The sequence below is a fragment of the Algibacter ulvanivorans genome (genome assembly GCF_048381495.1).
In the GTDB taxonomy this organism is placed as follows: Bacteria; Bacteroidota; Bacteroidia; order Flavobacteriales; family Flavobacteriaceae; genus Algibacter_B; species Algibacter_B ulvanivorans.
Genome location: NZ_JBLWGD010000003.1, coordinates 346,028 through 510,628, shown reverse-complemented (window position 1 = coordinate 510,628; position 164,601 = coordinate 346,028). Strand labels below are relative to the sequence as shown.

131 protein-coding genes and 1 rRNA gene (1 of these 132 running past the window's edge) are annotated in these 164,601 nt (G+C 31.8%); 79 read left to right on the top strand and 53 right to left on the bottom strand.

The genetic code is table 11. The features are described from left to right. The 3 genes from rrf to ACNG5D_RS10475 all read left to right on the top strand — a co-directional run. Window positions 1-90, top strand: a 5S ribosomal RNA gene (rrf, locus tag ACNG5D_RS10485); the annotation flags it as partial. 258 nt (window positions 91-348) lie between these two features. Continuing rightward, window positions 349-2,787, top strand: coding sequence for a helix-turn-helix domain-containing protein (locus tag ACNG5D_RS10480; RefSeq protein WP_418183468.1), 2,439 nt, complete (start codon window positions 349-351; stop codon window positions 2,785-2,787). Window positions 2,788-2,929: 142 nt separating this feature from the next. Beyond that, window positions 2,930-3,421 carry a hypothetical protein gene (locus ACNG5D_RS10475; RefSeq protein WP_418183467.1) on the top strand — a complete coding sequence of 164 codons (492 nt, stop codon included), beginning with the start codon at window positions 2,930-2,932 and terminating at the stop codon, window positions 3,419-3,421. 8 nt (window positions 3,422-3,429) lie between these two features. Here the strand turns inward: ACNG5D_RS10475 and ACNG5D_RS10470 are convergent, their stop codons facing one another. From ACNG5D_RS10470 to pepT, 7 genes are all read right to left on the bottom strand, one after another. Continuing rightward, on the bottom strand, window positions 3,430-3,663 hold the full coding sequence (locus tag ACNG5D_RS10470) for a DUF6095 family protein (RefSeq protein ID WP_418183466.1): 234 nt from the start codon (window positions 3,661-3,663) through the stop codon (window positions 3,430-3,432). Next, a complete protein-coding gene (gene murQ / locus ACNG5D_RS10465) occupies window positions 3,653-4,471 on the bottom strand; it encodes an N-acetylmuramic acid 6-phosphate etherase (RefSeq protein WP_418183465.1) in 819 nt (272 codons plus the stop codon). Before murQ ends, ACNG5D_RS10470 begins: the two co-directional genes overlap by 11 nt. Window positions 4,472-4,629: 158 nt before the next feature. Next, entirely contained in the window at window positions 4,630-6,840 is a 2,211-nt protein-coding gene (locus ACNG5D_RS10460; protein WP_418183464.1) for an NADP-dependent isocitrate dehydrogenase, read from the bottom strand. Window positions 6,841-7,675: 835 nt separating this feature from the next. Beyond that, window positions 7,676-8,026, bottom strand: a complete 351-nt coding sequence (gene rplS / locus ACNG5D_RS10455; RefSeq protein ID WP_298498001.1) for a 50S ribosomal protein L19 — start codon at window positions 8,024-8,026, stop codon at window positions 7,676-7,678. Between the two features lie 256 nt (window positions 8,027-8,282). Beyond that, a complete protein-coding gene (locus ACNG5D_RS10450; protein ID WP_418183463.1) occupies window positions 8,283-8,771 on the bottom strand; it encodes a GyrI-like domain-containing protein in 489 nt (162 codons plus the stop codon). Between the two features lies 1 nt (window position 8,772). Beyond that, window positions 8,773-9,453, bottom strand: coding sequence for a tRNA (guanosine(37)-N1)-methyltransferase TrmD (gene trmD / locus ACNG5D_RS10445; protein ID WP_418183462.1), 681 nt, complete (start codon window positions 9,451-9,453; stop codon window positions 8,773-8,775). Between the two features lie 95 nt (window positions 9,454-9,548). Beyond that, window positions 9,549-10,793: a peptidase T gene (pepT, locus tag ACNG5D_RS10440; RefSeq protein WP_418183461.1), complete on the bottom strand. Its 1,245-nt coding sequence runs from the start codon at window positions 10,791-10,793 to the stop codon at window positions 9,549-9,551. Window positions 10,794-10,930: 137 nt separating this feature from the next. Between pepT and ACNG5D_RS10435 the strand changes: the two genes are divergently transcribed. Then, complete coding sequence (locus tag ACNG5D_RS10435; protein WP_418183460.1) at window positions 10,931-11,962, top strand: quinone-dependent dihydroorotate dehydrogenase; 1,032 nt, start codon at window positions 10,931-10,933, stop codon at window positions 11,960-11,962. A gap of 5 nt (window positions 11,963-11,967) precedes the next feature. Here ACNG5D_RS10435 and ACNG5D_RS10430 read toward each other — a convergent pair whose 3' ends face one another. Together ACNG5D_RS10430 and ACNG5D_RS10425 are read right to left on the bottom strand one after the other, a co-directional pair. Then, window positions 11,968-13,839 (bottom strand): T9SS type A sorting domain-containing protein, encoded by a 1,872-nt coding sequence (locus ACNG5D_RS10430; RefSeq protein WP_418183459.1) that lies wholly within the window; start codon window positions 13,837-13,839, stop codon window positions 11,968-11,970. Between the two features lie 208 nt (window positions 13,840-14,047). Beyond that, on the bottom strand, window positions 14,048-14,968 hold the full coding sequence (locus ACNG5D_RS10425) for a T9SS type A sorting domain-containing protein (protein WP_418183458.1): 921 nt from the start codon (window positions 14,966-14,968) through the stop codon (window positions 14,048-14,050). A 152-nt stretch (window positions 14,969-15,120) separates the two neighbouring features. On the opposite strand from ACNG5D_RS10425, the gene ACNG5D_RS10420 reads away from it, so the two are divergent. The 6 genes from ACNG5D_RS10420 to ACNG5D_RS10395 all read left to right on the top strand — a co-directional run bounded on the left by ACNG5D_RS10420 (window position 15,121) and on the right by ACNG5D_RS10395 (window position 22,849). Next, a complete protein-coding gene (locus tag ACNG5D_RS10420; RefSeq protein ID WP_418183475.1) occupies window positions 15,121-15,942 on the top strand; it encodes a beta/alpha barrel domain-containing protein in 822 nt (273 codons plus the stop codon). A gap of 169 nt (window positions 15,943-16,111) precedes the next feature. Beyond that, window positions 16,112-17,317: a DUF4856 domain-containing protein gene (locus ACNG5D_RS10415; protein WP_418183457.1), complete on the top strand. Its 1,206-nt coding sequence runs from the start codon at window positions 16,112-16,114 to the stop codon at window positions 17,315-17,317. 112 nt (window positions 17,318-17,429) lie between these two features. After that, window positions 17,430-18,557, top strand: coding sequence for an imelysin family protein (locus tag ACNG5D_RS10410; RefSeq protein WP_418183456.1), 1,128 nt, complete (start codon window positions 17,430-17,432; stop codon window positions 18,555-18,557). Between the two features lie 56 nt (window positions 18,558-18,613). After that, window positions 18,614-19,978 carry an HTTM domain-containing protein gene (locus ACNG5D_RS10405; protein ID WP_418183455.1) on the top strand — a complete coding sequence of 455 codons (1,365 nt, stop codon included), beginning with the start codon at window positions 18,614-18,616 and terminating at the stop codon, window positions 19,976-19,978. Further along, window positions 19,959-22,382 (top strand): TonB-dependent receptor domain-containing protein, encoded by a 2,424-nt coding sequence (locus ACNG5D_RS10400; RefSeq protein ID WP_418183454.1) that lies wholly within the window; start codon window positions 19,959-19,961, stop codon window positions 22,380-22,382. The genes ACNG5D_RS10405 and ACNG5D_RS10400 overlap by 20 nt, the downstream gene beginning before the upstream one ends. A gap of 14 nt (window positions 22,383-22,396) precedes the next feature. Further along, a complete protein-coding gene (locus tag ACNG5D_RS10395) occupies window positions 22,397-22,849 on the top strand; it encodes a heme-binding domain-containing protein (protein ID WP_418183453.1) in 453 nt (150 codons plus the stop codon). Between the two features lie 12 nt (window positions 22,850-22,861). On the opposite strand, the gene ACNG5D_RS10390 is transcribed toward ACNG5D_RS10395, so the two are convergent. Next, window positions 22,862-23,209, bottom strand: coding sequence for a hypothetical protein (locus tag ACNG5D_RS10390; protein WP_418183452.1), 348 nt, complete (start codon window positions 23,207-23,209; stop codon window positions 22,862-22,864). A 6-nt stretch (window positions 23,210-23,215) separates the two neighbouring features. Next, the gene (locus ACNG5D_RS10385; protein WP_418183451.1) at window positions 23,216-23,569 is read right to left on the bottom strand and encodes a DUF6686 family protein; all 354 of its coding nucleotides are present in this window, start codon (window positions 23,567-23,569) and stop codon (window positions 23,216-23,218) included. A 158-nt stretch (window positions 23,570-23,727) separates the two neighbouring features. Here ACNG5D_RS10385 and guaB point away from each other — a divergent pair, with 158 nt between their 5' ends. Beyond that, entirely contained in the window at window positions 23,728-25,200 is a 1,473-nt protein-coding gene (gene guaB / locus ACNG5D_RS10380; RefSeq protein WP_418183450.1) for an IMP dehydrogenase, read from the top strand. Between the two features lie 75 nt (window positions 25,201-25,275). On the opposite strand, the gene ACNG5D_RS10375 is transcribed toward guaB, so the two are convergent. The 10 genes from ACNG5D_RS10375 to ACNG5D_RS10330 form a co-directional block, all read right to left on the bottom strand. Further along, on the bottom strand, window positions 25,276-26,328 hold the full coding sequence (locus ACNG5D_RS10375) for an acyltransferase family protein (RefSeq protein WP_418183449.1): 1,053 nt from the start codon (window positions 26,326-26,328) through the stop codon (window positions 25,276-25,278). A gap of 148 nt (window positions 26,329-26,476) precedes the next feature. Further along, window positions 26,477-27,031 carry a type 1 periplasmic binding fold superfamily protein gene (locus ACNG5D_RS10370; protein ID WP_418183448.1) on the bottom strand — a complete coding sequence of 185 codons (555 nt, stop codon included), beginning with the start codon at window positions 27,029-27,031 and terminating at the stop codon, window positions 26,477-26,479. A 35-nt stretch (window positions 27,032-27,066) separates the two neighbouring features. Continuing rightward, window positions 27,067-29,466: a TonB-dependent receptor gene (locus ACNG5D_RS10365; protein ID WP_418183447.1), complete on the bottom strand. Its 2,400-nt coding sequence runs from the start codon at window positions 29,464-29,466 to the stop codon at window positions 27,067-27,069. 34 nt (window positions 29,467-29,500) lie between these two features. Continuing rightward, window positions 29,501-29,833: a hypothetical protein gene (locus tag ACNG5D_RS10360; protein ID WP_418183446.1), complete on the bottom strand. Its 333-nt coding sequence runs from the start codon at window positions 29,831-29,833 to the stop codon at window positions 29,501-29,503. Then, window positions 29,833-30,135 carry a DUF6787 family protein gene (locus tag ACNG5D_RS10355; protein WP_418183445.1) on the bottom strand — a complete coding sequence of 101 codons (303 nt, stop codon included), beginning with the start codon at window positions 30,133-30,135 and terminating at the stop codon, window positions 29,833-29,835. Before ACNG5D_RS10355 ends, ACNG5D_RS10360 begins: the two co-directional genes overlap by 1 nt. Before the next feature lie 34 nt (window positions 30,136-30,169). Beyond that, on the bottom strand, window positions 30,170-30,607 hold the full coding sequence (locus tag ACNG5D_RS10350; protein WP_418183444.1) for a DUF6146 family protein: 438 nt from the start codon (window positions 30,605-30,607) through the stop codon (window positions 30,170-30,172). A gap of 204 nt (window positions 30,608-30,811) precedes the next feature. After that, window positions 30,812-31,447 carry a DUF937 domain-containing protein gene (locus ACNG5D_RS10345; protein ID WP_418183443.1) on the bottom strand — a complete coding sequence of 212 codons (636 nt, stop codon included), beginning with the start codon at window positions 31,445-31,447 and terminating at the stop codon, window positions 30,812-30,814. Window positions 31,448-31,593: 146 nt separating this feature from the next. Further along, window positions 31,594-32,544 carry a D-2-hydroxyacid dehydrogenase gene (locus ACNG5D_RS10340; protein WP_418183442.1) on the bottom strand — a complete coding sequence of 317 codons (951 nt, stop codon included), beginning with the start codon at window positions 32,542-32,544 and terminating at the stop codon, window positions 31,594-31,596. Window positions 32,545-32,628: 84 nt separating this feature from the next. Then, window positions 32,629-33,693, bottom strand: a complete 1,065-nt coding sequence (gene serC, locus ACNG5D_RS10335; RefSeq protein ID WP_418183441.1) for a 3-phosphoserine/phosphohydroxythreonine transaminase — start codon at window positions 33,691-33,693, stop codon at window positions 32,629-32,631. A gap of 175 nt (window positions 33,694-33,868) precedes the next feature. Continuing rightward, window positions 33,869-34,927 carry an acyl-CoA reductase gene (locus tag ACNG5D_RS10330; protein ID WP_418183440.1) on the bottom strand — a complete coding sequence of 353 codons (1,059 nt, stop codon included), beginning with the start codon at window positions 34,925-34,927 and terminating at the stop codon, window positions 33,869-33,871. 98 nt (window positions 34,928-35,025) lie between these two features. Between ACNG5D_RS10330 and ACNG5D_RS10325 the strand changes: the two genes are divergently transcribed. Continuing rightward, the gene (locus tag ACNG5D_RS10325) at window positions 35,026-35,379 is read left to right on the top strand and encodes a 4Fe-4S dicluster domain-containing protein (RefSeq protein WP_418183439.1); all 354 of its coding nucleotides are present in this window, start codon (window positions 35,026-35,028) and stop codon (window positions 35,377-35,379) included. A 55-nt stretch (window positions 35,380-35,434) separates the two neighbouring features. On the opposite strand, the gene ACNG5D_RS10320 is transcribed toward ACNG5D_RS10325, so the two are convergent. Then, window positions 35,435-36,973 (bottom strand): hypothetical protein, encoded by a 1,539-nt coding sequence (locus ACNG5D_RS10320; RefSeq protein WP_418183438.1) that lies wholly within the window; start codon window positions 36,971-36,973, stop codon window positions 35,435-35,437. Between the two features lie 126 nt (window positions 36,974-37,099). Here ACNG5D_RS10320 and ACNG5D_RS10315 point away from each other — a divergent pair, with 126 nt between their 5' ends. Beyond that, the gene (locus ACNG5D_RS10315) at window positions 37,100-37,711 is read left to right on the top strand and encodes a thiamine diphosphokinase (RefSeq protein ID WP_418183437.1); all 612 of its coding nucleotides are present in this window, start codon (window positions 37,100-37,102) and stop codon (window positions 37,709-37,711) included. Window positions 37,712-37,717: 6 nt separating this feature from the next. Here ACNG5D_RS10315 and ACNG5D_RS10310 read toward each other — a convergent pair whose 3' ends face one another. Further along, complete coding sequence (locus ACNG5D_RS10310; RefSeq protein ID WP_418183436.1) at window positions 37,718-39,190, bottom strand: carboxypeptidase-like regulatory domain-containing protein; 1,473 nt, start codon at window positions 39,188-39,190, stop codon at window positions 37,718-37,720. A gap of 102 nt (window positions 39,191-39,292) precedes the next feature. Between ACNG5D_RS10310 and ACNG5D_RS10305 the strand changes: the two genes are divergently transcribed. Further along, complete coding sequence (locus ACNG5D_RS10305) at window positions 39,293-39,694, top strand: ACT domain-containing protein (protein ID WP_418183435.1); 402 nt, start codon at window positions 39,293-39,295, stop codon at window positions 39,692-39,694. Window positions 39,695-39,742: 48 nt separating this feature from the next. Here ACNG5D_RS10305 and ACNG5D_RS10300 read toward each other — a convergent pair whose 3' ends face one another. Next, the gene (locus ACNG5D_RS10300) at window positions 39,743-42,430 is read right to left on the bottom strand and encodes a TonB-dependent receptor (protein WP_418183434.1); all 2,688 of its coding nucleotides are present in this window, start codon (window positions 42,428-42,430) and stop codon (window positions 39,743-39,745) included. A 193-nt stretch (window positions 42,431-42,623) separates the two neighbouring features. Here ACNG5D_RS10300 and ychF point away from each other — a divergent pair, with 193 nt between their 5' ends. The 5 genes from ychF to ACNG5D_RS10275 all read left to right on the top strand — a co-directional run bounded on the left by ychF (window position 42,624) and on the right by ACNG5D_RS10275 (window position 49,269). Next, on the top strand, window positions 42,624-43,718 hold the full coding sequence (gene ychF, locus ACNG5D_RS10295) for a redox-regulated ATPase YchF (RefSeq protein WP_418183433.1): 1,095 nt from the start codon (window positions 42,624-42,626) through the stop codon (window positions 43,716-43,718). Between the two features lie 84 nt (window positions 43,719-43,802). Then, complete coding sequence (locus ACNG5D_RS10290) at window positions 43,803-44,276, top strand: SRPBCC family protein (RefSeq protein WP_418183432.1); 474 nt, start codon at window positions 43,803-43,805, stop codon at window positions 44,274-44,276. Window positions 44,277-44,480: 204 nt separating this feature from the next. After that, entirely contained in the window at window positions 44,481-46,334 is a 1,854-nt protein-coding gene (locus tag ACNG5D_RS10285) for a DNA topoisomerase IV subunit B (protein ID WP_418183431.1), read from the top strand. 146 nt (window positions 46,335-46,480) lie between these two features. Further along, complete coding sequence (locus ACNG5D_RS10280) at window positions 46,481-46,609, top strand: hypothetical protein (protein ID WP_418183430.1); 129 nt, start codon at window positions 46,481-46,483, stop codon at window positions 46,607-46,609. 11 nt (window positions 46,610-46,620) lie between these two features. Further along, a complete protein-coding gene (locus ACNG5D_RS10275; protein ID WP_418183429.1) occupies window positions 46,621-49,269 on the top strand; it encodes a DNA gyrase/topoisomerase IV subunit A in 2,649 nt (882 codons plus the stop codon). Here the strand turns inward: ACNG5D_RS10275 and ACNG5D_RS10270 are convergent. Further along, on the bottom strand, window positions 49,261-49,449 hold the full coding sequence (locus ACNG5D_RS10270; RefSeq protein ID WP_418183428.1) for a hypothetical protein: 189 nt from the start codon (window positions 49,447-49,449) through the stop codon (window positions 49,261-49,263). The genes ACNG5D_RS10275 and ACNG5D_RS10270 overlap by 9 nt on opposite strands. Here ACNG5D_RS10270 and ACNG5D_RS10265 point away from each other — a divergent pair. Further along, window positions 49,448-50,332, top strand: a complete 885-nt coding sequence (locus ACNG5D_RS10265; protein ID WP_418183427.1) for an endonuclease/exonuclease/phosphatase family protein — start codon at window positions 49,448-49,450, stop codon at window positions 50,330-50,332. The genes ACNG5D_RS10270 and ACNG5D_RS10265 overlap by 2 nt on opposite strands. Here the strand turns inward: ACNG5D_RS10265 and ACNG5D_RS10260 are convergent. From ACNG5D_RS10260 to ACNG5D_RS10245, 4 genes are all read right to left on the bottom strand, one after another. Then, window positions 50,329-51,594: a carboxypeptidase-like regulatory domain-containing protein gene (locus ACNG5D_RS10260; protein ID WP_418183426.1), complete on the bottom strand. Its 1,266-nt coding sequence runs from the start codon at window positions 51,592-51,594 to the stop codon at window positions 50,329-50,331. The two genes, ACNG5D_RS10265 and ACNG5D_RS10260, sit on opposite strands and share 4 nt — an antisense overlap. A gap of 88 nt (window positions 51,595-51,682) precedes the next feature. After that, window positions 51,683-52,480 carry a TerC family protein gene (locus ACNG5D_RS10255; RefSeq protein ID WP_418183425.1) on the bottom strand — a complete coding sequence of 266 codons (798 nt, stop codon included), beginning with the start codon at window positions 52,478-52,480 and terminating at the stop codon, window positions 51,683-51,685. A gap of 147 nt (window positions 52,481-52,627) precedes the next feature. Continuing rightward, window positions 52,628-54,421 carry a cytochrome-c peroxidase gene (locus tag ACNG5D_RS10250; RefSeq protein ID WP_418183424.1) on the bottom strand — a complete coding sequence of 598 codons (1,794 nt, stop codon included), beginning with the start codon at window positions 54,419-54,421 and terminating at the stop codon, window positions 52,628-52,630. A gap of 15 nt (window positions 54,422-54,436) precedes the next feature. After that, window positions 54,437-55,978 carry an alkaline phosphatase PhoX gene (locus tag ACNG5D_RS10245; protein ID WP_418183423.1) on the bottom strand — a complete coding sequence of 514 codons (1,542 nt, stop codon included), beginning with the start codon at window positions 55,976-55,978 and terminating at the stop codon, window positions 54,437-54,439. A 262-nt stretch (window positions 55,979-56,240) separates the two neighbouring features. On the opposite strand from ACNG5D_RS10245, the gene bshC reads away from it, so the two are divergent. The 6 genes from bshC (at window position 56,241) to ACNG5D_RS10215 (ending at window position 63,842) form a co-directional block, all read left to right on the top strand. Then, window positions 56,241-57,842 carry a bacillithiol biosynthesis cysteine-adding enzyme BshC gene (gene bshC, locus ACNG5D_RS10240; RefSeq protein WP_418183422.1) on the top strand — a complete coding sequence of 534 codons (1,602 nt, stop codon included), beginning with the start codon at window positions 56,241-56,243 and terminating at the stop codon, window positions 57,840-57,842. Between the two features lies 1 nt (window position 57,843). Further along, window positions 57,844-59,217, top strand: coding sequence for a pyridoxal phosphate-dependent decarboxylase family protein (locus ACNG5D_RS10235; protein WP_418183421.1), 1,374 nt, complete (start codon window positions 57,844-57,846; stop codon window positions 59,215-59,217). Between the two features lie 62 nt (window positions 59,218-59,279). After that, on the top strand, window positions 59,280-60,815 hold the full coding sequence (guaA, locus tag ACNG5D_RS10230) for a glutamine-hydrolyzing GMP synthase (protein ID WP_418183420.1): 1,536 nt from the start codon (window positions 59,280-59,282) through the stop codon (window positions 60,813-60,815). A gap of 227 nt (window positions 60,816-61,042) precedes the next feature. Next, window positions 61,043-62,980, top strand: a complete 1,938-nt coding sequence (locus ACNG5D_RS10225; protein ID WP_418183419.1) for a LysM peptidoglycan-binding domain-containing protein — start codon at window positions 61,043-61,045, stop codon at window positions 62,978-62,980. A gap of 39 nt (window positions 62,981-63,019) precedes the next feature. Next, window positions 63,020-63,571, top strand: coding sequence for a DUF922 domain-containing protein (locus ACNG5D_RS10220; RefSeq protein ID WP_418183418.1), 552 nt, complete (start codon window positions 63,020-63,022; stop codon window positions 63,569-63,571). A gap of 34 nt (window positions 63,572-63,605) precedes the next feature. Then, window positions 63,606-63,842 (top strand): DUF3820 family protein, encoded by a 237-nt coding sequence (locus ACNG5D_RS10215; protein ID WP_418183417.1) that lies wholly within the window; start codon window positions 63,606-63,608, stop codon window positions 63,840-63,842. 45 nt (window positions 63,843-63,887) lie between these two features. Here ACNG5D_RS10215 and ACNG5D_RS10210 read toward each other — a convergent pair whose 3' ends face one another. Further along, window positions 63,888-64,658, bottom strand: a complete 771-nt coding sequence (locus ACNG5D_RS10210) for a hypothetical protein (protein ID WP_418183416.1) — start codon at window positions 64,656-64,658, stop codon at window positions 63,888-63,890. A 153-nt stretch (window positions 64,659-64,811) separates the two neighbouring features. On the opposite strand from ACNG5D_RS10210, the gene ACNG5D_RS10205 reads away from it, so the two are divergent. Then, window positions 64,812-65,654 (top strand): winged helix-turn-helix domain-containing protein, encoded by an 843-nt coding sequence (locus tag ACNG5D_RS10205; protein ID WP_418183415.1) that lies wholly within the window; start codon window positions 64,812-64,814, stop codon window positions 65,652-65,654. 4 nt (window positions 65,655-65,658) lie between these two features. Here ACNG5D_RS10205 and ACNG5D_RS10200 read toward each other — a convergent pair whose 3' ends face one another. Continuing rightward, entirely contained in the window at window positions 65,659-65,898 is a 240-nt protein-coding gene (locus tag ACNG5D_RS10200) for a hypothetical protein (RefSeq protein ID WP_418183414.1), read from the bottom strand. 193 nt (window positions 65,899-66,091) lie between these two features. Here ACNG5D_RS10200 and ACNG5D_RS10195 point away from each other — a divergent pair, with 193 nt between their 5' ends. The 6 genes from ACNG5D_RS10195 (at window position 66,092) to ACNG5D_RS10170 (ending at window position 77,072) form a co-directional block, all read left to right on the top strand. After that, window positions 66,092-68,044 carry a peptidylprolyl isomerase gene (locus ACNG5D_RS10195; protein WP_418183413.1) on the top strand — a complete coding sequence of 651 codons (1,953 nt, stop codon included), beginning with the start codon at window positions 66,092-66,094 and terminating at the stop codon, window positions 68,042-68,044. Between the two features lie 2 nt (window positions 68,045-68,046). Continuing rightward, window positions 68,047-68,898, top strand: a complete 852-nt coding sequence (locus ACNG5D_RS10190) for a peptidyl-prolyl cis-trans isomerase (protein ID WP_418183412.1) — start codon at window positions 68,047-68,049, stop codon at window positions 68,896-68,898. Continuing rightward, a complete protein-coding gene (locus tag ACNG5D_RS10185) occupies window positions 68,861-70,312 on the top strand; it encodes a peptidylprolyl isomerase (protein ID WP_418183411.1) in 1,452 nt (483 codons plus the stop codon). The genes ACNG5D_RS10190 and ACNG5D_RS10185 overlap by 38 nt, the downstream gene beginning before the upstream one ends. A 7-nt stretch (window positions 70,313-70,319) precedes the next feature. Continuing rightward, on the top strand, window positions 70,320-71,273 hold the full coding sequence (locus tag ACNG5D_RS10180) for an AAA family ATPase (protein ID WP_418183410.1): 954 nt from the start codon (window positions 70,320-70,322) through the stop codon (window positions 71,271-71,273). 436 nt (window positions 71,274-71,709) lie between these two features. Beyond that, window positions 71,710-74,484, top strand: coding sequence for a bifunctional aconitate hydratase 2/2-methylisocitrate dehydratase (locus tag ACNG5D_RS10175; protein ID WP_418183409.1), 2,775 nt, complete (start codon window positions 71,710-71,712; stop codon window positions 74,482-74,484). A 317-nt stretch (window positions 74,485-74,801) separates the two neighbouring features. Beyond that, complete coding sequence (locus ACNG5D_RS10170) at window positions 74,802-77,072, top strand: aconitate hydratase (protein ID WP_418183408.1); 2,271 nt, start codon at window positions 74,802-74,804, stop codon at window positions 77,070-77,072. Between the two features lie 62 nt (window positions 77,073-77,134). Here ACNG5D_RS10170 and ACNG5D_RS10165 read toward each other — a convergent pair whose 3' ends face one another. Then, window positions 77,135-77,824 (bottom strand): hypothetical protein, encoded by a 690-nt coding sequence (locus ACNG5D_RS10165; protein ID WP_418183407.1) that lies wholly within the window; start codon window positions 77,822-77,824, stop codon window positions 77,135-77,137. A gap of 386 nt (window positions 77,825-78,210) precedes the next feature. Here ACNG5D_RS10165 and mazG point away from each other — a divergent pair, with 386 nt between their 5' ends. From mazG to ACNG5D_RS10135, 6 genes are all read left to right on the top strand, one after another. Then, entirely contained in the window at window positions 78,211-78,984 is a 774-nt protein-coding gene (gene mazG, locus ACNG5D_RS10160) for a nucleoside triphosphate pyrophosphohydrolase (protein ID WP_418183406.1), read from the top strand. A gap of 435 nt (window positions 78,985-79,419) precedes the next feature. Beyond that, on the top strand, window positions 79,420-79,857 hold the full coding sequence (locus tag ACNG5D_RS10155; protein WP_418183405.1) for a GNAT family N-acetyltransferase: 438 nt from the start codon (window positions 79,420-79,422) through the stop codon (window positions 79,855-79,857). Between the two features lie 36 nt (window positions 79,858-79,893). Beyond that, entirely contained in the window at window positions 79,894-80,085 is a 192-nt protein-coding gene (locus ACNG5D_RS10150) for a hypothetical protein (RefSeq protein ID WP_418183404.1), read from the top strand. A gap of 31 nt (window positions 80,086-80,116) precedes the next feature. Further along, window positions 80,117-80,923 carry a pyrroline-5-carboxylate reductase gene (proC, locus tag ACNG5D_RS10145; RefSeq protein ID WP_418183403.1) on the top strand — a complete coding sequence of 269 codons (807 nt, stop codon included), beginning with the start codon at window positions 80,117-80,119 and terminating at the stop codon, window positions 80,921-80,923. A 2-nt stretch (window positions 80,924-80,925) separates the two neighbouring features. After that, window positions 80,926-81,696, top strand: a complete 771-nt coding sequence (proB, locus tag ACNG5D_RS10140; protein ID WP_418183402.1) for a glutamate 5-kinase — start codon at window positions 80,926-80,928, stop codon at window positions 81,694-81,696. Window positions 81,697-81,707: 11 nt separating this feature from the next. Continuing rightward, complete coding sequence (locus ACNG5D_RS10135) at window positions 81,708-82,907, top strand: glutamate-5-semialdehyde dehydrogenase (RefSeq protein ID WP_418183401.1); 1,200 nt, start codon at window positions 81,708-81,710, stop codon at window positions 82,905-82,907. Between the two features lie 72 nt (window positions 82,908-82,979). On the opposite strand, the gene ACNG5D_RS10130 is transcribed toward ACNG5D_RS10135, so the two are convergent. From ACNG5D_RS10130 to ACNG5D_RS10065, 14 genes are all read right to left on the bottom strand, one after another. Then, window positions 82,980-84,935, bottom strand: a complete 1,956-nt coding sequence (locus ACNG5D_RS10130) for a DUF349 domain-containing protein (protein ID WP_418183400.1) — start codon at window positions 84,933-84,935, stop codon at window positions 82,980-82,982. A gap of 86 nt (window positions 84,936-85,021) precedes the next feature. Further along, window positions 85,022-85,762 carry a shikimate dehydrogenase family protein gene (locus ACNG5D_RS10125; protein WP_418183399.1) on the bottom strand — a complete coding sequence of 247 codons (741 nt, stop codon included), beginning with the start codon at window positions 85,760-85,762 and terminating at the stop codon, window positions 85,022-85,024. Continuing rightward, the gene (locus ACNG5D_RS10120) at window positions 85,759-86,775 is read right to left on the bottom strand and encodes a DUF368 domain-containing protein (protein ID WP_418183398.1); all 1,017 of its coding nucleotides are present in this window, start codon (window positions 86,773-86,775) and stop codon (window positions 85,759-85,761) included. Before ACNG5D_RS10120 ends, ACNG5D_RS10125 begins: the two co-directional genes overlap by 4 nt. Further along, the gene (locus ACNG5D_RS10115) at window positions 86,775-87,692 is read right to left on the bottom strand and encodes a polyprenyl-phosphate transporter (RefSeq protein ID WP_418183397.1); all 918 of its coding nucleotides are present in this window, start codon (window positions 87,690-87,692) and stop codon (window positions 86,775-86,777) included. The genes ACNG5D_RS10120 and ACNG5D_RS10115 overlap by 1 nt, the downstream gene beginning before the upstream one ends. Window positions 87,693-87,765: 73 nt before the next feature. Next, window positions 87,766-89,157: a tetratricopeptide repeat protein gene (locus ACNG5D_RS10110; protein ID WP_418183396.1), complete on the bottom strand. Its 1,392-nt coding sequence runs from the start codon at window positions 89,155-89,157 to the stop codon at window positions 87,766-87,768. 145 nt (window positions 89,158-89,302) lie between these two features. After that, a complete protein-coding gene (locus ACNG5D_RS10105; protein WP_418183395.1) occupies window positions 89,303-90,499 on the bottom strand; it encodes an aspartate aminotransferase family protein in 1,197 nt (398 codons plus the stop codon). A gap of 6 nt (window positions 90,500-90,505) precedes the next feature. Further along, a complete protein-coding gene (locus tag ACNG5D_RS10100; RefSeq protein WP_418183394.1) occupies window positions 90,506-92,347 on the bottom strand; it encodes an OstA-like protein in 1,842 nt (613 codons plus the stop codon). A 339-nt stretch (window positions 92,348-92,686) separates the two neighbouring features. Further along, window positions 92,687-93,415 carry a hypothetical protein gene (locus ACNG5D_RS10095; protein WP_418183393.1) on the bottom strand — a complete coding sequence of 243 codons (729 nt, stop codon included), beginning with the start codon at window positions 93,413-93,415 and terminating at the stop codon, window positions 92,687-92,689. Between the two features lie 66 nt (window positions 93,416-93,481). Then, window positions 93,482-95,005 (bottom strand): hypothetical protein, encoded by a 1,524-nt coding sequence (locus ACNG5D_RS10090; protein ID WP_418183392.1) that lies wholly within the window; start codon window positions 95,003-95,005, stop codon window positions 93,482-93,484. A 297-nt stretch (window positions 95,006-95,302) separates the two neighbouring features. Further along, on the bottom strand, window positions 95,303-96,445 hold the full coding sequence (locus ACNG5D_RS10085; protein WP_418183391.1) for a helix-turn-helix domain-containing protein: 1,143 nt from the start codon (window positions 96,443-96,445) through the stop codon (window positions 95,303-95,305). A 70-nt stretch (window positions 96,446-96,515) separates the two neighbouring features. After that, window positions 96,516-97,790 carry an adenylosuccinate synthase gene (locus tag ACNG5D_RS10080; RefSeq protein ID WP_418183390.1) on the bottom strand — a complete coding sequence of 425 codons (1,275 nt, stop codon included), beginning with the start codon at window positions 97,788-97,790 and terminating at the stop codon, window positions 96,516-96,518. 9 nt (window positions 97,791-97,799) lie between these two features. Beyond that, complete coding sequence (locus tag ACNG5D_RS10075; RefSeq protein ID WP_418183389.1) at window positions 97,800-98,258, bottom strand: Fur family transcriptional regulator; 459 nt, start codon at window positions 98,256-98,258, stop codon at window positions 97,800-97,802. 25 nt (window positions 98,259-98,283) lie between these two features. Further along, window positions 98,284-100,509 carry a RelA/SpoT family protein gene (locus tag ACNG5D_RS10070; RefSeq protein WP_418183388.1) on the bottom strand — a complete coding sequence of 742 codons (2,226 nt, stop codon included), beginning with the start codon at window positions 100,507-100,509 and terminating at the stop codon, window positions 98,284-98,286. A gap of 55 nt (window positions 100,510-100,564) precedes the next feature. Further along, on the bottom strand, window positions 100,565-101,152 hold the full coding sequence (locus tag ACNG5D_RS10065) for a non-canonical purine NTP diphosphatase (protein WP_418183387.1): 588 nt from the start codon (window positions 101,150-101,152) through the stop codon (window positions 100,565-100,567). A gap of 172 nt (window positions 101,153-101,324) precedes the next feature. Here ACNG5D_RS10065 and hpf point away from each other — a divergent pair, with 172 nt between their 5' ends. Further along, a complete protein-coding gene (gene hpf, locus ACNG5D_RS10060) occupies window positions 101,325-101,624 on the top strand; it encodes a ribosome hibernation-promoting factor, HPF/YfiA family (RefSeq protein ID WP_418183386.1) in 300 nt (99 codons plus the stop codon). A 56-nt stretch (window positions 101,625-101,680) separates the two neighbouring features. Here hpf and rlmH read toward each other — a convergent pair whose 3' ends face one another. Beyond that, on the bottom strand, window positions 101,681-102,154 hold the full coding sequence (gene rlmH, locus ACNG5D_RS10055) for a 23S rRNA (pseudouridine(1915)-N(3))-methyltransferase RlmH (protein WP_418183385.1): 474 nt from the start codon (window positions 102,152-102,154) through the stop codon (window positions 101,681-101,683). 131 nt (window positions 102,155-102,285) lie between these two features. Here rlmH and nadC point away from each other — a divergent pair, with 131 nt between their 5' ends. From nadC to priA, 3 genes are all read left to right on the top strand, one after another. Further along, window positions 102,286-103,146 carry a carboxylating nicotinate-nucleotide diphosphorylase gene (nadC, locus tag ACNG5D_RS10050; protein ID WP_418183384.1) on the top strand — a complete coding sequence of 287 codons (861 nt, stop codon included), beginning with the start codon at window positions 102,286-102,288 and terminating at the stop codon, window positions 103,144-103,146. 70 nt (window positions 103,147-103,216) lie between these two features. Then, window positions 103,217-104,158, top strand: coding sequence for a YihY/virulence factor BrkB family protein (locus ACNG5D_RS10045; RefSeq protein WP_418183383.1), 942 nt, complete (start codon window positions 103,217-103,219; stop codon window positions 104,156-104,158). Window positions 104,159-104,161: 3 nt separating this feature from the next. Next, complete coding sequence (gene priA, locus ACNG5D_RS10040; protein ID WP_418183382.1) at window positions 104,162-106,615, top strand: replication restart helicase PriA; 2,454 nt, start codon at window positions 104,162-104,164, stop codon at window positions 106,613-106,615. Between the two features lie 21 nt (window positions 106,616-106,636). On the opposite strand, the gene ACNG5D_RS10035 is transcribed toward priA, so the two are convergent. Beyond that, the gene (locus tag ACNG5D_RS10035; protein WP_019388305.1) at window positions 106,637-107,332 is read right to left on the bottom strand and encodes a LytR/AlgR family response regulator transcription factor; all 696 of its coding nucleotides are present in this window, start codon (window positions 107,330-107,332) and stop codon (window positions 106,637-106,639) included. 199 nt (window positions 107,333-107,531) lie between these two features. Here ACNG5D_RS10035 and rpsF point away from each other — a divergent pair, with 199 nt between their 5' ends. The 6 genes from rpsF (at window position 107,532) to hisS (ending at window position 113,973) form a co-directional block, all read left to right on the top strand. Beyond that, complete coding sequence (rpsF, locus tag ACNG5D_RS10030; protein ID WP_418183381.1) at window positions 107,532-107,870, top strand: 30S ribosomal protein S6; 339 nt, start codon at window positions 107,532-107,534, stop codon at window positions 107,868-107,870. Further along, window positions 107,870-108,169 (top strand): 30S ribosomal protein S18, encoded by a 300-nt coding sequence (gene rpsR / locus ACNG5D_RS10025; RefSeq protein ID WP_181364065.1) that lies wholly within the window; start codon window positions 107,870-107,872, stop codon window positions 108,167-108,169. The genes rpsF and rpsR overlap by 1 nt, the downstream gene beginning before the upstream one ends. A gap of 13 nt (window positions 108,170-108,182) precedes the next feature. Then, entirely contained in the window at window positions 108,183-108,626 is a 444-nt protein-coding gene (gene rplI / locus ACNG5D_RS10020; RefSeq protein ID WP_418183380.1) for a 50S ribosomal protein L9, read from the top strand. Window positions 108,627-108,762: 136 nt separating this feature from the next. Beyond that, the gene (locus tag ACNG5D_RS10015; RefSeq protein WP_418183379.1) at window positions 108,763-111,867 is read left to right on the top strand and encodes a TonB-dependent receptor; all 3,105 of its coding nucleotides are present in this window, start codon (window positions 108,763-108,765) and stop codon (window positions 111,865-111,867) included. Window positions 111,868-112,011: 144 nt separating this feature from the next. Beyond that, a complete protein-coding gene (locus ACNG5D_RS10010) occupies window positions 112,012-112,479 on the top strand; it encodes a DUF6495 family protein (protein ID WP_418183378.1) in 468 nt (155 codons plus the stop codon). A gap of 117 nt (window positions 112,480-112,596) precedes the next feature. After that, the gene (gene hisS, locus ACNG5D_RS10005) at window positions 112,597-113,973 is read left to right on the top strand and encodes a histidine--tRNA ligase (RefSeq protein WP_418183377.1); all 1,377 of its coding nucleotides are present in this window, start codon (window positions 112,597-112,599) and stop codon (window positions 113,971-113,973) included. 87 nt (window positions 113,974-114,060) lie between these two features. Here hisS and ACNG5D_RS10000 read toward each other — a convergent pair whose 3' ends face one another. The 3 genes from ACNG5D_RS10000 to ACNG5D_RS09990 all read right to left on the bottom strand — a co-directional run bounded on the left by ACNG5D_RS10000 (window position 114,061) and on the right by ACNG5D_RS09990 (window position 131,494). Beyond that, entirely contained in the window at window positions 114,061-117,270 is a 3,210-nt protein-coding gene (locus tag ACNG5D_RS10000) for a T9SS type A sorting domain-containing protein (protein WP_418183376.1), read from the bottom strand. 211 nt (window positions 117,271-117,481) lie between these two features. Beyond that, window positions 117,482-124,894, bottom strand: a complete 7,413-nt coding sequence (locus ACNG5D_RS09995) for a choice-of-anchor D domain-containing protein (RefSeq protein WP_418183375.1) — start codon at window positions 124,892-124,894, stop codon at window positions 117,482-117,484. A gap of 228 nt (window positions 124,895-125,122) precedes the next feature. Then, window positions 125,123-131,494 carry a M14 family zinc carboxypeptidase gene (locus ACNG5D_RS09990; protein ID WP_418183374.1) on the bottom strand — a complete coding sequence of 2,124 codons (6,372 nt, stop codon included), beginning with the start codon at window positions 131,492-131,494 and terminating at the stop codon, window positions 125,123-125,125. 280 nt (window positions 131,495-131,774) lie between these two features. Here ACNG5D_RS09990 and ACNG5D_RS09985 point away from each other — a divergent pair, with 280 nt between their 5' ends. The 13 genes from ACNG5D_RS09985 (at window position 131,775) to pbfA (ending at window position 149,635) form a co-directional block, all read left to right on the top strand. Continuing rightward, the gene (locus tag ACNG5D_RS09985; protein WP_418183373.1) at window positions 131,775-132,203 is read left to right on the top strand and encodes a GNAT family N-acetyltransferase; all 429 of its coding nucleotides are present in this window, start codon (window positions 131,775-131,777) and stop codon (window positions 132,201-132,203) included. 114 nt (window positions 132,204-132,317) lie between these two features. Beyond that, complete coding sequence (locus tag ACNG5D_RS09980) at window positions 132,318-133,376, top strand: aldose epimerase family protein (RefSeq protein WP_418183372.1); 1,059 nt, start codon at window positions 132,318-132,320, stop codon at window positions 133,374-133,376. 145 nt (window positions 133,377-133,521) lie between these two features. Continuing rightward, window positions 133,522-134,577 (top strand): hypothetical protein, encoded by a 1,056-nt coding sequence (locus ACNG5D_RS09975; RefSeq protein ID WP_418183371.1) that lies wholly within the window; start codon window positions 133,522-133,524, stop codon window positions 134,575-134,577. A 155-nt stretch (window positions 134,578-134,732) separates the two neighbouring features. Continuing rightward, window positions 134,733-135,260, top strand: a complete 528-nt coding sequence (locus tag ACNG5D_RS09970) for a DUF4468 domain-containing protein (RefSeq protein ID WP_418183370.1) — start codon at window positions 134,733-134,735, stop codon at window positions 135,258-135,260. A 455-nt stretch (window positions 135,261-135,715) separates the two neighbouring features. Further along, complete coding sequence (locus ACNG5D_RS09965) at window positions 135,716-139,024, top strand: SusC/RagA family TonB-linked outer membrane protein (protein ID WP_418183369.1); 3,309 nt, start codon at window positions 135,716-135,718, stop codon at window positions 139,022-139,024. Window positions 139,025-139,048: 24 nt separating this feature from the next. Further along, window positions 139,049-140,503: a SusD/RagB family nutrient-binding outer membrane lipoprotein gene (locus ACNG5D_RS09960; RefSeq protein WP_418183368.1), complete on the top strand. Its 1,455-nt coding sequence runs from the start codon at window positions 139,049-139,051 to the stop codon at window positions 140,501-140,503. Then, a complete protein-coding gene (locus ACNG5D_RS09955; protein ID WP_418183367.1) occupies window positions 140,469-142,187 on the top strand; it encodes an alkaline phosphatase family protein in 1,719 nt (572 codons plus the stop codon). Before ACNG5D_RS09960 ends, ACNG5D_RS09955 begins: the two co-directional genes overlap by 35 nt. 5 nt (window positions 142,188-142,192) lie before the next feature. Beyond that, window positions 142,193-143,452, top strand: coding sequence for a ComEC/Rec2 family competence protein (locus ACNG5D_RS09950; RefSeq protein ID WP_418183366.1), 1,260 nt, complete (start codon window positions 142,193-142,195; stop codon window positions 143,450-143,452). A gap of 10 nt (window positions 143,453-143,462) precedes the next feature. After that, entirely contained in the window at window positions 143,463-145,073 is a 1,611-nt protein-coding gene (locus ACNG5D_RS09945; RefSeq protein ID WP_418183365.1) for a purple acid phosphatase family protein, read from the top strand. A gap of 109 nt (window positions 145,074-145,182) precedes the next feature. Beyond that, window positions 145,183-146,457, top strand: coding sequence for a DUF5690 family protein (locus tag ACNG5D_RS09940; protein ID WP_418183364.1), 1,275 nt, complete (start codon window positions 145,183-145,185; stop codon window positions 146,455-146,457). After that, complete coding sequence (locus ACNG5D_RS09935; protein WP_418183363.1) at window positions 146,450-147,607, top strand: TIGR03364 family FAD-dependent oxidoreductase; 1,158 nt, start codon at window positions 146,450-146,452, stop codon at window positions 147,605-147,607. Before ACNG5D_RS09940 ends, ACNG5D_RS09935 begins: the two co-directional genes overlap by 8 nt. Window positions 147,608-147,618: 11 nt before the next feature. After that, window positions 147,619-148,299 carry a phosphonatase-like hydrolase gene (locus ACNG5D_RS09930; RefSeq protein ID WP_418183362.1) on the top strand — a complete coding sequence of 227 codons (681 nt, stop codon included), beginning with the start codon at window positions 147,619-147,621 and terminating at the stop codon, window positions 148,297-148,299. A 4-nt stretch (window positions 148,300-148,303) separates the two neighbouring features. After that, complete coding sequence (pbfA, locus tag ACNG5D_RS09925) at window positions 148,304-149,635, top strand: (R)-1-hydroxy-2-aminoethylphosphonate ammonia-lyase (protein ID WP_418183361.1); 1,332 nt, start codon at window positions 148,304-148,306, stop codon at window positions 149,633-149,635. A gap of 4 nt (window positions 149,636-149,639) precedes the next feature. Here pbfA and ACNG5D_RS09920 read toward each other — a convergent pair whose 3' ends face one another. Together ACNG5D_RS09920 and ACNG5D_RS09915 are read right to left on the bottom strand one after the other, a co-directional pair. Next, window positions 149,640-150,215 (bottom strand): helix-turn-helix domain-containing protein, encoded by a 576-nt coding sequence (locus ACNG5D_RS09920; RefSeq protein ID WP_418183360.1) that lies wholly within the window; start codon window positions 150,213-150,215, stop codon window positions 149,640-149,642. A 94-nt stretch (window positions 150,216-150,309) separates the two neighbouring features. Next, the gene (locus ACNG5D_RS09915; protein ID WP_418183359.1) at window positions 150,310-151,011 is read right to left on the bottom strand and encodes a hypothetical protein; all 702 of its coding nucleotides are present in this window, start codon (window positions 151,009-151,011) and stop codon (window positions 150,310-150,312) included. A gap of 356 nt (window positions 151,012-151,367) precedes the next feature. Here ACNG5D_RS09915 and ACNG5D_RS09910 point away from each other — a divergent pair, with 356 nt between their 5' ends. The 17 genes from ACNG5D_RS09910 to ACNG5D_RS09830 all read left to right on the top strand — a co-directional run. Next, on the top strand, window positions 151,368-151,532 hold the full coding sequence (locus tag ACNG5D_RS09910; RefSeq protein WP_418183358.1) for a hypothetical protein: 165 nt from the start codon (window positions 151,368-151,370) through the stop codon (window positions 151,530-151,532). Window positions 151,533-151,572: 40 nt separating this feature from the next. Continuing rightward, window positions 151,573-153,261: a tetratricopeptide repeat-containing sensor histidine kinase gene (locus ACNG5D_RS09905; RefSeq protein ID WP_418183357.1), complete on the top strand. Its 1,689-nt coding sequence runs from the start codon at window positions 151,573-151,575 to the stop codon at window positions 153,259-153,261. Beyond that, the gene (locus ACNG5D_RS09900) at window positions 153,261-153,926 is read left to right on the top strand and encodes a response regulator (protein ID WP_418183356.1); all 666 of its coding nucleotides are present in this window, start codon (window positions 153,261-153,263) and stop codon (window positions 153,924-153,926) included. The genes ACNG5D_RS09905 and ACNG5D_RS09900 overlap by 1 nt, the downstream gene beginning before the upstream one ends. Window positions 153,927-154,161: 235 nt before the next feature. Further along, a complete protein-coding gene (locus ACNG5D_RS09895; protein WP_418183355.1) occupies window positions 154,162-154,887 on the top strand; it encodes a hypothetical protein in 726 nt (241 codons plus the stop codon). 94 nt (window positions 154,888-154,981) lie between these two features. After that, the gene (locus ACNG5D_RS09890) at window positions 154,982-155,377 is read left to right on the top strand and encodes a hypothetical protein (protein ID WP_418183354.1); all 396 of its coding nucleotides are present in this window, start codon (window positions 154,982-154,984) and stop codon (window positions 155,375-155,377) included. Window positions 155,378-155,382: 5 nt separating this feature from the next. Beyond that, a complete protein-coding gene (locus tag ACNG5D_RS09885) occupies window positions 155,383-155,832 on the top strand; it encodes a J domain-containing protein (protein ID WP_418183353.1) in 450 nt (149 codons plus the stop codon). A 4-nt stretch (window positions 155,833-155,836) separates the two neighbouring features. Next, window positions 155,837-156,025 carry a hypothetical protein gene (locus ACNG5D_RS09880; protein ID WP_418183352.1) on the top strand — a complete coding sequence of 63 codons (189 nt, stop codon included), beginning with the start codon at window positions 155,837-155,839 and terminating at the stop codon, window positions 156,023-156,025. Between the two features lie 58 nt (window positions 156,026-156,083). After that, a complete protein-coding gene (locus ACNG5D_RS09875) occupies window positions 156,084-156,614 on the top strand; it encodes a thermonuclease family protein (protein WP_418183351.1) in 531 nt (176 codons plus the stop codon). A gap of 6 nt (window positions 156,615-156,620) precedes the next feature. Beyond that, a complete protein-coding gene (locus tag ACNG5D_RS09870) occupies window positions 156,621-156,989 on the top strand; it encodes a hypothetical protein (protein ID WP_418183350.1) in 369 nt (122 codons plus the stop codon). Between the two features lie 41 nt (window positions 156,990-157,030). Beyond that, window positions 157,031-157,495, top strand: a complete 465-nt coding sequence (locus ACNG5D_RS09865; protein WP_418183349.1) for a hypothetical protein — start codon at window positions 157,031-157,033, stop codon at window positions 157,493-157,495. Window positions 157,496-157,784: 289 nt separating this feature from the next. Next, a complete protein-coding gene (locus ACNG5D_RS09860) occupies window positions 157,785-158,612 on the top strand; it encodes an SDR family oxidoreductase (protein WP_418183348.1) in 828 nt (275 codons plus the stop codon). A 16-nt stretch (window positions 158,613-158,628) separates the two neighbouring features. Further along, the gene (gene uxuA / locus ACNG5D_RS09855) at window positions 158,629-159,804 is read left to right on the top strand and encodes a mannonate dehydratase (RefSeq protein ID WP_418183347.1); all 1,176 of its coding nucleotides are present in this window, start codon (window positions 158,629-158,631) and stop codon (window positions 159,802-159,804) included. A 16-nt stretch (window positions 159,805-159,820) separates the two neighbouring features. Further along, complete coding sequence (kduI, locus tag ACNG5D_RS09850) at window positions 159,821-160,660, top strand: 5-dehydro-4-deoxy-D-glucuronate isomerase (RefSeq protein WP_418182721.1); 840 nt, start codon at window positions 159,821-159,823, stop codon at window positions 160,658-160,660. A 3-nt stretch (window positions 160,661-160,663) separates the two neighbouring features. After that, the gene (locus ACNG5D_RS09845; RefSeq protein ID WP_418183346.1) at window positions 160,664-161,458 is read left to right on the top strand and encodes a gluconate 5-dehydrogenase; all 795 of its coding nucleotides are present in this window, start codon (window positions 160,664-160,666) and stop codon (window positions 161,456-161,458) included. Window position 161,459: 1 nt separating this feature from the next. After that, the gene (locus ACNG5D_RS09840) at window positions 161,460-162,641 is read left to right on the top strand and encodes a DUF4861 family protein (RefSeq protein ID WP_418183345.1); all 1,182 of its coding nucleotides are present in this window, start codon (window positions 161,460-161,462) and stop codon (window positions 162,639-162,641) included. 9 nt (window positions 162,642-162,650) lie between these two features. Beyond that, a complete protein-coding gene (gene uxaC / locus ACNG5D_RS09835) occupies window positions 162,651-164,060 on the top strand; it encodes a glucuronate isomerase (RefSeq protein WP_418183344.1) in 1,410 nt (469 codons plus the stop codon). 13 nt (window positions 164,061-164,073) lie between these two features. Then, window positions 164,074-164,601: the 5' portion of a TRAP transporter substrate-binding protein gene (locus ACNG5D_RS09830; protein ID WP_418183343.1), read on the top strand. 447 nt of this gene lie beyond the right edge of the window; only the first 528 of its 975 coding nucleotides appear in the window; the start codon lies at window positions 164,074-164,076; its stop codon lies off the right edge, out of view.

The following is a 164,601-nucleotide window of genomic DNA, read 5'->3' as shown; positions in this document are numbered from 1 at the left end:
GGGGCTCACCTCTTACCATTCCGAACAGAGAAGTTAAGCCCATTTGCGCCGATGGTACTACATTTGTGGGAGAGTAGGTCGTTGCCTTTTTCAATCCCGATTCTAATTTAGAGTCGGGATTTTTTTTTTGCCCTTTTTTAAATCCTTTTATATGATTTTAGAACCTATGGCTAAATAGTATCTTCTGGATACCGTATTATAGCCTTATTATTTATTTAGATTTCATTGTGTCTTACTAGGACGTGTCGTAAATTATTTAGCCTTCTATTTGATTTAAATAATTCATTTTCTCAATTTGCATATTAATATACTATTATTACTATATTGATTCCTTTAATTTATACGTTTATGACTTCTAATTATCAATTGGAACTGGCTTGGAATTTTATTAATAATACTAACCGATCTATCTTTTTAACAGGTAAAGCTGGTACTGGAAAAACAACTTTTTTGCATCGTTTAAAAAAAAGTTGTTTAAAGCGTTTAGTTGTAGTTGCCCCAACAGGCGTTGCTGCTATTAATGCTAAGGGCGTTACTATCCATTCATTTTTTCAAATGCCTTTTGGTCCTATTTTACCAGAATCAGATATTAATTCAACAAAAGGATTTAATAGAAAATTTAACAAAACCAAAATTAATATTATCAAGTCAATGGATTTATTAGTAATTGACGAGATTAGTATGGTTAGAGCCGATTTATTAGATGGTATTGATACTACTTTACGTCGTTTTAGAGATCGTAATAAGGTTTTTGGAGGAGTACAAGTTTTAATGATTGGTGATTTACAACAATTATCGCCAGTAATTAAAGAACAAGAATGGAGTTTATTAAAAAAATATTATGCAAATGGTTTCTTTTTTAGTAGCCATGCCTTTCAACAATGTAATGCTATTTCTATTGAGCTTAAACATATTTATAGGCAAGACAATCCAAAATTTATTGAAATTCTTAATGAGATAAGAAATAATAAACTAAGTCTGTCTGGCGCTTTAGAATTAAACAAACGATTTATACCTGATTTTACCCCTAAGCCCGATTCTGGTTATATATCGTTAACAACTCATAATAATAAAGCAGAGACAACTAATAAACAGGAGTTAGATAAATTAAGCTCAAAAAAAGTAATTTACCAGGCGGTTATTGATGGTAAATTTCCAGATTATGCATACCCTAACTTAGAAAAGTTGCAATTAAAGGTTGGTGCTCAGGTTATGTTTGTAAAAAATGACAGTAGTCCAGAAAAGCAATTTTTTAATGGAAAAATAGGTAAAGTTATTTTATTAGATAAAGATGAAGTCGTTGTTCATTGCCCAGATGATGATTTTAATATTATTGTTAAACCAGAAGTATGGGAGAATATCAATTATTCTATTGATAATGAAACAAAGGTTATAACCGAAGAGAAAATAGGGAGTTATACTCAAATACCTTTACGACTGGCATGGAGTATTACTATTCATAAAAGTCAAGGTTTAACGTTCGAAAAGGCTATTATTGATGCTCAAGGAGCCTTTGCGCATGGCCAAACGTATGTAGCACTTAGTCGTTGTAAATCTTTAGAAGGGTTGGTGCTTAAAAATAAAATACATTCTAAACATATTATTAGCGATAGCCATGTTACTGCTTTTAATGAATATGCAGAAAATAATGCTCCAGACGAAAAGGTGTTATTAAATTCACAAAGGCAATTTCAATTAGATTTAATTTTAGAAGTATTTTCTTTTTACCAATTTTTATATCCGATAAATCGTATTCTAGATATATTTTATAAAAATAGAACGATTATTAAAGGGGATATTGATAAAATATTTATACCAATAAAGAGTACAATTACTAATTTTTTAAAAATAGCCAATGGTTTTAATGTGCAATTGAAGCAACTTCTTGAAAGTGACCAATTACCTCAAGACAGTTTAATAATTCAAGATCGTTTTAAAAAAGGTATTGAATATTTTAAAACAGAGACTGATTCAAATATTGTTGCCCCGCTAAAAACGTTGGCTTTTACTACAGATAACCAATCTATAGGTAACGAAATAACTAAGCATTTAGATAGCTTTGAAGATTTATTATTAGTTAAGCTAAATTATTTTAAGGGATTAGCTACAGGTTTTACTACCAAAATGGTTTTAGAACTTCGAGCAAAATCGGTTTTTATAGGTAAAGAAAAACCTAAAAAGAAAAGAAAACAAGTTGTTGAGGGCACAAGTAATGTTGAGCTTTTTGAAAAGTTACGTATTCTAAGAAACAATATTGCTCAGGAGAATGATTTAATTCATTATCAGATTTTTACTCAAAAAGCATTGTATGAAATGTGCGAAAATTTGCCAACCAATAAAACAGAGTTACTTAAAATTAATGGTATGGGCAAAACACGTGTCGATAAATATGGCGTTTCAATTTTAAAAGTAATAAGACATTACTGTGATGAAAACAATATTGAAATATCAAATGAAGTTGATATTTTTAATATTGAAAAACCAAAACGTAAAAAAGGAGATACCAAAAAGGAATCCTACACTCTTTTTAAATCTGGAAAAACAGTTACCGAAATAGCCAATATTCGCGAGTTAAATATAAATACTATAATAGGGCATTTGGCTAGTTATATTCCTACTGGTGAAATTAAAATTACCGATTTAATGCCCGTTGATTTTTACGAAGAATTAAAGGTTTTAATTCCAAAAACTAAATTTGAAAACTTATCCGATTTAAAACATCAATTAGATGATAAGTATAGTTATGGTGATATACGATTGGTTTTAAATGAATTAAATTCTAAATAAACTAATACTGTTATAGAAATTCTGTATAAGTAAATTTTTTTTTAGTAGTATTAAGTAATGTATTTATTTTGTAAGGAATATTAAGTGTTTAGACTAAAAGTAATATTTATAAAATTTGAATTATTTAGTTAAATTAGTGTCTATGAACATTATTATACAATCTACTTTAAGAACACTTAAAAAATCTCAAATTTTGTTAGAACATTTATCAAATGATCAATTAAGTGATGCTTCGGTATCGCCTTATTATTCAAGTATAGGAACACACATAAGGCATATTTTAGACTTTTATGATTGTATTTTGACAGACTCTCAAGACAAAATTGATTTAACGGCAAGAAGTAGGAATAAAGCTGTAGAAGTAGATTGTTGTTGTGCTAAAGGTTACCTTAATTTAATAATTAAAAAATTAAGCAATACACCTTTTAGTATTACTGATAATGTTTTAGTTATTGATGATTTAGGCTTAGGAAAAACGGAAATTCCATATACATACGGCGCATTATTATCGCAAGCCAATAGCCATACTATCCATCATTATGCAATTATAAATTATATTTTTGACAGATTGGGTATTCATATAAATGATTCTAATTTTGGCTATAATCCTACAACACCCAAACAAGCTACCTAGATATAGTATTAATTTTTTTTGAACATACTGTTCATAATTAACCGTATGCCTTTAAAAATTAAAAAAATGGCAAAGACACAGACTAAGCAACCAACTATTAAAAGCGGAATATATAGTTTATCATTAGGTTTACTAAAAGCAAAGCTTAGCAAAACAGGCCCCATAAGTAAACTTAAAGCTGCGAATATTAATGTTTTTATTCCTTGAAAAAGAACAACTTTATTTGTTTTATTATTTTCCATTGTTATAATTTTTTATAGCGTTTCTAACACTTTTATATGTATTTAAAAGATCTAAAGCTTTCTCTTTAGATACTTCAATTTCTTTCATTATCATTTTAACCCCTCGGTCTACCAATTTATTATTACTTAGTTGCATATCTATCATTTTATTTCCTTTAACATGGCCTAGTTGTATCATGGTAGATGTTGTAATCATATTTAGTATTAGTTTTTGTGCAGTACCAGCTTTCATTCTTGAACTTCCGGTAACAAATTCTGGGCCAACTACCACATCTATAGGAAATTTTGCTGCGTTTGAAAGCGGGCTATTTTTATTACAAGAAATGCTACCTGTAGTTATATTGTTTTTATTACAAGCCTCTAGTGCAGATATAACATAAGGCGTTGTACCTGAGGCTGCTATGCCAATAACAATATCTTTTGTATTAATGTTATGTTCTAACAAATCTTTCCAACCTTGAGTTTTAGAATCTTCAGCAAATTCTACGGCTTTTCTTATAGCCGAATCACCACCTGCAATTAAGCCAACAACAAGCCCATGAGGTACTCCAAAAGTTGGAGGACATTCTGATGCATCAACAATACCTAACCTCCCGCTTGTTCCTGCACCAAGGTAAAATAGACGTCCGCCATTTTTTAAGTTTTCAACGATTTTAATTATTAGTTTTTCAATTTGAGGTATGGCTTTTTCAATAGCATTTGGTACTGTTTTATCCTCTTTGTTTATGTTGTTTAGCAATTCTAAAACACTCATTTTTTCTAAGTGATTGTGGTTAGAATCTTGTTCGGTGGTTTTAATGAAAGTCATAACTTAAATATAAGCAAATTAGATGTAAATTAAGAACAAAGCAAGCATATTACATGATAAGTTAAAAATAAAATCTTGTATGTAAAAGCTCTTTTTAAGTATAAAAAAAGCTCTAAGAAAGAGCTTTTTTATATTATTTATGAATATGTTAATTATAACTATTTTAAAATGTTATTAAAAGTTTCACTTGGCCTCATAACTTCATTTAAAAGAGTTTCATTAGGTTCGTAATAACCACCTATATTTGTTTTTTGCCCTTGAATATCGTTTAATTCTTTTACAATTTTAGCTTCGTTATCGGCTAATTGTTTTGCAATAGGTGTGAATTCGGCTTTTAAATCTTGGTCATTATCTTGATTGGCTAATTCTTGTGCCCAATACATGGCCAAGTAAAAGTGGCTACCTCTGTTATCTAACTCGCCAGATTTTCTAGAAGGTCCTTTACTGTTTTCAAGTAATTTATCAGTAGCATCATCTAGAGTTTCTCCTAATATTTTTGCTTTTGCATTATTATTTACTTGGCTAAAATGTTCTAAAGAAACAGCTAGAGCTAAAAATTCGCCTAAAGAATCCCAACGTAAGTGGTTTTCTTCAAGTAATTGTTGAACATGTTTAGGGGCAGAACCTCCAGCTCCAGTTTCAAATAATCCTCCGCCATTCATTAAAGGTACAATTGATAGCATTTTGGCACTTGTACCAACTTCTAAAATAGGAAACAAATCTGTTAAATAATCACGTAATACGTTTCCAGAAACAGAAATTGTGTCTTTTCCTTCTATAAGTCTTTCACAAGTAAATTTAGTAGCTTCAACGGGAGATAAGATTCTTAAATCTAAACCTGTTGTATCATGGTTTTTTAAATATGTATTTACTTTTTTAATAAGTTCTGCATCATGAGCTCTATTTTCGTCTAGCCAAAATACTGCTGGCGTATTAGATGCTTTTGCTCTTGTAACAGCTAGTTTAACCCAGTCTTGAATTGGAGCGTCTTTTGTTTGACACATTCTCCAAATATCACCTTCTTCAACATTATGTTCTAATAATGTGTTTCCAGAATCGTCAATAACTTTTACAGTTCCGTTTGTAGCTATTTCAAATGTTTTATCGTGAGAACCATATTCTTCAGCTTTTTGAGCCATAAGACCAACATTAGGAACCGTTCCCATAGTTGTAGGATTAAAAGCTCCATGCTCTTTACAGAAATTAATAGTAGCTGCATAAACACCAGCATAACTACTATCTGGAATTACGGCTTTTGTATCTTGAAGTTTACCTTCTGCATTCCACATTCTGCCTGATGTACGAATCATTGCTGGCATTGAAGCATCAATAATAACATCACTTGGTACGTGTAAGTTAGTAATGCCTTTATCTGAGTTTACCATAGCCATGCCAGGACCATTTTTATAAGCATCGTTTATATCTGCTTCTATAATTTTACGCTCTGCGTCTGGTAATTCTTGAATGCGTTCTAATAAATTACTTAGTCCAGAATTTACATTAACGCCTAGTTTTTTTATAGTTTCGCTATGTTTAGCAAAAACATCTTTAAAATATATTTTAACGGCATGACCAAAAATAATAGGGTCGCTTACTTTCATCATGGTGCCTTTCATGTGTAAAGAAAATAAAACACCTTGTTCTTTAGCATCGTTAACTTGTGTGTCTAAAAAGCTAACTAAAGCTTTTTTGTTCATTACAGAGGCATCAATAATTTCGTTTTTTAAGATTTTAAAAGGGGCTTTTAAAACCGTAACATTTCCATTAGTATCTGTATGTTGTATGCTTATATTGGTTTCTTCATTTAAAGTAATAGATTTTTCGTTGTGAGCAAAATCTCCATGACTCATTGTTGCTACGTGTGTTTTAGAATCGCTAGTCCACACACCCATTGAATGCGGGTTTTTCTTGGCATAATTTTTAACGGCTTTAGGTGCACGTCTGTCACTATTACCTTCTCTTAAAACAGGGTTAACGGCACTTCCTTTTATTTTGTCGTAGCGCGATTTAATATCTTTTTCTGTTGCATTTGAGGCTTCATTTGGATAATCAGGAATGTTAAAACCTTTTGCTTGTAATTCTTTAATAGCATCTTTTAATTGCGGAATTGATGCACTAATATTAGGGAGTTTTACAATGTTTGCTTCAGGTTTTTTTGCTAATTCGCCTAGTATTGCTAAATCGTCAGATACACGTTGGTCTTCATTTAAAAAATCTGGAAATACAGCTAAAATTCTTGCTGCTAAAGAAATATCTTTAGTTTCTATATTAATCCCCGAAGATTTTACAAACGCTTGTACTATTGGAAGTAAAGAGCGTGTTGCTAGAGCTGGGGCTTCATCAGTTTTTGTATAAATGATTTTAGACATTTGCGTCGTTTTTTTTGAATTAGTATTTAGTTTAGAGATGAAAACGAAAGGCTATAACGTTTTCGAGGTGCGAATATACAAAAATTGACATTTATAAATGTTGTATTGCTTATTGAAAACAAACAAAGTATTTAACTTTTAATAGAAATTCAAAATAGAAGAGTAGAAGTGATAAATTAATAAAAAACAAAAGCCATATCACTACAGAATTTAATCTATGTTGACATGGCTTTTTTGAAATAACATGACGTGACCTAATGAATATTACTATTCATATTTGTTTAAAATTTTCATCTAAACCTTTTCAGTTCAAGTTTTGCTATTTCAACGAAACATTGTTGTAATTTTCAAAATGTATTGACCTATTACTTGAATGTTTCTGTAATTGTTTTCTTGATGCTTATCGCTCCCTCATCACTTTCGTGTTAAATTTGCTATTAGCATTGCTTGCATTACAACAGTTACTTTCGTTTGTGTTGCTTTTTAAGCTTTTCATTATACTAGTTTTTATCTGTTTTCACATATAATACTTTTTATAATGTCATGGTTTTTGTTTAAAAACGCATACACGTTATTAATAAATAAAACCTCAAAAACAATTATATAAAGAACGTTACCTTATTTAGAAAGTTATGTAAATTCGTTGTTGAAGCGAAACCAATCTAGATAGATTGTCATTTTTCTTTTGTAAATATAACATCACATTTTTGTAAAAGCAATTTTTTAAACGTTTAAATATCAACTGTTTATTAACTATAGTTATTAACAAAAGTTAATAAAAAAAGCCTTGAGTTTTCTCAAGGCTTTGAATACTGCTATTGCAGAAATGCTGTTATTAACGTCTACGCTCTGTAATTCTTGCTTTTTTACCAGTAAGACCTCTAAAGTAATAGATACGAGCTCTACGCACTTTACCACGTTTGTTAACTTCTATTTTTTGTAATGCTGGTAAGTTAATTGGGAAGATACGCTCTACACCAATAGATCCAGACATTTTTCTAATTGTAAAAGTTTCTGAAGTTCCAGATCCTCTTCTTTGAATTACTGTTCCTCTAAAAAACTGAGTACGTGTTTTGTTACCCTCTTTAATTTCGTAGAATACTGTAATAGTATCACCAGCTGCAAATTCTGGTAAATCTTTTCTTGTTACAAATTCGTCTTGTACAAATTTTACTAAAGATTCCATATCTTTAAAATTTAATGTTTATTAATTCAGAACAACATTCACGATTTTCGCCAGAGGTTAACCCGAAATTGGGTGCAAAAATAAGTATTAATTACAAATCTACAATGTTTTATTTATATTTTTTTGGTGTTTCTTTTTGTTTGATTTTTTAAGTTTAAAATTATACTTAGTAATAACAAAAAGTCAGGCTATCCGCTGTATCTTTTGCTTAAAAATAAGCAAAAGGATGCCGCTTCTATCCTTAACACGGTTACTATTAAGCTTTCTTTTTAATAGGAATATAAACGTCTTCCTCAGAATCTGGATTATTATTTATGTATTTGTTCCCTAATACATTAAAGTGAGGTCTATTATCTAAAGCATATCCAGATTGAGGCATCCATTCCATAAAAATGTATCTCATAAGATCTCCAAAATTTTTAGATAAACCTCGGTATTTAAAAATAGCATATAAACCAGTTTCAATGGTTAAACCTTCCATGTGTTCTGGAATGTTATTGAAGTTTGAAACTTCTAGAGTAGCCCATTTGGTAAAAATGTTGTTTGGATTAAAATTTTTAAAATGTAATTCATCATAAATCATTACCTCATATTTATCTTGGCAAATAGCATTTTTAATTTGTTTTCGTTTAGGCATAAAATCAGAAAACAAATCAAAAGTTTTATTATTCATTAAAGACATAGAAACCGATTTGCCTACTAATTTTTTTGTTTCAATATTTTTAAATACGGGTTTAATATCCATATTAATTTTCATCCAACAAATCTGGACGTCTGTCTTTAGTTCTTAAATATGCTTGCTCTTCTCGCCACTTTTCAATTTTTGGTAAGTTACCACCAAAGAGTAACTCTGGTACTTTCCAGCCTTTGTAATCTCTAGGTTTTGTGTAAATTGGAGGCGCTAGTAAACCATCTTGAAACGAATCGGTTAGGGCAGAGGTTTCATTACCTAAAACTCCGGGTATTAATCTAATTATAGCATCGCAAAGTACAGCAGCTCCTAATTCGCCACCAGATAAAACATAGTCTCCAATAGAAATTTCGCGGGTTATAAAATGGTCTCTAACACGTTGGTCTACGCCTTTATAGTGTCCGCATAAAATCATGATATTTTCTTTTAATGAAATTTGATTGGCAATGCCTTGTTTTAAGGTTTCTCCATCAGGAGTCATATATATAACCTCGTCGTAATTACGTTCTTTTTTTAAAGCCGAAATGCATTTATCAATAGGTTCTATCATCATAACCATTCCTGCTCCACCACCAAATTGAGTATCGTCTATAGATTTGTAGTTGTCTGTTGTATAATCTCTTAAATTATGAAAGTGAACTTCTACCAAACCAGCTTCTATGGCGCGTTTTAATATGGAAGCTTCAAACGGGCTTTTAAGTAATTCTGGTAAAACGGTTATAATATCTATTCGCATGCTTAATTTTAAGTATATATAGTGATTTGTCGATTCGTTTTTATTTATAAAATAAACGAAATTAGTTTAAATTTTAATAAACTTAAGTTTAATAATTAGTTCTTAAATTTTAAGGCTGTTAGCTCTGCTATTTTGCATATTACTTCTGTAGCTTTTATCATGCTTTCAACTGGAACATATTCGTATCTCCCATGAAAATTATGTCCGCCAGCAAAAATATTAGGGCATGGTAACCCCATATAACTAAGTTGAGAGCCATCTGTTCCGCCTCGAATAGCTTTAATAAGAGGTTTTATATTAAGTTGTTTCATGGCTTCTTCTGCAATGTTAACTATATGTATTACAGGTTCAACTTTTTCGCGCATATTAAAGTATTGGTCTTTAATCGTGGTAGTAATGACTTCGCGTCCATATTGTCTATTAAGCTCGTTAGTAAGTTTTATCATAACTTCTTTTCTGGCTTCAAAATGTTCCATGTCATGATCGCGAATTATATATTGTAATGTCGTTTCTTCTACATCACCTTCCATATCATGTAAATGGAAAAAGCCTTGATAACCTTCGGTATGTTCTGGGGTTTCAAGCCTTGGTAAAGAGTTAATAAATTCTGTAGCAATGTACATAGAGTTTATCATTTTATCTTTGGCATATCCTGGATGTACTATTTTGCCTTTAATTTTAACAATAGCACCTGCGGCATTAAAGTTTTCATATTCTAATTCGCCAATTTGGCTACCGTCCATTGTGTAAGCCCAGTCTGCTCCAAATTTTTTAACATCAAATTTATGGGCGCCTCTCCCTATTTCTTCATCTGGGGTAAAACCAACTTTAATAGTTCCATGCTTTATTTCTGGGTGCTGAATTAAGTATTCCATGGCCGATACAATTTCGCAAATACCAGCTTTATCATCTGCACCAAGTAGCGTTGTGCCATCGGTTGTAATTAATGTTTGTCCTTTATAAAGTAATAAGTCCTCGAAATAATCGGGCGATAGTATTATGTTTTCTGCTTTGTTTAAAATAATATCTTCTCCGTTATAGTTTTCAATAATTTGAGGTTTAACGTTTGCACCTGTAAAATCTGGAGAGGTATCAAAATGAGATATAAAACCAATGGTTGGAACCTCGTGTTCTACATTACTAGGTAGCGTAGCCATAATGTATGCGTTTTCATCTATGGTTACATCATGTAAACCAATGGTTTTAAGCTCGTCTGCTAATTTATTGGCTAAATCCCATTGTTTTGCGGTGCTTGGTGTGGTTTCAGATGTAGCGTCAGACTCTGTATCTATGGTTACGTAGCTTGTAAAACGTTTTATTATATGTGTTTTTGAAATCATATTAAATGATATTTTCTTTGTAAGATAGTAGATAGTTTTTATTGGCTCTAAAGTACAATTATTAAGTGTTTTCAAGTTACTATAGGTTGATTTTTTATTTACAAGATTTCAACTTATTTTTGCACCAAATTATACTAATGTACAAATTACTGCTTCGCCCTATTTTTTTTTCGTTTGATCCTGAAAAAATTCATCATTTTACATTTTCATTAATTAAATTTACTTCTAAAATTCCTGGGTTTAAATCTGTATTTAGGAGTTTGTATGTTGTTGAAGATGCTAAATTAGAGCGCCAATTATTTGGCCTTACATTTAAGAATCCTGTAGGATTAGCTGCAGGGTTTGATAAAAATGCGATTTTATATAACGAGCTTGCTAATTTTGGTTTTGGTTTTATTGAAATAGGAACAGTAACCCCTAAAGGGCAATCTGGAAATCCTAAAAAAAGGCTGTTTAGATTAAAAGCAGACCAAGGTATAATAAACCGAATGGGGTTTAATAACGAAGGTTTAGAGGCTGCTATTGCCCAATTAAAAAATAATAAAGGTAAGTTAATTATTGGTGGCAATATTGGTAAAAATACCAATACAAAGCCTGAAGATTATACCAAAGATTATTTAGCATGTTTTAACGCCTTGCATCCTTATGTAGACTATTTTGTGTTAAATGTAAGTTGTCCTAATGTGGGGAGCCATGCTAAATTAAATGATAAAGATTACTTAGAAGAATTAATAGAAGCTGTACAAAAGGCTAATGAAACTTTTATAAAGCAGAAACCTATACTTTTAAAAATAGCTCCAGATTTAAACCAAAATCAATTAGATGAAATTATAGAGTTAGTAAACAATACTAAACTTGATGGTGTTATTGCCAGTAATACATCTGTAGATAGAACTGGATTAAAAACACCAAAAAAGTATCTGGAAGCTATAGGAAATGGTGGTTTAAGTGGGCAACCCGTAAAAGATAAGAGTACAAAGGTTATTAAGTACTTAGCTGAAAAAAGTAACAAAGCGTTTCCAATAATAGGTGTTGGAGGAATTCATTCTGCCAATGATGCACTTGAAAAACTAGATGCTGGTGCAGATTTGGTTCAGGTTTATACAGGTTTTATTTATGAAGGACCAAGACTTATTAAATCTATAAACAAAGCTATATTAAATAAGTAATTTGCTTATTTAATAATTTTTTTCATAACTCTTGATTTTCCTTGGTTTAGTATAAGTAAATATGTACCAGAAGATAAGTGGCTTAAGTCTATAGGATTGCTTGTTACTGTACCCGATAAAAATGGCTGACCAACTAAATTGGTAATCATGTAGCTTGATGTTGTATCTTCATCATTATCCATTATATAAAGCAGGTTGTTTTTAATTGGATTTGGATAGATGGTGTAACGTACATTAGTAATAGGCGTATGTATGGTGTTTAAAAACACATTATCTATTGCAATATCTCCTTTCCAGCTAGAACCTCTAACAGCTCTAAAACGTATTTGTATGGTTTGATTGGTGTAGGACGATAAGTTAACCGTTGTAGTTATAAAATTGTCGTTTTGGTTGTTTTGTTGGTTACCATAAAGAGGTTCAATAACATCGTTAATAAAACCAGAATCAGTTTTAATATCAACATGCAATTCGCCTATGTTTTTACCAAACATATGGTAAGAAAACTCTAGCTCACTATTTTGATAATTAACATTAATACACGGCGAAGTAAATGTAGCCACATCGCCTTGTTGCGCACCAGAAGCTTCAGCATACATGTATGTGTTTAAATGGTTTTGTGCGTTTTTATAGTTTGATGGTCCGGTTTCTTTTGATTGCGTATCGCCAAAGTTTGAATACCAATTATATCCGTTACCAGACAAATCTTTACTAGTCCACCCATGGTTATCAAGAAGGTTGAAGTTTTCAAAATCTTCATCTAGTTTATTAGTATGTGTACCTACTTTTATAAAGTTTTTATAGGTTTTTTTTATGGTTTTGTTTTTTTTAGAAACCGTTAATGTAATATCGTAAATACCAGATTTAAACGTGTGTGTAGGGTTTTTTGTTGTATAATCTATTATGCCATCATTATTTACATCCCATTGCCAAGTTGATATATTATCGCTTATACTTTCAAAATTAACGGTTAATGATTCTTCGCAGGTTTCATTTTCATTTACAGCAATATTTGCATTAAAAGAGGGGCAGGCTAAATAACTTTTACTTGTCATGTAAAAAGCATACATTCTTGCTAGTTGTTCTTCAGAAAAAAATGTTCTACATTCTTTTCTAGAATACGACATTATATTGCTAGTATCTGGTGTGTAAGTATCTCCATGTGCATCTGTTTTTGTACCAGTATAATTGCAAGCTTTATCTACTGTTGTATAGCTTAATCCAGGATCAGCAGGAGTATCACAAATGCCATCTCCATCAGTATCACAATTACTACCATCTACTAATTCTGTAGAGTTGTTATCTGGACCATGAGTATGAAGTAAAGAGAAAAAATGCCCTATTTCATGAGGAAGAGATGAACCATTTAAAGCACAATCATTATTCATAAAAACCATATCGTTTCTACCAACATTATCACTATAACCACAAATGCTTTCGTTCGATTCGTTTTTAATATTATTAATAAAGTACATGTTTATTAAACCAGGTACATAATTATTTTCAATAAAGTTACTTTCGTTACCTTTTTTAAAACTGCATAATGCATCATCATTTATATATTCTACACCATCACATATAAAAAATTCAAGAAAAGCTTCTTTGTAAATTGAGTTAAGGTTATTAAAAGTATCGTTTAATTCATTAGCATTTAATCCTCCAGAGCCATCAGAGTTTCTAACAATATAAACTTTAACAGGGATAGAGTTTATTACTGAAGTTGGTATGGTACCTTTTGATGCTAGTTTTGCGGCATAAAAATTATTTTTAAATGCTTCTAGTTGAGGCTTTAAACTATTGTAAAATTCAATTGATTTTGGAGAGGTAGTATTACCACATATAGCTTCTTTACTATTTTGAGAAAATAGTAAAGTAGACATCGATAAAAATATCGAAAATACAAGAACATTTATTTTATAGGTCAATAGATTCATTTGGGGTGAAAACATTTACAAATCAAATGTATACCGAAATGAATCTCAATTATAAAATAAACGTTATAATGTTAATATTTTCGATTATTAACGATTTAGTAACATTGGTGTTAATAAGTTTAGCAGCTCTAACTTGTTTTTAATTTTTTAATAGTTAGTTAATTAGAAGTTTTTTTGAGGCTACGCCACCATTTTTACTTTCAAATTTTAGAGCATATAATCCACTTGTTAAGTTACTTATATCTATATCTAACTGTTTAATACTTAAAATGTTTTTTATCTGTTTTACTTGCTTACCAAATACATTATAAAATGTAATTGTATGTATTTTACTATTTTGTATGTTAGAAATGCTAATGCTATTTTTAGCAGGGTTAGGGTATAGTGCTAGGTTACTAAATGCGTTAGCTTTATTGGTACTTAAAACCGATTGTAATGTAATGGTTAATTGCGCTACTTTTTCTGTGTTAAAAGGCGAAACACCTCTAATGTCAGAAATTGTTTCTTGCGGATTGGTAGCGGCATTTGTAAGCGAGTAAGTTGTGCCCTCTTCGGTTCCGGCATCATAAGGAAATAGATCTATGTTTATTTCTGGTTTCCAAGTGTTTCCTTCTCTAAGGTTTATACTATTTATAGCAACCATCCAATCTGGACTTGGGGCAATCATGGTTAACATGGTTAATAGCGAGTAATTTTCGTTAACTTCTAAGCCATTATAAACTATTGTACTAGACCCACTAGAAAGAAATAAATCGCCAGCATTAAAAAATTGCTGAGCATGATTTGCGTTAATAGCATTTTGTACATCGACACTTTGAAATGTAGAAGAATTTCCTATTTCAGCAATATTTTCTACACCAGTAGTTGCCGTACCTCCAATTTCTAGAAACGTAACATTATTATTGTGGTTAACACCAACTAAATCGGACCAGTGCGCATTGCTAGGTAGTGCATTTCCGTTGTTATGATCATTGGCATTCCAATAATTTGTAAAAGTAATGTTGTAAGTAGCCACACTTTGACTAAAAGTAATTGAATACATTAAAATAAATATAATTGTAGTAATTTTAGTCATAGTTATAATTTTTATGGATTAATAGTAATTACATATGTCGATAAAATTTTAATAAACTTACATTCTTAAAAATAGTAGTATTTTTATAAACTGAAATTTTAAAGATTAAATTGTTGAACCCAATAAAAATAATAGAATGCCCTCGAGATGCTATGCAAGGTATAAAGCAATTTATACCCACAGAGCAAAAGGTGCAATATATCCAATCTTTATTAAGAGTTGGGTTTGATACTATAGATTTTGGTAGCTTTGTATCTCCAAAAGCCATTCCGCAAATGGTTGATACAGCTCAGGTTTTATCTCAATTAGATTTAAGCAAAACAAGTAGTAAATTATTAGCAATAATAGCTAATACTCGTGGAGCTATTGATGCTTCTAAACATAAAGAAATAAATTATTTAGGGTATCCGTTTTCAATTTCAGAAAATTTTCAAATGCGTAATACACATAAAACCATTGCGCAATCTGTTGTAACTTTATCAGAAATATTAGATATAGCCTATAAAAGCAATAAAGAAGTTGTAGTATATATATCAATGGGTTTTGGTAATCCGTACGGAGACCCTTGGAATGTTGATATCGTTGGAGAATGGACCGAAAAATTAGCTAATATGGGTGTTAAAATTTTATCGTTAAGCGATACAGTAGGAACATCTAACCCAGAAAGTATAGATTACTTATTTTCAAATTTAATACCCAAATATCCCAATATAGAATTTGGTGCACATTTGCATACCACACCAACCACATGGTTTGAAAAAGTTGATGCAGCCTATAAAGCAGGTTGCTATCGTTTTGATGGCGCTATTCAAGGTTTTGGTGGCTGCCCTATGGCAAAAGATGAGCTTACAGGAAATATGCCAACCGAAAAATTATTATCCTATTTTACCTCAGTAAAAAGTAATAACCTTAATGCATTAAGTTTTGAAAGTGCTTATAACGAGGCTTCTAAGATTTTTAAAAAATTCCATTAATTAACTCTTTATTTGATAATTAAAAGCATGCTTTAAAGTTATTTTCTGTTTTTATTTAAATTTAATCTAAATAAACTTTGCCTAATTCTTTTTGAGTTTTATATTTGCAACTTCAAATTAACATTTATTTATAACAAGTCTAAATAAAAATTAAAAATTCCTAGTAAAAATGAAGAAATTAGTTTTAAGTCTTTTTGTTGTATCAGCATTATTTCAATCATGTACAAGTGATGATGATGGAGGAAACGGAGGTAACCAAGTTGTAGCTCCTGCAACGTATAGTTTTGAAAGAGATGGAGCGTCTACAGTAAGTTTTAGTGGGCAAACAACTAGAATTGAAATGGGGCATGAGTTTCTATCTGCATTAAAAGACACTTCTAAGTCTGAAGCAGATTTAGACGGTATGTTTGCGCACCAAGAAGGGAATGCAGATTTTAGTGATGCTAGTTTAAATGCATCAAATAAGAGTATAAGAAGTAAAACAGCAGCATCTTCAGATTATTTTTCGGCAAACACTACTGATGCTAATGCAATTAAAGCAGATTTCGATGCTTGGATTAAAGCTCAAGTTGAAGAAGTTTTTCCTAATTGGGATGTAGATGCAGTTGCAGGTACAGCCGGGAAAATACAAGAAGCTGGTGGTGGTTCTACACGATATGTAAACGCTAAAGGTTTAGAATTAAATCAAGCTATTAATAAAGGATTAATAGGAGCTTTAATGGTAGATCAAGCTCTTAATAATTACTTAAGCCCAGCCGTTTTAGATGCAGGAACTAATGTAGAAAATAATGATGCTGGAATTGTTGAAGAAGGTAAAACCTATACAACAATGGAGCATAAATGGGACGAGGCTTACGGGTATGTTTATGGTGTAAACGCAAATCCAGCAAACCCAAATGCAGATTTAGGAGCCGATAGTTTTTTAAATAAATACATTGGTAGAGTAGAAGGTGATGCCGATTTTGCAGGAATAGCAGACGATATTTACCAAGCTTTTAAATTAGGAAGAGCTGCAATTGTATCAGGAGATTACGATTTAAGAGATGCCCAAGCAAACATAATTAAAGAAAAATTATCTGAAGTTATTGGAATTAGAGCTGTTTATTACTTACAACAAGGAAAAGCTAATTTAGGATCGGATATGGCATCTGTATTTCATGATTTATCTGAAGGATTTGGGTTTGTTTATGGTTTGCAATTTACTAGACAACCAGGAACAACATCGCCATATTTTACTAAAACTGAAGTTGATGCTTTTGTAGAAACTTTAATGACAGGTAATGGTTTTTGGGAAGTAACATCAGAAACTTTAGATGCAATGTCTGAAGATATTTCAGCCAAATTTAACTTTACAACAGCTCAAGCTGGGAATTAAAAAGAGTTAGTTTAGTTGATTATATTTTATAAAGTAACTACTGTATTGTAAAATACAGTAGTTACTTTTTAGTAGTTTTGCAAATAATTATTTTTTATAAATTAAGATAATAATGAAAAAGTATTTTTTAGGAATAATTTTAGTTAGTATTATAGTAGCCTGTAGCTCGTCCTCCTCGGATGATGAACCAAAAGTAGCAGATAATTTTGATAGAGGTGCAATGTTAACAAACTTAGCAGATAATATAATTATTCCTGCATTTGAAGATTTGCAAACTAAACTTTCAGCTTTAGATATTGCTAGAGGTAATTTCGTGAATGATATGAACCAAACTAACTTAGATTTATTAAGTGATGCTTGGTTAGACGCATACAAAACATGGCAATATGTTGAAATGTTTAATATAGGAAAAGCTGAAGGTATTGATAATACAAACTTTATAGGTTTTGTTTCATTCTTTAATATTTACCCAGTTGAGGTTCTAGATATTGAAAATGGAGCTGATACAGGAACTTATGATTTAACAACATCTAATTACCACGACGGACAAGGGTTTCCTGCTCTAGATTTTTTAATACATGGTTTAGCAGATTCTGATGCGACTGCACTTGAAAAGTTTACTACAAACTCAAAAAACGAAGGTTATGTAACTTATATGGCCGATGTTGTTTCAAGAATGAATACTTTAAATACATCTATACTTGATGATTGGAAAAATACTTATAGAAATACTTTTGTAACTAATATAGAAAGTTCTTCAACAGGTTCTATTAGCAAAATAGTAAATGATTTTGTTTTTTATTATGAAAAAGGTTTACGAGCTAATAAATTCGGAATTCCAGCAGGTAATTTTTCAAGTACGCCTTTACCAGAAAAAGTAGAAGCATTTTATAAACAAGATGTTTCAAAAGAATTAGCGTTAGAAGCTATGACAGCTGTTCAAGATTTTTTCCAAGGAAAAGCCTATAATGGAACTACTAGCGGGGAGAGTTTTAAAACTTATTTGGTGGCTTTAGATAGAAGTGATTTAGTAACAATTATTGACTCAAAATTTGATGATGCAAGACAGAAAATTCAAGTTTTAGACGATAATTTTTTCAATCAAGTTAATGCAGATAATACAAAAATGACGGAAGCATATGATGCCTTACAGTTGGCAGTTGTTTCTTTAAAAGTTGATATGATGGGAGCTTTGGATATTAGTTTAGATGAAGGTTTTGTTGATTCAGACGGGGATTAAAATATTAAATTATAATACAAAAGGTTGTCTTTAAAGACAACCTTTTTTTATTAAAAATGAGTTCTATTTTTAAAACATACCTAAACCAAAATACAAATGCTGCGCCTTTAGCAGTATTTAGGATGGCTTTTGGTATCATGATGCTTTTAAGCATAGTTAGATTTTGGTATCATGGCTGGATTGAAACCTTATACATTCTACCAAAATTTCATTTTTCTTATTATGGTTTCGAGTGGATAAAACCTCTTGGGAATTACACCTATTTACTTTTTATTATTGCTGGATTATCGGCACTTTTTGTTGCACTTGGTTTAAAATATAGATTGGCTATAATTACATTCTTTTTAAGTTTTACTTACATTGAATTGATGGATAAAACCACCTATTTAAACCATTATTATTTTATAAGTCTGCTTAGTTTTTTAATGATTTTTTTACCAGCAAACGCATACTTTTCAATAGATAATGTATTTAGAAAAAAAACATATAATAACATTCCAAAATGGACTATAGATAGTGTAAAACTTCTTTTAGGAATCGTTTATTTTTATGCAGGTTTAGCCAAATTAAATTCCGACTGGTTATTTAAAGCGCAGCCATTAAAAATATGGTTGCCTTCAAAATACGATTTGCCGTTAATAGGAGATACCTTAATGCACCAAACTTGGTTTCATTACGCCATGAGTTGGAGTGGCATGTTATACGATTTAACCATTCCATTTTTATTATTGTATAGAAAAACTCGAGTTTTCGCTTTTGTTTTAGTGGTTGTTTTTCATGTATTTACAAGAGTGTTATTTCCAATAGGCATGTTTCCTTTTATAATGATAGTATCTACTTTAATTTTCTTTGATGCAGGCTTTCATCAAAAAATAATCAATTTTATTAAACATTTTATAAAGTCTAACAACTCAAGTCAATTAGTAATACAAAAAACAGTTTATAAGTTTTCAAATAGAAAGCCAATAGTAGTAATTTTAGGGTTGTTTTTTAGCATTCAGCTATTACTGCCTTTTAGATATGCTTTATACCCTAACGAATTGTTTTGGACCGAAGAAGGGTATCGTTTTTCATGGCGCGTAATGCTTATGGAAAAAGTAGGCATATCAACATTTAAAATTGTTGATAAAGAAACAGGAAATTTCTTTTACGTAGATAATAAAGATTTTTTAACACCTTTCCAAGAAAAACAAATGAGTTTTCAGCCAGATTTTATTTTAGAATATGCACATTACTTAGGCGACCATTTTAAATCACAAGGGCATAAAAATGTTCAAGTATTTGTAGAAAGTTATGTGGCATTAAATGGCAGATTAAGTGTGCCATTTATAGATAAAACAGTAGATTTGTACGCTCAAAAAGAATCGTTTAAAACTAAAACCTGGATTTTACCATTTAAAGATGATATTAAAGGCCTCTAAACTAATTATTGTATTTATTTTTAGTATCTCAATGTACGCGCAACAAACTGTAAAAGGTGCTGTGGTTTTTTCTAAAACAGAGCAACCTATTGCAAATGTAAAAGTTTACGATAAAGTTTCTGGACTATTAACAACAACAAACTCTAAAGGTGTTTTCGAATTTCAGACCTCAAAAAAAGAAATGACTTTGGTTTTTTTCTCTTTTGAATATGAAGTTGAAGAAGTAACCATCCAAACAGAAGCAGGCGCGAACCTTAAAATTATTTTAAAAGATTTAACCCAAAACTTATCTCAAGTAGAAATAACTGCTAGAAAACGTAGAATTTTCGAACTTAAACGTTTAAAAGATGTAGAAGAAACAGCAATTTATGCAGGTAAGAAAACAGAGGTTGTACTTGTTGGACAATCTATGGCAAATTTAGCATCAAATAATGCAAGGCAATTATATAGCCAAGTAGCAGGGTTAAATATTTTTCAGAATGACGATGCTGGCTTGCAGTTAAACATTGGTGGTCGAGGTTTAGACCCTAACCGAACAGCAAACTTTAATACCAGACAAAACGGTTACGATATTAGTGCCGATGTGTTAGGGTATCCAGAAAGTTACTACACGCCAGCTTCAGAAGGTTTACAAGAAATACAAGTGGTTAGAGGCGCAGCTTCATTACAATACGGAACACAGTTTGGAGGGTTAATTAATTTTAAAATGAAAACCCCAAACTTAAATAAACCATTAGAAGTTATAACTAGAAATACATTGGGTAGTTTTGGGCTATACACTAATTTTACAAGTTTAAGTGGCACTAAAAATAAGTTTAGTTATTACACGTTTTTTAATTACAAGAAAGGAGATGGATTTAGACCAAATTCAGAATTCGAATCTAAAAACATATTTACACATTTAGGTTATCAGTTTAACAAAAAAACGAAACTAGAAGGCGAGCTAACTTATCTAAATTATTTGGCAAAACAAGCGGGTGGTTTAACCGACAATATGTTTAATGAAGACCCTTACCAAAGCAATCGAGCAAGAAACTGGTTTAAAATAGATTGGTTACTTTATAACTTAAAATTATCGCATCAATTATCAAAACAAACTAATTTTACTTTTAATTTTTTTGGTTTAAATGCGTCTAGAAAAGCATTAGGGTTTAGAACAAATAGAGTAAGTCAAGTCGACTCTAATGCCGAGCGCGATTTAATTGTGGGCGATTTTAATAATTTTGGTTTCGAGTCTAGATTGTTAAGCAAATACAAACTGTTTAAAAAAGACGCTACATTTTTAATTGGAGCAAAGTTTTATAAGGCAGATAATTACCAACAACAAGGCCCTGGCAGTAATGGTACTAATGCAAATTTTAGTTTTAAAACAACCGAATACCCAAACTATCCTAACCAATCTCAATTCGATTTACCAAACCAAAACATTGCTGTTTTTGGAGAAAATATTTTTTATGTAAACCAAAAGTTATCAATAACACCAGGCTTTAGGTTCGAGTACATAAAAACAGGAACCGATGGTAGTTTTAAAGAAATAAGAACCGATGCGGCAGGTAATGTTATTTTTGAAGAAACCCAAGAGCAATTTGAAAATTTAGAGCGTTCGTTTGTATTATTGGGCATAGGTTTAAGCTATAAGCCAAATGCTAAAACAGAGTTGTACGGAAACATTTCGCAAAATTATCGTTCGGTTACATTTTCAGATATAGCTATAAATAACCCCGCTTTTGAAATTAACCCAGATATTACAGACGAAGATGGTTTTACAGCCGATATTGGTTTACGTGGTAATTTTAAAAACTATGTTTCTTATGATGCAGGTATTTTTGGTTTGTTTTACAATAATAGAATTGGTTTTGAGCAAAAAGCATTGCCAGATGGCAGAGTAATAAGTGAACGAGGTAATATTGGGAATGCAGTTATGTATGGATTAGAATCGCTATTCGATTTTAATTTGAAGAAAATTTTTAATCTAAACAACAACTATCAACTTAATTATTTTATTAATACGTCTATTATAAACTCAGAATACACTTCGTCTCAAGCCAATGGTGTTGAAGGTAATAAAGTAGAGTTTGTACCCGATTTAAACTTAAAAACAGGCCTAAACGGTGGTTATAAAAATTTAATGGCAAGTATTCAATATACATATTTAGGTAAGCAATTTACAGATGCCACAAACGCTACATCTGGGAGTTTAAGCGGTGTAATTGGAGAAATTCCGGAATACGATATTTTAGATGTTTCTTTATCTTACACCTATAAAAATTTTAAGTTAGAAACAGGATTAAATAATGTTTTAGATAATGCCTACTTTACAAGGCGAGCAACAGGATATCCAGGGCCAGGAATTATACCCTCTGCGCCAAGAAATTGGTATACAACACTTCAAATTAAATTTTAAATTAATATTGCATCATGAAAATAGTAAAGAAAATTTTAATTGTACTTTTAATAGCATTAGTAATAATACAGTTTTATAGGCCAGAAAAAAATAATCCTGAATATAGAGAGGTAACAGCATTTATTACAGATACTAAGCCAAGTGCCGAAGTTACCAAAATATTAGAAAATAAATGTTACGATTGCCACAGTAATAAAACCGAATATCCTTGGTATGCAGAAATTGCACCTGTATCTTATTGGTTAGATGACCATATTCAGGATGGTATAAAACATTTTAATGTTTCTGCTTGGGATACGTATAGCGTAAAGAAAAAAGACCATAAACTAGATGAGTTAATAGAAGAGGTTGAAGAAGGAAAAATGCCTCTAGATTCGTATACCTGGTTACACGGAACAATTACCAACCAAGAAAAAGAAGCATTAATTAAATGGGCAACCAAAGCAAGAGAAAATTATAAATTATAATTATAATTATAATTATAATATTTTTTTTAATAAAGCGCTTAAGCCTAATTCAAATAAAGTACCATTAATTAGCTCTTTAATAATTAAAAGCTCTTTATAACTTTTTATTAAAGTAATATTTTCTACAGGTGTTTCTAACAAAATAGTTTTGTTACAGTATTTATTATTACAGGTAGTATCTATTGGTCTGTTTAATGCTATATTTATATAATTTGAAAAGTTCACTAAATCTTCTTTATTTAAAATAAAAGCAACGTCACTTATAACTAAGTTTATGCTGCTTATATGTTTGGCATCGCACCTTTTCCAATTAAAAGAGAAACCTAAATCTGTTTTATATATAATATTAGCATCATTCATAATTAATCAATTTAAATAGAATAAATAATCAATATCGTAAACACGTAGTGTCTCAGTATTACTTTTATTAAACCGAGTTATAAGATTTTTTATGGCACGTAATTCTTGTTTATTGAATATTAATGATAAGTTTTGCTGCATTGTTTTAATCGGAAATTTTCTATTCATTATAAATGCATCATTTGGTATTTGCCAATAATCTGCTTCTAATTCTAGAATATATTCTTTAAACCTTACCATTTCATTTTCATTAAATTCTAGATATATATTATTAAATGTAAGATGATATATTTTACAGTTTATACAGTATGTTAATTGCCCATAACAATTTTTGGCTAATGTTTTATATTTATGATTCATTTGTTTTTATTTAGACTAAATATAAATAACAATTCAAATCTATGCATTATTTTAATGTCATGAAAGTATATTTTATTTTTTTTCTTCTTAATCTACAATTAACAAATAGTACTAAATAAATGCGTATATTTGCACGCAATTATAACTGTAATTGCCACATGACTGCACACGAAAACAAAATAGTCGGAGAAGGTTTAACTTATGACGACGTTCTATTAGTACCAGCTTTTTCTGAAGTACTTCCTAGAGAGGTAAATATTCAAACAAAATTTACCCGTAACATTACTATTAATGTACCTATAATATCTGCCGCTATGGATACGGTAACCGAAAGTAAAATGGCTATAGCCATGGCGCAAGAAGGAGGTATTGGTGTGTTACATAAAAATATGTCTATAGAAGCTCAAGCACAAAAAGTTAAAAAAGTAAAGCGTGCAGAAAGCGGGATGATTATTGATCCTGTAACGTTGCCTCTTACTGCTAAAGTAAAGCAAGCAAAAAAGTACATGGCAGAGTATAGCATAGGCGGTATTCCTATTGTGGATGAAGATGGTATACTAAAAGGTATTGTTACAAATAGAGATTTACGTTTCGAGCACGATAATAAGCGTCCAATAATTGAAGTTATGACAAGTGATAACTTAGTAACTGCAGCCGTTGGAACCTCTTTACAAGATGCTGAGGAAACACTTCAAAAACATAAAATTGAAAAGCTATTAATTGTTGACGATAATTTTAAATTATCTGGATTAATAACTTTTAGAGATATAACAAAACTAAGCCAAAAACCTAATGCAAATAAAGACAAATACGGTCGTTTACGTGTTGCTGCAGCCATTGGAGTAACAGGCGATGCTGTAGATAGAGCAGAAGCATTAGTTGGTGCAGGTGTTGATGCTGTGGTTATAGATACAGCTCACGGACACACAAAGGGTGTAGTTGGAGTATTAAAAGAAATAAAATCTAAATTCCCAGAATTAGATGTTATTGTTGGAAATATTGCTACTGGAGCTGCAGCAAAATATTTAGTAGAAGCAGGAGCAGATGCTGTAAAAGTGGGTATTGGACCAGGGTCTATTTGTACAACTCGAGTGGTTGCTGGTGTTGGTTTTCCGCAGTTTTCGGCTGTGTTAGAAGTAGCTGCAGCCATTAAAGGAAGTGGAGTACCAGTAATAGCCGATGGAGGTATTCGATATACTGGCGATATTCCTAAAGCTATAGCAGCAGGAGCAGATACTGTAATGTTAGGGTCTTTATTAGCAGGTACAAAAGAATCGCCTGGTGAAACTATTATTTATGAAGGAAGAAAGTTTAAATCTTACCGTGGTATGGGCTCTGTTGAAGCTATGAAAAAAGGAAGTAAAGACCGTTATTTCCAAGATGTTGAAGACGATATTAAAAAGTTAGTGCCCGAAGGTATTGTTGGGCGTGTACCATATAAAGGAGAATTAAACGAAAGTATACATCAATTTGTTGGTGGTTTACGAGCAGGAATGGGATATTGCGGTGCGAAAGATATTGAAACGTTAAAAGAAACCGGGCAGTTTGTTAAAATTACTGCTAGTGGAATTAATGAAAGCCATCCGCACGATGTAACAATTACTAAAGAGTCTCCTAATTATTCAAGATAGGTTTTATTTAAATAATTAAAAACAAAAAGCTATACTTTAAAAGTGTAGCTTTTTGTTTTTTTAATTTGTCTTACATTAATTAATAAACCTCAAATTCTTTATTTTGGCACGTAGTGGTTTTTCAAATAACACATAACTAAAGCCAGCAATTATTATTAATATAAATAGTCTGATAGTAAACGTTAATAAATAATCTTCTTCAGGGTTAACTTTAAAATAAGTCCTCATTCTATAGTTATTTAAAAGTGCCCAAATTGGGAATTGAAGAATATAAATTCCGTAGCTTATTTCACCTAAAAAAACGAATAACCTATGGGAAAGTATTTGTGTAATTTTATCATTATTTAGTGACATTAAAATAATTAATGGCGCAAAAATTAATGATAACAATCCGTTATGGTAGTTTAATCCAAAAGAAAACTTTAATAGTAAAACCAATATAAAAAGTAATAATATTATGACTAAGCGATAATTGCTTTTAAGTTTATCTCGATTTTTTATGAAGAATAAGCCAGCTAAATTTCCAACTAAAAAGGCATTGAGATGCATTACAGGATGGTAAGAGATGTCTTTCTTAACAAAAAATGGAATTTCAATACTTTTAAATACTAATAAATGATAAACTATTTGACTAATAATCCAAAACGATATAATCCAAAACGCAAGTGTTTTTAAATGTATTTTAGTATAGTATCTATTCATTAAAAAAGGAAAAAGTAAATAGAAGAAAAATTCTACAGATAAAGACCAACCAGGAGTATTTATACTTAAAGCTTTATCATGAAACCAAGCTTGAATCATGAATAAATTTAAAGGCAAGTCTACAATGCTAAATGCATTATATACTTTAAAAATAAGAACCAGAATAATAGCCATTAAGTAAACAGGATAAATTCTAGCAAGCCTATTTTTTAAAAATTTTAAAAACGGAATTGCCTTTTTGTTTTTATAGGCTATTATCATAACAAAACCAGAAAGCACAAAAAAATAGCTTACGCCAACATTTGCTTGCTTAAAAATAAATGAAATATGAGAATTGGTAAAGAAAAAAGTCTCTCTACCATAATGAAAAATTACAATTAATATTGCTGCAATAAATCTTGTAAATGTTAATTGCTCAATTCTCAAAAGAATGGTTTTGTGTTAATAAACAGAAATAAAGTAGCACTAAAAAATAAAATGATTTTTTAAATATATTAAAGATTTATAAAATGTAAACAAAAAAAGAGGCTTATAATTATAAGCCTCTTTTTTTCTGTATTACAAAAAACAAATTTTACTCTACTTCTATAGCAAATGTTACTTCAACATCTGTACTTCCTCCAGCACCAGCAGATGTCCCGTCATTAGGTTTTGTTGGTTCATGTTTTAAAATTATAGATAAAGTACCTGTGCCAGCATCACCAGTAGTTAAAGTAGTTTCTATTCCTATTGGGTTATTGTCATCATCTGTATCATCTTTTGTAATAGTAATTCCAGAAATAGATGATGAGTAGAAAAATTCGTGCTCGTCGCCCTCGTGTTCAACTTCTTCGGTAATATCTTCAGCTGGGTTTTCTGTTTCATTTAATAATTCTATACTACCAGTATAAGTTGTGTTAGCTGCTAATTTACCAGACACATCGTATGTGCCATCTGCACCACCTTCTCCATCTAAATCTTGGAACGTTAAAGTAACAACGTTATTTCCATTTGTAAGTTTGTATTTTACAGTTGTAATAAGTTCTTCATCATGGTCGTGGTCATGGTCATTGTGATCATCATCACTAGAACAGCTTAAAATTGTTAAGCTAGAAATTAATGTTAGGGCTAATAATTTAATAGTTTTCATTTTCTTTATATTTAAAGTTATCATGGTATTTTGTTTTAATAATTTAATTTAAGTTTTATGTTAAAATTTCTACCTACTTCGTCTGTAAAGTATCTTAACCTATTTAAGTGTTCTCTATAAGATACATTAAACAAGTTTTCTATATTAAACTCTACTTTTAAAGTTCCAGTATTAAACGCTTTAAAACTAGCAGAGCTGTTAAAATTAAAAAGCGTATAAGCGGCTGGTGTTGAGCTAATGTCTACAAAAACATCTTCTTGTAGTGTAGCATCAAAAGTGTAAAAATTATAATCGGGGAAATTGTTTTGTTGTAATACAGTTTTTTGTTTTAAACCAATAGATAATTGATTTAGTTTTTCGTTAACGTAAGTTAACTTATTAGAAAAATTGGTAGCTGGCATATTAATTAACGAGATATCTTCAGATAGATTATCACCTTTTAATAAGCTTAAACTTCCAGTATAATTAATTGTATTTGTGATTTTTTTACGTAAATCTAAATCGATACCAAATATTTGAGCACGAGTTTGGTTGTACTCCCACACAGGAAAAGCACCTCTAACAGTTGTTGTTGTTCCTATTGGTATTAATTGAGTGAAATTAGAAATATGTTTATAATATGGACTAATTGTAAAACCAAAATTTTGATGATTTCGTTCTAAAGAAACTATAAGTTTATTTGCTGTTTCTTTTTTCATGGTTAATTGCCCAATTTCAATCCTTGCAGCGCTATGGTGTAAACCATCGCTAAATAATTCTGAAGGGTTTGGTACTCTTGAGGCTAAACCATAATTTATTAAGAACTCAAAATCATTACTTAAGTGTTTCAAAAAACCTAAGCTTGCTGAAATATTATGGTATGAAAATTCGGGATGTGTAATGTATCTAGAAGATTCAATGACACCAGTATTAAACTCAGGAAACAATTCGTCGTAATTATAAGTTTCATCCCAATCTGTAACTCTGTAACGCTTTGTAGCTTCTATTCGAGAGTAATCATACCTAAAACCAGCACTAATTTCAGAAAACAGATCTAAGCTATAAGTTCCTGTTGCATAAACTCCAACGTCATATTTGTCAAAATCTGGAATTAAAGGGTTTGTTCCTGTTCCAGAAATGGCATCATTTTGTTGGTAACGTAATAATAGTCCGGTATTAAGTTTTAAATTTTCGTATGCGTCTATTCTTAAATTTGGTTGTAACGATGTTGTAAATAATCTAAGATCGACTACGGGTATGTTTTTTCTATCTCCACGTCTTAAATCGAATTCTTTTCTTCTATTTATTTGAAAATCGTATTGTAATGTTAATTTTCCAAATTCTTTAAAACGTTTATAGGCTTCTACTTTCCCTAAATGATGCGAAATATCTTGCTTAGGATTATTAATAGTGTGAGAGAAATCTGAAATATATTGAGGCTCTCCGCTATTTATTGCCCGAACTAAATCGTTTGTATTACCTATATGAGATGCTCTTAGAATACCAATAGTATTATTTACAAAACTATAATAAACATCGAAACCTTTTTCAAGAGATTTGTATCCAATTCTAGCTGAAGCATTTATACTTTTTATACCTGTGTTACTTAATTGGTAATTAGGCGCTTTAAAATCGCCAAAAGTTTTATAACTACTTTGAAGTTTAGTATATAAACCGCTTTTAAAAGTTTTTACAAGTTCAGAGTTAATATTACCTCCCCATCCATTGGTGTTAAAAGATACGGATGTGCTTCCAAATAGGCTGTCCTTTATAGCATAATTCTCTGGGCGAATTAATATTAATCCGCCAATAGCATCGCTTCCATAAATAAGTGTATTGGCACCTTTTATAACATCAATACGTCCGCTTGAGTTTACATCAATATTTGGAGCATGTTCGTCTCCCCATTCTTGATCAAAAAGGCGTACATTATTGTTAACAATTAAAAGTCTGCTACTGTGTAAACCATGTATCATGGGTTTTACAATGGTATTGCCAGTATTTAAGGATGAAACACCACTTATTGTGTTTAAGGCATCTCCTAAAGATTTGTCTGTAAAAGTTTCTATTTGTGCCTTTTTAAGTGATTTTTGAATGGATGTTTTTTCAACCTTTGTATTGGCTGCTACAGTAACTTGATTTAGTTCTTCTAAATGATGCTCCATAACTATTTCTTGGTACGTATCTGTGCTAAGTTGTAACTCGATGCGTTTGGTTTCGCAACCTACGTGAGATATAACTAAAATTAATTTTCCGGCACACAAATTTTTAATAGAAAATTTTCCATTAATATCTGCAATAGTATATGTGTTTAGTGTTTCATTATAAACAGTTGCTCCAGACATTGAAGTACCGTCATGAAAATCTTTTACTTTACCTAAAAAAGTATAAGTACAATTTTGAGTATGGACAATGTTTGTAAAACAGAGTACCATAATCAATAAAAAATATTTCATTGATAATTTTGTTTTAGTTTAAAAATAATAGGTTTTAAACTAAAATAGGAGGGCCTCTTAACGAAAAAGATAAAGGGGTATGATTGTTAAGAAGTTTATAAGTTAAGTTATATTCTCTATTTTGCGTAGAGGTTTGAAATAACGTACTAAAATATAAAGTTACATATAATTGATGTGCGGTATTAAATTTTTGAAACTCACAATCTAAATCTACTTTATGTATGTGTGTACTATCTTCACCAATACATACTTCGTGTTTATGATGTTCAAAAACATGTGCTAATTTAACTCCAGCAGGAACCCAAAGCGTTAAACCTAGCAAAATAGCTAGAGCTTTAAAAATAATATGTTCCTTTATAAAATGCATTAGTCAACAAAACGTTTTAATCCAATTCTACGAAGCATTTTCTTTTCAAAATTCCAGAAAAATTTATGTTGGCCAAAAGCCCAGCCAAAAAAAACTAGCAAAAATTGATACATTACAAATAAAAGAAGAATACGAATTACCCAATATCCAAGGTTGCCAAAATTGTCGGTAGTAATTTCCAAAAAACTTAAAATAGGCTTGCCAATATAAGAAGCTGTAGACCCTGTAATAGCAAAGACAATTAAAATGACAATAATTTGCCAATTATGCTCTATGTTCCAACGTGCTTTTAATTTCTCCACTTATGCAATTTTATGCAAAAATATTAAAACAGATTTAAATTCTAGGGACAAATGTACTTAATCTTTGATTGTAGGTTAATTGAAAGTATACAAAATAATTATAAAGCATATAATTAACTTCGTAACCATAATCTATGCCTTGTTGGTAATCAATTTGTAATTCATATAAATTAGGGTCAAACCGTTGAGGTTGTATTACGCGTTGGTTCCAAGCTATAACATTTTGTATGTTGCGCGCTTCTAAAAACTGTTGAGAATAATAGCCTCGTTGTCTAGCTCTACTTGCTAACCAGAAATTAAAGCCAGGTTCTATTATTATAATTTCGTATTCTAAATCGTCATTTGCAATTTTAACAGTATCGTTTTGTTTTAAGTTTTCTAAACGTTCTTCCTTTTTAGATGTTGTTTTTTTTGATGTATTACAATTGAAAAGAAATACTAAAACAAGTAATATATATATTGTTTTTTTCATAATGATTGTTTTTCTTTTTTAACAGAACTCGTTACGGGCAATAAAAGAAAGAACGAGTTAGTAACTGTATATATTAATTAGGCCTAATTTTTATATTAAATTTACAAAAATGATGTTTAAATAGTTGGTTTTTAGCAGTTTTTAACAAAAAAAAAGGCTAAACTCAAGCTTAGCCCTTTTCTATAAATTTAATTTATATAAATTTTATTTTCCAAAAAGTCCTCCTAATAGGCCTCCAATACCACCTTTTTTGCTAGCATTTCCTAGAACCATTCCTGCTACATCATCTACAATACTACCATCTCCATCGGCATCTAAAATAGATTCTAAAAAGCTTTGTTCTTTATCGGCAGAGCTTCCACCAAGCATGCCTCCTAACAGATCTCCAATACCATTAGATGAGTTTACGTTTTGTTGTCTGCTTTGTTTTCCTAAAACCCCCATTAAAATTGGAGCTGCAACTTTTAATATGTTTCCAACAGAACCGGCATCTAAACCAGATTTTTCTCCTAATATTTTTTCAACACCTAATTGTTTTGCTCCTAAAACGTGCCCCAGTATTTTAGACCCGTCTTCTTTTACATTATCATCTACGCCACCGTTAAATAAACCTCCTAAATTATCTAAAATGCTACCATCGTGCTTTCCTTGTAAAGCACCCATAAGTCCTTCTGCTCCTTGAGGTGTTGCTGCATTGCGTTGCATTGCTTTCATTAAAACAGGTAAAGCCATTGTTAGTACGCTACTTGTTTTATTTGTGTCGTTTCCTGTAGAACCTGCTACACCACTTATAATGGTTTTTCCAATGTCACTATTTAATAAATCTAAAATTCCAGCCATAATTGTTTTTGTATATTAATTAATAATGTTTTTATATAATTTGGAAGCATAAAGTACAAAAAAAAGTCCCAACTTATATAGTTAGGACTCAATTATAACCTTTTGGTCACATTTTAGTTTAGCATATGGTTTTAAAACTAGTATTATTACCCTAAAATGCTAATAATTTGTGATGCTAATTCGGTACCAATTCTATCTTGAGCTTCGTTTGTTGCTGCTCCTGTATGTGGTGTTAAAGATAATGCAGAGTTCATTAACAATTGCATTTCTGGTTTAGGTTCTTTTTCAAAAACATCTAGAGCGGCTCTTGCTACTTTTCCACTTTCAATAGCTTTTACTAAAGCAACTTCGTTAAGTACACCACCACGAGCTGCATTAGCTATTATTACACCATCTTTCATCATGTTAAATTCTGCTTCGTCAATTACATATTCTTTTTGGGCAGGAACGTGTAGTGTTATAAAATCTGATTGTTTTAAAACGTCTTCTTTTGAAATGGTTTTAATATCGAAGTTTACTTTTTGTCCGTCAAAAAATTCTAGTTCTAAGTTAGCATTTTCTAGAAAAGGATCGAAAGCAACAACTTTCATTCCGGCACCTAGAGCTACTTTTGCTGTAGCTTGACCAATACGACCAAAGCCTAAAACACCTAAAGTTTTGCCTTTTAATTCGGTTCCTTTTGCATAAGCCTTTTTTAAGCCTTTAAAGTTGCTATCTCCTTCAAGTGGCATATCTCTATTAGCATTATGTAAAAAACGGGCTAAACCATATAGGTGCCCAAATACTAATTCGGCAACAGAGTGAGATGATGCAGCCGGTGTGTTTATTACGCTTATACCTTTTTCGCGGGCATACTCAACATCTATATTGTCCATTCCAACGCCACCACGACCAATAATTTTTAACCCAGGGCACGCATCAATTAAGTCTTTGCGTACTGTAGTTGCACTACGTACTAAAAGTACTGCGATGTCTTTTTCGTTTATGTAGTTAATTAATTGTTCTTGTGCTACGGTTGTTGTTATAACTTCGTAACCACCTTTTGTTAAGGCATCAATACCGCTTTGAGAAACTCCGTCGTTTGCTAATACTTTCATTATTGTAAGTTAATAGTTGAAAAGTTGAAACCATAAAAAGTTTTAAAAACTAATATGTATTCAGCTTAAATTATTTTATTGTTTTTATGCTTTGCTTTCTAATTCGCTCATTACTTCAACAAGAACCTTTACGCTATCTAAAGGCATTGCGTTGTATATTGAAGCTCTGTATCCGCCAACACTTCTATGACCATTTACACCGCTTACACCTGCTTCTTTTAGCATGGTTTCGAATGTTTCTTTTAAGTTGTCGTTTTCTAAAGTAAAAGTTGCGTTCATACTAGATCGATCTTCTTTAGAAGCAAAACCTTTAAATAACGGGTTTAAATCTATTTCAGAATACATTAAACGCGATTTTTTTTCATTTTCTTTTTCTATGGCTGCAATTCCGCCTTGAGCTTTTAACCATTCTAGTGTTAACATAGAGGTGTAAACAGGAAAAACAGGAGGTGTGTTAAACATACTGCTTTTATCAATATGTACTTTATAGTCCATCATTGAAGGTATTTTACGAGAAACTTTGCCTAAAATATCTTCTTTTATTACTACAAGAGTGGTGCCGGCAGGTCCCATATTTTTTTGAGCACCAGCATATATTAAGTCAAATTGAGTAAAATCTAGTGTTCTAGAAAATATATCGCTACTCATATCGCAAACTAAAGGAATGTTAGTTTGAGGAAATGATTTCATTTGGGTACCGTAAATGGTATTGTTTGAAGTGCAATGAAAATAATCATAATCTTCAGGGATTTCGTAACCTTTTGGTATGTAATTGTAGTTAGCATCTTTTGATGATGCTACTTCGTAAATGTCATCATAAATTTTAGCTTCTTTAATGGCTTTTGCTGCCCAAGCGCCAGAGTTTAAATAGCCTGCTCTTTTTTCTAATAGGTTTAAAGCTACCATTAAAAATTGTGTGCTAGCTCCGCCTTGTAAAAATAATGCTTTATATCCTTTGCCTTCAAGACCAAGTAACTCTAAAGCTAAAGCTCTAGCGTTTTCCATAATATCAACAAACGCTTTACTTCTGTGAGATATTTCTATTAAGGATAAGCCACTATTGTCTAGATCGACAACTGCTTGAGAAGCTTTTAATAATACTTCTGGTGGTAAAATTGATGGTCCTGCACTAAAGTTATGTTTTTTCATTGTTTAAATCTATTTACGCTTTTGTTTTATAAAAGCGAATTTGCGGGGTAAATTTAATTAATATTTATTTTCTACTATTTCCTTAAATTTTTAAGTGTAAAATGGTACAAAATTTTAAGTAACAAAGGTGCTAATTAATTGGGTAAATAGTATTAAATTATCAATAATTTTTTCGTCAAATTGCTGATAAAAATTCAATAGAATCGACATCATCCGCATAATCCCAAAGTTGAGGTTTTTGGGTGTTACCAAATGCTATTTCATTTTTAGTAAACCCTTTGGAAACGATACATTGAATTTGATTTTTTTTAGCCTTTATAGTTTCTTTTAATTCTGAAGCATCATTGTAATACTCGTAAAATAGAGTGGCAATTGGCGATGCAAAGCTTTTATCTTCTTTAATCATGAAGAAACCGTTTTCAAGCATATCAAACTCACTCATTAGGTACACTGCTTTATTATAGTCGTAATTATTAGCGTATTTTGCTTTTTCTATAATAGTGTGCCAATGGTATATAGATTCAAAAAAAGCTTTAAAATCATAGCCTTTAGGCACAAAAAGTTTAGATACGTTTCTGCAACCTAATCCATAATATCTAAAAATATCTTCGGATAGGTTTTTTAAATCTTCAGCAGATTCTTGTCCTGTTAATATGGCTACCGAGTTTCTATTGTTTCTAATAATAGAAGGTTTGTTTTTAAAATAATATTCAAAATAACGAGCCGTATTATTGCTACCTGTTGCGATTACAGCATCAAAATTTTCTACTTTGGCTTCGGTAAAGCTTATTTTGTTTTTAAATTGAGGTTCTATATACTCTAAATATTTGCTTAAATAGGGGAGTAAATGTTTGTCGTTTGAAGATTGCTTAACTAATACATTATGGCCAGATATAAGTACCGATAAAAAATCGTGAAACCCTACTAGAGGAATATTACCAGCCATGATAATAGCTACTTTTTTGGGGTTTATTTTTTCAAGGGCGTAAGGTTTTAGCCAAGTGTTTAAATTGTTTGCTGTTAGCGCATTTACCCAAGATTTTAATGCAAATTTTATGTTGTTTTCTGTAAACCAACCATTATGTTCTTGGGCTAATTTTATTTGGTGTTTAAAGCCATCGAAAAATAACTCATTGTGTTCAATATTATCTGTCTTTTGGATAACTTCGTTAGAAAATTGCCTTAAAAAATCTCCTAATTTTACAAAAGCATTAATTCTTTCTTGTAATTGCATCCTTTATTTGGTTATGAATGGTTTTGGCTTTATTTTTGCAATTGCAAATTTAGTGAAACTCAAATAGAGTTCTTAAATTTTAAAAGATAAAAATTACTATGGCTATTATAATAACAGATGAGTGTATAAATTGTGGGGCTTGCGAACCTGAGTGCCCAAATACTGCAATATATGAAGGTGCCGATGATTGGCGCTATAAAGATGGTACAAGTTTAGATGGTACTGTGGTTTTAACTAATGGTACAGAGGTTGATGCTAATGAAGCCCAAGAGCCTATAAGTGACGAGCTTTATTACATTGTGCCAGACAAATGTACTGAGTGTAAAGGGTTTCATGACGAGCCACAATGTGCTGCCGTTTGCCCTGTAGATTGTTGTGTGCCAGATGAAGATGTTGTTGAAACAGAAGAAGAATTACTTGCTAAGCAAAAATTTATGCACCCAGAAGATTAATTTTATTATTAAAAATAAAAAAAAATCCCAAGTTTAACTTGGGATTTTTTTTTGTTTAAAATTGTAGCTTTACAAATCGTTGATTTTTTAAATTATCAATATCTTGACCAAACATTAGTAATGTATTATCATCAATCCAATTGTATAACGATGGTCTAATGGTTATACCTTCTAAATGATCATTTTTAATTAAAATTTGCCTTTTATAATTGCCTGTATTTAAGTCTAGATTGGCGGTAATAAAAGCTTTATCAAAATCTGTAAAGTAGTTTACAAGGCCACCTGTTGAATGATTTATGTTTTTTGCACTACAATTGTATAGTAAATGTAAATTGTTATTTTTATACACAGGGTGATAAGAACTGTAAATTGCAACATTAGCTTTGTTGTTTCTTTTACCAATTTTGTTTGCCCAAATTAAGTTACTCTCGCTATCTAGTTTTATGGCAGCTATGTCGTGATGATAATATGTTATTGCGTAATTATAAGAATACGACCAAATTTGCTCGGCAAGTACAAGCAACTCGTTGTTGTTAAGTTTAATGGTTTCTTTTAATACATAATTTTGGTCTGCACGTTTACCTTCGTTATATTTTTTTATGGCTTTTTGTTTCTTTTTACCTTCTTGTAAAAGTTTAACAAAGAAATCTGAAGAAAATTTATTGTATTTAGATGATAAAATTTCACCATTAGTTAAGTTAACTCTTGAGGCATATACACCATTCATGGCATACATGTTTTTTTCAGAAAATAAACCTGTAAATGCTAATTCGTTATCATTAATTAAAGTGGTGTTTAAAGTTCTTAAGTGCACATTATCTGGCCTTATAGTTGTAAGCAAACCTAATTGATTATTTTTAATTTGATAGAGTTGAAACTCGTACCTATAATTGTTTGCATCGTTTAACACTTTATACGAATCGTATTTTTTACAAACAATAAACAGTTCGTTTTTACTATTCATAAAAATGGTTCTGTATGATAAAACATTGTTATTATAGGGAAAACTAAAATAGTTGCTAGACTTTTCTTTAAAATCTGAATCGAATGTTTGTATTCTAATTTTAGCAGTTTCTTTATTTTTATTAGGTATGGTATAAAAAAGAGTAATGGTGTTTTCATCATCACTTATAAGGAATTTGCTTAATGAGTTTTTAGCATTTTTTGAATCGTTAAAAATGGTTGTAATTTGTTTTTTGGGGCTTAAAGAAAAAGTAGCTAAATCTATATTTTGGTAATAATAGGTTTTTCCGTTATCAGTTAATAAATAAAAAACATGAACAATTTTGGTTTTTAATTTGGTTAATCCAAGCGAATTAAATTTGCCTTCATAGTTTTCGTCTTTTAAATTTATTTCTTTGTTTGTTGGTGTTAGGTCTAAATTAAATTTTCTTAAAAACATGTCGTCTCCTTGTCCGTACTTACCTTCGGAGTAAAGTAGGTAATATCCGTTTTCATCTTTACCAATAATATCAACAGGAATTTCTCGTTTATCGTTTTTAAAAATATCGCCATATTCAATTTCAACTTTATTTTGCGAAATGGAGTTAATGCTAAGCAATAAAACAAAATATAAAAGCAGCGTTTTTCTCATAAGGATAATAATGGTTTATTTATAAAATTGGATAAATATAATGATTATATAATCCTGTTTTTAAGACAAAAACTTTAAGATATGTAATAATATAAATAAGTGCATTTATTTTGTAGTTTTGCTGTAATGAATTTTAAAAAAGTATTTCTTCTTTTAAATGGCGAACCACCAAAATCGATTCCAGATTTAACAAATTATAGTATTGTTTGTACAACAGATGGTGCTTTTAATATGTTAAATGAACAAAATATAATGCCAGATTTTGTAAGTGGTGATTTCGATTCGTTAAAAAAGCTTCCTAAGCATGTTGAGGTTATACATACGCCAAATCAAGATTACACCGATTTTGATAAAATTTTGCAGGTTTTGTTTGATAAGCAGTATGTTGAAATTCATGTTTTTGGAGCAAGCGGAAGAGAGCAAGACCATTTTTTAGGTAATTTGCATACAGCGCTTAAATGGAAGAATAGGTTAGCTATAACTTTTTTTGATAATTATGGTTTTTACTTTTTAGCTAATAAAAACGAAAAATTATCGAATTGTAAAGGTAAAATAGTGTCTTTATTTCCTTTTCCAAAGGCAGCAGGTATTGTTACTACGGGTTTGCAATATGCCTTAAATAATGAAGACTTGTGTATTGGTAACCGTATAGGAACCAGAAATAAAGCTATAGCTAATACTATAAAGATTAGTTTTAACGAAGGTAATTTGTTTCTTTTTGTTAACGATTTGGTTTAGCGTTTGTTATTTGGTTTTAAATGCTTTCATTTCTAAACTTGGCTCTATAATTTGCTCGTTTTCCCAAATTGTTTTTTCAAATTTGTTTAATTGCTTGTAAGGCACAACTTTGTCTTGTTTTATAGCTTCAAAATCTTTTAAACTTATTTTTGTATTTCCAGTAAAGAGCAACTCTTCTTTATTACTATTATTACCTTCAATTTTAAAGCTAAAATTCACTTTGTTTTTAGCGCTACTATTTTCTATAAATTTAACATCTCTGTTTACGTAAAAATAGCTGCCAGAAGTATGTTTTAAATATTTTGGATGGTATATGTTGGTGCTGTCTTTTTCAAATAATAAGGTGCCTGTACTAACGTTTTCAATATATTTTATGCCCAAAATTAGTTTTAAGTTTACCTTTTCGCCATGTCTGTTTTTGTAGTATTTATAATCTATTCGTGTTACAGCGTATGTGTTATTACTAATAAATAGTTGTCCTGTATATTTAGCTTTTCCTTTTTTTGGAGAAAAATTTATAATATGCGTTAATTCGTTATTGTTGTTTACTATGTCTGCATGCGAGTATTCGTATAAATTAGAATTTAAAATTTTGTTTAAAAACGAATTTTTATAAAATTGCGAGCGTTTTAAAAACGATCTTGATTCGTTATTTAAATGAGAAACCTCGTACTCTTTTTTATTGCTATTATCTTTTTGGTTTTCTTCTTTAAGCGATAAAGAATCATCAATTTTAAAAATGCCTGTTTTTAATTTATATGTTTTTGTCGTGTCTAGGTATTTTAAAATAATATGTTGCGCTTTTTCCTGTATTTGTTCTATTGTAAAATCGTTTTCGTAATCTAATAATTGAGTTGCTTTATTTACAATTAATTTGCTTGTATCTTTGTTAAAGGTGTATAGTTCGCCTTTAAAATCTTCGAAATGAACCATGTTACTTTCTTTAATTTTTTTAGAAAGTGTTTTTAGTTCGTTGTTAGCAAACTCTAAGTTTTTCTTTTTTACATGAGAAGCTTTTTCAATTTCGAATTTTAAATCTTTAAAATTAACATAGTTGGTTACTCGTCTAAAAATAGAATGTTTGTTTAGGTTATTGTTGTAGTTGGTTTTTATGTTGCGTTTAGCTTTTGCAATTATAGAGTCTGCATTGGGCGCTTTGTTACTTATGTAAACCTCGTTTAATTGGTTAATGGCTTCTTCTAGCTCAATGCTGTTTTTTAAAAGTTTTAAATCTTGAATGTTTAATACTTTATTTTGGTAACCCATGCAAGAAATAGTAATACTTAAATTATTATTGCTAGTATTTACGGTAAAATACCCTTCTTCGTTTGTAATAGTACCGCTATGTTTTCCTGTTTTAATGGTGGCGTATGGAATTGGGGTTTTACTATGTTTATCTATTAGTTTTAAAGTTAAGTTTTGCGAAAAAGTAAATAAGCAGCTAAAACAAATAAAGGTAGATAGTAGTATTTTTTTCATTGATAAGTGTTTGTATTAGGTAAACGATTTAAAATAAACATTGTTACAGTAAAATTGTTTTTAGTACTTTAATGATTAGGTTTGTTTAAATGAAATTTAATTATGAGCGGAGAGAAAAATTTAGAAAAGTTATTAAAAGAGATGAAACCCTTGCTTAATCCTGGCGATTTTGTTTTTACTACAATTAAAAACCTTGATGCTATAAATAGGGCAGATACTATTTGTGAATTTAAAGAGGCTGAAGGTGTTACCGTTGTTATTGAAAAAAATAAAGCAGATATGTTAAATTTAAGATATGTTTGTGTGGTATCTTGGATTACTTTGCGGGTTCATTCTTCTTTAGAAGCCGTAGGGTTAACAGCAAAGTTTTCGGCAGCGTTAACATTACATGACATAAGCTGTAATGTTATTGCTGGCTATTACCACGATCATATCTTTGTAGATAAAAAAGATGCTAAAAAAGCGGTTAGAGTTTTAACTAATTTATCTAAAAAATACCAATAAAAAAACCGAACTATTTGTCCGGTTTTTTTTATTGGTTGTATACCGTTTTTATAAGCTAAAATTTAATCTACCAAATACATACGTGCCATCCGATCCCATTTGTACAGAATCAGCAAGACCACCTTGGTCTGTCCAACCATCAAATTGAGGTGTTGGGTATTGGTTAAATAAGTTATTTGCGCCTAAGCTAAATTTAACTTTATCGGATATTTGGTATCCTAGACTTAAATCGACAACTAGTGCAGCTTCGTATATATCTGTTGCTACAGGGAACAAAGCATCGGCTTCTGCTTGAGTTGTTGCAGGCGAATCTACCCATTGAAAATCTTGTAATGTAACTTCGCTAAATTGTGTTAAAGCAACTGTTGCATCAAATTTATTACAAGAGTAACCAAGATTTAAACCAAATTTATAGTCTGGAGCAGCAGCTTTAAGATAGGCTTGAGAAAAAGGTCCAAAAAATGTAAACTCGTTTAAGTTTCCGTTATTGATACTTTTAATTTTTAAATCGTTAAAGTTTCCTATTAGTGCTGTATTTATTTTTCCGTTTTCACCTACATTAAAATCATAACCTAAAACAATATCAAGTCCATTAGTTCTAGTGTCAACACCATTTGCAAAAAATTGAGCAGCATCAACATTTAATGGCCCTAAAATAGTTTGGTCTGTAAAGTTGTCTGTTAAAATAATACGGTCGTTAACAGTAATAGAATAAGCATCAACAGTAGCAGAAAAACCACCATTTTTGTAAGTAAATCCAATACTAGTATTTACAGCTTTTTCTTCGTTAAGTTGTCCAATTCCAAAGGCTTTTGTTACGGTACTATTATTAGCAGATAATAATGAAGGAACCGATGTGCCAGCAACAATATTGTTAAATATTAAGTTGTAATATAGTTGCGCTAAAGAAGGTGCTCTAAACCCTGTTGATATCGAGCCTCTTAATGAGAAGTTATCGCTAATTTTTAATCTAGTTGCTAGTTTTCCGTTAAATGTGGTTCCAAAATCAGAGTAGTTTTCAAATCTAACAGCACCAGCAAGCATAAAATCTTCACTTACATTAAGTTCTGTGTCAAAATAAATACCATAGTTGGTTCTACTTCTGTCTACTTCATTGGCTGGGCTATATCCAGGGAAACCTTGCGATCCTCCTGGTAAATCATCGCCATTAGAATCTGTAGCAACGGTTTGTGTACCAGGATTGGTTAGTAAAACACCGTTTTCATCGTAAAGCCCGTAAGAAGGTGCTTCGCCAGCAAAAATGCCAAAGTTTTCGGTTCTGTATTCAAAACCAAATGCTAAGCTTAAGCCAGAAGCCACATCGTCTAGATATTTATTAAAATCTAAACCTGTTGTGTTTTGAGATAAATAATGCCCACCAGCATCAAAATCTGTTGGCGAAGCATCTTTCATAGAAGCATTATTGCTATTTTTTATAAAATAATGAAAGTTGTTTTTTCCGTAAGTGTTATTAAAATCAACATTCCATCCATTTTCCATTTTATGTTTAACTCCTACAGAAACCGAAACATCTGTAATGTTAGATGTTATTCGAGGTGTAAATCCGTTAGGGTATAAACTTGGTACGGCTCTGTTATCTCCATCGTCAAAACTATCACGAGAAAAAGCATAAGCATCCGTATCTCTATAGTTTCTTCCTCCAAAGGCATAAACTTCGGTATTATCGTTAATAGGTAAAGCGGCGTTAATCATAAAATTAAAACCATCAACACCAGCGCTACCATAACCTTTTCTCCAAGCAAAACCAGGTCTTAAAGTATTTTGTCTAGATAAAAACTCGGTAGTAAAATTAACAAAACCACCATTGTCATTTAACGCCACGCCATAATTAGCGTCAATTTTTACTGTGGCGCCATCCCAACTTCTATCTTTACCATCTAGTCTGTTTTTACCTTCTACATTGCTTAGGGTTTCTCCTGTTGCATCTTCCCAGCCATCGCCAATTGCAGTACTATAAGCGCCATAGGTTATACCTCCAGAAAAGCCATCGGTATTATCTTTTAAAACAATGTTTATTACTCCGGCAATGGCATCAGACCCATATTGAGCAGATGCGCCATCTCTTAAAACTTCTATGCGCTTAATAGCATTGGCAGGAATGGCATTTAAATCGGTTCCAGAATTACCACGACCTCTGGTTCCAAATACATTGACTAAAGATGATTGATGCCTGCGTTTACCATTAATTAAAACTAAGGTTTGGTCTGGGCCTAAACCACGTAAAGAAGCAGGTACAATATGGTCTGCTCCATCAGATCCAGACTGTTTGCTAGCATTAAATGAAGGTGCTGCGTATTGTAAAATTTCATTAACTTCAACTTTTCCTGTTGATGAAGCAATTTCTGAAACATTTATAACATCTACAGGAACAGCTGTATCTGTTGCCGTTCTGCGTGGGCTACGAGACCCTACTAAAACAACAGCATCAAGACTTACGCCTTCTTCTAAAACAACATTTAAGGAAGATTGGTTGTTTACTTCTACAATGGTAGAGTTGTAGCCAACATAACTAAATGTTAAAGAAGCTCCATTATTAACATTGATGCTAAATTTTCCGTCAAAATCTGAAGTTGTGCCGTTAGTTGTTCCCGTTTCGGTAATATTAACACCGGGAATAGGTACGCCAGAAGCATCTTTAACAACGCCACTAACGCTTTGTTGAGCAAAGGTTAAAGTGGTTGTTAGAAATAATAGATAAAAGTAAATTGTTTTCATGTAATTAATTTTGAGTTAGTTTATGCTAATATAAGTTAAGTTTGTTAAATAGTTATAAAATTGGTTAATGTTTTGATTATTTTTTAATAATAAAGCAATAAATGTGAATAATGTTTAGTTTTATTCAGGGTAACAAAAATTATAAAATACTAGTATTAAACTATATATTTGCACTCGCAAAAATTAGTTAATTATGAAAGCAGGAATCGTAGGATTACCAAACGTAGGGAAATCAACTTTGTTTAATTGTTTATCAAATGCAAAAGCGCAAAGTGCAAACTTTCCGTTTTGTACAATAGAACCCAATATTGGTGTTGTAAATGTACCAGACCCACGTTTAGAAAAATTAGAGTCTTTGGTTAATCCAGAACGTGTTATACCGGCAACTGTAGAGATTGTAGATATCGCTGGGTTGGTAAAAGGAGCTAGTAAAGGCGAGGGGTTGGGTAATCAGTTTTTAGCTAATATTCGCGAAACCGATGCTATCCTTCATGTTTTGCGTTGTTTTAATAATGATAATATTGTGCATGTAGATGGCAATGTAAACCCAATACGAGATAAGGAAACTATCGACATGGAATTGCAACTTAAAGATTTAGAAACTGCAGAAAAGAAGTTAGACAAAGTAAAGCGGGCCGCAAAAACAGGAAATAAAGAGGCGCAAAAAGAAGAAGCTATTTTATTAAAAATAAAGGAAAATTTAGAAGCTGGTATTTCTGTAAGAGCCATAGATTTTTCTGAAGAAGATTACAACGAGTTTGTAAAACCATCGCAATTTATTACAGATAAGCCTGTAATGTATGTTTGTAATGTAGATGAAGGTGCAGCAGTATCTGGAAACGATTATGTAGAACAAGTTAAGGACGCCGTAAAAAACGAAAATGCCGAAGTTTTGGTTTTAGCCGTAGGCACAGAAGCAGATATTAATGAATTAGACGATTATGAAGAGCGCCAAATGTTTTTACAAGATATAGGTCTAGACGAACCTGGCTCGGCAAAATTAATACGATCTGCTTATAAATTACTTAATCAGCAAACCTATTTTACAGCAGGTGTTAAAGAAGTAAGAGCATGGACAGTTAATATTGGTGCAACAGGGCCACAAGCTGCTGGTGTAATTCATACCGATTTTGAAAAAGGATTTATTCGAGCAGAAGTTATAGCTTATGAAGATTACGTAACCTACGGAAGCGAAACCAAAGTTAAAGAAGCTGGAAAAATGCGTGTAGAAGGAAAAAATTATATTGTAAAAGATGGCGATGTAATGCATTTCTTGTTTAACGTTTAGTTAGTAATTTTTGTTTGTTATTGTATCTTTTTATTAATATAATTGACATAAATTACAAGTTTAGAATTAATTAGAAAATTACTTATGCCTTTAATAGAAGTCGAAACTCATATTAATGCAGATATACAAATTTGTTTTGATTTGGCACGCGATGTTGGCTTCTATCAAAAATCTCTAGAACACTCCGAAGAGATTGCAATTGGCGGTAAAACTTCAGGACTAGTTAATTTAAACGATCATGTAGTTTGGGAAACCAATCATTTAGGTTTTGTACAGCATTTAAATTTAAAAATAACCGAATTTAAAGCACCAAACCTATTTGTAGACGAATTAGTTAGTGGAGGGTTTAAGGCTTATAAACACGAACATATATTCCATATGAGTAATAATAAAACAGTTATGACAGATAGGTTTTATTATAAACTGCCATTTGGCCTTTTAGGTAGATTTTTAAATTGTTTATACGTAAAAAAGTATATGACAAAGCTTTTAAAAAACAGAAATAAAATACTGAAAGATAAGGCTGAAAAAATGCAAAGAGTAGCTTTTAAAAAATAAGTTTGTTTTTAAATTCAAAATACTTTTTTAGTAGAAAATAAAAAGAGTAAATTAAATAATTTAAGTTGTATAATGAGTTTTAAATTATAAAAACCATTGTGCCAACTTATTAATATATATTGTTAATTACTTTGTAACCTAGCTATTTTATTTTTTCAAAGGTTACACTATATTAGCAACCCTCACTAAATTTTCTATAAATAAATGGCAGAACAAACCAAATATACCGAAGATAATATACGTTCATTAGATTGGAAAGAGCATATTCGAATGCGTCCAGGAATGTATATTGGTAAACTTGGTGATGGCTCTTCGCCAGATGATGGTATTTACATACTATTAAAAGAAGTCTTAGATAACTCTATTGATGAGTTTGTTATGGGAGCCGGTAAAACCATAGAAATTTCTATACAAGGCAGTAAGGTTATTGTTCGCGATTATGGGCGAGGTATTCCATTAGGAAAGGTTGTCGATGTTGTTTCTAAAATGAATACCGGTGGTAAATACGATTCTAAAGCATTTAAAAAATCTGTTGGGTTAAATGGCGTTGGTACAAAAGCCGTAAATGCACTTTCTAATTATTTTAGAGTAGAATCAAATAGAGACGGAAAGTCAGCAGCGGCAGAATTTGAAAAAGGAAATTTAATAAACCAAGAAAATTTAGACGATACTACCCGCAGAAAAGGAACAAAAGTATCCTTTGTGCCAGACGAAACCATTTTTAAAAACTATAAATTTAGAAGTGAGTATGTGGTGAAAATGCTTAAAAACTATGTGTATTTAAACCCAGGTTTAACCATAGTTTTTAATGGCGAAAAGTATTATAGTGAAAATGGATTAAAAGACCTATTAGCCGAAAAAATAGCAGAAACAGACCTGTTATACCCAATTATACATTTAAGAGGCGATGATATTGAGGTTGCCATAACCCATAGTAAAACCCAATATAGCGAAGAGTATAATAGTTTTGTAAATGGCCAAAACACAACACAAGGAGGCACACATTTAAATGCTTTTAGAGAATCTTTAGTAAGAACCATTCGTGAGTTTTACGGTAAAAATTACGATGCTTCAGATATAAGAAAATCTATAGTTAGCGCCATTGCAATTAAAGTTATGGAACCTGTTTTTGAGAGTCAAACTAAAACCAAGTTAGGCTCTACAGATATGGGAGGAGATTTGCCAACAGTAAGAACTTATATAAACGATTTTTTAAAAACTAAGCTAGATAACTACTTACATAAAAACCCAGAATCTGCCGAGAAAATACAACGTAAAATTTTACAAGCAGAACGCGAACGTAAAGAATTATCTGGTATTAGAAAACTAGCTAAAGATAGAGCTAAAAAAGCAAGCCTTCATAATAAAAAACTACGCGATTGTCGTGTCCATTTTGGAGATACAAAAAACGAGCGCAACCTAGAAACAACATTATTTATAACAGAGGGCGACTCGGCATCTGGAAGTATCACAAAATCAAGAGATGTTAATACACAAGCCGTTTTTAGCTTAAAAGGTAAACCATTAAACTGTTACGGGCTTACTAAAAAAATTGTTTACGAAAACGAAGAGTTTAACCTTTTGCAAGCCGCTTTAAATATAGAAGAATCTTTAGAGGATTTGCGCTATAACAACGTCGTAATAGCAACAGATGCCGATGTAGATGGAATGCATATTCGTTTGCTATTAATAACCTTTTTTCTTCAATTTTTTCCAGAAGTTATAAAAGAAGGACATTTATACATTTTACAAACCCCACTATTTAGGGTAAGAAATAAAAAAGAAACTATTTATTGTTATACCGAAGAAGAAAGGCGTAACGCTATTGAAAAACTTAAACCAAAACCAGAAATAACAAGGTTTAAAGGATTAGGCGAAATATCACCAGACGAATTTAAACACTTTATAGGAGAAGATATTCGTTTAGATCCCATTATGTTAGATGATAATATGTCTATAGAAGAATTGTTATCATTTTATATGGGTAAAAATACCCCAACAAGACAAGAGTTTATTATAGATAACCTAAAAGTAGAGTTAGACTTAATTGAAGAGTAATAATTTTAATATTATCATATATAGAATTTTATGTATTAAAAATTAAATATTTATTAATTTAGTGGTGGAAATTTAATAGAAATTATAAACACCTTATTTTCAGGAGTTTTTATTTAACCCTGTTGTTAAGAATTAAAAAATATATTATGTTATATTCAAAAGAAAAAAAAATAAAACAACGTTCTTATGCGCATTTGCATAAACATGATGTAACAGCAAAAGCAAAAAAACGTAGAAAAATAGGACGCGTAACCTTAAGTGGAAAGCCTAAATAGTACAAAAATTAATGACAGACGACCAAAACGACGATTTAATAAATAGCCAAGACGAACCCCAAGAAACCATTACCCGAGTTACGGGAATGTATAAAGACTGGTTTTTAGACTACGCATCTTATGTAATTTTAGAACGCGCAGTTCCTGCTATTGAAGATGGGTTTAAGCCCGTACAACGTCGTATCATGCATTCTATGAAAGATTTGGATGATGGTCGTTATAATAAAGTAGCAAATATAGTAGGACATACAATGCAGTATCATCCGCATGGAGATGCAAGTATTGCCGATGCTATGGTACAAATAGGTCAAAAAGACTTATTAATTGATACGCAAGGAAACTGGGGAAATATTTTAACTGGCGATAGAGCTGCGGCTTCAAGATATATTGAAGCTAGAATTTCTAAATTTGGGTTAGATGTTGTATACAACCCTAAAATAACAGAATGGCAAGCCAGTTACGATGGCCGTCGTAAAGAACCAGTAAACTTGCCTGTTATGTTTCCTCTACTTTTAGCTCAAGGTGGCGAGGGTATTGCAGTAGGGCTTTCAACAAAAATATTGCCACATAATTTTATAGAGCTTATTGATGCTTCAATAAAGCATTTACAAGGTAAAAGGTTTACTATTTTGCCAGATTTTCCAACAGCAGGAATTGCAGACTTTTCTAACTATAATGATGGAAATAGAGGCGGTAAAGTACGTGTAAGAGCCAAAATATCTCAACTAGATAAAAATACTTTAGTAATTACAGAATTACCTTTTGGCACAACAACATCGTCACTTATAGACTCTATCTTAAAAGCGAATGATAAAGGTAAAATAAAAGTAAAAAAAATAGAAGATAATACGGCTGCCGAGGTAGAAATTTTAGTGCATTTACCATCTGGGCTCTCACCAGATAAAACTATTGATGCGCTTTACGCTTTTACAAGTTGCGAATCTTCTATTTCGCCATTAGGCTGTGTTATTGAAGATAATAAACCATTATTTATTGGGGTTTCAGAAATGCTTCGTCGCTCTACCGATAATACGGTACAACTTTTAAAACAAGAATTAGAAATAAAACTTGGCGAGTTAGAAGAACAATGGCATTTTGCATCTCTAGAACGTATTTTTATAGAAAACAGAATTTATCGTGATATTGAAGAGGAAGAAACTTGGGACGGTGTAATAAATGCTATTGATAAAGGATTAAAACCACATATAAAACATTTAAAACGCGTTGTAACAACCGAAGATATTACTCGATTAACCGAAATTAGAATTAAACGTATATCTAAATTCGATATAGACAAAGCACAACAAAAAATAGATGCATTAGAAGAGCAAATAGCCGAAGTAAAACATCATCTAGAACATCTTGTAGATTATGCTATAGCCTATTTTACTAGATTGAAAAAAGACTACGGAGAAGGGCGCGAACGTAAAACTGAAATTAGAACGTTTGATGATGTAGATGCAACAAAAGTGATTATTAGAAACACAAAACTTTATGTAAATAGAGAAGAAGGTTTTATAGGAACATCATTAAGGCGTGATGAATACGTAGGAGATTGTAGCGATATTGATGATATTATTGTATTTACCAAAGCTGGTAAAATGATGGTTACAAAAGTAGATACTAAAACCTTTATTGGTAAAGACATTATTCATGTAGCTGTATTTAAAAAGAAAGACAAACGCACCATTTACAACATGATTTATAAAGATGGTACAAAAGGACCATCTTACATAAAACGATTTGCTGTTACTAGTATTACACGTGATAGAGATTACGATTTAACTAACGGAAATAAAGGCTCTGTATGCTTGTATTTTTCTGCAAACCCAAATGGAGAAGCCGAGGTTGTAACAATAAATTTACGCCAAGCAGGAAGCATTAAAAAATTAAAATGGGATATAGATTTTGCCGATATTTTAATTAAAGGTCGCGCTTCAAAAGGAAATTTAGTTACCAAATACCCAGTTAAACGTGTAGAGTTAAAAGAGAAAGGCGTATCGACCTTAAAACCACGTAAAATTTGGTTTGATGAAACGGTTCAACGAATTAACGTTGATGGTAGAGGAGAACTTATTGGAGAGTTTAGAGGCGAAGATAAACTACTTATTATAAATCAATCTGGTATTATTAAAACAGTTACTCCAGAGGTAACTATGCATTTTGATGATGATATGATTGTGCTAGAAAAATGGGTGCCCAAAAAACCTATTTCAGCAATATACTTTAATGGCGAAAAAGAGCTGTATTACGTAAAACGCTTTTTAATAGAACAAGAAGGCCGAGAGGATTCTTTTATATCAGATCATCCAAACTCGCAATTAGAAATAGTTTCTACAGACTGGAAACCCATGGCAGAAGTTGTTTTTGCAAAAGAAAGAGGTAAAGACCGCAAGGATAATTTAGAAATTAACCTTGAAGAATTTATAGATATAAAAGGACTATCTGCTCAAGGTAATCAGTTAACAAAAGATAAAGTAAATCAAATTAACCTTATCGATCCTTTGCCTTATGATGCTCCTGAAGAAGTACATGCTGATGATTTAGAGGTTGTTGATGAAAAAGAAGTATCTTCTACTCCAAAAAAAGATTTAAACAACAACTCCGAATCTCAAAAAAATAGTGATAACGACGACGAGGGACAAACCACTTTATTTTAAATAATTAATAAAATTGTTAAGTTTAATAAAGCTAAAAACGTGTTTTAATAAAGTAGGCTTTATTTTAATTTTGTGTCCTATACTTGCACTTATATTTGGGTGTGTTGTTGTTTTTTTTACTGATAATTTTTTGTCTTTTACGTTTTCAATAATACTTCCAGCTTTAGTTGTTTTAAGCATGTTTTCGGGTGTTTATTTATTTTATAAAAAGAGTAAATTTTACCTTCTTTCAGTAATAAGCCTTATTGTATATTGTATATGTTTTAATTCTTTTTTTCAAATTAATACAGCTTTAATTTCTAATAACAAAGACCCTAAAACTGATGCATTAACTGTTTTAACGTTTAACACACAAGGATTTAAGCATTATAAAAAAGAAGGTAAAATAGATATAGATCAAGAAATTATAAGATTTATACAAAATAAAAGTCCAGACATATTTTGCATTCAAGAGTTTGCAGCTATGAAATATAAATTTTTTAAAGAAGCATATCCTAATTTTTTTAAAACCAATTTATTTGCAGCACCTAATAAGTCGGTTATGGCTATTTTTTCTAAGTATCCTATAATTAATAAAGGGTTTGTAGATTTCCCAGATTCTGATAACGGAGCCATGTTTGTAGATGTAAAAATTAATAATAGAATTATTAGAGTTTACAATTTACATTTAGAATCATATAAGATAAATTTAGGCTCTAACTTTAATAGTCCAAAACTTTTAAATAATGTTATTAATACAATATCTCACGTAGAGAAAAAACGAAAAGGGCAAGCCGAAATAATGAATACACATATTGAAAAATATAAAGGTAAAGTTATTATATGCGGAGATTTTAATAGTACACCATTTTCGTCTGTTTATAGGTTGATTAAAAATAACTACAAAGATTCTTTTATAGAGTCTGGCTATGGTTTAGGAAAAACATTCGAGTTTTATAAATACCCTTTTAGGTTAGATTATGTCTTGGTAGATAATACTTTTGATGTTGTTAGTCATGAAAATTTTAATTTAAAACTATCAGACCATGAACCTGTTTTTGTAAAGTTAGCTTTAAATAATTAAGTTCGTTTTAATTGTTTTTGTATTTTTTTTATGGCAGATTCAATAGATTTTTCGGGTTCTATAATATTGTAAGCACCCCAAAATTTTGGATCAGAAAATCCATTTGCTTTGTCGCTTAAAATAGTAGAAGGTCTAATTAATTTATGCCTAACTTTGGCAAGTTTGGTATTATAGTTTTCCCAATCTGTAATTGCCATTTCGCTATTTAAGGTGTATGTATTATTAAATATTTTACCTTTCCAATTTACTTTAAAAGTTAACGAAATATTACTGTAAGCATAGTGCCATTTACCATTTGTTGTTCTGTAGTTTACTCGATATGTAGCTTCTGTAGGGTAAACATCTACTTTTCTAGGTTTTTTTCTAACATACATTTTACTAGATAACTCTCTGTTTGTAACATTTAAGCTATATACCGCACTGGTTAACGCTAAAGTTTCAGCATCAATATATAGTTTTCCGTAGTAAAGAGGAATTGTAATGTTTTCTTTCTGTTTAAATTTTATGACATAAACTTCTCTATTGTTTATTTTGGTAGAGTTTTCAAAGCCGAATGTGTATTTAGGTAAATCTATACTAGTAAATATAAATTCTGGGTACTTTATAATATCGGTATATAAATTGCTAAAAGGGCCGCCTTGTAATTTTAATGCTATAGTATCAAGCTTTGAATAGTCTGTGTTTTTTCTAGCTTTTATTAATTCAATGTTATCGTATCTTACATTGTTATAAGGTTGCTTATGAATTTTAACAACAGCCTCAGAGAGTGATGCGTTCTTTCTTCTTTTTTTTATTGTTTCTCTATAAAAAGCGGTCATTATAGTAGTATTGTTATTGTAAATACTACCTTTCTTTTTAAGTGTTTTTTCTACAATCTCTCTCGCATTTTTTGTTCTGGTAGATATGTTAATTTCATTTAATTGCGTTATGGCTGGAGATAGTTCTATTTTTTCATGCTTTTTTATTAATGAAATTGGCATTGTTTTTTTTTCGAAACCTAAATGCGAAAAAGTTATTTTACCAGTAAATAAATTATTTGGAATTTTTAAAAGAAACTCGCCTTCATTATTGGTAACTGTGCTAATATTAGAATCTTCTAATATAATATCTGTAAATATTAAAGGTGTTTTGGTTTTACTATCTATTACTTTGGCTTCAATTTCTATAAAATCTAATTTTTCTTGTTGTGCAAAAAGGTAGTTAGCGCTAAAAACAAAAAATATAAGAATATAGATAAGTTTATAAAGGGGTGGCTTTTTCATAACTTATTTTTTTTTGCTATTAATGCTTATAAATTACAAAAAAAATATGTAATTATCTAAAAAATAATAACTTGTAAATGAAAAACGTTTAGCTGTTTTTAATTTTATGTTTCTGAATTTTAAAATTTAAAAACTCGACAAACAATGAAAATGCAATAGCAAAATATAAATAACCTTTAGGAATGGCACCAACCTCATTGCCAAAAAGCTTAGTATGAGATAAATGCGCAGCCTCTGTTATAAGCATAAAACCAATTAAAATTAAAAATGCTAATCCTAATAACTGAATACTTGGGTGTGTTTCTATAAATTTTCTAATGGTATTGGCAAATGTAATCATGATTATAATGGAAATGATTACAGCAACAATCATTAAAACTAAATTGTAGTTGTGGTTAGGGTGTAAACCATTAGTCATTCCTACTGCTGTTAGAATGGAATCGATAGAGAATATAAAATCGATGATTAATATTTGAAATATTACTTGATTTATACCTTTTACTTTTTTATTATTTAGATTGCTTTTACCGTGTTTTGGCATTTCTGTTTTTTCATGAATTTCAGAAGTGCTTTTATATATTAAAAACAACCCTCCAATAAATAAAATTATTGCCTGCCAGCTAACTCCAATGTGTAACCATGATGTGTTAATGGTGTAGAATGGCTCTTTTAATCCAATTAAAAAACTAACAAAAAACAGCAGTATAATACGTTGTGCCATGGCTAATAATAAACCAACATTTGTTGCTTTTGTACGTTGCTTTTCGGGTAATTTATTTGCGGCTATGGATATAAATATAATATTGTCTATACCTAATATAATTTCTAAAAAGGTTAGAGTTAATAAAGCCATTATGGCATCGCTGGTTAAAAGAAAGTCTATCACAGATATAAAAGTTTAATTATAAAATTAATTAAAAGAAGTTAGATTAATTCTATATATTTTTAAAATAATATGCAGATAAATAAAAGTATACCTGCATATTATTTTAAATTTTGCTTTTATATTAGAACTCTAAGGAGAGAAGGGTATTTAAATAGAATGGTCGGTTAAGGTATTCATAAAAGCAATAATGGCTTGTTGCTCCTCTTCAGATAAATCTAAACTATCAAAAGGTAGTGTTTGGTGTGGTACTTTAAAGCCTAAACCTTCGCCGCCACCTTGGTTATAAAAATCCATTACTTCTTCTAAAGTTTGATAAACGCCATTGTGCATGTATGGCGAGGTTACAGCAATGTTTCTAATGGTTGGTGTTTTAAAAGCACCTTTTCTTTCTTTAGTTTTAAAGTAATAATATCTGCCTAAATCATCATCTATAGTTTTATTTGCTTTAGTTTCAGGAACCCCAATTATTTCTAATTCTGTATCAACAAAATTAGGAGGTACTGTACCATTAAATACCGGAGCAAAATGGCAGGTTGCACAAGCAGCTTTACCCATAAATAAGTTAAACCCTTTTTTTTCTTGATCTGTAAGTGAGTTTTCTGTGTTGTTAATGTTGTTGTCGAATTTAGAGTTAAACGTATTAAGCGTTCTTATATACGAGGCAATAGCATGCCTTATATTAAATTCGTCTCTAGTGTTGTTGTATAAAGTTTTTAGTTTAGTATTGTATTTTGGTGTGTTTTTAACTCTATTTACTATAGAGTCCATTGGTAAATTAAACTCGTCGTGATTATTAGCTACACCAATAATTTGACCTTCTAAGCTTCCTGTACGCGAATCCATAAAATAGGCTTGTTGGTAAGTAGCATAGGTTAAGGTTGGCGAGTTTCTTTTTTGTTTACTATTAAAAGTTACTTTCCCATCTGTAAAAGCTTTTTCTTTAATATGGCAAGTAACACAGGCCATATTATTTGTTTTAGATAGAAGTTTGTCGTTAAACAATTGTTTGCCAAAAGCTATTTTTTGTTTTAAATGTGTAGTATCACTTTTGTAATCTGTAAAGTAAGATGTGTTTATGGCATTTTTACTAAAAAGTGCATCCATATTGTTTGATAGTGCCATTTCGAAAGGAAACTCTACATTCCAGTCTTTTTGAACCTCTAATAAAAGTTTTAATTGCGTATCGGTATTATTTTTAATGAAGGCATATCGGTCAAAACTTTCAAAATTGTCGTTTAAAACGTTAATAGCCGATTTAAAGGAGTTTAAAATATTACTATAAACTAGTTGAGAAGAAAACTTGCTTTTAGAAGCTTCAAGTAATTTTATTAATGTGCTGTATGTGTATTGACTTTCTTGTAATGATTGACTTAAAACAGGCGAATCAAAACCTGTTATACCTGTAGTTGCAATTCTAACTATTTGATTGCGTATTAACCAGATTAAATGATGATTTTTAAAGTTTATATGTGTGTTTTTTCTAATTAACTTTAATCTGTTAGTGGTTGAAGAAACCGCATGAGTTATTAATAAACTATCTGTTTTAGGCTCGTGTAAAAGTTCTTCAATAACTTGAAATCCAAAAGGTTTTTTAATTCTAACATTTGTTAAATCTTCTTCGTCAATTTGTAAAATATTAGGTGCGTTTAAAGATTTATAATTGTTTTGATCTATATAGGCTAAAATAGGTTCGGCAATTTTAAAATGTTGTCGTGCTTTTTTATAAAACTCAATTTTGGTTTTAGTGCGATTTGAAGCAGATAAAGAATCAAGAAAGTTAATCGAGTTGGTTATTGCGTTTATATAGTAATCTTTAATGTTTTTGTTAATAGATACAGGTGTAGCAATGGTTGTTTCCTTTTTGCAGGCAATTGTGGTTAAAAGCAAAAGACATATACAAAAAGTATATGCCTTCGCTTTCATAAATAATATGTTATTCATGATGTTTCTATAAAATTATCTGTCTAAACCTTTAATTAAGTAAAGCATAGAACCTTCTTTGTTTGCGCTTCCTATGTTTGTAACAGCTTTAGGATCTGTAAACGAAGTGCCGTCTGCAGGAACCCATCCATGGTTTTGTGTAATTACTAGAAAAGTATTGTCGCCATTGTTAACAACATCGGTAACATCAATCATACCTGTAATTTCCCAAGTGCCATTTGTGGTTCCGTAGCCTAAACCTTCAGCTCTTACTTGGTCTGCTTCTAAAACAGTTTTAAGCTCGCCAGTAGTTAGGTTGTATTGGTATAATTTAGCATATCCGTTAACAGAAGTATCTAAATAACCGTTAGGGTCTTCTTGAATATAGGCATAGTTTTCTGTAACTAAAATATTGTCGGGAGAGTGAAATCCATCAGCTTTCCCACCAGCAATATCGCCATCTAATACACAAGTAATTTTAGCAGCTCCAGTTGGGTCTGTGTCGTTTAAAACTACTTTGTAAACACGACCTAAAACACTTCCTTTACCAATTAAATCTGGTTTTTTGCGTCCGGTTACACAAAAGTAAATTTCTCTTTGGTTGGCTGCAGAACCTCTTCGCCAGTCAATATCCTCTAATCTTGAGAATCCCATAACGCCTTTAGATTTAGCTTCGGCATCTAATAAACCAATTTCGGTTTCATTTAACTCTACAAACTCAGCATCATATTCTGTGCCTTCAGCCATATCCATTTCAAAATCAATACCAGCGGTAGTTACTTTTAAGCCGTATAGTTTACCTCCACTTAAATCGCCTCTATTACCTACATACATACCTAATTGTCCAGAAGGAACACTATTATCAGAATGATCATCACCAATAAAAACAACAGTTTTATCAGCATAAGCATCTTTTCCAATAGGCACAGCGTTTTCTGTAGACCATTGCCCTAAAGCAGGTAACATTTCGCCAGTACTAGCATCGTCAGCACTTTTTGCAGGATCGACAACAAAAACACCTTTAGATGCGCCACCCCATTCGCCGCCAGATAAATATAATGGTCCAAAACCATGTTCTTCTGGAGAAATTAAAGATCCCGAGCACATTGCTGTAGAGGCAGTTGCTGTAGCATTTAAAATATATTCACCATGAAAAGGTCTTAAGTTTTTATTTAATAGTATACGTGCTATAGAGTAATCGCCTTCAATATTATTTATTAAAGTAAACGTTTCGTCACCATTATTAATTAATCCGGCACCATCTGCTAAAGAGCCATAAACAAAATTTGGCGAGTTAGGTATAACATCTTCAGAAGATAAAATTGTTGAGATTTTTAAGTTTACAAAATCGTTAGTTACTTTTAATAAAGTTGGCGATTTTGATGCGGCTAAATAAACAGAAGCATCCATTCCGTCTTCACCGTCTTCACCGTCTTCGCCATCTTCACCATCAGTGCCATCTTCGCCGTCAAGGCCATTAATGCCGTCTTTCCCATCTTCTGCATCACAACTTATTAATGTTGTACTTGTAGAAACAACTACCAAAAGGGCTAAAAGTAGTTTAAAATAATTCTTCATAATTTTTGATTGTTTTAGTTAATTATATTTCTCCAAAATTATTGTTAGAATTAGCCAATGCTGTTAAGCTACTCTTGTTGTTTTATTAATTTAGGGTTAGATAAAAGTTACTAAGGTTAAGGAACCATTAATTTAAAGAGCTAGATTTATGTATTATGTTATCTAAATATTAACGGCTTTAAAAAGGATTAAAACTCTTAACTTATTTTTTAGATTTCTAAAAATAGAATAGCTGTATATTTACATGATTTTTAAAATAAATATGAAGCAAGAGTATTTAGCATTTAGTAAAACAGGGTATTTCTCATCGTTAATTTGCGATTATTTAGATGAAAAAGTAGAATTAAAGCCTTTTTACAATCGTTTTCCAGAGATTAAAAATTTTAAACCACAAATAGAAGAAAAGGCAGGCTCTTTCTCTGTTGAAAACAGAAAAACACTAGTATCGGTTTTAAAAGAACAATATAAAAATACAGAAGCATCGCAACAAACAATTAAAAATATTAATAGTTTAAGTTTAGAAAATACTTTTACGGTTACAACGGGGCATCAATTAAATTTGTTTACAGGGCCGCTTTATTTTCTTTATAAAATAGTATCTACAATAAACTTAGCTAAAACACTAAAACATCAATACCCAGAGCAAAATTTTGTGCCTGTGTATTGGATGGCAACCGAAGATCATGATTTTGATGAAATTAATTACTTCAATTATAAAGGGAAGAAATTTCAATGGAATAAAAAAGCAAGTGGTGCAGTTGGAACGCTTTTAACCAACGGATTAAATGAAGTATTCAAGCTATTTGCAAAAGATTTAGGAAATACGCTTCAAGCAGAAAAAATAAAACAGCTTTTTGAAAATGCTTATGTAAAGCATGATAATTTAACCAATGCAACTCGTTTTCTGGCAAACAGTTTGTTTAAAGATTATGGTTTGGTAATTATTGATGCTAATGATGCTGGTTTAAAGCAAAAGTTTATTCCATTTTTAGAAAACGAGTTATTTAATCAAACATCATTTCATACCGTATCTAAAACAAACGAAAAATTATCTAAAGCATCCGAAAACTATAAAATTCAGGTAAACCCAAGAGAAATAAATATATTTTACCTAAATAAAAATATAAGAGAACGTATCGTTTTTGAAAGCGATGTTTTTAAAGTTTTAAATACTAATATAACATGGAGTAAACAGGAGTTAGAAACCGAGTTGTTGAAACACTCAGAACGCTTTTCGCCAAATGTAATTATGCGTCCATTATACCAAGAAGTTATTTTGCCAAACTTATGTTACATTGGTGGTGGCGGAGAACTTGCTTATTGGTTACAGTTAAAAGATTATTTTGAAGCTGTAAATATACCGTTTCCAATACTATTGTTAAGAAATTCTGTTTTGATAGAAACCGAAAAACAAGCAGAAAAACTTTTAAAGTTAAATATCTCGAATGAAGATTTGTTTTTAAAAAGAAACGTTTTAATAAATAAAAAAGTGAGAGAAATATCTAATATAGATATTGATTTTTCTTCGCAAAAAACACACCTTAAAAATCAATTTAAAGATTTATATAGCCTTGCAAAACAAACCGATAAATCATTTTTAGGCGCAGTAAAAGCACAAGAAGTAAAGCAAATAAAAGGTTTGGAAAACCTTGAGAAACGACTGTTAAAAGCGCAAAAGAAAAAACTATCTAGCGAAGTTGAAAGAATGATTGATATTCAAAACGAATTATTTCCTAGCGGAAGTTTACAAGAAAGAAACACTAATTTTTCTGAATTTTATTTGGAGTATGGCGAAACGTTAATACCAAATCTTATAAAAAGTTTAGAGCCTCTTAAAAGCGAATTTTTAATTTTAAAAGTTTAATATGCACAAAATAGATTTTGATTTGGTTGAAATGACTATGGATGTTATGAAATATGCCATAGATAGACTATCTTCTACAAAACATAAAATAGGAAAGCCCAAAAAGGAAGAAGAACTTAAGGCTCTAGTAGGCGAAACCATAACTAAAAAAGGTATAGGTGGCGAGCAGGCTTTTAAGTTATGGAAAAAGCATTTAACCAAAGCTAATGTACCAATAGATCATCCAAGGCATTTGGCTTTTGTACCAGCCTCGCCAACTCGAGCAGCCGTAATGTTCGATTTGGTAACATCGGCATCAAGTATTCATGGAGCATACTGGATGGAGGGCGCTGGCGGAATTTTTTGCGAAAACGAAGCCATGAGATGGATAGTCTCGTTAACAGGTTTGCCTAAAAGTGCCTTTGGCGTTTTTACAAGCGGAGGCACAGCAGCAAATTTATCGGCAATAGTTACAGCAAGAGAATATTGGAGACGTTTAAACGATAAAAATAAAGGCGAAAAAGGGTTAATTGTAACTTCGAATGGTGCACATTCTTCCATTAAGGCTATGGCTAAAGTAGCCGATATAGATGTTGTTTTGGTGGATACCGATGATAAACTTGAAAAAAATGAATTAGCAATTGCAATAAATAATTTATCTGCTCAGCAACGCAAACGATTATTTGCTGTTGTAGCAACAGGAGGAACAACAAACGCAGGGATTATTGACGATTTGGAAGGCATTGCTTCTGTATGCGAACAAGAAAAACTTTGGTTTCATGTTGATGCTGCTTATGGCGGAGGCGCCTTAGTAGCCAATTCTGTAAGGCATTTATTTAATGGTATAGAAAAAGCAAATAGCATTACTATAGATCCGCATAAATGGATGTTTTCGCCGTACGATTGTGGCGCAGTTATTTACAGAAACCCAGAATTAGCAAAACAAGCCCATTCTCAGCAAGGCTCGTATTTAGACATTTTTAAAGATGAAGCCGCTCATGGTTTTAATCCTACCGATTATCAAATACAACTTACACGTCGAGTTAGAGGGTTGCCTTTATGGTTCTCATTAGCAACACATGGTACCGATAGGTATAAGCAAGCTGTAGAACGCGGTATTGAGTTGGCTAAAATAGCTGGGCAATTAATAGAAAAGCATCCAAATGTAGAATTGGTTCGAGCGCCAAGTTTATCTTGTGTGTTGTACCGAAGAAAAGGATGGAAACCTGAGGATTATACACGATGGACTTATGAAAACCATAGAAAAGGCTTTGCATTGGTAACCCCAACCAAATGGAAAAATGGAGCTATTTTTGAAACCGTTTCGCGTTTTTGTTTTATTAATCCAGATACAACAGAAAATGATATTAAAGAAATTTTAAACTCTATGGTTTAAAACTTAATAAAAAAAAATGTTATCCTAATTTCTCATTATAAAATCAATTCCTATTTTTGCGCATGCAACATGATAAGGTATTAATTTTAGACTTCGGATCGCAATACACACAACTTATTGCCCGTAGAGTTAGAGAACTCAACATATATTCCGAAATACATCCGTTCAATAAAATTCCAACAAACATAGAGGATTACAAGGCTGTAATTCTTTCTGGTAGCCCAAACTCTGTTAGAGGAGAAGATGCTTTGCATCCAGACCTAACCAAGATTAGAGGAAAAAAACCAATGCTAGCTGTATGTTATGGCGCGCAGTATTTGGCTCATTTTTCAGGAGGCGAAGTAGCACCGTCTAACACTAGAGAGTATGGCCGAGCAAATTTGTCGTTTATACAAAAAGGCGAACCGTTTTTCTCTAAAATATCTGAAGGCAGTCAAGTATGGATGAGCCATAGCGATACCATAAAAGCATTGCCAACAGGAGGTGTTTTACTTGCAAGTACAAACGATGTTGAGAATGCAGCATATAAAATACAAGGTGAAACAACGTTTGCAATTCAATTTCATCCAGAAGTTTATCACTCTACAGATGGTAAACAATTACTAGAAAACTTTTTAGTAACCATTGCTGGTGTAAACCAAGATTGGACACCCGATTCGTTTGTTGAAGAAACTGTAGAAGCCATTCAGGCTAAAGTAGGAAACGATAAGGTGGTTTTAGGTCTTTCTGGAGGTGTAGACTCTACAGTAGCTGCTGTTTTACTTAATAAAGCTATTGGTAAAAATTTATATTGCATTTTTGTTAACAATGGTTTGTTACGAAAAAATGAGTTTGAAAGCGTATTAAAGCAATACGAAGGCATGGGACTTAACGTTAAAGGCGTTGATGCTTCTAAACGATTTTTAGATGCACTTGCTGGTATTGAAGACCCAGAGAAAAAACGTAAAGCTATTGGTAACGCTTTTATTGAAGTTTTTGATGATGAAGCACATAAATTAGAAGATGTTAAGTGGTTAGCACAAGGTACTATTTATCCTGATGTTATAGAGAGTGTGTCTGCAACAGGAGGTCCATCGGCAACCATAAAAAGCCACCATAATGTTGGCGGATTGCCAGATTTTATGAAACTTAAAATTGTAGAGCCACTTCGTGCTATTTTTAAAGATGAGGTTAGGCGCGTTGGGGCAACTTTAGGTATAGACCCAGAATTACTTGGTAGACATCCATTTCCTGGACCTGGTTTAGGCATTAGAATTCTAGGTGATATTACTGCCGAGAAAGTGCGTATGCTACAAGAGGTTGATGCTATTTTTATAAACGGATTAAAAACTTGGGGCTTATACGATAAAGTTTGGCAAGCAGGAGCTATGTTGTTGCCTGTAAATAGCGTTGGCGTAATGGGCGACGAGCGTACTTACGAAAAATGTGTGGCGCTAAGAGCTGTTGAAAGTACCGATGGTATGACGGCCGATTGGGTTAATTTGCCTTACGAGTTTTTACAAAAAACATCGAACGATATAATAAATAAGGTGAAAGGCGTTAATAGAGTAGTTTACGATATTAGTTCTAAACCACCAGCAACTATTGAGTGGGAATAGGTTTTAGGTACGCCTGCGTTAGGGATTGTAGTGAAAAGCCCACAGCGAGGTACGAGCGAGGACTTGTAACGTAAAGCCCGACCCTTGGGTAACGCCCAAATAATAATTTTGGCATGCTATGTGCTAATGTAAATAAAAAGAAAATATGTTTTAGTCTTAAAAACAGATTAGAACGTATATTATAAAGTAATAGGGTTTTATTATATTTATTTAGCAGAAATAACAACATGAAAAGATTTTTATTAGTACTTATTTTAGTTTTAACATTTGGTTTTACAGCTGTCGAGGCTCAAAACTTTAGTACGCATCAAGTTAAAAGTGGCGAAACTGTAGCGGGTATAGCAAAACGATACTTTATTACACCAGCAGATATTTATAAATTAAACCCCGATGCAAAAAAGGCGTTAAAGCCTAATACGGTTTTAATTATTCCTTTATCTAAAGCCAGTAAACCTAAAGTAACTATTAATAAAGAGTTGCAGGGGTTTGTATCTCATAAAACAAGACGAAAAGAAACACTTTATAGCTTATCTAAAAAGTATAATGTTGAAGAAGAGGATATAAAAAAGTATAACAAATTTTTATATGCAAACCCGTTACGAAAAGGAGATAAGCTACAAATTCCTAAATATAAAATAACCGAAATTGTAGAAGAGGTTGCTACAACAAAACCTTATACCGTTTTACCCAAAGAAGGTAAATGGCGTATTGCTTACAAATTTGGTATTACTATTGAAGAGTTAGAAGCCTTAAACCCAGATATGCCCGAGGTTTTAAGTGAAGGCGCTATTATTAATGTGCCTAATTTAAATAAGGAAGAACAAAATAAATTTGACGACCAGTATAGTTATTATAAAGTATTGCCAAAAGAAGGTTTTTACCGTTTAAAATTAAAACTAGGGCTAGAGCAAGAAGAATTAGAGGCTTTAAACCCAGAGTTGAAGGAAACGGGGCTAAAATCTGGAATGATTTTAAAAATACCACATAATAATGAGATTGAAGGCGGTGTAATTTCTGAAGAAGAGGCTGTAAACTTATCAAATAAAATTTTAAATAACGAAACGAAACACATTGCTATAATGCTGCCTTTTAGAATGCATCGTGTTGATTTTGATTCTATAAGCGATGCTAAAAAAAGTTTAGAAAAAGACCCTTATTTGAATGCTTCGCTCGATTTTCATTCAGGAGTTTTAATGGCTTTAGATTCGTTAAAGTCCTTAGGTGTTTCTTTAAAAGTTGATGTTTACGATACAAGGTACGAAGTAAGCGAAGTGTCTAGAATTTTAAGAGAAAACAATTTTGAAACTGTTAATGCTGTTATAGGCCCTTTAACACCTGCTAGTTTTAATAAGGTAGCTACAGAATTAAAAAAATATAATACACCTGTTGTGTCTCCAATTGGTACAAATTTAAAATTATATGATAATGTATTTCAATCTAGACCGGCAGACAATTTATTAAAAACAAAGGTTGTAAATTTTGTGAAGTCTGATACGTTAGTTGAAAACATTATTATTATAGCCGATACAAAACATGTGAATCGAGCTAACGAGCTTAAACACGAATTTAATAAAGCTAAAGTTGTATACTCTAGAAAAAATAAAGAAGGAAAAGATGAGTTTTTTGTTACTAAAGAAGATATTGAAACAGTCTTAAAACCAGGAAAAAACATTGTGTTTTTAGAAACTAAAAACGAGGGTTATGCATCTAATGTTACAAGTGTTTTAGCATCATTAAACAATAAAATTAACCCAGAAAAGCCAGAGGTGCCAGCTCCAGAAATTATTTTGGTAACTACTAATATAAACTCGGCTTTCGAGGGCGATCAAATAAACAATACGCACTTGTCTAATTTGCAATTTCATTTTGCAACAGCATCAAAAGAATATAGTGAAAACGATAATAATGCTTTTGTTAAAAAGTATAATAAAATTTATAACATAACACCTAATAAAAGAGCCGCTAAAGGTTTTGATTTAACTATGGATGTTGTATTGCGTATAGTAACTTCTAATGATTTGTATGCATCGGTAATAAATGCACCATTAACCGAGTATGTTGAAAATAAGTTTGCCTATAAAAAGAAGCTTTTTGGTGGGTATTATAATGATTCGGTTTACTTGGTAAAATACGACGATTTAACTATTGTTGAAGTAAAACAATAACAAGGTAAAACTATTCGTTTAATGAAACAATAGTTTGTTATGGTTGTAATTAAAGTATTCCTTTTTCTTTGTTGTTTGGTTTGTATTCAAGATAACGAACCGGTTTTATCATGGCAAGAAGCCTATAAACTAACATGGGCAGATTTTAAGGCTAAGCCTAATTTAAATGATGCTGCCGTTGCTATTACAGCATCTGGAATTACATTTGGTTTTTCTGTTACGCAAACTAATAAAGGAGATGTGCTTAGTTTTAATACAGAGGTGTATTCGCATTTTTATCCAGAACAGTCGTGGTATAAAATAGAAAAAGCCAATACTCATATTTTAGAACACGAACAATTACACTTTGATATTACAGAGTTATATGCTCGAAAATTTAGATACCGAATTAGTAAATTAAAGGTTTCTAATAGTATTAGAAAACAACTAAAGAAAACCCATAATGCCATTAATACCGAATTGGCACAAATGCAAAATAGGTATGATAATGAAACCGATTATTCCAGAAATTTTGAATCTCAAGCTAAATGGAAAAATTTTGTAAATACAGAACTTAATAAGCTTTCTAAATATAAATCTTATTCTGAGTAGTAAAAACTAGAATAAAACCAATACAAAAAACAAAATGCTTCCAGACAAACAATTTTTAATAGATTTAGCACATACCAAAATGCCCTATGGTAAATATAAAGATCGTTATTTAATTGATTTGCCCGAGTATTATGTTGTTTGGTATCATAATAAAGGGTTTCCAAAAGGAAAACTTGGTACAATGTTAGAGCAAGTTTACGAATTAAAGCTAAACGGCTTAGAAGATTTAGTGAGAAATATAAAACAGCAATACACTAAAAGAAAAATGTAAAAAGGCTTTATAATTAATTTTATAAAGCCTTTTTTACAGAGCCATTTAACAACCTAATAACCCAAAAGAAACAACTAACTCTTGGTTTACTGTTTCTTGTTTAGTGTTTGTGGCAGGAATCCATCCTCCAGGTGTAGTGTTAATTAGGTTAACCATTAAGTTGTCTATTTCAGGGTAACCACATGATCTGTCTAATTTTACATGTTTAATTGTACCATACTTTGTTACTGTAAAATATAATTTGGCGGGTTTTAATTTATCTTCAGGGATATCCTTAGTTATTGTTCTGGTATTATCTTTAAAATATTTAACAAGTGCTTTTTTTCCATAAATGTATTCGGCTTGGGTTTCAGGTACAATTGTAAAATAAGGAGAGAATGTGTTTTTAATTAAATTATCTTTTGAAAAACCATTAATTTTTACTGAAAAATGAGATGAATAGTCAAAAGATTTTAAAAGGGCTAACTGTTTATTAGTTAATTCTAAACTATTGCCTATTTCTTTTTTGTTAGACACCAAATCATTTTCAATAACAATTAATTCTACAGATTTGATGTTTGGTATTGTATTAATATCATCTTTTTTTATAAAAGAATGTATTGAGGTAATGTTGTGAAGGTCTTCTTTTTTTATCGAATTAAAACGAGGCCCTATATCGTAAATAAAATCGGGTTCTGTATTGTTTTTAACTGTTTTAGTTTCGGGTATTTCTTTAACCTTTTCATTTTTTTTACTACTATACTTATTGTTAAACGCGAAAGCTGTAAAGCATAAAGCGGCTAAAATTGTACTTAAAATTAAAATCCTTTTTTTCATAATTGTTGATTTAATGATTCATGTATTTCAAATGTAAGTTGCAAGTAATTTCTAATACGTAATCAAATGTAAAAAAGTGTAAATTTTGTGTAAAACATTATAAATTGTAACATATTAGAATAGTTTTGTAAAATGAGTTTAAAACATTTTAAAATGTTAAAGTTAATAACTGCAGTTTTTTTTCTTTTTGTAATAGTAGGAAATGCACAAGAAAAAATAAATGATAAGCATATTGAAGTAGCTTTACGAATGATAGGGCATCGTATATTGCTTAATTCGGCAGATAGTACATCTAGAGTATTGCCTTTAAAAAAGGAAAAAAATCAATATAAAATTCAGTTCGAGAGCAAATTGGTATTTAATCCAGATAGCTTAGTATCAATAGTTAAAAATGTGGTTGATGAAGCTAAAATAGCAAGTAATTATATTGTTGAAGTAGAGGAATGTGGAACAGCAAACGTCGTGTATAGTTTTGAAATGGATATTTTTAAAAAATTAGATATTATCCCATGCCAAGGTAGGGTATTGCCTAAATCTTGCTATTCCATTTTGTTTACTATCATTGATGCTAAAGCAAACCAGAATAATGCACTTTTTAGCAAAACAAACGCTATATATTACATTGTAATAGCAATCTTGTTAATTATGTTATTATGGACGTTTTTTAAAAAACGTATGGCTATAAAAGGTAATAATGCTAATTTAATACCATTAGGCAACTATGTTTTCGATAAAAAAAATACAGAACTAATAATTAACCATAAAAAAATAGAACTAACAAGTAAAGAGGCAGATTTGCTTTTGTTGTTATATAATGCAGCCAATACAACTGTAGAACGCGATGTTATTTTAAGCATGGTTTGGGGAGACGAGGGCGATTATATTGGCAGAACAGTAGATGTTTTTATATCAAAATTAAGAAAGAAATTAGAACTCGATTCGCAATTAAAAATTGTTAATGTTAGAGGTGTAGGTTATAAATTAGTTACCAATTAGATTTTTAATTTTCAAGATATACTTGACCTCTATGAGGTTTTAAAGCATCTCTAATAGGCTTCATTTGGGCTTCATTAACTACTAAAAAAGCAATACTGTGTATATTGTTTAACATTTCAACACCAGTTATTGTTACGTTTAGTTTTTCTAATTGAATATATTCTTTTAAATGAATTTCGTGATGTTGGGCAATTTTATAGGCGTCTGGCCCTTTAAAATCCCAAATTAATTTTAGCTTACGCATAAGTTGTTTGTATAAATTAAAAGGTAAAAATAGTTATAAATTAATATAAAATTATAAAATTAAAAGTAAGTAATAGAAGTGCTCTTTTTAAGTTAATTAAGTATAATAATTACTTTTTTTAATCGTTAGCAAAACAACTTGCTTAATAGGTTTATATTAGTATTTTTGTAATCGTTTAACAAAAAATTCCTCAATGAAATTAAGATATTTATTTGCTTTATTTTTAGTGCTATTTTTAATAAATGTAAATGGACAGTCTATAGATAAAGAAGTACTTTTTACAGTAGATGATAATCCTGTTTATGCTTCAGAATTTTTAAGAGTTTATAATAAGAATTTAGACTTGGTTCAAGATGAGTCTCAAAAAGATGTCGATGCCTATTTAAAGCTATTTACAAGCTATAAACTAAAATTGCAAGAAGCCAGAGCTTTAGGCTTGCATGAAAAACCATCTTATAAGAGAGAATTAACTAATTACAAAAAGCAATTAGCTAAAAGTTATATTACAGACGCTAAAGTTACAGATGCTTTGGTTGAAGAAGCCTACCAGCGAATGTTAAATGAAGTAAATGCAAACCATATTTTAGTTAAAATTGATGAACATGCAAACCCGCAAGATACCTTAGCAGCTTACAATAAAATAACAAAGCTACGAGAACGTGCTATAAATGAAGGTTTCGAAAAAGTAAGAGCAGAGGTACATAATGGGCAAACCATTTACGGCGAAAAGTTAGGGTATTTTGGAGGCTTTAAAATGGTTTATAAATTTGAAAACGCAGCCTTTAATACGAATGTAGGAGAAATTTCTAAACCTTTTAGAACTCGATTTGGTTACCATATTGTAAATGTTATAGACAAGCGTAAATCTAGAGGAGAGCGCACAGTAGCTCATATTATGGTTGTAGAAAATAAAAACGACGCGTTAGCAGAAAAGCCAGAGGTTAGAATTCAAGATATTTATAAAAAAATAAATCAAGGCGAAAGTTTCGAGGCTTTAGCTAAACAATTTTCAGACGATAAAAATTCGGCACCACAAGGCGGAATGCTAAAAGCTTTTTCCGGAGGGCAATTAAGAGCAAAAGCGTTTGAAGATGTTGCTTTTAATTTAAAAAACGTAGGCGATATTTCTCAGCCTTTTAAAACCGATTTTGGATGGCATATAGTAAAAATGCATAAAATTTCGCCTGTACCAAGTTTTGATGTCTTAAAACCAGAATTGGTAGAAAAGGTAAAACGCGATACACGATCTAAATTAATAGATAAAGCCCTTTTTAATAAGCTTAAAGAAAAATATAATATTAGCAAAACAATACCTAATTTAGATTATTTTGTTTCCATTTTAAACCATGATTATTTTAATAAAACATGGAAACTTCCTCTAGATTTTAAGGGTAAACAGCCTTTATTCAAAATAGGAAATAAACAATTTTATTATAACGATTTTGGAGTGTATTTAACCAATTCGCAAAGAAATACTTCAAATAAAAAAGCATTAAAAGCGTTAGTAGTAGATAAGTATAATGCTTTTTTAAACGAAAGTTTGGTGCAATACCAAGAAGAGCATTTAGAAGAAGAAAACTTAGATTATGCCCATATAGTTTCAGAATATAGAGATGGTTTATTACTATTCGATTTAATGGAAAACACCATCTGGAATGCAGCAAAAACCGATTCTGTAGAAATACAAAAATTTTATAAAGCTCATAAAGAAAACTATAAGTTGCCAAAACGTATAGATGCTATTGTGGCAGCTTCAACTAAGCAAAAAACACTAAAAAAAGTATCTAAGCTTTTAAGTGAAAATATGCCTGTAGATCGTATAAAAGCATTGGTTAACAGTAACGATAAAGTCGATGTTATTTTTACTTCAGGTATTATGGATGCTAAGCATCAAGCGCTTCCTCAAGATTTCGAGTTTAAAAAAGGGATGTCAAAAATAAATAAGCATAACCATGGTTTTGTAGTTGTAAAAGTAAACGATGTATTGCCAGCTACACAAAAATCTTTCGAAGATGCTAAAGGAGCCGTAATAAGCGACTACCAAAATTATAAAGAAGAAAACTGGATTGAAAGTTTAAAACAAAAGTATAAGATAACACTTAACCAAGATGTTTTAAAAGCCGTTAAATCTAAACTTAAAAGCTAAAAGTGAGAATTAAAATTTATATACTATTATTATTTGTTTCGCTATATTCTTGCGATTTACTTAAAAAAACTGACGAGCAAGAAGCCATTGCAAGAGTTAACGATAACTATCTATATCAAGACGATATAGAAGGTTTAGTCTCAGAAGGCGCATCAAAAGAAGATAGTACGCTTTTAATTCAAAACTTTATAAAGCGTTGGGCTACACAACAATTACTTGTAGATGGGGCAAAGTTGAATTTAAGCGAGCAAAAACAACAGGCATTTAATAGATTAGTAGACCAATATAAAAACGATTTATATAGTAAAGCATATACCGAAGCTTTAGTAAAGCGAAGCATCGATACTGTCGTGTCTATTGATGAAGCTCAATTATATTACAACAATAACAAAGAAGTTTTTAAACTAAATGAAGAACTTATTAAGTTTCGTTACATACACGTTAACGAAAATATTATCGATTTTGATAACATAAAAAAGCGATTTATTAGATATAATACAGAAGATAAAATAACTCTAGATTCTATTTCAATTCAATTTAAATCATATTCACTTAACGATTCAATTTGGATTAAATTAAGCCAAGTTGTTAAAAAAATACCAGCAGTAAATTCAGAAAACCGAGATCAACTGTTAAAAAAATCTAATTTTGTACAACTCAAAGATTCATTAGGAGTATATTTGATGCAAATTAACGATGTGCTAGTAAGAAATGATACAGCACCGTTAGAATATGTTAAGCCTACCATTAATCAAATCGTGATTAATAAACGTAAGCTAGAGTTTATTAGAGAATTAGAAAAAGATATTACTAAAGATGCCATTAAAAACAAACAATTTGAAATATACGATTAACCATAAACAGTTATTAGCTTTATGTGTAACATTATTACTAGCTAGCTTTGCAAATGCTCAAGAAATTATTGAAGATGAGGTAAAAGCAGTTACAAAAAAAGTAGATTCTGTAGATGCATCAAAAGCAACTAAAGTAGATGGTGTTGCCGCAGTAGTAGGAGATTTTATAGTATTAGAATCAGATATACAAAAAGAAAAAGACCAAATAAAAGCCAGCGGAGGCTCGATTGAAGGCGTAGAAGATTGCCAACTATTTGGTTTAATGTTAGAAAGAAAGTTATACGCACACCATGCCATACAAGATAGTGTGCCGGTTTCTGATGCCGAAGTTAGAAAAAATGTAGATTACCAAATACAACAATTTCTTCAGCAAACAAATGGCTCTATGGAGCGTCTTTTAGAATTTTATCGTAAAGACGACGAGCAAAGTTTTAGAGAAGAAATGTTTCAAATTAACAAATCCAACCTATTGGCACAACGTATGCAAGCCAAAATTGTTGAAGAAATAGAAATAACACCAGAAGAAGTTAGAACCTTTTTTAACAAAATACCCAAAGACCAAAGACCAACATTTGGTACAGAACTTAAAGTAGCACAAATAGTAGCAGAACCTAAAGTATCAGAAGAAGAAAACCAAAGAGTTATAAACCGATTAAAGCAATTTAAAGCCGATATTATTGAAAGAGGCGCTAGTTTCCGTTCTAAAGCAGTTTTATACTCGCAAGATCCAGGATCAGCAAGTAAAGGTGGTAAATACACACTAAATAAAAAACAACCAAGAATGGTTAAAGAGTTTAGGCAAGTAGCCTTCGCGCTTCAAGAAGGAGAGGTGTCAGACCCATTTAAAACAGATTTTGGATACCATATTATTACTCTAGAAAAAATTAGAGGTCAAGAGTATGATGTTGCGCATATTTTATTAACTCCAAAAGTTTCTAACGAAGCTATAGAAGAAGCTAAAGAACGTCTTGAAAATGTTAGAAAACGTATTGTAGCTGGCGAAATATCTTTTGCCGATGCCGCAAGAGAAGTAAGCGACGAAAAAGAAACTAGAAACGATGGCGGGCAATTAATAAACCCAACAACTCAAGATTATAATTTTGAATTAACAAGAATGGACCCCGAGCTATATTCGCAAATTCAAGACCTAAAAGACAATGAAGTAAGTTTAGTTTTAAGAGAAGAAGATAGAACAGGAGGGCAAAAATTTAAACTATTAACCGTAACAGATAGAATTGATGAACACGAGGCCGATTATGCCCGCGATTATCTAAAAATAAAAGATTTAGCTCTAGAAGAAAAGAAAATAAGAGCTATTGAAAAATGGCAAGAAGAAAAAATACTTGATACTTATATTAAAATAAGTAACGAACATAAAAATTGTGATTTTTCTGGTAATTGGTTAAAAAAATAATTTAAATATGTCTGATGTTGCTGCCCTTGAAGGTTTTGTAAAGAAATATAAAACGTTAAAATCTGAAATTGCCAAAGTTATAATTGGGCAAGACGAGGTTGTTTCTCAAATTCTTATTTCTATATTTTCTGGAGGACACTCGTTATTAATAGGAGTTCCTGGGTTGGCAAAAACTTTAATGGTAAATACTATAGCCCAAGCATTAGGGTTAAATTTTAAACGTATTCAGTTTACACCAGATTTAATGCCTAGCGATATTTTAGGTAGCGAAATCTTAGACGAAGATCGCCACTTTAAATTTATTAAAGGTCCTATTTTCTCAAATATTATTCTTGCAGACGAGATTAATAGAACCCCTCCAAAAACCCAAGCAGCACTTTTAGAGGCCATGCAAGAGCGCGCAGTTACAGTTGCTGGTCATCACTATAAATTAGATTTGCCATATTTTGTTTTAGCAACCCAAAACCCTATAGAGCAAGAAGGCACGTACCCATTGCCAGAAGCTCAATTGGATCGTTTTATGTTTGCTATTAATTTAGATTACCCAACCTATAAAGAAGAGGTGCAAGTTGTAAAAGCCACAACAACAGATAATAAAGCTACAGTAAACGCACTATTTTCGGCTCAAGAAATTGTAAATTTTCAAAGTTTAATACGCCGTATTCCAGTAGCCGATAATGTTATTGAATATGCCGTTTCTATGGTAGGAAAAACAAGACCTAACTCTGATGCTGCTCCAGATTTAGTAAAATCTTTTATAGATTGGGGAGCAGGCCCAAGAGCATCGCAAAATTTAATACTAGCAGCCAAAACACATGCAGCAATACACGGAAAATTCTCTCCAGATATAGAAAACGTGCAAGCTGTAGCTCAAAGTATTTTGCGCCATAGAATTATTAAAAATTATAAGGCCGAAGCCGAAGGCATATCAGAAGAAGCTATTATAAAAAGCTTATTCTAATCATTATAATTTAATTCAATTAATAAATAATTACAGTAATTATTTCTTAAAAAAAAAGAGGCATATAGATTAATGTATTCTAGAGTTTTAAGTATAAATGTAACAAATAGAATTATTAATTTTATTCAAGTTAATGTGTGTTGTAAAAATAATAAGCGCTATTTAACAAAATTACGAGCAAATAATTATTTTTTTGAATTTAATATGAATAATCGTCAAATTTATTTGTATAAATGTATAAAAATGATAATCTATTAAATAAATAATGCCACTATAATAAATAACTATCAATACTTGTTGTATTGCACGGTTTCTTTTTAAAACTTTGCTTTAAATTTTTTAAGTTTGCAAATACTAAAATAACAACACTAAATTATAAATTAATTGATATAGAGTTTACTAATTCTTATCAGTTAAAATTGAAAACACTTCTTTTATGAACATTTATAAAAACTACCTCCAAGAGATAGAAGACAGAAAAGGTCTGGGGCTTCATCCAAAGCCAATAGATGGTGCCGATTTGTTAAGCGCTATTATAGCACAAATTAAAGATTTGGATAATGAGTATAGAGACGATTCTCTAAACTTTTTTATCTACAATGTTTTGCCCGGAACCACAAGTGCTGCAGGAGTAAAAGCTGAGTTTTTAAAAGAAATTGTTTTAGGAACAGAAGTCGTAAAAGAAATTACACCAGAATTTGCTTTAGAACAATTATCGCATATGAAAGGTGGCCCATCAGTTAAAGTATTATTAGATTTAGCTTTAGGTGATAATGAAACCATTGCTAAAGAAGCAGCAAAGGTGTTAAAAACACAAGTTTTTCTTTACGAGGCAGATACCTCTCGTTTAGAAAATGCTTTTAATAACGGAAGCGCCATAGCTAAAGATATTATAGAAAGCTACGCACAAGCAGAATTTTTCACCAAACTTCCAGAAGTAGATGAAGAAATTCAAGTTGTAACATACATTGCAGGAGTTGGCGATATTTCAACAGATTTGTTATCACCAGGAGGAGATGCGCATTCGCGATCAGATCGAGAACTTCATGGACAATGTATTTTCGAGCATAACAAAGAGATGCAAAAAGAAGTATTAGCATTAAAAGCACAACACCCAGATAAACGCGTAATGCTTATCGCCGAAAAAGGAACTATGGGAGTTGGTTCTTCTAGAATGTCTGGCGTAAATAATGTGGCATTATGGACAGGTATTTCTTCAAGTCCTTACGTACCGTTTATTAATATAGCACCTGTAATTGCGGGTACAAATGGTATTGCTCCAATTTTTTTAACAACAGTAGGAGTAACCGGAGGTATTGGATTAGACCTTAAAAACTGGGTAAAACAAAAAGATGCAGAAGGCAATACTGTTGTTGATGCAGATGGCGAACCAGTATTAAAAGAAGAGTACTCTGTAGCAACAGGAACAGTACTTACAATTAACACTAAAGAGAAAAAACTATATAACGGAACAACAGAATTAAAAGATGTTTCTGCAGCATTTACACCACAAAAAATGGAGTTCATGAAAGCAGGAGGTTCTTACGCTGTAGTTTTCGGTAAAAAATTACAAACATTTGCAGCTAAAGTATTAGGTATAGATGTACCTCAAGTTTATGCCCCTTCAAAAGAAGTTTCTATTGAAGGTCAAGGTTTAACAGCAGTAGAGAAAATATTCAATAAAAATGCCGTAGGTACTTCTGGAGCAACGTTACATGCAGGTTCTTATGTTCGTGCAGAAGTAAACATAGTAGGCTCTCAAGATACTACAGGTTTAATGACATCGCAAGAGTTAGAAATGATGGCTGCAACAGTTATTTCGCCAATTGTAGATGGTGCTTACCAATCAGGTTGTCATACAGCTTCAGTTTGGGATGATAAATCTAAAGCTAATATTCCAAGGTTAATGAAATTCATGAACGACTTTGGTTTAATAACTGGTCGCGATCCAAAAGGAAAGTACTTCCCAATGACAGACGTTATCCATAAAGTATTAAATGATATTACAGTAGGAGATTGGGATATCATTATTGGAGGCGACTCTCATACACGTATGTCTAAAGGTGTTGCTTTTGGAGCAGATTCTGGCACAGTAGCCCTAGCATTAGCAACAGGCGAAGCTTCAATGCCAATTCCAGAATCGGTAAAAGTAACCTTTAAAGGTAATATGAAATCGTATATGGATTTCCGCGATGTGGTACATGCCACACAACAACAAATGTTAAAGCAGTTTGGAGGCGAAAACGTATTTCAAGGTCGTGTTATAGAGGTGCATATTGGAACACTAACTGCCGATCAAGCTTTTACATTTACAGACTGGACAGCAGAGATGAAAGCAAAAGCATCAATCTGTATTTCAGAAGACGAAACTTTAATCGAGTCTCTCGAAATAGCTAAAGCTCGTATCCAAATCATGATTGAAAAAGGTATGGATAACGAAAAACAAGTACTTAAAGGGCTTGTTGAAAAAGCTGAAACTAGAATTACAGAACTTAAAACAGGCATTAAACCATCGTTAAGGCCAGATGCTAATGCTAAATACCATGCAGAAGTTATTATCGATTTAGATGAAATAGCCGAGCCAATGATAGCCGATCCAGATGTAAACAACGACGATGTTTCTAAACGTTACACACACGATACTATACGTCCGTTATCATACTACGGCGGTACTAAAAAAGTAGATTTAGGATTCGTAGGGTCTTGTATGGTACATAAAGGCGATATGAAAATATTAGCACAAATGCTAAAAAACATTGAAGCGCAACAAGGAAAAGTAGAATTTAAAGCACCTTTAGTTGTAGCGCCACCAACATATAATATTGTAGACGAGCTAAAAGCAGAAGGCGATTGGGAAGTATTACAAAAATACTCAGGATTTGAGTTTGATGATAATGCACCAAAAGGATTAGCACGTACCAAATACGAAAACATGCTGTACCTAGAGCGCCCAGGGTGTAACCTATGTATGGGTAACCAAGAAAAAGCAGAACCAGGAGATACGGTTATGGCAACATCAACACGTTTATTCCAAGGTCGAGTTGTAAAAGATTCTGGCGAGAAAAAAGGAGAATCTCTTTTATCATCAACACCAGTAGTAGTTTTATCTACAATTTTAGGCAGAACTCCAACAATGGCAGAATACGAAGCCGCAGTAGAAGGTATTGTTTTAACTAAATTTAAACCATCAACAAAGCAATTGGTTAGATAACTTAATATCTATCATATAAATAATTCAAAATCCTGAGTCTTAGACTTAGGATTTTTTTTTTTTGGCGTTACCACAAGGGTCGGGCTTTCCGTTACAAGTCCTCGCACTTCCTGCGTCAGGCTGTGGGCTATCCACTATAATCCCTAACGCAAAGGCTAACTAAAACATCAAATAAGCAATTCAAGCAGGCATAATTATTAACACAAACAATAAAAAAGCTAGTTAATTATTTAAAATTAAAGTCAATATGCACTTTTAAAACCATGCTTTATTTTGTATATTTAGAAGAATAATAATAGAACAAAAAAAGAAATTATATGGCATTCGATATTGATATGATTAAAGAGGTTTATACCAAAATGGCAGAGCGTGTAGATAAAGCACGCAGCATTGTAGGTAAACCATTAACACTTTCAGAAAAAATACTATATTCTCACCTTTGGGATGGTACACCGTCAAAGGCATTTATAAGAGGAAAAGATTATGTAGATTTTGCTCCAGATCGTATAGCATGTCAAGATGCAACAGCGCAAATGGCCTTGTTGCAATTCATGCAAGCCGGAAAACCTAAAGTAGCAGTGCCAACAACGGTACATTGCGACCATTTAATTCAGGCAAAAGAAGGCGCAGTAAAAGACTTAAAACACGCCAATAACGTAAGTAGCGAGGTTTTCAATTTTTTAGAGTCTGTATCTAATAAATACGGTATTGGGTTTTGGAAACCCGGAGCAGGAATAATTCATCAAGTAGTTTTAGAAAATTATGCATTTCCAGGTGGTATGATGATTGGTACCGATTCGCACACCGTAAATGCTGGCGGATTAGGCATGGTAGCCATTGGCGTAGGAGGAGCAGATGCGGTAGATGTTATGGCGGGTATGGCTTGGGAGCTTAAATTCCCTAAACTAATAGGAGTTAAGTTAACAGGTAAATTATCAGGCTGGACAGCTCCAAAAGATGTTATTTTAAAAGTAGCCGAAATTCTTACTGTAAAAGGAGGCACCGGAGCTATTGTAGAATATTTTGGACCAGGAGCAATAGCTATGTCTTGTACAGGAAAAGGAACTATTTGTAATATGGGGGCAGAAATAGGCGCAACAACATCTACTTTCGGGTACGATGCTTCTATGGAACGTTACTTACGCTCTACAGATAGAGCCGATGTAGCAGATGCTGCAAATAAAGTAAAAGCGCACTTAACAGCCGATGAAGAGGTGTATGCTAATCCAGAACAATTTTTCGATCAAGTTATAGAAATTAATTTGTCAGAACTTGGTCCATTATTAAATGGTCCTTTTACACCAGATTTATCAACAGAAGTTGGTAGCGCTATGACTAAAAAAGCAACCGATAACGATTGGCCACTTAAAGTAGAGTGGGGGTTAATTGGTTCGTGTACAAACTCATCTTACGAAGATTTATCGCGTGCATCATCCATAGCACAACAAGCCTTAGATAAAGGACTAAAAATAAAAGCCGATTTAGGTATAAATCCAGGGTCTGAGCAAGTAAGATATACAGCAGAGCGCGATGGAATTCTTGGCATTTTCGACAAGCTAGATGCAAAAATATTTACCAACGCTTGCGGACCATGTATTGGGCAATGGGCAAGATATAACGACCCTAAAAATGCACCAAAAAATAGCATTGTGCATTCTTTTAACAGAAACTTTGCTAAGCGTGCCGATGGTAACCCAAACACCCATGCTTTTGTTGCCTCTCCAGAAATAACAGCAGCTATTGCTGTTGCTGGACGTTTAGATTTTAATCCGTTAACCGATAAGTTAATTAACGAAAACGGCGAAGAAGTCATGTTCGATGAGCCTACAGGATGGGAGCTACCACCTAAAGGGTTTGAGGTAAAAGATAATGGATATCTAGCTCCAGAGGCCGATGGTAGCCATGTACAAGTATCGGTTAAAAACGATTCAGAACGTTTACAGTTATTAACACCATTTACACCGCTTGGCAATACTATAACAGGAGCAAAACTTTTAATTAAAGCCTTTGGAAAATGTACTACCGATCATATTTCTATGGCAGGACCATGGTTGCGTTTTCGTGGGCATCTAGATAATATAGCAAACAATACGTTAATAGGAGCCGTAAATGCGTTTAATAAAAAAACAAATTTTGTTAAAAACCAATTAACTGGCGATTATGGAGGTGTGCCAGATGTGCAACGCGAGTATAAAAAAGTTGGTATTAAAACGATAGTTGTTGGCGATCATAATTATGGCGAAGGCTCGTCAAGAGAGCACGCTGCTATGCAACCACGCCATTTAGGTGTTGCTGCAGTTATTGTAAAATCGTTTGCTAGAATACACGAAACTAACCTTAAAAAACAAGGTATGTTAGGCTTAACATTTAGTAACGAAGCCGATTACGATTTAATTCAAGAAGATGATACATTTAACTTTTTAGACTTAAATGCATTTGCACCCAATACTCCATTAACATTAGAAATCGTTCATGAAAATGGAACAAAAGATACCATGAAGTTAAACCATACTTATAATGAAGCACAAATTAAGTGGTATAACGAGGGTTCTGCATTAAACCTTATTAAAAAGGAAAATAAATCTTAAAAATTAAGTTCATAATTTATTTTATAAAACCATTACAATTATTTGTAATGGTTTTTTATTATTTACCTAAGTTGATAGATGGTGCAATAGCTATCTGGCGAGTTTCCTAAAATATTAACATTAGCTAAAGAAGATGATAGTTTAAATGTAATTGTATCATTTTCAAGTAAATCGATAACGGTTGAAACATGGCGTATTGGAGATGTAATATTAATAAGTGCTACAACAAAACTAGGAAAACTCTGTTCGGCTATTAATACATCGTTTTTATAAATACCAATACCAAAATCTGTGCTAATAGAAATTGGAGAGTTAATTTTAATTTGGGCACTAACGTTATAAATACCATCTTGTTTTGCTGTAAAGGTATATGTTGTAGGGTCAAATTCATTATTACTATCTATAAGTTCATTATCAAACTCAACAAGGCTATAACCAAAACCTAAACTTAAAGTTATTAAATGGCTTACATTACCCGTATTAGAAAAAGTAGCTCTAACCATACTTGGTATAGCCGCATTAATAACGTCTGTGCCTTCAACTCTATTTATTTTACCTGTTTTAGAAATTACCAATATAGAATCACGTATTACATCGTAATTGGTTTCATGTATTGTGGCTTGTACTTTTAAATCGCCATTTACGTCTAGCATGGCTGTAGGGCTGGTTGTTCCAATTCCTACGCCTTGAGATTGTATGGTATTAGATACAACGAGTAAGAAGAATAAAAAACTAATTTTAATAGCATTCATTATAGTTAATTTTTGGGGGCAAACTAAAAATTAAATAAATGTGAGAACGGTATTTTGTTGTAAATACCTTACAAAAATACAAAAAATAATTTATTTTCTGTTGTTTATTAAATTTAGACTTATAATTACGTTTTTTAAGAGTTAAATGAATTAAATAGCAAACACATGTTTTACAATTTTTATATGTTTAAAAAAACTAGATTTTAGCTGTTTTTACTTTTTTGAGGTGTTTTGTTTAATGTTCCTCTCATAAAAATCATTTCAATGTTTTTTATCAAAAGTTAAACGAAATTAGCTATTTTTTCTGACAAAATCAATTAATAATTTTGAGGTATAAATCCTATTAAAAAAATCTTCAAAAGTGTATTTTTACAAAAACTTAAAGCATGAATTCAAGACAAGATCAACTCAAAGCTTTTAATCGTTTATTAACTATTATGGACGAGTTACGCGAACAATGCCCATGGGATAAAAAGCAAACCATGGAAACTCTTCGCCATTTAACTATAGAAGAAACTTACGAACTTGGCGATGCCATTCTAGATAATAATTTAGAAGAAGTTAAAAAAGAACTTGGCGATGTATTGTTGCACATAGTATTTTACTCTAAAATAGGAAGCGAAACCAATAGTTTTGATATTGCCGATGTTTGTAATACCGTATGCGATAAGTTAATACATAGACACCCGCATATTTATAGCAATGTAAAAGTTAAAAACGAAGATGATGTTAAGCGTAACTGGGAAAACTTAAAACTTAAAGAAGGAAAAAAGAGTGTTTTAGAAGGTGTGCCAAAAAGCTTACCAGCTTTAGTAAAAGCAAATAGAATTCAAGAAAAAGTAGCCGGCGTTGGTTTTGATTGGGAAAAACCAGAACAAGTTTGGGAAAAGGTAGAAGAAGAACTTAATGAGTTTAAAACCGAAGTAAAAACAGGAAATAAAGATAATATGGAAAGCGAATTTGGCGATGTATTATTCTCTATGGTTAACTATGCACGCTTTTTAAATATAAACCCAGAAAACGCATTAGAACGCACTAATAAAAAGTTTACTAAACGGTTTCAATATCTTGAAGATAAAGCAAAAGGTTTAAATAAACCTTTAAAAGACATGACACTTTCTGAGATGGATGTATTTTGGGAAGAAGCTAAACTTTTATAAAATAATAGGCAACAAATTACAGCATCAAAATTATTAAGTAAACAATACTTATTATTTTTTAAATGAATTACACAAAATATCAAAAGAGTTAATATTTTACTCTAACTACAACGTTTTAGTTGTTTTTATTGATATTATCTTAACACTATCCATTTGATTTTGAGGCTCTTTTTTTGTACTTTTGCAGTATGGTAAAGGGAATACATGAAAAGCGAAACACAAGAATCTTCAACTTTAATTTTTTGGTTTTTAGAAATCAATCAGATAAATTCATCCCTCCAACTACGTAGTAAATCCTTAAAGTAGTTTTTTAAACACCATTTTATTCAACAATAATTAATTAGTTATTTTTTTTAATAACTAACAATACTTTGCTATTTGTAATTTTTAGCAAATACATCTTTCGTATTAAGATGTAATAAAACATAGCCATAAATGATTATTAATACCTATGATGCCTTTACAAGGCTATCTATTATTGATATAAACCGTATTACAAACTTTTTATATAATAATTCTGGAGCGTTTAAAGACTCTAAAAGTGCCATTCGTAAATCTATTATGTATGCCGCAAAAGAGTTGCCCGGTTTAGGTGGTTATGTTTTTGTTATAGAACATAAAGAAGAAATTTTAGGTGCTGTTGTAGTAAATATAACGGGTATGAACGAGTATTTATCTGAAAATATTTTGGTTTACCTAGCTGTTAAAGATGGTTTTAGAAAAAAAGGTATAGCCAAAAAATTAATAATACACACAACAAAATATTGTAAAGGAGAAATAGCGATACATGTTAATATTAAAGACCCTGTTATAAGGTTATTTCAAAAACAGGGTTTTAAAGCAAGAAATATAGAGTTACGGTTAGAAAGGTAGCCAAAACAATAAAAATAAATCACTAAAAATTGTTATATGAAAATTATAGAAGTAAAAAGAGAAACAAAAGTAGAAAAAAGACATACCGTTAAAATGGGAGAGCTAACAACAAAAGTTACTTATGTAAAAAAGTACCTTTTAGGCTTACCTATAAAAACACTCCATAAATACCGCGAAACATACTACGGAGAAGTTAAAGATTGCAAAGATTGTATGTTGTTTATTTAAAAGCTTAAATACTAACCAAAAAATATATTAAATGAAAGTACTCGTAATTGGCGCAGGTAACATGGGGCTTACTTATGCAGAAGGTATGTCTAAATCTAAACTCTTAAAAAAGCGAAATATTATGGTTTTAGATAAGTCTGAAGAAAAAATGGAAGCACTCAATAAAATATCCCATTTTGATGCGTTTGATGAGTTAGATGAATGTGTGCCTAAAGCAGATATTATTTTTATAGCAGTAAAACCCTATCATGCCGAAACTGTTTTTAAAGCTATTCGTAAACTTGTAAATGAGCAACAAATTATAATCTCTATAATGGCAGGTGTTACAATTTCTACTATTAAAGAGATAACAGGTTTAAATAAAGTAGTTAGAGCTATGCCTAACTTGCCAGCACAAATTGGTAAAGGATTAACATCATACGTTACCTCGCCAGCAGTTTCAAGAATAGAAATGCTTACTGTAGAGAGTTTACTCGATACAACAGGCAAATCGGTTCGTGTATCTAATGAGAATTTAATAGATGCATCAACAGGAATATCAGGTAGCGGGCCAGCATATGTATTTTATTTTATGCAAAGTATGATGGAGGCAGCGCTACAAATGGGATTTTCTAAAAACGATTCTACAGTTTTAGTAAGCCAAACCTTTACAGGAGCTGTAGAGTTGTTTAATAACTCTAATTTATCACCTAACTCTTGGATGGAAAAAGTAGCATCAAAAGGCGGAACAACAAGAGCTGCACTAGATTCTATGGAAGATAATAATATAAACGAATTAATTAAAGAAGCTGCTTTTGCTGCATTTAATCGTGCAGTAGAATTAGGTAAAGAATATTAAAAATGTTTAAAGAAAGAATCGTTATAAAAGTTGGTACTAACGTAATGACCAACCGAGATAATAGAATAGTAAGGCCCGTTTTAAGGCGTTTAGTAAAGCAAATTTCAGAATTACACGAAAGAGGTATTATGACTATTTTAGTGTCTTCTGGTTCTGTTAGCGCCGGTAAAGAAGTTTTAGGAAAATCGAAAATAAAAGATAAAACACAAAGACGACAAGTATATTCTGCTATTGGGCAACCAAGAATGATGCGGCTTTATTATAATATTTTTCATGATTATGGAATGAAATGCGCACAAGTTTTGCCAACTAAAAGAGATTTTAGCCCTGGAGTTCACAGGCAAAACATGATTAATTGTTGCGAAGGTTTAATATCCGAAGGGGTTATTCCTATAGCTAATGAAGATGATGCTGTATCTGTTACCATGTCTATGTTTTCTGATAATGATGAGTTGGCAAGTTTAATTGCACAATTATTAAATGCCGATAAACTTATTATTTTAACAGATATTGATGGGCTTTATACAGGGCATCCTGAAGAAGATAATAGCGATTTAATTAAAAACGTTGCTCCAGAAGAGGATTTAAATAGATACATAAAAGATAGTAATAAAACCGAAGGAGAAGGACGAGGCGGAATGGGATCAAAATTAGATTATGCACAACAAGCAGCAGCCAATAACATTCCAACCTTTATAGCCAACGGAAAACGAGATAATACCATTATTGATATAATTGAAGGTAAAGTAGTTGGTACAAAAGTATCATTATAAAAAAAATGAAAATGAAAATTTTATCAGAGAAAGTAAAAAATAATGTTTTAAGTAGCATGATTAAGCTATTAAAGGAACATGAAGAAGCTATATTGAAAGCAAATAAAAAAGATATTGAAGCTTTTAATAAAGAAGACCAAGCCATGTATGACCGTTTAATTTTAAATGCAAATAAGGTTAAAGGAATGATTACGGCTATAGAAGAAGTAAAGGCACAAGACGATCCAGTAAATAAAATAATAAGTAAAAACAAACTAAAAAGTGGTTTAGAAGTTATAAATAAAACAGCACCGTTTGGAACCATTATGATTATTTACGAATCTAGGCCAGATGTAACTGTCGAGGCTGCTGTACTAGCTTTTAAAGCAAATAATAACATATTGCTTAAAGGCGGTAAAGAAGCTATACATAGTAACACGTTTATTGTTAAACTTTGGCACAAAGCGTTACAAGAAAATAATTTAAGTACACATTATATAAAACTCTTAAATTTAAACCGTCAAGATACACAGGCCTTTTTAAAAAATCCTACAGAACCATTAGATTTAATAGTGCCAAGAGGCGGGGAGCAATTAATAAATTTTGTTAAAGAGCATGCAAAATGTGCTGTTTTAGTTAGCGGCCGCGGAAATAATTTTTTATATGTAGATGAACATGCAGATTGGAAACAAGCTATAGAGGTTATTATTAATGCAAAAACACATAAAATATCGGCTTGTAATGCACTTGATAAAATATTAGTTAGTAAGCATATTCCTGATTATAGCCACAAAATTAAAGAACTTAATACATTACTTAAAAGTAACCAAGTAAAAGTTTTAGTTGATGATGAGATTAAAACCATTTTAAATGAAGAAGAATTGATTAATGAAGATGCAATATGGTATCAAGAATTTTTAGAATTAAAGTGTTGCATAGGCGCTGTTAGTTCTGTTAATGATGCTGTAAAAACAATAAACCAATACTCTGGTGGGCACTCTGCAACAATAATAACTAGTAACTCTAAAGCAGCAAGTAGCTTTATGGAACATGTAGATTGTGCGGTTGTATACCAAAACGCATCAACTAGATTTACAGATGGTGGCCAAATAGGTGTTGGGGCAGAGCTTGCAATTAGTACCGATAAATTACACCATAGAGGTCCTTTAGGACTTAAAGAACTTGTTACTAATAAATACTACGTTTTTGGAAATGGGCATGTAAGAGTTTAAACTCGACTTAAAATACTTCAAAAAAAAATCATAATTACTAGTAATTATGATTTTTTTTGAATTGAAAAACTCTTAATAGCGTTCTTTTATCTTTTTTAGTTTTTCTTTCCAGATTGTTAAATCATCTTTATGTTTTTTAATGTTAATATGTACATCTTTAACTAATGGGTTATCTTCTTCAACATTAGTAAAAAACTGTAAATTGTTTTCAAGCTGATTTATTTGTCCTTTTACTTCGGTAATTTTTTTACGAATAAATGTACGCTCGTTATCAAGATTTTTTGTGTTATCAGAATCGTTAAGACTATCAAGCTTATTTTCATACTTTATCATTTCGGCTTCAGTTTTATCAACTTTTAAGTCTGTTAACAACTCATCAATTGCTTTTTGAAATTTACCGTCTATATAGCGTTTATCGTTTGGTACTCGACCTATAGCTTGCCATTGCTTAATTTGGTCTTTTATAGATTCAATACCTTTTTCTTTATCATCATTAGGTAACTTTAAATCTTTTAGTGTATTTAAAAAGGTATTCTTTTTATTGTAGGCATCAATTTGTTCTTGACTTGCAGCATTTCGTTTAGCATGAATTCTATCAAAATAATAGTTACAAGCAGTTTTAAAACGTTTCCATATTTTATCGCTATCTTTTCTAGGAACATGACCAATTTTTTTCCAATCGCTTTGAATTTTTTTCATCAAAGGAGTTGTTATTTCAAAATCTTCACTGTCTTTATTGTCTTCGGCAATTTTAATTAAATCTAGTTTTTGTTGTAGATTTTTGTATTGGTCTTTTTTTAATTCTTTGTAAAATGCATTCTTTTTTCTATTAAATAACCTAACAGCGCCTTTAAATTTTGCCCAGGTATCTTCGTTTACTTTTAAAGGTACTTTACCAGCATTAAAAAAGGCTTCTCTAAGAGCTTCAACTTCTTTTATTTTCTTTTGTAAGCCCCCATGAGATTTGTTTTCGCTTGCGGTTATTGCATCTATTTTCGAAATAATTTCGAGTTTGTTTTCTAAGTTTTTTTCGTAAATCTTGTCTATTTCTTTGTAATAGACTTGGCGTTTGTCGTTAATTGTTTTTGTTGCGTCTTTAAAACGTTGCCAAATACTTTCTCTATGTTCTCTAGGTACGGGGCCAAGCTCTTCTTTCCACATTTTATGAAGTTCTTGAAGTTCTCTAAAGGCTCGCATAGCATCATCATCTTTAGCTAACTCTTCTGCACGTTCTATAATTAATAGTTTTTTTTCTAAATTATGTTTAAAATCTAGGTCGCGTAGCTCTCTATTTATGTTTAAAAAATCGTAGAAACGTTCTACATGATGGTGGTAACTATTCCAAGCATTGTTATATTTATCTCTTGGAATTGGCCCTGTATTTCTCCAGCGTTCTTGCAACTCTTTAAAGTGTTTGTAGGTCGTGTTAATGTTTTCTTCAACATTAATTAAGCCTTTTAATTCTTCAATAATTTCAAGTTTTTTGGCTAGGTTTTGTTTTAAATTTTGCTCTAAACTTTGGTAGTGAGCGTTTACTTTTTTTCTATAGTTTCTGTAAGCTTCTTTGTATCTTTTTTGAACTGGTGATGCGTAGTAAAAATCTATTTCGTTACCACCATTGTTAATAAAGTCTTCCTTTTTTTCGTCTATTAAAGCTTGAAATTTTGTTTTAAACTCTGTATTAATATTATCTACATGAGATTTTATAGCTTGAACTTTTTCTTTTTCTATCAGTTTTTCTAGTTCTATAGCTAAGGCTTCTAACGACATGGTGTCGTAGGCTTTTACCTCTATAGTGTGTCTTTCTTTATTGCCTTCGTCTTCGGCATCTTCGGCATTAGACTCGTCAATTTCATTAATAATTTCATCACCTTCGTCTGTTATAACATTTTCAGTAGAATTTTCAACCGTATTTGCATCTGTAGGTGAGTCTACAGTATTTTCGTTATTTGTAATTGGTGCGGCGTTGTTGTTAGAATTTGTTTCTTCTTTTCCGTCTACTTCTTGGGGTTTGTTAATATCAGACATTTTTTTAAATGTTAAGGTTCGTCAAAATTACTTTCGACTTTAAAGATACTAACAAGTAAAGTAATTACAAAGCACTATGAACTGTTTTATTTAATATCCCAAATAGACCAAGATTTTTCTGCTTGTAGTACAAGCATATCTAACCCGTTAATTATTGTTGCTCCATTTTGTTTTCCGTGGTAAAGGAATTTGGTTTCTTCTGGGTTGTATATTAAATCAAATAAAATATGATTTTTGCCAATAGCAGAATAAGGTATATTTGGGCAATCTTTAATGTTAGGAAATGTACCTAATGGTGTACAGTTAATAATTATTTGATGTTTTAAAATATCGTTTTCGGTTAACATATCGTAAGTAAAACTTACGTCTTTCTTTAATGTTCTGGATACGTATTTATATTTTATCCCCATTTTTTTTAAACTGTAAGCAATAGCTTTGCTTGCTCCACCTGTACCTAAAATTAATGCGCGTTTATGCTTGTATTTTACAAAAGGTTTTAATGAGTTTTTAAACCCATAACAGTCTGTGTTATAACCTACTAATTTTCCTTTTTTTGTTATTTTTATAGTATTTACAGCGCCTATAGCTTTAGCTTTTTTGTTAATTTTATCAAGAAAAGGCATAACCTGTTCTTTGTAAGGTATTGTTACGTTAATACCTTTTAGGTTTTCTGTATTTTTTATTATTGAAGGGAGTAGGTTGATGTTTTCTATGTCGAAATTTTCATAAGAGACATTATTTATTTTTTCCTCTTCAAATTTATTTTTAAAATAAGATCTTGAGAAAGAATATGAAATATCTTTACCTAATAAGCCTAATTTTTTCATGTAACTTTTCTAGTTTTTTGTCCGTACCATTCTAATGCCAAAACTATGGCAATTCCTAAGAAAATAAAACAAATAGCATAATAAGTTTGAGTATTTAAATCAGGAATAAAACGTTGGTAGTTTTTAATAATCATTTCGCCTCTAGAATCTAAAATGGCATTTCCGGTGCTGTCTAATTTATATATTGTTCTTTTCCAGGGCCATACTACACCTAACGAGCCAATAATAAACCCAATAATTGTAGAAAGTGTAATGTTTTTGTGGTGCTTTAAAATATAGCTTAGCGCATGAGAAAACGTAACAAGACCTGTTACAGAGCCTAGTGTAAATACTATTAAAACTTTTAATAACCTTATGCGTTCTGGGTTTTCAATAAAACTTAAATGGCCTCTAATAACTTCAGAAAAAGTATCATATAACGCATTAACAGAATCGACTAATAGTAAAACATAATTGCCTAAAAGTATTAGAATAAAGGATCCTGAAAACCCGGGTAATGTCATACCTGAAACACTTATTATTCCGCAGAAAAAAACAAACCAAAGATTGTCGTTTTCTTTTGCTGGATTTAAAAAACTAATGCTAATGCCTAGTAAAATACCAATTGCAAGAGCAGAGTAAGTTTTGTAATTCCAGTCTTTAAAATCTTTGTTAATGTAATAAATAGAGCCTATTATCATTCCAAAAAAAACACTCCAAACAAAGAGTTCGTAGTGTTTTATAAGATAATCTAATATTTTTGAAATGCTAAAATAACTTATAATCATTCCTGAAAAAAGGAGGCTTAAAAACCGCCCATTTATATACCTATAAAAACTTTTAAAACGACCGTTAAAGAGTAGCATAAAGGCTTTTTTGTTTACTTTTTTTAGCGAATAAATAAACTCTTCATAAAAACCAGCGACAAAGGCAACAACACCACCAGAAACTCCAGGAACTTTATTAGCAGCTCCCATACCTAACCCTTTTAAGATTAGAAAAATTTTATCTGTAAATGTTCTGGTACTTTGCATTATTTTTTCGAGCCTACACGCTCTAGGATAAAAATAGTTAAAAAGCCTAATAGCATTAAAACAATTGCAAGTAGTATTTGGTTGTTTCCTTCAAAGGCAAAAGGCGATATACTTTCTTGTAATAATGGCGCTTTTATTCCTTTAGAGTTTGTGTGCCATGATAGCGTGTTTTTCCATGGCCAAACTTTATTAAGCGACCCAAAAATAAATCCTGTTAGCAAAGCTAATGTTATATTGTGGTAGTTTTTAAATAGCCATTTTAATACATGGCTAAAGCTTAATAAACCAACTACAGCTCCTGCTGCAAAAATTATTATTTTCTTTATATCTAAATCATGAATGGCGTTGCTTAAGGTTTTATATGCACCTAGAATAATTAGAATAAATGATCCAGAAATTCCAGGGAGTATCATGGCGCAAATGGCAATAGCACCAGCAAAAAATAAAAACCAAGGGTTATCATTAGTGCCTAAAGATGGTAATTTGCTTATATAAAAGGCAATAACAGCACCAATAATTAAAGTAAATATAGTTGCTAAATTCCATTTCGTTATTTGTTTACCAACAAAATAAATACTGGCTACAATAAGCCCAAAAAAGAACGACCAGATTAAAATAGGATGATACTCTAATAAATATTTGGCAAGCCGCATAAACGATATAAAACTAATAATTATACCTGTAAGTAGTGCTAATAAAAAATTACCGTTTGCTTGTTGCCAAAACGCTTTTAAGCCTTTGCTAAAAAGGGTTTTAAATAAATTTGCATTAACATTACTAATTGTAGATATAAGTTCTTCGTATATTCCAGAAATGAATGCTATAGTGCCTCCAGATACACCCGGAACGGCATCTGCGGCGCCCATGGCTAAGCCTTTAAATGATATAATTAAGTAATCTTTTAAGCGTCTTTGCATATTATTGATTTTTTGCGAAAACCAAAGGTATACAATTGATTACTAAAAAAAAATAAATAAAGCCGTTTGGGGGTTACTTGTAGATTTGTTTAAGAATACTTTTGGCTTTTAATACTTTAGAAACTTGAGGGAAAAGTTCGTCTAGTATAAAAGTATATTCTTTGTTATGTTTAAAAGCATTTTTTAAATGAAAAGTACCTTTTATATAATCTTTAAATGTAAAATGTAAGCCGGCTAATCTGTATTCTAATTCTGCATTGTCTGGGTGAAAGTCTAGGGCTTGTTCAAAATTAAGAATGGCAGCTTTTAACTCGCCTAATTTTATTAGTAAATCGCCTCGAGAAAGCCAAGTGTTTAGTTCGTAGTTGCCTAAATCTAAGGTTTTTTTGTAACCACGTTCGGCTTCTTCAAAAAAGTTTAATCGTTGATTTATTTGTGCATATAACTTCCAGTAAAAAACATTTTCAGAATCTATATTTATAGCCTTATTTATAAAGTCTAAAGCTTTGTGATAGTTACCTTTTTTGTTGTGAAATTTGGTTATTGCAATCCAACCTTTATCTAGTTGTGGGTCTTCATGAACTGCTCGGTCATAGTACTGTAATGTAAGGTCGTGATTTCCTAATTTTTCGTAGCAACATCCAATACGTAAAAGTGCAAAAGATGTTGGCTCATCTAGTTTTAAAGTTATGGTGTAGTTTTCTATAGCATCGTTATAGCGTTTTAGTTGCTCTAAAACTTTTCCGCGTTCTAAATATGCGCCTACAAATGTATCGTCTGATATTATTGCAAAATCGAAAGCTGTTAATGCTTTTTTATAGTCTTCTAAAGCAAAATATTGTTTACCTAATTGATGCCAAGCTACTTCGCAATATGGGTTTTTATCTAAAAAAGTATTTAAATAAGAGATAGCTTCGTCATTTTGGTTTAAAAATTCGAAGCAATAAATAATATTATAAAGTGCCGAATAATCATTAATGTCTATCTCTAAACATTTCATGAAAGATGTTTTTGCATCTTCATATTGATCTAAAAAGAGATATTCCATGCCTATTAATGAATATATATCCACTAAATCGTTGGTTAGTTTTAATGCTTTTTTTAATACTTCAATAGCTTGTTCGTGCTCATCTTTTTTTGAGAATATGTTCGCTTTTTGAATGTATATTTCTTCATTGGTGGGGTCTAGATTGTATAAATCGTTTAAAAGGGCATCTGCCTCATAAAGCTTATCTTCAAAAATATATATTTCAACTTTAAATAGTTTTAAGTTTATTGAAGTTGGGTGTTGGTTTAAGCCTAATTTAATAGCCTTTTTGGCTAGCGCTATTTTACCTTGATTGAGATAATGATGAATTATATTTTCAAATTCTTCAGAATCAAAGAATAAAACATGGTTTGTTTTTAACATTGATTCAAACTTGGTAAGGGGCAAATTGTTATTGTCGTTATGACTAAACTCCATACGTGTTTTGTAAGTTTTTTTACTTGAATAAATTTAAGCTTCTATTTGCTTGACTATTAAAGTTTGAATAAATGTTTTTAACAAAGTAATCAACACTTGGAGTTTTTAATTAGATTTTTAGTGTTAATTTGTTGTTTTTTAGTGCTTAGCGGGTTTGTGTGCTTTGTTGTATTTGGTCTAAAATATTAACTATAATTTGGCAACCTTTACTTATTTCTTCATTTGAAATGGTTAATGGGGGTGTAATTCTTACTGCTTTTGGCTCGAAAAGTAGCCAAAATAATATTAAACCTTGCTCTTGAGATTTTAATATTACAGTATTTGTTATTTCGGCAGATGGTGTAATAAGGGCTAGCATTAATCCTTTTCCTCTAATTTCTGTAATTAATGGGTGCACTAAAAGTTTTCTAAAAAGTTGTTCTTTTTCTAGTGTTTCTTTTATTAAGTTACTTTCTGTAACTTCTTTTAATGTGGCTAGGGCAGAAGCTGCAATTACAGGATGCCCTCCAAAGGTTGTTATATGCCCTAGTTTTGGGTTGTCTTGTAACAGACTCATTAATTTGTTTGATGCTGTAAAAGCTCCAATTGGCATGCCTCCACCTAAACCTTTACCTGTTACTAAAATGTCTGGTGTACAGTTGTAATTTTCAAAACCAAAAAGTTTTCCTGTTCGTCCAATTCCTGGTTGTATTTCGTCTAATATTAAAAGAGCTCCTACGTCTTGGCACTTAGCTTTTACTTTTTTTAAATAGTTATTGGTTGGTTCTATAAAACCAGCTCCGCCTTGTATAGTTTCTAAAATTACACAAGCTGTATTGGTTGTTATTTTATTTAGTTCTTTTAGGTTATTAAAGTTTATAAACTGTATGTTGGGTAAAAGTGGTCTAAAGGCTTGTTTACGGTTTTCGTAACCCATAACACTCATGGCGCCCATTGTATTTCCGTGGTATGCATGGTTTGCAGCAATAATTTCGCTTCTGCCTGTGGCTCTTTTTGCTAATTTTAATGCGCCTTCTATTGCTTCGGTTCCAGAATTAGTTAGATATGTAGTTTGTAAGGATTCTGGTAAATGTTTTGCTAAAAGTTTAGCGAGTTGTACTGCTGGTTTTTGAATGTATTCGCCATAAACCATAACGTGCATATAGCTATCTAGTTGTTTTTTTATAGCATTTACAACTTTTGGGTGGTTGTGGCCAAGTGTACAAGCAGAAACTCCGGCTACAAAATCTAAATAAGCTTTATTATTAATATCGTAAATATAAGACCCTTTAGCATGCGATATTTGCATAGATAAAGGATGAGGCGAGGTTTGTGCCTGATATTTTAAAAAATCGAGCTTCATTTTTAATTATTCGTTTGCTACTGGTTTTTTAGTTGGCAAATTAATTTTTTTTTGAGTTTTTATTTGAAGTTTTTTCTTTTTTAAAAGTGCATTTTCTTTACCTTTTTTTATTGGTTTAGGTAGGTTTCTAGAAGCTTTAGAATTTACTGTTTTATTGTTTTGTGTTGTTTGGTTTGCTTTTTTAACACGATCTAGTAAATTTTTATTAACAAACTCGTCTTGAGGTACATAATCTTCTAAGCCTTTAATTATAGGTAATTCAAGAGGTGGGTCGTCTTTAAATAAATCTTCAATGTTTTTAGGGCGTTCTTCTTCTCTCCAATCAAACCCTTTAAGAAATTTTTCTTTTTCAGGAAATTTAGATTCTGGGTATAAGTTTCCGTCTATCTGGTTGTATCTTGTGTATTCATCAATATCGCCATTATCAAAAAGTATACTTATACTTCCAGATTTAGATTTATCTATACCTATTAACTCTTGTTTGTCGTTTCTGGCATAAAAAATGGATTGGGCATTTTTAGTTACATCAACTTGTTTTAGTTGGTTTTCATCATTAAACAAACCAACTAGCCGTTTGCCATTTATTTGATTAAATCCTGTTTTACTAATGGTGTCTTGACTTATAATAAATGCGTTTTCGAAAACAAGTAACGAGTCTATTTTTTCGGTTTTATTATTTGAAAGTAAATGAATCGTGTCTCCTGTCATTTGATTTTCTAAATTCCAAAGTATGGGTTTGCGTTTTACTGAAAACTTATCGTTGGATGATAGCGTAGAAATGTTTAAGAGTTTTGTTACACCTGTTTTTTGATCGGAATGAATAGAATCTGCCTTTCCGCTTAAATCGGTTTTAAATATTTTGGCGTTGTAAAAGGCTTTTATTATTCTGTTGTCTGGTTTTCCGGTAACCATAATTTTATCGGCATGTATATAAACCGAGTCTTGTTCTTGAACCGTTATAGCTAAGGCTCGTTTTGTTATAAAAAGAGAGTCTTTTTCTTTAAAAACCTCGGCATAATGGCCTTTTACAATGCTTTTGTTTATGGTATCTGTAACTTTTATATTATTGGATGCAGAGGCAAAACTTTTGTTGTTATCAAAGTATAAACTGTCGCCTTCAATAATTCTGTTATCGTAATCTATTCTAGCTTTTTTAACGGCATAACCAACTTTGTTTTCAGTATCATAAAAACCTTTTTCGCAATAGGTTTTACTATCGGTAGTAGTAATGGTTGAAGGTCCAAAAAGGTAAGCGTAACCTGTGTCTGAATAAAAATCGAAGTAATTAGAATTTATAGTAGATTCTTCACTAACCAAAACAACATCATCAACAAAGCGGTATTTTTTTTGGTCCATATAATATCTGCCAATTTTACTTGTAATGGTTCCAGAAGAGTCTTTTACAACAGTTCCGCCATTTCTATAAAAGGCTTGTTGTCTGGTTCTATCCATATATAAAGTATCGGATTTTATTGTTGAGTTTGGGTCTTTCAAAACAACATTTCCGCTAGCAAAGGCTAATTCTGTAATGCCACTATATTCTATATACTGAGATGTCATGTTTATAGTATCGCCTTGTTTTAAAATAACATTCCCATAGGCTTCAATAAAGTTGTCTTTGCTGTAATGAATGGCTTTGTCGCACCACATATTGGCACCTCCATGCTCTATATGTACTTGTTGGGCATCATCTCGTGTTAAAATTTTTGCTCCTGGATAATTTTTTTCGTCAATAGTTAATTTTCCAGCATATTCAATTTTTACTTTTTCTTTTGATTGTGCATTTATATGAGTTGTTAACGCAAGACCAATTAAAAGAGTAAATAAAAGCGTTTGTAGTTTGTTCAAAATGTAAAATGTTTGTCGCAAAAATAACGATAATTATAATGTATAATTGTTTTGAAACAAAAAACGCTCCAAAATGTTTTGGAGCGTTTGATAATTATTTTTGTTTAAAACATGTTAAATGTCATAAAGTATTTGTAACCACCTTGATTAATTATAATTCAAGCAACTAATTTTCCTGTTTCAGGTTGCGAAAAGCAATGTTTCTAGTGAAGTTTCTGGTTCTTCCTTTCTGTAATATGCAAAAACATTTGAATTTTTTTATACATTTTTTACCGCTAATACTTTTCATTGCCTAGTCTTCATCAAATGGCTTATAAATTTCATGCTTTTTGTAAAACCTTATGGCTTTTCATTTAATAAGTAAGGTTTAGTTGGTCCAACTCCAAAAACTAAATGAGGAAAGAATGAAATGATTTTATTGTTTTCAATAGTAAATAGCATAACTCTATTTGTTTTATTATCGAACATTACAAAATAAATCGATTTTAATTTATTGTATTCAAGACTTGAATACATATCAGATTTCAATAAATTCGCATGGTTTTTTACTTCAGAATAATGAATAATTTTATAATCTTGCCAAGATTCTTTATCATAGGATTCTTTGTACATAGCTGAATATTGACCAATAGTTTCTATAATACTTAAACTGTCTTTTTTTGTTTTATTATATATTGAGAAATTGGAATTAATAAAATTATTATCAATATTAAGTTTTAAAGCTTCTTCGAATCTATTCTTTGCATGACTTTCAATTTTACTAATTTGTAACTCATTATACTGTTTATTTAGTTTTTTTATATTTTTTTTGTTTCCGTTTCTGTAAGCTATTTGGATTAGACTATCAAGATTTTTTCTTCCATTTTTTTTGCTTTCCAGTTCTCTTATTTGACTGTATTTGTTGCTAAGTTCTCTTATACTCTCATAGTTATTCTCTCTATTTACGAGTATATTTTCTATAAAACTTTTGATAAGTTTTTTGTCTTTTTCGATTGTAGAATTATTTTTTGTATTACCACAGGAAATACATACTAGAAAAATAATAATAAGGTAAAGTTTTTTTTTCATAATATAAAAAATTAGAGGATTATCTTTATTTTATAAGTAATAATAATCTTCGTTTTGAATTAATTTTTAATCACAATCACCTGATTGTGAAGGAGCATTATTAGTGGTAGTTTCAGTTGTATATTCATCACTTTCTGGTAAAGATTTTATATACTCACCTAAGATGGAAGGGGCAGAACCTCCTCCGCCAGGGTATAAAGGAGAATAGCAATTTGGTAAATTTAAACCTCCTAAATTTCCTATTTTTATTGCGTAATCTGTGCAATTAAAATGGTTTACATTATAAATTGCTGGTTTTACAATTGCATATTCAATAATCTTAAGTAATTGTTCAGGTGTAATATTTGTGGTAATACTTGCATCATACTCATCATTTTGATTATTACCTATTGCACCTTGATCAAGTAATGCTGCTTTTGCTTTGGTTTTTGGGTAAAAACCAAACACAACTGTGTTTTCATTTTGTGATAAGGATATAAAAGCATGACCAGGATTCCTTGTCTCAATATCAACAGGAAATGTGCTGTCATTTATCGGTTGATCTGCATAAATTGTTAAAGAAGCAGGAGCATCTATATCAATACACAGTAAAAATTCAACCATATTTTCAATTGGATCATCAGGAGCAACAAAAACAACGATATCTTGAAAACTTTCAACTTCCTCATTAGATAAAGCCTCAATAGCTTGTAAAACTAACTCTTGGCTTTCTGTACTGCATCCATTATTATTTAAAACTGAAGCTGCCATTTTAACATCTCTGTAATTTGTATTTGGGCTATCTAACCATGCCTGAATGCTTGTATTGCCTGTTGTAAGAACATAAGAGCCTAAACAATTCATTATTTGCACATCATAAGGAGTAAATGGTACTGTTACTACTGTTGACGTATTATCTGGACTTGGTCCTGAAGTGCCACCTCCACCATCCAGTTCAGTCGAACTTGGACCATCATTGTAAAAATGTGGATCGCTATAATTATCGTCACTATTGTTATTAGTATTGCTAATACATGCTACCCCAGCTTCTACTTCTGTTGCGTAATAACCTGACCACGATCCATAATTATCTTCAGATGTTTCATAGCTAGTTGTTACAGTATAAGTCCTTACTCTAGTACAAGTTCCAAAACCATCTGGATAATAAATCCATTCTTCATTACTTAAAGCAATTGTGTTATCGCTTCCTCCAAGACCACTCGAAGTGCCTCCACTACCTTCACTTCCAAAGCACCAAACTGGCTCACCGGTTGTATTTCCGTTCAGGTCAACTTCATATAAACAACTGCCAACCATTTGCATTTTTGCACTAGTATTATCATTGTTTTCCATATCTATACATTCCTGTATATGCATTAAAAAGGTGAAATCTGTACCATCCAGTTGCGTTATCGTCTTATAACTATAAATATATAAATGATACTCCTCTTGATTGTTTCGCTTTTCTATTACAAAATTCTCAAAAGTAGCATCAGGATGTAAGGGTGTTTCTATTTTAAAAGTATATGCATGGGATGCATTGGTTAATGCTTCAAAAATCTCATTAGTTATTATAGAAAAAGAACTATTTTGAGATTTTTGAGTTTTCATTTTTTTCTCTTTATAAATAAACTTCTTTTTGATTTTATTTAAAGTATTATTTAAGCCTGTTGCTGCTTTAATCTCTTTTAGTGTTACTTTTTTAATTTGGACATTGCTAATAATTTATTTTTGTATGGTTTCGTTATTGGTATTGTCATCTTTTTCGCAATTAATAAAAATAATTGTTAAAAAAAGTAAAAGAGCAATTTTTAAAAAATGTTTCATGTTTGTAAATATATTTTTGGTTAATTAATGAAACAATAGTATTGTAATTTCTCTAAATTAGAGTCCAGAATAAATATAACCTTAATGATTTCGGATACTCTTTTTATATTCAATAGGAGTTTTTCCTGTGAATTTTTTAAATGCTGAGTAAAAACTAGATTTAGAATTAAAACCAGCTTCTAAACCTATTGCGACTATAGTATAATTATTAAAGTCGGTATTAATTAACATGGCTTTTGCATCGTTAACTCTTAATGAATTTATAAAATCATTAAAACTTAAATTAGAGTTTTTATTAATAAGCTGCGATAAATACCCTGCACTTAAGTTAAGTTCTTCGGATAATATTTCTAAAGACAAATTTGGATTAAGAAAACTTTTATTTATTTTGATATGATTCCTTAATTTTTTATAGCTTTTGGAATTGTTGATTTTATGCGTTTTAAGTTCTTGATGCTTATACTCTAGAATTCTTTTTTTTCGTATTTCAATTCTATTCTTTAATTGTTGAGATTTATTAATTCCAACATAACCAATCCAATATATAAGTATTGATATTCCTATCCATAATGGATAAAAAATATAAGTTTTATTTAAATTAAATATTACAATAAATATTAAGCCAATTAACCAAAACAAGCAAATGACTAGTCCTGTAAAGATTAGTTTTTTTAGCCAATTTGTTTCAGATTTGACCCAAAGGATATTAAAGCATTTGTATTTTTCATGTTTTAAAATCATTTTATAAACAAAAAAGATTATTAAAACATTAAAAAAGAAAGAAGCAAATTCGATATATACGTATATGCCTTTTTGGAAATGTATAGAAGCTTTTTGAAAAGTATTATGGCTACAATTAAGTGTAATTTGTATTATATGAATTAATAAAACGATTAAAAAAGGGGATAATATTAATTTTTTTAAGTTAAGACTTAATTTATTGCGACCGATAAATTTATGAACGTACATGTAGAACATAGGCAATATTAGCCATTGCCATGGAATAAATATATAATTCAAGAACTGATATTTATTAGTAATATTAGTAACTATTAACCAGTATTGAAAATTACTTAGTGATAAAAACAGAACAGTAAGGCCAAGATAAATTGTATTGTTTTCTATGTTTTTTTTCTGACTAAAAACTATAACACTAAAAATTATTCCATGTAAAACCCCTGAAATAATAATTAAATTAAAAATATTAAAATTTAAGTCATTCATAAAACAAATATAAAAAAAAGACTACTTTTTGAGTAGTCTTTGGTTTATTTTGGTGAGAAATTAAATTCTATTATTTTCTAAAAATAGTTTGTTTTCTATCTGGTCCTACAGATACTATTGTAATAGGAATTTCTAGTTCTTTTTCTAAAAATTCGATATATTCATTTAGAGCTTTAGGCATTTGTGAAGCTTCAGACATTTCTGTTAAATCTTCGTTCCAGCCGTTAAAATCTGTGTAAATTGGTTCTACATTTTCAGGTTCTATATTATAAGGTAGGTGTTCTATAACTTCTCCTTTATATTTGTATGCAGTACACACTTTTAGGGTTTTAAAGCCTGAAAGTACATCGCCTTTCATCATCATTAATTGAGTAACTCCGTTTACTTGACAAGCGTATTTTAGGGCTACTAAGTCTAACCATCCGCAGCGTCTTGGGCGTCCAGTAGTAGCGCCAAATTCGTTACCTACTTTTGCCATAGTAGCGCCATCTTCATCAAATAACTCGGTAGGGAATGGTCCAGAACCTACACGTGTAGTGTAAGCTTTAAATATACCAAATACTTCTCCAATTTTGTTTGGTGCCACACCTAAACCAGTACAAGCACCGGCTGCTGTTGTGTTACTAGAGGTTACAAATGGGTAAGTTCCAAAATCGATGTCTAAAAGCGAGCCTTGAGCGCCTTCGGCTAATATGGATTGTCCAGATTTTTGGGCTTTATAAATGTATTCTTCAGAATCTATAAAGGTTAAAGATTTTAAAACTTCTACAGCTTTAAAAAATTCGGTTTCTAGTTCTTTTAAATCGTATTCTATTTCAACATTGTAAAAAGCAATCATAGATTCATGCTTGTCTGCAAGTGCTCTATATTTTTCTTTCCAATCGCTTAATTCTAAGTCGCCAACACGAATACCGTTTCTACCGGTTTTATCCATATATGTTGGGCCAATACCTTTTAGGGTTGAGCCTATTTTTGCTTTACCTTTTGAGGTTTCGCTTGCAGCGTCTAATAAGCGATGCGTTGGTAAAATAATATGTGCTTTTCTTGAAATTAATAAAGACTTTTTATAATCAACGCCTTGTTCTTCTAATTTATCAAGTTCGCCTTTAAATATTACAGGGTCTATAACTACGCCATTACCTACTAAATTTGTAGCATCATCATGAAATATACCTGATGGTATGGTGTGTAATACGTGTTTTTTACCGTTAAAAACTAAAGTGTGTCCTGCATTTGGACCACCTTGAAAACGTGCTATAATATTGTAGTTAGAGGTTAGTACGTCAACAATTTTTCCTTTGCCTTCGTCTCCCCATTGTAGTCCAAGTAGTAAATCTACTGCCATTGTTAAAAATTAGTTATTTGTTGTTGATTTTCTATTTCCGTAAAAATAGAGTGAGTGGTTATTAATTTCGATATCGAATATTTCTTCGATTGTTTTTTTAATAGATTGAATTCTAGGGTCGCAAAACTCGATAACTTCACCTGTATCTGTAAGAATAACATGGTCGTGTTGCCTATCGAAATAAGATTTTTCGTAGTGTGCTTGGTTTTGCCCAAACTGGTGTTTTCTAACCAATTTACATTCTAAAAGTAATTCTATTGTGTTGTAAAGTGTCGCTCTAGATACACGATACTTTTTGTTTTTCATGTTAAGATATAGAGATTCTATATCAAAATGTTCTTGATTGTTATAAATTTCTTGAAGTATGGCGTATCGTTCGGGGGTTTTGCGGTGCCCGTTAGCTTCTAGAAAGCTAGTAAATACGTTTTTTACAATCTCTTGATTTTTTGAATCTGCCTTGTCGTCCATAATTGCGTCGCAAATTTACACTTTTTTATAATCTTCTTACCTTATCTATGCCATTAATTTTTTTAAGTTTTTCTAAAAGCTTTTTAATTATGGTATTATTTTTAACTATAACATTGATTTTTCCTGAAAAAAGGCCGTCATTACTTTCAAAACTTATGCTTTTCATGTTAACATGCATATTTTCTGAAACAATTTTAGTTATATCGTTTACAAGTCCTATATGATCTATTCCTGTTAATTCAATTTTAACCAAAAATTCTTGTTGTGAAGAATCTATCCATTTGGCTTGCATAATTCTGTAAGCGTAGTTGGATTGTAAGCTAACGGCGTTAGGGCAATTTTTCTTGTGCACTTTTAAGCCTTCATTTACAGTTAAGAAACCAAATACTTTGTCGCCAGGTATTGGGTTACAACAGTTAGATAGTTTGTAATCTAGTTTTTCTTCGTCTTTACCAAAAACAATAGAATCGTATTTTAATGTAATTTCTTGTTTCTCTATTTCTTCTTTAGAAATGGTTTGTTTTCGTGAAATTTTATTTTTAATGTAACTCATTAAAGCATTGCTTCTTGATGAAGCATAGCTTTTTAGCATGGTATTATCAATAGAACCAAGACCAATTCTATAAAATAAGTCAAGACTGGTTTTTAACTTGAAGAAGTTTACCATTTCGTTTATGGTATTTTCATCAAGTGTAATTTTTAATTGTTTTAATTTGCGTCTTAATATCTCTTTTCCGTCGTCTCCAATTATTTTTTTGTCTTCTTTTAATGCCGATTTAATTTTACTTCTGGCACGAGCGGTTGTTGCGTAATCTAACCAGTTTGGGTTAGGTTTTATGGTGTCTGAAGTTAGTATATCAACTTGATCGCCGCTTTTAAGTACATGACTTAGAGGTTCTAGTTTGCCGTTTACTTTGGCACCACGAGTTTTCATGCCAACTTCTGTATGTATACTAAAAGCAAAATCTAGAGCTGTGGCGCCTTTGGGTAAAGATTTTAAATCGCCAGCTGGTGTAAACACAAATATTTCTTTTGAATATAGGTTTAGTTTAAACTGTTCAACAAAGTCTACAGCATTTAAATCTGGGTTTTCAAGGGCTTCTTGTAATCTGTTAATCCAGCTTTCTAAATTGTCTTCTTTTTCGTTTCCTTGTTTGTATTTATAATGTGCTGCATATCCTTTTTCGGCAATTTCATGCATACGTTCGCTTCGTATTTGAACTTCTACCCATCGGCCTCTTGGCCCCATAACAGTAATATGTAAAGCTTCATATCCAGTAGATTTTGGAGAGGAAATCCAATCGCGTAATCGAATGGGATTTGGCCTAAAGTGGTCTGTAACGATAGAATAAATTTTCCAGGCTAAAAACTTTTCGTTATGCGGGTCTGCATCGCATTTATAAATTATTCGAATAGCAAATTTATCGTAAACTTCATCAAAAGAAACCCCTTGGTTAATTATCTTTTTTCTAATTGAAAATATAGATTTAGGTCTTCCTTTTATAGTGTATCTAAGATTTTCTTTGTCTAACGAGTTTTTTATAACGTCGCTAAACTGGTTTATATAATTATCTTGTTCTTCTTTACTTTCTTTTATTTTGTCATGAATATCGTTGTAAACATCAGGTTCGGTATATTTTAAGCCTAAATCTTCTAGTTCTGTTTTTATATTGTAAAGCCCTATTCTATGAGCTAAAGGGGCATAAATGTATAAGGTTTCTGAGGCTATTTTTACTTGTTTGTCGGCACGCATAGAGTCCATAGTTTGCATATTATGAAGTCTATCTGCTATTTTAATAATTATAACTCTAACATCGTCATTAAGGGTTAAAAGCATTTTCCGGAAGTTCTCTGCTTGTAAAGAAACATCCATGTCTTTTTCTTTACTTAAAGACGATATTTTTGTAAGTCCATCAACAATGGTGGCTATGGTTTTGCCAAATTTTTTTTCTATATCTTTAATGTCGTAATCGGGGCTATCTTCAACAACATCATGTAGTAATGCGGCAGCTATAGATGTTGCATCAAGCCCTATTTCTTGAGCTACAATTTTAGCTACGGCCAAAGGATGGAAAATATAGGCTTCTCCAGATTTTCTGCGTTGGTGTTTGTGGCCATCTAGTGCTACTTCAAAAGCACTACGAATAAGTTTTTTGTCGTCTTTAGAAAGCGCCGTGTAGCTTACCTTTAATAATTGTTTGTAGGCTTTAGCAATGGCTGCATTTTCTTTTTCTATAGCTTCCTCTGTCATAGATTAAAAATAACATAAAGAATATTAATAGCCAACCTTAAATATATTTTTTTAACTAATTTTTTGATTCTGTATTTTTTAAAAAATCTACTAGTTTTGTTATGGCTTTGCCTCTATGACCTATACTGTTTTTTATATTTAATTCCATTTCTGCAAAGGTTATATTGTAGTTATTTGGTTTAAAAACAGGGTCGTAGCCAAAGCCTTTTTCGCCATGTTTTGTTTTAGTAATTTCGCCTTTACATATACCAGAAAAAGTATTTAATTGCCCGTTTTTATAAAGCGCAATAACAGTTTTAAATTGAGCTTTTCTGTTTTTATAATTTGTTAGTTCTTTTAGTAGTTTGTTTATATTGTTATTGGTGTTTTTTTGTTCGCCAGCATAACGAGCAGAATATACTCCGGGCGCACCATTTAAAGCATCTACTTCTAGTCCTGTGTCATCTGCAAAACAATCGTAATTGTAATGGGTTTTTATGTATTGAACTTTCTGTATAGCATTGCCCTCTATGGTGTTTTGGGTTTCAGGAATATCTTCAAAACAACCAATGTCTTTTAAACTTAAAAGTTTAATGTTTTGTGGTATTAAAGCTTGAACCTCTTTAAGTTTGTTTAAATTATTAGTTGCGAAAACCAATTCCATATATTCCTTTTTTTTAGTTGATAAAAGTACTGTTTATTGCTTTTATAGAATATATAATATTTGTGTTTTTTAAATAAAAAATAATCATCATTTTATGACTTTTGTTACTTACGTGTATTTAAAAAACTTGTATCTTACAGTATCATTATTAATCACTTAAAAAAGAAGAAATATGACAGTAAATATTCAATATGTAGATGTAGATGTAAGTGAGACACTTTCGTCTTTCACAAAAGAAAAACTAGAAAAATTATTTAATAGATATGAGTTTTTAATTACTGCAGAGGTGCATTTTAAACTAGACGAAAAAGACTATAAAAATGGAAAAATTTGTAATATAGAATTAAGTTTACCAGGGCCTAGAATTTTTGCTACTTCAAACAAACATAATTTTGAAGTTTCTGTAAGAGAAACTATTAGCGACCTAGAACGACAACTTAAAAAGCGTAAAGAAGTTTATAAAACACATTAAAAAAAAGAAACTATCCTGTGGGTTTAGTGAGCGGTTTTAAAAAGCAAAATATGCTTTTATTTATGGTGATAGGGTTCGTTTCTTAAAATAGTAAAACCTCTATATAGTTGCTCAATAAAAAATAAGCGAATCATTTGATGGGAAAATGTCATTTTAGATAATGATAATTTCCCATTTGCTTTTTTATATACATCTTCAGAGAAACCGTAAGGCCCACCAATAACAAAAACCAAATGCTTAATTCCAGAGTTCATGTGTTTTTGTAAATAAGAAGAAAATGCAACAGAATCAAATTGTTTGCCATTTTCATCTAATAAAATTAAAGCATCTGTAGTAGTAATCTTATTTAAAATAAGCTCGCCCTCCTTCTTTTTTTGCTGCTCTTCGCTTAAATTTTTAGAGTTTTTTATATCTGGAATAATTTCTAAATTAAACTTAATGTAATGCCCTAGGCGTTTAATATATGCTTCAATTAAAGCAGTAAGTTGTTTGCTATCAGTCTTGCCAATAGTAATTAGTTTTATAGTCATAAACGCAAAATTACTATTTTATATTAATGAATAATGAATCTAAATAAGGAAAAAATAATAAAATCGTAAATATGAAATTTAATTTAGTAAATCTATTTCTTATTTTTGTTCGGATTAATTAACAAAATATTATGATTACACAAGAGCAGTTTGATACAGAAGTAAAGATGATTATTGAAAACGCTATAAGAGAAGATGTAGGCGATGGTGATCATAGTTCATTAGCTTGTATACCTACAAATGCTAGAGGTAGAGCTAAGCTCTTGGTAAAGGATAAGGGAATAATAGGAGGTGTTAATTTTGCCAAAAAAGTTTTTGCTTATGTTGATAAAAACTTAAAACTAGATGTACGTATTGAAGACGGAAGCGAAGTAACATTTGGTGATATTGTAATGTATGTTGAAGGTTCTTCGCAATCTATTCTTAAAGCAGAACGAACTGTGCTTAATGCTATGCAACGAATGAGTGCTATAGCTACTAAAACTAGAATGTTTGTAGATTTAATTGAAGGTACAAAAACTAGAATATTAGATACAAGAAAAACAACACCTGGTATTCGTGTTTTAGAAAAATGGGCTGTAAAAATAGGCGGAGGAGATAATCATAGGTTTGCACTTTATGATATGATTATGCTTAAAGATAACCATATTGATTTTGCTGGAGGAATAACAAAAGCTATTGAAACAACTAAACAGTATTTAAAAGAAACTGGTAAAGATTTGTTAATAATGGTTGAAGCTAGAGATTTAAGCGAGGTTCAAGAAATACTAAATAACGAAGGGGTTTATAGAATACTGTTAGATAATTTTGATTACGAAGATACAAGAAAAGCTGTTAAGCTAATTGGAGATAAATGTTTAACCGAATCTTCAGGTAATATTAACGAAACAACAATTAGACATTATGCCGAGTGTGGTGTAAATTATATTTCGTGTGGTGCATTAACGCACTCTGTACATAATATGGACTTAAGTTTAAAGGCTGTTAAGTAATTTACCTTTTTCTTATTGCTTTATTACTTTTTTAATTTAATAACTTTGCTGTATTAAAAGCAAATTATTAATGGCAAAATCTCTTGATGATAAACTAGATAAAATCCCCGTGATTAATATCCTTGTTAGGTTTTGTAAAAAACTTAAATTGCCAGGTTTAGAGGGATTATCTTTTTTTGATTTGTTAGTCTTGTACATTACCGGTATAGTTAAAGGCGCATTAACAACCCGGGCTAGTGCTATTGCATTTAGTTTTTTTACTGCTATTTTTCCTTTTTTATTATTTGTTTTAATTATCATTCCTTATGTGCCAATTGATGATTTTAAAATAGAATTTTTGCAGTTTTTAGAATCGTTTTTACCACCTAGCACCTCAGATTTTTTCTTTGAAAACATTTTTGAAAACATAGATCAATCGCAACGAGGAGGCTTGTTGTCTTCAGTTTTTGTATTATCTATAGCATTAATGGCTAACGGTGTAAACGCAGTTTTCTCAGGGTTTGAAAACTCTTATCATGAGCAATTAACACGTAATGTATTTAAACAATATATGTATGCATTAAGCATAGCATTAATATTGGCATTTTTATTAATTATTACAATTATAGTACTAGGTTATATTCAAATTTATGTTGTTCAAGGTTTGCTTCATGCTCTAGAAGATAGAGGATATCAAGTAGATTCTGAAGGTGTTTTTTGGACAAACGTTGTGCAATATCTCTTTTTTGTAGTTATGGTTTATATGGCAACAGCAACGTTATATTATTTCGGAACTAGAGAAGGACGAGAATCAAAGTTTTTCTCGATAGGCGCATTATTTACAACCTTATTAATTATACTAACATCTTATCTATTTGGTATATATATAGAAAACTTTGGGCAATACAATAAATTATATGGCTCTATAGGGGCGTTATTAATTTTGTTGTTTTATTTATGGTTAAATGCTAACATTCTTTTGTTAGGTTACGAGTTAAATGCATCTTTAAATAAGCTTAGAAAATTTAAATAACTTATGGCTTTTTATATAGATGTTATTATTCCTGTACCGCTTCAAAAACTATTTACATACAGTATAACAGATGCTGAAGCCCATTTTTTAAAAGTAGGCATGCGTGTTGCAGTTCCTTTTGGTAAATCGAAAATATATACGGCTATTGTATACAACATTCATAGTAATAGACCAACGGTTTACGAGGCTAAAGATATTCAGCAAATTTTAGATGAAACACCAATTGTAAATAAACACCAATTGCAATTATGGCAATGGATAGCAAGTTATTATATGTGTACTTTAGGCGATGTTATGCGAGCCGCATTACCAAGTGCTTTTATTTTAGAAAGCGAAACTGTAATTACTAAAAACACAAATAACACAATTGATGAATCTATTTTAAAAGATGATGAGTTTTTGGTTTATGAAGCTTTGCACCACCAGTCAAATTTAAAAATTCATGATGTTGCTAATATTCTAGATAAAAAAAATGTACTACCAGTAATTAAAAGGCTTATTGAAAAAGAAGCCATAACTGTCGATGAGGAAGTTTACGAAAAATACAAACCAAAATTAGTTCGATATGTAAAATTGCATACTAATTTTACTTCAGAGAAATCACTTCATAATTTGTTGGATGATTTAAGTAGAGCGCCAAAACAACGCCATGTTGTTATGAGTTTGTTCTCAATATCTGCTAAATCAAAAAAACCAGTTAAAGTTTCAGAATTATCAGAAGTTAGTGGCGCCTCAAATTCAATTATAAAAGCCTTAATTAATAAAGGTGTTCTAGATGAATATCATATTCAAACCGATAGAGTAGCGTATAATGGTGAAGAAACCGAAGCTTCAAAACAGCTTAACGAGTATCAAAAAATAGCATTAAAAGAAATAAAAGAATCATTTAAAACCCACCAAGTTACTTTACTGCACGGTGTAACATCATCAGGAAAAACCGAGGTTTACGTTAAACTTATCGAAGAGGTTATAAATGCAGGAAAGCAAGTGTTGTATTTACTTCCAGAAATAGCACTAACTACACAATTGGTTGCAAGGCTTCAAAATTACTTTGGAGAAAAGGTAGCTGTATTTCATTCAAAATATTCAATACATGAGCGTGTAGAGGTTTGGAATAATCTATTAAATAATTCGGCAAAAGCTAAAATAGTTTTAGGAGCACGGTCGTCTATATTTTTACCTTTTAATAATTTAGGGCTAATTGTTGTAGATGAGGAGCACGAACAATCCTTCAAGCAATTTGATCCTGCACCACGCTATCATGCAAGAGATACTGCAGTTGTTTTGGCAAATATGCAACAGGCTAAAATACTTTTAGGATCGGCCACTCCAAGTTTAGAAAGTTACTTTAATGCGAAACAAAATAAATACGGTTTTGTTGAGATTACTAAGCGTTTTAATAATGTTTTAATGCCCGATATAGAATTGGTTGATATTAAAGACAAGCATAAAAAGAAACGAATGAAAGGTCATTTTAGCGACCGTTTGTTGGAAGAAATGGCCGAAACTTTAAAGGACGGATATCAAATCATTCTTTTTCAAAATCGGCGTGGGTTTTCTCCAATAATTGAATGTAAAACATGTGGCCATGCACCACAATGCCCGAATTGCGATGTAAGTTTAACATACCATCAATATAGAAACCAATTACGATGCCATTATTGCGGTTATAATGCCGCCATGATGCAGGATTGTGAGGCTTGTGGTAGTCAAGATTTAGATAATAAAGGTTTTGGTACAGAGCAAATAGAAGAAGAAGTTAAACTATTGTTTCCGGAAAGTAAAGTGGCTCGTATGGATTTAGATACTACGCGAGGTAAATACGGTTACGAAAAAATTATTACAGCTTTAGAGCAGCAAGAAATAGATATTTTGGTGGGAACACAAATGTTAACCAAAGGCTTAGATTTTAGAAATGTAAAATTGGTTGGTATAATGAATGCCGATAATATGTTGAATTTTCCAGATTTTAGAGCTCACGAACGCAGTTTTCAGCTTATGCAACAAGTATCTGGGCGGGCAGGAAGAACAAAGGAACGCGGTAAGGTTTTAATTCAAACTTACAATCCTTACCATAATATATTGCAGCAGGTATCTACCAATAATTATATAGATATGTTTAATGAGCAAATGAACGATAGATATAATTTTAAGTATCCGCCGGTTTACAAGCAAATAAAAATAACGTTAAAACATAAAGATTATAATAGGGTAGAAACAGCATCAATTTGGTATGCTAAATCATTAAGGCAAGTGTTTCAAGATCATGTTTTAGGGCCAGAGGCACCACCAATTGCAAGAATTAGAAACCAATTTCATAAAAACATTTTGGTTAAAATACCCAAAAAGCAATCGTTAGCAAAAACAAAGGAAGCTATTATTAAAATAAATAATAGCTTCATGAGTATAAAAGATTTTCGGTCGGTTAGGGTAGTTCTAAATGTCGATAACTTTTAATTTAGTTTTTTTGTTGATTTTTTAAATGTTATTTAAAGCATCAACTAATTGGGTCTTTTTATTTCTACTTAAAGGAATTTCGTAAGCACCAACTTCAACATTTTTACTGTTAAATCTGTCAATCTTATCTAGGTTCACAATGTAAGATTTATGAATTCTTAAAAATTTCCCTTCAGGTAATTCAGCTTCAAAAGATTTCATTGTAGAAAGTACTACTAAGCTGTTTTCTTCTGTAACAAGTTTTACATAATCGCCAAGAGCTTCAATCCATTTTATATCCTTAATATAAACTTTACGTTTTTTAAGGTTGCTTTTTACAAAAATATGTTCACCTTCTTCTTCGTTAAAGTCTAGAGTTAATCTGTGTTGCTCAAGGGCTTTATCTACAGAGGTGTTAAAACGTTCTCTTGTAATGGGTTTGTGTAAATAATCGGTAGCATCATAATTAAATGCTTTAAAAGCATATTCTGTTTTACCGGTTACAAAGATAATTTGGGGTTTGTTGTTTAATACGTCTAAAAGTTCAAATCCATTTAAAACTGGCATTTCAATATCCAGAAAAATTAAATCCACTTGATGCGTATTTAAACCATTTTTAGTTTCTAAAGCACTACTGTACTCTGCTATTAAGTTTAAAGAAGGATGATTCTCTACTAACTTAACAATTGAGAGACGTTGTATTGCTGAATCGTCTACTACTACACAGTTTAAAGTCATAACATTTTATATTATTTCGGTTAAGATATCGACAATAGTACGAATAATTCGGTTAAAAACCAAAAAACATCGTTTAAATGCGTATTTTAACATAATTTTAACAAAATCTATTAATCAAATATTAATATACAAAAACATTGCCAGAATTGTAAAAAATAATTATTTTTGCAGCCAATTTTTAACAATAAAAACGATTTTTATGAATCATTATGAAACTGTTTTCATCTTAAATCCCGTTTTGTCTGAAGACCAGATAAAGGAAACAGTAAAGAAATACGAAGATTTTCTTGTTTCTAACGGTGCTAAGATGATATCAAAAGAAGATTGGGGGCTTAAAAAATTAGCTTACCCTATTCAAAACAAGAAAAGTGGCTTTTATCATTTATTTGAGTACACGGTATCTGGAGAAGTAATAAACCCTTTAGAGGTTGAGTTTAGACGTGACGAGCGTTTTATGCGTTATTTAACAGTTGCGTTAGATAAACACGCTATTTCTTGGGCAGAAAGAAGAAGAGAAAAACTTAAACAAAAAGCTTAATTATGTCATCAATAGAACAACAATCAAAAGGAAAAAAAGACGGCGAAATTAGATATTTAACGCCTCTTAATATTGATACAAACAAGGCTAAGAAGTATTGTATGTTTCAAAAAACTGGAATTAAGTATGTTGATTACAAAGATCCAGATTTTTTAATGCGATTTATTAACGAGCAAGGTAAAATTTTACCACGTCGTTTAACAGGTACATCATTAAAGTATCAAAGAAAAGTAGCGGTAGCTGTAAAAAGAGCACGCCACTTAGCATTAATGCCATACGTAGGAGATTTATTAAAATAAAACAATCATAACAATGGAACTTATATTAAAACAAGACGTTGAAAATTTAGGATTTAAAGACGATGTTGTAACAGTTAAGAACGGTTATGGTAGAAACTTTTTAATTCCTCAAGGACAAGCCATTTTAGCAACAGTATCTGCAAAGAAAGTATTAGCAGAAAACTTAAAGCAACGTGCCTTTAAAGAAAAGAAAATAGTTGATGATGCTAACGTAACTGCTGAAGCAATTAAAGCATTAGAAATTAAAATACCTGCAAAGGTAGGTACAGGAGACAAATTATTTGGATCTGTAAATAATATTGATGTAGCTGCTGCTTTAGAAAAAGCAGGACAAGCAATAGATAAAAAGTTTATAACAGTTACTACGGTTAAACGTTTAGGTAAATATACCGCTGTAATTCGTTTACACAGAGAAGTATCTGTAGACTTAGAATTTGAAGTTATTGCTCAAGCTTAATTAACAAAAAGTTAATAAAAGCTAAAAATAAAGTTAAGCCACTCGTTAGAGTGGCTTTTTTTTATACTATTTTTACGTAAACTAATATTATGCGCGCATAATAGCAAACAAGACTAACTCAAATAATTTAATCAAAATGAAACAAAAAAGCATTTTAATTTTCTTTTTATTTATGGGGCTAGTAGCTTTTTCTCAGGTTACTACATCTAATATAAAAGGGTTGATTTTAGACGAAACTTCGGTGCCACTTCCTGGTGCAAATGTAGTAGCAGTACACACACCAACGGGTACTAAGTATGGAGCCGCTACAAACTTTGATGGACGATTTAATTTATTAAACTTAAGAGTAGGAGGGCCTTATTCTATTACTATAAGTTTTGTAGGTTACAAAGAACAATCATTTAATAATGTGTTTTTAACATTAGGAAAAACACAAAATATTGATATTGTTATGCAAAGTGATAGCCAACAACTCGATGCTGTTGTAATACAAGCTAGCCAAGGTACAGGTACTTTTGGTAGTGATAGAACTGGAGCCGAAACTAGTGTTGGTAGACGAGAGTTAACCCGACTGCCAACTATTTCTAGGTCGGCATCAGATTTTACAAGGCTAGAACCAACAGCAAGTGGTAATTCATTTGGCGGACGTAATGACCAGTTTAATAACTTTTCTTTAGACGGTGCAATTTTTAACAATCCATTTGGGTTAGATGCCGCAACGCCAGGTGGGCAAACAGATGCGCAACCTGTATCATTAGATGCTATCGACCAAATTCAAGTATCTACAGCGCCTTATGATGTAACACAATCTGGATTTACTGGAGCAGCTGTAAATGCAGTAACCAAAAGCGGAACTAACGAATTTCATGGTACTGTTTATGGGTTTACTAGAAATGAATCTATGACAGGAAAGAAAATTAAAGGCGAAGACGTAGCAAGACCAGATTTAAACCAAACTCAATATGGTTTAAGTATAGGTGGGCCAATTGTTAAAAATAAATTATTCTTTTTTGCTAATTTCGAAAAAGACGAAAGAGATGATTTAGGAACAAACGGATGGACACCAAACACAGGCTCTGGCGGTATTACAGAATCTAGAGTTTTAGAAAGCGATTTAATAGCTGTTAGAGATGCCCTTTTAGCTGTAGGTTATAATCCAGGAGCATACCAAGGCTTTACACATGCTGCAAAATCAACAAAAGGAATTTTTAAAATAGATTGGAATATTAATGATAATAACCGTTTGGCAATTATTTATAATTTCTTAAACGCATCAAAAGAAAAACCAGCACACCCTACAGCCATTACTTTTAGAGGGCCAAGTGCTAACACATTGCAATTTCAAAATTCTGGATACGAAATAAATAACGAGCTTAAATCGGTTCAATTAGAATTAAATTCAACACTTTCAGAATCTTCAACCAATAAATTACAGGTTGGTTATACACACTTTAACGATTATAGAAACCCGTTTTCTACACCAGCACCATCAATTAATATTACCAAAGATGGTTCAAACTACATTATAGCCGGTCATGAGCCTTTTTCTGTAAATAATAGGTTAGACCAAAAAGTATTTCAATTAACAGATAATTTAAACTTTTTTAAAGGCGACCATACTTTTACAATTGGTTTTTCTTTTGAAAAGTTTGAGTTTGATAACTCATTTAACTTAACTAGTTATGGGTTTGATCTTTTTGGTTCTGTAGATATTAACGATTTTGATGCTACGAGTTACGATTTTAACTCGCCACAACAAACTTTTAATGCTAACAATGGAGCTGCCCAAGGTCAAGGTTGGGCTTTCGCCGAAACAAACGTAGGACAACTATCGTTTTACGCACAAGACGAATGGAATATAACAGAAAAGTTTAAATTAACTTATGGTTTACGTTTTGATAAGCCTATGTTTTTTGATTCTGCACAAAAAGCGCAAAACGTTATTGATAGAGGTTTTGTTTTACCTGATGTACAATACGAAAACCCAAATACAGGACAATCTGTTACTATTGATAATACGCAAATGCCAAGCAACGATTGGTTAGTGTCGCCAAGAATAGGTTTTAATTATGATGTTAATGGAGACGATACGTTTCAGCTTCGTGGTGGGTCAGGATTATTTACAGGACGTTTCCCTTTTGTTTGGTTAGGTAACCAAATTGCAGCTCCAGATGCTTTCTTTTTACAAGCTGTAGATCCAGATTATAAATACCCACAAGTTTGGCGTACTAATATTGGAGCAGATAAAAAGTTAGAAAACGGATTAATATTAACTGCAGATGTATCGTATACTAAAGATATTAACGGAGCACATGTACAACATTGGGGATTATCAACACCTTCTGGAACTTTACAAGGTGTAGATAACAGACCTATTTACACAGCTGCCGATATTCTTACTTTTGATGGAAACCCTGGTGACGGTGCATTTGTATTTACAAATTCTGATAAAGGGAGAATATGGAATGCTTCATTTAAAGCACAAAAATCTTTTGAAAACGGATTGTATACAATGCTTGCTTATAGCTATTTAAATTCTAAAGATGTAAATTCAATTGAGGCAGAAATAACAAGCGATGCCTTTGCTGGTAACCCAGCTGTAGGAAACGTAAATAACGACGTTTTATCTTATTCTAAATATGGCGATACGCACCGTTTTATTGGTGTGGCAAGTAAAAAATGGAATTACGGAAACGATAAATGGTCTACAACCATATCTACTTTTTTTGAGTACGCTCAAGGCGGACGTTTTAATTACACGTATGGAGGCGATATAAATGGAGATGGTTCTGCTATAAACGATTTAATTTACATTCCGACGTCTTCAGAAATTACTCAAATGCAATTTGCTACAGCTGGTGATGCTGCCGCTCTTGAAGCCTATATAGCTCAAGACGATTATTTAAATGATAGACGAGGGCAATACGCAGAACGTTACGGAGCACTAGCACCTTGGAGAGGAAAATGGGATGTTAAATTTTTACAAGATTATAAATTTAAAGTGTCTGAAAATAAAACCAATACCATACAGTTTAGTATAGATGTATTGAATATTGGTAACTTAATAAACTCAGATTGGGGAATAATCCAGCAACCCAACAGCGTACAACCAATTGGAGTTTCGGTTGATGGTTCTGGAGTACCAACATATTCTTTTAATGGTAGCGAAAAAACCTTTGGTTTCGATTCTAGTTTAGCTTCTAGATGGCAAGCTCAAGTAGGAATACGTTATATTTTCTAAGAAAAAACCATATATATTATTAAATTTGCGCTCCTAATTATAGGAGCGCATTTTTTTTAGAGAAATTCAACTTTTATTAATATTAAATATTGAATTTAATCCAAAATAAAGAGAGATTTCTTAAAACATATTTTCTAATACAATATGAAGTACAGTAGACTTACAAAAGAACAGTTTGAAGAATTACACCAAGAGTTTATTAATTTTTTAGCAACACAATCCATTACCGCAGACGAGTGGGCTAATTTAAAAGCTAATAAACCAGAAATGGCAGAAATGGAATTAGATGTTTTTAGCGATTTAATTTGGGAAGGCGCCTTAAATAAAGCAGAATATTTAGAACATTTTGCACCGCAACATATGTACTTGTTTCATTTAGAAGATACTAAAATGCATGCCATTGTAGTAAATTTAAAGAATGATGTAGATATTACTACGCAAGAAGGTTACGATTGGCTTAGAGAAAACCTAATGGACGATAATGTTGAGTTTTTACAGGCCGATAAAGAATATTCTGAAGATAAAAACCTAGATAAGTTTAAAATGATAGAGCAAGGCGCCGTAATAACTAAAGGCGAATTATACAATTATTTTAATAAGCTTATAAATTAGAATGTATTACTACATAGGTAAGAATCTGTTTTCAATATAAACACTTATTTTTGTACTACATCGAAATAAAAATTAGTTTAATAATAAAAAATACCAACTTTAAAGTAGGTAATTAATATGGCTCAAAAACCAAGCATCCCAAAAGGAACCCGAGACTTTAATCCAGAACAAGTAGCAAGACGAAACTATATTTTTAATACCATTCGTGGTGCTTTTGAGACTTTTGGCTTTCAACCTATTGAAACCCCTAGTTTTGAGAATTCTAGCACTTTAATGGGGAAGTATGGAGAAGAAGGCGACAGGCTAATTTTTAAAATTTTAAATTCTGGCGATTATTTATCAAAAGCTAATAATGATGCTTATTCAGAAAGAGATTCAAATAAATTAACAGCATCAATCTCTGAAAAAGCATTGCGTTACGATTTAACCGTACCCTTTGCACGTTATGTAGTACAGCACCAAAACGAGATAGAGTTTCCGTTTAAACGATACCAAATACAACCCGTTTGGAGAGCAGACAGGCCTCAAAAAGGGCGTTTTAGAGAGTTTTTTCAATGTGATGCCGATGTGGTTGGAAGTAAATCGCTTTGGCAAGAGGTTGAGTTTATTCAATTATATGATAAAGTATTTTCTGCCTTAAAGTTAGAAGGTGTAACCATAAAAATAAACAACCGAAAAATACTTTCGGGTATTGCAGAAGTTATTGGCGCAAGCGATAAACTAATTGATTTTACAGTTGCCTTAGATAAGCTTGATAAAATAGGCGAGGAGAAGGTAAAAGAAGAAATGCGTTCTAAAGGTATTTCAGATACAGGTATTTCAAAACTACAACCATTATTTACATTATCAGGTTCTTTTGAAGCTCAAATAGAAAGCTTAAAAAGTATTCTTAACACTTCAGATGAGGGAAAAAAAGGTATTGAAGAATTAGAGTTTATAAATACCGCCATTACTCAATTAGGTTTATCAACAGCAATGTTAGAGTTGGATGTAACTTTAGCTCGTGGTTTAAATTATTATACAGGTGCTATTTTTGAAGTAGCAGCACCTAAAAGCGTTAAAATGGGCTCTATTGGAGGAGGAGGTCGTTATGATGATTTAACCGGAATTTTTGGAATGAAAGATGTAAGCGGTGTTGGTATAAGTTTTGGGCTTGATAGAATTTATTTAGTACTAGAAGAATTAGGATTATTTCCAGAAACAGTAAACAATAATGTAGAAGTTTTGTTTATTAATTTTGGAGATAAAGAAGCACTTTTTAGTTTAAAAGCTATAAAGCAGTTGCGCAACCATGGTATTAATGCAGAGCTTTATCCAGATGCTGCTAAAATGAAAAAACAAATGAACCATGCAAATAAGCGCCAAATTCCGTATGTTGTTTTAGTAGGCGAACAAGAAATAGAATCTGATAATTATACACTAAAAAACATGATTTCTGGCGAGCAAAATAAAGTATCGCTTGATGTTTTAATTTCTGAAATAAAAAAGTCCTGAACGTTAATTCAGGACTTGCAAACAAGCTAAGTTTAAATAAATTTTGTGAGTGACTAATTTCTAATTATTATATTATTGCTTAACTATTTATTTTATAAATATTTTTTTAGTAACCATTCCAAATTCAGTATCAATTTTTAAAATGTAATTTCCTGTTTTAATTTGGCTAGAATTATATTCTATATGGTTATTATTGGTTTTGGTTTGAAACTTAAAAAGTGTTTGCCCTAGAATATTAATCATTTCAATAGTTTTTATAAACTTTGATGCTGGGTTATTTATAACAACACTGCTTTTTTCGTTAGAAAAGAATATTTCAATTTGATTACTTTTAGCTGTATTTGTACTTAAGGTTTGCGATTTAGCGAAAGTAATTTCAAAACGATCTAAATGTTTACCTCCTGTTAAGTAGGTTTCATATTTGCCCGTTTTTAAATTATGATATATATTTAAATCTTTATCATGTAAATAAATTTCTAAGGCATTTGGAGTGTTTTCTAATTTATCGATAACAAAACTATTTAATCCATCTTTTTTGGTATGCACACCTAAAGGAATAACAGTTGTGCTATCTAATTGGTTAATAGCTTGAATAGAAAACTTTTCATTATCTATTAGCCAATACATATCGTCTACTTGCGTATCAATGTTTTTAGAATCGTAACCCCAATCAAACCCTGAAGTTGCATTTTCATCAACAGTAAATAAAATTTGTCTGTGTAGAGAGCTTATAGAGTTAAAACCAAGTCTTAATTTCATTCTGGTGTCTGTATCAGAGCTTGTTTTGTTTGCTTTATTTTTTTTCTTTTTTGTAGATTTGGTAAAAACCGAGTTTATACCATCTTCTTTTTGAAATACGCGTTGCGCGTTATTAAAACGAATAGTTCCACCCGTTTCGGCCGTAACAAAAAAGCCTTGAGAAACAGGTATATATCGTCCTGGTATTTTTGATGGTGTTCCTCCTGTAGCAACATCAGGATCTGAAGTGCCGAATGATGCTGCTGGTATACCTCCTGCTAGAGAGTAAGTGGCATATCCGCCTTGGTATTCTGCAAGAACATGCGAGCCACCACCCCAATGTTCCCAAAAATAAAGTGTTCCGTTTGTAGATCCAGCTCCAGCAATTGTGGCGCCATTGTCTTGTATAAACTTTATAGCATCTATGGCAGAGGGGTAAGGGTTGCCTATTAAATAATCGTTACCAGCGCTAATGGTTAGATTTATATCACCGTTATTAGGTTTTCCGTTAAATACGTAGTTTTGCGAGTCGGTTATCGAACCATTTCCTGGGCCTTTCATGGTAAAGCCTTCGCCAGCTAACATTGTTCCATTACTACGCATATGTTGCCATGATGCATAATTATCACTCAACTTATTACTAAATTTCCAAATCCAATAATCTGCAATACCAACTGGCGATGATGTTCCGTTATAACTTGAGGTTATAAAATTTACATTTGTAATTACATCTGGAACTTTATAGCTATTGTTGTTGGTAGAGTTATTTTTATTACCAACCGGAGAAGACCAATAGTTGTATGTATAAGTATCGGCTGTTCCTTGTTGGTCTTTTTCAAGAGATCCAGAGCTGGTGGCATCTAAAGTACTTTCTTCGGTTTGAATAAATTGAGATTCATTTTCTAAATCAATTTCACCATCTAGTTTTACGTACCATGTGTTAAATAAGCCAGAGTCGTCTTTTACATTAAGTTTGCTTCCGTTATCTAAAATTAAGCCAACAGTTGTTTTGTTAGCGTCAATATCCATATTTCCTTTTATTTGAACAATAGCGCTTTCTGGTGTCGTATTGCTAATATCCCATACGTCTCCATGTACCCAGTTGCTTGCATTATCCCAGTCACCTATACAAGAGGTAGTTGTTACGTATGGAAGCGGAGCTGTATATTCTTGATAGGTTCTCATGTTATTTAAATGCCCATCTACACCAAGGTTAGATTCATCTGGGGTATAACCGGTATCTATAATTCCCATTTTATAGTAAAGGTCTAAATCGCTCCAAGCTAATCCTTCAATATCTTTAGGTATTACGGTGCCTCTAACTTGACCAGAATTATTTACTATTTCTTGATTTATTTGTCGGTGCAATTGGGTTTGTGTTATGGCTTTATTGTAAACTCTACATTCGTATATACTACCTTCAAAGTAGTTATTGTCTAATTGCGTATTTCTTCCTATTTCAAAATCATGATTAGAATTCCAATCGGCTGTATTGTTTAAGGTTGTGCCTATTAAAAGAGGATTTGTATGGCTCCAAATAACTTTTCCATTTAAAATAATATTAATAGTACCAGTATTACCATTGTATTTTAAAGCGGTGTGATACCACATGTTATCTTGTAATAGTATACTAGACCCGCTAGGGTTATTAACAGTTATATTGTTACTGCTTCTTACATAAGCTCTTAATTTTTTACTAGCATCAATATAAAGTCTACAATTACGCTGCCCCATAATTTCTCCACCATTGCTACCAGGATCCATTTTAATCCAAGACATCATAGTAACTTCAGATTTTCCTCCTAAAAAAGCAGGTCTGTCTACATAATCGTTTACACCATCAAAATCTAACGTTTGTGGTAAGCAAAAGCTAAAGTTTCCTAAGCCAGATCCATGTATGGCATATTCTGAACAAGTATTACAGTTTTCCCATAAAAAGGTTACGCTAGTAATATAATCTGCATCTAAAAAATTAATGCCAACCATAGCATTTGTACCACTTGTTGAAGAATTATTTGCATTTACTACGCCTGTAGCATTATTAGTTGTATAAGATGGGTTTGGTGAATTTGTAAAAGTTGGATAAATAGTACCGCCAGAAGTGGTGGTGGCAGTTATGGTATATTTATCTCCATTGGCTCCACTAGAATTAACGTGTGCTAAATCAAAAGATAAAGCATAAATAGGGGAGCTAAATGTAATGGTACAGGTAATTCCTGTTGATGAAAATCCGCTAGTATATAAGTCTAAATATTCTGTAGAAGAGCCACTAGCCGAGGTGCCCACTTTTGGAGTTTGTCCGCCCCAAGACCCTAAGCTTCCAGTTTCGCCAGTAAATGTTACTGTAAAATCTATTCCAGAACCATCAACATTTGTAAATGTATTGGTTAATGCTCCTGCGCCTATCCAATTAAATTCATTTGAAGCGGTTGGGGATGAATCCCAATCTAGAGTGAAATTTTCGCCACAAGTTGGCGGACTATGTAATTGAGCAGCTCCTTTAATAGAAAAGAACAAACATAGTAATACAATTAGCTTTGTAATAGTAATTTTTTTCATAAATAGGTTAGTTAGTTGGGGGCTAATGGGTTATTTACTATTGGTTACGCAGCTAATATACATTTTATTTTTAAATTATCGATAAAAAGACAATAAAATACGATAAAAAGCAATATTTTTTTATTTGTGTTTAATGAATTGATATTTAAAAACAAAGCCCAGAATAAACTTCTAGGCTTTGTTTTTTGTTTTATTAGTGGTTCATTCTTATTTAATCTACTAATATTTTTTTAGAAATTGTATTGTTTTCAGTTGTAAGATTTATAATATATACACCAGCATTTAGTTGTCTTATTTTAAATTCTAAATGGCTACCATTTAGTGTGTCTCCTTCATTATCAAGTTTAAATACAGGTTGGCTTAATACATTATGCATTTCTATAGATTTAACATGTATTAACTTAGGGTTGCTTATTATAAGGCTTTCTTTATCGTTTGAATAATAAGCGTTTAAACTTGTCTTTTCTACGTTTTCAGTACTTAACAGATTGTTGTCTGCGGCGAAAGTAATTTCAAAACGATTATTGTATTCACCAGGATTTAGAACAATACTGTACTCACTTTTTCTTAAATCATGGTAAGTGTTTAATTCTAAATCATGAATATAAATATTTTTATTAGTATCTATATTTTCTAAATTTTCGATGTTTATTACTGCTGTACCATGTTTTTTTATTTTTAATCCGAAAGGTATTTTTTGTTTTGAATTAAAATTATTAACAGCTTGAATAATTAGTTTAGAATTTTCTAAGGTCCAATACATGTCTTCTTTGTTATTTTCAATAAGAACAGCATCGTATCCTAAATCGAAATGATTTGAAGCGTTAGCGTCTACACCTATTAAAAGTTGACGATGGTAACCATCTGGCGAATCAAACATTAACCTTATTTTTTCTCTTGTATCAATTTCTTTATTAGTAGAATTGCTTTTTGATTTTTTACCAGATTTAAAGAATGTAGAGCCAGAGTTGGTACCAGAAACTATTTCTTTTTGGAAAACTCTCTGGCTATTTTTAAAGTTTAAATCTCCATCAATTATGGGTTGTGTTAACCCAGTAGCAGAACCATCATTAGCCGACACGAAGAAACCTTGCCCAACAGCTATATATCTTTCAGGCAATTTAGTACCAGGTATATTTGTAGCATTAATTCTAGAGTCTGTAGATATGGCAACTGTACCTCCCATTAAAGTATATATGGCGTAACCTCCTTGATAATCTGATAAATAGTGACTGTCTACCGAGAAGTGATCCCAAAAATATAAGGCTCCATTTATAACATTTCTGTCATTATTGCCACCATCGGCAGTATGAATATTATCTAAAATAAATTGATTTGCATCTAGAGCTGAAGGGTATGGATTACCAACTAAATAATCGTTACCTGCATTTATTGAAAGTGTAAAGTCGCCATTGTTTGGTTGCCCAAGCATAATATAGTTGTGATCGGGAGTTCCAGTTCCTGGCCCTTTCATTGTAAAGCCTTCACCAACTCTTAAAGCGCCTGTACTTCTTAAATGTTGCCATTCTGAGTAATTATTACTTGGTCTGTTGGTATACTTCCATATCCAGTAATCGGCAATTTGAACAGGAGAAGAATTTCCATTATAACCAGAAGTTAAGAAACCTACATTACTTAAAACGTCTGGTACTGTATAATTTGAGTTACTTGTTGTTGATACTGGTGACGACCAATAGTTATATAAAAATGTATTAGAGTATCCTTGTTGGTCGCGTTCTAATGTACCTGTACTTGTAGCATCAAAATCACTTTGGTCTGTTTGTACTAGTTGAGATTCTCCTTCTAAATCGATTGTGCCATCTAGTTTTAAATAATGTGTTACAGTTAAACCAATGCCTGTATTGGCAGATGTACTTCCGTTAACTTGTAAATCGCCACTATTAATAATTAAACCTTGTACAGAACAATCTCTACTTCTTACAGTAGTTGGCGTAGCTCCAAGATATGTATCATGATTTATTTCAACAATGTTCCAGTCTATTGGTGTTGTGCCATCAATAATTGATAAGGCGTTTGGTAAAGTTTGTACAGTATGGTTTAACCAAGTGGTATTATCATCCCAAGAGCCAGCCGCTTGTGTTTGGTATGGTAGCGGTGCTGTTTGCCTATCTACTGTGTTTAAGTTTCTTAGCGCTCCTTGAATATTATTACCAGACATATCATTGGTATTTGTATATGTATATACAGACATTGGATAATATGCGGCTAAATCTGTCCAAGGAATTGAGTTTATTTCATTTTTAGAAATAGATGTAGGTAATACATCTCCATATTCTAAGGCTAAAGTTACATCATCAGAAATTTCTTGATTCATGATATACCTAAGTTGAACTGGTGTTAAGGCTGTGTTCCATACTCTAACTTCATCAATATTTCCTGCAAAATAGTTGGTTGTATTTGGGTCGTAACCATCGGAGGCTGCGATTAAAAACTTTTGAGAAGTAGCAATTGGTGATGCTAAAGATGAAGCTGCTGAAGTACTATCTTCAACACCATCAATATATAACGCGGCATTACCATTAGAAAAAATTACTGCTACTTGATGCCATTCGTTTTCTGGAATAGCTACAGATGATGTTAATGTAACAGCACCACCGTTCCAAGACATTTCTAGGTGCCCAGAAGCATTAATTCTAAAATCATAACCTTCAGAGAAAGCAGCATTTCTTTTTGAAACTATAGAAGCATTTACAGATCCAGCATCCCTTTTAATCCATGCAGAAATAGTAAAATTACTTGTGTTTAAGTTTATGTTGTTTTCCATATCAATATAATCAACAGCGCCATCAAAATAAACAGAGCGTTCTGCAATGATTTGTGGAGCATAACCAAAGGTTATATATTTTTCTCCATTAAAATCATAATCTGCCAGTAAGTTACCGTTACCATCTGGAGTCATAATTCTATAATCTGCTGTAGGATCGAAAACACCAGTATTAGAAATGAACATATAAAAATTTCCAGGAGGCGAAATATTTCTCATAGCGTTTTGAGGTATACTTACTTTACAAGTAGGAATATCTCCACCATTTTCTACAACTTTCCAGATACGTTGCATTGCTACAAATGATACTGGAGTTGATAAGCCTGAAACACCAGAACTCATGTCTACACTAATGGCTGTTGCAGCTAAGTTTATATCAATACCATTATTACCCCAAACCAAATATTCTCTATCGTTAAATGTTGTTGGGTTTAATGCTATGTTTTCTGTATTAGTATTATAAACATCAGAAAGGCCAATGGTTAAAAAACCATTTGTTAAAGTAGGGCCATAGCCATCTGTTCCGTCTGATGTTATATTTTGACTTTTAGATTGTTTTTGGTTTAGTTGAGATGCATCGTCTCTACCAATTCCAGCAATATCGTGGTTATAACCAGAATTTGCACTTTCATCCCAAATAACTGTACCTTGAGAGTCAACATAATCGGTGTCGCACTCAAAATCAAAAGCTTCTTTCGATGTGCCAAACTCTTTTAAAGTAACACCATATTTTATAGCTAAATAACTTTGTATTTTTTGTTGATTTGGTGTTGAGTTCGGACTGGAATAACTAGCAAGTTCTGTTATTTTTCCATCTAAGAATGAACTTAAGGCATGCCCGTTAATAGAAAATTGTCCGGCACCTAAAGTGTATCTTAAATTATTAAAATCGGCATGTAAAAGGTCTGTCCCAGTACCAGAAGTACCAGTTGTACCAGAATGATTATCAACTCGTTTACCATTGTAGTAAATTTCGCTTATGGCTGGTGAAACAGATGTGTTAGTTTTTACATTTAGTATCATAACATCTGTACCAATGTTATTTGTTGATGCGGGTGCATAAGAACGTCCGTAAGAATCTACACCAGGAGTAGAACCAGTATTATTATAAGAACTTAATATATGTGAAATTAAGTTATTACTATTAAATCTTGATGAAATTCTACCAAACCCTAAACCAGTTCCATCAACACTAAAACCAGATTTTGTAAATTTACCTGATAAAGGGGCTTGTGTGTTTGATGTTGTTTTGTCAAACGTATCATTTGTTTGTACAACAATCCAATAATCTTGAGTCCAATACCCACCTTTACCTTTCATTACATTACCTGTGGCTTTGTCAAAATCTATTACAGGGTTGTAGTTAATATTATCGGTAATGTTATTTTTATAAAGTGGACTTTCACTTCCAAAGGCTTCAGCATTATTATTGTATGCTTGATCTCCCCACGAAGTAATAGCTGTATTATCAGTTGTTGTGTTTGTTCCTACATTAGATTTTAACCATAGTTTTAAGTTGTTATTGGCATTACCAGGACCATAAGTTGGATCTGAAGGAGCTGTAATGTAATCGCCTTTTACAAAAATATTATCTATGGCTACACCATCATCAGTATCAGAAATATCACTAGCAAATAGTACTCTAAACCATATGGTATTTTGGTTATCTAATACACTATTTGGTATTGAAGCTTCCATAAATTTGGAGTTACTATTTCCACTTTCTGTGTTTAAGCCAGACCACCCGTGTTGATTGTTTGCTATAGCATCTACATCGGTATCATTATACCAATTAATTCCAGAACCATTATCGCCTAATCGAGTCCATCCAATAACACCTAATGGGTCTGTTGTATATTGTACTTGAATCCCATCATCTGAATCAGAAGACGTGTCGTGCCTTATATCCATATAAAAAGTCACATTTTCATACCCAGAAGTTGAAATTGAAGTTGGACTAGTTAAATATGTGTAATAGTTATTTCCGTAGTTATTAAAACTATTAATTCTCCAATAGTTTCCTTCTGAAACAAGTGTTGGTGATGTTTCATAGACCCATGAACCACTTCTTAACAAAGCTGTACTAGATGTCCATCCGCCATCATTTGCATCAAAATTTTCATAATAAATTGTATGTCCAGGAGTAAGTCCGCTTACACCAGTTCCTTGTATGTTAAAGTTGTATGGGTTTTCATCACTATCATCATTTGCAATACTTATGCTTGCAGATCTTAAACCAACAGCGCTTGGGTTAAATGTAATATTAAATGTTGTAGAAGAATATCCTGCGATAGGGGTTGTAGGAATAGCTGTAACAGTAAAATCGGCGCTATGTGTTCCTGCGATGGTTACGTAAGGTGAAGCATCAGTTAAATTTAATGAAGCTGGTCCGGTATTCTCTATGGTAAATGTTTTTGTATTTGTGCCACCAGATACACTAATGGAACCAAAATCTGTATCGTCTAATAAACTAGGACTTGTATCGCCATCTGAAATGGTTGTAGAATTACCTTCAATATTTATTTCTGAAACTCCAACAACTGAAGATCCTTGTACAACAAAGGTATATGGGTTTTCATCATTATCATTATTATCAATAGAAATGGTAGCTTGAACATTTGTAGCCACAATTGTTGGTGCATATCTAACAACAAAAGTAAGATCTGCTCCACCGTTATTAATACTATTGGCAGCAGGTTGTGTTAAAATTGAAAAGGCAGGATCTCCACTTATATCAACTAAAGGAGAACCTCCAGTTAAATTTAAAGTTGCGGTTCCAATATTTTGAATTGTGAAAGTATGATCTATTGTTGAAGCAATTGAGGTTGTACCAAATTCTGTATCATCAAAAGCAGCAGGCGTTGTATCGCCATTTGAAATGTTAGATCCGTTTCCTGTAATGTTTATTTCTGGAGCTGGAGAGAATGATGACCCTTGAACAACAAAAGTATATGGATTTTCATCACTATCATTATTATCTATAGAAATAGTTGCTTGAACGTTTGTAACCGTAACGGTAGGAGCAAATCTAACAACAAACGTTAGATCTCCGCCACCACTTGTAATGTTATTTGCAACAGGTTGTGTTATAATTGAAAAAGCTGTATGGCCACTAATATCAACTAATGGTGTACCTCCAGTTAAGTTTAGGGTTGAGGTACCTGTATTTTGAATTGTAAAAGTGTGGTCCAACGTAGTAGCATTAGCTATAGCACCAAATTCGGTGTCATCAGTTGCTACAGGCGTTGTATCTCCATTAGCAATAGTGTTAGCATTACCTAATATGTTTATCTCAGGACCTGCTGTAAATGAAGACCCTTGAACAACAAAAGTATATGGGTTTTCGCTACTGTCATCATTATCTATAGATATAGTAGCTTGCGCGTTTGTAAGATTAACAGTTGGTGCAAATCTAACAACAAAAGTAAGATCGCTACCTCCACTAGCAATAGAGTTGGCAGCAGGCTGTGTTAAAATTGTAAATGCAGGGTTACCGCTAATATCTACAATTGGTGTTCCGCCAGTTAGGTTTAATGTAGCACTACCAGTATTTTGAATGGTAAATGTATGATCTGTATTAGTACCATTGGCAATGGTACCAAATTCGGTATCATCAATTGCGGCTGGAGTTGTGTCTCCATCTGCAATAGTAGTGGAGTTTCCTTCTATATTTATTTCTGGAGCAGAACTGCTAGTTCCTTGAATTAATATTTCATCAAATGCCGCACCAATATCGTTGTATATATAATCTGAAGCAAATATAAATCTAAATCTTACCTGTGGATTTCCTTCAAACCCAGCATTAAAAGCACTTAAATCCATATTTCTGTTAATCCAGCCTGAACTATCTCCAGACCAACCATCTGCATCATTATTAATAGCATCAACATCTGTATCGTTATACCAATTACCCCCTACAGTACCTAAATCGGCCCAAGTAGTACCATTATTTAGCGAGTATTCAACTTGCATACCATCCCAATCAGCTTCAGTATTATACCAAGCATCAAAATTAAACGTAATATCAGTATATCCCGTTGTATTTATTGTTGGGCTAGTAGCAATAATGTAAGTGTCGCTATTGTAATTAGTAGTATATCTCTGGGTGTAATAATAGTTGCCAGTTGCTCCAGCTGAATGTGCACCATTTGTTCCATTTATCCAAGCTCCTGTGCCTACTCCAGTAGTAGTTGTTGTCCAACCGCCAGGGCCAGATGAAAAGTCTTCAGAATAAATTGGCGTAGCTGTTGATAAATCGCCTTGAATTATTATGTTGTCTATATAAAACCTTTCGTTATCGTCAAGATTTTCTGCTTGAATTTGAAGTCTAACTTGCGAGTTCCCGTTTGGTACATTAAATGTATACGGGTTAGAGTTTGCTGTGCCTCCACTAGTATCAGTTTCTCCCCAGTCTCGATCTTCATTCCAGTTATTACCATCAATCAGTTCTTCAACTAAAGTATAACTACTTCCATTGTTATAAGAAATATAAAAATCCAAATCATCTCCATTATCTACATTATCTGATTTAAAAGAAGCAGAAACAGTAACGTTTGTATAGCCTGTTAAATCAACGTTATCAAAAGTTACATCAGAATCTCTATTGTTTGTAGCGTTGTTATTTGTAAACCGTAACGCATTAGGAGCAGATGCAGCTGTTGTAGTATTTACTTGTACATAAGTTCCGTTTGAAACTGTATATCCTAAATTATCTGAATAACCAGAAGTTCCAGAATCAAAACTTTGTGTAGCAATAGCAACTTGTGAAAAAGAGTATGATGAAAATAGTATACCTAATAATAGGACACTTGACTTTAATAAAAAAGTAATTCTTTTCATGAGAGGTTAAATTTAGTTTGGGACTAATTATTTAAGTTTCAAATGTATATTAATACTCTATGAAATACAAAAATATTCGATGAAATGCTATTTAGTTTGTTTATTTTGCTGATAATCAATTAGTTGAGTTTGTAAGAAATGTATTTCTTTTTATGAAAAGTATTACAATTTTTAATAAAAAAAGGCTGAATATCTATTCAGCCTTTTTAACTTTTTATTAAGATAGTCTTAGTATTTAATTAATCTTTTGTAAGAAGTTATACCTGTTTTAGTGTTTACTATTTTAAATAAGTACGGTGCTTGATCTAATTTGTTTAAACCATTAATATGTATTTGGTTATTGATGCTTAAGTATTTTTTATCAAATACAAGTCGTCCATTTAAATCGAATACTTTAATATTAAATTCACTATTGTTGAAATTTAAAGGAAGTTTAATAGTAATATTTTCGTTAAAAGGATTTGGTGTAACTATAATACTCTCTAGATTTATATCTTCAGTATTTAAGGTGGTTTCATCAGAGCCATCACAATCTTGATCAATTCCATCATTATAAATTACAGGAGCTCCAGGGTAAACGGTGTTATCCGTATCATCACAATCGGTGTTGTTTGTGCTATATCCAGCAGGAGCAGAAGATTCACATAACATTGCTGTTGTAGTCGACCCAAATCCATCGCCATCGGCATCTACATAGTATTGTTGTGGTGTGTTCACGGTATTATCCGTATCATCACAATCGGTATTGTTATCGCTATATCCAGCCGGAGCAGAAGATTCGCAAAGCATTGCTATTGTAGTCGAACCAAACCCATCGCCATCGGCATCCACATAGTATTGTTGTGGTGTGTTCACGGTATTATCCGTATCATCACAATCGGTGTTGTTTGTGCTATATCCAGCAGGCGCAGAAGATTCGCAAAGCATTGCTATTGTAGTCGAACCAAATCCATCGCCATCGGCATCCACATAGTATTGTTGTGGTGTGTTCACGGTGTTATCCGTATCATCACAATCGGTGTTGTTTGTACTATATCCAGCAGGCGCAGAAGATTCGCAAAGCATTGCTATTGTAGTTGAACCAAATCCATCGCCATCGGCATCGACATAGTATTGTTGTGGTGTGTTCACGGTATTATCCGTATCATCACAATCGGTGTTGTTTGTACTATATCCAGCAGGCGCAGAAGATTCGCAAAGCATTGCTATTGTAGTCGAACCAAATCCATCGCCATCGGCATCCACATAGTATTGTTGTGGTGTGTTCACGGTGTTATCCGTATCATCACAATCGGTATTGTTATCGCTATATCCAGCAGGCGCAGAAGATTCGCAAAGCATTGCTGTTGTAGTCGAACCAAATCCATCGCCATCGGCATCGACATAGTATTGTTGTGGTGTGTTCACGGTATTATCCGTATCATCACAATCGGTATTGTTTGTACTATATCCAGCAGGCGCAGAAGATTCGCAAAGCATTGCTATTGTAGTCGAACCAAATCCATCGCCATCGGCATCCACATAGTATTGTTGTGGTGTGTTCACGGTGTTATCCGTATCATCACAATCGGTATTGTTATCGCTATATCCAGCAGGCGCAGAAGATTCACAAAGCATTGCTGTTGTAGTCGAACCAAATCCATCGCCATCGGCATCTACATAGTATTGTTGTGGTGTGTTCACGGTATTATCCGTATCATCACAATCGGTATTGTTTGTACTATATCCAGCAGGCGCAGAAGATTCACAAAGCATTGCCGTTGTAGTCGACCCAAATCCATCGCCATCGGCATCCACATAGTATTGTTGTGGTGTGTTCACGGTGTTATCCGTATCATCACAATCGGTATTGTTATCGCTATACCCAGCAGGCGCAGAAGATTCGCAAAGCATTGCTGTTGTAGTCGAACCAAACCCATCGCCATCGGCATCCACATAGTATTGTTGTGGTGTGTTCACGGTATTATCCGTATCATCACAATCGGTATTGTTATCGCTATACCCAGCAGGCGCAGAAGATTCACAAAGCATTGCTGTTGTAGTCGACCCAAATCCATCGCCATCGGCATCCACATAGTATTGTTGTGGTGTGTTCACGGTGTTATCCGTATCATCACAATCGGTGTTGTTTGTACTATATCCAGCAGGCGCAGAAGATTCACAAAGCATTGCCGTTGTAGTCGAACCAAATCCATCGCCATCGGCATCCACATAGTATTGTTGCGGTGTGTTCACGGTGTTATCCGTATCATCACAATCGGTGTTGTTATCGCTATATCCAGCAGGAGCAGAAGATTCGCAAAGCATTGCTGTTGTAGTCGACCCAAATCCATCGCCATCGGCATCGACATAGTATTGTTGTGGTGTGTTCACGGTGTTATCCGTATCATCACAATCGGTGTTGTTATCGCTATATCCAGCAGGCGCAGAAGATTCACAAAGCATTGCTGTTGTAGTCGACCCAAATCCATCGCCATCGGCATCTACATAGTATTGTTGTGGTGTGTTCACGGTGTTATCCGTATCATCACAATCGGTGTTGTTATTGCTATATCCAGCAGGCGCAGAAGATTCACAAAGCATTGCTGTTGTAGTCGACCCAAATCCATCGCCATCGGCATCCACATAGTATTGTTGTGGTGTGTTCACGGTATTATCCGAATCATCACAATCGGTGTTGTTATCGCTATATCCAGCAGGCGCAGAAGATTCACAAAGCATTGCTGTTGTAGTCGACCCAAATCCATCGCCATCGGCATCCACATAGTATTGTTGTGGTGTGTTCACGGTGTTATCCGTATCATCACAATCGGTGTTGTTATCGCTATACCCAGCAGGAGCAGAAGATTCACAAAGCATTGCTGTTGTAGTCGACCCGAATCCATCGCCATCGGCATCTACATAGTATTGTTGTGGTGTGTTCACGGTATTATCCGTATCATCACAATCGGTGTTGTTTGTACTATATCCAGCAGGCGCAGAAGATTCACAAAGCATTGCTGTTGTAGTCGACCCAAATCCATCGCCATCGGCATCGACATAGTATTGTTGTGGTGTGTTCACGGTATTATCCGAATCATCACAATCGGTGTTGTTATCGCTATATCCAGCAGGCGCAGAAGATTCACAAAGCATTGCTGTTGTAGTCGACCCAAACCCATCGCCATCGGCATCCACATAGTATTGTTGTGGTGTGTTCACGGTGTTATCCGTATCATCACAATCGGTGTTGTTATCGCTATACCCAGCAGGAGCAGAAGATTCACAAAGCATTGCTGTTGTAGTCGACCCGAATCCATCGCCATCGGCATCTACATAGTATTGTTGTGGTGTGTTCACGGTGTTATCCGTATCATCACAATCGGTATTGTTTGCAACATAACCAGCAGGTTGAGTAGCAGCTTCTTGACTAATATTTGGATTTCCGAAAGTATCATTATCTAAATCCTGGTACCAAGTTGTTAAGTTACTAGTAATAATAATTTTGTAATCTTCAACTTCTCCATCATAGTTTGTTGCACATGGTCCAGCAGGAAAGTTGTTATATCGTGCAGCAACTCGTAATCGGGTTTCTCCTAATGGATAACCTGCACCAGAAGGAAATGTAATTGATGGTGTTATACTTGTTTGCGTATCAACTCCAGTTGTTGCATTACCTAAGTTAAATTCTTCTCCTGGATCATTAAAATCGCCATCAATGTTTAGATCTATCCAAGCTGTTGCGCCAGAATTACCTGTGTCTCTATTAATATTAACAGTTAATGTGTGTGATGAACCTTGAGTTACTGTTGTTGATATTGTGGTAAAATCTTGATAACCATTGTTGTCTCTGTTTGATGTATGAGCGTTGTTTATGGTATTAAAAGAAACTCTTGTTACACCTGTGTCATATTGAGAACTTCCATTTGAATCGCAATAACTAATAGCAGGAGTTGTAAATTGAACAGATGAAGAATAAGAAGAATTATTTGAACCACATTTAGTTCTTACTTGAACTTCATAAATTGTAGAAGGCGATAAAGACGATAAATCTCTATTGGCACTTGTTAAATCTGTATCATTAATCCAAGTTCCAGAACTTGTTTCTTTGTATCTTAAATCGTAAGTCGCAGAAGGTATATTGTCCCAATTAATTGTCGCACTATTAAAAGTAATATTTGATGCAGTAACATTTGTAGGTACAGAAAGTTCGCAAGGAATTTTAATATCAATAATTTTAAAATCATCAAAAATAAAGCCATCAAAAGTTGTTGGGTAACCATCGGCTCTATTTGAATTATCAGAATCAAAAACAAAACGAAAACGGGCGTTAGCAGCTCCAAACAGAAAGCTGTTTTCTGTGCCATCAATTAAAATTTCTTCCATAACCCATTTGTCCATGGTATCAGCATCGTAAATAGACTCTCCTGTGGGTTGGTTATTTTGATCTGAAGTGCCTTTACCTGTACTTGTATTCGAGCTATTACTGCTACTGTATCGATTTGTTGATCTACTAGAGCCAGGCTTGCTATATTTTCCGCAAAGCGGAAGCCAGGTAGATCCGTTTGTAGAGCCTTCAATTTGAACATAGTCGAAATTACGTTCTATATCCCATTTTGCAAAGAATTGAACAACGGCCGAATTAGAAGATGATAAGTCGACACTAGAGTTTAGCGTTAATGTTTTAGATTGATTGTTACCGTAAGCGCCAGAAGGAGAATCTGTAATGGCTGTTGTACCAGAATACGAATCGGATGTTGTACCCCAAGAACCACCAGAGGCAGTCCAATTGGTTAAGTTATCTGTATCTGGGTTATCAATAAACAATACAGAAGGATTGTAAGATTTTATTATGTTAGCTCTATACATTACATATCCATCATCATTACTTAAAGTAATTTGAAATTCAATTTCATCATTAGCTTGAATTCCTGCATCTAAGGTATAAGCGGCAGTAACGGTACGTTGTTCTAATTTGCTCCATCCTGATTGAGTAGCAGGGGGAGTAATAGAAGTAATGTTAGAAGACACCGGCGTTATATTAAGCGTAATGTCTCCTAAGGTTTGCCCTAAATATTCTAATCCAAATTCTAAATTTCCTGAAGTTGCAGTTATGTTACTAGGGTTTAAATCGTGAAAATGCGCAAACTTTCCACTATGGTAGGCGTTTACAAAATTCATTCTAACTGCTCTTTTTGCAATTTCAACAATTTTGGTGGCATTAGGCCAAAAACCACCTTCACCATCGCTAGAAATCCAAGAACCATTTTCTGGAGCAAGCGCTAAAATACCTTGTCCTGAACCATTAGAACCGTTTAAGTCTGTGGCTCCGCCGAGCATCCAGTCGCTCATATCTCCATTAGCTATGGTTAAAATATCTGGTGCTTCACCATATATGTACCTATTAAAACGTGTCATATCATGACAAAATTTATGGTACTCTGCTTCTCTACCAGATCCTGGAGAATCTGGGTATCCGTTATAAGCATGCGGAATTAAATTTGAAGTAGCATGGTGGTTCATAGCTGTTTTAAATTCTCTTGTAGCAGAAAAATTTCTTACGATTTGAGTTTCTGGCTCAGAAAATGCAGATGGTCCTCTGTAGGTATCGCTACCTGTAGAACCAGAAGATCCTGTTGTTCCGTGTGCATATATAGAATGACTTCCCCAGAAGTAATCATAATTTCTATTTAAATCGACGCCTCTTTGGTGGTTGTTTCCTGTGTTGTATGGCCCTAAATTTTTACGTTGCATACCATTACCACTAGGTGCAGTTTCTTCGTTCCACATTAATCCATCTGGATTTGCTACAGGAATAAAATACATTTCATGATTGTCTACTAAGTTTTTAATACCAGGGTCGCTATCGTAATTTTCTAGAATATACCACATGTAGAATATTAAATTCATCATACTAGAAACTTCGCGAGAGTGAGTCATGCCAGAGTATAGAGATTCTGGTTCGTTTGTTTCATCGATATCTGGATTGTCAGATATTCTAACATAATATATAGGTTGTCCTGCCCAAGTATCATAAGCACCGCCGTTAGTATAAGAATTTCCGTGTGTTACGGTTCCTGGAGAAGCGTCGGTCTTTACCGATATTAAATGTGGGTATAATAATCGCATTTGGTCTAACTCGGCTAGCATTTCACTATAAGTTAAACAACCTAGCATACTTCCTAAGTTAAAATTTGTTGGTACATTCCAATCTACTTCTGTACACCCTTCATATTGAATATAATTATTAATATCAGTAGATTTTGTGCTTAAGGATTTACTAGCTAAACCTTGAGTTTTCATCGATTCTAATTGTGCTTTAGCTAATGGAAGTTCTGTTTTAGAGCGTCTTTTAGCATCGGCTATTAAATCTTCAATAATAACCGTATAAGGAATGTTTTTTTCTTGTAATGCATTTAATTCTCTTTCTCCTAGTTCTAGAATTAAACTATTACCTGTATATATAGCACCACAAGACAAATCAACACCAATTTCTTTAACTTTTAAAAGTTGGTTTCTTGTAGGGTTATTTATTTTAATTCGTTTAGCAATAATATTTTGCGAATAAACAAATTGTAAACTCAAAACAAGTAAAATACTTAGAAGGGTAATTTTCTTCATTTTTATGGGGTTTAATGAAATTTTATGAGGCTAATATAGAATATAAATCACAAAATAATCTATGAAACGCAAAAAAAACCGATTAAATACATTTTTTTGTAATATTTGTATAGTATAAAATGCTTGCTTTGTAGGTTAAAATATACAGTATTTTTGTTTTCTTTTCTTTTTTTCTGTCTAAATAATTAATAGATTTTTATTTTTAAGGATTAAAATGGCCTAAATTTGTATGAGTATTACATACAATTATTTAATTTTTAAACAATAATTAAGCTTCTAAATGAATATTTATAAATTAACAGAAGTAACTGGCCAAATAGAATTAGCTTTTAAAAACTTAATACCACAACTTTCTTCTAGTTGTGTATTACCCACAAAAAAAGATTTAGAGTATATTGTAAATTCAGAGAATACTATACTTTTTGTTGCCGAAGATGCTGGTGTTGTACTAGGCGTATTAACTCTTGTGTTTAATAGAATACCTACAGGAAATAAGGTTTGGATAGAAGATGTAGTTGTAGATAAAAAAGCTAGAGGTAAAGGCGTTGGTAAAGCATTGGTTAATTTTGCAATAGCTTACACATCTAGTAAAAATATAAATAGTATAAATTTAACATCGAGTCCAGAACGCGTAGCAGCTAATAAGCTGTATCAAAAATTAGGTTTTGTTAAAAGAGAAACTAATGTTTATAGATTAACTATAACTTAGTGTTTTGTAAAAATTTTAAAGCATATAAAAGTATTTGTTTTTTTAATTTTAAAACAAAAACCTAACCAATTATAAATAACCATTTACACTATATAGATTTTGATAAATAAAAGTTTGGAAATAATAAAAACAACCTTTGGTAAAACAGAAGAAGGAACAATAATAGACCAGTACACACTTAAAAATAAAAACGGTATTCAAGTTAGTATTATTACTTATGGCGGAAGAATTATCCAATTAAATGTGCCAAATAAAGAAGGTAAGCTAGAAAACGTGGTTTTAGGTTTTGATAATATTGAAGATTATAAACAAGACAATCCGTTTTTTGGAGCATTAATTGGTCGTTACGGAAATCGTATAGCGCAAGGTAAATTTAAACTACAAGATCAAGAGTATATTTTAGCAACAAATAATGGTGTTAATCATTTACATGGAGGTGTTAATGGTTTTGATAGTGTAGTATGGGCAGCAGAACCAATTCAAGAAAACAATAAGTCTGCTTTAAAATTAACTTATTTAAGTAAAGATGGAGAGGAAGGTTACCCAGGTAATTTACACGTTACTGTAATTTATACGCTAACACAAGATAATGCTCTAGAAGTATCATACAAAGCAGTTACAGATAAAACAACGGTTGTAAACTTAACCCAACATGCGTATTTTAACTTATCGGCAAATTTTTTAAAAGATGTTTTACAGCATGATGTTGTAATTAATGCCAATACTTATTTACCGGTAGACGACACACAAATTCCAACAGGAGAAATAAAAAACGTTGCAGGTACACCTTTTGATTTTAATACTTCTAAACAAATAGGAAAAGAAATTAATGCAGATAACGAGCAATTAAAAAGAGGTAAAGGGTACGACCATTGTTGGGTGTTAAATGGCGAAAACGGTAAAATGCGATTTGCAGCTTCTGCCCACCACAAAGCTAGCGGGCGTTTTTTAGAAGTATTTTCAGAAGAGCCAGCAATGCAATTTTATACAGGTAATTTTTTAGATGGAACTTTACCAATACCTGGTGGAGGAACCTATGCATGCAGAACAGGTTTTTGTTTTGAAACACAACACTATCCAGATTCTCCTAATAAAAAGGAATTTCCCTCTACAGTATTAAAACCTGGAGAAACCTATTCGACCAAAACAACTTTTAAGTTTTCTGTGAAATAGGAATTTGCCTATGTATAAATAGTGTTTAGCATTATAATTGTGTATTTTTATTACCAAATAAATGTAATTGCTTTTAGGAATAATTTTTAGTTTAAAAGGAATAGTTCTATTTATTTTTTTCCTAATATTATAAGTTGGCATTAATTTGGAAGACAAACTGAAAATAAGTAAAACTATTACAAACGAAAAAGGAGAAATTATCTTTTTTGGTTTGCAACATTTCCTAGACGATATTGCTAAAGGCAACTGTTGTTTCATTTGTGGAGCACAACCATGCTCAAAAGAATTCAATGATGAACACATAATTCCAAATTGGATTTTAAGAAAGTATAATCTTCACAAAAAATACATAACTCTACCTAATGGAACAAAATACAAATATGGTCAATATACAGTTCCTTGTTGTAAAGAATGTAATTCTGAATTAGGAAAAACTTATGAAGTCCCAATAAGTGAATTGCTAAATAAAAGTTATACTGAAATTTTAGAAGACATAAATAAAGACCCGAAAATTGTTCAATTTTTATTCAAATGGTTAACTCTAATTTACTTTAAAACTCATTTAAAAGACAAAACATTACTAACTGAAAGAGATACAAGGATTGATGCTGGATTTTTATCTGACAATTATTACTGGGAGGAAATGCATCATATACATTGTGTTTCAAGAAGTCATTACACTAATGCCAAAATAGATTATAATGTCTTTGGTACAATATTTATTGTTCCTGCATTGGTAATTGAAAATGCTGACGGATTTGACTTTATGGACAATGAAGTTAGCAAAACTATTATGCTACAATTAGGTGAGTTTTGTATTATTTCTGTGTTAAACGATTCTTGTGCTGGATTTACTCTATATAATAACAATTTTTCTAGTATTGGAGGTCCATTATCACCATTTCAAATAAGAGATGTTTTTGCTCATTTGAGTTTTATTAATTTAAATCTTAAAGAAAGGCCAATATATTTTTCTCGTTTTAGTAGTTCACTTAATGAATATCAAATTAAGGCAACTATTCCTGAATTTGTAGAGTTATTAGAAGAAGAAGAACGCATAATTTCATCTGGACAACTGTTAAGACAATTTGTTGAACCAATAATGGGCGAAGTCGAAAACAAGGAGCAAATATTAAAAGAAATTGAAGAAAATAAACGAAACTATCTATTTGATAATGAAGGTAATTTTATAAAAAACTAATGCCAACAACATATATAATTTATTGCTAGATTTTTGGTTACTTACGAAAATCCTCGCGGATTTTCTATTCGGTTTTTATTTGCTAACTTACGTGCTTAAATCACGCAACTAATCTTATACAAACACGTTGTGGTGCATTTTGAAAAACAAAAAAGATGAATAAAATAATTACAACCGTAGTGTTTTTAGCACTTTCGCTATTCACATTTGGACAAACAGAACACCCTAAAAAATTTGAATATTCTGGGAATGGAATAAATGACTACATCGTTACTAAAGTTGAAGCAAAGTCCACAAACGAAATCTATGATAAAACAATAAATTGGATAAAAGAAACTTATAAGAACCCTGACAAAGTACTAAAAATGGAAATTGAAAATGAAAAAGTCCGAATTAATGGAATTTCTTCTGATTTACTTGTCGTAAAAAAAATGAATATGCCACTTGATTATGTTATTGAGATAGCATTTAAAGATGGTAAATATAAATTTGACTTAATATCGCTGACTACTTCAAATGAATACGGAACCGCTGATTACAAGAAGATACCGAATTTTAAAACTGATAAGAAGCTTGTCAAAAATTTTAGAGATTCACCCCAAAGAATAGAGAATTATTTCAATGGACTTAATGAAAGTCTGAAAAACTATATACTTGGTAAAAAGAAAAAAGATGACTGGTAAAAACTGTACACAACAATGCATAACCACAATTGCGGCATATTCGACTACGTCTAAATCCACTCGGAATTGCTAACGCCGTTCTAAACCAAAAATAGTAACATAAAACGCGTTACTGTCGTTCACAAAAAACATTTACTTTAATTAAATTTTTTAATCTACAAGAACTAAAAATTAAAGTTTATAATATATAAATAGAGTTTTTAAAAATACAATAGAGTTAGATGTTTCTTAACATTAAGCGATTCGTATCTGTGTTTTAATAGTTTACCCAATTACAATTAAATTAATTAGCTTCTTTTTAATAAACAAAAGTCTTATAGCCTTAACATTGTTAACAATGGTTTAACTGTAATAATATGTTTTCGTAATTATTATATAACATTTAAAAGTTTACAAATAGTAAAAATTAATCTTTTTTTGCTGTGTAAATTTTAATTAATGTAAATTATACTTAAATGAAAACACATTGCAAATTACTAGTTATTTTAATTAGTATTTTTTATTCTACCATCTTAATTGCTCAAAACGGCGAAGTGCACGGGGTAGTCGTAGACGAAACATTATTACCTGCTTCGGGTGTTAATGTTGTTATAAAAGGAACCTCTAAAGGAACCATTACCGATTTTGATGGTAATTTTAATATTAAAAATATTCAAACAGGTACTATACAAATAGAGTTATCATCTATAGGTTTTAAAACTAAATTAATTGATGTTGTACTTAATGAAAATCAATCAAAAGATTTAGGTCAAATAAAATTAAGTCAAAATTTAGAATCTTTAGATGAAGTCGTTGTAACAGCTTTAAATATTACTAGAGATGAAAAATCGTTAGGATATGCTTTTCAAAAAGTTGATGGCGAGGAACTTTCAAAATCTACAAGTACAAATTTTGTAAGCACACTTTCTGGAAAAACTGCAGGAGTGCAAGTGGTAACAAACGGAACAGGACCTGGGCAATCGTCTTCGGTGGTAATTCGAGGGTATTCATCAATGGCTGGCGACAATCAACCATTATTTGTAGTAGATGGTATTCCTATTAATAACACTACAGATACAAGAACAAATACTTTAGGCGGTTCAAGTAACATGAACATTGATTATGGAAATGGAGGTGCAGAAGTAAACCCAGAAGATGTCGAGTCTGTTTCTGTATTAAAAGGAGCAAATGCAACAGCACTATATGGATCTAGAGCAGCCAATGGGGCCATTATAATAACAACTAAATCTGGAAAGGGAAAGAAATTTGGTGTTTCAGTTGGTTCTAAAATTACTTTCGAAAATGCATTAAAAGTTCCAGAATATCAAAGTGTTTACGGACAAGGTAAAAATTTTGAGTTTTCTTTTGTTGATGGTTATGGAAATGGAACTTATGATGGTGTAGACGAATCATGGGGACCACGAATGAATGGCCAATTAATAGCACAGCACGATTCGCCAACAACAAATGGATTACGAGGTGCCGATGTACATGGTTTAGATTATGTATTAGGCTCATCAGGAGTAGATTTATCAAGAAGAGGTACTATTACACCAACTCCATTTGTTTATGGTGGTAACCCAGTTAAAGAGTTTTTAGAAACAGGAACAACTTTTACAAACAATGTATCGTTTTACGGGTCTAACGAAAATGGAAATTACCGTGTTGGTTATACAAACGTAGATAATAAAGGTATATTACCAAATACCGATTTACGCAGAAATACCATTTCTTTTTCGGGCGATTATAATTTAGGCGAAAAATTAAAAGTATCATCTAAAGTAAATTATATCAGAACAGATTCCGATAATCGACACGTAAATGGTTACGGTACAGAGTCGGTTATGTATTTATTTGTTTGGTGGGGGCAACAAGTTAATGTTAAAAGCCTTAAAAATTATTGGCAAGATGGTTTAGAAGGGTTTCAGCAGTATAACTATAATTATAACTATCATGATAATCCATATTTTACAATGTACGAAAACACAAATGGATTGGCTAAAGATAGAGTTATAGGTAACCTTTCTGCAACTTACAATTTTACAGACAATTTAAAATTTATGGTTCGCGGTGGGCGAGATTTCTTTTCAGAATACCGTTTTATTAAAAGAGCGTATTCTACACAACGTTTCCCTAATGGACAGTATCGAGAAGATAAAATAAATTTTCAGGAAACTAATTTAGACTTTTTACTTACGTACGATAAAAATTTTAACGACAGGCTAGGCGTTAATGTAAATGTTGGAGGAAATAGAATGGTTCAACGAAACCACTACAACTCGTTAATGACAAATAAATTATTATTGCCAGAGGTATATTCGTTCTATAATGCCGATGGTGCATTAGTACAGCGTTCAGATCGTCCAGAAAAACAAATTAATTCGTTATATGCTTTTGCTCATCTAGAATGGGATGATAAGTATTTTCTAGATTTAACTGCAAGAAACGACTGGTCTTCTACCTTACCAACACAACATAACTCTTACTTTTATCCTTCAGCTTCATTTGCTGCTATTATAAAAGAAGCTAATGGAGGTAGTAAGTTGTCTTTTGCAAAACTAAGAGCCGGTTGGGCACAAGTTGGTAGTGATACAGGTGCATTTAGATTGGCAGATCCTTACTTATTAGGAACTCCAGTAGGAAGTAACCCAACGGCTAGTCCATCAAACCAACTGCCAAATTTCGATTTAAAGCCAGAAATTCAAACTTCTTATGAGTTAGGAGCCGATTTAAAATTCTTTGGTAACCGTATTACTTTAGATGCAACTTACTATAACACAATTTCTAAAAACCAAATTTTAGGCATCGAGTTACCAGCAACTTCTGGTAAAACATCAAGAATTATTAATGCTGGTAAAATTTTAAATCACGGTGTTGAGGTATTATTAGATATTACACCTATAAAAAATGAAAATTTAAGATGGGATACTACGTTTAATTTCGGTTTAAACAGAAACGAAATTTTAGAGCTTCAAGATGGTGTAGATCGTTATGTATACGGAGGAAACGGTATATCTCTAGTAGCCGAAAAAGGAGGCTCGTTAGGCGATATGTGGGGAACTGGTTTAAGAACGGTTGAAGATAAAGATAGCCCTTATTATGGTCAAGTAATTTTTAATGAAGGTTTAGTACAACAAGATAATACACTTAGAAAAGTAGGTAATTTTAACCCAGACTTTACTTTAGGTTGGAATAACTCTATTAAATATAAAAACTTCAACTTAAGCTTTTTATTCGATTGGAGACAAGGTGGCGATTTATTATCAAGAACACGTTTAATTGCAGCAACATCAGGAAACATTGCAGAATCTCTTTGGGGTAGAGACACAGAGTTTGGCGGAGCACACCCTGGAATAGCAGACTCAGGAATAAGTTATGTTGATGGTAACGGAGTTTCTAGAACAGATGGTGTTATTGGAGCTGGAGTTATGCAACTTGAAGACGGAAGTTATGTACCTAATACAACAGTAGTGGCAGCAAATGCATACCACAATAACCGTTATAGAAGAGGTAACGATACAGAAGGTATGTATGATGCTACATTTATTAAGTTAAGAGAAGCGAGGTTAACATACAATATGCCATCAAAAGTTATTAAAAATTTAAAACTAAGCTCAATGTCTTTATCTGTAATAGGAAATAACTTATGGTTGTGGGCTAAAGATTTTAACCATGGCGATCCAGAATTATTATCATTTGGAGGTGGCCGTTATGTACCAGGAGTAGAAAATGCAACCGTACCAACAACCAGAAGTATTGGTTTTTCGGTTGATGCAAGATTTTAATAAAAAAATAAAAAGTATAAATTCATGAAAAAATTAGCTTTTTTAACAGTACTAGCAATTAGTATTTTATTTACTAGCTGCGATAAGTTTGATGTATCAAACGACAACCCTGATGTTGCTTTAAACATTAGTAAAAACCCAGAATTATTATTAACAAACCTACAAAGAAACTCAGTTCGAAGAGCCGTAAGTGCTGCATGGAGCGAAGGTAATTTAATGGGGCAATATGGTGCAAGAATAGTATTTACTTCTTTCGATTTATTTGATTGGGGAGCACAATCTGGCGAGTGGGACACTTATTACATAGCAATTAGAGATGCTAAAGAACTTGAGAAAATTGCCATTTCAGAAGGTAATTCCAGTTACGAAGGTGTTTCAAAAGTAATGCAAGCATGGATGTTTAGCATCTTAACAGATATGTGGGGCGATGTTCCTTTTAGTGAGGTTAATTTAGCTGGCCAAGGTAATGTAACACCTGCTTACGATACGCAAGAAGATATTTATAACGGCATGTTACAGCTTTTAGACGATGCTAACACCATTTTAGGAAATGCAGAGTTTGCCATAAAGGGCGATTTAATTTTTGATGGCGATTTAAGTAAATGGCAAAAATTTGCTAATTCGTTACGTTTAAGATTGGCTTTGCGTTTAAGCGAAATAAACGAAACTAAAGCAGCTTCAGAAATTGCTACAATTTATAATAACATGTCGCAATACCCTATAATGGAGTCTAACAACGATAATGCAACATTAACTTTTTTAGCATCAAACCCAGATGCGCACCCAGTTACAGAGGAGTCTGTATACAGAGTTGGTTCTTACAACGAGTACAGAATTTCAGAAAACTTTGTAGGACTTCTTAAAGGGTTTAACGACCCAAGATTAGAATTTTTTGCAGATCCTACGGCAAACTCGGTAGAAAATGGCACACCAGAAATTGAAGGTATGCAAAATGGCATTGTTGATGGTCCTGCTTACGAATATAAAGGTGGCGATGCGTTTTTATCAAAATTCAATATGTCGTATTTTTATTTACAGGCTAATGCCAACCAAGCCAGATTAATGCTGCAAGGCGAAGTTAATTTTATTTTAGCAGAAGCAGCACAAAAAGGTTGGATTACTGCAAATGCAGAAACATTATATAACAATGGTATTACTTCTAATTTTCAGTACTGGAATGTAACTATGCCAACCAATTATTTAACTTCGGCAGGTGTAGCTTATAATAACAGTTTAGAAACTATTTTAAACCAAAAGTATATAGCATTGTTTTATACAGACTATCAAGGGTTTATAGAGTTTAAGCGTACAGGGTTTCCAAGTACAATAGCACCTGGGCCAGATGCCTTTTACTCAACATACCCAAGTCGTTTCGAGTACCCAAGTGACGAGCAAGCACTAAATGCAGAAAATTATAACGAAGCAGCAAAACGAATTGGAGGCGATGAAATTACAACTAAAGTTTGGTGGGAAAATTAAAATGAAGCATAATAATAAATTAATAGCAGGCATAATCACAGGGATAGTAATATCCTTGTGGTCTTGTGCTTTTAATGCAGAAAAAGTGTCGCGCTCTCCCAAAGGTATAGAGCACGTAATTGTAATTGGTGTAGATGGTATGAGTCCAGATGGCATTACTAAAGCTAAAACACCAACGCTAGATTCAATGATAGCTAACGGTGCTGCAACTTTACATGCAAGAAGCGTGTTACCTTCAAGCTCTAGCCCAAATTGGGCAAGTATGCTTATGGGGGCAGATACCGAACAACATGGTATAACTTCAAACGGCTGGAAAAAGAACGACCATATTTTACCTTCTGTTGTTGAAACTAATAACGGAACCTTTCCTACTATTTTTACACTTTTTAAAGACCAAGAACCAGAAAGTAACGTTGGTGCTATTTACGATTGGGATGACTTTGGAAGACTATTTGAAAAAAACGAAGTAGGCTTCGATATAAATGGCGATCATGAAGATGGTACAACTAACGATGCTATTACATACATTGAAGCTCATGCGCCAAAGTTTGCTTTTATTCATTTAGATCATGTCGATCATGCAGGGCATAGTATGGGGCATGGTAGTAAAGCGTATTACAAATCTATTGAAAAAGCCGACTCCTTAATTACACAAATAATTGAAGCCACAAAACGCAAGGGTATTTTTAATAAAACCATGTTTATTATAGCGGCCGATCATGGTGGATTAGGATATAGTCATGGCGGCGAAAGTCTAGCCGAGGTTGAGGTGCCATTTATTTTGTACGGTGCCGGAATAAAAAAAGGTTATAAAATTGAAGAAGCGGTATACCAATACGATAATGCTGCTACTGTAGCTTATGCTTTTAACCTTAAAATACCTCAGGCTTGGATTGGTAGACCTGTAAAAGGAGCCTTTTTAGGTAATCCTAAACCAGAATTAATTTATAAACGTGTAAAGCGTACGGTTGCACCAAAAATATTACCAAATGCTGGTTATTTCGAAGCTGCAGGCGGTGTTTTTAAGGCCGATTCTGTTGCTGTAGTTATACAAAATCCCAATAGCAAAGGCGAAATTCGTTATACTTTAGATAACGAAGTGCTAACGCTAGAAAATAGTAAGGTATATAAAGATACCTTTTACGTTAAGCAAACCAGAATAATTAAAGCTGCAGTTTTTAAAAACGACAACATTAAAAGTACCGTAGCTCTGGGCAATTTTAGATTAGCTTCTAAAACCAAGAAGAATCCTGTAAAGTATCAAGTTTTTTATGGTGAAAATATGGAAAAATTACCAGATTTTTCTAAAATAAAACCTGTAAAAACGGGTTACACAACCGAGTTTTCTCATAAAAACGTAATTGTTGATGGTGTAAAAAATGATCAGGTAGCTGTTGTTTACGAAAGTTATTTAGAAATAGATAACACAGGAAAATATACCTTTTTTGTGAATAGTGATGATGGAAGTAAACTTTACATAAATAATCAATTAATAGCAGATAACGATGGCGATCATGGTGTTTTAGAAAAAAACGGGAGTATAAACTTACAGAAAGGAAGACACTTAATAAGAGTAGCGTTTTTTAATGGTGGTGGCGGTTTTCATTTAGATGCTAAATATGAAAGTGAAAATATGCTAAAGCAAATTATTCCTATTAATAAATTATTTGCAACACAAAGCTAAGGTCTATGCTAAAAAACGTTTTAAGTCTTATTTTATTAAGTTTTTTTGGAGGTGTAAATGGGCAAAGTAATAGTTTGCCAAAGTGGGAAATGGGTTATCTAGACATTCATCATATTAATACTGGTCGTGGTAATGCTGCATTTATTGTAATGCCAGATGCTACAACACTATTAGTTGATGCTGGCGATATGTCTGAAACACATTTAAGAACAACATCATCTAGAAATGCAAAATTAGTTCCTAATAATTCTAAAACAGCACCAGCATGGATTGTTAATTATATAAAACAATTTGCACCAAAGCAAAGCAAAAGTTATTTAAATTATGCTTTAATAACACATTATCACGACGATCATTTTGGCGAAACCGATTCTATTCGAACCATGGCTAAAGGTGGTTATCAGTTAACAGGAATTACCGAAGTTGGTACCTTACTGCCTATAAAAAAGTTAATAGATAGAGGGGTTAGTTTTCCTATTAATTTAAAAGATAAAAAAGTTCAGGCCTTACCTAATTTTGTAAACGACCCTTATAGTATGATTTCGACCTTAAAAGCATATTGGAGCTTTATAAACTATCAAACTAAAAACGGATTACAAAACGAAGCTTTAAAAGTGGGCTCTAAAAATCAAATTAAATTAAAAAATACCCCTGAAAAATTCACTAATTTCTCAATAATAAACATCGCTTCAAATGGCGAAATTTGGACAGGAGAAAACGAAGCTACATACCATTTATTTAAAGAAGGTGATTATCCTGGCGAAAATCCATTAAGTAACTGTATTAGGATAGACTATGGTAAGTTTAATTATTTTACAGGTGGCGATATTTCAGGAATTGATGCATTTGGGCAATCTAATTTAAATACTGTAGAGTCTCATGTAGCACCAGTAATTGGTCCTGTAGATGTAGCTACTTTAAATCATCATGGTAACCGAGATTCTCAAAATGCGTATTATGTGCGTACTATTCGTCCACGTGTATGGATTCAGCAAAATTGGACAGCCGATCATCCTGGAGAAGAAGTTTTACGTCGCATAACATCGCAAAATTTATATCCAGGCAAGCGCGACATATTTTCAACCGTAATGTTACAAGGCGCTAAAGATGTTATTGGTAGTAGGCTTAACCAATATAAAAGCCAAGAAGGACATATTGTTGTACGTGTATACAACGCTGGCAAAAATTATAACATTTATATTTTAAACGATAAATCTGAAAACCGCGAAGTTATAGCCCAGTTTGGACCGTACAAATCGCGTTAAATTTAATAACATGAAAAAAATACATATAGCTTTATTTCTTGTAATGTTTGGTCAAGTTATATTATTTGCACAAAACCAAACAGAAATTCTTGTAAAACCTTATTTGCAAGATGCAGAACCTACATCAATAAAAGTACTTTGGGAAACCAATGTTAACCAAACCAGTATTGTAGAGTGGGGGCTTACGCCAAAATTAGGAAAAACATCTAGTGGGTTTTCAACTAAAGTTAATTACGAAAACTCGTTTTTGCACGAAGTAGAGCTTACAGGATTAAAACGTTTTACGGTGTATTATTATCGTGTAAAAACAGGAAAAATAAAATCGGACATTTATCAGTTTAAAACACCTCCATTTGCAAATCAAAAAGAGTCATTTAACCTTATTGCCATGAGCGATATGCAATACGACCATAGGCAACCAGAAAAATTTCAAGAAGTTGTTAACGAAGGTGTAATTAAGTTTTTAGAAAATGAGTTTGAAGGCCATGTACCAGAAAACTTAGCTTTGGTAATGATTCCTGGAGATCTAGTAGAAAATGGAGCGAAGTATTACCAATGGAAAGATCATTTTTTTAAACAATCGGCAAATTTGTTTTCGCAAGTTCCTGTTTATCCTGTTTTAGGAAACCATGAGCGCAATTCTAATTTTTATTTTAAATATTTTACGTTGCCAGAAAACGGATCGCCTGCATACCATGAACATTGGTGGTATAAAGATTACGGAAATACTAGAATTATAGGACTTAATTCAAATAGCGGTTATCGAGATTTAAAAGAACAGTTTAAGTGGTTAAAAGATGTTTTAGAAGACACAGCAAAAAACAACGACATCGATTTTGTTTTTGCACAGTTACACCACCCTCATAAATCGGAATTATGGATTCCAGGAGAAGAAGAACCTAGCGGAAAAGTTGTAAAAATGTTAGAAGCTTTTACCGAAACTTCAGGAAAGCCTAGTTTACACTTTTTTGGTCATACGCATGGGTATTCGAGAGGACAATCTAGAGATCATAAGCACTTATGGGTTAATGTGGCATCTGCCGGAGGTGCTATTGATAATTGGGGAGAGTTTGAAGGTAGAGATTATGATGAGTTTACTGTAACTCAAGACGAGTATGGTTTTGTTATGGTATCTGTCGATCCTAATCCTGCCGATCCTAAATTAACTTTAAAGCGTATTAGTAGAGGCAATATTGAAGATGGCATAAAAAATAATCAAGTTTCAGATAGTATTACAGTTTGGAAATTAACAAAAAAGCCAAATGCTCCAAAAGCTTTGGCACCAATAAACAAAACGGTTAACTATGTTGGACCTACTTTAAAAGCTTCAGAATTTGTTGGTAACAGAGCCGGAGCCTTTCATGCGGCTTCTCATTGGCAAATTTCAACTTCAAAAAGCTTTAATACAGATGAAGATTCTAAAGCTAAAATTATAGATAGATGGAAACAGTTTGAAAACTGGTACTACGATGAAAATCGTCAAAAAAACGACAATTTAACCGATGAGTGGTTTGAGCGTTTAGAACCAAATACCGTTTACTATTGGCGTGTAAGATACAGAGATCAATATTTAAACTGGAGCGATTGGTCTGAAACAAAATCATTCAGTACAAAACCTTAATAATATATGAGTAAGATGTTCTTTTCATCTTATGATTGTTTTTTGTTTAAATTTAGTTAAGTAGAGGCAGCTTTCTGGTTTCAGATAGCTGCTAATACGCTTTTAATTAATGAGAGTACAAAATTTAAAGTTTATTTTACAAGCATCAATCGCTGCTTTTGGTGCTTATTTTTGCATGTATGCTTTTAGAAAGCCTTTTACAGTAGCAACATTTTCTGAGCTAATTTTCTTGGGTGTCGATTATAAAATATGGCTTGTAATTGCGCAGGTTTTAGGTTATACAATTTCAAAGTTTTTAGGTATTAAGTTAATAGCCGAAATGCCAACTGGTAAACGATTTATATATTTATTAAGTTTTATACTTTTTGCAGAGTTAGCACTTTTAGGTTTTGCTTTAGTATCGGCACCATACAATATCATATTCCTGTTTTTAAATGGTTTGCCTTTAGGCATGATTTGGGGTATTGTGTTCTCGTACTTAGAGGGGCGAAAAACTACCGAAATTCTGGGCGTTATTTTATGTTCTAGTTTTATAATTTCATCTGGAGTGGTAAAATCTATAGGTAAGTTAGTTATGGATTTTTGGAATTTCTCAGAGTTTTGGATGCCGTTTGTTACAGGTTTACTTTTTATAATACCGTTAGTGTTGTTTGCATTATTGTTAGAGCGTTTACCCAAACCAACAAAACAAGACGAACAAAAAAAGTCTAAAAGAGCACCACTAAACCAAACCGAACGTATTAAGTTATATAAAGAATTTGCATTGCCATTAACATTAATTATAATTTTTTATGTGTTTTTAACAGGTGTACGCGATTTTAGAGACAATTTTGCTCGCGAAATTTGGGATGCACTAGGTTTTACTAATAGTGTTTCTATTTATTCATTCTCAGAAATTCCAATTGCTATTTCGGTATTGGTAATTATGGTATTTATTGGTTCTATAAACAAAAATTTTATAGCATTTGCATGGTATCATTTGGTGTTGTGTTTAGGAGGTTTACTAATTGGGGTTTCAACTATACTATTTCAAATAGATATTATAAACCCTGTATTGTGGATGATTATTTCTGGCTTTGGTATGTACGTATGTTACATTCCGTTTCAAGGTTTGTTTTTCGATAGAATGATTGCCACTTTTAAAATAAAAGGTAATGTAGGTTTTTTAATTTATATAGCCGATGCCTTTGGTTATTTGGGAAGCGTTATGATTTTACTTTATAAAAATTTTGGAAAAGCTAATATTTCTTATCTCAATTTTTTTACTTATCTCATTTTAATAGTAGCGGTTTTAGCGGTAAGTACATCTATTTTATCCTATGCGTTTTTTAAAAACAAAGAACAAAAAATTTTAATTCAGCAAAATATTTTAATACATGAATAACAAAACATACGATCTTGTAATTATTGGAGCGGGCATTTTAGGAACGTTTCATGCATACCACGCCTTAAAAAAAGGCTTAAAAGTAGCCTTAATAGAAAAAAATGTTAAGCCTCAAGGAGCAACGGTTAGAAATTTTGGGCAAGTTGTTCCTTCTGGAATGAACTTAAAATGGCAAAACATAGGTCGTAAAAGTTTAGAAATTTACAAAGAAATTAGTAATCAAGTTGATATTACGGTAAAGCAAACAGGCAGTATTTACTTGGCATCAAACCAAGAAGAAATTCAGTTAATCGAAGAGTTAGCACAAATTAATAAAACTAACAATTACAAATCACATTTATTAACAGCAACGCAATGTTTAGAAAAGTGTGCAGGTTTAAATAGCAGTTATGTAAAAGGAGGTTTGTTTTTTCCGCAGGAAATGAATGTAGACCCGAGTTTAATGATTCATAGAGTTCGTGAGTTTTTAATAAGTAAGCATCAACTTGAATTTTTCCCAAATACAACTATAACTCATATTGAAGAAGTAAATGAAAATGCAATAGCTTATGCATCAAACGGTGAGTCTTTTTTGGCTTCAAAAATAATTATTTGTAATGGTAGCGATTTTAAAGCCTTGTATCCAGAGGTGTTTAATAAAAGCGATTTAGAAGTTAGTAAACTGCAAATGCTTCGTACAAAACCACAAAAAAATTATGTTTTGCAACCATCGGTTTTAACAGGTTGGACAATTAGGCGGTATGAATCTTTTACCGAATGCCCTTCTTTTAAAGCCATAAAGGCTAAAGAAAATAAAACTGATTTTCATAACCAATATGGTATTCATATACTATTTAAACAGGTTAACGATGGCTCTGTAGTTTTAGGCGATTCTCACGAATATCAAGACGCTATTAATGCCGATTTATTAGGCTTTAACCGAAATGAAGATATTGATGATTTTATGATTTCTGAATCAAAAAAAATAATGAATTTACCAACATATAACATTGAAAGCCGTTGGGTTGGTGTGTATTCGCAATGTAAGAGTAGCGATATTTTTGAATATAAAATAAATAAAAACACTCATATAGTAACAGGAATTGGAGGTAAAGGCATGACTGGAAGCCCAGCATTTTCTGAAATAAGCTTAAATAAAATACTTAATTAATAATTGTAATAATGACAGAAATTAAAATGGTTGTTTTCGATATGGCAGGAACAACAATTAACGAGAAAAATGTAGTATATAAAACCCTTTTTGAAGCCGTTAGTAAACATACAAATGCGGTAAGTTTAAATTTAGTTTTAAAATTAGGCGCAGGCAAAGAGAAGCATCAAGCAATAAAAGATGTTTTAAAATATTTAGAACTTGAAAATGAAATAAATTCTGAAATTGTTTTTAACGAATTTAAGAGTATGTTAGACGAAGCATACCAAAATCTAGATGTAGCGCCTATTGATGGGGTAGAAGATGTATTATTTAGGTTGAAAAAAAATAACATAAAAGTAGTTTTAAATACAGGGTACAACAGTTTAGTTGCAAATAGCTTATTAAATAAAATTAACTGGAAATTAAATACACATTTTGATGCTTTAGTTACAGCAGACGATGTTGTAAACGGTAGGCCAAGTCCAGATATGATTTATAAAGCCATGGAAATTTTTAATATTAATGATGCTAAGCAGGTTTTAAAAGCAGGCGATTCGGCGGTAGATATTGAAGAAGGAAAAAATGCTAATTGTGGTATAACTGTAGGCGTACTATCTGGAGCTCAAACTAGAGCGCAGCTAGAACATGCAAAATGCGATTTTATTTTAAACTCTTTAGCTAGTTTAGATCACGTTTTAAAAACAATATAAGTTTATGAGTGTAAACCAAGGCGAAAACATTAGGAATTTGGGTACTAACATAACCAAATCAGATTTGGCAAACCAAGTATTAAATAGAGATGCAAAAGTGTTTTATCATCAATCATTATCTTCTCCCGTTTTTAATATGGTAAGTAAAGCAGAAGGCGCTTATTTATTTGATGAAAATGGTAAAAAATATCTAGATTTTCATGGTAATGGTGTGCATACTGTGGGCTATAATAACCCTAAAATTTATCAAGCCATTGTTAAGCAATTTGAAGATAAATTATCGTTTTCGCCAAGACGGTTTACTAATCAACCAGCCGTTTTGCTAGCCGAAAAACTAATTGATGTTGCACCCAAAGGTTTAAACAAAGTATTGTTTTGCCCCGGTGGATCTGAAGCCATAGAAATGGCAGTAATGCTAGCTAAACATTATACAGGTAAATGGAAAACCTTATCGTATTATGGTACATTTCATGGTGCAGGATTTCAAGCCGTTTCAATTGGAGCCGACAAACATTTTAAAGATGGTTTAGGGCCTTTGATACCCGGAGCTATTCATTTAGAGTTACCCGATTATTACCGAAATCCATGGGGTTGGACTAACCAACAGCAAATAGACGATGAGTATTTAAGGCAATTAAAGCTACAAATTAAAAATAATACTGGTATAGCTGCACTAATAACCGAACCTATATTTTACAATTCTACTGTACCAACTAAATACTACTGGCAAAATGTTAAAAATATTTGTAAACAAAACAATATACTTTTAATTTTTGATGAAATTTATACAGCATTTGGCCGAACCGGAAAAATGTTTGCAAGCCAGCATTTTGTTACACCAGATATTTTGGTAATAGGTAAGGGCTTTGGTGGAGGTGTTTTACCATTTGCAGGTATTATTGGTAAAGAAGACTTAGATGTTATTTCGCATAAATCAATTGGGCATTATACACATGAAAAGAACCCTTTATGCGCATCGGTATCAAAGGCAGTAATAGATTTTGTAGAAGAAGAACATTTAGTTGAAAAAACCAGAACATTAGGGGCGTATTTTAAAACACAATTAGAAGGTTTTAAAGCGGAGTTTGAATGTGTAGGAAACATAACGGGTTTAGGTTTAAATTTAGGGGTAGATATTGTAAAAAATAAAATAACTAAAGAGCGAGATGTTGAAGCTGCTCATCAAATTATGAATTTTTGTTTACAGCGTGGTATTTCGTTTAAGTTAATTCAAGGCAATATTCTTAACTTAAAACCAGCTTTAATAATTACTAAAGCAGAAATAGATTATACTTTAAAAACCTTAAAAGAAGCAATTTGTAGTGTAAAATGTTGATTTCTTATGAGTTTTCAGAAAAAAAGTAAAGTACAAGCATGGTGCAATCGGCATCCGATTCATTCATTGGCACATGAGGTAATCGTCCATTAAAGTATAATGAATCTCCTTTGTTTACTTCAATTTTTTCGTTATCAATAATATAAGTGCATTTTCCAGAAAGTATATATTTAAATTCCCAAGCATCAGTAACAACTTTTTCTCTTTTCGAGTTTGGCGATACAGTAAGAATAACAGCTTCAAAACCAACAGCATTTAAGCTTTTACCAAATATTTGAAAGTAGGTAAAACCTTTGGCTTCAATTTCTTTTTCTAAAAATTGTTTTTCATTATCTTTTATATGTATGTATTTGGCTCCTGTTTTTTTCTCGACACCTTCAAAAAAATTACTAGCATCAACATTTAAAGCACTAATAAGTTCTAATAAAACAGGTAAAGAAGGTATGGTTCTGCCATTTTCAATTCTTGATATTAAACCATTGCTTACACCAGCATTGTTAGCTAAATTACTAATGGTAATACCGTTTTTTTTTCTTATGGATTTTATACGTTTACCAATACCAATTAAAAAGTCATCCATTTTTTAATGTAGTTTCTACAATAATAAGTAAATATTTTCTTTCTAATTAAAATTATAGCTATTTGTTAGTTTTATTTTAACTTTTGTTTTTAGGTTACGGACATATATGAGTTTTTATCATATAATTTGTAATTTCTTTAAGCGTTTTTCCTGTTTGTGGGTGTTTACCAATAGAGGAAAAGTATTCTAAACTTCCATTTTTGTTTTTTCCATACCAAAGGTTTGCTTTACCAGAATCTTCAAAGAATTTATATTGGCAATTAGGAATTATTTTGCCAAAATTTAGAATTCTATCTTCATTATAAATTTTTAGTTGCCCAATATTGTATTTTTTGGTGTCAAAATCTGTTTCCACATAATTATTTCCATTCCATACCATCCAACGTTGCGAATTAATGTTTTTATAAAAAAAGTATATTCCAATACTAATTACTGCAATAATTATTAAAGGTGTTTTATATTTTAGAAAGAAATTCAGTTTAATATTATTGTTTTGTTTAGTTAGCGAGTTGTTTTCTTTTTCAAAATCTTCATAGTTATCAAATCCAATATATTTTAATAATCCCAAAACCACTTTCTGTTGGTTTATGTTTATATCATTATCTGTGTTTTTTAATTCAACAGCTTTTTGCCTGTATATTCTAAAACTTTTTTCTCCAAGCAAGAACCCTGTTTCTTTTAATATAAATTCAGAAATATCTTCAGACTTATTAATAAGTGAAGGTTTTTTGTCTCCTTGTTTTTTTCTTAATAAATCTGCTTTTTCAAAAGCTTTTAAAATGATGTTTTTATGCATTGGTTAGTAATGTATTATATTTTAAAAGTAAGTAATTTTTAGGGAATTATTAGGAAAAAAACAACCTAAAAAATTCCCGTAAGCTTCCATTGTATTTCCTAAAATAGCAGATAAATACGGTTTCATTTGTATTAGAAATAAATAAATCCATAACTAAAATTGGACATTATTTATTTTAAAATAAGAGGAACTTAATAGTGTTATGAAATACCTGGAAAGTCATTTTATTTCTCTAATAAGTTCTCTCGACTTTCCATAAGAGAGACGTCTCTTCATTTAAGCTGTTTAGCTAATAATTTTTAATACCCGAAAATTTCGGGCAGTCAATCTATTGTCAAATTTTAAGCATTATAAAAATGAAAAAATTAAATATATTATTATTTACATTATTAATACATGTTGTGTTTTTTTCCTGTACGCCTCAAGCAAGTATAACAGAAGAGTCTAATAATCAGTCGTCAGAACAAGATTGTTGCGGCGATGATAGTCCTATTCCGCCACCACCACCTACAGACGATTAATTTTAATTTGTAACTAAAAATAAGTTGTTATTTTTGAGGAATGAAAGTAAATAAAACTTCATTCCTTTTTTTTTGGTTTGTTTCTATTAATGTTTACTGTGTTTTAAACCATAATTTACTATCGCAAACTAATAATGATAGTACGTTATTTTATTATAAAACGATTACTGAATTAAAAGATGTAAATTATATAGGAAAATCTTTTGAGTTTTTTAAAAAGAAGGCCGATTATTCTTTATCTATACAAGATTCAATTAAATCGGCATATTATTTAGAACTTATAGCTTTGGGGCAGTTTAAAATGGGGTTTCCTTATGAGAGTGAAGCTACAAGTATTAATGCTTTACAGTTACTAGATAAGGTTTTAGATAAAACAAAAACAAGCACAGCTAAGCAAAGGTTATCTAACCATTTGGGTATGGTGTATAGAAGGCTAGAAGATTATAATAATGCAATAAGATATTACAATCAAGCTTTAGCATTAAATAACAATTTTAAAGACAAGCTAGCTATAATTACAAATATAGCAAATACCTATGCAGACCAAGAACTATATAGCGATGCCGTAAATGTATTATTAAAATACTATGATAAATCATCTCAGTTAAATAATTCAGAAATCAAAGCAACTTATTTAGATAATTTTGGGTATTTCAACTCAAAATTAAAAAATAATTTAGCCTTATTAAATATGGAAAAAGCTTTAAGTTTAAGATTAAAGCTACAAGATTTAACAGGCTTGTTTTCTAGTTACAGGCATTTAGCTATGTATTACTTAGAGAAACCAAATACAAGTAAAGCGCAATATTATATTAATAAATTACTAGAAGTGTCTAGTAAAATACAGTCGCCAACTTACCAACTAGAAGCTATAGAGTTAAGTTTAAAACTTGAGGGTAATTCTAGTATAAAAAAATACATAACACTTAACAAACACTTAGCAAGTAAAAAACAATTAAGAGAAAATAAGTTTGGTGCAGTTAAATACGATGTTGCTAAAAAAGAAGCATTATTAAAAGTAAACGAGCAAGAATTATTATATAGCCAGCTAGAAAACGAAAAACAAAAAAGCTTTAAAATATTTTATTTAAGTCTTGCTATTATAGTATTTATTCTTGCAGTATTTGTATACTTTTTATTGCGGGCACAACACAGAAAAAATAAAATTAAAGAGGTGTATATTACCGAAAAAAGAATTAGCAAAAAAATACACGACGAAGTAGCTAATGATGTTTATCAAATAATGACTAAACTTCAATATAATAAAACCCATAAAAAAGAACAACTACTTGACGATTTAGAGATTGTTTATAATAAAACTAGAGACATATCAAAAGAAAGCGGAACCATAGATTTAGTAACAGACTATAAAATTGTATTAAACGATTTACTTTTAAACTATAAAACCAATAATTTAACCATTATTACTAAAGGATTGAAAGATGTTAATTGGCAAAACATTTCAAAATTAAAACGTACCACCATATATAGAGTATTACAAGAGGTTATGACAAATATGAAAAAGCATAGCCAAGCCAATTTGGTGTCCATAATTTTTAAACAAAATGGTAAGGTTTTAGAAATAAGTTATATAGACAATGGAGTTGGAGCCAATTTAAAGAGCTTAAGTGGACTTAAAAATGTGGAATCCCGTATTCATGCTTTAAAAGGAACAGTTATTTTTGATTCTAAAATAGGAGAAGGTTTTAAAATTAAAGTACAAATATAATGATGTTTAAAAAAGTTTTAATTGCAGACGATTTAGGTAGTATTAATCAAGGTGTGTCTTCAATACTAAATAGTTTAGACATTTTAAATATAGAAAAAGTACAATATTGCGATGATGCTTATTTAAAAGTAAAAAGAGCAATTCTAGATAAAGCACCATTCGATTTATTAATTACCGATTTATCGTTTCAAGCAGATCACAGAGAACAAACATTACATTCTGGAATAGATTTAATAACAGTTTTAAAAAAAGAGCACCCAGAACTAAAAATAATTGTGTATTCTGTAGATGATAGACTCCAACTAATTCGTGGGTTAATAAAGTTAAATATTAACGCATTTGTATGTAAAGGTCGTAAAGGTTTAAACGAATTAACAGAAGCAATAAAAGCGGTTTATTCTGGTAATACATATTTTTCATCAAAAATAGCTCAGGCTTTTAATAGCAAAACAGATTTAGAGATTAATAGTTACGATATTAAGTTGCTTCAATATGTATCAAAAGGATTATCTCAAGAAGAAATAAGCATAATTTTTAAAAATAAAGGTATATCGCCTAGTAGTTTAAGTTCTATTGAAAAAAGATTAAATAAATTAAAAATTCAATTAAACTCTAAAAATACAATACACTTAATTTCTACATCAAAAGATTTAGGATTAATATAAAAAAAAGCGTTTTCAGGAAAACCGTAAAACATCACACTTAAATCGTATTATATTTGATTACTATTAATAATTTTTCTTAGGGAGAAAATGTATTATAACTTGATAATACTATTAATAAAGTTTTTTAGTAATTGTATTATCGCAAATTAGTTAAGCGCTTACGGTAACCCGTAAGCGTTTTTGTTTTCGTCCATATACATTTACATATTATATCAATTAACTTAATTAAATAAACATGAAAAAAACATTACTTTTTTTATTTATTCTAAGCATTTTAATACCTAAACAAACTATGGCGCAAAAAGATGGCGCAGCAGTAGCGGCAGTAGCAGGCGGGCTTTTAGCCATTGGAGCAGGTATTGCCGCGGTAGAGCAAATGAAGGAACGCGCAGAGCTAACAGCTACACAATGGGTATTATCTAACCAACCCAATATGAATAACTTCTCTTTAAAAACCTTAGCTTTTGATGGTAAAAAGCTAAAAGACATGTCGTCGGCATCAGTTATAACGTTTAAAATACAAGAATTTACACCTCAAAGCAATCCAGAGTTAGATGGTAAAAAGCAAGTGTTATTTGGTTTTACAAGTCAAGGCTGGATTAACGAGTATGGTATTAATTTCGATAAAGTAAAATGGTATCTTATTGATGCCCAAGAGTGGATGAATATGATGATAGCTTATGTAAAAGTATCATCGGGCGAGAAAGACGAAACAGCTCTAAACAAAACCTTATTAAAAGGAAAATTAGTAAATAAAGGAGTTAAAGTAAAAAGCAAACTTGTTATCCCTTTTTTTAAATTAAATGGCGATATGTATGTAGTTACCGATTATTCTTCAGAAATGAAATTGCTTTATAACGAAAGATCTTTAGGGATATTTTTAAAAGAAACCAGAGATTTGGTACAAATTGGGAGAGGCGATATTATTGATATTCATGAGTACTTTTTTGATGAAGATTAGTAACTAATAAGTTTAAATAAATAATCTCTTTACGGATTTCCGTAAGGAGATTGTTTATTATGTATTTAGGTTTGAAACATTAAACTAAAAATTCATGTGGCATAGAATTATACAAATATCAGATTGGTTTGGAGAAATGTCAGAACGATATAGACTCATTAAAGATTTTAATAGAGCAGCAAAAATGGCATTTGTTAAAGGTGAAGCCCCAACACTATTAGTCGCTAAAATTACTAGAGGCGAAAGTACATATAGACATGAGTTTTCTAAGTGGATGAGTGGTGGTTTTAGAATAAAAGCACTAACAGGGCATGCCTTAGATAAAAGCGAACTAATAGAAATAGGCCGCGTGGTATTAGGTAATGAAGTTTTAGTAAGAAAAATGATAGCGCTAGGTTGGGATACTCTCGAGGTACATGCCAACACAGGCTATAACGGAGCCAAATGGCCATTAAAGAAGTTTGCTAATATAGGAGGATTTTTAAGTTAAATACTATGATGTTTTTTTTACATAAAATACAAGTTGCTTTGCCTTTCATGGAAAATGAAATGACTAAACAAGCAATAGAAAATAACAATACTTATTTCACATCCTTTTGGTTTTGGGTGGCTCTATTAGAACTTTTAATAATAGGTTTTTTAATTTTTAAATATAAGGGCAAACAAAATAGAATAGACAGCAAAAATTTTTCAAAAGATAAATTTAAAGAAGCACAAGCGGCTAAAATAGATATGGATAACTTAGTAGGAAGCATAAACGGATCTAAAAAAATATATAAGGAGTTAAGTAAAGTATGCCACCCAGATAGATTTGTAAATACCGATAAACAACCTATAGCCGAAACTATTTTTCAAGATATAACAAAGCATAGGCGAGACCTAGAAAAGTTAATAGAATTAAAATACGAAGCCCAAACTAAACTAGGTGTAAAATTTAAAAACTAAAACTATGGACGAAGCATTTGTTGCAATAGCACAAATTGTACTTAGAGTTGTAGGCGTATTAGTATGTGTAAACAAGGCGAAAGCGTTAAATCGTAGTCAAAGTGGTTGGGGCTTTTTTGGTTTTGTAATGCCGGTTATAGCTATTATTTGGATACATTGCCTAAAACCTGTAACGAATTGGGAAAACAATTAAAAAATAAGTCTAGTTATGGTAAACGACTATATTTACTACAATGCAAAACTTATATAGTGTGTTTATAAAAAAAGTTTTGTATTGTCTTTTCCTGTTTTCTTATTTAATTGCAAACGCTCAAAAAGTAAAAAAAGAAAACCATATAATTAGCGGTAAAGTAACAGCCATTACAGATGGCGATACATTTAAACTTCTAACCAAAGATTCAATATTAATTAAGGTTAGGTTAGCTAATATAGATGCGCCAGAGCGTAAACAACCTTTTTCTAAAAAAGCAAAACAATTTGTATCTCAGGCTATTTTTAGAAAGCATATTAATATATACGTATTAAAAAAAGATAGATACGGGCGTTATATAGCCAATGTTATGTATAACGATTCGTTAAACCTTAATTTTCAGTTAGTTAAAAACGGGTTGGCATGGCATTATACTAAGTATTCAACCAACCAAAAATTACAAGACATAGAAAATTTAGCCAAAAAGAAAAAAAAAGGGTTATGGGTAAATTCTAAATCTATTTCGCCTTGGCAATGGAGAGCAAATAAAAAAGAAGCTAACAGATTAAAAAAACTAACAAAAAGTAAGTAAATATAAATGAAATCCTTAAAAATTTTACTTCTATTTTTTAGTTTAGCTATTGCAAACAACGCATGGGCGCAAAAAGTTTACACCACAAAAACAGGCGAAAAATACCATAAAAACAACTGCCGTTATTTAAAATACTCAAAAAAAGCATATACTTTACAAAAAGCAATACAATTGGGGTTTGCAGCATGTTCGGTTTGTAAGCCAACAGAAACTAGCGTAAAGCAATCGGTTAAAAACCAATCTGTATCACCACAAAGTAATAGTTATGCGCCTAAAAAAGCAGTATATGCAAAACAATGCATAGGCAAAACCCAATCAGGAAAACGTTGTAAGCGCAAAACTAAAAATGTAAACCAAAAGTGTTATCTGCATTAAAAATATTATTAGAAATTTTTGTAATCCTAAAACCTTTTAAAATGATTAATTTAGAACGTATGATAAATTATAGAAGGCTTAAAAATATAAGTAAATTATCAGCATTATGCTTAGCGTGTTGTATTTATACAGCGGCAAATAGCCAAGCACTTCATTTGTATGGTGGTAATAATCATAAAGAGTATTTGGGCTGCCTAACCTGTAGTAATTACGATTCTAATTCCATTTGGAACGCCTACGGAACCTACGGAAACAACTATAATTCTAAATCTATTTGGAATGAATATGGTACTTTCGGAAACGAATATAACGCCCAATCACCCTGGAATGAATACGCAAACAATCCGCCTGTGGTGGTCGATAAAAACGGTAATTTTTACGGCTATTTTACTATAAACGAATATAAAAGTAAAAGAGCAGACTTTAAATTGGCACTACTAGTTTATAAATACCACAAACAAATTCGCGAAGATGTTTCTGTATGGTATAGCGAAATTTTTAAATAACGTTTTAATTATCTCTTAAAATAAATGTTATGGTTTGGTAGCTTTTTCTTTGCTCAAAACTTTCAAATTAGCATTTTCATGCTGTAAAATACAATAGCAACTATAAGCTCATCAAAAAAAGCAATAACATGTAATGATGTTGTTAAATGTTTTAATAGCTATAAATTTATTAAGATAAGAATTTTAAGATTTGTTGTTAAGTCTAATTACCATGATACGACAGGACAGAAATAAGTTAGATTTAAAATAAATTTGACATTACAAATCCATATCAAATAATTTAGATTCAATGAGCAAAACAATTGTATTAACTGGAGCAGGTGGTGTAATTTGTAGTGCATTAGCAAAAGCACTAGCAAAAGAGGGGCACAAAATAGCAGTATTAGATTTAAGAAAAGAAGCAGCTGATAAAGTTGCTAATGAAATAAATGAAGCAGGAGGAACGGCAATTGGTTTAGCAGCCAATGTTTTAGAAAAAGAATCCTTAGACTCAGCAAAAGAGGTTATAAATAAGCAATTAGGTAAATGCGATATTTTAGTAAATGGAGCAGGAGGAAATCATCCTTTAGGGACAACAAGTAATTCGTATTTAGAAGCTTTAGATTTAGTAAATAAAACGGATGGATTTAAAACATTTTTTGATTTAGATATTAATGGCATTCAATTTACATTTAATTTAAATTTTATAGGAACTTTATTGCCAACTCAAGTTTTTGCAAAGGATATGGTAAATAGAGAAGGTTGTTCTATTCTAAATATTTCATCTATGAATGCGTTTACACCTTTAACAAAAATTCCAGCTTATAGTGGTGCAAAAGCTGCTGTATCTAATTTTACACAATGGTTGGCAGTGCACTTTTCAAAGGTAGGAATTCGAGTAAATGCATTGGCACCAGGGTTTTTCTTAACCGACCAAAATAGAAGTTTACTAACAGAAGCCGATGGTAGTTTAACACCAAGAGGTAATCAAATTATAGAACAAACCCCAATGGGTAAATTTGGAAAACCAGAAGATTTAGTAGGAACAACATTATGGCTATGTAGCGAAGGTGCATCTTTTGTAACCGGTATTGTTGTGCCAATCGATGGAGGATTTAGTGCATATAGCGGCGTTTAAAAATAATTAATAATTTATGGAGCAAACATGGCGATGGTACGGGCCAAATGATCCCGTATCTTTATCAGATATAAAACAAGCAGGAGCTACAGGAGTTGTTTCTGCATTACATCATATTCCTAACGGAGAAGTTTGGACTATTGATGAAATTCAAAAAAGAAAAAATATTATTGAAAGTGAAGGGTTAACTTGGAGTGTTGTTGAGAGTATACCAGTTCATGAAAATATAAAAACACGTTCAGGTAATTATAAAACCTATATTGAAAGTTATAAGAAGAGTATAGAAAATTTGGCAAAATGCGACATTAATACAATATGTTATAATTTTATGCCAGTTTTAGATTGGACAAGAACCGATTTAAACTATCAAGTTGAAGATGGTTCAAAAGCGTTGCGTTTTGATGTAATTGCATTTGCTGCATTTGAGTTGTTTTTACTAAAACGTCCTGGTGCAAAAAGTAGCTATTCTGAAACACAACAAGAAGCAGCTAAAGTATATATAGATAACCTTTCGGAAATAGATAAAAAACAGTTAGTAAATAATATTATTGCTGGTTTGCCAGGTGCCGAAGAAGGTTACACTTTAGAGCAGTTTCAAACTATTTTAGATACCTACAAAGAAATAGATGCTCAAACTTTAAGAGAAAATTTAGTAGCATTTTTAAAAGAAATTATACCTATAGCGTCTCAGAATAAGGTTTTAATGTGCATTCACCCAGATGATCCACCGTATCCTATTTTAGGTTTACCAAGGGTAGTTAGTACAGAATCTGATTATGCTTATTTATTTGAAAATGTTCCAAATCGTTCTAATGGTATTACCTTTTGTACAGGCTCTTTAGGTGTAAGGGAAGATAATAATTTAGTTCAAATTTTTAAACGTTTTTCTAATCGAGTTCACTTTTTACATTTAAGAAGTACAAAACGTGATGAACAAGGTAATTTCTATGAAGCCAATCATTTAGAAGGTGATGTGGATATGTATAGCATTGTTAAAGTTATTTTAGAAGAAGAAAAAAGACGAAAATTAGAAGGATATACAGATTCTGTAATTCCAGTAAGACCAGATCATGGACACCAAATGCTGGATGATTTGAATAAAAAAACAAACCCTGGCTATTCTGGTATAGGAAGATTACGAGGTCTCGCAGAATTACGAGGCTTAGAATATGGTATAAAACAAAGTGAATAATAAAAAAACAACTAGCATGAGCACACATTATGAAACGCGTTATGCCTCAAGCCCACAAGCAGTAAAAGCTTACGATACGGCACAACTTAGAGAAGAGTTTTTAATAGAAAATTTAATGCAACCCGACCAATTGGTTTTGGTATATACGCATTACGATAGGTATATGGCAGGTTCAGCAGTACCACTATCACCAATAAAATTAGAGACTATCGATCCTTTAAAATCTAGTTATTTTTTAGAGCGCAGAGAGTTAGGAATAATAAATGTAGGAGGCGATGGAACGGTTGAAGTAGATGGCGAAATTTACGCCCTAACATTAAAAGATGCATTATATATTGGTAGCGGTGTAAAAGACGTTGTTTTTAAAAGTAATGATAAAAATAATCCGGCAAAATTTTATTTAAATTCAGCCCCAGCACACCAAACATTTCCAACAAAAAAAGTAAGCAAATCCGAGGCAAATAAATTAGAATTAGGTTCTTTAGAAACGGCAAACCATCGCACGGTTAATCAAATGATAATAGGCGGTATTGTAGAGACATGCCAGCTTCAAATGGGGATGACAGAGTTAAAAACCGGTAGTGTATGGAATACAATGCCAGCACATGTACACGACCGTAGAATGGAAATATATTATTATTTAGACATTCCTCAAGACCAAGCCGTATGTCATTTTATGGGTCAACCGCAAGAAACCCGTCATATTTGGATGCAAAACCATCAGGCGGTAATATCACCACCGTGGTCAATTCATTCAGGCTCAGGAACATCAAATTATACCTTTATTTGGGGTATGGCAGGCGAGAATTTAGATTATGGCGATATGGATGTCGCAAAAATAACAGACTTACGATAGTTTATGAGCATATCATTATTCAACATAAAAGGAAAAGTAGCTTTAGTAACTGGAAGCACACATGGATTAGGAATGTCTATGGCCAGAGGTTTGGGGCTAGCAGGCGCGACCATAATTGTTAATGGTAATTCTTCACAAGAAAAAATAGATACAGCTGTAACCGCCTATAAAAAAGAAGGTATAAATGCCGTTGGCTATAAGTTTAATGTAGCCAAAGAAGAAGAAGTTATTTCTGCAATTACCAAAATAGAAAAAGAAGTAGGCCCGATAGATATTCTTATAAATAATGCCGGTATAATAAAACGTACACCTTTAATAGATATGGATGTTACCGATTTTAAACAAGTTATAGACATCGATTTGGTAAGTCCGTTTATTGTATCAAAACATGTTGTAAAAGGCATGATTTCAAGGCAAGAAGGTAAGGTAATAAACATATGCTCAATGATGAGCGAGTTAGGTCGAAATAGCGTAGGTGCTTATGCAGCAGCCAAAGGCGGTTTAAAAATGTTAACCCAAAATATGGCAACCGAATGGGCGAAGCATAATATACAAGTAAATGGCATAGGACCAGGGTATTTTGCAACCTCCCAAACGGCTCCAATTCGTGTAGAAGGTCATCCGTTTAACGATTTTATAATTAATAGAACCCCTGCTGCAAAATGGGGTAATCCAGACGACTTGGCAGGGGCGGCTATATTTTTATCATCAAAGGCTAGCGATTTTGTAAACGGGCATATTTTATATGTTGATGGCGGAATTCTAGCAACCATAGGTAAACCAATAAACGAAAGCTAACATGAAAAAAGTAGTTTTATTTATCGTATTAGTAAGTGGTTTTTTTATACAAAGTTGCCAACAAAATAAAAGGGAACATATTATAACCATTAAAAATACTCTCAATTTACCGAGAAATTTCGAAACTGTAGAAATTATTAAATCAGATTTAAAATTAGAGGATGGTAAGATTTTTGAAAATTTAAGCGTGCAAGATGTTGAAACTAAAACTGTATTAGTTTCGCAATTTGTTGATAAAGATCAAGATGGCTTTGTAGATGTGTTATTGTTTCAACCAGAAATCGGTGCAAATTCAGAAAAACAGTTCCAGTTGGTTGAAATTGAAGCTAACAAAAAACCAGAAGTAACAGAATACTGTTATTCTAGATTTGTTCCTGAAAGAACCGACGATTATGCATGGGAGAATAATAAAGTGGGGTTTAGAACTTTTGGTCCTACAGCTCAAAAAATGATTGAAAACGGAGTTAAAGGCGGTACATTATCTAGCGGTATAGATGCATGGCTAAAAAAAGTTGATTATCCTATTATAAATAAATGGTATAAGGAAGACCAAAAGCAGAAAGGTGCTTATCATAAAGATAAAGGAGAAGGTTTAGATAACTTTCATGTTGGAGTTAGTAGAGGTGTTGGTGGTATTGCTGTAAAAGTAGATTCTACGTATTATATTTCCAGAAATTTCACAAAATGGAAAACCATTACCACAGGGCCAATAAGAACAAGTTTTGTTTTGGAGTATGCCAATTGGGATGTTAATGGGCAAACCATTTCAGAAACTAAGCATATTTCTTTAGATTATGGTAGTAATTTAACACGGTTTGAAATTGAAATTTCGGGTACAGATGCCATTCATGTGGGGTTAACATTACATGAAAAAGATGGTGTTGATACACAAAATAAAGAAATAGGATTTATTTCATATTGGCAACCACATGATAATTCAGAACTAGGTACGGCCATTGTGGTTCCAAATGATAATATGTTATCTAGCGAATTGTTCAACTCAACTTTAAAAGACTGGAGCAATTTATATGCTAAGGTAAAAGTAAATAACGGAAAAGCGATATATTACTCTGGTTTTGGATGGAAAGAAGCTAAAGACTTTACATCAAAAGATAAGTGGGAGCAATATTTAGAAGAATTCGCACTAAAAATAAATAACCCTTTAGAGGTTAGTTTGAATTAGAATAAATAAATGAAAACAACAAGTTTTATAACCGATAACTTTCTTTTACAATCTGAAATAGCCGAAACTTTATACCATAAGTACGCTAAAGATTTACCAATAATTGATTACCACAACCATTTATCTGCAAAAAAAATAGCAGAAAACGAACCTGTTAAAAATATTACCGAAGCATGGTTAAAAGAAGACCATTATAAATGGCGAGGTATGCGAGCAAACGGCATAGAAGAGATTTTCATAACAGGAACAATTACTTCGCATAAAGAGAGGTTTTTAAAGTGGGCAGAAACTGTACCATATACTCTAAGGAATCCGTTATTTCATTGGACACACTTAGAGTTAAAGCGTTATTTTAATATAGATGAGATATTACAACCATCAACTGCTGAGGCTATTTATTATAAAGCAAATGCCGTTTTAGAGAAAAAAACACCAGCACAACTGCTAAAAGATATGAAGGTTGAAGTAGTATGTACTACAGACGATCCTACCGATGATTTAAAATATCACAAGCAAATAGCAGAAAAAGGTAGCTTTTACACCAAAGTATTACCAACATTTAGAGCTGATGAATTGTTTTTTATCAATAAAGAAAAGTTTTTAAATTACATTCAAAAATTAGCAACAAGCGTTAATTTTGAAATCGCAACACTTGATGATTTTTTAAAAGCGATAGACAAGCGCATTAACTTCTTTAACGAACAAGGTTGTAGATTGTCAGATTTTGGTGTTGGAGAAGCTTTAAGTATTGTAAATTTTACCAACAATGAAATAGCACAAATTTTTGAAAAAAAACTTAAAAGAACTAAGCTTACACAAGTCGAGGTTAATAAATATAGATCTTTTATGTTTATTTATCTTGGAAAAAAATATCACGAATACAATTGGGTACAACAGTACCATTTAGGACCAATTCGAAATAATAATTCGCTATTATTACAACAAGTTGGTTTAGATGCCGGTGTTGATTCTATAGGCGACTTTCCTATGGCAGAATTTATGTCTAAATTGTTTAATAAGTTAAATTCAACAAATCAATTAGCAAAAACTATAACTTATAATTTAAATCCTTCACAAAATGAAGTATTCGCCACTATGATGGGCAATTTTCAAAACTCAGATGCACCAGGAAAAATGCAATGGGGTTCTGGTTGGTGGTTTTTAGATCAGAAAGACGGTATGGAAAAGCAACTTAATACGTTGTCCAATATGGGCTTGTTAAGTCGTTTTGTAGGGATGCTTACAGATAGTAGAAGTTTTTTGTCGTTTCCAAGGCATGAGTATTTTAGACGTATTTTGTGTAACTTATTGGCCGAAGACGTTAATCAGGGCTTAGTGCCAAACGATATTGAATTTTTAGGAAAGATGGTTCAGGATATTTGCTATAATAATGCTGTAAACTATTTTAAGTTTAATTAAATAAAAATGTTCAATGCAATATAAATTCATTTTCTTAGTAGTTCTTCTAATAAGTATTACATCTTGTAAGAAAGATGATAATGTAAAGATGCTATATTTGGGGCATACCTTACCTCAAGCGCATCCTGTACATAAAGGAATACTAGAGTTTCAGAAAGCATTGGAGAAAAAATCTAACGGAACTTTAAAAGTTAAAATTTTTCCTGATGCACAATTAGGTTCAGAACGAGAGGTTTTAGAGCTATTGCAAATAGGTTCTGTAGCTGCTACTAAAGTAAGTGCAGCAACCTTATCTAATTTTGTTTCAGAGTATCATCTTTTAGGAATTCCCTATTTATTTAGAGACAAACAACATCAATTTGAAGTTTTAGAAGGTAAAATTGGGAAGTCAATTTTAGAAAAAGGTAGCAAATTTTGGTTAAGAGGTTTATGCTATTATGATGCTGGAAGTAGAAGTTTTTATACCAGTAACAAAGCCATAAGAACACCAGAAGATTTAAAAGGGCTAAAAATACGCGTAATGAATAATCAAATGGCAATA

Excerpts from the sequence above, each read along its gene's own strand:
- ACNG5D_RS10340 (WP_418183442.1), bottom strand. The coding sequence starts at position 32,544 with ATGAAAGTATTAGCAAACGACGGAGTTTCTCAAAGCGGTATTGATGCC.
- ACNG5D_RS10320 (WP_418183438.1), bottom strand. The coding sequence starts at position 36,973 with ATGAGAAAAACGCTGCTTTTATATTTTGTTTTATTGCTTAGCATTAAC.
- ACNG5D_RS10460 (WP_418183464.1), bottom strand. The coding sequence starts at position 6,840 with ATGTCTAAAATCATTTATACAAAAACTGATGAAGCCCCAGCTCTAGCA.
- ACNG5D_RS10270 (WP_418183428.1), bottom strand. The coding sequence starts at position 49,449 with ATGCTTAAAACAACTAAAGCTGGAAGTATTATTGAAAACGTAAAAGAC.
- ACNG5D_RS10220 (WP_418183418.1), top strand. The coding sequence starts at position 63,020 with ATGGTTGTAATTAAAGTATTCCTTTTTCTTTGTTGTTTGGTTTGTATT.
- ACNG5D_RS10245 (WP_418183423.1), bottom strand. The coding sequence starts at position 55,978 with ATGAAGAATTATTTTAAACTACTTTTAGCCCTTTTGGTAGTTGTTTCT.
- hpf (WP_418183386.1), top strand. The coding sequence starts at position 101,325 with ATGACAGTAAATATTCAATATGTAGATGTAGATGTAAGTGAGACACTT.
- ACNG5D_RS10275 (WP_418183429.1), top strand. The coding sequence starts at position 46,621 with ATGACAGACGACCAAAACGACGATTTAATAAATAGCCAAGACGAACCC.
- ACNG5D_RS10405 (WP_418183455.1), top strand. The coding sequence starts at position 18,614 with ATGAGTTCTATTTTTAAAACATACCTAAACCAAAATACAAATGCTGCG.
- ACNG5D_RS10280 (WP_418183430.1), top strand. The coding sequence starts at position 46,481 with ATGTTATATTCAAAAGAAAAAAAAATAAAACAACGTTCTTATGCGCAT.
- ACNG5D_RS09945 (WP_418183365.1), top strand. The coding sequence starts at position 143,463 with ATGAAAAAAATACATATAGCTTTATTTCTTGTAATGTTTGGTCAAGTT.
- uxuA (WP_418183347.1), top strand. The coding sequence starts at position 158,629 with ATGGAGCAAACATGGCGATGGTACGGGCCAAATGATCCCGTATCTTTA.
- ACNG5D_RS10165 (WP_418183407.1), bottom strand. The coding sequence starts at position 77,824 with ATGAATGCTATTAAAATTAGTTTTTTATTCTTCTTACTCGTTGTATCT.
- ACNG5D_RS10260 (WP_418183426.1), bottom strand. The coding sequence starts at position 51,594 with ATGAAAAAGCCACCCCTTTATAAACTTATCTATATTCTTATATTTTTT.
- murQ (WP_418183465.1), bottom strand. The coding sequence starts at position 4,471 with ATGACTTTCATTAAAACCACCGAACAAGATTCTAACCACAATCACTTA.
- mazG (WP_418183406.1), top strand. The coding sequence starts at position 78,211 with ATGAATTCAAGACAAGATCAACTCAAAGCTTTTAATCGTTTATTAACT.
- ychF (WP_418183433.1), top strand. The coding sequence starts at position 42,624 with ATGAAAGCAGGAATCGTAGGATTACCAAACGTAGGGAAATCAACTTTG.
- ACNG5D_RS10235 (WP_418183421.1), top strand. The coding sequence starts at position 57,844 with ATGCACAAAATAGATTTTGATTTGGTTGAAATGACTATGGATGTTATG.
- ACNG5D_RS10385 (WP_418183451.1), bottom strand. The coding sequence starts at position 23,569 with ATGAATCATAAATATAAAACATTAGCCAAAAATTGTTATGGGCAATTA.
- ACNG5D_RS10325 (WP_418183439.1), top strand. The coding sequence starts at position 35,026 with ATGGCTATTATAATAACAGATGAGTGTATAAATTGTGGGGCTTGCGAA.
- ACNG5D_RS09930 (WP_418183362.1), top strand. The coding sequence starts at position 147,619 with ATGACAGAAATTAAAATGGTTGTTTTCGATATGGCAGGAACAACAATT.
- ACNG5D_RS10315 (WP_418183437.1), top strand. The coding sequence starts at position 37,100 with ATGAATTTTAAAAAAGTATTTCTTCTTTTAAATGGCGAACCACCAAAA.
- ACNG5D_RS10045 (WP_418183383.1), top strand. The coding sequence starts at position 103,217 with ATGGCAAAATCTCTTGATGATAAACTAGATAAAATCCCCGTGATTAAT.
- ACNG5D_RS09990 (WP_418183374.1), bottom strand. The coding sequence starts at position 131,494 with ATGAAGAAAATTACCCTTCTAAGTATTTTACTTGTTTTGAGTTTACAA.
- ACNG5D_RS09870 (WP_418183350.1), top strand. The coding sequence starts at position 156,621 with ATGAAATCCTTAAAAATTTTACTTCTATTTTTTAGTTTAGCTATTGCA.
- ACNG5D_RS10400 (WP_418183454.1), top strand. The coding sequence starts at position 19,959 with ATGATATTAAAGGCCTCTAAACTAATTATTGTATTTATTTTTAGTATC.
- ACNG5D_RS10195 (WP_418183413.1), top strand. The coding sequence starts at position 66,092 with ATGAAATTAAGATATTTATTTGCTTTATTTTTAGTGCTATTTTTAATA.
- ACNG5D_RS10175 (WP_418183409.1), top strand. The coding sequence starts at position 71,710 with ATGAACATTTATAAAAACTACCTCCAAGAGATAGAAGACAGAAAAGGT.
- trmD (WP_418183462.1), bottom strand. The coding sequence starts at position 9,453 with ATGCGAATAGATATTATAACCGTTTTACCAGAATTACTTAAAAGCCCG.
- bshC (WP_418183422.1), top strand. The coding sequence starts at position 56,241 with ATGAAGCAAGAGTATTTAGCATTTAGTAAAACAGGGTATTTCTCATCG.
- ACNG5D_RS10360 (WP_418183446.1), bottom strand. The coding sequence starts at position 29,833 with ATGCATTTTATAAAGGAACATATTATTTTTAAAGCTCTAGCTATTTTG.
- ACNG5D_RS09995 (WP_418183375.1), bottom strand. The coding sequence starts at position 124,894 with ATGAAAAGAATTACTTTTTTATTAAAGTCAAGTGTCCTATTATTAGGT.
- ACNG5D_RS10000 (WP_418183376.1), bottom strand. The coding sequence starts at position 117,270 with ATGAAAAAAATTACTATTACAAAGCTAATTGTATTACTATGTTTGTTC.
- pbfA (WP_418183361.1), top strand. The coding sequence starts at position 148,304 with ATGAGTGTAAACCAAGGCGAAAACATTAGGAATTTGGGTACTAACATA.
- ACNG5D_RS10305 (WP_418183435.1), top strand. The coding sequence starts at position 39,293 with ATGAGCGGAGAGAAAAATTTAGAAAAGTTATTAAAAGAGATGAAACCC.
- ACNG5D_RS09965 (WP_418183369.1), top strand. The coding sequence starts at position 135,716 with ATGAAAACACATTGCAAATTACTAGTTATTTTAATTAGTATTTTTTAT.
- ACNG5D_RS10015 (WP_418183379.1), top strand. The coding sequence starts at position 108,763 with ATGAAACAAAAAAGCATTTTAATTTTCTTTTTATTTATGGGGCTAGTA.
- ACNG5D_RS09905 (WP_418183357.1), top strand. The coding sequence starts at position 151,573 with ATGAAAGTAAATAAAACTTCATTCCTTTTTTTTTGGTTTGTTTCTATT.
- ACNG5D_RS10345 (WP_418183443.1), bottom strand. The coding sequence starts at position 31,447 with ATGGCTGGAATTTTAGATTTATTAAATAGTGACATTGGAAAAACCATT.
- ACNG5D_RS09865 (WP_418183349.1), top strand. The coding sequence starts at position 157,031 with ATGATTAATTTAGAACGTATGATAAATTATAGAAGGCTTAAAAATATA.
- ACNG5D_RS09985 (WP_418183373.1), top strand. The coding sequence starts at position 131,775 with ATGAATATTTATAAATTAACAGAAGTAACTGGCCAAATAGAATTAGCT.
- ACNG5D_RS10180 (WP_418183410.1), top strand. The coding sequence starts at position 70,320 with ATGTCTGATGTTGCTGCCCTTGAAGGTTTTGTAAAGAAATATAAAACG.
- ACNG5D_RS10125 (WP_418183399.1), bottom strand. The coding sequence starts at position 85,762 with ATGAAAAAATTAGGCTTATTAGGTAAAGATATTTCATATTCTTTCTCA.
- ACNG5D_RS10290 (WP_418183432.1), top strand. The coding sequence starts at position 43,803 with ATGCCTTTAATAGAAGTCGAAACTCATATTAATGCAGATATACAAATT.
- ACNG5D_RS10365 (WP_418183447.1), bottom strand. The coding sequence starts at position 29,466 with ATGAAATATTTTTTATTGATTATGGTACTCTGTTTTACAAACATTGTC.
- ACNG5D_RS09840 (WP_418183345.1), top strand. The coding sequence starts at position 161,460 with ATGAAAAAAGTAGTTTTATTTATCGTATTAGTAAGTGGTTTTTTTATA.
- ACNG5D_RS09960 (WP_418183368.1), top strand. The coding sequence starts at position 139,049 with ATGAAAAAATTAGCTTTTTTAACAGTACTAGCAATTAGTATTTTATTT.
- ACNG5D_RS10115 (WP_418183397.1), bottom strand. The coding sequence starts at position 87,692 with ATGCAAAGACGCTTAAAAGATTACTTAATTATATCATTTAAAGGCTTA.
- guaB (WP_418183450.1), top strand. The coding sequence starts at position 23,728 with ATGACTGCACACGAAAACAAAATAGTCGGAGAAGGTTTAACTTATGAC.
- ACNG5D_RS10155 (WP_418183405.1), top strand. The coding sequence starts at position 79,420 with ATGATTATTAATACCTATGATGCCTTTACAAGGCTATCTATTATTGAT.
- ACNG5D_RS10265 (WP_418183427.1), top strand. The coding sequence starts at position 49,448 with ATGTTTTCGGGTGTTTATTTATTTTATAAAAAGAGTAAATTTTACCTT.
- ACNG5D_RS09845 (WP_418183346.1), top strand. The coding sequence starts at position 160,664 with ATGAGCATATCATTATTCAACATAAAAGGAAAAGTAGCTTTAGTAACT.
- ACNG5D_RS10150 (WP_418183404.1), top strand. The coding sequence starts at position 79,894 with ATGAAAATTATAGAAGTAAAAAGAGAAACAAAAGTAGAAAAAAGACAT.
- ACNG5D_RS10475 (WP_418183467.1), top strand. The coding sequence starts at position 2,930 with ATGAACATTATTATACAATCTACTTTAAGAACACTTAAAAAATCTCAA.
- uxaC (WP_418183344.1), top strand. The coding sequence starts at position 162,651 with ATGAAAACAACAAGTTTTATAACCGATAACTTTCTTTTACAATCTGAA.
- ACNG5D_RS10430 (WP_418183459.1), bottom strand. The coding sequence starts at position 13,839 with ATGTCTACTTTACTATTTTCTCAAAATAGTAAAGAAGCTATATGTGGT.
- priA (WP_418183382.1), top strand. The coding sequence starts at position 104,162 with ATGGCTTTTTATATAGATGTTATTATTCCTGTACCGCTTCAAAAACTA.
- ACNG5D_RS10010 (WP_418183378.1), top strand. The coding sequence starts at position 112,012 with ATGAAGTACAGTAGACTTACAAAAGAACAGTTTGAAGAATTACACCAA.
- ACNG5D_RS10395 (WP_418183453.1), top strand. The coding sequence starts at position 22,397 with ATGAAAATAGTAAAGAAAATTTTAATTGTACTTTTAATAGCATTAGTA.
- ACNG5D_RS10420 (WP_418183475.1), top strand. The coding sequence starts at position 15,121 with ATGCAAGGTATAAAGCAATTTATACCCACAGAGCAAAAGGTGCAATAT.
- ACNG5D_RS10105 (WP_418183395.1), bottom strand. The coding sequence starts at position 90,499 with ATGAAGCTCGATTTTTTAAAATATCAGGCACAAACCTCGCCTCATCCT.
- ACNG5D_RS10410 (WP_418183456.1), top strand. The coding sequence starts at position 17,430 with ATGAAAAAGTATTTTTTAGGAATAATTTTAGTTAGTATTATAGTAGCC.
- ACNG5D_RS10070 (WP_418183388.1), bottom strand. The coding sequence starts at position 100,509 with ATGACAGAGGAAGCTATAGAAAAAGAAAATGCAGCCATTGCTAAAGCC.
- ACNG5D_RS10390 (WP_418183452.1), bottom strand. The coding sequence starts at position 23,209 with ATGAATGATGCTAATATTATATATAAAACAGATTTAGGTTTCTCTTTT.
- ACNG5D_RS10095 (WP_418183393.1), bottom strand. The coding sequence starts at position 93,415 with ATGAAAAAAAAACTTTACCTTATTATTATTTTTCTAGTATGTATTTCC.
- serC (WP_418183441.1), bottom strand. The coding sequence starts at position 33,693 with ATGAAAAAACATAACTTTAGTGCAGGACCATCAATTTTACCACCAGAA.
- ACNG5D_RS09895 (WP_418183355.1), top strand. The coding sequence starts at position 154,162 with ATGAAAAAAACATTACTTTTTTTATTTATTCTAAGCATTTTAATACCT.
- ACNG5D_RS09880 (WP_418183352.1), top strand. The coding sequence starts at position 155,837 with ATGGACGAAGCATTTGTTGCAATAGCACAAATTGTACTTAGAGTTGTA.
- proB (WP_418183402.1), top strand. The coding sequence starts at position 80,926 with ATGTTTAAAGAAAGAATCGTTATAAAAGTTGGTACTAACGTAATGACC.
- ACNG5D_RS09955 (WP_418183367.1), top strand. The coding sequence starts at position 140,469 with ATGAAATTACAACTAAAGTTTGGTGGGAAAATTAAAATGAAGCATAAT.
- ACNG5D_RS10110 (WP_418183396.1), bottom strand. The coding sequence starts at position 89,157 with ATGGAGTTTAGTCATAACGACAATAACAATTTGCCCCTTACCAAGTTT.
- ACNG5D_RS10200 (WP_418183414.1), bottom strand. The coding sequence starts at position 65,898 with ATGCGTAAGCTAAAATTAATTTGGGATTTTAAAGGGCCAGACGCCTAT.
- nadC (WP_418183384.1), top strand. The coding sequence starts at position 102,286 with ATGATTACACAAGAGCAGTTTGATACAGAAGTAAAGATGATTATTGAA.
- ACNG5D_RS09935 (WP_418183363.1), top strand. The coding sequence starts at position 146,450 with ATGAATAACAAAACATACGATCTTGTAATTATTGGAGCGGGCATTTTA.
- ACNG5D_RS09915 (WP_418183359.1), bottom strand. The coding sequence starts at position 151,011 with ATGCATAAAAACATCATTTTAAAAGCTTTTGAAAAAGCAGATTTATTA.
- ACNG5D_RS10205 (WP_418183415.1), top strand. The coding sequence starts at position 64,812 with ATGTTAAAGTTAATAACTGCAGTTTTTTTTCTTTTTGTAATAGTAGGA.
- ACNG5D_RS10090 (WP_418183392.1), bottom strand. The coding sequence starts at position 95,005 with ATGAAAACTCAAAAATCTCAAAATAGTTCTTTTTCTATAATAACTAAT.
- ACNG5D_RS10080 (WP_418183390.1), bottom strand. The coding sequence starts at position 97,790 with ATGGCAGTAGATTTACTACTTGGACTACAATGGGGAGACGAAGGCAAA.
- guaA (WP_418183420.1), top strand. The coding sequence starts at position 59,280 with ATGCAACATGATAAGGTATTAATTTTAGACTTCGGATCGCAATACACA.
- ACNG5D_RS10480 (WP_418183468.1), top strand. The coding sequence starts at position 349 with ATGACTTCTAATTATCAATTGGAACTGGCTTGGAATTTTATTAATAAT.
- ACNG5D_RS10130 (WP_418183400.1), bottom strand. The coding sequence starts at position 84,935 with ATGTCTGATATTAACAAACCCCAAGAAGTAGACGGAAAAGAAGAAACA.
- ACNG5D_RS09970 (WP_418183370.1), top strand. The coding sequence starts at position 134,733 with ATGAATAAAATAATTACAACCGTAGTGTTTTTAGCACTTTCGCTATTC.
- ACNG5D_RS10470 (WP_418183466.1), bottom strand. The coding sequence starts at position 3,663 with ATGGAAAATAATAAAACAAATAAAGTTGTTCTTTTTCAAGGAATAAAA.
- ACNG5D_RS10065 (WP_418183387.1), bottom strand. The coding sequence starts at position 101,152 with ATGGAATTGGTTTTCGCAACTAATAATTTAAACAAACTTAAAGAGGTT.
- ACNG5D_RS10300 (WP_418183434.1), bottom strand. The coding sequence starts at position 42,430 with ATGAAAACAATTTACTTTTATCTATTATTTCTAACAACCACTTTAACC.
- ACNG5D_RS10120 (WP_418183398.1), bottom strand. The coding sequence starts at position 86,775 with ATGCAAAGTACCAGAACATTTACAGATAAAATTTTTCTAATCTTAAAA.
- ACNG5D_RS09885 (WP_418183353.1), top strand. The coding sequence starts at position 155,383 with ATGATGTTTTTTTTACATAAAATACAAGTTGCTTTGCCTTTCATGGAA.
- hisS (WP_418183377.1), top strand. The coding sequence starts at position 112,597 with ATGGCTCAAAAACCAAGCATCCCAAAAGGAACCCGAGACTTTAATCCA.
- ACNG5D_RS09920 (WP_418183360.1), bottom strand. The coding sequence starts at position 150,215 with ATGGATGACTTTTTAATTGGTATTGGTAAACGTATAAAATCCATAAGA.
- ACNG5D_RS10330 (WP_418183440.1), bottom strand. The coding sequence starts at position 34,927 with ATGCAATTACAAGAAAGAATTAATGCTTTTGTAAAATTAGGAGATTTT.
- rplI (WP_418183380.1), top strand. The coding sequence starts at position 108,183 with ATGGAACTTATATTAAAACAAGACGTTGAAAATTTAGGATTTAAAGAC.
- ACNG5D_RS10210 (WP_418183416.1), bottom strand. The coding sequence starts at position 64,658 with ATGAAAAAAAGGATTTTAATTTTAAGTACAATTTTAGCCGCTTTATGC.
- rplS (WP_298498001.1), bottom strand. The coding sequence starts at position 8,026 with ATGGAATCTTTAGTAAAATTTGTACAAGACGAATTTGTAACAAGAAAA.
- ACNG5D_RS10415 (WP_418183457.1), top strand. The coding sequence starts at position 16,112 with ATGAAGAAATTAGTTTTAAGTCTTTTTGTTGTATCAGCATTATTTCAA.
- kduI (WP_418182721.1), top strand. The coding sequence starts at position 159,821 with ATGAGCACACATTATGAAACGCGTTATGCCTCAAGCCCACAAGCAGTA.
- ACNG5D_RS10185 (WP_418183411.1), top strand. The coding sequence starts at position 68,861 with ATGCCATTAAAAACAAACAATTTGAAATATACGATTAACCATAAACAG.
- ACNG5D_RS10085 (WP_418183391.1), bottom strand. The coding sequence starts at position 96,445 with ATGAATGACTTAAATTTTAATATTTTTAATTTAATTATTATTTCAGGG.
- ACNG5D_RS10170 (WP_418183408.1), top strand. The coding sequence starts at position 74,802 with ATGGCATTCGATATTGATATGATTAAAGAGGTTTATACCAAAATGGCA.
- rlmH (WP_418183385.1), bottom strand. The coding sequence starts at position 102,154 with ATGACTATAAAACTAATTACTATTGGCAAGACTGATAGCAAACAACTT.
- ACNG5D_RS09940 (WP_418183364.1), top strand. The coding sequence starts at position 145,183 with ATGAGAGTACAAAATTTAAAGTTTATTTTACAAGCATCAATCGCTGCT.
- ACNG5D_RS10350 (WP_418183444.1), bottom strand. The coding sequence starts at position 30,607 with ATGAAAAAAACAATATATATATTACTTGTTTTAGTATTTCTTTTCAAT.
- ACNG5D_RS09910 (WP_418183358.1), top strand. The coding sequence starts at position 151,368 with ATGAAAAAATTAAATATATTATTATTTACATTATTAATACATGTTGTG.
- rpsF (WP_418183381.1), top strand. The coding sequence starts at position 107,532 with ATGAATCATTATGAAACTGTTTTCATCTTAAATCCCGTTTTGTCTGAA.
- ACNG5D_RS10250 (WP_418183424.1), bottom strand. The coding sequence starts at position 54,421 with ATGAATAACATATTATTTATGAAAGCGAAGGCATATACTTTTTGTATA.
- pepT (WP_418183461.1), bottom strand. The coding sequence starts at position 10,793 with ATGATTTCAAAAACACATATAATAAAACGTTTTACAAGCTACGTAACC.
- ACNG5D_RS09890 (WP_418183354.1), top strand. The coding sequence starts at position 154,982 with ATGTGGCATAGAATTATACAAATATCAGATTGGTTTGGAGAAATGTCA.
- ACNG5D_RS10435 (WP_418183460.1), top strand. The coding sequence starts at position 10,931 with ATGTACAAATTACTGCTTCGCCCTATTTTTTTTTCGTTTGATCCTGAA.
- ACNG5D_RS09900 (WP_418183356.1), top strand. The coding sequence starts at position 153,261 with ATGATGTTTAAAAAAGTTTTAATTGCAGACGATTTAGGTAGTATTAAT.
- ACNG5D_RS10075 (WP_418183389.1), bottom strand. The coding sequence starts at position 98,258 with ATGGACGACAAGGCAGATTCAAAAAATCAAGAGATTGTAAAAAACGTA.
- ACNG5D_RS09950 (WP_418183366.1), top strand. The coding sequence starts at position 142,193 with ATGCTAAAAAACGTTTTAAGTCTTATTTTATTAAGTTTTTTTGGAGGT.
- ACNG5D_RS10450 (WP_418183463.1), bottom strand. The coding sequence starts at position 8,771 with ATGGATATTAAACCCGTATTTAAAAATATTGAAACAAAAAAATTAGTA.
- ACNG5D_RS10285 (WP_418183431.1), top strand. The coding sequence starts at position 44,481 with ATGGCAGAACAAACCAAATATACCGAAGATAATATACGTTCATTAGAT.
- ACNG5D_RS10370 (WP_418183448.1), bottom strand. The coding sequence starts at position 27,031 with ATGAAAACTATTAAATTATTAGCCCTAACATTAATTTCTAGCTTAACA.
- ACNG5D_RS10310 (WP_418183436.1), bottom strand. The coding sequence starts at position 39,190 with ATGAAAAAAATACTACTATCTACCTTTATTTGTTTTAGCTGCTTATTT.
- ACNG5D_RS10035 (WP_019388305.1), bottom strand. The coding sequence starts at position 107,332 with ATGACTTTAAACTGTGTAGTAGTAGACGATTCAGCAATACAACGTCTC.
- ACNG5D_RS10425 (WP_418183458.1), bottom strand. The coding sequence starts at position 14,968 with ATGACTAAAATTACTACAATTATATTTATTTTAATGTATTCAATTACT.
- ACNG5D_RS10135 (WP_418183401.1), top strand. The coding sequence starts at position 81,708 with ATGAAAATTTTATCAGAGAAAGTAAAAAATAATGTTTTAAGTAGCATG.
- proC (WP_418183403.1), top strand. The coding sequence starts at position 80,117 with ATGAAAGTACTCGTAATTGGCGCAGGTAACATGGGGCTTACTTATGCA.
- ACNG5D_RS10225 (WP_418183419.1), top strand. The coding sequence starts at position 61,043 with ATGAAAAGATTTTTATTAGTACTTATTTTAGTTTTAACATTTGGTTTT.
- ACNG5D_RS10215 (WP_418183417.1), top strand. The coding sequence starts at position 63,606 with ATGCTTCCAGACAAACAATTTTTAATAGATTTAGCACATACCAAAATG.
- ACNG5D_RS09860 (WP_418183348.1), top strand. The coding sequence starts at position 157,785 with ATGAGCAAAACAATTGTATTAACTGGAGCAGGTGGTGTAATTTGTAGT.